Consider the following 230,686-nt stretch of genomic DNA (forward strand, 5'->3'; position numbering starts at 1 on the left):
ACTGAACATGTCTTTGGTTTCTTTTAATCTTTCACCGCGTCCATCTCTCACTGCTTTGATAAAATGCGTATGAACATTGTCTAACAGTGATTGTGCAAATTCGATTTGCGATTCATTTTGTGGAGATAAAGGATCTAAAAATACTTTATTACGACCTGCAGACATAGAGCGTTGCTCTACCCCTAGTTTTTGAGCAGCATCAACGAAACCTAAATTCATCATTACAACGCCAATCGAACCAACAATACTAGAAGCATTGGCATAAATGTGATCTGCGGATGCCGCAATAAAGTATCCACCTGAGGCACCCATATCTGTAATAACCGCATAGACTTTTGTATCAGGATATAAAGTTCTTAATCTTCTTACTTCATCGTAAATGTAAGCACTTTGAACAGGGCTGCCACCAGGTGAATTAATACGCAATATAATCCCACGTACTTTATCTGATTCAAAAGCTTGTCTAAGACCTGTTGCCACTTCATCTGCCATGATGCCACTGCGATCACCAACCACACCATCTAAATCAAGCAATGCCACATGCTCTTTCAATATAGGCTTGGGCTTCGTATTTTTAAATGCCATACCCGCCATGAAAACAATCAAACAGAGAACAAGAATTCTAAAAAAAATGCGCCAGCGCCGCTGGCTCGCTTGCTCCTTCACCTGAGCTAAAAGCGCCTTTTCAATAACAGAGCGCTCCCAAGAAGCCCCTTGCTGTGTCTCTTCTATCATATCCATTTCCTTAATCTTTACTAAAATATTCTAAAAAATCACTAAAATCTTTAGGAAGAGGCGCTGAAACAACGATCGGCTCTTCATTCAAAGGAATAATGAGTTTATGCGCATGCAAATATAATCGACCAAAACCTTGTTTTTTCCAGTCTTGGTTCGTTGCTTTGTGTCCATATTTACTATCGCCGATAATGGGGCTACCCATAAAGGCTGTATGTACTCTAATTTGATGCGTTCTACCTGTCACAGGCTGCGCTTCCACAAAGGTCGCTTGTTCAAAACTTTTCAGAACAGAAATATGAGTTGTCGCAGGATCACCATTTGCCTCTACTCTCATAAATCGTTCTTTAAAGACACCGACTTGCTGCCGTGACAGAGGCGCATTCACTGTTTTGCCACCTTGCCATTTTCCTTGCACAATTGCGTAATAATATTTTTTAATTTGATTATTTTTGAGGAGTGTATGCAATCGCACTAAACTCTGCCTGCGTTTAGCAAGCATAATACAGCCCGAAGTATCTTTATCAAGTCTATGAACTAACTCTAAACCAGGCCACTGTGGCCAAGCATCTTTAAGTACTTCAATCAAGCCATAAGAGACAGAGCTTCCCCCATGAACGGCCAAACCATTTGGTTTGTTAACTATAATAATATCTTGATCTTCGTACAAAATATTATCATTCAGGTATTGAACTAAATTTCTGGGATAATGTGGCTTAGCCCCTATTTGTTCTGGCTGATGCAGTAATTTAGGTGGCAATCTTAATTTGTCGCCTTCAGTAAGACGGTGATGAACGGCAATTCGTTTGCTGTTAACCCGTACCTCTCCTTTTCGAATCATTTTGTATAAATGACTTTTAGGAATACTGCCGTACCGTTTGAGTAAAAAATTATCAAGCCTTTGACCTGCATCTTCATGCGTTACAGCAGGCACCTTTTGCGACATATTGACTGAATTCATAACAAATTTTGATTTTTAGCTGACATCGGAGGAGTATATCAGAAATTAACCGATATTTACTCTACCCCTTAGCCCCTCCAAGCCCCATCTTTCAAGAAAAACGCGACTTAAGCCCATTGGATACCCTTACACCTATTCGCCGATGGATAAGACGAAACGAAAAGAAAGTGGCTCACAAAAATACATTCAGAATCACTAGAGGGCAAAGACAACACCTTCGACATTGCCCTCCCAGCGGGCGAAAGTCATGTGCAAAGACTATAGTGAGGATGTGCAAAAACTGTTACCATGTGCCTGTTGTGAAAAAGGATTACGATTATAGTCAGTTTCACAACCATATTAATTTTGGAGCTTAATAATTGTTCCAGCGACCCAGGACTCCAAAACTCAAAAGTTGTCGCTCTCTAGTCCTTTCTAAGCCTGCTACTGTTTTCTATAAGAGGGAAGGCCCTGACTGGTCTACGAGTACATGCTCCTAAAATAAAGAAGCAAAACGTATGAATAATATAATTCAATTTATAACAAATAATTAAATGGTTAACTATGACTAAAAGAATGTTAATAAATGCAACCCAAGGCGAAGAGTTAAGAGTTGCATTAGTCGATGGACGAACTTTATATGATCTCGATGTAGAAAGAACTGGAAAAACCCAAACAAAAGCAAGCATATTTAAAGGACGCGTCACTAGAGTTGAACCTAGCTTAGAAGCCGCTTTTATCGATTTTGGCTCAAACAGACACGGATTTTTACCCATCAAAGAAGTTGCTCGCGAATGTTTCCACGAAAATGCCAGTTTTGAACACGGCAGACCCAACATAAAAGATGTGCTAAGACCTGGACAAGAACTCATCGTCCAAGTGGATAAAGAAGAAAGAGGCACTAAAGGTGCAGCACTCACCACTTTTATCAGCTTAGCAGGTTGTTACCTAGTATTAATGCCGAATAATCCACGCGCTGGCGGTATCTCTCGACGCATTGAAGGCGAAGAACGAGATGATCTCAAAGATGTATTAAACCAATTACCCGTTCCTGAAGGCATGGGTCTCATCGTCAGAACAGCAGGATTGGGACGCAGTATTGAAGAATTACAATGGGATTTAGATGTTCTCCTCGTCCAATGGAAAGCAATCTGTGGCTATGCAAATGCTAATCATGCACCTTTGCTGATTCACAAAGACAGTGATGTCGTTGTTCGCGCTATCCGTGACTATTTAAGACCCGATATCGGTGAAATCATTGTTGATACCGAGAAAGCATTTAAACAAGTCGAAGATCACTTAAATCTAGTACGTCCTGACTTTATCAGTCGCCTAAAACTATACCAAGAACCTACCCCACTCTTTAGCAGCTTCCAAATTGAAACACAGATTGAGTCTGCTTATAAACGAGAAATCGCTCTTGAAAACGGTGCATCGATTGTAATTGATCACACAGAAGCATTGATTGCGGTTGATATTAACTCAGCCAAAGCTACCGAAGGTAGCGATATTGAAGAAACAGCTTTACAAACTAATCTTGCAGCAGCCAGTGAAATTGCACGTCAATTAAGATTACGTGACATTGGTGGTCTCATCGTCATTGATTTTATCGATATGAACATTCCACGTCATCAACGTATGGTGGAAAACAAAATACGCGAGGAATTAAAAAGCGATCGTGCACGCATCCAGATGGGTCGTATCTCTCGATTCGGCTTGTTAGAGATGTCACGTCAACGCTTAAGACCTGCATTGGGCGAAACAACACACATCAACTGCCCTCGTTGTGAAGGCCAAGGTAACATCAGAAGCATTCACTCTATTTCAATGGCAATTATTCGCGTCATTGAAGAAGAAGTCATGAAAGAACATATTGGACAATTAAACGTTCAAGTACCTATTGAAGTGGCAAGCTACTTGCTAAATGAGAAGCGTGAATCCATTACTAAGCTTGAACAAAGCTATCAGGTGGGCATCTTAATTATTCCGAATAAGTATTTTGAAACGCCTCACTACGAACTTCAACGCTTGAAGAAAGAAGATGCAGCAAATGCACGCAAAACACCAAGCTACAAGCAAGTTACAGCAGTGCCTGCTACGCCCATTGAATCAAGCATCAAATCTTTTGAAAATAAAGTAGAGCCTGATTCACCACTTAAGCATATTACGCCACCGGCACCTTCTGCATCACGTGCACAAGATTCTGGCTTAATTAAGCGTATTTGGAAGGCTGTTTTCGGCGCTAATGCCAATAAAGCCTTAACACGCAACAGCGAAGCGCAAAACAGAGACGAGAATCAAGACAGCGATAATAACAGGCATCATCATAAAGGTTCTAAACGTCCACAACACGGTGGTAGAAAAGACAACCGTAAGCGCCATGGCCATAACCGACGTTCACAAAACAATAATCGTTCAGATGGCAATTACAGAGATAATCGAGATACGAGGGACAATCGAGACAATTCCAGAGATTACAATCGTGATCATAACCGTGATCGTAGTGGAAACTATTCGAATGCAAGATCTTATGATGAAAATCAGGGCAACCGACATCATCACCATAAGCATCACGCTGAAAGACATCATCATGATGCCCCTTCGCAGGATGATGCTCAACATTCACATACTTCTACCAAACATCAAACGGCGACACATCATTCATCTCATGAGATGAGTGGCAATGCACCACAGCATCAGCAGCGCCACCACCATCATGCTCAGGCCACTCACGCTTCACAAAGCGATCATAATAAAGAGCAAAGAGAAACCAGGGAGCCTAGAGAGCATCGGGAACCGCGAGAACACCGCGACCACAGAGAGCATCGCGAAACCAGAGGCCACAGAGAAAACAGAGATCGCGAGAAGTCTGTTTCACGTAGCGAAAATTATGAAGCGAAAGAGCAACCTAATATTCAAAGCAACGCTGCGAATGTTACACCCATTCATACAGCCGCTGCCCCAGTAACCCAGAAACCAGAGGTTGCAACAACGCCAACCGCTATGATGGCACCGCCCGCAGCAGAACCTAAGGCTGTCGTTGTCATAAAAGCACCTGAAGCGCCTGCACCACTCTCACCAGAACAAGAAAAGGCGAGAGAAGAGAAGCGTAATGCTGTATTGAATGTGACGAGTTTCTCTCAATTAAGCAATGAAGAGAAACAAAATACCTTGGTTGCACCCTTAGAGAAAGTTGAACGTTCGTTAACAGAGAACAAACAATCTTTCAAACAAGTGGTTAGCAAACGTTCTACCTACGCAGAAAAGCCGCATGATTTGCCAACGATTGCGAATCAATCACGCATAAGTGAAGCAAAGATTGAAGCTGAGGTGGAAACAAAAGCAGAAACAAAGAACGAGGGCGAAAAAGAAAACTCTTAAGCTCATTAAAAGAGCCTCTTCGTCGTAAGAGGCTCTTTTTTTCTCGCTCTATAGTCACAGCACATGAGTTTTACCCGCAAGGGGCACAATGTCGAGTAGGCGTCAAGCCTCGAGTAACCGGAATGTACATAAAAGTACATGAGGATTACGAGATGGCGAAGACAACACCCTCGAAAATTCATATGCGAAGACTATACTTGATAAGGATCATCTATATGGAAATAGAAATCATAAACAAGGAAAGAGAAATTCAAGTCATCCTCATGCATTTACAACCTGGTGACGAAATTCCCCTACACGATCATCCTGATACCCATGTTTTTCTTTATGTCGTTTCTGGTGATATTGAAATGGAATGTTTTGATAAAATTAGAACCGATAAAGGCAGCCTTTCTATTAAATCTTCTTTTATTAAAAAATTTAAAGCATCAGATTCTTATTTACTGACCCCTACCAAAAACAACCTGCATCATATAAAAGCCATAACATCCGCAAGCATTATGGATATCATGACACCTGGCTATTATGAATCTGGTAATGTGCCGAATTGGTATAAAATTATCTCTACACAAGATCTTGAAATCAAAGTTGCGCTCACAGAACAACCAGATTATATCGTAAAGGCCAAAGAAAAAGCACTCAAACGGTTTGAAAAGAAAAATTTTTTATACTGAAAAATTAATATAATATGTCATTCCAGCGAAGGGTCATAAGCGTCAACTTAAGCAATTTCTGGGGTTTGATTATAAAATATTGATGCCTATTCTTCGTTCGCAAAGCGAACAAACAAAAAGAAACAAGCAGCAACGCGTAGTCGGTGAATGGGACAGCGTCAACGGCCTCTATATCACCATCCACCACCCAGTGCCTTAAACAAGGTAACTGCAGATGTTAAACGACTCAATTTTGCTTGTGTAAAACTATCTTCTGCTGAAAGCTGGGCATTTTGTGTATCTAATAAGGTTTGGAAATTGATAGCACCTAAATCATATTTTCTTTTTGATAATTGATAAGCCTTACGTGCTTGTTGCACAGCCACTTCTAAAATATTTTCTCTATCCTGTGCTATTTTAACAGCCACAAGTGCATCTTCTACTTCTTGGAAAGCAGTTAACACCGTTTTACGATAGATTTCGATTAATTCTCGTTGCCGTGCTGTCGCTAACTCTACCCCCCCTTTTATACGTCCTCCCTGAAAAAGTGGCATGGCAAGAGAAGAAGTCAATGATAAAGTTTTTGTCACAGGTTCATGAAAACCTGCTGCTGATATATTATTGGCAAGTCCGAGTGAAATAGACGGAAAAAAAGCAGCACGTGCAACACCAATATTTGCATTTGCTGCAACAAGACTTGCTTCTGCTGCTTTTATGTCAGGGCGACGTTCTAATAACTCAGAAGGTTGTCTAGGACATATAATAGGCACGGCCAGGGTCGCTAAACTATACTCTTTTATGTTCAAAGCTTGCGGTGTTTTTCCCAACAATACTGCCAATGCATTTTGACTATTTTGAAGCTGCTCTATCAGCAAAGCACGTGCTGCTTCATTATTAGCAACCAATACAGATTGCTGAGCTAATTCTAGTTCAGACTCAGAACCCTCTCGAACGCGTGCACTGATGATACGCAGCACTTCTTTTGCATTGTTAAGATTGATATTGGCAATAGCCAAACGTTCTTGCAAATTTAGCAATAAGAAATAGCTTTGAGCAACATCACTCATTACAACTAAAGCCAGTGCATCTTCATCATACTGACTTGCATGTAAACTAGACCTGACAGCAGCAACATTTGAACGATTTGCCCCAAAGAGATCCAGTTCATAGGCAATGCTCAAACCAGCTTGTAAGTTTGTGCTGTCCATCGCACTTGCTTTTGCAGGGTGACTATGTACGCGTGATGCATCAGCAGAAGCATCTATATTTGGAAAAAGATCAGCGCGGGCAATCTTTAGATTAGCACGTGCTTGCTTCACTCTTTGAATGCCCGCAAGTACATCATGATTATGAGAAAGTGCCTCATTCATCAACTGATTTAATTCTGCAGAGTCAAATGACATCCACCAATCTCTAGCGATGTCATAGGAATTTTTGATTGCTTGATTATTCCATTCTCCAGGTACATCCATTTGGGGACGTTGATAGTTTGGTATGAATGTACAACCACATAATAAAAGAAGACTCATCAAGCATATTGACTGTTTCACAACTTACTCCGAGCTTAATGCCACAACCGGATCCAGTTGTGCTGCTGTTCGAGCAGGTAAATAACCAAATAACAAGCCTGTTGAAACAGCACAACTAAAAGCTAATAATGCGGGAAACAATGAAAATACAATATCAACCCCAAAGAGTGAAAGGATAATACCCGCCAAAAAACCAAGCAATACACCAAAAACACCGCCAATGGTACACACAACAGCTGCTTCAGTATTGAATTGAACCATAATATCTCGCATACGAGCACCCGTCGCAATGCGAATACCAATTTCTCGGGTACGCTCTGTCACACTCACTAACATAATATTCATCACACCAATACCTCCGACAAGCAGAGAAATAGCAGCAACAGCACCCAGCAAAATCGTTAATGTATTTTGTGTTGCCGTTGCCATTTCTAGAAAAGAAGCTGTATTTCGCACTGAAAAATCTTCTGTCCCATGTCGGTTTTTTAATAACTCAACAATTTCAGCTTCTGTCTTTGCAATCATGGAAGCATCTTCTACCTTTAAGGTGATGCTATTTAAGTAAGTTGATCCAAATAGGCGAACCATAGCGGTTGTATAGGGAATATAAGCTGTATCATCCTGATCGCCTCCCCAAGGCGCAGCACCTTTTGAAGACATCGTGCCAATAATCTGAAAAGGCGTATTACCAACCAACATAAACTGACCGATTGGATTATCGTTGCCTGGAAAAAATGTCTTTGCTACTGTAGCGCCTAGAACAATAACAGCAGCATAAGAGTTTACATCGTCTATTGTAAAAAAAGTGCCTTGCTGTATAGGCCAATCACGCGCAAGCGGGAATCCTGCTCCCACACCTTGTATATTACTTGCATAATCGATATTGCCAATGCGTAATGTCTTACGCCCACTGCGTTCAGGCACCACCACCACAACGTTAGAAAGTTCTTCTAATGCTTTGGCATCACTGGCTACCAATGTTGCAATATCTCCACTGCTGCGAATACCTGCCGCGCCTGGCCTAACACTTAAAATATTTGTTCCCATTGCACTGATCTGTGTCAACACTCTCTGTTTGCTGCCATTACCCACAGCAAGCATGGTAATCACAGATGCGACACCAATAACAATGCCCAGTAAGGTTAAAGAAGTACGAAAGAGATTAGAACGTAATGATCGAAATGCGGTTTTAATGGCTTCAAAACTATCTGTGCTCAAACTACTCGCTTTATGATGAACAGGATCTTTTGAGCGCACAGAAAACTGGCCATTCTGTGCATCCATACTGTCTGCAATGATCTTTCCATCCTGAATACGAATAATCCGCTTGGCATGTGCTGCCACTTGCTCATCATGCGTAATGAGAATAATTGTGCGACCCTTTTCATTCAAACTTTTTAATTGATTCATGACTTCTTTGCCACTATGGCTATCCAAAGCGCCTGTAGGCTCATCCGCTAAAATAACGGGGGGATCATTCATCAATGCGCGTGCAATCGCCACACGCTGCTGCTGTCCTCCTGACAGTTCTGCGGGTCGATGATCGTAGCGATCACTTAATCCTAAATCATCCAGTAATTGACGAGCACGTTGACTTCTTTGTACACGCTTCATACCTGCATATAAACCAGGAATTTCAACATTTTCTTCTGCACTTGCCGTTGCAAGGAGATTGTATCGCTGAAAGATAAAACCAAAAATATCTCTGCGTAATGCAGCCAAATCATCGGATTCTAATTTAGATACTTCACGTCCCATGATTTTATAGGTGCCCGTTGTTGGCTTATCAAGGCAACCTATAATATTCATTAAGGTTGATTTACCCGAGCCAGATTGCCCCATAATAGCAACAAAGTCACCGTGCCAAATGGAAATATTCGTACTATTAAGCGCTTTTACGACAATATCACCACTTTTATAATGACGGCTGATATCCTTCAGCTCAATTAAAGGGATTGTCATAAACGCGCCATGCCTGCACGACGGCCTTGAGTATTAGGTGTTGAAGAGGAGAGGCTTTCCATTAACAAGACTGTCTCTCCCTTATTTAATCCTCTTTCAACAGCAGCAGTGCTGCGATCGGATAGGCTAATGATAACTGTTCTAAGCTCAATACCTTTTTTATTTTTTACTTTAACCTGATAAGCTTGCCCTTGCTCTATATCCAATTCTGGCATTCTTTTAAATAACGCACTTGTGGGAATAATGGGTATGTTTTCTTTTTTTGCTACAATGAAAAACATTTGTGTTGTCATTCCCGTCATTAATTGGTGATCTTTATTTTCAATATCAACCAAAACATTATAGAGTACGACATCATTTACTGTTTCTGGAGAAGGTAAAATCTGACGAATAGTTCCCTGCCAACGTCGATCCATAGAGCCTAAGGTCATAAAATACATAGGCATACCTACTTTCAGCTTTGTAATATCTGCTTCAGCCACTTGTGCTTTAACCGTCATAATATCTAAGTTAGCAATTTGTACGATAACAGGTGCCGTCTGATTAGCATTAATGGTCTGACCTTCTTTGACGGACTGAGAAACAACAGTTCCATCCATGGGTGCATAGATTTTTGTATAGCTTAAATTGGCTCTATTTCCATCCAAAGTGGATTGTGCTTCCTCAATTTGGGCTTTTAATGACAACAACTGCGCATTTGCAACTTCCAATGTCGTCTCTGCATCTTCCAAAATTTCTACGCTCACTGCTTTTTCTTTAATTAAATTTTGATTACGCGTCAGTTTCTGGTTTGCTTGTTTAACGAGCGATAATTGTTCCGCTTTTTGAGCTTGCAATGTTTTCAAACGCGCTTCACTCCCTTTTACTTGCGAAGCGTATACATCAGGATCAATTTCAGCGATCAAATCTTTCTGTTTAACAACATCTCCTAACTCTACATGCAGCTTTTTTACTAAGCCTGATACTTGAGCCCCCACATCGACATACTCTTTGGGTTCTAATTTGCCTTGTGCAGTGACAATTCTTTCAATACTACCCAGCTGCACTTCTGCCATAGTATTTTCCGTTGATTGTGATTTATCTCTTTTGTAAAACTTGAGACCACCCCAAAGTATGCCTACAAGTAATAAAGCAGCCAACATCCATAATAAATATTTCCGCATCTTCGCTTTGACCTCTTCATTTGCCTCATTTATTTTACACGCGAAAAAACTTGATACGCTACGAAAGTAAAAAAGTATGATTTGTATTTGACTAGTTAAATAGCTATTGTTGCGCAACAAAATTAGGAATCAAACTAATTTTTAATTTCTTATTACATGTCATAAATTAGCATTTTTTGCAGAGGGAGTCTTTGCAGATAAATTTTATCCTCAAGTTTTAAAAATAACTCCGACGAACGACATTGATTTACTGATAACATGCATCGGTACATTCTCTATACTTTGTTACAATCCTTAGCCTTTACAAATCACGATGCAAATGCAAAACAACTAAAAATAATACTAGGGGGATTACAAAATGCTCGATGGCCTCACAAAAATGTTTAGTAACTTATATACTTCTACTTCTGATAGAGCTGACGATTCAGAGAGTGAATCAGATGAAGAAACGAATCAAGAAGACTATGACAATGTTTTTGAAAAAAATGCCTCATTAGAAAATGAAATTTTAGAATTAAAACAACAACTAAAAGCACGAACCCAACAACTTGAAGTTGCTAATCAGAATAGAGTTCAGTTACGGAAAGAAAACACTGAATTAAAAGATTCGCTTGCTGCTGTTAAAGAAGACCGAGATAGTCTAAGAAGAAATTCCCAGGACTCACAACAAGATACTGTCTTAATCTTAAAACGGCAACTTGAATCTGCCAATACAGATAGAGTGTTATTACGACAAGAAAATTCACAATTAAGAGACAATCTTTTGGCTGTTAAGGAAGATAGAGATAATCTAAGATGTCAAATAACCTCAGGTTCAGATACTGATACGCCAAGTCCTCAAGAAAGACGCTCTTCGCCCTATAGCTTTACTTATTGAGTTTTTTATATGGGCTTACTATTTTTTCGTTCACTTTTCGAACAAAGAAATAGTAAGTCCTCATTCATTATTTAAAAAAAATACCTGATGAGCACAGCGAATCATAATGCCTCTACCAATTTTGGGAGAGGATGGCTAAAAGCCAGGTGAGGGTTAAATACGTTCATCACTTACTTAATTATAAGGTTTTTTTAAGAATTGGTGTGATGAATTATGTAGGGGCGGACCACTGTGTCCGCCCTGAATTTGACGAGCCGGCACAGAGACCGGCCCCTACGAATGAATTGGGTCCTGTGTATCTTGGCGACAATTCAAGTTGAGAAGTCCATTGCGAAGCATAAAGAAACAATCACCACTAAATTTAAATCAAGCTTTCCTTGCGAATCTTTTCTAACAAAGCTTTTGCCCCTGATTCTATCAAGTCAATAACCCTAAAAAAGCCTTGCTCACCCCCATAATAAGGATCCGGCACTTCTGCTTCCTCAAGATCATCAGCATGCTCTAATAAGAGTGATATTTTATATTGCAACGCATCTGGGCATTGTGACATAAGCAAGCGATGATTATTTTTATCCATAGCGACAATATAATCAAAGTTACTAAAATCAGAAGTATTTACTTGTCTTGCAAGCAAATGCCCTAAGGCATACCCCCTTTTCAATCCTGCTGCAATCGAACGCGTATCAGGTGCTTCACCGATATGATAGGCATGCGTTCCTGCTGAATCTATCAGAATATGCTGCTGAAGCCCCGCTTTAGAAACAAATGTCGTAAATACTGCCTCAGCGGTAGGCGAGCGACAAATATTTCCCATGCAAACAAATAAAACTTTAACTTGCAATTTTTTCTACCTCTTCCAAATCCAACTTACGCGCCTCATCTTCCAACATAACAGGAATGTCTTCTTTAATAGGATAAGCTAAACGATCGGCTTTACATACCAACTCTTTCTTGTCTTTCAGATAAATAAGCGATTGTTTACACAATGGACAGGCAAGTATTTCTAATAATTTTTTATCCATCTTTTCTAATCCTTCTTTTGTATTGATTTTATTTTATTGATGAGCAGCGTGCTAAAATCGTCTGGCAAGCTCACCGTTAAAGCCAACATCCAAACATGCGCACTTGCAAACTGGGTACATTTTATAGCATCTTTCTCTGTCATAATGATTGGGTATTCATCACTAAAATTGAAATCATTTTCTGTATAGGCATAATGATCAGGGTAAACCTGCGGAATAAATTTAATCCCTAATGCCGACAATAGTTCAAAGAAGCTTGATGGATTGCCAATACCTGTAACAGCATGAACTATTTTTCCTCGAAAATACTCTAAGGATACTTGCTGGCTATGATCTTTGACGTTTACCCACTGCTGGGGCAGCAATTGCATATCAAAAGTGTGTTTAAGAATTTTTTGCTTCATACGACTTTTTTTCAAGCGACTCTGTTTCACAACAACAAAATCAACCTGATTGAATCTTTGACAAAGCTCTCTAAGTGGCCCCGCAGGTAAACAAAAACCATTACCGAATTTTCTAATGCCATCCATTAATCCAATTTCAAGATCTCGATGCATTGCATAGTGCTGCAAACCATCATCACTGATAATGATATCGACTTCAGGAAAAGATTGACATAATTTCTGAATGCACTGATTGCGGTGAACCCCTACCACAACAGGACATTGTGTTTTTTGATGAATGAGCTTTGGCTCTTCTCCCACAAAAGCAGCAACGGCTTGACTATCAACCAAAACAACCTCATTACGCGCTTTGCTGCCTGAATAGCCACGTGACACAATGCCAGGCTTAAAACCATGTTGTTTTAAAAGCTCTGCAAAAAAAATAACAAAAGGTGTTTTCCCCGTGCCTCCAACAGCTATATTACCAACGACGCAGACGGGGTATTTTGTAACGGACACTTGCTTATAGTGTTGCAAGTAAAATTTTCTGACTGTGGCAATAACCGTGTATAAAAAAGAGAAAGGTAGTAATAGCGTTAAGATAAGATAATAAGAAAATGGTTTTGATACCGGATACCAAATTTTATGTATATATCGCTCAAACCATTTTCCCATAGAATCATATCTTAACTATTAACGATTTCAGGCACAAAATCACGCTCTTGATACTGCATAACACGTAGGCTGCTATAAAGTCCCTTAGAAGCCATAAGCTCTTCATGTGTTCCTAATTCAATGATCTTACCTTTATCAATCACCATAATTCTATCTGCATTTTGAATGGTAGATAGTCGATGCGCAATAACCAAGGTTGTGCATTGACTCATCAGCTTATCAAGCGCTGATTGAATATGGCGTTCTGATTCTGTATCTAAGCTACTGGTTGCTTCATCTAAGATTAATATGGGTGCTTTCTTTAAAATAGCGCGTGCAATTGCAATTCTTTGACGTTGCCCACCTGATAAACGTATCCCATTCTCACCAATGACTGTGTCAAAGCCCTGCGATAAACGCTCAATGAAATCAAAGGCATGTGCGAGTTTAGCAGCCTCTTGTATTTCTTCCATTGTCGCGTCTGTACCATAAGCAATATTTTTAGCAATGCTGTCGTTAAATAAAGTAACTTGTTGACTCACAATAGAGATATTTCTTCTCAAATCTTTCAACGGGATATCTTTTACATCAACACCATCAATAGAGATCTGCCCTTGTGCTTCATAGAAGCGTGGCAACAAATTGACGATGGTTGATTTTCCACCACCTGAGCGCCCCACAATGGCGATGGTTTCACCTGCCTTTGCTTCAAAACTAATATTATCCAAGGTTTGCTGGTTTAGTGTTGAAGCTAAGGGGTTTTCTGGGTTTTGTGTTTTGTAACTAAAAGAAACATGCTTAAATGCAATGTTGCCAGCCATTCTGGAAGTTATAGAAGTTTTTGCTTTATCTATTTCCGTTTCTTCATCTAAGAAAGCAAAAATACTTGCTGCGCCTGCTATCCCTTTTTGAATGTTACTGTTTACTTTGGTTAATTGCTTAATCGGTTTTAAAAGCGCGATCATGGCGGTTATCATCGCCGCAAAAGCTCCTGGCGTAATGGCTGTTCGCATCGTATGCTCAGGGTTTAAAGTTGCTAAATAGACTGTAAAGGCTAAGGCAACTGCCCCAACGATTTGAATCATGGGAATGCTAATAGCAGACGTAACAATCAATTTCATTTCCTGATGACGATTGTACTGTGTTGCTTTAGCAAAGCGTGACAGTTCATACGCTTGACCGCCAAAAGCTTTAATGACTTTTTGACCTTCTATTGCTTCTTCTGCCACATGAGTTACACGCCCCATTGATTCTTGAATATAGGCAGATACAGAACGCATTCGCTTACTAACAAAATGCATAATACCAGCCATGATAGGCACGGTGATTGCAAATAGAAGCGTCAAACGCCAGCTAATTGAAACCATAACCGCGATTAACGCGATAGCCGTACAAGACTCACGCACCATTACAGTAATAGCATCACTGCATGCATCTGCCACTTGCTCAACGTTATAGGTTATTTTAGAAAGTATTTCGCCCGAGGTAATTCGATCATAATAATAGGTTGGTAATTTCAACAAATGCTGAAACATCTGCTGTCTAAAATTCATTACCACATTACGACCTACCCATCCCATAAAGTAGGTTGAGAGAAAAGTTGCTATACCACGCACGAAAAAGATCGAAATCACCATAATTGGGATCCATTGAATAAAGTTTTGATCTCTATCAACAAAACCTTTATTGAGCAATGGTTCAAATAATTTGATGAAGCCTGCATCGACAACACCATATAAAAGATTACCAAACAGTGCTAAAAAAAATGCTGCACGATAAGGCCAAACATAAGACAGTAGTCTTTTGTAAACTTTTTTCTGAGAATCAATGGGTCTGTTTTTCATAGGATTTGTATGCATTATCTTCTTTGTCTTCAAATTGTGCCAATATCCTTACCTTCGATATATTTAAATCCGCAGCCAACTCAAGTAATGAAACCAATGATTGGTGCGGCGCCTCTTTATCTCCCATGATGAAGAGTGGACTTTCTTGAGAATATTTTGCTAAAAGTTGCTCAGATAACACTTTTAGCGTTGCACGGTTATATAATGTCCCATCTAATTCATATTGGCCTTTGCTGTCTATTAGGATACGAATAACACTACTTTCTGTTGTAGATGCTTGAGTAGACGCATGGGGTAATTGAACATTTAGTTGGGTATTTTTCTTAAATGTTGTAGATACCATAAAAAAGATGAGCAGTAAAAATACAACATCAATTAATGGCGTTACATTAATATCAACATCTGAGCGAGTCTTACTTCTAAATTTCATTGTCATTATACCATATACATTAATCTAGTTTTCATAATTATCTTAGATAATGACCTTTTTTTGCCTTGGTACAATGGCTTTCAAGCCATCAATCAATAACAAACTCTCATTTTCAAGTTTGACAGATAGCTCGTCAATTTTTCTTTGGAAATGACGATGAAACATTAGGCTAGGTATAGCAATAGATAAACCAAAAGCGGTCGTTAAGAGCGCCTGTGCAATCCCTCCTGCTAGAACTTCTGTATTGGCCGTCTCGTGTAAATTAAGTGCTGTGAATATATTAATCATACCCATCACAGTACCCAACAGCCCCAAGAGTGGGGAAACAGAAGCAATGGTACCCAAAGCATTTAAATATTTCTCAAGCCGCATCACAACTTGGCGCCCCTGCTCTTCCATACGAACACGCATAATAGAGACACCATTCTCACTATATTTTAGGCCAACAGCTAAAATGATACCCAATGGGCTGTTATAGGCCAAATTAGGTAAATGCACTGTTTGATTTTTTTTTGAGAGTTCACTCAATATTGATTTTACTAAGTCAGGTGGCAATATGTTGGTCTCACGCAAAGTCCAAGCCCGTTCAACCACGATGGCAAGCGAAATAATAGAACATACAAGCAAAGGCCACATTAACCATCCACCTGATTGAAATAATACCAACACTTCTACCTCCTAAGCAGCTTTGCTTTCATCCTAATGCCAATTCCGCTTTGCAGTTTCCCGCCATTTCATAGGCGGTGTCAATTTCTGCGCTTTGCCTAAGTCAAAAATAATAGCACCTGAATCATAAGTTAATAAGTTTTCTGAACCAATTCTTTCATATCTTTGCAAAACATCCGCTTTTGGAAAACCATAATGATTGCCATAACCAACTGCAAACACCGCATACAAGGGCGAGACAGCATCTACAAAAGCAGTCGAAGAGGAGGTTAAACTACCATGATGCGGAACAATTAAGATATCACTTTTTAATTTCGCCCTTGCATGATGTACTAGCTTGCGTTCTACTTGCTGCGTAATATCACCAGGGATCAAAATAGACTGCTGATTTGCTGTTATTTTTAAGACACAAGAACGATCATTTCTCTTTTGCTCTGGCCCATAGGGATGTAATATTTCAAACAACACACCATCCCATTGCCACGATTGATCTCTTTGACATACAGAAAGCCGAGTAGAAACAGTTTCTTGAAGAAGCTCAGGCTCGCTACTCTGAATTTCTGTAATCGGAAAATCAAGCAAACTGCTTAAACCGCCTCTATGATCAAGATCATGATGACTGATGAGAATTTTATCAATATGCTGAATTTTTCTGGCATGCAAATAAGGTAAAATCACTTTGCTACCTGCATTAGCATGCCGACCATACTGTGGCCCTGTATCAAAGAGCATGACATGATTTTTAGTCTCTATGACTGTAGACAATCCTTGGCCAACATCCAAAATACTAATACGTGCTTGTTGATAGGGTATGTGCGGTTTTACGAATAAAAGTGGCATATAAAATAAAATTGCAAGCGGTTTTCCAGGCATCCCCTTAGGGCTTAATAAAAGCAAAGTTCCAATGATGCTTAAACCTATGATCCAATAAGACAACCCAGCTAAAGAAACAGCTGCAAAAGGAATATGACTTAAGAAATCTAATAAATGCCACACCACAGAAAAACAAATCACTGCAATTCTAATTAAAAATTCTCCAAGAACTTCAATTGGGTAAATAAAGATAACGCCCAATAGGCTGATAGGCACTACCACAGCGGCAACAATCGGTATAGCAAAAATATTCGCAATAGGGGAAATCAAACTTACTTGATTAAAAAAAAGAACGGTTAGAGGCAACAATCCAACAAAAGCAACCCATTGCGGTTGCCACCACTTACGCCACGATTTTTCGGGAAAGCTTTCTTTTGCCATCAATAATGCCGCAACTGCGCAAAACGACAACCAAAATCCAGCTTGCAAAACACATAAAGGATCATGCAAAACCACTAAAAGCAATGCGAATAAAAAAGCTTGCCAGCTAAAAATTTTTCTTTTCAATAAAATGCTCAGCATCGCAACGCTGATCATAATAAAAGCGCGTTGTGTTGGTAATGAGAACCCTGCTAATAATGCATATAAAAAAGAAAAACCAAGCGTCACAACCGCAGCAATACATGGCGCAGGAAATCTCAGTAAGAAACGAGGGAATACACAGGCAAGGCGTTTTATAAACATAAAACAAAATGCAGCAACCAACCCCAAATGCAATCCTGAGATAGCCAGTAGATGACTCGTCCCAGTCTTCTGAAAAACCTCTCTGCTCTTCGTATCTAAACCTGTGCGGATCCCAATGGTCAGTGCTGTAATCACCGGCAAAAATTCCTCATCTGGAAAAAGCCGATGCAAACGCCTTGCAATGGTTTGTCTGAAGGCGGTTAATGAAAAGCGCCCTTCTTTGACTGCATTTAATGACACGATCTTGCCGCGTGCTTTTAAACCTTCCAAAAACCAATATTTTTCTTCGTCTGAGGCACCCGGGTTATACAAGCCTCTTAAAGCTTTTAGTTTAACAATCGCTTCTATTTGATTGCCTGGAGATAGTTTTTCTGTGGGATGCATCCAATACAATTGAATTTTAAGATGCTTACTATGCGGTTTTTCTCCATTTATGCTAAATGGTTTGACTGTGTATCTTGCCTTATTGTCTTCTGTGATTGCTTGATCAATTATATAGCCCGAAAGCTTAATTTCTTTGTTTGTCCAAGCTGCTGGAAGCTGCCAGGCTAAACGCTGTTGGGTCTGGACATACGCCCAACTAAAGCTTAGTATAAAACTCAGGAAAAATGCGCTTAAATATTTGTTTTGATATTTATGTCGTAGGCAAGCTTGACTAAACACAAATACAATGCCACAACCTAATAGTAATAATATAAAACTACCACTGGGCACTGTCGGACAATTTGTCAATAATAGCGCACCGAGCAAAGCACCCAGTGAAAGTACAGTTAAGATCATTGGCTAAATCTTATGCCTAAAAAATTACTCAAAAAATTTATTCCGCATCATAAAATCAAAGACCATAAACATTTAAAAATGTTTGGTAGCTTATTGCACAATCCAAATCTTTGGTCATTGAATCGCTATTCTGTTTCCACTGCTTTTAGCATTGGATTATTCTGTGCCATGATCCCCATGCCTTTCCAAATGATCCCTGCAGCAGCTTGCGCTATTGTAGCGAGAGCCAACTTACCCATTTCAATTGCGCTTGTATGGCTGACCAATCCTATCACAATGCCGCCAGTATTTTACTTTGCTTTTAAAGTGGGGGCTTACGTTTTAGGAAGAGAAGCGCGTGGCTTTCAATTTGATGCATCTGTAGAATGGTTTGCGAGTGGATTGGCCTCAATTTGGCAACCTTTTCTCTTAGGTTGCTTCATCTGTGGCAGTGTCTTAGCAATTAGCTCAAATATTTTGATACGCATTCTGTGGTATTGGCATATAAAAAGAGCTTGGGCAAGGCGGCAGAGAAAGGCAGACTCTCTTTGAATGGGAATGAACGAAGTGAATAATTCTCTTCCCTTGGTTTCAAGGGAAGAGGCTCACCTTAGTGAGCAGATGGATTTTTTAAGTATCTATTTTAAAAATCCTTCTATGCACCTAAAGGCGCCTCTTTCTTTGACAACAAAGAAAGAGCATTGATTCGCTACGCTCATCTATGAGCAACGCGCATTAACGACAGTATAAAATCAAACGACAAGAAGCGCACTATTGCTCTTTTAGCTCGCCTCGATCTAGCACCAACGTCCTATCCATCTTATTTGCCAAGTTAACATCATGCGTCACAATGACAAAGCTTGTACCCACTTCTTTAGCAAGTTGCATCATCAATGCATAGACTTGATCAGCGCTCTCGTCATCCAAATTACCCGTTGGCTCATCTGCCAAAATACATTTTGGCTCAGCAACTAAGGCACGTGCAATCGCAACACGCTGGCGTTCTCCACCTGATAACATCATAGGCTTGTGTTCTTTTCTATCTAATAATCCAACTTTATTCAAATAATATAAGCTTTTTGCTTTGATATCTTTTAAGGGTTCGCCTCGGATCAATAAAGGCATGCAAACATTTTCAAAGGCGGTAAACTCAGCCAGGAGATGGTGAAACTGAAAAATAAAGCCTAATACCCGATTGCGTAAAAAACCACGCTTCTTCTCAGATAAGGTCAATAACTCCATTTCATTCAAATAAATTTTACCGCTGGATGGCTTTTCAATGCCCCCCAAAATATGAATAAAGGTTGTTTTGCCAGAGCCTGAACGCCCCACAATCGCAATACTCTCATGTGAAGAAACACTAAAGTTAATATTTCCTAAAACGGGAATAGTTCTATCACCATCTTGAAATATTTTAACTACATTTTCGCAGCGTAACACGGTGTTTTGAGACTGCACTTCTGGTTGATAATTATTATTATGCATCATGGCGTAAAGCCTCCGCAGGTTGTACTTTAGCTGCACGCCAAGCAGGATGAATGGTTGCGAGTAAGCTTAAGCCCATTGCACAGGTTGCAATTAAGATAACATCCGCACTTTGTAAATCAGACGGCAAGAAACTGATAAAATAAACTTCTTCAGATAAAAACTTAACTTTAAAAAGTCTTTCAATAAAAGACACAATATCAGTGACATTGAGTGCTAATAAGATACCTAATATCACGCCCATGAGCGTACCAATCAAACCAATAATTGCACCTTGAGAAATAAAAATTGCCATGATTTTCTTTTTCGAAGCACCAAGCACTCTAAAGACCGCAATATCACCTCGTTTATCTGTAACAACCATGACTAAAGTGGAAATGAGATTAAACACGGCAATCGCCAAGATCATGATCAGCGTAAAAAACATCATGGTCTTTTCCATTTTTACTGCACTAAAATAAGCGCTGTTGAGTACTGTCCAATCAACCACATTATAGAAATGTTGTGCTTCTTCACGTAATTCATGCGCTAATTGAGGCGCCTTGAAAGGATCAAATAATTTTAATTGTATGCCCGTAACACCATCGCCTGTTTTTAAAAGCCGAGCAGAATCTTCTAAATTGAGGAAAATGTGTGTTGTGTCGTAAATATAACCCACCTCAAAGACACCCACGACTTGGAGCCTTTTAAGACGCGGTGTCACCCCCACTAAAGAGACCGTGACTTCAGGGATGACCAGCGTAATGCTATCCCCTACGCCAACGCCCAAAGATTTTGCTAGATAGCTTCCTATGATGACACCAAACTTACCCGGTGCCAAATCATCAACATTGCCTGTGATTAAGGTAGAGCGTAAAGGAAAAACAGCATCCACTGTTGCAGGATCAATGCCTTTGACTAAAACACCATGTACCTCTCGGCCATGTGTCAGCATGCCTTGCCCTTCAACAAAAGGTCCTGCCGCTTCCACTTCTTTGCGCGTTGAAAAATGCTTCACTGCCATAGGCCAGTCTTGGATATTGCTTTGCCCTTGCGTCACCATTATGTGAGGTGTAACACTTAAAATACGTGTTCTTATTTCTTTGGTAAAACCATTCATCACAGATAAAACTGTAATGAGTACCATTACCCCTAAGGCAATGCCTACCATTGAGACAATAGATATAAAGGTGATGAAATGATCTCTTTGTCTGAGACTTGTATAGCGAGAGCCAATGTAGAGAGAAAAAGGCTTAAACATAGTTATTCAGCTAATTTTTAATGTTGTATTATGCGTTATTTTCACTATTCTGTTGTTCGCTTGCAATCAATCAATCTGGTATTATTTTTAGTCAGTAAGTTATTAAGTAAAGTTGATAGTTAAGGTGAAATTACAAACTCATACAAACACAACCTATTTACCAGCTGAATGGGCACCACAAAGTGCTGTCCTATTCTCATGGCCACACACCTATGATCATGGTAGCTACTATTGGAAACCACATGAAATTGCGCGCGTAGAAACAGCGCTTTTCGAAATGGTTAGCACTATTGCAAAGTCTCAACCCGTGATGATTAACGTTTATAATAACATAGTCTTAGAACATCTCGAGGATCTTTTAAGCAAGCATCACGTCAATCAAGACAATGTGCAAATCATTGTAAACCCTTCTAATGATATTTGGGTTCGCGATCATGGTCCTATTACTGTCTATAAAGACAAAAAAGCGGTGCTGCTAAATTTTAAGTTTAATGGCTGGGGTGAAAAATTCCCTCACGAAGATGACAATACAGTCAATAACAAGCTTCATCATTTTGACATACTTAAAACTTATACCCAAGAAGACGTCCACTTCGTCTTAGAAGGTGGCAGCATAGAAAGTGATGGTTTAGGAACACTGCTTACGACAAAGTTATGTCTTTGCAATCCAAATCGTAACAAAATCACTGATAAAGCAGTCATCTTTGAAAAACTACAAGCCACCTTGGGTATTCAACGCATACTCTGGTTGGATGATGGCTTTATTGAAGGTGATAATACAGACTCTCATGTTGATATGTTGGCAAGATTCATCAATCCACACACCATTGCTTATGCAACCTGTGATGATCCGACCCTGCCACATTATGATTCATTGCTCAAAATGGAAACACAGTTAAAGTCTTTTAGACAAATCTCTGGCGAGCCTTATCAACTTGTACCAATGCCACTGCCCAAAATTGAGAATGCATCTTATCCAGGCGTATTTATTCCAGCGACCTATTTGAACTTCTTGATTACGAATCATTGTGTATTTGTACCACAGTATAACCATGCATTAGATGAAGTCATGCTTGAGACACTCAGAGAATACTTCCCTTCTCGAAATGTATTGGGTGTAGATACGAGCACACTTATCTTGCAAAGTGGCGGGCTACACTGCTCAACTATGCAAATACCAACAGGACAACAAGACGCATGAAAGAACATAAAAACATTCCCTTAGCGGTTGTACAATCCATCGGTTTTAAAACGCGTGCAGAATCTTTTGATCATTATGCCAATGCTATTATCGAAGCTTCACGTTCTGGCGCATCTTTAGTATTACTCCCTGAGCTGCATAATCAATATTATTTTGCTCAAAAAGAATCCAGTGATTTTTTTAGCTATGCAGAAAGCATTCCTGGCACCACAACTGATTTTTACGCAAAACTTGCAAAAGAAAATAACATCGTCATCGTGACTTCTTTATTTGAAAAAAGAGCCAAAGGCTTGTATCACAACACTGCGGTTGTAATTGATAAAGATGGCTCAATAAAAGGCATGTATCGTAAAATGCATATCCCTGATGATCCAGGCTACTATGAGAAATATTATTTTACACCAGGTGATCTCGGATTTAAGCCTATTGAAACTTCGATTGGTAAGCTTGGTGTGCTGATCTGCTGGGATCAATGGTTCCCAGAAGCAGCTCGCTTAATGGCGCTCAATGGCGCAGATTGTCTGCTATACCCTACGGCCATTGGATTCAACCCTAAAGACGATACACAAACGCAACAAAAGCAGCTCAATGCGTGGCGTTTAATTCAACAAAGCCATGCTGTTGCAAATGGCTTGCCGGTTGCAAGTTGTAACCGATGCGGTTTAGAACTGATTGAAGATGCATTACCTCAAGGCATAAATTTTTGGGGAAATAGCTTCATTACTGGTACTCAAGGCGAAATACTCACAAGCGCAGCAGACAAACCAGAAATCCTGTATGCCGATTTAAAACTCGAGCAAACGGAGAAAACACGCCAAGCATGGCCTTATTTGCGTGATAGACGTGTTGATTATTATCAACCTCTCAACCAGCTTCATATCGACAACCGTCTATTGTCGCTTCAAACATCATTGGGTGAACCGTTATGATCATAATTTTAAAGCCTAATACAGATCCTCATTCTGCAGAGTATCAATTTACCCTCAATGCACTTTCAAAATTTGCAAATGTTGAAGCCAAAATTAGCATCATTCAAGGGGTACAAGAAAGTATTACTGAAATACATCTGATCGGCGACACACAGCAAATTTCAAAAGAAAGTATTGAAGCATTACCTGCTGTACACCAGGTCATTCGCATTTCCAGTGACTATAAAATACTTGGAAGGTACTCAAACAGCTCAGCGCTCTCTTTTGAATATAATGGCGTTCATTTTTCTCAAGATAGCTTCCATGTCTTTGCAGGTTTATGTGCCGTTGATAATGCGGAAAATGTGGAAAGTACTTTTAAAGTACTGTCTGAATACAAACAAGTGTGTACGCGTATGGGCGCTTATAAGCCTCGCACCAGTCCTTATGCATTTCAAGGTCTTGGTAAATCCTGTTTGCCTTATGTGTTTGAATTGGCTGGTCAATATGGGATCAAAGTGATCGCCATGGAAGTGACCCATGAACGACAAATTGAAGAAATCAATGATGTATTGGCACTGACCGGAAATCCTACGGGTGTGATGCTTCAAATTGGTACGCGTAATGCACAAAATTTTGAATTATTACGTGCAGTTGGTAGCCAACAAACATTTCCTATTCTGTTTAAACGTGGCTTTGGTATCACACTGAATGAATCTTTATTAGCAGCTGAATATCTTGCAAAAGCAGGTAATAATAAAATTATTTTTTGCCTAAGAGGTGTAAAATCTCATTTTGGCAATCCTCACCGCAATCTAGTTGATTTCTGTCAAGTGAGCCTAGTAAAACGCATTACACGTTTAGCTGTTTGTGTTGATCCTTCTCATGCCGTAGGTTTATTAAGTGAAGGAACAGATAAAATCAGTGATATTTACCATGTAAGCGCACAAGGTGTGATTGCTGGCGCAAATATGGTTTTATTGGATGTGCACCCTAATCCACCTCAAGCACGTGTAGATAGTCAGCAAGCGCTGCATATACAAAACTTAGAATGGTTCTTACAGGATATGCTACTTTGTCGCGAAACCTACGAAAAGCGCAAAAAATTAGCTGAAACTTTTCACGCATAAACTAAAAATGGTCTGCTGCTATGATAAACGCCGATAATTATTCTCTTCCTTTACCACGTCAGATGGGCGATCGCCTAAACTGGGGAAATGTTATCGGTGCAGGGCTTGCACTATCGATTGCACAAGCCTGCGAACAGCAAGAACTTCTTTTGGTCATAACCTCTTCTTCACAAAAAGCAGCAGCGCTTAAAAGAGAGTTAAAATATTTCTGCAAGCCCAATACTGTCTGTTTTCAATTTCCTGATTGGGAAATATTGCCATTTGATCATTTCTCACCGCACCAGGATATTATTTCAGATCGTTTAAAAACATTATATGAACTGCCTAATTTAAAAACAGGTATCGTCATTGTACCCATCATGACTTTATTACATAAAATTGTTCCTAAACAATTTGTCATGGCAAACAGCTTTATACTAAAAATTGGCGATCATCTTGATATGACTGCCGCCAAATCAACTTGGCTATCTGCCGGATATACCCAAGTTTCTCAAGTGATGGGACATGGAGAGTACGCTATTCGTGGCAGTATTATCGATATTTTCCCCATGGGGCAACATAGCCCCATTCGAATTGACTTGTTTGATAATGAAATAGAAAGTATCCGATTTTTTGATATTGACACGCAAAAATCAATTGAACGTATTGACTCGCTTAACTGCTTGCCCGCAAAAGAATACCCTCTACAAGAAGAGGACATTAGCCGATTTAGGCAAAATTGGCGTAAAAAATTTGATGGCGATCCTACACTGTGCCCTGTATATGAAAATATTTCTCAAGGCACAAGCATTGGTGGTATCGAATACTATCTACCACTCTTCTTTGAAGAAATACAAAGTTTGTTTGATTATTTACCCAAACATACTACTATTGTTCGCAGCCAAGATATGGATATTAACTTAGATCATTTCTTGCAAGATGTGGACAAGCGCTATGAACAATACCGACATGATATTAGACGTCCCATACTCGCGCCCAAAGATTTATTCTTACAGAAAAATGAATTATATGGTTATATAAAATCTTTTAAACAAATTGTCATCAGTGAAACAGCGCACCCACAAAGCAAAGGACAAGATATTAATTTAGATTTTGCATCTGCGCCCCACATTGCTATCTTAAACCAACATGATCCTCTAAAACCTTTGCAAAATTTTCTAGCAGAAAATAAATCGAATATTCTATTCTGTGCAGAATCTCCTGGAAGAAAAGAAAGCTTAATCAACTTGTTAAATAAAATTGATATTAACCCCAAAGTCTATGAACACTGGTCCGATTTTGCGCGCGACAAAGAAAACTTTGGTATTACCATTGCCTCACTAGACAAGAGTGTTTGCTTGCCGCTTCAAAATCTTATTCTTTTGGCAGAAGCGGATATCTATGGCCATCAGGTCATGCAAAGACGTCGTCGCAAAGAGACTTATCAAGACTTAGATATTCAAGTTCGTAACTTAGCAGAACTCCAAATGGGTCACCCCATTGTACATTTACAACATGGTGTGGGGCGCTATTTGGGTTTAATAAACCTTAGTATCGGCGCGCAACCTTCAGAATATTTAACCATCGAATATGCAGATAAAGCAAAATTATATGTGCCTGTTTCTTCACTTGAGGTTATCAGTCAATACAGTGGTACACAAATAGAAAATGCACCACTACATAGACTTGGCACAGACACTTGGGAAAAATCAAAGCAAAAAGCACAAAAGAAAATCAATGATGTTGCTGCTGAGCTTTTAGAGATCCACGCAAAACGTGCGCTCAAAAAAGGCTTAAGCTTTAATGCTCCCGATCAAGACTACCTTGCATTTGCAAATGCCTTTGGCTTTGAAACGACACCTGATCAACAAAAAGCAATTGATGAGGTATTGCAAGACATGCAATCTGATAATCCCATGGATAGATTGGTATGTGGTGATGTTGGCTTTGGGAAAACAGAAGTTGCACTCCGTGCCGCATTTTTAGCTGTAATGACGCATAAGCAAGTTGTAATACTTGTGCCTACAACTCTGCTTGCACAACAACACTATGAAACGTTTAGCGATAGATTTGCTAATTGGCCTGTTAAGATAGAAGTTCTATCACGGTTTCGATCTAAGAAAGAACAAGATCTTACGATAGAGAATCTACAATCTGGCAAGACCGATATTGTGATTGGCACTCATAAATTACTTAATCAAAGCGTACCTTTTCATAATTTAGGGCTATTGATCATTGATGAAGAACATCGCTTTGGGGTAAAGCAAAAAGAAAAAATCAAAAATTTCCGATCTGAAGTAGATATTTTAACGCTGACTGCCACTCCCATACCACGCACCTTGAATATGGCACTTTCCTCTGTGCGCGATCTTTCTATTATTGCAACACCACCTTTAAAGCGTCTCAGTGTTAAAACTTTTGTGCGTGAATATAATGATATTCTTATTCAAGAAGCCATTAATCGTGAATTAATGCGTGGCGGTCAGATCTACTATCTACATAATGATGTCAGCACAATTGAAAATACTGCGCATCATTTAAAAACGCTCTGTCCTGAAGCACGTATCATCGTTGCACATGGTCAAATGCCAGAACGTGCCCTAGAACGCGTCATGTCCGATTTTTACCATCAACGCTTTAATGTATTGGTGTGTACCACTATTATCGAAACAGGTATCGATATCCCAACGGCAAATACCATCATCATTGAACGTGCTGATAAATTTGGTTTAGCACAGTTGCATCAAATTCGAGGACGCGTCGGACGCTCACATCACCAAGCCTATGCCTATTGTTTGACAGGTGCAGAGAAATCACTCAGCAAAGATGCTAAAAAGCGCTTGGAAGCTTTAGAATCTTTAGAAGAATTAGGCTCAGGTTTTACACTTGCAACACATGATTTGGAAATACGAGGCGCAGGAGAAATATTAGGTGAAGAGCAAAGCGGTAATTTAAATGAAATTGGCTTCAACTTATACATGGAGCTTTTAGAAAAAACGGTAAAAGCATTGAAAGCAGGTAAAACACTTTCTACAGAATCCCCTTTAAATAATATAGAAATTGATTTGCAAATCAGTGCATTAATACCGGAAGACTATCTACCAGATGTACATTCACGGCTGATTCTCTATAAACGAATCAGCATGTGTGCTTCCAAAGAAGCACTTGAAGAAATTCAAGTTGAGATGATTGACCGATTTGGGTTACTACCCACTGCTACTCAACATTTATTTAAGATCACTGCCCTTAAGATTATTGCAAAAGAAATTGGCATTACAAAAATTGAAGCGGGAAAAAGCCAGGGTAAAATTGAGTTTGTTGAGAAACCCAATATTAATCCTGATACAATCATTAACCTGATTCGCACACAACCCCAACACTATAAATTGATAGGTTCCCAAGCATTTAAATTAACTTTTGACATGCAGACAGTTGAACAACGTTTTCAGGTGGTAGAAAATCTACTTACGCATTTAACCAACAATTAAAAAGTTAAATAACTTATGTTTAAAAATATACTCGCTTTAAAATCCCTTGTATTAGTACTTCTCATGCTCTCATGCTTTAAGACCTATGCGAAAGAAGAGCAATGGTATCAGGTTGAAGTGCTTGTCTTTGAAAATCTTGATAAAGCGGGATTACAAGAGTCATACCCCCTAAATCCTGGTCGCCCTAATGTCAGTGCTGCCAAAAACCTATTGGATGCATCCAAAGCCCTCTCTACAGGCGACGAAACCCAAAATTACATCCAAGTTAGCAATGATGCCCTACAGCTCAATGATGCTAAAGATAAAATCCAGAAACAAGGCAGCTTTCGTATTATCCTTCATAAAGGATGGAAACAACGAATCACTGATAAAAACTTATCTGATACGCTCCGACTTGTTGGAGGAAAAAGCTATTCTTCTAGAGGTGGCTCTGATATACAACAAGATGATGCACTTGGCGCAAATGCAGATGTGAAACAATCTGCTTATGAAGTAGATGGTACCATTAAGATAAGCAAAAGCCGCTATCTTCATGTTGATACCGATCTCATTTTAACGAAACCAATGAGAGTACTTTCAACAGCTGCCGGCGTACAAGGCTCTCTCAATGCAGGCACAAGCGCCACTTTTGCAAATGTCAGCAATAGAAACGCATGGCAACAAGATGCAAATGCAAAATTGCAAGCTTTCCGCTTAAAGCAATCTATTAAAATGAGAAGTAGTGATGTGCAATATATCGATCACCCTATGTATGGCATGCTTGTCACCATAAAGCCTGAAAAGAAAAAGTAATTTTAATCGCACACCTTACGCAGTAAAAAGATAATGCCAGTCAGTTAAGAAATGAACGAAGTGAATGATTATCTTCCCTTGGAATCAAGGGAAGAGGCTCAACTTTAGTGATCAGATGGATTTTTTTAATTTATGTTTTAAAATCCCTCGCTTTGCGCCACTGAGAAATAACTTATTAATAAAGTATTACTTCTAAAGAAAGAAGGCTTCTTATCTACTAGAACGCTTATTATGTTTCCCATTCTTCTTAAAACAGTCCGGCACGCTCTCAATGTAATTTCCTTGTACATTCAGATATTTTAATGCGGATAATCTCGAAATACTCTTAGGAAGCGTTTTTAATTCATTATTGTGTATATCTAAAATTTCTAATTGCCCCAAACGCTCTAAGGCTTTAGGTAATTGACGCAAATGATTGTGGTGCGCTTGTATTTCATGCAGATGTTCTAAATCACAGATTTCATCTGGCAGACTATCTAAATCATCATGATCAATCTTAAGTTTATGCAGATTTTTAAGCTTTCCAACCCCTCTGGGTAACACACGCATTTCATGATTGTAACTTAAATCTAATTCCTTCAAATGCGTTAAACGCTCAATACCATCTGGCAAAGTACGTAAATGATTACGCTTCAAACTCAGTATCTCTAAATTTTCTAAATAAACAATGGCATCTGGCAATTGAGTTAATAAACAGCCGCTAATATCTAATTCTCTTAAATTGATCAATAATCCAATTTTAGAAGAGACATGAATGATTTTACATTTACTTCCCTCTAAAACTAGTTTTTTTAAGATCATTAATTTGTTTAAATGTAAATTAAACAATAAGGTTGGTAGTCTGGTAAGGTATTCTAAACTTAAGTCATGCTCTTGAACTTCATTCAAATATGACATTGCAATACGACAATTTACACGCTCTAATTCTACATCTAATTTAACAATATTATCCAAATCATCTAAATCTTGCTTCACTAATTCTGCCAAAATTTTATACGATGAATTCAAGGCTAAGGCATTAGAATTAATTTTTGAGAAAATAGCTTCTTTGTATTTTTTAAAGAACTCATATTCTTTCAATAATACTTTCTTTAGCTTATGCAAATCATCATAACTGTATATTTTTTCAGACATTGGTACAACACAAAACCAATCTTAGTAATCATACTATCATATGATAAAACGAATATGGCTGATATAGGACTTTAGTCGCACATCTTCTATTCAAAAAGCAATCAAAAATAGAACATTCACAGTCTCTATTTCTAAAAAATAAGAAAAATCTATTGCTATTTTTACTATTTAATAAGTAATTATACACAGTATAAAATTTAGTAAATTTCCATAACAATGAGGTGTAGTTACCCTTAAAAAGGCTAAACAATATAAACATATTCAAGAAAAAATCAGGATCATGAAAAGACTATAGACGGATCTATCACGTAAGCAGTTAACAAAGGAGAATCAAGATGATTAAAGGAATATATGAAAATCTTGCTTTAGAAGGTGGTGGTGCAAAAGGCTATGTTTATCTTGGCATGTTTGAAGAGCTTGAACGCTTAGGCATCATTCAAGATATCGATAAAATCTCTGGCGCATCGGTTGGCGCTATCTTTGGTTTAATGGCAGCCACAGGCTGGAACGCTGCAAAAATTTCCGAAGAAGTATTAAATTTAGATATGGCTGAAAAAATAAAAGGAGGCATGCTAGAGCCTATAAAGATTCCTCACAATTTACGCAAAGGATTTGGAATTCATAAAGGCAAGGCGCTATATGAATATTATCAAGATGTCATCGAAAGAATCACAGGTGATAAAAATACCACGTTTGGAGAATGGCATACTTTCAAAGAAGCGCATCCAGAGCTCGGTTTAAAAGATCTGTATGTGCAAGCTTGCAATGTTAACACCAAACTCAACGAAACTTTTTCCTATGAATCAGAGCATGCCAATGTACCCATTGCAGATGCTGTACGAGCTTCTGGCGGCTTTCCTTTTTATTTTACAGCTTGGAAGATAAAAGGTTGTTGGTATTCGGACGGTGGGATACAAAAAAATTGCCCTTCAGATGTATTTGAAACTATAAAAGGTGAAGGCAATCCTAAAACATTGAGTCTACGCTTAGACGATCAAACTGAAATTGAATATTATAAACAGGGTATTACACCACCACCGCGGGAAATTAATAATATTTTAGATTATACGGTGGCTTTTTTTAAAGCTTTTGGAAATGTACAAAATCGAGATTTCAACGATAGCTTTTACAAGGATTATACTATATTTGGTGACACGCTCGGTTATGATACCCTAAATTTTGATCACAGCCCTAAAGACAAGCAAGCAATGATAGACTCAGGAAAATATGCTGTTGCATGTTACTTTCATCATAAACATCCTGAACTTGCTGTAGAACACTATGATGAAAAAATGTTACGCAGGTTGCAGAAAAAAGATCACACACTCTCTTTTCGTCGGTTTTTGGAAAAAGAGAAAAAACATTTCTCTGAAAAAAGAGCTGCACGTAAACAGGCTAAAAAAGAAAAAAGTAAAGCAGCGCCATCCCTTACAATATCTGAAGATAATAGTGCCAATTCAATTGAAGAAAAGGCTCTCGATCTTACAAATGCTTTTAATGAGCCTAAACCAGAACCGCTGCCCGATCTTCACGCTGATGCTTCAGATAAATCTCATCAGCATTTGCCAATGTATAGGCAATGGCGCTCAAATATCAAAAAAACAACGCCCCTCTCATTACAGAAAGAGACATTACACATTCCTCACCCCGCCAGTAGTAGTTCTTCTCATAAGCTTCATAAAGATAAAAGATTATAAGCCTAAGATGACTTGTCAGATTCTCCGTCTGAATGATCCTCACGAATGAAGGTTCGTGGGGGCTTATTCAGCGGTAACCCCTCAAAATAATCTTAAAATATAGTAGCTCAAATAACTACACATATTTAACTAGTGACATGAATGAGTTAGAATAGCTGCCTTTAATTTAGATATCCATAATAGAGCAGCACAATAATGTTGAAAAATGTCTTCAAAAAAATACTGCCTGGCTTTATATTCAAACAGCAAGACACACCATCACGTCCCGCGCCTAGTAAAGTCATTGTTAGTTCTGCACCTTTGCCTGCGGCAGTGCCTGTTCAGCAGCATGCAAACCCTCATGCAACTCAGTTTTTCAATCAAATTAAAGCACGTAGAGAAGAAGCTGTAAAATTAAATGAACCTGCTTTAATATCCGAATATATTTTAAAACAAGATTTGATTGCTATTTATGATTATGTATTAAGAAATCAAAATACTATTCTAAATACCTTGATTTCGAAGGATAACAAAACACCTCAATATCGCGGCTATCGCATTGAAAAAGAAAAATCAAAGCTTGCAAGATCAATCAGCATTCTCAAAGATCTCTCTAATCAATTTATATTAATTTTAGACATAAAAAGAAAGCTCAAGTCAGGAGAAAAATCCCTCAAAACCAAAATCTTCGTCGGTGGAAATAAAATAGGTAAAGTTGCCTGGAGAATTGATACACCCATATACGCAAAATGGATTAATCTTGTCACAAAACGCACAAAAGAAAAAAGAATCCAAAACACAGATGCCGAAGCAAAGCTGTCTCAAGAACTTGCACAAAGAAATCAATGCATTCATACCGGCTATTCTGATCTGCTTTTTAGTTACAGCTTAGAGAGCCAAATTTATCGCACTGGCGAAAAATATAAACAAGCACATTATGCCCCCTTTGTAGAAATGGATTTTAATTCTTTCTTAAAAAACAAATCAAAATCTTTAACAATGGCTGACAAATACTCTATTGCAGATCAAATATTGAAAGCTATTCAAATTATGCATCAGCAAAATATCGCACATCAAGATATCAAAGAAGCAAATATGCTTATATCTTTTAAGAATGGGCAATACCAAATTAAAATAAATGACTTTGGGCATTCTACAAATTATAGGCATGACCAAAAAGAATCTTTGGCTACCGCTTCTTATGCCTCACCAGAAATAGCTTTGGCCTATAAGAGCAAAAAAAGTGTACATCATGAGTATTTTTATGATAGAAACGACTCTTCTTTTGGCATACGCGTCGATAGAAATTTATCTAAGGGAAATGCGAGTCGATATGCAAATTCTAAATTAGCTATTAAATATAGTAAACCTGATTTGAAAAATGATATGTGGGCAATTGGCGTTGTATTTTATCGTTTATTTACTAATTCTAAGTTAATGGAGAATAATATTGCAACTCAAAAAAAGATTGAACAAAATCCTTTATTGAAAGGTTTGCTTGCACCTATTCGAGAAGATAGATTTACCATTGATCAAGCATTAAGAAGCTTAGAAACACTACGCAATGCAGAAAAAGTCGAATCATCAACACCCAGAGTAAGAATACAGAAGCGCTAGTTTTTTAAAAATTAGGTCTGAAAATTAGGACAGCCAGGTCTGAAAATTAGGACAGCCATGTATTTTTTTAGCAAAAAATTATCATTCATATCTATGAAAATAATCATATAATTCTGATATGCCAATTAATTAGGCTTTAAAGAAGATAGAATTTGATAGTTTTTTCTATTGTGAATCGAATGATTGTATAAAATGAGGAATAAACTAAGCTATGACTTGAGGATTATTGTATATTTTCTTTGCTTGAGTGATGCCTTTTAAGGCTTTCCTTCTCTCTTTGCCAAAATTAAGCAGTAAAATTTCACTGCCCACTGCATGAGCAAAGCTTTTACTTAAATTTTTGACCAATGATATCCAGTTTTGAGGCTCAAACTGTAATCGAGTCAGAATGGGTGCTAGATGCTCAGGGATAGAGCCTGCTTGTTTATCATCCCGAATCACTCTACCTGTATAATCCACAAGTTCTAAATAATCGACAAGTTTAAAATCAATCGCATGTGAATGATGTTCTGAGATGTTTGCAAAAGGCACTAAGAACTTGGGTTGGGATATGTCAGCTTTTTCGCGCTTGAGCTGTTTAATGGATTTTGGCTTATTGACCTTTAATTGTTTGGAAATATGCTGAATGCGTTCATAAATGGAAGTAAATTCTGATTCTTCTGGCGTTTCTGTAATTCCTGCTCTGACTGGATTTAAATCAACATAAACCATTGCACTCAACAATGCCCCTTCATCTAATAAAGCTTGGGATTTGAAGCGCCCTTCCCAAAATCGTCCTGCAGTATCATCCTCATCATTTACATCGCGCGCAATTTTTTCATTTAAACAACGCATAAACCAGCTGATGCTCGTCAAACGCTCTTTCCAAAGCTGAATCTTCTGTTTTAAGTGCTTATTTTCTTGAGCGTCTTTGGGGAAAATAGCTGCCCAACGACGGATGATTTCTGCTTCTGACCAATTCTCAGCCACTTTATCTTCTACATACAAAACAACATGATAATGATTACTCATGATGGCATAGGCGCAGATTTTTATAGCAAAGATATCGGCTAAATATTTTAATCGATCGACAATCCATGCTTTACGGTGAGAATAATCTTTCTGTGTTAGTTCATCAAAACCACACAAAAAGCTGCGACGCACACATCGGTTCATGACGTGATAATACGGTGTTGCATTCAAATCAATTTGTTCTGAGCGAGCTAAAGTCATAACTTAAAAAATATCCCTATTACTGAAAGGAATTCTAGCTCAAAAATTTTGAGTAAAGCAACTTAATCTGGCTGTCCTGGATTTTGTCGCTGGATTTTGTCGTCCCAAATTTTATTGGATTGCTTATATCAAATGTACAAAAGTATCTATTTCTGGCATTACTTCTGATAAAGAAGGAAGAACAGGTTGATACAATACTGCTACCTCTTCCGTCTCTCTTATAAGATCTTCTGTCGAATCTAAGACTAAAACATCGCTCAGCATTACAGGATTCTTCTCTGATGTAGAAGATGGCTGAACAGGTAAGATAGCCAAACCAAGATCGCTGGCTAAGAATATATCGCCTTGCTTGGTCTCATAGGTAGTTGTACCAAAAACAATATTACCATCCACCCTTTCAATGTGATTATCTGAATCAAGATGAATCGCTTTAATGTGGCTATCTACTAATGGCGTAATCTCTGATGCTTGGCTAATACCATCTTGATTGATATCTTGCCAAATTAAAAAATCTTTGAAATGCTCATCTGCAGCATCAAATACACCATCTTTATTGCTATCAAAAGCCAATTTTAAGCCTTCTAAATCTGTTTTTGCATCGGGATGATAAAGAGTTAAATTAATTTCTGACAAATCTGTGACTAAACCATCATGATTGGCATCATAAGCAAGTATGGCATCATTTGGACCAACCCAACCCATTTTGTAGTGCATGCCATTCTTTTCAAAGCTCACATTTGAATTTTGAGCAGATATTAATTCAATTCCGTCGCCCCCTAAATCTAAGACCACTGGTGGTAATATATCCCCCACATCAATCAATATATTTGCCGTATTGCTTGTACCACCATCACCATCTGTCACCGTAAAGCTGACTGTACGCGCGGTAACATCTGGTAACACCAACTCTGTATTTGTATAAGTGATAGCGCTGATCAATGCTGCAACATTTGCAGGTGTGGCATCAGCATTTAAATTGATCAACAACTTTGTCGCAATAGATGTAGCATCCAAAACGCCTATTTCTGTACCAGCATAAGTCACACTAAAGCCTGCAACTTCAATTTGTCCTGCTGTTGATCGAATACCCAACATATCTTCTGTGGGCACTGCATTTGCAGTAATTTCTACGTTAAGCGTACCACCATCAAAATCAGCAGAATCTACATCTAAAACCGTAGCTAAAGCACCTTGATCTAATATTTGTGGTGCACCCAGCATTTCGAGTGGGTAGTTTACGATGTCACCCTCTATATTATTCACCACAGGCGCATCGTTGACAGAAATGACTGTAATGGTCGCCGTCCCATCAACAGCACTGGCTAAGCCTAAGTCATCTTTCGCAGCATAATCAAAGCTTACATCGCCATTGAAATTCAAAGCAGGTACAAAATAAAGCTCTAATTCATTAGCAACAGCTGCATAATCTGTATTAATAGCAGCTACCGCTGTAAGCGCTACATCTGTGTACAACACACCATTTGCAGGCAAACTTTTTAGATCAAAACTTGCAATTGTGCCATCTACATCACTACCTGTCAGTGTAATAGCAATCGATGCTGCATCTTCATTGCCACTTGCTGTCACATTATCAACCACAGGCGCATCGTTGACAGAAATGACTGTAATGGTCGCTGTTCCATCAGCAGCACTGGCTAAGCCTATGTCATCTTTTGCAGCATAATCAAAAGTTACATCGCCATTGAAATTCAAAGCAGGTACAAAATAAAGCTCTAATTCATTAGCAACAGCTGCATAATCTGTATTAATAGCGGCTATCACCGTAAGCGCTACATCTGTGTATAAAATTCCATTTACATTATTCACCACAGGTGCATCGTTGACAGAAATGACTGTAATGGTCGCTGTTCCATCAGCAACACTGGCTAAGCCTAAATCGTCTTTTGCAGCATAATCAAAAGTTACATCGCCATTGAAATTCAAAGCAGGTACAAAATAAAGCTCTAATTCATTAGCAACAGCTGCATAATCTGTATTAATAGCGGCTATCGCCGTAAGCGCTGCATCTGTGTATAAAATACCATTTGCAGGTAAGTTTTTTAAATTAAAACTCGCAATTGTGCCATCCACATCGCTACCTGTCAGTGTAATAGCAATCGATGCTGCATCTTCATTGCCACTTGCCGTTACATTGTTTACAATAGGCGCATCATTGACACCATTTATTGTCACAACAACCGTTGCTGTATCACTTAGTCCTTCAGCATCTTCAATCGTATAAGTAAATGAATCTGTTGTTTGAGCACCTGCCGCTAAAGCTTCAAATTGCCCATTCGGATCATAAGTAATTTCTCCATTTGCATTATAAATGACATTTCCAATCGTGCCGGTTGTATCAATGCTAACAACGGCCATTGTATCGTCTGGTGCATTAGGATCTGTATCATTAATTAAAACCCCTGGCGCAGCAATCGTTACAGGATTGTCTTCATTCGTGCTAAACGCATCATTATTTGCGATGGGCGCCTGATTCAAAGTTACCGTGACAGTGAGATTTGCGTTTGATGTATCACCATCGGCATCTATAATTGTATAAGTAGATACATGTTGTGTTGTCAGTTCAGCATCAGGAATACTAGATGCATCTATCAGCTCAAAAGTGTAAGCACCTGTTGTTGTATTAACAGTTAATTCACCTGTGACAATCCCTGTTCCCGTATTGTAATCAGTGCGCGTCTTAATTGAGCCTGCTGCACCATCCAAGTCCCCAACACCACCATCTACAACGCCATTCACAGAAAGAATGTGAATACCATCTGCCCCTAAATCTATGCCAAAACCATCATCATCCGTTAATAAATTTCCAGTTACTGTTTCTATACCATTGACAAATAATAACGTTTCTTTGACTGTATTTAGGTTATCATTTGCCTCAGCCACATCATCGACAATTTGAACCGATATTGTTGAAGTTGCTGAATCGTAATTACTATCCACAATCGTATAATTAAAAACATCAACAAATATTTGCCCTAGTTGCGGATGGTTTACAACAATCACATCAGGGCCTGGAATATGTAGAACAGGATGATTAAGTGTGTAAATATAATCACCTGCAGCAGTCGTTGTAAGTGGGATATGCGAAGTATACAACACCATTGTATTTCCTTCTGGTGTCGTAATTTGTATGCCTGCCAATATAGCGCTTTTAACTGAACCTGCTCTTGTAAAATTTAAATCAAGTGCGTACAAACCATCTGGCCCAGCAGAAGCACCTTCGAGAAAAATATTGCCTGTTAGCGTAGCAAAAGGCTCATCTCTTAACTCAAATTCATCTTGATGAAAATTAAGTAATGGTCCTGCAAGTAATGCGATAGCTATAGGAACACCATTGTTAGGAATAATAGGCGGTATTGTGATGATGTGCTCAGATACAATAACTCTTGATTCTGTGTATATTTCCCTTTCAACAGATTCAATTTTTTTAAATTTAGAGAAATCATTTTCTGATTCACTTAAACTAAAAGAACGTTCTATAGATAAAATCTTGTCTCTATGGCCTGATTGTAAAACAGTAACCATATCTGAACCACTATTATCAACAATGATGTCAAATAATTTTTCGATGTCTAGATCAAGAAAATCTACAATAACTTCATTTTTTGAAGCTTGCTGAAAGCTTTTTAGCTTTTTTTGAAATTCTGCTGCATCCATTGAAACATATTGTAAGAATCTATCTTCAAAAGCTGAAGAAATACCTTGATGTGGTAAAACTGCTTTCTCGGCAGAAAGAAGCGCATATTTAGAGGGAGGTGCTTTTGGTATTTTAATGCTATATTCAACGTTTTTATACGTTGTTTTAATAATTTTAAAATTGCTTATTGAGTTACTTGCCTTCGCCATGCCACAAGCCATCCCTACTAAAATTTATCTCACAGAATCGTGAGATCATCCATTATTTACGATTCATACACTATAACATTTGTTTAAGTAATTGATTTGCTCATCAATAATCCTGTTACCGTAGTACGAGTGCACAATCTTTATCATTTTAATTTACAAAACTAACAACATGGTTATAAGCCCAATCTCATTGGGTTTCCCATAGTAACACAAAAAAAACCAATAAGTTTATTAACTAAAAACTGCATCTTTCTTATAGCGGAGAGGCGATTAATCCAAAGGGTTAGAGTGATCTGCCGTCTCTAATTGATGTGCCATATTTTCTATATCTGAAACCGCTAATGAAATATTTTTATACGCAATATCAGAATATTGACTTGTATTATCTATTGAGAATAGAGCTGTTAATTCAACTGAGGTTTCATAGATAGCAGAAACATTTTTAAGATCTAAAGGATTTTCCTGTGAAAGAATCTCACTCATATTAATAGGTTCCATTTTATATGCAGAACTTAGCTGTAATTGCACATCTGCTGCCAAATGCGTATTTCCATCTGTCGTTTGGTAAGAGGTGTAGCCTGTAATTAAATTACCTTCAATTACACTTGATTGATTATCTGAATTCAAATTGATATGCACAATACCACTCTCAGATAAACTTAACATTTCATTAAAATCAATAACACCATTGCCATTTGCATCTCGCCAAATAGAAAAGCTATTGAATTTTTCATCTGATACATCGAAAATACCATCTTGATTACTATCAAAGCCCAATCGAAGACCATCTAAATCGGTTTTAGCATCTGGATGATATAAGCTCAAATTAATTTCAGATATATCACTAATTTTTCCATCCTGATCGGCATCATATACCAAAATACCATCATCAGAAGATGCCCAACCAATTTTGTAATTTACGCCATTAATAAACATTGAAACAGGAGAATTTTCAAAAGAAAGCAATTCAACGCCATCACCATCTAAATCCAAAATAATGGGAGGCACAAAGGCTTGATATTCATAAGAGCCAATATCTTGAATACCAACAACTGCACCACCGCGCTGATCAGCTGTTGCATCATTCAATGCACCTGCGTTAATAGCAAGACTGCCTGCTAATAAAGCGTGTGTATAGGTATCGCCACCATTATCTTGTAAAGCACCTAGCTTCGCATCAATAACTGAATTACTAACGCCCGTAATATCCGTCGCTTGCGGTGTAAAATTAGCACCACTTCTATTGCCAATTAAATTATATCCATCTGAAACATAATTGCCTGATATATCTTTATTACCGACATTCTGAGCAACAATTGTACTATACAAAGAAGTTGTTCCATCACTCTGAATACCACCGCTATTATTGTAACTAATATTTGTTGAATTATTTGTAATCGTACTATTATCTATATCTGTTGTTACCGTTGTATAAATGCCACCACCACTTAAGGTAACTGCAGAATTCCCAGAAATAGTACTATTGTCTATACCAAGATGCCCACCATTAATCGCATAAATACCACCACCATATTGGTGAGCAGTATTGCCTGATATAGTGCTTGTTTCAATTGTTGTTACTGTATTGCTCACATATATTCCGCCACCGCTACCAGAGTTTGTTTTATTACCGGAAACAGTAGTATCTTCTATCGATAAGTTACCGCCCACATTATAAATTGCACCACCATTTTGTGATGCAGTATTACCAGATAAAACGCTATCATCTAGCACAATAGTTGCATTATTAGAACCAATGGCGCCACCATTTAAAGCAGTATTACCTGAAAAATCTATATTTGAGCCATCTAAGGTGCCACCATTTAAATTAATGCCACCACCACTACTGCCTGCAACATTCCCAGAAATCACGCTATTATCTATGCTAACAGCGGTATTTTTTGCGTTAACGCCACCACCATATGAGCCGCCACCTGATGCTTTATTATTTGAAATAGTCGTATCTTCTATAATAAGCGTACCACCATTTATATGAATACCAGCGCCTGATGCACCACTATTTGTAACTGTGTTGCCTGTAATAATAGAATTTTCTACGGAAACATTACCACCTTGTGAGTTAATACCCGCACCATCTCCTGGCGCTGAATTATTAGAAATATTACTATTTTCTATGGAGATATTAGTATTAACTTCAGCATAAACAGCACCACCACCACTATAGCCACCCGTATTGTTATGGATGTTAACATTTGAAAAAATGAGCTCACTATTTGAATGTAAATAAATAGCCCCCCCTGCACTCACAGCGCTTTGTAAGGAGCTTCCCCCCGTAATACTCAAGTCTTGCAACTCTAAAGTTGCTGAATTGTGCACATCAAATACTCGGTCAATTCCACCACCATTGATGGTAGTATTTTGTGCGCCGATAATCGTGAGATTTTGCAAAATATCCAAATCTCCAGTATGTGCATTATTTTCTGCAGTATAACTGCCATAAAGATTGCCAATCGTTAACAAATAATTACCATTTGCTAATTGGATCACATCATCAATACCATCATTAAACAAATCAAAATTATTGGCTAAAATAACGGCCTCACGCAAAGACAATCCATCCCCTAATGCTGCTTGTGCATAAGCCTCTTCGTAGGTTTTGCCATTAAAATCGTAACCAGATAAATTATTTTCATCAGTAAATATATTTGGTGCAAGCCCAGATGGCGTATCATCTACAGCTATAACGGTGATCGTTGCTGTTTCATCAACCAAGCTTTCCATACCTAAATTATCTTTAGCGCCATAGTCAAAGCTTACATCACCATTAAAATCTGCATCTGGTACAAAATATAAAGTGAGACTGTTGGCTGTAGCTGTATAATCAGCACCTATTACAACCGCTGTTGTTAAACTGGAATCTGTATATAAAGTACCATTGCTGGGTAAACTTGATACATTGAAGCTGGCAATTGTGCCATCCACATCACTGCCGGTTAAGATCACTGGGATTGAATCGGCATCTTCATCGCCACTTGCAGAAACGTCATTTACAACCGGTGCATCATTAACAGAAATTACAGTGATGGTCGCTGTTTCATCAACCAAGCTTTCTAAACCTAAATCATCTTTAGCGCCATACTCAAAACTTACATCACCATTAAAGTCTGCGTCTGGTACAAAATATAAACTTAAGGCATTACCCACAGCGATATAATCATCTCCAACTACAACCGCTGTTGTTAAACTGGAGTCTGTATATAAAGTACCATTGCTGGGTAAGCTTGATACATTGAAGCTGGCAATTGTGCCATCCACATCACTGCCGGTTAAGATCACTGGGATTGAGTCAGCATCTTCATTACCACTTGCAGAAACATCATTTACGACGGGCGCATCGTTAACAGAAATCACAGTGATGGTCGCTGTTTCATCAACCAAGCTTTCCAAACCTAAATTATCTTTAGCACCATAGTCAAAACTTACATCACCATTAAAGTCTGCATCTGGTACAAAATATAAGCTTAAAGCATTGCTCGCAGCTGTATAATCAACACCTATTACAACCGCTGTTGTTAAGGCTGCATCAGCATATAAAGTACCATTGCTGGGTAAGCTTGATACATTGAAGCTGGCAATTGTACCATCCACATCACTGCCTGTTAAGATCACTGGGATTGAGTCGGCATCTTCATCACCACTTGCAGAAACATCATTTACGACGGGCGCATCGTTAACAGAAATCACAGTGATGGTTGCGGTTTCATCAACCAAGCTTTCCAAGCCTAAATCATCTTTAGCGCCATACTCAAAACTTACATCACCATTAAAATCTGGTGCTGGCACAAAATATAAAGTGAGACTATTGGCTGTAGCTATATAATCAGCACCTATTACAACCGCTATTGTTAAGGCTGCATCGGCATATAAAGTACCATTGCTGGGTAAGCTTGATACATTAAAGCTGGCAATTGTGCCATCAACGTCACTGCCTGTTAAGATCACTGTGATTGAGTCGGCATCTTCATTACCACTTGCAGAAACATCATTCACAACGGGTGCATCATTAACAGAAATTACAGTGATGGTCGCTGTTTCATCAACCAAGCTTTCCAAACCTAAATCATCTTTAGCGCCATACTCAAAACTCACATCACCATTGAAGTTTGCATCTGGTACAAAATATAAACTTAGAGCATTCGCGGTAGCAATATAATCAACACCTGCAACCACTGCTGTACTCAAACTGGAATCTGTATATAAAATACCATTGCTGGGCAAACTAGATACGTTAAAGCTGGCAATTGTGCCATCAACATCACTGCCACTTAAGACAATCTCAATTGAAGCAGCATCTTCATTACCACTTGCAGAGACATCATTCACCACAGGCGCATCATTTGTACCATTGATCGTAATATCAATTGTGCCACTGGCATTGTCAACGGCATCACCATAACTCACTGCAAAGCTCTCAACTAAAGTCTCGCCATCGCCCAAGCCCTGCACCGCGGCATGATTATTATTTAAAGTATATTCCCAAGTACCATCGCCGAATAAGACCAAGCTACCATAGAGTCCTGCAACGGTAACACTGACACTATTGCCTCTGATGCTACCATCCGCATTATCTTGGATCGTTTGTATGGTGCTATTACCATCTGCACTTGTGACAGACAATGTATTGACGTCTGTGACATCAACATCTGCAAAGCTGATCGCACCCGTAGCTGTTAAAACTGCATCTTCCGTCACTGCACCAACAGCGCCGGTTAAGGTGGGTAAATCATTTGTACCATTGATGGTAACAATGATAGAGCCTGCTGCACTACCAACCGCATCAGCATAATTCACTGCAAAGTTTTCTGTTAAAGACCCACCACTGCCTAAGCCCTGCACCGCTGCATGTGCATTATTTAAAGTATATTCCCAAGTGCCATCGCCGAATAACACCAAACTACCATAGAGTCCTGCAACAGTAACACTGACACTATTGCCTCTGATGCTACCATCCGCATTATCTTCGATGGTTTGTATGGTGCTATTACCATCTGCACTTGTGACAGACAATGTATTGACATCTGTTGTGTCAATGTCTGCAAAATTAATTGCGCCTGCCACTGCTAATACTGCGTCTTCTGTGACAGCACCACTATCGCCTGTTAGCGTTGGTAAATCATTCACTCCCTTAATAGTCACTGTGACTGTAGCGGTATCTTCTAACCCTTCAGCATCACGAACAGTATAAGTAAAAGTATCTGTTGCCTCTTCACCTTCAGCTAAATATTCGAATTTATTATTTGGATCATAATTTATTTTACCATTAGTATCAAAACTTACATTGCCAATAGTATCTGTTGTATTAAGATTGGTGATTTGAATTGTATCGCTTGGACTGTCTGGATCAATGTCGTTTGATAGTACATCAACAATAATAGGACTATCTTCATTGATGCTAATTGCATCATCAACAGCATCTGGTCTTTGATTTAAATCAATCGATATTTCTAGTGTTTTGGTTGAGGTGTCACCATCATTGTCCATGATTGTATAGGTAGAAACATGCTTGGTTATAAGCTGACTATCAGGAACAGATTTTGCATCAACCAAAGAAAATGTATAAGCACCTGTTGCTAAAGTAACTGTTAATTCGCCTCTTACAATACCGTTACCTGTATCATAATCTGTTTGAGTGGTTATGGAGCCATTCACCAAACCATCTAGATCACCAACCCCACCATCTTCAACTCCGTTTATTAGTACAATTTTCCCGCCATCTGCCCCAAATGAATCTACCCCAAAACCATCATTATCTGTTAATAAATTGCCAGATACGGCTTCTACGCCATTCACAAATAAACTTGTTTCATTGACAGCATTAGTATTATCTGTCGCTGTTGGCTCATCATCTACTACTTGTGCAGAAAGAAAGGCTGTAGCGCTGTCGCCATTCCCATCTACAATTGTATAGATAAATTTATCGATGTAAATTTGACCCAAAGAGGTATTTATATAGACAAGATCGCCATTAAAATCCTGCCCAATATCTGTTGTATCATTAGGTAAATGTAAAATAGGATTATTTAAAGTATAAACGTAATCACCCACATTAATTCCCAGCGATGGAATAGCGGATGTATACAAAATCATTGTATTCCCTTCCGGGGTTGTAATTTCAATACCGCCTAATATAAAGCTTTTTAAAGAACCTGGCCTTGTAGAGCTTAAATCCAAGCTTCCCAATCCATCTGGGCCAGCACTTGCGCCTTCTGCAAAAATATTACCTGTAAGCGTCACAGAGGACTGTGTTCTTAAAGCCGATTCAAATTGATGGAAACCAATAGAAGGCCCTGCCAGTAGGTTGGGGGCTGAGGGTAAACCATTCCCTGGCAAAATTGGAGGTAGCGATACTTCTTGGATTACAGTGGGTGGCTGAAAGTGTGTAAATAAGTCTCTCTCAACAGAATCAATCCCTCTAAATTTATTAATAACATCATCACGATTAAAAGCCGTATCTCTGCTAATAGATTCAACGCCTCCCTCACGTTGTGCTTGAACAATAGACAAAGGATCTGTGCCCCCATCTTCTAACACAACGTTTAGCAATTCCTCTAAATTCATATCTAAGAAACCCTGCTCACCACCTGCTGCAGGTGCTTGCGTAAAAGCAGTTAATATCTCAAATGCATCATCATCCATTTCAACATATTCAAGAAATGCATCATGAAAAGGTGTAAAAATTCCCTCAAAAGGCAAAATGGCACTTTCAGAAGATAACAATACATCTTCAACAAGAACTTTATCGATTAAAGGAGTATTAGCATCTAATTTAACGGCTAATTCAGAGTCTTTTTTTACTTTTGGCTCTACAACTTCTGACGATTTTTTTTCTGTCATACAACGCCCAAATTCTATATGTGTAAGTACATTAACTATTATTGATTACAGCTTTATCTTCTAAAATTTAGTTGAACATAAAGAAAATAATAACTGTACCTAGGTACTACAACCCCTATAAATTTGAAATTTTTAAAGAACTATATTTCAAATTTATAGATGTAAAAACAATTTTTAAAGCGTGTATCTCATCGTTTTATATATAGTATATCTTCGTACACCTCGCATAAACAATTTTTTCTTTAGCCCAAGGGATTTTGCTGATCAGGGCTTTCTAACTGATGCGCAATATATTCAGATTCAGTCATTGCTGTTGCTGTATTGCCCAAATCTGCTGGCGCATCTGTGACATCACCTGCATCTGCATCTGCGTGATTGATTGTAAGATTATCCTCACTACTAGACTCATTACTTTCTGAAGCAGTATCAGGCACAGCACTCAAATCCAGCTGATTTGCTTCTATAAAAATTTCATTCATTTCAATCGTATCAACAGAGGGGCTTATCTGCAATTTGACATCTGCTGCTAAATAAGTATTTCCATCCGCTGTCTCATAGCTTGTATATCCCGTTATTAGGTTTCCTTCGATAATAGCGGATTGATTATTTGATTGAAGTGTTAAACTCACAATTCCATAATCTGTAAGACTGAGCATTTCCTCTGGATCAACAATTGCATTACCATTTCTATCTTGCCAAATATTAAATAGGTGATAATCATTGTCTTGGGCATCAAGAATACCATCTTGATTACTATCGAATGCGCTTAGACCTTCCAAATCAGTTTGAGCACCTGGAACATAGCTTGTGAATGCTATTTCATTTATATCTGTGACTTGACCATCTTGCTGATGATCGTACACCAAAAGACCATCTTCTGAACCAACCCATGCTATTCTCTCTTTGGTACCATCATTATTAACGTCAAATTCAGCATATGAGTTTGACAAACCGATTAGTTCAATTTCATTGTTGTGATTTAAATCAAAGACAACAGGCGCTATGCTGTCTGCGTTAATCACAATCGTAACTGTTGCTGGATCACTCAAGGCACCATGATCATCTTGTATTTGATATGTGAAGCTGTCCGTTGTTGTTTGATCGGGTGGAAGCATATCGAATGCACCATTTGGATCATATAAATAAGTACCATCCGCATTAACCATCAGTAAGGCACCTGAATCAAGCTCTATCTCAACGCTAACATTTGAGGCCAAGCCATTCACGGCAGCAACAGAGAGAATAGCATTATCATCGACATCAGTATCATTTAACAATAAATCGCCAGTAAGCGTATTAGTAATTGGATTATAATCATCTCTATATTCCCAATTTAAAACATAAACATTTTCATAAGCGCCAGCAGCGCCTGATGAAAAACCAATATAAGCTTGCTCTTGACCTAAAATAGAAAGCAAATCTAAATCAGTCGATAATATTGGATCTTCAGGACGTGTCCCATTTTCACTAATGCGCACTTCTAAGGTTGTACCATTATAATCAATCCATACATCCCAAATATTTCCATTATCAAAATTGGGGCTTATATTTATATACGGCGTACTTGTGGTATGAGTGACTATTCCATCTGTAAAAATAGCAAGATAATTTGAGCTTGGATCGTTTTGTTCAGGATTATTCCATGTATCAAACGCAACGCCAACGCTATCTGAAATTCCCTGATATCCTATACCACCACCATCGCCCCCTAAGCTTGAACTAACAGATTGTACAACAAAAACAAGCCCATCTGCCCCTGTCTGAGGATTATATGCATTTGTAATGCCTCCTGGGTTTGTCATTCTGAATTGAAAATAAGTACTAAAATCACTAGCATTTACTGTCGCCAAACTAAAAACACTGCCTGCTTGATATGGCGGTGAAGTTTGTATACTTTGAATCAAACGAAGCACTGTACCATCTACTGTATTTTCTGTTGTGGCAGTTCCATTCATATCTAACATAGATATATCTGAAAAATCATCAAGCCTAAATACTTGATCAGGCGTGACGCCAAGCGTACCGATATCATCGTCTGCAACAGGCGCATCGTTTACAGGAGTTACATTGATAGTGATTGTGTTTGGTGTTGGATCTAGATCAACACCACCATTGGCATCTCCACCATCATCTCGCACTTGGAAGGTGAAATTAGCATAACCTGTGCCATTGGCGTTTGCAGCAGGCGTGAATCTCAAAAGACCTGCATTAATATCGTCAACAGTCACAGAACTACCTACTGTCACAACAACGCCATTATTTGTTAAAGTGCCTGCCGTTGGTAAAGTGGTTATCCTCACTGCGAGTAAACTATTGGCAGGACTATCATTTACATCACTAAAACCAAAATCTGCTACCGTAAAAGTGTATTGAGTATCTTCATTGGTAACAACAGTGGCATCAGCACCCGCTGGCGCATCGTTAACTGAAGTTACATTGATGGTTATTGTATTTGGACTTTGATCTAAATCAACGCCACCATTTGCATCTCCACCATTGTCTTGCACTTGGAAGGTGAAATTGGCATAGCCTGTACCATTTGCATTTTCATCAGGTGTGAATCTTAAAAGACCTGCATTTATGTCAGCAACTGTAATGAGGCTTCCTACAGTAACCGCAATACTATTGTTGGTTAAAGTACCTGCTGTGGGCAAAGAGGAAATTCTCACCGCTGCTAAAGCATTTGCAGGGCTATCATCTACATCGCCAAATCCAAAATCTGCTACCGTAAAAGTGTATTGGGTATCTTCATTGGTAACAACAGTGGCATCAGTACCTGATGGCGCATCGTTTACTGAAGTTACATTGATGGTTATTGTATTTGGACTTTGATCTAAATCAACGCCACTATTATCAGTACCTCCATCGTCTTGCACTTGGAAGGTGAAATTGGCATAGCCTGTACCATTTGTATTTTCATCAGGTGTGAATCTTAAAAGACCTGCATTTATGTCAGCAACTGTAATGAGGCTTCCTACAGTAACCGCAATACTATTGTTGGTTAAAGTACCTGCTGTGGGCAAAGAGGAAATTCTCACCGCTGCTAAAGTATTTGTAGGACTATCATTTGCATCACTAAATCCAAAATCTGCTACCGTAAAAGTGTATTGAGTATCTTCATTAGTAACAACAGTGGCATCAGCACCTGATGGCGCATCGTTTACTGAAGCAATATTGATAGTAACCGTTTCATTTATGCTTGAATCACCCGTATTATCTGTGGCTGCATATTCGAAATTGACAGTGCCATTAAAATTAGCATTTGGCACAAAGTATAAAGTTAATTGATTTGATATGGCTGGATAATTTGTGTCTGCTATAACTGGTATATTTAAATCAGCATCCTCATATAAAGTACCATTGAGAGGTAAAATAGATATATTAAAGCTTGAAATACTACCATCGATATCACTATCACTGCCTGTTAAAATGACAGGAATTGATGGTGCATCTTCATTACCATTAACCGTTATATCATCAACAACTGGGATCTGATTTAAATCAATATCTATTGTAAGATTTTTAGTAGAAGTATCACCATCACCATCAATGATCGTGTAACTTGAAACATGTTGTGTTATCAATTCAGTATCAGGAATCTCAGACGCATCTATCAATTCAAATTCATAATCGCCTGTAAGTACATTTACAGTTAATCTTCCTGTAACATTACCATTACCTGTATCAAATGTTGTTTCTGTTGATATTGATCCTGATGCAGCATCAAGATCGCCACTACTACCATCTTCAACACCGTTAATAGACAATATTCTTCCGCCATCAGCACCAAATGAGTCTACACCATCTCCATCATCATCTGTCAAGAGATTGCCGGAAGTAATAGCACCACCATCAAGTAAAAGAGATTCATTAACAAAATTGGTGTTATCAGTGGCTATTGGCGCATCATCTACAAAACTAAAGGCACTACCTATATTAATGCTGGCGCTATTGATATCTCCATCTCCATCTTCAGCAGTTGCTGTGAGCACAATTGCATCATCTAACAAGCCCACCACATCGTTGGGATCAGAGACATTTGGATGTTCAACAGCACGGCTTTGACTAAAGATAATTTCTCCGGTATTCGCATTTACAGAGATTCTAAAGGCTTCATTTGTTTCTGTTTGACCAACAATGTCATTACCAATTTTTACTAACTCTATGGCTTCTTGACTGATCGTATCTACTAAACCACTGGCTGCATTACCCACACTAAGCACATAAGTGATGGCATCTGCATCCGCAATATCATCATTATCATCGCTGTCCTTGGAACCATCATTACCAAAAATGGTTGTAAATAAACTCGCAAAAGAAGCGGTGTCTGAACCAAAAATACTTTCATCTACAACCAAGGTTGGTACTGCCACTGCATTGCGCTCTATGCTGGGGCCATCATCTCTAAACTGGAAGGATAAACCAATTTCAGCCACCGCACTCGCTGTATCTCCATCGCCATCTTCTATCGTTGCTGTTAAAGTCACTAAGTTCGCTGCGCTTAAGATTGAGGGCTCAGAGGACTCATCTGGATCATTTGGATTATCATGCACCACTGCGCGAAGTTGATCTAAGCTCACTACCCCCGTATCTGCATCAACAGTGATTCTAAAAACTTCTACATGACTTGTCGCCGTACGACCTACTACTGCCGAACCATCCATTACCAGTTCAACGGCTTCATTACTTAAAGTATCTGTTAAGCCGCTTAAAGCCTCATGAGCACTTATACCTAAGGCAAAGCGGATTGCATCTGCATCTTCTGCATTGTCATTATTACTATCTTTGAAGCCATCTGTCCCAAAAGCACTATTAAACAAGATTGCAAAAGAGGCACTCGCATCAACCGCATAATTACTTTCATCGACTATCAGAGTGGGTACTGCCACTGCATTACGGCTGATGCTTGGACCATCGTCTCTAAATTGGAAGGATAAACCGATTTCAGCCACCGCACTCGCTCTGTCTCCATCGCCGTCTTCTATGGTCGCTGTTAAAGTCACTAAGTTTGCTGCACTTAAGACTGAAGGCGCAGAAGACTCATCTGGATCATTTGGATTATCATGTACCACTGAGCGAAGCTGATCTAAGCTCACTACACCCGTATTTGAATCAACGCTGATTCTAAAAACTTCTATGTGACCTGTCGCCGTACGACCTACGACTGACAAGCCATCCATCACCAACTCAACCGCTTCATTGCTTAAAGTATCTGTTAAACCACTTAAAGCCTCAGGAGCACTTATGCCTAAAGCAAAGCGGATCGCATCTAAGTCTTCTGTATTATTGTTATCACTGTCTTTGAAGCCATCCGCACCAAAAACGCCATCAAACAAGACCGCAAAAGAGGTACTGGCATTTACCCCAAAATCACTTTCATCTACAACCAGGGTGGGTACTGCCACTGCATTACGGCTGATGCTTGGACCATCGTCTCTAAATTGGAAGGATAAACCGATTTCAGCCACCGCACTCGCTCTGTCTCCATCGCCGTCTTCTATCGTTGCCGTCAATGTTACTAAGTTCGCGGCACTTAAGATGGATGTATCATCTGGATCGCTTGTATTAGCATGCACCACTGAACGACTTTGATTTAAAATCACTAAGCCTGTGTTGGCATCAACACTGATCCTAAAAACTTCTATATGACCTGTCGCTGTACGACCTACGACTGACAAGCCATCCATCACCAACTCAACCGCTTCATTGCTTAAGGTATCTGTTAAACCACTTAAAGCCTCAGGAGCACTTATGCCTAAAGCAAAGCGGATTGCATCTGCATCTTCTGCATTATCATTATTGCTATCTTTAAAACCATCTGCACCAAAGGCACTGTCAAACAATGTTGCAAAAGAAGCACTGGCATCAATCGCAAAATCACTTTCATCCACAACCAGGGTGGGTACTGCCACTGCATTACGGCTGATGCTTGGACCATCGTCTCTAAATTGGAAGGATAAACCGATTTCAGCCACCGCACTCGCTCTGTCTCCATCGCCGTCTTCTATGGTCGCTGTTAAAGTCACTAAGTTTGCTGCACTTAAGACTGAAGGCGCAGAAGACTCATCTGGATCATTTGGATTATCATGTACCACTGAGCGAAGCTGATCTAAGCTCACTACACCCGTATTTGAATCAACGCTGATTCTAAAAACTTCTATATGACCTGTCGCCGTACGACCTACGACTGACAAGCCATCCATCACCAACTCAACCGCTTCATTGCTTAAAGTATCTGTTAAACCACTTAAAGCCTCAGGAGCACTTATGCCTAAAGCAAAGCGGATCGCATCTAAGTCTTCTGTATTATTGTTATCACTGTCTTTGAAGCCATCCGCACCAAAAACGCCATCAAACAAGACCGCAAAAGAGGTACTGGCATTTACCCCAAAATCACTTTCATCTACAACCAGGGTGGGTACTGCCACTGCATTACGGCTGATGCTTGGACCATCGTCTCTAAATTGGAAGGATAAACCGATTTCAGCCACCGCACTCGCTCTGTCTCCATCGCCGTCTTCTATGGTCGCTGTTAAAGTCACTAAGTTTGCTGCACTTAAGACTGAAGGCGCAGAAGACTCATCTGGATCATTTGGATTATCATGTACCACTGAGCGAAGCTGATCTAAGCTCACTACACCCGTATTTGAATCAACGCTGATTCTAAAAACTTCTATATGACCTGTCGCCGTACGACCTACGACTGACAAGCCATCCATCACCAACTCAACCGCTTCATTGCTTAAGGTATCTGTTAAACCACTTAAAGCCTCGGGTGCACTTATGCCTAAGGCAAAGCGGATTGCATCTGCATCTTCTGCATTATCATTATTGCTATCTTTAAAACCATCTGCACCAAAGGCACTGTCAAACAATGTTGCAAAAGAAGCACTGGCATCAATCGCAAAATCACTTTCATCCACAACCAGGGTGGGTACTGCCACTGCATTACGGCTGATGCTTGGACCATCGTCTCTAAATTGGAAGGATAAACCGATTTCAGCCACCGCACTCGCTCTGTCTCCATCGCCGTCTTCTATCGTTGCCGTCAATGTTACTAAGTTCGCGGCACTTAAGATGGATGTATCATCTGGATCGCTTGTATTAGCATGCACCACTGAACGACTTTGATTTAAAATCACTAAGCCTGTGTTGGCATCAACACTGATCCTAAAAACTTCTATATGACCTGTCGCTGTACGACCTACGACTGACAAGCCATCCATCACCAACTCAACCGCTTCATTGCTTAAAGTATCTGTTAAACCACTTAAAGCCTCAGGAGCACTTATGCCTAAAGCAAAGCGGATTGCATCTGCATCTTCTGCATTATCATTATTGCTATCTTTAAAACCATCTGCACCAAAGGCACTGTCAAACAATGTTGCAAAAGAAGCACTGGCATCAATCGCAAAATCACTTTCATCCACAACCAGGGTGGGTACTGCCACTGCATTACGGCTGATGCTTGGACCATCGTCTCTAAATTGGAAGGATAAACCGATTTCAGCCACCGCACTCGCTCTGTCTCCATCGCCGTCTTCTATGGTCGCTGTTAAAGTCACTAAGTTTGCTGCACTTAAGACTGAAGGCGCAGAAGACTCATCTGGATCATTTGGATTATCATGTACCACTGAGCGAAGCTGATCTAAGCTCACTACACCCGTATTTGAATCAACGCTGATTCTAAAAACTTCTATATGACCTGTCGCCGTACGACCTACGACTGACAAGCCATCCATCACCAACTCAACCGCTTCATTGCTTAAAGTATCTGTTAAACCACTTAAAGCCTCAGGAGCACTTATGCCTAAGGCAAAGCGGATTGCATCTGCATCTTCTGCATTATCATTATTGCTATCTTTAAAACCATCTGCACCAAAGGCACTGTCAAACAATGTTGCAAAAGAAGTGCTGGCATTTACCCCAAAATCACTCTCATCTACCACTAAGGTCGGCACTGCGACTACATTACGTGTAATGCTGGGGCCATCATCTCTAAATTGGAAGGACAGGCCTATCTCAGCCACTGCGCTCGCTGTGTCTCCATCGCCATCTTCTATCATTGCCGTCAAAGTCACTAAGTTTGCTGCACTTAAGACGGATGTATCATCTGGATTGCTTGTATTATCATGCACCACGGCACGGCTTTGGTCTAATGTCACTAAGCCGCTGTCTGCGTCAACGCTGATTCTAAATACTTCTTCATTACCAACAGCTGTCCGGCCTACTACAGCACCACTTTCTAAGAACAACAGTACATCCTCTGCACTTAAGGTATCATTTAAACCACTATCTACAGCTGAACCACTGATTCCTAAAGCAAAATGAATTGCATCTAAGTCTTCTATGTTATTGTTATCACTATCTTTGAAGCCATCTGCTCCAAAGGCACTATTAAACAAGCTTGCAAAAGAAGCGCTGGCATTTACCCCAAAATCACTTTCATCGACTATCAGAGTGGGTACTGCCACTGCATTGCGGTTGATGTTTGGACCATCGTCTCTAAATTGGAAGGATAAACCGATTTCAGCCACTGCACTCGCTGTGTCTCCATCGCCATCTTCTATCGTTGCTGTTAAAGTCACTAAGTTCGCTGCGCTTAAGACGGATGTATCATCTGGATTACTTGCATTAGCATGCACCACTGCTCGGCTTTGGTCTAATGTCACTAAGCCACTGTCTGCGTCAACGCTGATTCTAAAGACTTCTTCATTACCAACAGCTGTTCTACCTACAACAACACCGCTTTCTAAATATAACAATACATCTTCTGCACTTAATGTATCCGTTAATCCACTACTCACACCTGAACCACTGATTCCTAAGGCAAAGCGGATTGCATCTGCATCTTCTGCATTGTCATTATTACTATCTTTGAAGCCATCTGTCCCAAAAGCACTATTAAACAAGATTGCAAAAGAGGCACTCGCATCAACCGCATAATTACTTTCATCGACTATCAGAGTGGGTACTGCCACTGCATTGCGGTTGATATTTGGACCATCGTCTCTAAACTGGAAGGACAGGCCTATCTCAGCCACCGCACTTGCTGTGTCTCCATCGCCATCTTCTATCGTTGCTGTTAAAGTCACTAAGTTTGCTGCGCTTAAGATTGAGGGTTCAGAAGACTCATCTGGATCGTTTGGATTATCATGTACCACTGCGCGAAGCTGATCTAAGCTCACTACACCCGTATTTGCATCAACACTGATTCTAAAAACTTCCTCATTACCAACAGCGGTTCTACCTACAACAACACCGCTTTCTAAATATAACAGTACATCTTCTGCACTTAAGGTATCATTTAAACCGCTGTCTACACCTGAACTGCTTATACCTAAGGCAAAGCGGATCGCATCTAAGTCTTCTACATTATTGTTATCACTATCTTTGAAACCATCAGCGCCAAAAACACTATCAAACAAGCCCGCAAAAGAAGTGCTGGCATTTACCCCAAAATCACTCTCATCTACCACTAAGGTCGGCACTGCGACTACATTACGTGTAATGCTGGGGCCATCATCTCTAAATTGGAAGGACAGGCCTATCTCAGCCACTGCACTCGCTGTGTCTCCATCGCCATCTTCTATCGTTGCTGTTAAAGTCACTAAGTTCGCTGCGCTTAAGATTGAGGGTTCAGAAGACTCATCTGGATCGTTTGGATTATCATGCGCCACTGCTCGGCTTTGGTCTAATGTCACTAAGCCACTGTCTGCGTCAACGCTGATTCTAAAGACTTCTTCATTACCAACAGCTGTCCGGCCTACTACAACACCACTTTCTAAGTACAACAGCACATCTTCTGTACTTAAGGTATCCGTTAATCCACTACTCACACCTGAACCACTGATTCCTAAAGCAAAACGGATTGCATCTAAGTCTTCTGCATTGTCATCATTGCTATCTTTGAAGCCATCAGCGCCAAAGGCACTGTCAAACAAGCTTGCAAAAGAAGCGCTGGCATTTACCCCAAAATCACTTTCATCGACTATCAGAGTGGGTACTGCCACTGCATTGCGGTTGATATTTGGACCATCGTCTCTAAATTGGAAAGATAAACCGATTTCAGCCACTGCACTCGCTGTGTCTCCATCGCCATCTTCTATCGTTGCTGTTAAAGTCACTAAGTTCGCTGCGCTTAAGATTGAGGGTTCAGAAGACTCATCTGGATCGTTTGGATTATCATGCGCCACTGCTCGGCTTTGGTCTAATGTCACTAAGCCACTGTCTGCGTCAACGCTGATTCTAAAGACTTCTTCATTACCAACAGCGGTTCTACCTACAACAACACCGCTTTCTAAATATAACAATACATCTTCTGCACTTAATGTATCCGTTAATCCACTACTCACACCTGAACTACTGATTCCTAATGCAAAGCGGATTGCATCTAAGTCCTCTGCATTATTGTTATCACTATCTTTAAAACTATCTGCCCCAAAGGCACTGTCAAACAAGCTTGCAAAAGAAGTGCTGGCATTTACCCCAAAATCACTTTCATCGACTATCAGAGTGGGTACTGCCACTGCATTGCGGTTGATATTTGGACCATCGTCTCTAAATTGGAAAGATAAACCGATTTCAGCCACTGCACTCGCTGTGTCTCCATCGCCATCTTCTATCGTTGCTGTTAAAGTCACTAAGTTTGCTGCGCTTAAGATTGAGGGTTCAGAAGACTCATCTGGATCGTTTGGATTATCATGTACCACTGCGCGAAGCTGATCTAAGCTCACTACACCCGTATTTGCATCAACACTGATTCTAAAAACTTCCTCATTACCAACAGCGGTTCTACCTACAACAACACCGCTTTCTAAATATAACAGTACATCTTCTGCACTTAATGTATCCGTTAATCCACTACTCACACCTGAACTACTGATTCCTAATGCAAAGCGGATTGCATCTAAGTCCTCTGCATTATTGTTATCACTATCTTTAAAACTATCTGCCCCAAAGGCACTGTCAAACAAGCTTGCAAAAGAAGTGCTGGCATTTACCCCAAAATCACTTTCATCTACTACCAAGGTTGGTACTGCAACTAAATTACGTGTAATGCTTGGGCCATCGTCTCTAAATTGGAAAGATAAACCGATTTCAGCCACTGCACTCGCTGTGTCTCCATCGCCATCTTCTATCGTTGCTGTTAAAGTCACTAAGTTCGCTGCGCTTAAGACGGATGTATCATCTGGATTACTTGCATTAGCATGCACCACTGCTCGGCTTTGGTCTAATGTCACTAAGCCACTGTCTGCGTCAACGCTGATTCTAAAGACTTCTTCATTACCAACAGCTGTCCGGCCTACTACAACACCACTTTCTAAGTACAACAGCACATCTTCTGCACTTAATGTATCCGTTAATCCACTACTCACACCTGAACCACTGATTCCTAAGGCAAAGCGGATTGCATCTAAGTCCTCTGCATTATTGTTATCACTATCTTTAAAACTATCTGCCTCAAAGGCACTGTCAAACAACCCTGCAAAAGAAGCGCTGGCATTTACCCCAAAATCACTTTCATCGACTATCAGAGTGGGTACTGCCACTGCATTGCGGTTGATGTTTGGACCATCGTCTCTAAATTGGAAGGATAAACCGATTTCAGCCACCGCACTCGCTGTGTCTCCATCGCCATCTTCTATCGTTGCCGTCAAAGTCACTAAGTTTGCTGCGCTTAAGATTGAGGGTTCAGAAGACTCATCTGGATCGTTTGGATTATCATGCGCCACTGATCGGCTTTGGTCTAATGTCACTAAGCCACTGTCTGCGTCAACGCTGATTCTAAATACTTCTTCATTACCAACAGCTGTCCGGCCTACTACCACACCACTTTCTAAGAACAACAGTACATCCTCTGCACTTAAGGTATCATTTAAACCACTATCTACAGCTGAACCACTGATTCCTAAAGCAAAATGAATTGCATCTAAGTCTTCCATATTATTGTTATCACTATCTTTGAAGCCATCTGCTCCAAAGGCACTATTAAACAAGCTTGCAAAAGAAGCACTGGCATCAACGGCAAAATTACTCTCATCTACCACTAAGGTAGGCACAGCCACCGCATTGCGCTCTATGCTGGGACCATCATCTCTAAATATAAATGACGTACCAATATCTGCTGTTTGACTGGCAACATCTCCATCCCCATCTGTAATGGTTGCTGTTAATTTAACAAGATCAGCAGCGGAAAGCGTCGTAGATTCGTCATGATTATCCGTATCTGAGTGCACAATTGATCTACTTTGATTGAGTGTGATCGCACCAGTATTTGCATCCACAGAAATACGAAACACTTCTATATGAGACGTTGCCGTGCGACCAACCACCTCTGAACCATCCATGATCAATTCAATGGCTTGGTTACTTAAAGTATCAACTAAACCACTATCTACTTCAGAAGCACTGATACTCAAGGTATAAAGCAAAGAGGCTAAACCATCTGCACCAGGATTAAGTGTAAAAAGACCAGCAAAGCTAGTTGTATCATCGACAGCAAATATTGTTTCATCAACGGTGAGAGATGCACTTGCACCAGAAAGTGTAACAACCGGCTCATCATCTATAATTTCAACGGTCAACATAGCCGTGTAAACATCTTCATCTGCATCTGTAAATTCATAAGTAAAAACTTGCAAACCACTATTATCGTCTATGTCTGTTTGATCTGATGGCGTAGAATCACTATCGTTATCAATAGAGCTTAATAAGGTATAGGTATAATTCCCCGTTGCTCGATCAACGACTAACTCACCAATGGATGTCGTTACCGTAATGGTCGTCGTGGTGATAACCGTAGTTCCACCTGGAATTGTAATATTAGAAACTGAGCCGCCATCTGCACCAAAGGTATTATTAACACCATCAATTAAAGAGCCACTTACTGTTGCTGGAGATGAAGGTAAATTCGAACCATCTGGAAAAATATTTGCCTCATCTATTGCAGGCGCTGATTGATCGGTTGCCGTAGGTTCATCATCTACTACTTGTGCAGAAAGAAAGGCTGTAGCGCTATCGCCATTACCATCTACAATTGTATAGGTAAATTTATCGATGTAAACTTGACCCAAAGAAGTATTGATATAAACAAGGTTGTTATTAAAATCCTGACCAATATCTGTTGTATCATTGGGTAAATGCAAAATAGGATTAGTTAAGGTATAGACATAATCACCTATTTCAATGCCTAATAATGGATCAGCGGATGTATATAAAACAATCGTATTCCCTTCTGGCGTTGTGATTTCAATACTATCTGATACAATATTTTTTGAAGAGCCTGGCCTTGTAAAGTTTAAATCCAAGCCTCCTAATCCATCTGGGCCAGCACTTGCGCCTTCTGCAAAAATATTACCCGTCAGTGTCACAGAAGACTGTGTTCTTAAAGCTGATTCAAATTGATGGAAACCAATAGAAGGCCCAGCCAATAAATTGGGCGCTGAAGGCAAACCATTTTCAGGTAAAATAGGCGGTAGCGTTATTTCTTGTATTGTGGTGGGTGGACTAAAAGCGGTAAACAAATCTCTTTCTACAGATTCTATTCGCTTAAATTTGTTTAAACCATCTTCTATATCCCTATCTAAGCCTCTGCCAACAGAATCTACCCCACCTTCATTATGCGTTTGTGCAACAGACACAACATCAGAACCACCATCCTCTAATACCACATCTAATAGCTCTTCAAGCGCTAAATTTAAGAATTCACTACTATCTCCTGCGTCGGGTGGGAATGCCGCAAGCATTTCTTCGAAATCTTCTTCTTCCATCTTCACAAATTCAAGAAATGCCTCCTGAAAAGGCATAAAGATATCTTCAAAAGGAAGAACAGCTTTCTCAGCGTGTAGAAAAATATCATCCAAATGGATATTATTGAGTAAATTAGCACTAATATCTAATTTCTCTGGCAATACACCATCCTGATTTACTTTTATTGAAGAAGTAGAAGCCTCAGTCGATTTATGTGATTTATTTTTTGCCATACAGCGCCTAATTAGATAGATGTAAATACAACTAAATAGCTATCCCTGCTGTACTCAAAGGTTATTTAATAAAACTAATAGAATTTTAAAAAAATCATAACTGTACCAAGGTACTATATGTTTTAAGCTATATGATATTTGAATGTTATTTTATTGATTAGTTTCAAATTTCTGAAAACTATTGTAACGGCGAATTGCCTCAAATTAAATCTAACCCTATGAACGCAAAGTAGGTTTCGTTGCCTCATATTAAAAGTAACCATGGAACGGGAGGTTACACATATGGGGTATCAAGAAAAAAAGAGCTATCTTCAAGCGATTTTGTTGCGATACGTGAATGATGATAGGTCAAAAAAGAGTGCAATACTCAATGAGTTTTGTGCTGTATGTGGATACAATAGAAAATATGCGATTCAGCTACTAAAGAAGAAACCAGTTAAGGAAAAAAAGAGAGCGGGACCAAAACCAGTTTATGATAAACCCGCCCTCTTAGAGCCATTAAAGCAGATTTGGTTTACCGCCGACCAACCCTGTGGCAAAAGGCTAAAACCCATCATTAAACTCTGGCTGCCAAGCTATGAGTCAACCTATGGCTCTCTAGCACCTGAAATAAGGCACCGGCTATTATCAATTAGTCCTGCTACTATCGATCGCTTACTAAAGCCTATACGAGCGACAAACAAACTTAAAGGACGCTGTACGACCAAACCTGGCTCATTATTAAAATCTCATATACAAATACAATTTAGTCATTGGGATATAACACGGCCAGGTTATGTGGAAGCAGACACTGTTGCGCACTGTGGCGATAGTGTTGCTGGTCGTTTTGCTTGGAGTCTAACCGTTACAGACATTTTTACAGGTTGGACAGAAAATCGAGCCATGTGGAATAAAGAAGGTGGCTCTGTTTATGAACGTATCAGTGATATAGAAAAGGTTTTACCCTTTGAGGTTTTAGGGTTTGATTGTGATAACGGCGGTGAGTTTATTAATCATGCATTACATGATTATTTTACTAAAAGAGAAAAGCCTGTTCAGTTTACACGTTCACGCCCCTATAAAAAGAATGATAATGCTCATGTAGAACAGAAAAATTGGACGCATGTGCGAAACCTATTTGGGTATGACAGGCTAGACAAAAAGAAAACGGTTGTTTTGATGAATGATTTATACCGAAACGAATGGAGCCTGCTTCAAAATCACTTCATGCCATCGATGAAGCTAAAAAGCAAAGAGCGTATTGGCGCTAAATACAAGAAGCAATATGAACCTGCAAAAACGCCTTATGAGCGGGTATTAGAGTCAGATTCTGTTGCAGATACCACAAAAGAAAAACTACAGGCTATTCATGCAGCCCTTAATCCGTTTACACTTAAGAAAATAATAGAAACAAAATTGGTTGAAATATTTAAGCACATAAAAGTTAGTTCAAATGTGAGGCAACGACTCTAAGGAGAAGAAAGATGAATATTGCATATTTATTCAGCAATGGCCTCGAGCTTACTGTTTGTTTTTTATCTACTTTTAACAAAATAAAAGTCTTTGAATTAAATGTTCTCGGTTACCTTAGTTATGAGGCAACGAACGATCTCTTGGGTTAGGTTTTGCTATGAGGCAATACGGCGGCAAAGGAAAATGTCCGGTTTTGAGCAAAATTAAAATGTCCTGTAATAATAATCACTTAAAGCAAGGAAGCTTAAAAAGTGATAATGCAGGAGGTGTATATGAACACTGCGAACATTTTGGCTTTGCAATTTAACTTTGCAATGACAAGATTTCTGAATACTACGGATAAGATTCTAATATGTATAATTCACCCCCACCTACTGATGCTGTAAAAACAGACATATCTATGGTTTCTAATAAGGGGGAATTCGGCGTGTTCAAAATAGAGCTTGAAGATACGCCCAGTTTTTCTAAATGTGTATCCACATCAACATGCTCAGAATGACCAAGATCAGGAAGAATTTCGTTTAGTTCTAAGCGACGCATGTCACTCAAAAAATCATTGTTTAAAGTTCTAGAACCCGTTTCTTCTGGAGCAATGGGATTAAAAGCCCCCCCTGCTTGACTAAAGAAAAAGAAATGTTGAATAGTAGCTTCTGTTTCATAAGCGCCAATATCTTTAGTTTCTGCAACAGCAATACCACGTTGATCAAAAGAAGAATCACTTACATCTCCCGCATTGATTGCAGGACTTGAAGGTAACAATGCATGCGTTAATGTCAGACCGCCATTGTCTGTTAAAACATCTAACAAAGGATCAATAACACCTTGATGCCCCGTCGCAGAAATGCCACCCAAAGAACCAAATTGATCGCCTATATTGGCTTGTATCACAGTCCCATCTGTATTACCGATCAAATTATAGCCAAGAGACTCAAAACCAATACCAGACATATCAAGATCGTTTGAATTTCCTGCGATAATTGACATTGAAATACTAGTCAGTTTTGATGGATCACTTTGATTGGAATAAATACCACTTCCAAATAGTAGGCTCGTATTATCTGTAATAGTTGAGTGTGATATATCTACAGATTCACCATATAAATTTGCTAAGCCACCACCAGATAAAGTTGCAGTATTGCCAGAAATTGTGCTTGTATCAATGGATATTTCTCCATACATATTAAGAACACCACCGCCCATATAACTCGCTTGATTATGATAGAGGGTGCTGCCATTAATATGCACAATACCAAATTGATTACCAAGGCCACCTGCATAGCCAGTGCTTACATTATTTCTTAATTCGCTGTTGAGGAGAGTAATTGTAGCATTTTCGCCAAAATTAAAAATTCCGCCACCATTTAAGGTAGCATGATTGTCGTCTAATATTGAATGGTTGATTGTAATACTACCGTTATCATTGTAAATTGCACCGCCCATTTTTGCTTGATTTTGAAGCAACAAAACATTATCAAGCGTTAATGTTCCTTGATTGAAAATCGCTCCGCCTGAAAATTGCCCGACTTCTCCACCCACTAAAGTAATATTTTTCAAAGTCAAACTTGCATTTGGCATAACTTGAAAAAGTCTATCAATTTGGTTTGCATTAATAATTGTATTTTCTCTACTCTGACCAATAATGACTATCTGGCTGTGTATATCTAAATCGCCTTTTAATGCTAATTCTTCACTTTGCCCAACAATAGATAAATTATATTCTCCATCACACAAATGAATTTGCGTCACCCCACTCACCTGATTAGCTGCAATGATAGCCTCACGCAGTGAAATAAGACCATCCATAGCATCAATAATATCTGCTGTTGTTGTCACGTCTCCATGACAAGTATCTGGATCTTCAGGTATTTTAGGATTTTCTGTATTTTTGGGATTCTCTAATTCACTATCTGATACTGTTTTATTGCTTAGGCTTGAAAACAATAAGTCTTGATAATCATCAGGTATATATTCTTGACCTTTATTAAAAACAGAAAGATCGCGGGCTACTGATTCAACAACCCCATATTTAGAGGCATGCGTATTAATAACAATTTGTATAAAATCTGATAATACGGGCTGTGAGGATGCATTTTCTGCGCCACCTGCCGCTGGACTGGGTAATACATTAATATCGGCTATTGATTGTATATCTTCTGATGAGCTATTAGACACAGGTGCTTTAATCGACTCAGGCTCTGTTACAGGCGCTGCATTATTGTCTTTGGCATCTTGGGTTGAAGTCAAAGGAATATTAAATAGCTCTTCAAATTCAAGCTCTAAAAATGGGTTGCTATCTAATTTTTTCATCTTTCCTGTCATCCCGCCCGCAATTAGTTATTTTCCAAAATAACTAATTGGTTATTTTATAGGCTATACAAGACTACATTTACTGATGAGTATAGGTCAGAGTCATCGCAAATTCTTTGAAGCACTCAAAATCGTCACCTAAATTTTTAGATCCTTGTAAGCTATATCTCACAAAACAGGCTTATTGATATAAATTCAAAGCTTTCGACTATATCTTCGACATCCCTATGCTTATAATAAATAATGAAGTCGTGAGTATAAAGGGACTAAGGTGCTCGACAAAGTTCAGATGATATTGCTATCGCTTATGCTGCTGTCTTGTACGGCTGCGCAGGCAACTGCCTCAGAAAAGGATGCAAAGCATCACAGTGCTGCTATGCAAAATACTGCGATCCCTCCCCTAGAAGCACCAACGGATCTCTCACAACCCAAAGTTGCCCTCGGTAAAGCATTATTTAACGATGCACGATTCTCTAGTAACCTCTCTCATTCTTGTGCAACGTGTCATAATGTAACAATGGGAGGAACAGATCGACAAGCTACTTTTGTTGGCGCGAATCACCGAGAAGGAACTTTAAACACGCCAACTGTATTTAATGTAAGCTATAATTTCAGACAATTTTGGGATGGCCGAGCCAAAAATTTGCGCGATGTTATTAATGATCATATTTTGGATAAGCATATCCTAAACAATCAATGGGATACGCTACTAAAAGAATTGAATGAAAACCCAAAATACCATGAATCATTTAAGCTCTTGTACCCTGATGGCGTTAATAAAATAAATGTACAAGATGCGCTAGAATCTTACCTACAATCTCTTGTAACCATTAATGCACCTTTTGACCGTTATTTAAAAGGTGACACAAAAGCAATCAGCGAAGATGCAATAAAAGGATATGAGTTGTTCAATAACCTTGGATGTATCTCTTGTCATCAAGGACCCAATATTGGTGGGAATTTATACCAAAAAATGGGTATTTATAAGGATTACTTTAATTCTAAACAAAAAATAGTAGAATCTGATCTGGGACGTTTTAATGTAACCAACAAAGATGAAGATACGTTGGTTTTTAAAGTGCCTTCACTTAGAAATATTGCACTTACTGCTCCCTACCTTCATGATGGGTCAGCTAAAACTCTTGAAGATGTTGTGCAAATAATGGCAGAACATCAAATTGGAAAATCTTTAAAGACCCATGAAATATCATATATTGTAAAATTCTTAGAAACACTTACAGGCGAACAGCCTGCAAGTACAGATACAGATAAGAAAAATTAGTGGAAAAATATTTTACTCGAATTTTTATTGCTATCAATGTCATCGTCATTGTAGCTATCTATTATTTGAGTGAAATTGTTCCTTTTGAATATGAAGGTTATGAAAATGATATCAATCGCTTACAAAAATATGATGCTGAATTAGATTCTGCTATTGTTAATACACGATTTGGCCTTATTAGAAATTACCAACCTATCGTAAAAGCACTCGATGGATCGTATAGCGTACTCGAAATTCTCAAACAAGAATTAAAAGAGAATCCAAATGAGAATATTGCAGAGAAGTTAAAGAGCCTAGAAGATGTCTTCAATAGAAAAGTAAATCTTACCGAAAAATATAAACAAATGAATCCAGTATTACGGAATGCCATCGCTAGCTTTTCGTCGACAATGTATTCTTATTTTGATCAAGCCTCAAATGTTGAATTTATCGAAAGCTGTTTAGAAGGCATAGAGCAAACACAATTGGTTGATAATGTAGGTGTATTATTTAGAGATATACTCATCTATACCAATGCTCAAAATGAAAATAGACGCTCTGCAATCATTAAAATGATTGAAAAAATAGAAAGCTCCCCAGAAAAAGTTCCTGAAGTTGATTTAGGTATTGTCTACGCAAAAAAAATATTAGAGTTACAACCTCAGCTCACACAGGTTGCGCAAGATTTATTTGAAATGTCTATCTTGCAATCCATTAATGAACTGAATACAGCTTACCGTTCTGCTTTCGATAATTATCAAGAAAACTCTGTTAAATACCGCGTTGTTTTATATGTTTTAGTTTTCTTACTACTGGTAATTTTAACTTGGTCATTCAGACGCTTACAATCAACTGTTAATATTTTGCACATTGAAGTCAAAAGAAAAATAAAAGCTGAAAAAGAATTAGAAGAAATTAACAGACAATTAGAACAACGTGTTGCAGATCGTACCAAAGAGTTAACCATTAAGAATAACGATCTGAACAAAGCACTTGGTGATCTCGAAGATGCTCAAGAGCAGTTGATCATGCAAGAAAAGATGGCTTCTGTTGGTATGCTCTCAACAGGTATTGCGCACGAAATTAAAAACCCACTCAACTTTGTGAATAATTTTTCAGACATCTCTGTAGAGCTTGTGAAAGAATTAGATGAAGAGCTAGAAACCGTTAAAGATAAAGTTGCAGAAGACAACCTCTCTATGATCCAAGAGATTTTGGAAGATTTGAAAACCAATTGTCAGAAAATCAAAGAGCATGGCGTAAGAGCGGACAATATTGTGAAAAATATGTTGCTGCACTCGCAAGAAGCCGGTGTTGAAAAAGAAATGGTTGATATTAAAAACCTCATGGAAGATAACATTCGCATCGCCTTAGATAAATATCTAACAGAAGATAAAAAATTCGAAGTTAATTTTCTGAAAAATTACGATCCAGATCTACAAAAAATACTTTGTGCACCACAAACACTTGCACGTGTATTTGTTTATGTATTAGATAACGCACTGTACTCTGTTCAAGATAAAAGAAAGCTAGGCACTCAACCAGATTACAAGCCTGAAATCAGCGTTAGCCTGCAACAAAAAGACAACAAGATCGTTATTAAAATACGTGACAACGGTATGGGTATTCCCAAACATCAATTAGACAAAGTTTTTGAACCCTTCTTTACCACTAAACCTACTGGACGAGGAAATACTGGTCTTGGATTATCTATCTGCTATGATACAGTAGTAAAACAACACAAGGGTGAGCTACGGGCAGCTTCAGAAGAAGGCACTTACGCTGAATTCACTATAGAACTACCAGTCAACTCACAAACAAAAAATTAGGGCAATGTTAGAATGAAAGATGTTTCCAAGCAGATGGGAAAAATAAATCGTTATTTAATTGGGATCTTACTAAGTGCAGCGTTATTTTCTTCTCCAGTGAATGCGACAGAAGAGCAAGCCTCTGGTGCTCCACAAGAAGCACGTGAATATCACCTAAAAGCCGCTTTTTTAAGATATGTAGCCAAATTTGTAGAGTGGCCTCCAGAATCACTACCTGAAGGTGCCGTCAATATCTGTGTTCTAGGTCAAGTTCCATACTATAAAGGTCTTGACTCAATTACTGGCAAAGATGCAAATGATCGCATCATACAAGTTATGAAAGTTGGCACAACTGAAGATGCAGAAAAACAGAAATGCCAGATATTATTCGTGGCTAAAACAGAAACAGATAAAATAGAAAGCATTCTAAAAATTATTCAAGATAAGCCTATTCTGAGCTTTGGAGATATGGATGAGTTTGCAGAAAAAGGCGGTGATATGAATTTTTATATCATGAATAAACGTCTTGCAATTATGATTAATCCACCCGCCGTTGAACGCTCTAAGCTAAAAATCAGCCCACGTATGTTAAAGCTTGTAACCGTTGTGCCCCCTATTGAGCAAGAAGGCGTTTATAACTAATTAGATGCAATTACTTTATCCTAAACCACCCTACTCTCTGTAAATGAACAAAGTGAATAATTCTCTTCCCTTGATGTCAAGGGAAGACGCTCACCTTAGTGAGCAGATGGATTTTTTAGAATTTATTTTAAAAATCCTTCTCTGCACCTAAAAAAGGTGCCTTTTTCTTTGGCAAGAAAGAAGATTATTCGTATTGAACGTAGGCTACGCTCTCTCATTGATTCGCATTGCTCATCGATAAGAAAAAATAGATCATAAATTATAATTTGGTATGCTTATAATAGGCAATAAAAACAACGCTATCACGAATGCTTAAACTAAAGCTTTATCTACTTCACCTAAATTTTATTCTACACATCATATTATGTCATTTTTAATATTTATGATCGCATCATCTTGCAAGAAACAGCCGCTATATCCATAGAAATTTATAGCCCTCCTGAACTTATACAAAACATTCAAATACCAATAGACAATATTTGTTTTTTGATGTTTGTGCATTACTGTGATAGGATTCGCGCGTTTAATTAATAATCAATCATTTTGAATCGGGCAAATTGCCATTGGGTCGTTCAATATTTCACCAAATATTGCCGGTAATGAGCATAATGCAGCTGCCAATATCGTAATTTCGACACCATTGGCAAACAACGTAAACATATATGCTGGCACAACAGTCATTACTGATTACCATAATTATCATAACCCTATAAACACCTTTGGTTTTAGCTATATTTTTCCCTAATAAGATCAAATAAGAAAGTACAATATGCGTGCCATTCTATTAATGACGTTTTTTTCAATTGTATTATGCACGCATGTTTTTGCAATTGAGCTATCTACAAATGAAATCAAATATACGTTTAAGCATTCTGAAAACAATGCAAATCAACTTGAAGTTAAAGTTGAATTTCTTGGTGATTCATCAGGTCAAACAACTGTTATCACGCCATGGGGAGGTTCTGTTAATCACCTACTCAATAAACACATCAAATTTGCAATAGACAATGGAGGAAAAGCCATTGAAACTAAGGCAGAATACACGACTTTTTTACATCATCCAAATGCGCGTTTTACGGCTGAATATACTCTAACCTCAAACAAAGAAAACGGCAGTGCCATGCTACCCATCATTGAAAATGAATATATAGCACTATACCCCACAACCACGATGCTTTACCCTGCTAAATGGGATTCAAGCCTCATGGATGCTACGTTTGATTTTTCTCAACTAAATGAAAAATATCATATGTTTTCCAGTTATGGTTTAGAACGTATCTTTAAAACAAATAACAGTTTTGATCAAGTAAGATTTTCACAATTTTTCGGTTCTACTAAAAAACCTGAAATTCTAAGCAAAGCCTATCATCAAAATTACATAACAACGCTTGGTGAATGGAAGCTATTCAAAAATATATCTCCTACAGAATTGCTCAAACAAATTATTATCTATCAGCGTCATGTGATGAAAGATGAAAATTTCCCATACTACGCCGCTTATATTGTTAAGCAGCCAGATGAAATTACATATAAATTCTCATCTGGCTTGCATAATAACAATACTCTTTTTTTATATATTCCTGACAGTGACAACACAGAAAAGCTTTCTCACTTAAAACATATGTTTTCGCATGAATCTTTTCACGCATGGATTGGGAATAAAATTAAAATCCCACCAAATATCTTCAAACGTTATAGATGGTTTTCAGAAGGATTTACTGATTACTTTGGTCTTAAGCTAGCCCATGACGGTGGCTTTGTCACACATGAAGAATATGCCAATATTTTAAATTATCATATCAACAATTATTATCGTTCTATTTTTCGAACTCTATCAAACCAAACATATGAAACGATCTATGATGGATTTCATGCGGGCTTTAATTTTATCCAAACACGCGGACACTTAGTTGCACTCTTATATGATATATCGCATCCAAAGAATGGATTCCATCAATTAAAACACTTTATTAAAGATCTTGCGTATCATATTGATGAACAAAAGCAAACATTCAGCGAGCCAATGTTTTGGGAATTATTTGAAAAAAATTTCGAACCCCAATTTAAGTCAATCCTTCAGAACCATATTTTTGACGGCAATGAGATCATTTTACCTAATCTCCAGGAATTCGAGCTTTATGAGACAACACATCAGATTATTGATCCCGGGTTTGATGTAATTTTATCTTTAAAATCGAACGTGATATGCAATGTTCAAGAAAACACGCCTGCCCATCAAGCAGGATTAAGAAATAATACCCCTTTCATTGACATAAGAGTCATCAATGATAAGGATAACAATGAAGCTATTGCCATTATTCTCATGCAGGATAATAAATCCAGCCTTGTTCAGTATGTGCCTAACCAAATTGAGAGAAAAATTTTGAATTATCGAGTAAGGACTTAATAGATGCAATTACTTTATCCCAAACCACCCTACTCTCTGTAAATGAACAAAGTGAATGATTCTCTTCCCTTGATGTCAAGGGAAGACGCTCACCTTAGTGAGCAGATGGATTTTTTAGAATTTATTTTAAAAATCCTTCTCTGTAACTAAAGGTACCTCTTTCTTTGACAAGAAAGAAAATTATTCGGATTGCTCATCGATAAATAATTCCCACAAATTGCTTAGCTCACAGCATTTAAGTCTGGATTAATAAATGCTGTCTTTTTCTTCGTTCGCAAAGCGAACATTTTCTCACTTTCGTAAAGGGAGACGCTCGTGCAGCGTAGCTGTACGAGCAGAGGGATTTATGCTTTGAAAAGCCGTAAAGAGCAAACATCCCAAATATTTTGCACAACATCATTTAACGAATTAAGTATTTCTATGTTGGTAAATCTAAGTACAAACAGACCTTGAGATGATAATATTGCATCTCTTTCAATATCATTTTTCTGATGCTCATACTCAAAATGTTGTGCACCATCACACTCAACAACTAAACGACATTGATGTGCATAAAAATCAACAATAAAGTTAAATAAAGGCTTTTGACGAAGGAACTGCACGCCTAAAATTTGTTTCTTACGCAATCGAGACCACAACAGCATTTCTGGCTCTGTCATATTGTTACGCAATTTCCTGGAAATATCTTTAAATGACCGATTATAATCCAATGTGATATTACGTGGCATAAATCCCCCTTGCGCACTTATCAGTGCGCATCCCCCTTCAAAAAGTGGGAATTGATTCGCATTGCTCATCGATAAGAGAAAGAAAAAACATGCTGAATTTATGATTTAAACCAACTCTCTATCAACCTCATTGTGAATGACTTCTAATACAATACGAATATTATGCAAGATATCATGATCCCAAAAATGAATGATTTTATAACCTAAAGATTTTAAATATGTTATTTTGCGCGCATGATAATCTGCACTTTCTAAAGATGACTCTGCATTTATTTCAATAACAAGTTTATGCTCTGGACTTACAAAATTGACAATGTAAGCACCAAGCACAAATTGGCGATTAAAATTTACATTGCAAAATCTTCCATCTCGGAAGTATTCCCATAAACGTTGCTCAGCAACGGATACTTTTTCTTTGAGATCTCTTGATGCTTGAATCATCCTTGCACATCCTTTTTTGATTCCTTTGTCCCTTTGATCTAACCTCACCCGCCCTGCGCGAAGCAATTGCCTTTTTCTTCGTTCGCAAAGCGAACATTTTCTCACTTTCGTAAAGGGAGACGCTCGTGCAGCGTAGCTGTACGAGCAGAGGGATTTAGATGTGCGACCTTAATTCCACAGCATAAATCCCCCTTTGCGCACTTATCAGTGCGCGTCCCCCTTCAAAAAGTGGGAGCTTGATTCGCAATGCTCATCGATAAGTATGTCACCCCTTGCAACATAAAATGTGTACATCTCGTAGACCAACAGGAGAGAGTAACTGAAAACCAGGTGAGGTTAATACAAATTAAGCCCACTTATAGTACCACTTGAAGTACGCTGTATGCGCAATATATTGCTTTTTCGCTTCAAATTCATAAGCAATCTTGAAAGCCATATTGCGATGCGTATGCATTCTAAAGCTTGGACTAATCACATAGCTGACCTGTTCAGGCTCTATGCCAAATGACAAGAAGGATGGCCCACCAGCAATAAAATTATTTAAGGTTTCTTGTTTGTCCGCTTTAAAATCATAGTTTAAGAAAAGAGCCAATTCTGGAATATAAGTAGCTTCTAAATACTCATTTTTTGATGCGACTTTAAGACCAATAGAACCCATTATTTCATTCATAGCTTCAGTACGAACAACTAAATCAAGACCACCTGCGCCTTTCTCTGAATAGTTATCAATATCTAAACGTCCAAAGCGCATAGAAGCAAGGGGTGATAAATAGTATTTACCATTAAACCATGCATATCCAATGTCGAATTTGGCAGCATAATGCAGCCCATGAAAGCTAGATTCAGCTTGTCTGGTCAAATTTCCAACCGAAATCGTGCGATGCACACTATAACGATGTCTCGCCAAACCTAACATAGAATTGACATAAATAGGACCAATCGGATCGAAATGACCATAGAAAGAAAGCTGATAGCTATCGATTTTTTGTTTATTCTCGTACAGGCCTCTTTGAGACAAGTCCGTTTTACCCATGCTTAAGGCTGCACCAATAGTTGCCCAATCTAAAATACGCCAATCACTCCCCATGGAGAACCCAACAGAATCACCACGATAACCTTCAATAGTATCTATTTTTCTTTGATCAATCATACTGGCATAAGGTTTAATCCATGTACCATAAGTATGACGCATGAGCACATTACCATCGCCATCCCCAAAGCTTACACCTTGATTGTAATCTCTGTAACGATAGCGAGGGTTGTAATAATCATCATCGTCATCTTCATTTTCATCATCACGATATTTATCTTCGCCTTCTAAAAGCGCACTCAAACCTAATAACTCTTCAAAACGAATACCAATATCATCAAAAGCACGGCGCACAGCCCAATTAGAATTGGCCGCAATACTGTTGTTATAGCTGGGCACTAAGCTTCTTAAGGCATCTTCTACTTGCTCTGCTGTAGAAAGCGTTTGTAATGCACCTAGTAACTCTGTAAGTACTGGGCTTGTTGCTGCACCACCTGAAGCAGCGGCAGCAATAGTATCTAAAGCACCGGCTACGCCATTGGTAATATCAGAGTTTGGAACGACAGTGCTGAAGGGGATGTTTGTTGAAACAATATCTAAATTCGTACCATTTAAAACAGGTGCAAATGTCACTGTTGCAGATTGTGGCTGAACCACGGTTAGCGTTCCTAAATTGTATCCTCCAGGAGCTGCCGCTGCATTGATAATATTATACGTTGAATTATTGGGTATAAATTCTCCACCCACTTGCAATTTCAACGTTGAATTAGGATCAATCTCTGCATTACCAGGTGTAGTGATATAAGGCCCTGGAAAAGTATTTTGGGCAACTATTTGCACATCCAACATTCCGTTTGGTGTTTGTTTGTAAGAGGTTGTCGTTAGCAAACCACCGGCCTGTATGCCTAAATAATCATCATTGGTGGTAGCGCCCATATTTACGCCAGAACCATTTAAAATCCCCAAAGAACCATCTGTAATGTTAAGCGTGCCTGTGCCACTAATAATGTTGCCAGCCCCTGAAGCAATCACTGTAGAGTCATTTAAAATATTGAACGAGCCAGGAGCATTAACATTGGTAATGGCTTGCGTAACGGTAAACGTCCCTGCATTTACGTTGATGGTTTGGAAATTATCAATAGTACCTGGTGTTGTAAAGCTGCTATTAATATTTAATATATTGCCGACACCTGCACCTGCTAATGTATTAAAGCTACCACCTGTTATATTAACGGTATCATTACCTGCACCACCGATAATATCACGCACCGTAGTGCCAGAAAGATGCAATGTGTCTCCTGCTGCACCCAATTGTAAATCTTGAGTAATAGTGCCGCCCGATAAATTAAGCATGTTAGGGGCAATATTGCTGGCAGTTACATCACCATCGATGGTTCCCCCCGTCATGCTGAATACATCACCACCTTTACCTGACAGTAAAACATCACCGGTAATAGCACCGCCATTTTGGTTTAATTTAATTTCTACAGCTGCTGCAGAAAAGTCAATTGCATTACCAGCACCATCGTTTTTAATAGTACCAGTGTTGGTAAAACCACCCGCAATCTTAGTATTACCTGTTGCGTCAATCGTAGCACTGCCGGGAGAATTATTTTGAATCACACCACTGTTCGTAAAATTACCACCGATATTGGTGTTATTCCAAAGAATTGCATTTTCGTCAACGGCAGCAACAGTACCAGAATTAGTCATGTTGCCGTTGATGGTGACAGCATCCATTTCAAGGGCTTTGCCTGCAGCGCCATTATTTTGTATGGTACCAGAGTTGCTAAAGGCGCCTTTGATTAACGTATTATCATCTATATATAAAGCTGAATCTGCTGAATTATTAAGTATATTTCCTGCGTTACTAAAATTTGTATCGATGGTCACACCACTTAAATTCAAAGCCTCACCATTAGCAGCTTCAATAGTCCCTCCAGCGGCATTGCTCAAAGTACCATTGATAGCAATGGAATCCATACTCAATGCGCCACCAACAGTGTTTTTGATAGTGCCAGAGTTTGTGAAATTGCCTTTAAAAGTACCATTCAAACTTGCATCAACAGTAAAATTGCCTGCAGAAGCATTTGTGATAGTCCCGCTATTGCTAAAGGCACCATCTAAAATAGTCGTAACCATTTTCACCGCGGCATTATTAGCAGCTTGAATTGTACCGCCAGTATTGTTGTTGATACTGCCCGTAATTTGACCCGCCGGTAACTCTACTGCAATACCTGTAGCACTTTTAATCGTACCACTATTCGTAATACTACCTCCTAAACCATTGTCGAGAAGAATGGCAGAGCCTGCAGCACTTTCAATGACACCTGTTGAATTATTGATGATGTTGCCACTCAAGTTCTTATCCGCACGAATGGCTTGTGCACCCAGTGTTGCAGTAATAGTGCCATTATTGATAATGCTAGTAATATTATTGTCTAAATAAATAGCTTGTGCTGCATCTCCAATGGTTTGAATTTTAGCGCTTTGATTATTTAAAATAGAGCCTGTCAATGCACCTGTGATATTAATACCTTTACCTTGGCCAGCGTTACCCGTTGCTTCAATCGTGCCAGTATTAATAATGCTACCCGTCACAGCGGCAGCACCATTGACCAAAATACCATTACCCCCCACATTTTTGATCATACCACCTGGGTTATTAGTGACAGATTCAAAATTTTTCTTTAATTCTATGGCATTATTGCCCACAGTCGTATTTTCTATGGTGCCTGCATTAATAATAGTAACGCCTTCTCCATCGACATCTATGACATCTGTGCCTGATGAGCGAAGAATACCGTCACTTAAGTTATTGATGGTGGCATCTTTACCATTGGCTGTGATTGAAATAGCATGATTATTTTGCGCGCTGATTAAACCATCGTTATTAATGGTTGCATCAGCAGCACCAACCACAACACCATTGTTAATTGAAGTAATATCTCGATTTAAACCTATATTAACCGTAGTTTTAGTCGCTGTATTGGTAATATCAATCGCATCATCGATACCACCATTGATATCAATAGCTAAAGTATTTGGCGCACCTGCATTATCAATGTTAATAGTATTGGTCTTGTGTGTAACGTTAATACCATTTGCAGCTGCTTCTTGGATACTACCACCCGCAGTAATCGTGATCGTATCATCATCTGCAGCTGAAACCACTCCTGGAGAAAGTGGTGCATTCACAATGGGTCCTGCTAACACTGCCCCCGGCACCATCAAACATCCGCTTGCCAATACTGCTTTCAACAACTTATATTTTCGTGTAATTGTGTTCATGAATTCTTAAACGTCCTTTTTCAATAATTCTTTAAGCCCACTCATAACGTAGTTTCAAACCCACATTATGTCGCGTATATGATGAACGGGCAGCAAAATCATATTGCAGATCAAAAATAAAGTTTTTAAAGCTGTGCACACTCAAACCCGCACCCGCTTCAAAAGTTGTACTAGCAGGCTCATAGCCAGTCGTTAAGAAATCAAAGCCACCACCGAGCATATTGCTGACAGCCGTTTGCTTGTCTTGAATAAAATCATGCAATACATAGCCTTGCACATAAGGAATCACAATGGCATTTTTAAAGTGATTACGATATTCCAGCAGCAAACCACCACCCACGACAAAACTATCTAAATCATGGTTGCGCACATTGAGATTCAAACCAATGGCATCATTTTCTTGATAAGATTCAATATCCCAGTGCGTATAATTGGTGAAAATCTTAGGGGTGCTATATATATTCCCTTTCTTCCAAGAGTGCCCTAATTCTAAATGCGCATGGCTTTCCCAATTGTTAAAATGTGCATTGGCAATACGAGAAAAACCAACAACGCCCCCCGCAGATGGAACCAATACTTTACGATGACTGTCGTTACGGTTTTGAGCGCCGGTGAGCAATCCCATGATATAAAAAGAAGAAGGACAAGTGTAATAACCATACAAAGAAGCATTGATGCGTTTTACATCAATAGTGCTACTAGAAGGGCCTCGAGAATCAACATCTGATTGTTGGTAGCCACCCGCTAAACCAAAAACCCAGCGATCGCCAAAAACACGATCGATACCAATGATGCCACCAATCAAGGTTGCATCATAACCGTAGGCATTATCACGATTTTTCTGTCTTGCATCGCTTCCCAATACAATTGACCATAGGCCTTTGTTAGGATCTCTTTCTACGTTGGATGCTTCGGATTTTTCTTTTATAAAGCTAAAATTGTATTTAGAAGTGTCATCTTCTTTGGTTGCGGCTGTAGGTGTTGAGGCAGCATCGCTGTCTGTGTCCTCAAATGCATCATCCCAATCATCATCGCCGGCAGCAAAGCCATTTGCATACTTAATTTCTAAAACGCGTTGATTCAAATGCTTCACCATTTGGCGATTTGCAGATTCAGATGCAGATAAAATAGATAAATCGACTAAAGGACTCAAACTATGAAGTGCTTCTTGCCTTTGTTGATCAGTCGCTAAACCATCAAGTGCAATAATCAGCTGATTTAATTCGGGCGCATTTGCAGCAGCAGTTGGACGAAGTGCATCCAACATCGATTGAACATTGGAATAGGTTGCGTAGCTTTGAGGAGCAACAAACAAAACCAATGCTGCGACACACAATTTAGTCAGACGATAATCATTGCTGCTTTTATACATTTAGAATCAACTCCAGCTTAATTAAGTATATAAATCCTACCATTACGTGTAGGAGAACCCAATCATTTATTATGGGAGATCATAGGAAACTTAAGCGTTGTGCTGCCTTCTTCTGTCAACGCTGTTTCTTCTGCACACGTTGACAATGGGCGAGTACCTATCTTCTTCCTCGTTCGCAAAGCGAACATGTTCTCACTTTGTAAAGGGAGACGCTTGTTCAGCGCAGCTGTACGAGCAGAGGGATTTAGCTGTTTGGCCTTAAAACCTCAGTATCAATCCCCCTTGCGCACTTGTCAGTGCGCGTCCCCCTTCAAAAAGTGGGATTTCTTATTCGCTACGCTCATCAAGAATTCTGTTAAAAATAAATACATCATATAATCAGAAATTTAACTAAGAGACAGCAGAGACATCGTTAACAAGAGAAGGTACGAGCATCTTAAAAGCATAACTAGGATTATTTCCCAAGCAAATAACGTACAATCCTTGCTAATTGCTTAGAAAATAATTACCTTATGCAGATGCTACAAGTTAACAAATCAACTATTTTACTTTTCAGTGTGATACTTAGCAGCTTAGTGAGTGGCTGCAGCACGCTGAACCCATCTCCTATTTCTCCACAAACACATACGGTGATAGAGCAAGCAGAGCGCCAAGGCTTTGTACCCGCCTTGTACGATACCTCTTTAGTCACATATGCCGTTTGGGAAAAAAATAAGCAGAAAACAAACAGGACAGCCACAGAAACTAAGCAAAATAACCAAAATCAAAATATTCAGGACATCCATGTTTATATTGAAGGGGATGGAAATAGTTGGAAAACAAGATATCAAGTCTCTGACAATCCAACGCCTAAAAACCCTCTCAGTTTAAAATTAGCCATGCAGGATACACATAAAAATGTTATCTATCTTGCTAGGACTTGCCAGTACCATTTTGATAAAGAAAAATGTAAGTCACGTTACTGGAGCGATGCGCGCTATTCTGAAGAAGTCATACAATCAACCAATGAAATACTCAACCAAATAAAAACACGCCATCCACAAGCGCGATTTCTGTTAATAGGATTTTCAGGTGGTGGCAATATCGCTGCTTTGTTAAGCGCAAGACGAAATGATATATCAGGCTTGATTACAATAGCGGGTAACTTAGATCACGATGCCTTAAACGAATATCATCGTGTAAGCCCAATGAGAGATTCTTTAAATGCCATACACTACGCCACAGAGCTGAAAAATATACCACAAAAACATTATGCGGGCAGCAAAGACAAAATTGTTCCAGCCTGGCTTGCTGCAAAATATAAGCAAGCCCTTAACTCCCCCTGTGTCGCCATTGAAGCGATCAAAGATAATACGCATCACAAAGGATGGGAGGAACAATGGCCCCAATTCTTAAAAGAGGCACTGCCATGTCAGCAAAACAATGCTACCAAAATTTCTTAAACAAACAACGAGAACAACATTTACTGCGTGGCATTCCTGCTAATATTAAATACGATCTTGATTTTAGCAATAATGATTATTTACATTTTAGCCAACACCCAAGCATCATCCAAGCAGCGCAACAAGCATTGGCTCTGTATGGCTCAGGTAGCAAAGCTTCACGCCTCATCACACATCAACAAAGCGCAGTACTTGCATTAGAATCGCTGATCGCAAAAGATAAACACAGCGAAAAAGCGCTCGCTTTTTGTAGTGGTTTTCAAGCAAATGTTTCTGTCTTAGCGGCTGTCTTAGATAAAAAAATACTTGGCGGGGCACCACTTGTCTTTTGCGATAAACTGAATCATGCCAGTTTACATTTGGGCTGCGAATTAGCCGGTGTAAAACAAATCCGTTATAGACACTTGGATATGAATCACCTTGAATGGCAATTAAAAAAGCACGCAAGCACTTCAAATATCCGCTTTATCATCAGTGAATCTGTCTTTGGTATGGATGGAGATATCGCTGATTTATCCACATTGATTCGTTTAGCCAAAGACTATAATGCCTTACTCTATATTGATGAGGCGCATTCTACAGGTTTGTTTGGCCCCAATGGTTATGGTCATAGTACTGAATTCCCAGGTGAGATTGATATGATTATGGGAACTTTTAGCAAAGCATTAGGATGCTTTGGCGCCTATGTTGCCTGCTCACAAACCCTTTACAGCTATTTACTCAATCGTTGCCAAGGGCTTATCTATACAACACTGATGCCCCCCGTTCAATTAGCGACGATGCAAGCCGCTTGGGAGTTAGTACCCACTGCACAAAAGCAAGTACAAGCCTTATTTGAATTAGCTGATTATTTACGTGAAAATTTATCTCTTGAAGGCTTTGATATAGGAAATAGCCAAACAAATATTGTCCCCATTCGTTTGCACGATCCCAAACAAGTTTTAAATTATCAACAAAAATTAAGCGACCAAGGAATTGCGGTCGCCGCTATCCGCCCTCCTTCGGTGATGCCTTTGGAAAGTAGACTTCGAATTGCTTTATCGCTAAGACACCAGAAAAAAGACATAGATATGCTCTTCAATGCTTTAAAATCACTTCAACAACAAGGCTGAAAATTTTAAAAACTAGGCTCATATATTAATGCATATGCATCTTTAATCTTTCATACCGTGTAAACTCACTATTTTTCTCAATATTTGTAGATACAACAAATTATACCGCTCAGACTTCTGTTTATACCCTTCATCGGGTTCATTTGATTTTTTACTCAAAAAATCAATTAATCCTATTTTTCACTCTCAGACTTGACTTTACTTAGACAGCTTAGTTATGCTGAGCGGCTATTTACAGAAGACGACTGGTCATATACTTTAGAGGCAAGCATGACATTAACGCAGATCTCAAATTTCATCAAAGCACAATTAAAACAACCTGAAAACAAATATTCTCTCTTAATCGCGGCGATTTCCGCAGTAACCATTGCTACTTATACTAGTTTTACACTCTTACCTGCATTGGTAGCTGTTGCATTGAGTGGCGCATGCAGTTACTTAACAATTATAGGGGCTCGCTATATCACAGAACTTTTAACCAACATTAAAAATATATCTATTCACATCGATCAAACTGTAGAAAGTGTAAATGCACGCGTCAATGAATCAAAGCAAACCTTAGAAGAAGCCAATAAATTATTGAAAGAAGCCAGTGCTTCGGTCACAAAAGTAATCAATGAAGTCACGCCTTTGGCAGAAGAAGCAAAAAAGACAATTGCGCAGACAAACGCCATTATTCAAGATGTTAATAAAAAACATCTACCTAAAATATTGAATCAAACGGATGATTTGGTAAAAACGGTTAGCAGAGTTGCTACGAACATAGATGAAACCCATATGCCAAAACTCTTAAAACAAACGGGTACAATGGTTCAAACACTCACTGATTTGAGTAAAACTGTTAATGAAGTGCATGTCCCTAAGTTATTAAAGCAAACCGGAACAATGGTTCAAACCATTACTACACTCAGCCAGAAAATTGATGAAACGCATATGCCAAAACTCTTAAAACAAACGGGTGCAATGGTTCAAACACTCACTGATTTGAGTAAAACTGTTAATGAAGTGCATGTGCCTAGATTATTAGAACAAACCGGCATCGTGGTTAAGACCGTTGCTGACCTCAGCAAAAAAGTTGATGAAGTACATATGCCTGCGCTCTTACAACAGACAGGAACCATCGTAGAAACACTCACCAATTTAAGTAAAGACGTCAATGAAGTGCATGTGCCTAGATTATTAGAACAAACCGGCATCGTGGTTAAGACCGTTGCTGACCTCAGCAAAAAAGTTGATGAAGTACATATGCCTGCGCTCTTACAACAGACAGGAACCATCGTAGAAACACTCACCAATTTAAGTAAAGACGTCAATGAAGTGCATGTGCCTAGATTATTAGAACAAACTGGCATCTTAACAAAGGCACTAAATCAAGTAGCCACAAATATCGATCAAAAACATGTACCAGAAATAACTCAAAAAATTAATGAAATGCTTCAAAAGCTCATTCAAATTGGAGAAAATGTAAACGGCGCAACAGATACTGTTAGCACCCTTGCCATGCCAGCCACGCTTACAGCAAAAGCAGTGCGTGGCACAGGGAATGCACTTTACAGTGGTGGCGCATCCATTGTGCGTGGTATCGGTAGTATATTTGGTGGTGGTGGAGAAGAAGAATCTTCTGAGAGTGAGATCTCAGATGAAGAAGAGGATGAGGCCTTAAAAAATGCACCTGAAAGCGAAGCAGAACTATTAGCTAAGGATGGCGTGCTTATAGCAGAACATCAAAGCAATTTATTGCAAAAAACAAGCGAGCAAGAGAAAGCCCAAGACGATTGCCAAAGAGCGGAACATAAAGATGAAATATCTACCGAAGATCTTCGAGAGAAAGTGCTTGATCAATCACCCAGCCTATTTTCTCGAACCGTCGGCTGGATGTTTAATAGAAAAGATAAAACGCCTAGTGTTTCTGTCAATACACCTTCTGACGATGAAGATACAGACAAATTAGACGACTCATCGCAATTAAATGCGTCCTCACCTCGCGCTAGAAGATTATCCTTATCTTCCAGCAGTGATGATGGCTAATAACACATGTTTAGTCTTCGCATTAACAGCAGCGAACAGTCTGTTGCTGTTGATGCAAGGCTTGAACCCCTATCGCAATAGATTTTTTCACCCCTTTAAAAGAAAAAGGCTGGTTCTTTTTCAATGCAAACAATAGATTGCGTTGCAATTTTAAATCTAATCCAGTTTCTTTCTTCATCGTGAATGCCAAAGAATCATCTTTCAAAGAGACAGGTGATTGATCCGCGGGCACATTACTATTCAGCCATGCAATGGCCCATGGATGGCTCTTTCTAAAGTTTTCATCAGATTCAACACGATGTTTAAGCGCATTCCAAATTAAATTTCTATTATGATTCAAAGGCCTATATTTAACAATTAAAGCAGGCGCATCCAGATATTTTAAAAATTCTGATTCGCTCATCGGCATACCTTTCTCATAAAAAAGATTAAAGTGATACCATAAAGTATGTATTGCGCCCCTGTCGATCGCATCTTTACAGGTAAAATTATAAGCTTTGGGCTTAAGCGTGTTCAAAATATGATTTGTTAATTTATCTTTGATAAAATGAAATAATAATGCATTTCTCTCTTCATCCCCAACAAAAGTTGCATTCATTTTATTCTTATCAAAATCTTTGACAATATCAGTCGCAGCGCTTGCAAATAATTTTTCGATTATCCCATTATTACATTTATCACCAAATAATATTTTTTTCACTTTAGCTGAGAAATAAAAATCATTTCTGTCATCTTGAATACTTTGTTTGATCTGAGCTAGCAAGCCACTCAAACTACAATTCTTATCAAGATTAAGCGCAGAACCTTTACTCATCTTAAAAGTCTGCATCAAAAATTCATTATCTGCAGGCAGTGTAATAACAGCTGTCTTCAGATCTTCCTTTTGATTGAGTGCTTCTAAAGCACTTGCTCGATTACCTTCAGAATGTCTCACAAACTTGTCTATTTTTTTAGAAAGACCTGACTTCTTAGAATCTTGAGATTTTTGATCGCGCTTCATTAAATTAATATAAACATATTCAAAATCTTCATTTTCCGCCAAATCAACATTCAATATTTTCTGCGAATCTCGCCTTGCATTTGCTAGCAAATATCTTTCAAAGGCTGGGTTAACGGTGCTACTTTTTTGAGTTTGAGCACCTATTCTTAAACATTTGGCATTTTGTTGTAGTTGTGTTTCGTCAAAAGCAACATAGGGTACATTATTTCTTTTTAAAGGATGATATTTATAGCCCAACATACTACTGAAAAAAGCATTCGCTGGATTATCAGGATGCTTAACATGTGTTTTTTTATTGGGATTCGTGGTGTTTTCTGCTAATTTAGCTTTGATTTTTTCTTTATTATGCGTAGCAGTGATTCCTAATAATTGCTTAGCAATAAAATCATGTGCATGGGAATCATTTTCAAAAAATTGAATAAACAAAGCATCTAGCTCACACGTATACTCTCTGTTTTCTTTTTTTAATTCGTATTTGGCAACCTTTTCCATGGCCTCATGTAATTTCGTATACTGTTTTTCATATTTAATATTAGATTCAAAAGAGTCATTCATACTCGATATTTCAAACAATATATTTATGAGTGATTGATAGCATGGTTTATTGCTTGATATAGTAATTGGATTAGACCGCAAAAATTTCTTTATTTGCAACAAATATCTGAAAGTAACTTCTTTTCGTATATCAATCTTCATTTTATATCACCTAGTGCCTCAATTCTTTACGCATATAACGGTCGCGAATTATAACAACTGAATTTTTATTTGCCATTCAAGCATGACAAAAGAGAGCAATAACGCGATAAAACGCTACAAAGAAAAGAAAAGCGCAATTACACACAAAGCTAGCTTTCAGCTTGTCGCATGTTTATAGCCAGTAATGTCCCTGTTGCTTGGTAAATTATCTTTTGACTTGTACACTAGGTGAAATTAAATTTAGGGGTGAGAAAATGAGAGAACTTGATAAAAAAGCGGTCATTATTTATCTTAAGCTTACATTATTAGCAACCTTTGCTTTTGCAAATGTTATTCAAACCAGCATTTTTAGCATGCCATTCTCTCCTGAATATGCATCCCTTTTAATGACTTACAGCTTACCACTTGCAATTCCTTATGCAAATGTTGTAAGCCTTATTTATATGTTTATTTCCTATTTTATTCTGTCTTAAAATTATTTCATCAGCCATTCAAACTAATGCTTAAGAGTTTCTCTTAAGCATTAGTTTTATAAAAAATATTATAGCAGTCTCTAATTTAAGTACCTGCCACCATCATACTTTCTATCAACATAGAGCCTGTGAGAATATTGCCTCTTCTTTCAATATCATTACCAATTTTGACAATATTCTTAAAGACATCTTTTAAGTTTGCTGCAACCGTTACTTCATGGACAGGAAATTGAATTTCGCCATTTTCAATCCAATACCCACTTGCACCACGTGAATAATCACCCGTAACCATATTGACACCTTGCCCCATCAATTCCGTGACGAGAAAGCCAGTACCCATTTCTTTGCACAATGAAGCCAAATCTTGATCACTCGTGCTAATGTGCAAGTTATGTACGCCACCGGCATTGCCTGTATTTTTCATTTTCAGCTTTCGCGCAGAATATGCACCTAATACATAATTTTCAACGCGGCCATCTTTTAGAAAAAACTTATCTCGTGTTGCCACACCGTTGCTATCATAAGGCGCACTACCCAATGCCTCTAATAAATGTGGTTTTTCTTCCAAATTGATATGAGAAGGAAAAATCTGTTTGCCCATGCTATCTAGTAAGAAGGATGTTTTCCTAAATAAAGGGCCTCCTGAAATAGCACTTAAAAATGAGCCAATCAAAGATTGTGCCATACGAGCATCATAGATTACTGCCACTTTCCCTGTTGGTATTTTACGTGCATTCATGCGATCAACAGTACGTTTTGCTGCATTTCTACCAATCTGCGATGCCTCTTCCAAACCTTCTGCTTTTCTGGAGATTGTATAGTCATAATCACGCACCATATTGTCATTGCCCTTTGCAATCACAACACAGGATAAGCTATGGCGACTCGTAGGGTAAGAACCCATAAAACCATCTGAGTTTGCATGAATATGGTAACCTTGATTAGAACTAAAACTTGCGCCTTCGCTGTTGCTAATACGCTCATCATAAGATAAAGCAGATTGCTCACACGCCTTTGTCCGCTCTATACATTCTTCAATACTCACATCCCAAGGATGATATAATTTTAAATCTGGATAGTGCTTTGCTAAATCTTCTTTTTCTGCCAAACCAGCACAATCATCTTTTTCAGTATATTTTGCTAAGTCTATGGCTTTTTGCACAGCTGACTCGATAGATGCTTGTGAAATATCTGTCGTACTCACAGAGCCTTTTCTTTGATCAATATAAACCGTTATTCCAACGGCTTTATCACGGTTAAACTCTAAAGTTTCTACCTTCTGTTGCCTTACATTAATAGATAAACCTTGCTGAAAAAAAGCTGCAACTTCCGTTTGTTCTGCCCCCTTTTGTTTCGCAATGGCAAGCATATCAGCAACAATTTTCTGATATTTTTTCTCATCTACAAGTTCTGATAATTTGCTAGGTAATGATGCTGTCATAGTGTTTCCTGTTTTTAAATATATTGAATTACAACGAAGTAATCTATTTTAAATTATTAAGTGCACTGTAATATTAGTTTTTCATAGAATTCCCGATGAGCGCAGCGAATCAATTTTCTCACTTTTGTAAAGGGAGAAAGCGCATAGCGCAAGAGGGATTTAGCTGTTTTGACATTAATTTGTGGCATAAATCCCCCTGGTGCTACGCACCATCCCCCTTTACAAAGTGGGATCTTATTCGCTTTGCGAATCGGAGTTTCTATTAACAGTAGAACGTTATACTAAGATCGCTTTGTACCGCCAACCGTCATGTCATTTACCTTCAAGGTAGGCTGACCAACCCCAACAGGAACACTCTGCCCTTCTTTACCACAAGTCCCAATACCCGAATCTAATTTAAGATCATTTCCAACCATGGAAATACGCGACATCACTTCAGGCCCATCCCCAATCAAAGTAGCCCCTTTAACAGGTCTGGTGATTTTGCCATTTTCAATCAAATAAGCTTCATTTGCAGAGAACACAAACTTACCAGAGGTGATATCGACAGAACCACCACTAAAGCTTACGGCATACAAGCCTTTCTCTACAGAAGCAATAATTTCTTCCGGTGTATGCTTGCCAGGTAACATAAAGGTATTGGTCATACGTGGCATTGTGACATGCCCAAAAGATTCTCTTCTGCCATTGCCAGTAGGTGCTTGCTTCATCAATTTCGCATTGAGCTTATCTTGCATATAGCCTTTGAGAATGCCATTCTCAATCAAAACCGTTCTTTGCGTAGGTGTGCCTTCATCATCAATGGTCAAAGAACCACGACGATTCAGCAAAGTACCATCATCTACAATGGTACAAAGCGGAGAGGCAACAAGCTCTCCAATGCGATTACTAAAAGTAGAGCTTTCCTTGCGATTAAAATCACCTTCTAAGCCATGCCCCACAGCCTCATGCAACAATACGCCTGGCCAGCCAGGGCCTAAAACGACGGGCATTGTACCCGCTGGTGCATCGTCCGCATCCAAATTCACCAGTGCTTGGCGCAATGCTTCATCGGCATAACCAAAAGCTCTATCCTCTTCGAGAAAATATTCATAACCAGAGCGCTGCCCACCACCATAGCTACCTGTTTCACGGCGATCATTTGCCGTTACAACCACTGAAACATTTAATCGCACCAAAGGTCGAATATCGGCGGCTAAGGTGCCATCGCTAGCGACAACTAAAATGGTTTCAAAAACACCACTTAAACTCACCATGACCTGGCTAACGCGTGAATCTTTGGCTCTCACATAGCTATCTAATTTACGCAACAAAGCGACCTTTTCATCTACCGTAATAGATGAAATGGGATCGGTTGGTACGTACAACGGCGACAGCCGATCGTTTCTCTGCCAAACCTGAACACTGCTACCCTTACCTCTTTTAGCAATCATACAAGAAGCTTGTGCGGCTTGAGTTAAAGCCGGCAAAATAATATCATCTGAGTAGGCAAAACCTGTTTGATCACCACTGATGGCACGAACACCGACGCCATGATCAATGCTATGGCTTCCTTCTTTCACAATACCATCTTCTAATGAAAAAGATTCATGGTGCGCACTTTGAAAATATAAGTCAGCATATTCTACTTCTCTACCCAGCACTGTGCCTAAAACATGTTCAAGATCTGTTTCTGTTAAACCGGCAGGCTCTAATAGGCCTTTTTTTGCTTGTTGTAATGAGGTGTTCATAAATACTTATCCTAATTTAAATGCTAATAAATTTCTGCTGATGACTGAGCGCAGGAAATTTCTGACGTAACTGTCTCAGTGACTTAAGATCAAGGCTAGCAACCACCATTCCCTCACTCTGTATCAAGCCATCAATTTTCTCTCCCCAAGGATCAATGACCATAGAATGCCCGTAGGTGCCCTCACCATTTTTTCTAAGCCCAACATGATTACAAGCCAAAAAGAAACTCAAATTTTCAATTGCTCTTGCTTTAATCAAGGTTTCCCAATGTTTTTCACCTGTTCGAATGGTAAAGGCAGATGGCAAAATAAAAATATCTGTACCATGATTAACCATTGCGCGAAATAATTCAGGGAAGCGCAAATCATAGCAAATCGCTAAACCTATATGCGCAAAAGGAAGCTTCAATGTAACAATATTGTTACCAGGGACAACATAAGCAGATTCTAAATAAGTCTCTTTACCACCCTCAATTTCCACATCAAATAAATGAATTTTATCGTAACGTGCTTTAATCTCACCTTCAGGATTAAAAACAAGACAAGAAGAATAAAATCTCTCTTTGTTTTCACTTTTGATAGGCAAAGTACCCGCTACAATCCACAATTTATACTTTTGAGCCAGCTGTTTGATTTTTTGTTGGAGCGGCCCTTTTTCAAAAGTTTCTTGCAGACTTAATTTCTCTACTGGACTTAGGTGCAAAGTCAAAAACTCTTCAGGCAATACAACCAATTGTGCTTTTGCTTGCTGCGCTTTAGCCAGATAATACTCTACTCGTTCAAGTTGTTGTTCTACACTTGCAATGCTTGCAACCTGAATCAATGCGATAATGCAGTCATTCGAATGATTTTTTTGCACAGACTAACGCCTCACAGATTTATTAACATTCATTTCTTCAATTTTTGGATTTTCCCAAGTACCCATTAATCGATACTCATAACGGTTGATTTCTTGGATTTGTTTCCCAAACAATTTATCCATGACCCAAACAGCAGCACCTACTGCAGGATTTCCCGCGGCAATAGCTGCGGCAATCGGTAGGCTGCCAGTCAAATTAGGCATAACATTTAAATGCCCATTTAAATATTGATCTTTAACACTGGTTCTCAGCGTTGTCTCAATTTTAACGGAAGCCGACTCTAATAACACCCTATCAGAGTGCACAATACCTTCTAACATATGAATGCTACCTGAGAGCGAATCAAAGGTCATACCTTCTTTGGTAACATCACTAAAGTCTAAATTGAGTCGACGACGAATATTATCAATATTTAACAAACTTAAAATTCTACCAAATCCTGGATTCAGTCCTTGGATAACGCCATCTCGCAAATTAAACTTTATTTCGCCACTTAATGAGGGCAGTTTTACATCGAAAGGATATCCTTCCCAACTCAGGGCAAAATCAATATTACCTTTAGCTTTTTTCAGCGTCCCCTTCATTCCTAATGCATTCATTAGAGTGCTAATATTGTTAGTATTCATTGTGCCAGTGATATCAACTTGACTACTTCCAGACAAGTAATGCCAGTAGCCCGAAGATTGCACAACAGAATTCATTAAATTCAGGTCAAAATTTTTGATATGGTAACCATAGGTTGTCGGTTCAAGTTGCGCATGGATTGATTTGAAAATTTTAGTTTTATAATTTAAATGTTTAATTCTAATTTCAAGTGGCTTTTTAAGTAATGGATTTTTCTCTATGTCTGTAGTCTTGGTATCCACATCCTCAACCATTGTGGCAACAAAAGTCTCAGGAATAATTACTTTTTCCAAATCAACAACGATGGTGCGTGCTGAATCTTCATTTGGAACGGTTATAAAACCTGTAACCTCTTCTGATTGGATATAAAATTGAAAATTATCTAATGCTTGATCATATTGTGCTTCTATTTTTGCATCTTTTATCGGCAAACCTAATACATCCAGTGCTTGTACCGTCAGGTCGACAATAGGTGAAACAAGAGAAGATGATTTGCTTTGTTTTAATTGAGAAGCATCTATTTTATCAAATACTTTTTTTGCATCTAAATGATCAATGCTACCATTGATAAGAAATTTTTTATCTTGTCTTAATTTCGCAAGCGCTTCAGTACCGCAATACAAATGACCACCTAACCACTCTTTTTGCTCTGCTTTTTCTGTATTGTAACTTAAGGCCAGATGATAAGAGGGGGATTGAATCATATAATGATTTATTTTATCAGGCTGTAAAATACCTTGAATTTCAATCTTAAATTTATCGTCTTTCTTCTTTTCAAACGGTGCAGGTAAAGCAAGTTCTACCCCTTTTAAATCAGAATAAATAACAAAATTCCCCGATTGTTCTTCATTAAAACCATTGACATGAAAATCAGCTGAGTATTCAGTCACACCGCTGATATCTTTTCTGAAGATATCATCTGCACTGAGCACTTTGCTAACATCAACCAAACCTTTTGCATGTATGTGCGTAATTGAGTCTTCTTTTAATTCTGAATTTAAACTAAATTCTGAAGGAAGCCCCCAAAGGTCTCCTACCAAATGTTTAGCTGAAATTGTGTTTTCAGTAAAAGCTGTTTGCCCACGTAACTTTTTAACAGTAATATTCTGCTGCTGAAAACTAAGTTCTGCATCTTGCGTATCAACGGTGCCTTTTACTTTGATCCCCTCTTTCTCGGAATGAATTTTTTCTTTGCTCAGTGGTATGATCAAATCTAGATTTAAAGCCATATCTCCTTTGAGATCAAAAGCATTTAAGGTACTACCAACCTTTTCTTTTAAAGGAGAATGGTTAATGACATCAACGCCTTTGGGTAGCTGGCTTCTAGCAGATAACTGCGTGCGCAAAACAGCAGGATGCGCTGTCAAATCAGGAATGACTGCCTCTACTTTCTGAATAGGAACTTCCATTAACATGGATGTACCTGCTTGCGCATAAAATGCACGATTACGAAATACGACATCAATGCTATCACTATCAAGCTGCGGCCAATCTGGTGAGAATTTGAATCCCATATTTACAAGGTGTGCATTCACTTGAAAAATACCCTCTGCCTTGTCAAAAGGAAAATCATGTAAGGCACCGCGAAAGACAACAGCGCCTTGTTGAACAGTACCGCTCTGTAAGCTGTGCGATAACCATTCATTCAGCTCAGTATGTAAAACTTTAGTGGGTAAATAATCCTTGACTGAAGCAACAGGTAAATTTTCAAAATCCACTACCAAATCTAAAATAGATGAGGATTGATTTTTATTTTCTGCTGAATATGGTATCGCAAGTTCAAACTTAGCATTTATATCTGTCTTATCTATTGCCAAATTCAATTGCTTGCTTGACAGTATTGTTTTATTCTCTTTATTTTCAACGAACAGCAATCCATCAATGCTATCAAAAACAAGATCTTGACCAAACCATTTATTCTTTGAAAAATGCACATCTTTGCTATTGAGACTCATTCTCCCTTTATTTTCTTCGAAAGTAACTAAACCGCTTAGATGCGCAATATTTATATCGTCGAGATAACGAGCGCTGAGCTGTTCAACATCAGCATTACATTTTAGTAATTTCCAAGCATCTCGTTGAGACTGAAGCTTTAAATCTAAGTAGTTAATAATACCCGTTGTTAAATCAAAATCTGGAAAAGTATCATGATAAAAATTTTTAGCTTCTTTAATAAGCACAACTGGCAAATGACTTGCTTGAACATGCCATATTGCATCTTGTTCAGACTGCTTTTGATAATCAACAACCAACTCTACTTCTTCTAAACTTGAAATAGGCTGATCATTTAATTTTACATTTTCAACATGCAAAGCTTTGGTTGCAAGATTCCAACCGGTTGCCGTTTTTTGCCCAACGAGCGTTGCTTCTAATACTGGACTGCTTAGGATTTTTTCGTTATAAGATGCGGCAAAAGATTTAACATTTGTCTGCACATAGAGATCAGTACGCGCTGGTGTTTGAGTTATCTTTGCAATCGCATGCACATCTCCCGCAACATTAATTTTGTCTTTTAATTCAGGATTGTGGGCGGCAATAATATCATTTACGCTGTCTAAACTACCAAATGCACTTATAGTCCAATGATGCTCATTATTTTTGGCGCTTGTATAATGTCTAAAATTGAGGAAACAAGGCCTTTCAGAAATATAGGTCGCATGCCCTAAAACGGATTCTGTTTGATCAAGTGAAAGCAGAATATCCGTTTGTGTAAACACATAATTTTGCTTTGGGTGTTTGACTATCACATCGCTGTTTTGTAAACGAAAATGTTTAATCCAGCTACCCGCTTTCTTCTCATCGAAAGAAAAATCAAATTGAGGCAAATCTTTCACATGATATTTAATAAAATCATCTGTTTCTAAGCTTAACTGCGTTCCAACCAAACTGAGTTCATTGATAAATGATTTATTCTTCCAAAAAAATAATGGAAGATTAAAATAACCATGTACCTCACTTATCTCTAAATCTGCAGGTGTATTGAATGGTTTTTCTAAGCGGGATATTTGAACATTTCTCGCAGAAAAGCCAGGATATATACCATGCCATTTAAAATTAAGGGCATCAAAATGCACCGATACAGGTAACTGTTGATTGAGCCTATCCTGAATATAATATTGAGTTTTAGGATGCTGAACCCCCAAATAAACCGCACCATAAGACGCAGCAAGTATAATGACACCGCTTGCACATATTTTATAAGAGAATTTTATTATTCTTCTTGCTATTATACCCAAAGCAGATGATTTCTCGGTTAGGCGGCAAGAGAACGAAGCCCCAGGAGTGCACACTTTGTGCATAACTGGGGTGAGTGAGCGAAGCCAACAACACCGAGGATTCGTATGCTTTGGGTATATCTTCATTACATGAGCACCACATCAAATTGCTCTTGTTGATAAAGGGATTCTACTTGGAAACGAATGGATTTATTTAATATTTCTTCTAAATGCGCTAGACTGGTTGATTCTTCGTCTAATAACTTATCCACAACAGATTGAGACGCTAACACAAGATAACTTTTAGGATTATAAGCTCTTTCTGCCCTTAAAATTTCTCGAATAATTTCGTAACAAATAGTCTCTGCTGTTTTGACCGATCCTCTACTATTACACACAGGGCAAGGCTCACACAGTACATGCTCTAAGCTTTCACGTGTGCGCTTACGCGTCATTTCAACCAATCCTAAACTAGAAACTTCAGAGATGGTATATTTTGTGTGATCATTGGATAAAGCTTTTTCAAGAGCAGAAATAACTTGTTGTTTATGATCTTCTGCCTGCATATCGATGAAATCGATAATGATAATACCGCCCAAATTACGCAATCTTAATTGTCGCGCAATTGTGGTTGCCGCCTCTAAATTTGTCTTAAAAATGGTTTCTTCTAAATTCCGATGCCCAACAAACCCACCCGTATTCACATCAATGGTTGTCATTGCTTCTGTTTGATCAAAAACCAAATGCCCACCTGATTTTAGTTGGACTTTTCTTTGCAATGCTTTTTGAATTTCATCTTCGATACCATACAAATCAAATAAAGGCCGTTCTGTTTGGTAAAATTCTACTCTGTCTCTCATCGTGGGCATGAATTTTTCTATGAATTCTATTGCCTTATCAAAGGTTTCACGCTCATCAATTTTGACTTTTTCAGTTCTATGAGAACAAAAATCTCTCAGTGATCGCAAATACAAGGGGAGATCGTCATAAATAATTTGTCCACAACTGGATTGTTTAATGCCCTGCTGAATGGTTTGCCATTGTTTACTGAGATATTCCATGTTTTTTCTAATCTCTTCCTCTGCAACTCCTTCGGCAGCGGTTCTCACAATGTAACCACCTTTATGATCTGAAATAGATTCAACAATATGTCTCAACCGCTCTTTTTCTTCTAAGTCTTCAATACGCTGTGAAACACCTACTTTTGACAAGTCTGGCATGAAAACTAGAAATCGAGAAGGTAAAGCAATGCGAGTGGTTAATCGAGCACCCTTTGTTCCAAGCGGATCTTTGATCACTTGCACCGCAATTTCCTGACCATCTTTGAGTATTTCTGTAATACTTTCAGTATGTTCATGAAATTCAACTTGGCTTAAATAATCATTGGAAACATTGAGGATATCATTGAGGTGTAAAAAAGCAGCTTTTTCAAGACCAATATCGACAAAGGCTGCTTGCATACCTGGCAAAACACGTACCACTTTGCCTTTATATATGTTACCAACCAAGCCTACCCGACTAAAGCGCTCGACTAAGAGTTCTTGAAGAACACCATTTTCTACGATAGCAACTCGGGTTTCCCTATGATTGATGTTTATAAGTATTTCTTCTGACAAAGTTCCGTTGCTCATATGCTTTCAATATTTGTAAAAAATTATTTCATTATAGCATCATAGAGCGCAGGTCTATAGAAGAGAGTCTATGGGACAGCTTACTTATAGTGAGACAAGGTGCAAACTTTTTGAGTCACATAGTTTGATGCAAAAGAAAGAGCAGCAGAAAAGGCTCTGACATGAAGAATCAACAAAAAATGGCGCTTGAGATGGCTTCTATAGTCACAGCACATGAGTTTTCCGGTAGGCGTCAAGCCTCGAGCAACCGGAGTGTACATAAAGTACATGAGGATTGCGAGAGGGCGAAGACAACACCCCCGAAAGCTTATGTGCGAAGACTATATTTAAGCATTCTCAACTTGCTCTTGAGTAGCAACAGACACTTTTTTTGATTTTTGCAGAGATTTTTCTAAGATCATTGCAGCACCTCTTGCAACACAAGTAAGTGGATCTTTAGCTAGTTTAGCCGAAATACCCAATTCTTCTTTAATATACAAGTCTATGTTGCGCAGCAAAGAACCGCCACCGACTAGATCCATACCAACTTTAGAAATATCTGCCGCTAATTCAGGTGGTGTTTTTTCTAAGACAGAATGAATGCCATGTATAATAAGAGAAAGAACAGGTTCGAGTGCTTCAATAATTTCATTACTGTTCACAACAAAACTCACAGGAATGCCGTGCCCCATGTGACGGCCTCTGACGGATAACTCAGTAACTTCCTCAAGCGGAAAAGCAGTACCCATTTCAATTTTGATTTGTTCTGCGGTCGCCTCTCCCACCAAGCATTGATAATTTCTTTTGAAGTAATCAATGATGCTATAGTGAAAATGATCACTACCCACCTTAAGTGATGTACTTAAGACAATACCATTCAGCGACATTACTGTAATATCTGTTGTACTTCCCCCAATATCAATCAGCATCGAAGCGGTTGCTTCATGAATAGGAAGCCCTGCCCCCATTGCCGCAGCAATCGGCGCTTCAACCAAATAAACTTCTTTAACACGCGTCACACTTTTGATGGTGTCTTTGATTGTCCGTCTTTCTTCTGCCGATGTATCACCAGGTACACACACGACAATACGCGAACGAGGCTTTATCCAAGCTGCATTGATCATCTTCTCCAAAAAATGCTTAAGCATTTTTTCTGCCAGTGGCCAATCTACGATACGACCATTATAAAAAGGGCGAACTGTTTCCATATTTTCAGGTGTTCGTCCCAGCATTTTTTTGGCATCATCCCCCACAGCAACAATATCATATGCGCTATTGTCCTCTGTGTAGCGAATGGCCACGATGGAAGGTTCATTGAGCACAATGCCTTGCCCACAAACGTAAATCAACGTATTCGCACATCCTAAATCAATCGAAATATCATTTGCGAACCAACCACGTAATGCTTTAATCATGAACTCATCCTAAAATGGGAGGGTAGTAAAGTTCCAATACCAAAAACCATAATGCCACCACAAATAATCTAAGCCTACTATGCTTGGACATGGCTTATTTTGCGGAAACATTTGAGCATAGGTAGACACCTAAAATTCAGTCGTAAGGACTATTATAGGTGTAGTTCATGGCTTTGGCTACAACCCTAAGCTATGGTACATTAGCAACCTTACCAAAGGACTTTACAAAATAATATTGAGTATTGTTATGACTACGATTAATAAAGCCGATGTTGAAAAAATAGCGCACCTCGCCAGACTATCTGTTTCAGAAAAAGAGATTCCAGAATATGCCAGAAATCTTTCTAATATTCTTGAGTTAGCAGAGAAAATAAATAATGCAAACACAGATAATCTAACCCCTATGGCACATCCTTTAGAATCTTTAACACAACGTTTACGCCCAGATGAAGTCACTGAGAGCAATCAACGTGAAAGATTCCAAGCAATAGCCCCTTCGACGGAAGCCGGCGTTTATCTCGTGCCCAAAGTAATTGAAGATTAACCCAATATACTCACATCCCATTCGAAGTTAGATGAACAAACATTCGAAGACCTGAGAGTACAGTACCCCTTAAGGAAAAAAGCATGCACACTTTAACCTTAGCTCAGCTTGCAAAAGGCTTAAGTGAGAAAAAATTTTCTAGCCTAGAACTCACGCAACATTTGCTAAAGCGTATTCAAAAACTAGATCCTCAATACAATAGTTTTATTACCGTATGTGAAGATGCTGCTATTGCTCGTGCAAAATTAGCCGATCAACAACGCGCAGCCGGTCAAGCAAAATTATTGACTGGCTTACCAATGGCACATAAAGACATTTTCTGCACACAAGATATTAAAACATCCTGTGGCTCAAAAATGCTTGATAATTTCTTAGCGCCCTACGATGCAACCGTTGTTCAACAACTGAACACACAAGGCATGGTGATGTTGGGTAAAACCAACATGGATGAATTTGCAATGGGTTCTTCAAATGAAACCAGTTTTTATGGTCCCGTTAAGAATCCATGGGATACTACAACGGTTCCAGGTGGAAGTTCAGGTGGCTCTGCTGCTGCCGTTGCAGCTCGTTTAGTGCCTGCTGCAACTGGCACAGATACCGGTGGCTCAATACGTCAACCCGCTGCGCTGTGTGGCATTACAGGCATAAAACCTACCTATGGCCGTGTTTCTCGTTTTGGTATGATTGCCTTTGCTTCTAGCTTAGATCAAGGCGGTCCCATGACCCAAACCGCTGAAGATGCTGCAATGGTTTTAAACGCAATGGCAGGTTTTGATGAAAAAGATTCTACCTGTGTGGATCAGCCTGTGCCTGATTACACTGCAACCTTGAACGACTCTTTAAAGGGTAAAACCATTGGCCTACCCAAAGAATATTTCGAACAAGGTCTTGATAAAGCCGTTGAACAATCTGTTCAAGATGCTATCAAAGCCTACGAGAAAATGGGCGTTAAAGTAAAAGAGATTTCTTTGCCCTCTAGCCCCTTATCTGTCTCTGTTTATTACATTGTCGCTTCTGCTGAATGCTCTTCAAATTTATCGCGCTATGATGGTGTTCGTTTTGGATATCGTTGTGAAAATCCGATCAATTTAGAAGATCTCTATAAGCGTACACGTTCTGAAGGCTTCGGTAGCGAAGTGAAGCGTCGTATTATGATTGGCACTTATGCACTCTCTGCAGGTTACTATGATGCCTATTATCTAAAAGCGCAAAAAGTACGCCAATTAATTGCCAATGAATTTAAAAAAGCTTTCCAAGAAGTCGATATCATTGCAGGCCCAACAGCACCTTCTGTTGCCTTTCGAATTGGAGAAAAAGTAAATGATCCTGTCGAGATGTATTTGTCAGACATTTACACCATTGCAACCAATCTAGCAGGTTTGCCCGGCATGAGCATTCCTTGTGGCTTTGTGAAGCAAATGCCTGTTGGTCTACAATTAATTGGTAATCACTTCACTGAAGGGTTGCTATTAAATTTTGGACATCAGTATCAACAACAAACAGATTGGCACAGCCAAATCCCTGAATCTTGCACCTAAGAGGAGTCTTGCGAAATGCAATGGGAAACCGTTATTGGACTTGAAGTTCACGCTCAATTAAGCACAAAATCAAAAATTTTCTCTGGTGCATCCACACAATTTGGTCAAGCTCCTAATACTCAAGCTTGTGCCATTGATTTAGGCATGCCAGGTATATTACCTGTATTAAATAAAGAAGTTGTTAAAATGGCTGTTCGCTTTGGCTTAGCGACAGGTTGCACGATTGCACAACGTTCTGTCTTTGCTCGTAAAAATTATTTTTATCCTGATCTCCCCAAAGGCTATCAGATAAGCCAATATGAACTCCCCATCGTTCATAGCGGTTATCTTGATGTGCAAATGGAAGATGACAAAACAAAGCGCATTGGTATCACACGCGCACATTTAGAAGAAGACGCAGGAAAATCATTACATGAAGATTTTCTTAATCTTTCTGGGATCGATTTAAACCGTGCAGGAACAGCTCTGTTAGAGATCGTCTCTGAACCTGATATGCGTTCGCCTGAAGAAGCTGTCGCTTATTTAAAAACCTTGCACTCGCTTGTCCGTTATTTAAATATTTGTGATGGAAACATGCAAGAAGGCTCTTTCCGATGCGATGCAAACGTTTCTGTTCGCCCCTTGGGTGAGACAAAGCTTGGCACGCGTACAGAAATGAAAAATATCAATTCATTTCGCTTTGTAGATCAAGCCATTCGCTACGAAGTGCAACGTCAAATTCAATTATTAGAAAGTGGACAAACAGTTTCTCAGCAAACCAGACTTTACGATCCAGTTAAGCAAGAAACACGCCTGATGCGCGAAAAAGAAGAAGCCAACGATTATCGTTACTTCCCAGATCCTGATTTATTGCCTGTCGTTTTGGATGATGTTTTTATACAAACTGTACAAAAAGAAATGCCAGAACTACCAGAACAACGCTGCAAGCGATTTGAAACTGAGTTTCAATTAAGCAACTATGATGCTTCTGTACTCACCGCAAATCGAGAAGTTGCAGATTATTTTGAAAGCGTTGTGAAGCACTTAATCAAACCAGAAGCTAAATTGGCTGCAAACTGGGTCATGGGTGATCTGATGGCACTTCTCAACAAAGAGAATCTTAGCATCGCTCAAAGCCCTGTTACACATCTTGATTTAGCGCAGCTTTTAAATCGTATCATTGATAATACGATTTCAGGAAAAATTGCTAAAACAATTTTTGAAGCACTGTGGAATAAAGAAGGCACCGTTGACAATATTATTGAAAGCAAAGGCCTAAAACAGCTCACAGACAGCTCTGAAATCGAAAAGATCGTCAATGAAATCATCGCCGCTAATCCTGAACAGGTAGAGCAATACAAACAAGGCAAAGATAAAGTATTTGGCTTTTTTGTAGGGATGATTATGAAAGCGACAAAAGGCAAAGCTAATCCTCAACAAGTCAATGATTTATTGAAAGAGAAGCTGAAGTAGTTAATTGATAAATATTAAAGAGCTTTACTTTACTAGAGCTCGCAATGACGGAATAACTAATTTTTTCCGTCATTGCATAAGTTGTACCCATGCTAACGTTTAACGCCCATGCAGACGATAACGATTCTGAAGACGATCAAATCCCACGTCGACTCTTGCTCATGCATTGTAGTAGTAATGTAGGCGTTATATTAAACCCTACTAATCGAAATCCTAAATTGTCAGAATTGTATCGCTACTTTGATAATTTATGCACAAAATCAACAGACGCATCTCTTTACATTCCGAAACATATTCAAAATCATCTTCAAAGCCTTACTTGGCATATTGAACATCATATAAAAGACTATTGGTTATATACCCTGAGTCATTATATACAACAATGGATGCTAGATTCTGCTTATAATCTTAAAGCAGATATTGTAGAAGCAATTGGTGAAGAGAACTTAGCTCCCATTAGGGCAATGACCTTGAGGCTCTATAAGAATAGTTCAGTCATAGAAAATAATCTATGCCGTGCGTATTTTTCACTTCTTGCTCAATATCTTCACTGTGCTGATTTTCATGTGGAGGATCTAAAAGATTTCAGCAAAATGATAGCAGAATTAAATTTTTGCAATCATGAGATACTTGTGGCACGTAAACAAACCTTATTAGATCAATATAAACTTTGCATTAACAATCCTGAACATTTATCTTTTTGGTCACAATATAGCTATCAAGGCTTTTGGGGACAAGGTGGTGTTCCTGTTCAGAATTACTATATTCCAAATACCGTACATAAAATTATGCAAACATGCTCATCCCACACTGCTGAACCTTATGAAGATTTTATCGTACGCATCAATGCACTGCGACATCAGCCAAGTTTTTTATCATTTAAACGCCACCCTGTTACGCAGCGATTTTATGATTTACCAGACGAAGATTTGGAAACAACGACAGTAGATGAATTGGTTGAGAGAGATTCTCAACGACTTGGATAAAAAAATTAAAAGATAGAAACATCAAACCATCTATCATTTCTAGATAGATGGTTTGGAAGATCTACTAGTAAATAAACCATTATCATCGCATACAAAAGTACGATGAAGGATATCATCTTCATGAGAAGCAAGGAGAAATTTTTCACTGTTTTTAAAATAGCTTCCTTGCAATTGACAGAACTCATCTAATTTATTTTTTAATATATCCGGATACACTTCTAAAACTGCTGTCTTAAATGCGTCTACACGTTGAGCTAATCCTACGTTCTCTATTGAGCTTTTTTGATAAACCACACGCTCTTGTAATTTTTCTATATATTTATCATAAAGTTCAACTGTTAAGTCTAAATCAGTCAACTCTTTAAATTCATTACACACCACCTCAAAAAGATGAGAACTTCTAATCAGATGAGACTCAAATAAACTTAGATTGGGGATATGTCCGAATTGATGTGATGCAAGTGCATAAGTATAAGGTGCAGAACCTTTGGGCACATGTTCCATAAATATAGACCTATCAAAATCCGTCTCATAACGATTAAATATCGCCAAAACAGAACCACCGCATTTCTTTACAAATTTCTTAATATCGGCATGATTTTTTGCCATCCTATCCTGAATATCTTTAAACTGAGAAAAATTGAGCGTTGTGTTAGTTGGTTTTAGTCTCTCTCTTAATTCATGCGATTGTTCTACCATTCTAATTAATTCTAGAAATTGATTCTTTTCTTTTTCTGACAAATTTCCAGCATCGTTAAGTATAGTATTAACTTCATTGCGCAGCATATCGTGTGGAAATGCAAATACCCCCGCTTCTACTGGTCGGTACACAACTTCATCAGGCAAATCTTGCGTTAATTCAATAGCTGGAATATAACCCGTTAGATCGTATAAATCATTACCAACATTTTTTACTTCTCCTGTTGGTAATGTTACCTCATATTCACCATCTATATTTTTTTTGAAAATACAGTCTTGTATCGCATAGACCTCAAGGCTATTTAGAGTATCCTCAGGCAACTCTTTGATCCAATTATTTGCTTCATTTGCCTCAACTAATTCAGATACAGACTTGGGCGAATCAAAATTTTTATCATATAATCCGATCAAATTGACACCATTTTGCTTTAACTTTGATGCTGCCCATAAGTAAGTTAATCCTAATCCAACGCCAACAATATTTTCACCAATCTGTTCAATTGCGCCAGTTCCAAATAGGCTTGTTCCTTGTTTGAAATCCAATTTATCACCAGACGCATCTGTTAAATCATGATTTCCAGTCGTTAATTTCCCATAGACAGAAGCATTATTAATAACTAAAGTACCATCAAGAGGAATTTCTTTAAAAGAATTTCCACTCTGAATTCTTAACATTGGAGTATATTGATCGTCAACAGCTTCGCTATACTGTACTGAGCATTTTGCTTGATCAAAATGATTCCCTTGGATTATTTCGATATTTTTCGATTTACTAGCAATTAGAAATCCTTGTTCACGCAGAATTTGATCTTGCATTTGACCCATTTCACTAATTTGTAACCGATCAGAATCTGTTAACTGAGGAAACATTTTTTTGATCATCTTTCTATTTGCAGGTATTAAGCTGCCTACTTCTTGTCCCCATGGTTGATCCAAAGTTTTAGGAATTGCTGATTTCCAATTAGCATCAACATATACTATTAATTTTGTTCCATTTTCTATATAAATAGGACTATTGAAAAATCGCTCAATAGCAGCAATACATCCAGAAACACCACCAAAAAAAGCTATTCTTTTAGGTAAATTTCCTTCTGCTATCTGCACAGGAATTCCATATGGTTTAGTACGACCTTCAGAATCAACAAAGTGTACCGAATTCCTTTTAGTTTGCGACCATAATCTTTGAGGTTGATCAGTAGCACGAGGACCTAAGCGAGAAACTAAATTACGAAGCAATGAGCTGCTGTTAATAAACACCTTCATAACACATCACCTAATAAGATTGAGGATAGCGATCCATGTAGAAAAATCATAGACCACATGCTAACTGTTTTTGTATGCAACATTATTACTACAAATATATTTAGGACAGCCATAATATATCCTTGAAAAAAATATTAGAGCGTAGTAATCCTCAAGCTATAAGCTGTGAATTAGATCGTATCTGTTGTTACCCCAAAAAGCTTCGAGTGAAGGTATGACTGGATATATGTATAATTAAGACAGATGGAATATTGAATTAAGCGGCGTGTGTACTTGAATATAATTTCTTTGCTTGAGTAATGCCTTTTAAAGCTTTCCTTCTCTCTTTGCCAAAATTAAGTAGTAAAATTTCGCTGCCTACTGCATGAGAGAAGCTTTTACTTAAATTTTTGACTAAAGATACCCAGTTTTGAGGTTCAAAGTGCAACCTGGTCAAGATAGGAGCAAGATGCTCAGGAATAGAACCTGCTTCTTTATCATCGCGAATCATTCGCCCTGTGTAATCAACAAGTTCTAAATAATCGACAAGTTTAAAATCAATGGCATGTGAATGATTCGTTGAAATGTTTGCAAAAGGCACTAAGAACTTGGGTTGTGCAAGATTGTTATATACCTCTGCTTTTTCGCGCTTAAGCTGTTTAATGGATTTTGGCTTATTGATTTTTAATTGCTTAGAAATATGCTGGATACGCTCATAGATGGAAGTAAACTCTGATTCTTCAGGCGTTTCTGTAATCCCAGCTCTAACAGGATTTAAATCAACATAAACCATCGCACTTAAAAGTGCCCCTTCATCCAATAAGGCTTGAGATTTAAAGCGTCCTTCCCAAAATCGTCCTGCGGTATCATCTTCCTCGTTTACATCGCGTGCTATTCGTTCATTTAAGCAGCGCATAAACCAGCTAATACTCGTTAAGCGCTCTTTCCAAAGTTGAATTTTCTGTTTTAGATGCTTATTTTCTTCGGCATCTTTAGGAAAGATAGATGCCCAACGACGGATGATTTCTGCTTCTGACCAATTCTCAGCTACTTTATCTTCGACATATAAAACCACATGATAATGATTGCTCATAATGGCATAGGCACAGATTTTGATGGCAAAGATATCTGTTAGATATTTTAATCGATTGACAATCCACGCTTTACGGTGAGAATAATCTTTCTGGGTTAGCTCATCAAAACCACACAAAAAGCTGCGACGCACACATCGGTTCATGACGTGATAATACGGCGTTGCATTCAAATCAATTTGTTCTGAGCGAGCTAAAGTCATAACTTAAAAAATATCCCTATTACTGAAAGGAATTCTAGCGCAAAAATTTTGGGTGAAGCAACTTAATCTGGCTGTCCTGAATTCTAATAGCAGTACCAATATAAGCGATTAGTCTGTAAACAATTATTATAAGTACTCGGATGCCGCGCATAGGGACTATTATGATAATAATAAGGCGATATTAATGGATAAGATGAATAACTATATCGATTGATTGTATAATATGGGCCATAGGTTGTTTGCCGTATATAGTCTTGCTGATGCCCATAAGTCATGTATTCCATAGAAGGCTCAGCACAACCCCAGCAAAAAATAATTACTGATATTAAAAACACTTTAAAAATATTAGTCACCATAAAACTACCTTATGGGCTTCATTTAAATTATTACCCATGTATGATGACTATATCGTCTTTTGAAGAAAATATATGACTATAATAATGATATGCAGGATTTCATTAAAATAATAAACATGGAGTTTGATTATGGTTCAGCGCTCAGAACATGAGCAAAAAGCAAGAGTAGATCTGGCAGATTGCTATCACATTGTCGACCAATTTGGATGGACTGACTTAATCTATACGCATATTTCTTCGCGCATTCAACATGAAGAAGGCACGCTGCTGATCAATCCTTATAATTGGCTGTTTGAGCAGATTACGCCTGACAATTTAGTGAAAATTGATTATGATGGAAATGTCAAAGAAGCAGAACCTTTCGCATTTTTAAATAAAACAGGCTATGTCATTCATAGTGCTATTCATAGAGCACGACCTGAAGTCACTTGCGTCATGCACATGCATACAGTGGCAGGCATGGCGCTTTCTACGCTTGAATGTGGACTACTCCCTATCACTCAACATGCATGTCGATTTTACAATAGAATCGGCTACCACGATTTTAATGGTTTACTCTGTGATGTGAAAGATCAAGACAGGCTGGTCAAAGACTTAGCACATCATAAAGCCATGATCTTAAGAAACCATGGCTTAATTACAGTTGGACGAACCATTGGTGAAGCTTTTGGATTAATGCACTTTCTAGAAAGAGCCGCACAGGCACAACTTCAAGCCATGGCAACAGGTGCAAAACTCATTGTTCCACCACCTGAAATATGTGAAAAAACTGCCAGGCAACATGGTGATGACTATAGGGTAAACGGTGCACTTGAGTGGCATGCCTTAGTTAAGCGCCTCAGAGATGCTAAGAAATAGCCATCACCGTTTTTTTATATAAGCACTTCCTCAAGCTGAACACTAACCATGCCGATACCCTCTGTGAATAATTAATTTTATGCAGAGGGCATTTTCTCATGAGTCCTGAGAATGATTTACACTACGATGCAACAACAAGCCAAGTATATAAAATTTGGATAGTAAATATATTACTCAGCATCTGTACCTTGGGTCTTTATCGATTTTGGGGTAAAACAAGATTACGCCGCTACATGACAGCAGGCTTTATGCTCGATGGCGATCGATTCGAATACACAGGTGATGGCAAAGAACTATTTTGGGGATTTGTTAAAGCCACTTCTTTATTGCTGATTATTTCCCTTCCATTTTTCTGGGCGACAATGGAAGTTTCAAAAATGTCGCAAGAATTAGAACAAGGAATAGAGAATGAGTTCAAATCCAACACAGATCATAAACCACTCAGCACACCCTCAACCATAAGAGCAAAAAAAATATTAAGCTCTTTTACTACAGATACACAATCACATCCCACTACCAATAAAAGCAAACCCTCACAATCTATCAACAACACACCTGCTCAAGAAGAGATGAACGTGCTGCAGATTACAGCTATTCTTATCTATATCATTTATATCTTTTTCTTTATCACCTTTTTGCCGTTTGTCGCTGTATTTCAGGCTATCAAATATCGTGCATCCAGATTGCGTTATAGAGGTATTCGAGGGCATTTGATTGGGTCTAGTCTAAAATATGGCATCATAGGCTGCTGTCATACCTTACTGGTTATAGCAACGCTCGGATTATGGAAGCCCTTTGCCGATCTCAGACTACATCAATACAAAACAACGCATCTTTATTTTGGCAATCAGATTGCTACTTTCAAGCCACATTATTTCAAATTATTCTTTTATTATTTTGCCTTTTATATATGCTTTGTTGTCGGTATTTTATGTTTCCTTATACCTGAAGCAGTTGCATATCTTTCTCCTGACAATGTTCCAAGCGCTATTATGATATTTCCAATTATAGGCTTTATATTATTACCCATTGGTTTTTTCGGTCTATTTTTTGGATACCGTGCAGCACGTAACAGAATAAAATATAATTATCTTTCATTTGGAGATATAGGATTTGATTGCAGCATTACTGGTTGGCGATTGTTTAAACTGATGCTAGGAAATGGTGTAATCATTCTTTTCACACTTGGACTTGGATATCCATGGGCTATGCAACGCAGACAACGGTTTTTGGCAAAAAATATTAAAATAATAGGTGACTTAAAAAATTCAAGCATTCTACAAGCGCAAGGTGAAAAAGACAATTCTGGTGAAGGACTTTCTTCGTTTTTTGATATTCGTATAAGCTTATTATAATGAGTACGACACCGATTAAAGCACGATTTTTTGATGGCCAATCCATTAAGCCACAAGAAGCTAATATTAGTTTAAAAGCCGATATAATCCAGATCAGCCTGGAAGATAAAATCTATACATGGCCTTGCAAAGAGTTATTAATTATAGAACGACCTCACGAAGGCAAGGCAAGTGTCATTGGCTGTAAAAACATGATGGGTGCACGTATCATCATTGAAGATGATGCTTTTTATCGCACCTTAGAGCCTCTTGTGCCTGAAAGTAATATCAAACTCTCACATGTGCATCATCCATGGCGAAAAATAAGTATACTGCTCGTTGTTTTGGCAGCAATATTTGCTTTCGTTTTATTTGGCATCCCTTATTTTGCACCAAGCATTGCACGAATCATCCCGCATAAATGGGACAATGCTTTAGGCGCATTTTTTATTGCTGAAACACTCAAAGGTAGTAATTATTGCACACAAGAAGAAGGGAGTCAGGCCTTACAAAAAATTATCCATCGACTGACAGAACATCAATCCTTAGAACAAGCCTTTAATATAAAGGTTGTTGATATTCACGATATTAATGCCTTTGCGGCACCAGGATATCATATTATTATCTTAAAAGGATTGATTGATACCGCTAACACGCCTGAAGAGGTTGCGGGTGTGCTAGCGCATGAGATGTCACACAGCATTCAACATCATCCTACCGCGGGACTTATTTCCCAACTTGGTATTAAAATTATTGTTGCCTCTGCATTTAGCAGCTTCCCTGATTTAGGGTTATCGCTTGTCAATTTTAGCTATTCTCGACAGAAAGAATATGAGGCAGATGAAATAGGGGTTCGGATTTTGAATGAGGCGAACCTTGATGCAAGTGGCTTAGCAAAATTTTTCAATACCATTATACAACATGCCGGTGATTCAGATGAATTCAGTGTGTACTTATCAACGCACCCTTCGAGCAAAGATAGAATTGCCAGAGTAAAAGCGCTGAACAAAATTAAAAATGCTGAACCACTTTTAACTAAAAAAGAATGGCAAGATTTAAGGAATATTTGCAAAAAGAAAGAGAAGATTGAGTAGTGGCCGTTACTTGAATGCTACAGCACAATTGAATGAAACTAAACCGATAAGCGCAGCGAATCAATTTTCTTTCTTTGTTGTCAAAGAAAGAGGCACCTTTAGGTGCACAGAAGGATTTGGAAAATAATCTTTTAAAAAATCCATCTACTCGCTAAAGCGAGCGTCTTCCCTTGATACCAAGGGAAGAAAATCATTCACTTTGCTCATTGTTTTGAGATGGCACAGGCAACAACGCCCACGCCGCAAATACGAAGAGTGTAACTCACAGCAATTGTGGCATGGGCTAGGCGCCAAGCCTCGAACAACCGGAGTGTACACATAGTACATGAGGATTGTGAGATGGCGCAGGCAACAACGCCCACGCCACAAGTGCGAAGAGTTTAGTGATTGCAGCCTGGGCCGTGTACATGTCCATGATCGTGGTCATGGTCGTGATCATGGTCATGATCATGATGACCACCAAATTCATGGCTCAACCATTTCTCATATTTTTTGAAAAAACGCTCTTTTTTCAATTTAGACAAATTGTCAGCTAATAATTTATTGTTCAAAATATCAATCAAATGATAAAACTGATGAGCCAGTTCATTTTCAACATCTATTTCATGAGAAGCACCGGCTTCGTCTTGATATTTAACAGTGATGGATTGTGGTCTTGGCACAGAAATTTTAACCCCAGGGAATGATAAACATTCCATATCCACAATATCCATCTCACTTGCTTTTATAATCTCAGGATTGACCAAAAGCTTTGTACCTTGATTGTCTGCAAGTGTGACAACCATAAATCGCTTATTAATACCGACCTGGGGCGCAGCTAAGCCTTTGCCGGATACTATTTTTAAGATTTCTTTAATTTCATCATGGGTTTGTTGTAAGTTTTCACCAAATTCAGAAACAAGCTCATTTTTTCTCTTGAAAACAGGATCAGAATATAGATAAATTTTTAAATTGGTCTCAATGGCAGTCTCTGTCATGGTAAAAACCTCTGATATATTTAGATAATTAACTAACACAAGATGTAATAGGTGATGATAGCGATTTTTGAGGAGCTTGAACAGAGTCTGTAAATTAATTTAAAAAAAATAACCTAAAAATCGACTGTTATGGCTGTATACCCTGCTTTAGGAGAAAAATTGAATAACCTCTTCTTTGCGATTCATCGTATCTTTATAGCCTATGTTGATCAGCTCATGACAGAACTCAGCCTCAAACATTAAATAACTCATCAAATCAGATGATTGGCGATTAGAACCAAAACCTCCAAGCAGATAACGCAATAATCTCGGCAAAGAACGTACTTTTTCCATGGCAATTTGCCCCAAATCTGCCGAAGGTCTCAAATAGAGATATTCAATGTTCCTAAAAGGAATCTTTTGCTTCTCTTGATCAGATAAATTACTAATGTTTTTATTAATATAGTCCAATCTTTCCATGTCAATTTCAATGTTATCTATAAAAATGGAATTAAAGACGGTGCTTAAGATTTTTCCAAAAGAAACGCCATCTTGCAAAGATTCTTTCTTAGATTTTTGCAAATGCTCTTGCTTAGAGCCTACAATTAATATTTTATTTGCGCCCGTTGCAATGGTTGCCCTTAGAGGATAACTATTTCTCAAAGCACCATCACCATAAGGTATGTTTTCTAATTTTACAGGTGGAAAAAATAAAGGAATGGCAGTAGATGCCATAATATGATCACTGGTAATGAGTGATTTTTGTGTGCTGTAACGAAACTTATTACGAGATTTAATTTCTTTTTGTGTATTAAAAAATGAAGTTGTTTCTGATGTTTCATAATTAAGGGCAGTCACAATCAAAGTTTCTAATAAGCCTTTCTCAATATTCTCGTTCACTGCATTAAAATTAATATTACTCTCTATGAGGTAGCGCAATGGATGTGTATTGAGTAGATAATGCCCTTCTTGCGGCGTATTACGCATTATAATTTCTACGGAAGTGCGGCATACGGACGAAATAAGTGAATACCCCCCAACTTCAAATACTTGTCCACAATTAATCTGAGACCACACTTGCAGTAATTTTTTAACGCCCAATTGGAAATCGGAATAGGATGCAATAAATGCAGCATTAATAGAGCCAGAGCTGACGCCACTTAAAACTTCAACAGGTATTTCGTGCGTAGCCGTTATTTCAGCAATTGCTTTTATGACACCTGCTTGATAGGCTCCTCTGGCACCACCGCCTGTAAAAAATACAGCTCTTTTAGAAGACATACCAACTATTCACTATGATGATTCATATATCTATCATATTAACAAATAATTTACCTTTTAGCAGAATCAGTGTACATCTCTACGTCTATCTAATTACCAGGCAATAACTATATTTTTATACAGAATTAAAAGCTGAACTTCTTCTTTACTGACATGTCCTACTCACAGGTTATGTATTTAAGGATACCGTGTATGTCAGACAAAACAGAAAAATCTTTTCAAGCCCTCATGCAAGCACAACAAGAGTATGCTGTTAAAGAAAAAACTGAGTCGCCAGCAGAACTCATCAAATTAATGACAAATATAATAGCATTAGCGCAAAAATACGCCCAATTGCGCAAAGAAGCAGTTGAAAAAGCAAAAAAAGAATATGATAAATACAATACAAAACTAAAAAAGATAGAAGATGATTTAAGCGGCTATTTTGACATTGAAGAAGAAGCCACGTCGGAAGAAAAGGCTGCACTGAAAAAAGCACAAGAAAAATTTGAAGTTAAAAAACAAGCCTATTTCAATCAACACTGGCTGTATGAAGGAAATAAATCTCCCGAACACAAAACAACAGGTGCACTGGAGATCCTCGAAAAAGCAAATCGTGATTTGGCAAATTTAAAAGTAAAAGCCAAACCAGCTAAAGAAAGAGCAGAAGAACAACGTGAGCTAGAAAGATTGGGCGCCGAAAAACAAAAAGCTATTGAAATAGAAATGCTAAAAAGAAGAGTTCAGCTGACTGAAAATAAAAAAGAAAAAAAAGAGCTAAAAGCGCAACTGAAAACTTTGGAGAGCAAAGAGCAATACAAAAAAGACCCTGTCAAAAAATTAGATATGAGTAAATTCAAAGGTGGTGCTGTTGAAAAATTATATGCTGCTAGAAGACCAGCAATGCCAGCAACTCAACATTCACCAGTAGAAGAATCTTCTCCTTTCGTACCTCCTAAAAGAGACAGTCATATAGAAAGTCACACATCTGAAACCCTTTCTTCTACCATTCCTCTAAAATCACCCCCACCTCCACCTCCACCTCCACCTCCACGGAATCCTAAGCCTTTGCGAACAGAACAATCTGCGCCTTCTACCGCGCCTAAAAAATCGCCACCACCACCTCCTCCTCGCAACCCTAAGCCTTTGCAAACAGAGCAATCTGCACCTTCTACCGCACCGAGGAAAGCGCCACCACCTCCGCCACCTCGTAATAAGCCATCTGAAAAAATGAAAAAATCCGGAAATCCGGTGCCCGCTATTGCTCGCCATAGACTTCCTATCACAAAGAGAAAACCAGGAGATCCACCGCCTATGGCGTCTCGTAGCAGACCCATGCCCCAAAAACCATCTGTAGTACCAACTAATGTCGCACCTACACTTCTTCCTAGAGATCATGGTGCCTCTACAGCTCAAGCATACAAAAAAATGGTTATAGATAATTTTCTAAAATCTCATCACTATCTTAAAGGCACCTCTCTTGAAAAAAGAATTCTTTCAGAAAATCCCAAAGTAAAGCTTTCTACAAAGGAAATGCAGTATATCAATTTCGTTCAAACAACCCTCGATCTGCTCTATGCAGACACTAAAAAAACCTCTGATGAAAAAGGTGAAATCATGGGGGGATTGATTATGAATATAGAACAACAACTTAAATCAAACAAACACTCTCCCTTGAAAAAAATAGTTGAAAATTGGAGCCGTACATTCTCAGCAACAGATTATACGGGGATGAGCAACCAAGCTTCTTTATTAGCTTTTATGGGCGCTGCTGGCTTATCTGTCTTAGACCAAGAAACTTTTAAGTTATTTGCTGAGCAATCACGCTCTGTCATACCAACTAATAAAGCCCCTGCCTATCTATTGACTCAACTCCGAAGTGTAGAGCAAGCGCCTATCCCAGATAAAATGAAAGCTCAAGCTGACAGCATCATAAGATTCAATGAGAGCCTGTGGCCTTATCTTGAACCTCAAAGCCCTGCATCTACCTTACAAACGACCATTCAAAAACGTTATCAACAAAAAGGTGGTACGCACAATAAAAAAGGTTCTATCAGAGAAGGACAAATTAACTTATTACAATCTTACCTTGAAGCAGCCTATACAGATAATAATTACTCTGCTGCTGAAAAAGGACTATTACTAAGCGGTATTTTAGAAAATTTTCACATGCAACTCAAAGGAGATGGACGCGGTTCAAAACTACTTAAAATACTGGGTGAATTAGAAAAAATCGTGCCAGAAGATGCTAAGCATCATTCAAAACAACAGATAGCACTTCTGACCGAAGCATTTATAAAAGAACACAAAATTGGCGCTACAAATCCACTAGCGAAAAAAGCCTTTGATGAAGCCTGTGAAAGCATCAAACAACCGCAAAAGAGACCACGCGCCAAATAATTATGCGTAAAGAAAACTGTAAGCCTCCATTTGTATATGGAAGCTTACAGTTATAGTCTTCACATTCAAGCTTTATTACTTTGTTGGCTGACAAGCTTGTTCGTTAAGATTTTATGACAAAAAACAAGTACGAGAAGGTCATCACTGTTTTTTTTTGTTTAGAAAAATATAGTACTATAGTCACTTTCTCCCACCTTGATAAAAATTATGAAAGATCTCTTTTTAGGTGCAAGTTATGTGCTTCTAGGGTTGCGATATCTTTTTCACAAAAAAATCAGAAAATTTGTCTTCATCCCCCTTCTCATCAATATGGCTGTCTTTGCGCTCTGCTTCTACTGGGGCTATGATATATTGTCAGCTAAATTACAATCCTATCAAGCAAGCGATCTACCAGCTTGGTTGTCTTGGATGAGTGGCATTTTTGATTGGCTGATCGCCGCTATCAAATGGTTGGTTACACTGCTTTGGTTTATCTTGTTTTTGTTTTTATTTTCATTTGGGGGGTCTATTGCTGCCAATTTTTTTGCCTCTCCTTTTACAGGCTTACTCTGTGAAAGCATGGATGAACAAATTAATCATTTTACAGCTGAACCACGACCTATCTTCAAGCTTATCACCCTAGCCTTGAGCAGAGAGATATCCAAGTGGATTTACTACCTCCCCCGATTAATCGGGGTTGGTATAGTATGTTTGGTATTATATTTTATTCCCGTTGTGAATATACTAGCGACAATATTTTTATATTTATTTGGTGCATGGATGCTCGCTTTTCAGTACCTTGATTATCCTGCGGACAACCGACACCATGACATCAATGTACTCAAAAAAATATTAAAACAAAAAAAGATGATGACTTATGGCTTTGGCTTAGCCATTTTCACACTTACCTTAGTACCTATGTTGAATTTTATTATACTGCCACTTGCAACACTATCTGCCACAAAGCTGTGGGCAGATCATTATGAAAGTTTGAATATAGCTTCTAATAAGGAAGCAAATAAATAAACATAAAATGGAACGAGCAAAATGAGTTATCAGAATATTTTAGTCTCAGTCGATCTCGGCCCACAAAGCCTATACATTGGCCTTCGCGCCTTTGAATTGGCAACATTTTTTAATGCCAAGCTTACTTGCTTACATACAATCGAACCTCCGCTCTCTTATACTTTAGATTTTAATAAGAGGGACAAAATGATTGAAAAAAATAGACAGTTAGCACACAAAAGCCTCAGTGCTTTGATTGAGCAGCTATCAAAACATCAGGCTAAAAGTGAGCCTTTATGCAAAATGATGATCAGTATCGGTACACCGCAAAGCCAAATCCTAGAAACTGCTCAACAAGAAAATTGTGATTTAATTATACTTGGCAGCCATGGTATCGGTGGCTATACACATCTCTTGGGATCAACCGCGCACCATATTCTATCGCACGCACATTGCGACACATTAATTGTACAGGTAAGCCAATTAGAAAAATTTATTAAAGAGCAACCCAGCCAGCATTATTTATGGGAAAATCAACCTATTGAAATTCCTCAAACAGAAAGAAATCGGTTTGAAAACCCAATCCGAAGCGGTTCAAAATTAGGTTGGGGAGAAGATATCCGCAGAGGGCCCAGATTGGTCAACCGCCCAAGCTCCTCTCCGTATAAAGGCGGACACAGAGATACGGAAAATCAAGATAATTCAAAAATAGATAACAACGATAAAGAGAAAGATAATGAATAAAGGAACCTCATTTATCACATTGGCAACACTATTATTCATGTCCTTAGATTCTGTTGCCTTTGCTGATGCATCCATAGATCCCCATGTCTCTACAAATCCTATAGAATCAACAGATGCAGCAATACCTATGCTTCAAAACAGTGCAGATATTGAATGCCAACCTGACGAAAAATACACAGCCTTTATAAAAAGCTCAGATGAGCTGATAGAAATTGACAGCGCACTTAAAATGCTCTTAGATATGAAACCAGGTTCTTACTGCACCTGGGTCAAACAAGCAAATCAAAATTTCATAGATGAAAAGCTTCAAGAGATTAATCAATTTGAGTTTGATAGAAAGTGTGCTGCTTCAAAACAATTAATTAATCATTATATAAAAGCAATTAACACACATCTTAAAGAGGAATGCGCCGATCACTCCTGTGAAAATGCTTTTGAAAAACTTGTCAAAATTCCCTTCTTATTTGAAATGGATGGTAGTTTCTCCTATAAAGAGCCTGTTTCAAACTATCGCGTAGAAACACTTTCTTCTAAAATGAATATTAGTACACATCGTTTTAGCCGAAAGATATTGGATGGCGCCTGTGGTGAAGCAGAAATCTCTTTCTTATTTTCCGGTAATTATCCAATCGATCAGCGCTCTAGACTCAATGAAGTCATAGACGCAAATCTAGACTCCATGTTCAAGCAAATGAAATATGAAGAAATAACCCCTACAGAAGTTTTTGATAATCTATTTAACGATAGCTACTACACCTATATATACGACGAAAAACTGGAATGGGTCACATCGCGCTACTTGTCTTATAGTCAAAATTACTATTCTTATACAGGTGGAGCACATGGTTCTTCTACCGTACAATATCAGAATATTGATTTATCAAGCTTCAAAATAATTAGCTTAGAAGATCTCTTCAAGTCCAACAAAAATACAGAAATACTCAACCTTTTTAAAGATGCTTTTTTTAGAGCAAACAAACTAGACGATAGTAAATCTTATGATGAGCTGGGCTTTTGGTTTAATCCCAGCAATGTTCCTAAAGAATACAAAGAATGGTCTTTGCCAGATGGTTTTTATCTACCCGCAAATTTCTTATTGAACTCAAGAGGCATCACTTTTATATATCAACAATATGAAATAGCGCCCTATGCAGCAGGTATGCCAAAGATTGAAATCACATGGGATAAAATAAAACCATTTTTAGAAGATGATTTTTTGATTTCATAATTTGTCATGCTAGCGAAGGGTGACTCAAGGGCAGACATACTTATCGATGAGCATAGCGAATCAAGATCCCACTTTTTGAAGGGGGATGCGCACTGATAAGTGCGCAAGGGGGATTTATGCTGTGGATTTAAGGTCAAACAGCTAAATCCCTCTGCTCGGCGCAGCTACGCTGCACGAGCGTCTCCCTTTACAAAGTGAGAAAATGTTCGCTTTGCGAACAGAATTTCTGATGAGCGAAAGCGAATCAAATGCCTCTACCAATTTTGGGAGAGGATGGCTGAAAGCCAGGTGAGGGTTAAATATGAAGAATGTGTCACCTAGTTACTGTAACTTACACCCCATCCGTCGTGGACTCATCCTGTTGTGACATGCTTTGAAGTGCCTGGTGAATACCTGCATGCAAAGAAAGTAACCGCTCAAATTTAATATCAAAGTCATCACCAGCAGAAATAATACCTTCTTGATCTATTTCTCTAATTTTAGCAAGAGGTCTCCATTTATTGTCTGTAATTTCTCCTAATTTCACAGATAATGCCTCAAGCGATTCACCTGATTGGAGTCCTTTAAAAATCAAACGAAATTCTTTTTCTAAATCTAAAATAAGTACATCAATCTCTTTCTGATCATTTTTACAAATAAGCCTCTTGCTCGCAATTTCTTGCTTATTATTTTCTTCTATGGCCTTCATACACTCGTTCAAATGACTATAAATAGCCGATATTTTTACAGAAAAATCGTCATAGGAAATAACATCTTCAACTTTATCATCCGTAAATTCAATTGGAATATCTTTATCCAGCGTCAGCGCAACCATTTCTTTGGTAATTTTTTTGGTTTTTAACCACACTTCCATTGCTTGTTTTTTATAATCAATGGGTGCTTTTGGTGCAACAGGCACAACACCAGCCGCAGGAGCTGTGGGCTTTTTTGTGAAATCAGTAATTGTTTTAGTCGCCATGCTTTTAATATCTTTAAACATGCCTTTCAATTTTTCTTGATGCTCAACAAAAGGAAATGCTTTCTTCTTTGTTGTGGATGCTTCATCAAGCAATGCACTATCCTCAGTGACTTCAGTTTCTAATTCAGGTTTGGATTCTGGTTCTGGGGATGCCACTTGCACTACGCTTTGTATTTTTTCAACAAGCTCTGGGTATTTTTCATTAAAATTCTTTTGAAATTCTGTATCGCCCTTTATTTTTAAGTTGTGTGCAATGATCTTTTGTAGATTAAGGTTCACCATTAATTGTGTTTCAACGGGTAACACACCAAATACATAATCTTGAAATCCCAAATCGCAAAGCACCAAAACAGCCACGTCTTGATTCATTTTATTGTCATTTTGATTTTGTGCAATCTTGTAGCACAAATGTAGATGGTTATGAAGAAATTTTGATTCAAATAAGGCATTGCTAGCAATAAGTTGATGAATGAAATCTAAGAAAGATATTGTTTCTTTATCTTCTGTTGACAATGAAGTATATTTTAGTATTTTATCCTGAAAATTAGAAATGATTGCATTTATTGAATCATTTTCAGAAAATTTATCTTTAATATTTTTTACAAAATATTTATAAATACTGGATACATTATGTGGATTTTTTAAAAAATCATCGGGTAGACTCTTCAATGGACTCATCAGCGGATCTTTACTAATCAGCATCAATGCTTTCATCACCGCAAGCGGCTCTCCCGCTTCACGGAATATACCAGTCGTTTTTAAAAAATTCTCATTCTCATTTGCATATTGAAGTACTTGATCAAGCACAGTATTTAATTTCTCAGACGCTGTTGCATTTATCATTGTAACAATATTTTCGCGCTGAGCAGCTGGTTGATCCATGTTTTCACCTTATGAATAACTATCTTTACTTTTTTAAGGCCGAGGACTTTTCTTAGCTTGTTGTTCTTTTATTTTTCTTTCTTCAAGCCTATACTTGAACAAGTTTACAGCATCAGAGAAATCAGTATTTGAATCCGTGCTCACCTTAAGACCCACAAGCTTATTGAGATTGTGACTTAAAATTCTATCACTCAAGGTTTTTAAAGAGCTGTATCTTTCTTCGACATCCTCTATTTGACCTTTAATATTGATCTGCTCTTCTATATATTCAATGATACGCTGATTGATTCTCTCTACATTGGCATCTGATATGGTGTGTGAATCCACAATATGGTTCAACAACTCCATGAATTCCACCACTTCAGGCCAATATTTTGGATATTTTTGATCAAGCTGATCGTCGCGCGTCTCAACCTCAGGTTCTGTTTTTTGCCCTCTGAATACTGAAATAATTTTATCTAAAAAGGATAATTTTTGTTGTACTTCATCTGAATGCTTCTTGTGTGACATAACAATACCTCATCACTTATTATAATTTTATTTTAGCATTATCAAGAAATCTGACATACTGAATAAATACACCTATAGTAAATGATAGAAACACGAGGTTGGTAATAGGTCAGGGAAGAGTATTGAGGGATCTTAAAAATTACGTGGAAATAACCCACAATACGAGCAGGCTAGAAACCCATTGTGAAAGAGAAGTTGTAAGAGGACTCGTACCAACAAATATATACACGATGATTCTCCCTGCGTGCTCCCATCGAATTAAGAATTTGTCGTTGCGAGCAAAAGACGCAGGAAGAAGGTGAAATAAGGGATAAACTATCACGTCTTTTGCGTGGCAACCTATCTTCAAGTCTTTCTTACCACGCTCTTCTTAAAGATTTCAGGATAGATTGCTTTGCTTTAGCCGTGATATTTTTGTGTTTTTTCAATCAATGACAGACGGCTTCCGCTCGCAATGACGAATCTTTATTCGTGGGAATTATCCTCTACAATTGAAATTATCCAAATAGGCTGGCATACAAGTTTTAAAAAACTACTCAACAGAGACTAAAAGCCCATTTCCACTTAACTGATAACTTTGCACAAAGTCTTGAAATTCTGCACCTACTTCATGATGTTTTAAACCATAAGCAAGTGTTGCTTGCAAATAGCCTAATTTACTACCACAGTCATAACGCTTACCTTCAAATTCAGTTGCAAAAATAGATTGTTGTTTTAACAACAAAGACAAGGCATCTGTTAATTGCAATTCTCCCCCTTTTCCAGACGGACAATTTTCTAATACCTTGAATATTTCTGGAGTCAAAATATAACGCCCAACAACCCCTAATAATGAAGGTGCATCCTGTGGTTTAGGTTTTTCAACAATGGCTTCTATTGCTGCAGAATGTTGCCACACACCTTTGGGCTTAATAATCCCATATTTTTCAGTATCTACCGCATGGATCTTTTGCACCGCTAAAACAGAAGCTCGTTCTTGTTGAAACAAAGGAATCATTTGTTTTAAACAAGATTCGTGAGATGCATCAATTAAATCATCAGCCAGTAATACTGCAAAAGGTTGATCACCAATCACATTTTTAGCACACAATACAGCATGCCCCAGACCTAAGGCTTTAGATTGGCGCACATAAGTACATTGTACCCCTTCTGGTACAATTTCCTTCACGATATTGAGTAACTCTGTTTTTCCTTGCAAAGTAAGCACATGCTCTAATTCAAAATTGCTATCAAAGTGATCTTCTATGGCGCGTTTACTACTGCTGGTTACAAAGACTAAGTCTGTAATACCTGCCTCAATCGCTTCTTCTACAGCGTATTGAATCAAAGGTTTATCAACAATGGGCAACATCTCTTTTGGGTTTGCTTTAGTTGCAGGTAAAAATCGAGTACCAAGACCTGCAACAGGAAAGACTGCTTTTTTGACTGTCAAAAATTCATTTTTCATTATCTTGCCTCTCTTTAGACCACCTCAGCATTGATCTGCGATATTTTGGTTTTATCTGCAATCGACAATTCTGGCACAATCGCTTGCAATGCTTGCAAAATATCCTGCTCTTGGCATTGCGCACATGCTTGCTGCAATCTGAAAATAATAGACTCAAAATGCTTGCTATTTATTTGTCTTGCATTTGCCTTCAAAATCTTAGCATGCGTGGTATTGATCAATTCTTCTCTACGATGAAACAATTCTTCATACAATTTTTCACCTGGTCTTAGGCCTGTGTATACAATCTTCAAGTCATCGCCTAATTTTCCAGATAAACGAATCATTTGTTCGGCCATAAAACGAATCTTAATTGGTTCACCCATATCCAATACAAACAGCTCGCCACCTTTTCCTAAGCTTAAAGCCTGTAAAATAAGCTGGCTTGCCTCTTGAGTTGTCATAAAATAACGCGTTACTTCTGGGTGTGTAACCGTTAAAGCCTTCCCTTGCTCAAGCTGCTTCTTGAAAGTTTCTACAACAGAGCCACGCGAACCTAATACATTACCAAAGCGCACTGTAATAAATTGCGTTTTTTGCTTTTCATTGAAGTACTGACACACCATTTCAGCAGCACGCTTGCTTGCCCCCATAATATTTGTGGGATTAACAGCTTTATCAGTTGATACTAAAACAAATTTCTCAACACCGCTCATTACAGCAATTTCAGCAAATCCATAGGTACCCAAAATATTGTTACGCACTGCCTGACGTGCTTGATACTCCAACATAGGCACATGCTTATAAGCTGCCGCATGGAATACAACCTGCGGTTTATGCAGTTGCACCATGTTCCAAACAGCAGGTGTATCGCATAAGTCTAATAAATGAAAAGCGAGTTGAACATCTGTGTATTTTTCAAATTCTTGTTGTAATAAAAATAAATGATATTCACTGTTATCAAAGATAACCAGTTTCTTTGGTTTGCAATGAATGATTTGTCTACACAGTTCTGAGCCAATCGAGCCACCACCCCCACTGACCAAAACAATTTGATTAGAGATAGCTTGCTTAATTTTATTCCAATCCAAGGTTACAGGATCGCGACCAAGCAAGTCATCGATGGAAATATTTCTCAAACTTTTCACTGTGACAAAGCCTGACACCAGATCGTTCATACTAGGTAATGTTCTAACTGGTTTTCGTGTGGCTTCGCAAATATTTACAATGCGACGCATTTCTTTACTGTTGGCCGAAGGTAAGGCAATCATAATGGCATCAATGGCATATTGCCGTACCATACGTGGAATATCGTTGGTACTCCCCACAACTCTCAAACCATGAATTTCTCTGCCAACTTTGCTGGGACGATCGTCTACAAATATAATCGGCAAATAGCCTTCTGTGCCATTACGTTTTAAATCTCTTACAAGACTGTCGCCAGCACGACCTGCACCAACCACTAAAACTCGTTTTTGTTCAGAAGAAACTAAAGCATGCTTATCTTTAAGCCAACGATAGATAAAACGAGACCCACCTAAAATCAATAACAACAACATGCCATATAAAGGTAATACGGATCTTGGAAGATGCTGTAGTCGCATCACTAAAAAGACAGCAAGCAAGGTTGCCATAATACCAACCAAGATAGCTTTGATGATTCGTGAAAGATCAGGAATCGATGCGAAGCGCCATACGCCTCTGTATAAACCAAACCACCAAAAGGCAGCTGCCTGAAAAACAACAACCCAAGGCAACATGATAAGTGCATCAATAAAAATATCACTTGGTATGGATGCTAAATTAAATCGTAACCAATAAGCACCAAACCAAGCGATTGGAATACTAATAATATCGTGTAAAAACACCGCCCAGCGACTGCGAACCTGGCTCCACCATGAGGGCATACTCACTCCATTCTTTTTATTATTTTTGGGTATTATAACCCATCAAATAAAGTTAATAGAGTAGCAATAGAATTTTAGTTGGATTGATGGATATTTTGAGATTTGTATTCATGAGATCTAACCTCACCCGCCCTACGGGCACCCTCTCCTTGTAAACGAATACAAAATCCCTCTTTGTAAAGAGGGAAGACACGTAGTGTCAGGGAGATTTAGCTGCACAATCTAGATTCGAGAGCTAAATCCCCCTAGCGTTTCACGCTTTCCCCCTTTACTAAAGTGGGAAAAATCATTCGCTACGCTCATTTGTCAAAACTGAGAAGATGAGATTTAAGTCTCAACCTGCGATCTATCGGTATGCCAAGTCCTATACATTGGTTTCGCAATTTCTACCAATATATAGACACAAGTCAACAAGATAACAGCAAAACCTAGGGCAACATATACTAACTCAGGTGTACGATAAGCCCACAAGGCTAAACCTGATAGAACGATATTAATTGGAATCGTTGCAAACAATAATTGTTGATGTGTCCAACCCGCTTGCACAATACGCTGATAGGCATGCTTACGATGCGGGGCATACCATTTTTCTTTTGCAATCATCCGACGAATTAAAGTAACAGTGGCATCAAACCAAAACATTGATAATAAGATAACCCAAATAAGAATAGGTATTTGAAATAACTTATAACTTAAGAGTGCAAATGTAACGATGAGCATTCCCAAGAAACCACTGCCTGAATCACCCATAAAGAGTTTAGCAACTGGCCAATTCCATGTTAAAAAGCCAGATAAGATTGCGACAATCCCCCATGCAAAGGTTGCAAGCTCATAGGCTTTTGCTTGATACAGTATATAACCACCCACTGTTAAGCAAAAAATAGCTTCGAGTGTTGCAATGCCATCTGTACCATCCATAAAATTGAATAAGTTAATAGTCCAAACGATCATGAAAGTGAGTAGAAAAAAGTTAATAGGCAGCGGCAAATTAATCCACTCTTGTAATAAAGTGCCCCCTTCTTTAATAAGCAATAAGAATGCGCCTGCGCACAAAAAATGCACAACGAATCTCAATGAAGAGGATAAACCACGTCTATCATCTATATATCCAAGAATGCTAATGAGAAAAGCTGGCACAAAATAGAGTGCTTGCGCCACAGTGAGCAATTTATAGTAATACAAGGCTCCCAAGAGCATTGCCGTAGCAAAAGAAAAAACGATACCGCCCCCCCTTGCCGTTGGCACGCTGTGCGAAGAGCGATCATTGGGGGTATCAATAATACCTTTATCAATCGCATACCATCGATACATTCCAACCATTGCCCAGCTTATGCCGAACAAAAACAGAATATAATCATACCAGCTCATTGTTTATTTCCTCGATAATGTGGCGCAATACTTGATTAGGATTTGACGACTCTAAAATGGCACGTCCCATCACCAAATAATCACTACCTGCATTGACTGCCTCTACAGGTGTCAAGACTCTGATCTGATCATGACGGTTCTGGTCTTTTAATCGAATCCCAGGTGTCACACATAAAAACGCTTTGCCAAAGGCTGCTTTAATTTGTGAGGCCTCTTGTGCTGAACAAACCACACCATCTAAGCCTGCTCCATAGCAATTGCCAGCAAGCCTTAAAACATTCTCATTAAGTGTACCGCTTAGACCAATTTCTTTGAGATCTTCTTCACTATGACTAGTCAACAAAGTCACACCAATGAGTAAAGGTCTACGATTTGTTTTCTGATGATAGCTATCAATTGCTTCTCGTGCTGCTTTCATCATTTTTATGCCACCTAATGCATGAACATTCATCATCCATACACCTAGTTGCGCAGCATCACGACAGCTACTGGCAACTTGAAAAGGAATATCATGAAATTTAAGATCTAAAAATACTTCAAAGCCCAATGCTTGTGCTTGATTAACCCATTCAGGCCCTAAAGAAGTGAATAAACTCTTACCCACCTTAAGACGACATAATGTTGGGTTTAGCTGGGAAACAATTTGTTGTACTTCCTGTTTTGTCTCTACATCTAAGGCGACAATAATTTTGGGTTCTGAATTTATCATAAAAATACCTTACAACTTTGGAACAATTCTACATCAATAAAAGTCATTACAATCAATTAATTAAGACCTATACACTTAAAAGCCAGATAAGAGGTGTCTGGAGAGATAAGCATTTTAAACATTTAACCCTCACCAGGCTTTCAGCCAGCCTCTCCCAAAATTGGTAGAGGCTTTAGATTCGCTTCGCTCATCTGAATGGATTGTTGGAGAACGCAGGCAACAATGTATAACAGTCGAATACGAAGACTATTCATGAGATAAAGGCTTGACCGATGCCCAATTACGGCAGCTTGGGCATTGCCACAACAACGTTTTTCCAGAAAAACCACAGTGCTTGCACTGATAAACTGGCTTTTTATCTAATAATTTTTCTACATATTCTTGTAACATCACCCATTCTGACTTTAGCTCATTTTTAAGCTCAAGCAGATGATACTCAATCAGTGTTTTTAAACCTCGAACAGAAGGAAATTTTTGCAGATATTTAGTTAAAAATTGAGCGGCAATTGCTTTACCCTTACTTTCTTTAATATTTTTGGCATTTGCCAAAACAATACTAATAGAGGGTGATTGCTGTAATAAATATTCTAAATACAGTCCTAATTTTTTATCTTGATTTAGGAGCTGATAACACTCAATGATCTCTGTCAATACTTCTGGTAAGTAATCTCTGTCTTGAAACTCGATACGTTTGAAGGCTTTGATAGCATGCTTATATTCGCCTAATTTTTTCTCATATTTACCCTGTAGATATGATGCACGCACACAAGTACCATCACTGCTTAAACTTTGCTTTAGATGCTTAAAGCTCATTCTCACTTTACCCGCATCCCACATTATTTGTGCCAATTCACAATAGTAATGTGCAATTTGTCTTCCCATCCATTGATTAGAAATACTTTGTAAGCGGACGGCAACTTCTATGGCTTTAGACCAATCTTTTTCTCTTTCGTAGATATCAATCAAATGGCGTAAGCTAATATCTAAATTATTGTCTACATTTTTCACTATTTCGAGCAACAAAGTTTCTGCTCTATCTAATACACCTGCACGCATATAGTCTTGTGCAAGCTCTAACAAGGCTTGGCTTTTTTGTTTTGCCGTTAAATTAGGTTTGGCAATTAAATTTTGATGAATGCGAATGGCTCTATCAACCTCACCGCGCCGTCTAAAGAAATTACCGAGTGCTAAGGTCGTCTCTACGGTATCAGGTGAGGCATCTAACATTTTTATAAAAGCATCAACTGCTTTGTCAGGCTGTTCATTTAATAGAAAATTTAACCCTGCATAATAATCAGAGCTTAAGCTATTCGATTGCCCCTGGTTCTGTTGATGAACCGTTTTTTTACCCAGATACCAACCAGATAAAGCAGCAATCGGTAATAACAAACAAAGTAGTTCTATCATGCGTTATTAAGGCGCTTCTAAATGATTTATGTGATCTTCTGTTTTCTTCAATTTACTGGCCAACCATTTATTTTTAGCTGTAAGGCTAATTATTTTAGTTCCCAAAATAAGTATGCTCAATATTATCCCGACAGCAAAAGAAATAAGAATAATAACGGATAAAGGTAAATCTTGTTTACCAAGCAAATAATTAATATTAACCGTTGTAGCGTTCAGTGCTGAAAACGCAACACCAAAGATAATAATGATAAGAGTAAAAATCCAACCGAGTAATCTCACCGCACACTCCTTTTTGCTGCTCTTCATATTTAAATTTTAGATGTTAGCATCTGGCGATGACTAAGATTCTCATTATTCCACAAGCAAAAAAAAAGCGCAGTCATATTACTATGGAATGCGCTTTTTCTTATTTTAAACAGAAAATATACAGAGATTATTGGTTATCTTTATCTTGCATATGTTCTTTGAGCAAGTCACCTAAAGTTGTAGCTCCTGTTTCTTGCATTCCAGAAGATTTAGATGAGCTTCTAACTTTTTCAGGGACATCTGGCATATCTTTGGCTTTGATAGAAAGTAAGATATTTCTATTTTTACGATCAACGCCAATAAATTTAGCTTCAACACTATCACCTTCTTTTAATAAAGTGCGTGCATCATCTACTTTATCTTTTGATATTTCAGAGGCTCTTAAATAACCTTCAACGCTATCAGCCAACACAATGGTTGCACCTTTTGCATCTACTTCTTTTACAACACCGGTTACGATACTACCTTTAGCATTTTCACCTAAGTAGTTATTGTATGGATCTGCTTGAAGCTGTTTAACACCTAAAGAAATTCTTTCTCTTTCAGGATCTACAGCCAATACCATTGCTTCGAGTTCATCACCTTTCTTGTATTCTCTTACCGCTTCTTCACCGGCAACATTCCAAGAAATATCAGATAAGTGAACCAAACCATCAATACCGCCTTCCAATCCAATGAAGATACCAAAATCGGTGATAGATTTAATTTTACCGCTGATTTTATCGCCTTTATTGAACTTGGTTGCAAATGCTTCCCATGGGGAGTCTTTGCATTGCTTCAAGCCAAGAGATATACGGCGTCTTTCTTCATCAATTTCCAAAACCATAACTTCAACTTCATCGCCCACAGAAACAACTTTGCTTGGATGAATGTTACGGTTTGTCCAATCCATTTCAGATACGTGAACTAAACCTTCGATACCTTCTTCCAACTCAACGAAGCAACCATAATCAGCAATGTTGGTAACACGACCAAAAATCTTGGTTTCTTCTGGGTAACGACGCGCAACACCGACCCATGGATCTTCGCCTAATTGTTTCAAGCCTAATGATACACGCATTTTATCTTTGTCAAAGCGCAATACTTTAACTTGAATTTCTTGAGCAACAGTTAATACTTCACTTGGATGCTTAACACGTTTCCATGCAATATCAGTAATATGTAATAAACCGTCTATACCACCTAAATCAATAAAGGCACCGTAATCAGTCAAGTTTTTAACCACGCCGGTAATAACTTGGCCTTCTTGTAGATCAGATAATAGAGCTTCTCTTTCTGCTGTGTTTTCTGATTCAACAACCAATCGACGAGAAACAACAACGTTGTTACGTTTTTGATCTAATTTGATTACTTTGAATTCTAATTCTTTACCTTCTAAAGAACCCATATCACGAATAGGTCTTACATCCACTAAAGAACCTGGTAAGAATGCACGAATAGAGTTGATGTCTACTGTGAAACCACCTTTCACTTTACCGTATATAACGCCTTTGATCACATTACCATCTTCGTAAGCTTTTGCTAATTCTTTCCAAGCTTCATAGCGTTTTGCTTTAGAGCGAGATAATCTGGTTTCGCCCCAGCCATCTTCAACAGCTTCTAAAGCAACAGGGACAACATCCCCAATTTTAATATCAACTTCGCCTTCATTATTTAGGAATTCTTCAATGCGGATGTAACCTTCTGATTTTAATTGTGTATCAATGGTTACATAACCTGCTTCCCTGTTAATATCGATAACAGTACCTTCAAATATTTCGCCTGGCTCCATATTGAGTTTGCCAAAGCTTTCTTCAAATAATTGAGCAAAAGTACCTGCTTCATGTATGGAATGTGTGTCGTTCATAATAGTTAAGTTCCCTTGCAGTGAGGGCAGTAGGCTCACGCCTTGTTCATTGCAAGTTTTGTGTTAAGTTAATCCACCATGCTTATTTTAATCTTGGTTGACAAAATAAGCATGCCTAGTGCGCTGGTTCTACCCAGCAACTGGTGCACATAAACCGCGTTTTTCAGCCTCTGCTAAAACACGTTCAAATACATCAATAATTGGCAAATGACTCGTATCAATAATGATGGCATCATTTGCTGGTTTTAAGGGAGCAATCGAGCGAGATTTATCTCTAATATCTCGTTGATTTATCTCAGCCAAAAGACCCTCAAGACTAACATCTATACCCTGTTCTTTCAACTGCATTTGCCTTCTTTTTGCTCTAATTTCAGGTGTTGCTTCCAAATATATTTTTAAGGGTGCTGTCGGAAAAATAACGGTGCCCATATCACGACCATCTGCAATTAAACCAGGTAATTGTAAAAAAGCACGTTGACGAACTAGTAATGCTTCCCTCACAGCAGGAATGGCTGCGATAATCGATGCAGACATACCACATTCTTCTGTGCGCAATGCTTGGGTAATATTTTGCCCTTCTAACATGATTCGACTGGGATTTTCTTCGAAAACGACATCTAAATGCTGTGCCAACACAGCCAATGCCGAATGATTGTCAGCAGAAACCGAATGGTTCTTAGCTGCTAATGCCAGCACTCTGTATAAAGCGCCACTATCTAAAAAATGCCATCCTAAATGTGTTGCAAGCTGGCGACTTAAGGTTCCTTTACCAACGCCCCCAGGGCCATCAATGGTAATGACAGGTATTTCATAATTCTTCAAAGGCTTTCTCCTCTATCTGCAACCCCAATGTGTTTGCTATCTTTCTAAATTGTGGGAATGATGTTTTGATAGGATCACAGTTGTTAATCACTATCGGCGCTGAAGCAAATAAGCTGGCCATGGTTAATGCCATTGCGACTCGATGATCTCCAAAACTCTCTAGCTCTCCTCCCAAAATGGTAGAGCCTTGAATCATTAGCCCATCGGCAAAGATCTCTAAGACAACACCTAATTTTTTCAATCCCTCACTCATTGCTGCAATACGATCACTTTCTTTGACTCTTAGCTCATGCAATCCTTTAAAGACAGTTGTACCTTTTGCACAACTCGCAGCAACAAACAAAATAGGAAATTCATCAATGGCATCAACAACCCATTCTTGAGGAACCTCTATTCCAATCAATTGTGTGCCTTTGACCTCAATATCTGCAGTAGGCTCTGGGGTATTTTTCACATTTTTAATTTCAATCTTTGCCCCCATCTTTCTTAAGATATGCACAACCCCCATACGTGTTGGATTAATGCCAACATTTTTCAGCAAAATATGAGAGCCTATATGCATCGCAGCACCAACTAAGAAAAATGCTGCCGAAGAAATATCATTGGGAATATCAACATGACAGGCGGTTAGTTCAGTACTTGTCAGTTTCACTGTCCTATCAGTTGTTTCAATGTGTGCACCAAATTGCGCCAACATTCTTTCACTGTGATCACGAGATTTCTTTGTCTCAATAATCGTGGTGCTTCCATTAGCGTATAAACCAGCCAATAACAAACAAGATTTAATCTGAGCAGAGGGTACAGGTAATGCATACTCAATACCTGTTAAATGCCTTACAGGCGAAATCACAAGCGGTGGAAATATTTCTTCACTATTATTAGGTTGTTGACCTGAAATCTGTGCCCCCATCTGCCTCAAGGGATTAACAACCCGTCTCATTGGGCGTTGGTTAAGCGATGCATCACCCTGCAGTGTAGTAGAGAAATTCTGCCCAGCTAGTAAACCACAGACTAAACGAATACCAGTACCAGCATTACCAAAATCTAAGGGCTGACTGGGTGCACACAAACCATGCAAACCCACTCCCTCAATCCTCAGCTGGTCTTCGTGTTGTTCAATTTGTACACCCAGTGCTCGACAAACACTCACCGTATGCAGGCAATCTTCTGAGGAGAGAAAATTTGAAATAGTCGTAACACCTTGACTGATCGCGCCTAAGATTACAGCACGATGCGATATAGACTTATCTCCTGCGACAACAACTTCACCCTGGAGTGAACCACCCGGTAATACAATAAACTTCACAACAACAGTCCTGCCTATTTAATTATTCTCTCTTTCATATGCACGCATAAATGCAATCAAAGCATCTACGCCTTCTTCCGGCATTGCATTATAAATACTTGCACGTGCGCCACCCACAACTCGATGCCCTTGCAAAGCAAGCAAGCCTTGCTGTTCGGCACGTTTTAGAAAATCAACTTCCATTTCAGTTGTTCTTAAGCTAAAAGGCACATTCATTCTTGAACGCGCTTCAACATCAACGGGTGTGGTATACAAACTGCTTTCATCAATACATTGATACAATTTACTGCTAATACGCTTTGCCTTTGCTTCAAAATATGGGACGCCACCTAATTGCTCAGCCCATTCTAAGATAAGATTCAGCACATAAATGGGAAAGACAGGACTGGTGTTGTACAAAGACTGCGTTTGAGCCATGGTTTGGTAACTCATCACCGCAGGCGTTACAGGATTTGCTTGCTCAAGTAATGATTTTCTAAGAATAACAACCGTCACACCCGCAATACCAAGATTTTTCTGTGCACTTGCATATACTAAAGCAAACTTATTCCATTCTATTGGCTTGCTCAAAATACTAGAGGTCATATCAGCGATTAATAATTGTTTGGTATTCGGTGTTTCTCTAAATTCAATACCATGAATGGTTTCGTTATCTGTATAATGCACATATTTGGAATCAGGATGAATATCGGCTTGCGAAAATTTAGGAATACTTTTGTATGCAACTGTTTTGCCATCTGCTGCAACATGTACATTAATGTATTTTGAAGCTTCTTTACGCGCCTCTTCTGACCAATGCCCTGTCAAAAGATAATCAACAACGCTGCTTTGATAAAAAAGATTCAAAGCCACAGCAGCAAATTGCGCACGCGCACCGCCATGCATAAATAATATGCAAAAATCATCAGGAATATTTAATAATTTTTTTAATTTATGTTCAGCATTCTGCATCAAATCCATGAATTTTAATGAGCGATGGCTGATTTCCATAACGGAAACACCTTGATGCCAATCTGGAATGTCTGCCTTAATTTTGGCAATGACTTCAGCTGGTAAGCAGGCTGGGCCTGAACTAAAGTTATAAACAAAGTGATTGTGTATCACGCACACACTCCTAATTACATTACATCCTTCCGCAATGCCAACATCTTCCCCTCTCTCAATTGGCTAGGAATTGAGTACTGTCTCATCACCTGCATTAAATGATTTGTGTTGTCATGCCAGCGAAGGCTGGCATCCAGTACATATCAAGAATCAATTTTTAATTAAACTACTAAAAGAAAACCCAGAAAAAGTCTTGAATATTTAATCCAAGATAAATTCTGGATGCCAGCCTTCGCTGGCATGACACAACATATTCTACTGTTCAAAGAAAATGTGTGCATCTCGTAGTGTCAACAGGAGAGGGAAAGTGCCACATCATCACTTATTCTTCCACGTCTTCTGGATCTGAAGCTAAATCTTCTCGACCTTGAGTGTCTTCTTCTTGTGAAGATTCACTATCATTAGACACATCTAGCACTTCAGATACATCTTGTTCTTCACTTAGCTCATCATCCAGTAACTCTGGAACACCTGCAATTTCTTCGACGCGTTCTAAGCCTATGAGCTTTTCACCTTCGCCTAAATTAATTAAGGTAACACCTTGCGTGTTTCGACCCACCAAAGAAATCTCATCCGTGCGTAATCGAACTAGAATACCGCCATCTGAAATCAACATGGCTTCATCTTTATCTCGAATACCTCTTGCGCCCACAACCTGACCATTTCTTTCTGTGGTTTGGATAGAGATCACACCTTGACCGCCTCTACCTTTCACAGGGAATTCTTCAACCAAGGTACGCTTACCAAAACCATTTTCAGTGGCAATCAAGAGGCTTTGATATTCGCCCAATACAATCATGGATACCACACGTTGCGCTTCTTGTAATCGAATACCACGAACACCTTTGGCTAAACGTCCCATCGCGCGTACTGTATCTTCATGGAAACGTACCGCTTTTCCTGCATTTGTGAATAACATCACATCACGCGCACCATCGGTGAGTTCTGCACCAACCAATGAATCTTCTTCCTCTAAATCAACTGCAATAATGCCTGAAGCTCTAGGGCGCGAGAAATCAAGTAAATCTACTTTCTTCACTGTTCCCATACGAGTTGCCATAAAGACATAGGAACCTTCTGCAAATTCTTTGATAGGTAGAATAGCGCTGATTTTTTCATCTGTGGTTAATGGTAAGAAGTTAACAATCGGCTTACCTTTAGATTGACGATTACCCAGCGGTAAGTCATAAACTTTTAACCAATATACTTTACCTTTATCAGAGAAGCATAAAATCGTATCGTGCGTATTCGCAATCAAGAGCTTTTCAATGAAGTCTTCATCCCGAACCGTTGCCGCTGCTTTTCCTCTGCCCCCTCTACGTTGAGCAACATAACTATCTAATGGCTGAGTTTTCACATAACCAAAATGCGATAGTGTAACAACGCGCGTTTCTTCAGGGATCAAATCCTCACGAGAGAGATCTGTCTTAGATTGCAATATGACAGAACGACGCTCATCTTGAAAATCTTTTTGCGCTTCTTGTAATTCTGTTCTAACAACTTCTAACAGTCTCTTTGGATTCACCAATATCTCAACCAATTTCTTGATTTCTTCAATAATTTCTTCATATTCTTTGAAGATTTTATCTTGTTCAAGCCCTGTTAGACGGTGCAATCTTAAATCTAAAATAGCCTGCGCTTGTTGCATAGATAAGCGATAACCATGCTCAACCATGCCATAGTCATCTGGCAGTAATTCAGGTCTAGATAAATGGGTGTCGCCTGAACGCTTTAGCAATTCAGTCACCATGCCAGGTGCCCACACTTTATCAAGTAGTTTATCTTTAGCTATTTGGGGCGATTGAGATTCTTTAATGAGCTGGATCACTTCATCTAAATTTGCTAAAGCAACACTCAAACCTTCTAATAAATGCGCTCTTTCTCGCGCTTTTTTCAAATCAAAGGCAGTACGTCGATTGACGACAACTTTACGATGTTTGATAAATTCTTCTAGAATTTGCTTGAGGTTTAGCGTTCTGGGTTGACCATTGACCAAGGCCACCATATTGACGCCAAATACGGTTTCTAATTGTGTATGAGAAAATAAATTGTTGAGAATAACATCAGCGTTTTCACCGCGCTTTAATTCCACAACAATCCGCATACCGTCTTTATCAGATTCGTCTCTTAATCCAGAAATACCCTCAAGTTTCTTCTCTTTTACCAATTCAGCAATTTTCTCAATGAGTCTCGCTTTGTTAACTTGGTAAGGGATTTCATTAACGATAATGGATTGACGCTGATTTTTATCATCAATCTCAATTTCTGTTTTAGCGCGAATAAAGACACGGCCACGCCCAGTACGGTAGGCATCAATAATACCGCCACATCCATTAATGATGGCACCCGTAGGAAAATCAGGGCCAGGAATATATTTAATTAACTCATCAATCGTAATTTCCGGGTTGTCTATTAATGCAAAACAACCATCAATAATCTCTTTGAGATTATGCGGTGGGATATTCGTTGCCATACCAACAGCAATACCAGAAGCACCGTTCACAAGTAGATTGGGCACTTTGGTTGGTAAAACGTCAGGTGCAAACTCAGTTTCATCGTAGTTAGGAGAAAAATTGACGGTTTCTTTTTCTAAATCTGCCAATAAAGCATGTGCAAATTTTGACATACGCACTTCGGTATATCGCATTGCAGCGGCCGAATCACCATCGACCGAACCGAAGTTACCTTGTCCATCAACAAGCAGATAGCGCATCGAAAAAGGTTGCGCCATACGAACAATCGTATCGTATACAGCAGAATCGCCATGCGGATGGTACTTACCAATAACGTCACCCACTACACGAGCAGATTTTTTATAGGCTTTGTTCCAATCGTTACCAAGCTCTGACATGGCAAATAATACGCGACGATGCACTGGCTTTAAGCCATCACGTACATCAGGTAATGCGCGTCCAACAATTACGCTCATTGCGTAATCTAAGTAAGACTGCTTTAATTCGTCTTCAATATTGACTGAATGTATTTCTTTGGCGAGCTCTGTCACTAACCAGCTCCTTTGTTTGATATCAAACTATAATAGTGGTTTTTTAGTAAATACCTGAAACCGCACATTTTAGCATATGGTAGAATTAAACTCACTGAAACAGTGGATATTATGTAACTTTAAGAAATTTATGATGCAAATAACTGAATTAAATCAAAATATAGATCCTGCGGAGATTCATCACTTTAGACAACTAGGCAAACATTGGTGGGACAAAGAAGGCCCGATGAAAATGTTGCATGCCGTAAATCCCATACGAACTGCTTTCATACTCGATTGCACCGAACTGACAAACAAAGCTGTACTTGATATTGGTTGTGGGGCTGGCATTTTAAGTGAAGCGCTTGCCTTTCATCAAGCTAAGGTACTTGGCATAGATATGGCACAAGAAGCCATCGAAGCAGCGCAAGCCCACGCAAAAACCCGCAGCGAACCCTGGTTGAATACTTCCTTGCGCTATCAACTGAGTAGTGCAGAAGATCTCGCTACCTCCCAACCAAACAGCTTTGATATTATTACCTGCATGGAATGTTTAGAACATGTACCCGATCCACTATCGATTATCAAAGCCTGTAGGACATTATTAAGACCCAATGGTTATTTATTGTTATCTACATTGAATCGCACCCCCAAATCTTATCTTCAGGCAATTATAGGCGCAGAATATATTTTAAAAATGATTCCCAAAGGCACACATCATTATGAAAAATTTATTCGCCCGCATGAAATGCACGAATGGGCACGTTCACAAGGCTTTATGCTCAAAAAATTAGCAGGGATACAATACCATCCCATTACAAAGAACTTTAGTTTATCGCAAGATGTGTCTGTGAATTACTTAGCTTGTTATCAGTTAACGGATAAATAGAGAGAAAATGATGGGACTTAAAGATAAATTCAGTGCCTTTTTGTTTGATCTAGATGGCACCTTACTAGATACTGCACCTGAATTTGCCTATTGCATGAATAAGTTGCTCAAAAAATACCAATTGCCTAGCGTGACTGAATCGCTGTTTAGAAATACAATTTCTCACGGTGCCAATGGTATGGTACGCCATGCTTTTGGTTTTGATGAAACACATCCTGATCTTGCTGCTCGTACAGCAGAATTTCTCAATCTCTATACACAGACACTCGGTCAATATACACGTCTCTTTCCTGGTATTGAAATATTACTCAAATATTTCCAGGAAAAAAAAATACACTGGGGTATCGTTACCAATAAAACCATGGTTTACACCAAGCCATTGGTAGCACAATTTCCACTGTTGCAATCTGCAGGCTGTATTGTTGCAGGGGACACCCTTCCAACACGCAAACCTGATTCAGCGCCTGTTTTATATGGGCTACAACAAATAAAAGCTTCCCCCCATACAACCTTGTTCATTGGAGATGCCGAAACTGACGTTTTGGCAGGGAAAGCAGCAGGTCTAAAATGCGTTGTGGTTGAGTATGGTTACATCCACCCAGAAGACAATGCTCATCATTGGAATGCGGACTATTACATCAACCATGCTGAGCAATTAATCCATTATTGTGCGCAGCATCAACCCTAAAGAAATCAGCATTTGCTTACAAGCCTGACAGATAAAATTTTATATCTAGATAGCTTATCTGATAAAATATTTTCACACTTAGCTGACAAATGTACTTGTTCTTTTAGGACAATCGACAGGGTGCTTCTCAAGTATTTAAGCTATTTGCGCTGTGGTGTAATGGAATGCCCCAAATACAAAAAAAAAGAAGAGCATCACAATGACTCAATCCAACAATAAAAATCCTTTTGATAAATCCCAAGCTGAGAACTCAAATAATCAACAGGCTCATCAGGCAAACAATGATGCACCGATCAATAGTACATCTATCAATGTCTTGAACCTGCGATGGCAAGAAATTAGAAAGTGGGAACTCAATCGACTCCGTGCTCAAGAACTCAATCATCACCTTGCTTTTATGCGTCAATCGATCAAACAATCTGTGAAGATCAAGAACGTTTTAAAAGCAAGAAATGATCCCACCTATTAGTAGAAACTGCCTTAGGAGTAGTTATGCAAGTACTAACGACCTTTGAAACTTCTATGATCTCTGCGGGCACACGTGTGGTAGATACAGATTCTTCCTATCTTGAAACACTAAGCTATCTTAAAACACGATGTACGATCGGTGCACTTGCGGGTGCACTGATCGGCGTGAATGTTAGCTCTGCCTCTTTGATTACCTATGCCTTTGCAGGGTTCTCTGCTGGCCTAGCAACAGGAATGTTTGAAACCTGGCTTTGGTTAGACTAGCGCAACTATTTCTGGTAGCATCAACATCCATATTACAGTGGATAAAAACATGCTATGAAACCAATCAATTTACCGCTTTATACATTAGAAAAAAATGCTCTAAAAGATAAAACTATTCTGATTACTGGTGCAAGCCGTGGTTTAGGTCGTGAAATAGCACTCAAAGCTGCAGAATATGGTGCAACCACTATTTTGCTCGGATCTTCGCTCAAAAAACTAGAATCCGTTTACGATGTAATTACTGAAAATGGCTGGCCAGAACCCGCTTTGCAACCTATGAATTTTTTAGGCGTGGGTCCTAAAGAATTAGAGGCGCTCGCCAATAGCATTGAATCCATGTTTGGTAAACTAGACGGCCTTATTCACAACGCTGCTTCTGTAGGACAAGTATGTCCGCTTGAAGTGCTTCCTGCACAGAAATGGCTACAAGCCATACATGTCAATTTAAATATTCCTTTTATGTTAACACATGCATTATTACCCTTACTGCATAAAAGCACACAAAGCACCATCGTTTTCACGGCTGATAACGATGCATCCCAACCACAAGCTTATTGGGGCGCTTATCACACCAGTAAAATGGGACTCAAAACACTGGCTGAAACTTTTATGCAAGAATTAGAAAACACCAACATCAAAGTGAATACGGTTTACCCTCCTCATCTTCGTACAGCACTCCGCGTAAATCACTTTCCTGGCATTAATCCTGCGGAATTTACTGCGCCTGATGTCATCGCAACTGATTATGTATACTTGTTACAATCTTCGCATCATGGGCAGCATTTTGCACTGCCAGAGCAGAGCACAACAGGGGCAATGGCTTAAATTTTAGCCATCCCCCTTCTTTTCCTCTCTCATGCACCTCTCCCCTAATATTCATCAACTATAATAAGTGTAATGGCTAAAGTTTGAGAGAAAGACTGTATGTCGTTCCATCTCAGCTTTGGTTTCCTGCCTTTGAGAAAAGGGAAAGATATAGCTAAAGGGACTTATTATGCAAAATGCGCTTAACCAAAGTATTATTTCGCTGGATGCAAATAGCTTCAAAGATCCAAAATCACACCCGTTACAGTTAAGCTTCATTTTACAATCAACCCTGAATCTCTATGAATTGATGAAACGATTTCATCAAGAATTAAAAAACTTGGTCAATTATCAAAGCTTTAATTACCATCATGCAGAATCAAAAAATAAATTCGAAGTTGGTAAGTTACAATATTATCAAGCACGCTATCAATTAAAAATAGAAAATACATCCTTGGGTGAAATCGTATTAAGCAAAAACATCGCTTTTACACAAGAAGAAATTCACACACTTGAAAATATTTTAGTTTTTTTACTGATGCCTCTAAGGAACGCGCTTGCTTATGAACATGCGATAAGATTAAGCATGATCGATCCTTTAACACATTTATGTAATCGACAAGCTTTTGATATGACTTTGCAGCGCGAGATTGAATTTGCTAAACGACATCAAAATAATCTTTCATTGCTTATTGTTGATATAGATTTCTTCAAACAAATAAATGACACCTATGGACATCAAGCAGGTGATTTGGTTTTAGTAGAGTTTGCCGAAAGACTCAGACAAATACATAGACAATCCGATATGATTTTTCGCTATGGCGGAGAAGAATTTACACTGATTCTTGCACATACTGAACACAAAGGTGCTGTGCAGGTCGCAGAAAGAATTTGCCAAAAGACAGCAGAAATACCCTTTATCATCAAACAACGCAATGTCACCATCACCGTAAGCATTGGCGTAAGCACCCATCAAGGCGCAGAAAGCAACCAAAAACTTTTTTCTCGGGCGGATATTGCTTTGTATACAGCAAAAGCAGCTGGTAGAAATCAAGTCAAATGTTCAAATTAATTCACTTTCAGTGATTGACGTCTATTCTCTAGCTTAATTTGTGGCTCCTCACCACTGTCTTTTAATTGCATATACTCATTATATCGACTTACAACTTCCTGTCTGGCTTCTTTACTTAAGTTATCTTTTTGCAAAACAGGCTCTAAACCAGCTTGCTTTGCGTAATAATAAATAAAGCTCGCAATATCCACATTCTCCCCAGCAAGTACAGTGACTTCTTTGGGTAGGCTAGGATCTTTTTTTACAGCATCTGCATAGGCTGCAATTTGCTCAATCAAAATATCCCTTGCTGAGGATTCATTTAAAAGCGCCTCTGGCTCCATCAATAATGTAGCAAATCCATCGTTGGCATCTTGCTTCATCATTAACTTTGAAGGACTATTTTCAAAAGTGAATTCTATTCCATCTGGGATAGCTTGAGAACTTGTTACTTTATTTTTCCGTGCACCAAGAGAAACCGCTGAAATCATTTCCGCTTTTTCAAGTATTCTAATCTTAACACCTGCACCCACAACCTCTGCGTGAGCAGCATTGTGAACCACAGCAATTGGTTGAGCTTCTTCTTTTTTGCCTCTTTGCCTTTGTCTCATTTGAGACATCAAATTAAAACGCCCTCTCTCACGCAATTCTTCTTTGCTTGGCGCTGCAACTTGTGCTTGTGCCTCAATATTAGCTTCAGCAATATCTATTTTACGTTCTGTTTCCCTGGGAAGGGCAACTGCAAATCTAAATTGTTGAATTTCTGCTTGATTCGGTAATGGCATATTTACAAGTGATTGAATAACACGTTGATAATCAGCAATTAAATCAAGATAGTGCCACTCTGCCTCTTGTACTTTACCCCATGTCTCCTCATTTTGATTCGCTCTGTCTTTCAGCTTTGTAAATGCACTATTGAGATCATTGTTAGCCACAATCACGTCAAACACAAACTGTGGAGGGAGTGTTGCTTTGCGTTCTCGTAATTCAATATATTGATTCTGTAATTGCCTAACAGTGTTTAACCTCTTTATAACCTCATCTACTTCTGCTTTACATCCCAATTGCCCTGTCATTTTCCAATGACGTGCAAATTCTTCTGGTACAAATTTATTTATGCTAGCAAAGGCATCTAAACGCTCTAACATACGACTTGGCAGAACAATATTTTCCATACGCTTGGTAACTTCATTTCGCACATCAGACTCAATTAATTTTCCATCTTTATCTTGCAAATGTTGCACCATACCATGCTCTGTATATGGAAATAGATCCTGCAAAGGTGATTCATGCGGTTGAGCCAAATCACGTCTTACATATACTTCATGAATGGCAACATAATCCAAAAGAAATTGCATATCCTGCAAGGCTTGTATTTTATCTATAGTAAATTCTTTAATATCAGGAAATATTTGTTCCATTTTCTGTAGCTCAAAAATAATTTTTTTGCATTCATTATTAAGAGTGCTTGCGTCAGAAGGATTTTCAAAAACTTTCATCTTCTGAATTAAATCTGGAATATCTTTATCAATGACTACAAATAGTCTTTCCATTGGATTTATTTTTTTGCTATCGTCCACCAAACGATCCCGAATAATTTTTTTATTTCTATCTTCAAAGCCCCGTTTCCAAAATGAATCATCATGCCTTAATATTTCTGATTTTGCCTCTTCAAAAGCATGAGCTCTCATAGATTCTCTAAACTCAGCTTTCACTTTTTCTTTTTGTTCAATATCTAAGACAGGGTATTCGTTTAATCCAAAAGAGCGAACATCTTTTACTCTCAGCACATCAACTTGTTGTGTTTGTCTTTCTTTTCCAACCTCTACATTTTTTTTCAAAACATGACCATTATTATCTTTTACTGTTTCAAATAGCTGGCTGATGGGATCTCCTTGTACCAAATTGCTTCGCATCATCTCACCATATATCCAAATTTTTTGGTTTTTTCCTGTATATTTTGAGGTAGCAATGAATTCACTTGGGCTTTTAAATTCCTCTAAAAGATTGACAATACCATTTCGCTCACTCTCCATTTCATAGCGCCTAAGTCTCAGCCCACCCTCAGCATCTTGATTTTGCGTTAATTGTGCGACATTCTCTTCCCACTTTTGCATCCACTGTTCTGTAGGGGACGCTTCTAGTAATATTTGCGCTTCTTTTGCAGCATCTTCATCAGGCATTCCATTTTCCAACATCATGAGAACAAATTCATCTGTTTGCATTGTACTTAAACCAAGCTGTTCTTGAAGACGTCTATTTTCCTCAATAATGGCAGATGATGCTAAATCTGAATCAACAGGATAAGACTGAAAGCTTTCTATCATCTCTGACAGGCTTAATTGAATATTGTATTTATCTTTGATTACTTGCAAAGACTTTAGTAAGGGGTGTTCTCCCAACTGATTAGCATAAGCTGCCTCTTTATCAGCCAGTGCCGATTTTTCTTCCTCTAATGCTCTTCTCACCCTTAATAAATCTACTTTCTGCTGTTGAAGATGGACAGACTCAATGCCCAAATCATATAATCCTGCGCGTAGCACTTTTTCTTGCCCAAGGAGATAAACACACAACTTTGATAAGGCATTTTGTCTACCTTCATCCAGTGCCTTGGTTCTCAAATCTAAGAGTGCTTTTCCACGGTCACTATTTGCACCCACAATTTTGATTTGATTGCTTAGATATGAGTACATTTTTAAAATAATATCTTCATCCAAACCATACACTTTGCGTAAATTTTTGAGCTTTACATAATCCATTTGATAATCTCGCTCAATACTCAATCTTTTTGATTTTGTCGAAAAATAATTAAAAATCTCACTCCCTACGGGTCCACCAGCAGCAGCACCTGCTACAGCACCTAACACAAGCCCTGTAGCCCCACCTATTGCAGTACCAATCACAGGTACAACAGAACCCAATAATGCCAAAGCACCACCCGTAGCAGCAGCACCAGCAAGTGAACCAACGAGTGTGCCGACTATTCGCCCTATCGCGGTCTTTCTTCGGGTCGAAGCAAAAATATTTCTAGACGCATCAACAACTTCATCAATAGATAACTTAAACTGCGTATACGCTTCCAAGCCTATCGAAGCAACTCGACCCACAATGGGAATCTTTGAGATCCAGCTTGGCATGGTTCCAAGAGCTGCATTCACTATCTTTCTGCGCACACTTTCTCCTGGCAGCTCACCATCATTCCATAACTGCCACTGGTTATTGTGCTGTTGATATTCTTGCGTTTGATGTATTTTTCTTTCTAATTCATTACATTCTTGCCATAAGATATTATATTCTTCTCTTATTGTTCCTTCCGGTAACTCATTCAATACTAAATTTTTATCAAATAAATTTATGGATTTATTACGTAGATATTTTTCTGTAAGCAGCTTTATTTGGTTTTGTTTATCTGCCAAAGTATTTTGAAAAAGAAGAATAGACTGAGGACTAAAGAAATCTAAAGGTTGATCTAAATAATGTCTGCCTCGTGCTCCCAAACGTGCTCTATTCTCTGTTTGACCTGTTCTCTGACTGCGTCGCCAAGCTTTAGCTTCAATTTTCTCGCTAACGCTTTCTCTTGGCCTTGTGAATCTCTCTTGCTGGGCATCAATAGCTTCTAATCTAGCCTCCTCGAGCGCAGCATCTTCCTCTGTTTGCACAAAAGCTTTACGTCCTAAACGATCACTGTCACTTTCCTCAGCTTTACTTCTAAATACACCACCTAACCAGTTAGCAACTACAGACAGAAGAGATTGACCTGTTTCCGCAGTTGCGTGCTCCTCAACAACCTTAGATCCTTTTTCTTTTGCTGAACCCCAAAATGACGGCATAATACTGTCTCTCTCAAATTAAATATGCTCAATAGACAGAAACAAAAATATTTAAGTTCAATTTAGCAGCAAATGGTGTAATAGCACGAAAAAATACAGGACAGCCACATTAAGTTGCTTTACCCAAAATCTTTGCGCTAGAATTCCTTTCAGTAATAGGGATATTTTTTAAGTTATGACTTTAGCTCGCTCAGAACAAATTGATTTGAATGCAACGCCGTATTATCACGTCATGAATCGATGTGTGCGCCGTAGTTTTTTGTGTGGTTTCGATGAATTAACACAGAAAGATTATTCTCATCGTAAAGCATGGATTGTCGATCGATTAAAATATTTAGCCGATATCTTTGCCATCAAAATTTGTGCTTATGCCATCATGAGCAATCATTATCATGTGGTTTTATATGTAGAAGATAAAGTAGCTGAGAATTGGTCAGAAGCAGAAATCATCCGTCGTTGGGCTTCTATTTTCCCCAAAGACGCCGAAGAAAATAAGCACCTAAAACAGAAAATTCAACTTTGGAAAGAGCGACTCACCAGCATCAGTTGGTTTATGCGTTGTTTAAATGAAAAAATTGCGCGCGATGTAAATGAAGAGGATGATACTGCAGGACGATTTTGGGAAGGACGCTTTAAATCTCAAGCGCTATTAGATGAAGGGGCACTTTTAAGTGCAATGGTTTATGTTGATTTAAATCCAGTCAGAGCTGGGATTACAGAAACGCCTGAAGAATCAGAATTTACCTCCATTTATGAACGCATTCAGCATATTTCTAAGCAATTAAAAATCAATAAACCAAAATCCATTAAACAGCTTAAGCGCGAAAAAGCAGATGCATACCCACAACAGATGATTCTTCGGTTAGGCGGCAAGCGTTCGAGCAATAGGAGTGTATACAAAATACATGACTATTGTGAGATACGCGAAGCCAACAACACCGAAGATTCATCTGTGAAGGGTATATATAATAGCCTCACCCAACCCAAGTTCTTAGTGCCTTTTTCAAACGTCTCAGAACATCATTCACATGCCATTGATTTTAAACTTATCGATTATTTAGAGCTTGTGGACTATACAGGCAGAGTGATTCGGGATGATAAAGAAGCAGGTTCTATTCCAGAACATCTAGCACCCATTTTAACGCGATTACAATTCGAACCCATGAATTGGATATCATTAGTCAAAAATTTAAGTAAAAGCTTTGCTCATGCAGTGGGGAGTGAAATCTTGCTGCTCAATTTTGGCAAAGAGAGAAGCAAAGGCTTAAAAGGTATTACCCAAGCAAAGAAACTATATTCAAGTACACACATTGCTTAATTCAATATCCCATACTTAATCATTTCATAGATTATTCATAGCCTACAGCATCAATGATACTACGTTAATGTTGCTATTTGATTATTACATTCTTATTTTTTTGTTTCTGGTATAAAGATTTTAATTATGGCTGTCCTGATTTTCTTTATTCAATTCACGTATCACGTACCGACCAATCCTTCTATCTGTGTTTGGCTCAAATATTGATATTGCCCCTGACGCAAACTTCTTGGCAAAGAAATATTACCATATTGAACACGCATCAAACGTGATACTTGACAATCTTGGCTTTCAAACAGCCTACGAATTTCTCTATACTTACCTTGCCTTAAAGTTACAATAAACCACTGATTGGCAACCTCTGTAATCAATGATTTGAGGGGTTGAATACTGTCAAACTTCAAAAAATCACCATCAAGCATGATGCCTGTAAGAAATTGATTGAGTATGGCTTGATTCAATTTACCATGCACTCTCACATGATATTTTCGTTCAACCTCATACTTGGGATGCATCAAACGATTAGCTAAAGTGCCGTTATTTGTAAACAACAACAAACCACTGGTATTCACATCTAATCGCCCCACACTGATCCAACGACCATTTACCTCTGGTAAGCGCTCAAATACCGTAGGTAATTCACTTTGTGCTCGAGTACAAATCTCTCCCACTTGTTTGTGATAAGCAATCACAACAGGTGTTTCATCTCTCTCTTTTAATGCAGCAACTTTTTTGCCATCTACTAATATTTTATCTTTGGATGATACGCGTTGCCCAATAACACAGAGCTTGCCATTTACCAAAACGCGCTTTTCTAAAATCCATTTCTCAATTTGTCTACGTGATCCTAAACCACATTGTGCCAAATAAGCATGTATTTTAGGATCTTGAATTTTAGTTGTGTTCTTCATCAGGTGCTACTTCTTCGTTCATGTCATCAATTAAGGATGTCTGAGATGGCAGAAGATCAGAAACATTATTATCCTCTTCTAACAACTCTGTGGTTTCGGTCCATATTTCATCATTTTGCTTTTGTATTTCTTTTTTAGAGAGTTCCGTATCTCGTAATTCATCTACTAAAGCATCTAAGCTGTCTTGTTCAAATTCTACAGCACTCACAGATTCTTCAGCATGTGCTTCGGTTGGCTCTGCTGTATCCATTGCCAATAAATCAGAAAATTCATCAAGATTCTCTAGCCTATCAATATCTGATAAAGCTGCGGATTCTTGATTTTGCACTATATTTTCTTGCTCAAGCATTTCTAGCGCTGCAACTTCAGGATCCGTAGATTCTTCTGGATCATCGATAAGCTGCGCACTGGCCATTAACTGTGAAATTTCTTCTAAACTTTGTGGCTGTGATTCTGTTTTAACAGGTTCCTGCGGTATCATCGATTTAATTTCTGATAAGGGTGGTAACTCATCTAATTTTTTTAGACCCATATCATCTAAAAATGTTTTTGTCGTTGCATAGAGAGCAGGTTTGCCAGGCACATCTTTATGCCCCACAACTCTTATCCATTCATGATCGAGCAACGTCTTCACCATTTGCGTACTCACAACGACACCTCGAATAGATTCAATCTCTGCTCGGGTAATGGGTTGACGATAAGCAACTAGAGCTAAAGTTTCTAAAAGCGCTCTTGATAGTCGACTTGGTTTTTCTGCTAATGTTTTAACAATGGTGGGCGCACAAGAAAGTGCTACTTGAAAACGCCACCCGGAAGCTACTTCAACCAAATGAATACCTCTATGCTCATAATGTGTTTTGAGTGTATCTATCACTGCGCGCACATCACCAATCGTCGCATTAGTATCATCGAGTGATTTCATAATTTTATCAACAGTCAAAGGCACAGCAGAGGAGAAAATGAGTGCCTCAACTTGATTAATCAAGCTATCATTTGAGTGACTAGAGTGCGTTGTATTCTCAAAAAATTCCTCTTCCGATTGCTCAATGATGCCGACAGGAATCTTAGCTTCCATTTCCGCGTCTATCTGCATCTCTTCAAATTCTTCAGAAGAAAGCGGTATCTCTAAGACAGTGTCCTCATCTAATGTCTCATCCAATACCTCAGCATGCACTCGTTCTGAAACTGAGGCTGGCTCTTTTTTCTTCCGCTTGGATTTAAGCTGTAAATTTAATTTTTCACTAATGTTTTCTGATTCTATACTATCTGTCGTATCAACCACATCGACTTCAACAGCCTTTGCCTTGCGTTTAGCAGAATGCTTTTCTTTATCATTGGCTAACAATGGGCTTTTGGCTTTTGATTTTGCTTTTGATCTAGCATTTGACTTAGCAGTTACTTGCACTGCCTCCTCATGCTCTACTGTAGACTGAGGTTTGGTTTTTTTCTCTTTACTCATTCGCAATCACCTTTAGGTGTATAGTGCCAAATTCTGTGGTTTGAATAATTTCAATGAGAAATAACTTAGATAATTCTAATATTGCTAAAAAGCTCACAACAATACCTAAACGCCCTTCCGCAATATCAAAGCATTCAACAAAACTCATTGACTCTACTTGGCCCAATTTCTCTAAAATTAAACTCATTTTTTCACGAACAGATAATACTTCCTTGGCAACAGAATAATTAGAAGTCATATCCGAGCGTTGTAAAATATCTATGAAAACACCAACCAATGACTGAATATCAAATAAGGGCTTAGGTGCTGGTGTATCAACTTCAGGTGGTGCCACATTAACCGTAAAGATTTCTCGGTTCAAACGTGGTAATTGTTCAAGATCTTCAGCTGCTTTTTTAAATCTTTCATATTCTTGTAATTGGCGTATTAACTTAGCACGTGGATCCTCTTCTTCTTGCTCACTTTCCTCAGGCGCACGTGGTAACAGCATTCTTGATTTTATTTCTGCTAAAGTAGCAGCCATCACTAAATATTCAGCCGCTAATTCTAAGCGCATTTCTTCCATCAAATGGATATAGTCCATGTATTGTCGCGTAATTTCAGCGATTGGAATGTTCAGAATATCCAGGTTATGTTTGCGGATAAGGTATAATAATAAATCCAAAGGTCCTTCAAATGCCTCCAGAATAACCTCTAATGCATCTGGAGGAATATAAAGATCGTGTGGCAATTCTAAAAAAGACTTGTCTTGAAACCTTGCGATACGCTTATTTTCTTCAGCTATCGTCTCTAAAGTTTCTGCAGGAAGAGATGCTTCTCCAGACACGGGCGCTTCTAGCACAATGGTGTCTTCATGTGCCTCTTCATTTGTCCCTTCTATCATATCCTGATTTATTGTTTCATCGGTCACGATGTGGTAACCCCATCACGTCTCTTACTTCTTCAAGCGTTTCCTTCGCAACCGCTCTAGCAGATTCACAACCTTCTCGAACAATTTCTTTAATCAGCTTAGGATTATCAATATATTGTTGAGCACGCTCTAAGATGGGCTTTTGCTCTTCTATGACAACATCGGAAACTGCCTTTTTACACTCTAAGCAGCCAATGCCTGCGGTTGTACACCCCTCTTGAACCCACGCTTGTGTTTCTTGGTTTGAATAAACTTTATGAAATGACCAAACAGGGCATTTTTCAGGTGTTCCTGGATCACTGCGACGTATTCGCGCAGGATCCGTTGGCATCGTCTTAATTTTCTTAGTGATACTTTCTGCGTCTTCTCTAATGGCAATGGTATTTCCATAAGATTTTGACATCTTTTGTCCATCTAATCCTGGAAATTTCGAGTTTTGCGTCAATAATGCTTCTGGCTCAGGTAAAATGATTCTCCCTGATCCCTCTAGGTAACCATACAATCTTTCCTGATCACCTAAACTTAAGTTATTTTGTGCCATCACAAGCGCACGCCCACGATCTAATGCATTTTCATTGCCAGATTCTTGGTATTGTTTTTTAGCCTCATTATAAAGATCAGCATTCTTAGCACCCATTTTTTGAATCGCTGCTAAGATTTTTTCTTTATATCCAGGCTCTTTACCATAAATAAAATTAAATCTTCGTGCGACTTCTCTCGTCAGTTCTAAATGAGAAATCTGATCTTCGCCAACCGGCACATAGCCCGCTTTATAGGCCAGAATATCTGCACTTTGTAATAAGGGATAACCTAAGAAACCATAGGTTGCTAAATCTCTTTCTTTTAATTTTTCTTGTTGATCTTTATATGTGGGAACGCGTTCTAACCAACCTAAAGGTGTGATCATCGATAATAATAAATGTAATTCTGCATGTTCAGGAATGCGTGACTGAATAAATAAACTACAAGAACCTGGATTTAATCCGCAAGCAAGCCAATCAATTAACATTTCCCAAACGTGGTTTTCTATATTTTCAGGTTCATCATAATGTGTTGTCAGTGCATGCCAATCAGCAACAAAAAAATAACATTCATATTCATGCTGAAGCTTAATCCAATTTTTCAGTACACCATGATAATGCCCCAAGTGCAACGCACCTGTCGAGCGCATTCCAGAAACAACACGTCGAAATACTTTTACATCTGATGAAGGATTACTCTCCACTTCACACCCTTATGTTTATTATAAATTTTAAAATTCGCCTTTGCCTTGTCTAATGAGTATGGGTTCGGATTCAGTATAATCCACCACTGTAGTTGGAATCTCATCTCCAATACCTGCATCTAAAATTAAATCAATTTTTCCATAACAACCCTTAATCGCATCATAAGGATTACACATAGGTGCCTCATCACCTGCCAACCAAAGTGTAGCGCTTAAGATAGGCTCACCCAAGGCTTTTACGAGTTGCAGCGCTATTTGGTTTTCAGGAATACGAATTCCCACTACCTTTCTCTTTATGCCCTGCGCCAACTTAGGAACCATTTTGGTAGCTACCAAAATAATAGTGAAAGGGCCTGGCGTGCATCGTTTCATGAAGCTAAAAGCTTCATTATGAATCACCGAGTACTCAGCGGCCTGTGATATAGTATGACACACTAATGTTAAAGGATGTTTTTCGGATATTCCTCTTAGTTTGCGTATCTGCTCTAATGCACTTTTGCTCGATAAAGCACAGCCGAAGGCATATGTAGAGTCAGTTGGGTAAATTATTAGCTTCCCAGCTTTTAATACCTCAACAGCCTGTGTAATTAATCGAGGCTGCGGGTTTTCTGAATGCATGGTAAAATATTGTGTCATATAGTACTCAAACTTTTATAATGGTTCAATCGAATAACCCATCGATACACAAAGCCTTTGAGTTTTAGGATTTAAACAGAGTTTTTTTAAATATTTTCTTAAATTCGATCTTGTTCCCCTCTATTGCTGGGGGAAATGTTGTGGCTACAAGCAAACTAGTTATTCAATTAACAATCTCAGGGACAAAGAAATTTTACAATAGCATCATGAGGATACCATGAAATTATTTTTTGACATGCTGCCGATTCTTTTATTTTTTATTGCTTATAAAACATATGACATATACGTGGCAACGGTAACGGCTATTGTCTGTGTTGTTGCACAGATCCTCTTTTTCTTCGTACAGGGTAAAAAGCCCGAAACGATGCATTGGGTGACATTGGTGTTTATTGTGGTTCTAGGTGGCGCCACACTCTACCTTCAGAATGAAGTATTCATAAAATGGAAACCAACCGCTGTATACTGGATTTTAGGATTACTCTTCTTTTTTAGCCGGTATATTGGCCAAAAAACTCTGGTTGAGCGCATGCTCGATAAAAATATCAGTTTACCTAAGCCTGTTTGGCACAAATTAAACCTAAGCTGGTATACTTTCTTTTTTATCATGGGCGCTTTAAACATCGTCGTACTTTATAACTTTGATACCAACACTTGGGTTAACTTTAAGTTATTTGGTACGCTTGGGTTAACCCTCGTTTTTGTTATTATACAGGGCGTTATTTTAGCGCGCTTTATGCCTAACAAACAGGAAAATGGATCGCATTAAGCTTGATTTAATTATTTTCGGGCCGGCACAACGGCCGGCCCCTATATCAGATTATCGGATATAAAATTGGAATAAATATGAATACTGAAACACTGACACGCGTACAAATCATAGAACAGAAAATCAAACAGGCACTCAATCCACAATCCATTGAAATTATTGATGATAGCTCACAGCACATTGGTCATGCAGGCGCAGAACGTGGCGCAGGTCATTACACAGTGATTGTTATTGCTACTCAATTTGAAGCACTCTCAAAAGTCAAAAGGCACCAGCTGGTTTATGCGACAATACAAGATATGATCCCTAATGAGATACACGCCATCCAAATCAAAGCACTTGCACCGAGTGAAGTTTAAGCACCCGCAGCAGGATTTTTCCCAGGTTTAAATTTTGATGTAGATGTATTTTCCATTCCCTCGAGCTTTGTTCTCAATTCCGAAAGCGGGTTCTCTTTTCTAAGCACCCGCCCAGCGCCTACATCAAAGGCAACCATGCGAATTGCCGTAGGCTCAACTTTACCTGCTTTTTCTAAGGCGCTTATCTTTTGTATAATATCTATACACGCCTGTCTAGCAACTCTGAGTGGCACATCAGCTTGACAAAAATTCGGCAATCTACCAGACTCCAACTCTTTTAAAGCTTGTTGGAATTGCTCTGCACATCTTTGATACACAGTTTGCACCGGCTCTAATACGACAGAAAGTGTTGGATCTTGCTCTGACTGTTCTTTTTTCATTTGATTATTAGAAAGCATAAGCGGCTTATATGATAAAGAATGCGTATGTTGCAGTGGTGCAGCTCGAATAACCCCAGGCTCCCAAGCTGGTTTCTGTATAGATTCGACAGGTATAGATGAGAGAGAGATTGCAGATTCTTGCTGAGCAATCACAGGCATCTTAATCGAACTTATCATCTTCTCTTTTTCTTGTAAACGAATCACTTGATTAATCTTGTTATTTATCATTTTTGCGAGTTTTGGCTCATTACTTAAAGCATTACGGGTTAGAACCAAAAAATAATTGAGTTTTGATAGGTCTGTTTTGCTATCCTCATTGTTTTTGATAACAGTCATCAATTGTATTATGTTAGGATTTTTAGTTTGGCTTTCAATCGTTGATAATACTGTAAACACATCATCTATCGCTCTTGCTTTAACTGTCTCAATATTTTTACTTGTCGCATTCGCAATCAATCGCTCTAAAATCTTATCCGTTTGGATAAAAAAGCGCCCAGAAAGATCTGTTTTCTTTTCTGTAGTAGCCACTGATTTTCTAGCATCTACCACAAGTGTTAAAAGCTCATTAAAATTTTTAGCTTTTTCAATGGCGTCATACAATTTAGATGCTTCCGTTCTTTTTACACGAGAGATAAAATGCATTTTTTTATAATCACTAACATCTGCCAGAATATCTGGTTTAACTCTTTCGAAAAGTGTAATGTCTCTGGTATTAAGATAAGTACTAAATACTTTTCCTAGATACAATCCTTGCTGCTCTCTTGCTAACATGTCTCTGTCGTGTTCTATTAATTTTTCTGGTGATCTCTTACTCAGCATTGCTCTTTCATTTATATCCGCTAGAAATTGAACCATCTTGTTCTCTTCAGAGAAACTTTTTAACTCTGGGAAACCTGACATCCAAACAGATATTGATTTTACATCTCTCTCCAAAGCTCTCACTTCTAATAATGATTGAAATCCTTCCACTTTATTTGGACTTGATAATATGCTTTGGGTAGACTCATGAAGAAATTTAAATTTAGCTGCGGGTTGTAATAGGTTCCAGTCTCTTGGAAAGCGAATTTCAATATTTTTATTATGTTTCACAATAGCTTGTAACTTATCTAAGCAAAGATCCAACTCTTTATCGTGAGCAAACTTCAGAACATCTAAACTCGGTGTCGTACTCGTATCACAAACGACTTTATGAATATTCACTTCTCTGGGTAATGCTTTATGACTATCTGGAAGTGTTAATTTCATTTCCTTATTACGTGAAGCAATAATTTCTTTTATCATTTCAGCCATTTCATCTGAACTGATTTTTAATTTAAATACTTCCACACCATCTTTTAGAGCAATTGCCTGATAAGGTTGTATCATCTTATCCCATTTAGAAAGTGCATTCTTTGATAGTAAATCCAATGAATGCTCTAAATCAGGCTTATCTTGTTCGCTGAGAATTTTTTTCCATTCTAAATCTAGATCATTCAAAAATACTTCCCATTGCTTCAATATAGATTTTCTAATATCTGCAGATGAACGCATATCAAATTGTTCAAGATCACGATCCTTTTCATCTTTTCCTAATTCTTGCTGATAGGCAAAATCTTGCTCTTCATTGTAACTTGGAACCCTATCTAACAATTGAATTACTTTCGCAAAAAAGTCATTACGCATATCACCATATCCTTCTGACAATAAGCGTCTTTCTTTCGCACTTAGATTTTTTACAGATCGAATTTCTTCAATACCGCTATCAACATCTTGAATCGTTTTATTTCTCTGACCAACCAGCTCAAAATCACGTGCTAGCGCTTCTTTACTTACAATGGTCATTGATTCACCAAACCATCCTTGACGTCCAGAACGACCAACGATCTGTCTAGAGGTTCTATCACTGTCTACATAGGTTTGCATTACAAATAAGCCGTCTGGATGTTTTATCCAGCTTTCATCTTCTCCATCCTTTCTCTTTCCTTTTTTAAGTTTTTCTGGCTTAAAGTCAGTACCTCGTCCCATCATCGGAGTTGAGATCGTTATAGTACCTTGCTTTCCTGCCAAGTCTCTAATTTTAGATTCATCGCCCAGCGCTGAGATATTGCTACCTGATGCAGTATAATCAATTTTTTTCTTATCTACACCATTGAATAATTGTAAAGTAAGTGGATAATGCTTTTGTTGCTTTGATAATTCTGCCTCAATATATTCAGCAAGTGCTTTGGAAGTAGGTGCATCTTTGCAAATGATTAAAATAGGCATTTTTTCATTGGCACGAATTTTCTTTAGAATTTCAGCAAAGATCTTTTCTTGATGTGCTGCATCAGTATCAACCATGATGGGTTTTCGATCAATTCTTCTTTGCCCTTGATGTGCAGGAATTGAAGTAAGAGCAAAACCAAATTTTTGTCTATGCTCTTTAATCTCATCAGAAGATCCAATTGTGCCAGTCATACCATATATATGCCCACCCTTTTGATTATAGTAATCTATAAAGTTCTTACTGGTTGTACTCGCAACTGCTTGTTTTTCAGGGTCAATATTACATTTTGGTTTTTTGACATCCTTGATATCTGGGTCAGAAGCATTGATTCGTGCATGAATCATCTGTTGCACACCATTACTCCATTGTGCATCGGGGCTGACTCGATCGTTCACAATGAGTCTAGCAACAGATATCTTTTTTCCATATTCTTCTTCTTCCGTTAACGTCCACCTCTTATCTCTTTGTTTATATAGTTCTCTTGCAGCAACAGATGAATCTATCCAAATGTCAAGCTGCTTATCTGTTATCTGATTTGGATCTTTCGCTAAATTTTTCTGTGGCCCTGTTGCATGCTCAATCAAATAGGCTCTTAGATTATTAATGTCATCTTTAATGGATGCTTGTGGATCATTAAAATTGGATGTTTCAATAAATTGGTTCACAAGCTCATAAACCCAACCATAGGGATTAAAGCTAGGATCGCCCACATCATCTAAGCTAACAGCATACCGATATTGAGTGGTGTCATCTAATAAAGTGTAATCAGCTTCATCTAATACGAGTGATGCTTTCTCTGGCTCTTTTCCAGCTTCAATTTGCATTTTTGCACGAAACAGTGCTAGTTGAGCTACATCAGAATAGTTGATACCAGAAAGATTATAATCTTCTAATGGTGAACTACTATCAATAACACCGACCTTAACACCAATATAATCATAAAATTTCTTATTTTCATCTAAACTCTCTTTTGCTAACTGCAAATTAGAGGTGCACACGTCAACTGCTTGCCCATCCAATTCTAACATGCAAGCATATAGCGCTGACATCAATGATTTTCCCTGCCCCGTCTGAATTTCAGATATGTTGTTACTACCTTTATTAATAGCATTTAAGACAGATAAGACTTGTGTTGAATAAGGAACTCTACCCGTCGTTCTATACATACTCTCTCTTAAAAGAGCTAAGTAAATTAATTGCGATTCTGTTTTTTCTTTATCAGAGGCTTGTGGGTTTCTAAATCTATCTTTATGTTGTTGCAACAAGCTTAAAAGCTCTTGCCTTGACATATCCTTAATAATTTTATTAGGTGAATCTGGATTTGAAAGATCTGTTTTAATTGTATGCGTATGCCCTATGGCATTGATAAAATAAAATTGCTCTTGAAGTTTTTTACGTTGCTCGTACATAATTCGATCGTTTTTAGAAAGATCTACCATACCTTCTAAAACACGATGCACTTCTAAATCATTAAATTGCTCACCTAACAGTTTATCTCGCTTCTCAGATATTTCTTTCATACGAGAGCTAATCAAATCATCGATGCTCTTACCATCTTTAATGGTTTCTAAAATAATAATACTTGAAGGAAAACCAAGATCTTCATCAAACTTCGACAATTGATGTAAAAAGGAGGCATCTTGATCTTTTAAAAACGCTAAAAGCTGAGTGACATCGTTTTCATTATTATCTTCAGGCTGTAAACGACTTAATATCGTCACAAGACTTGAAACAGTATCATTTTTATGTTCACCTGAAATATCATTTAATATAGGCAATGCAGTCAACAAAACAGAAGGTGAGGCAGTTAATTGTTTTGAAAAAATATTTTTCAGTTGTTCTGCATTCGATTGGCTTCCTAATATTTCTAACACACTGTGGATAGAAGAAATCAATCTCTTGTCTCTTACTAAATCAAATCTCTCAAAATGTTTATCATTTAAAATTTTATCCAGACAATCAACTAATCCAGTTCGTACATTTGGACTTTCGCTAAGGATTTTATTAAATTTATCTATTTCATTTTTATGTGCTTTCTGACCAATCAGATTTAAAATTAAATTTACAGCTTTACTGGTCTGAAAAAAAGCAAGATCTGTATTTCTTAATAGATCATTTAACTTTTGCTCTACAACATCATCCCAACCTTGAATCAGCCCTTGCTTAACAGAATTATTATTCGCTATAGATTCTAATATTTCATGTGGAAACTCTTTTCGATGCGCCCTGCTCAACTTATCAATGATTGCTGTTAAATGAGTGATGGGTATCTCAGATATTCCATGACCGGACTTTAAAGTATCAACAATTTTCGTATAGTCAGCGGGTGACTTAGATTTTACTCTCGCCAAAACATCTACCAAGGCATTGATATTCTTAGTTCTGCTCTCAATACCTTGCAGTGTCGCTAACAGCTCCTCAACATTTGATGATTTTTCAACATCTTTAGTGTATAGCTGATTTTCAAAAACTGAAGAAAGCGCTTTGATTGTTTGATCTGACTCTCCAATTGTGACAAGTTTTGATTTAGCATATTCGTTCACCGCAGCATAGTGCTCAGTGACAATTGCATTTTTAAATTTACCCAATACAGCTGATAAAAATGGAATTCTATCAGCAACAGATTTTATTTTATTAAGTAACACAACAGGATCATCAAAATCACTATCCTCTAATGTCATTCCTAACCCTTCTAAAGCTTCTTTTATTTCAGCTTTATTTTCCGAAATCATTTTCTTTGCAGCATCAGGATCGAAAGCAGGAATATTTGTATTGCTAAAATGACAGCCTTCAAACCCTGTACTTTTAGTAATAGCCTTAAAAATATCTGAGTAACTTGTGAGTGTTTTGTCTTCTAAAATCGCTATCACGACTGCATGATATTGAGATACATTAGGCAAGGCAGTCGTTTTAGCATGATTAGGATCAATACCCGTCAATATATCCATCATTATTTGGATTTTTTTCATGTCTTCAGGGTTTTGTGCTTTAGTTTCAATGCTAGAGATGAGCTTATTTAAATTTTCCTCATTAAAAGTATCCTTACTCATTGCAGCAAATAACTTAAAGACACTGTCTTTAAGTACTTTATTTTCATCTTTATTCAACACTTCAGACTGTGAAATAGCTTCTATCACTTCTACAAGATTTTTAGCAGATAATGGTTCACTCACTGTATTATTAAATTTCTCAGAACCCCTATATTTTGTATCAATTATTTTAAAAAAGCTCTCCGAAATAAGCTTAATATTAGCAGGATTTTTATTCCATTCATGTTTTGGACCTAATTCAGCATGAAATTGAATTAAGGCAGGTAACTGATAACCGACCGGGATTGCAATTTGAGTATTTTCCGGAGAACAATACGATAATAATGCTGATTCAATTTTTTTGAGTTCTTTAAGATCTAGTGCCTCAATTTTCTCAAATGCCTTAAATATTTGATCAACCATCTCTGGTTTGATCGTACCCATTGCGTTCTTATGTGTGGTTGCAAGCGCAATCAATCCCAGTGCAACTTTTGGAATTGAATCTGGTTTCCCTATCTCCCATGAATCTAGACCTAAAACAACAGCCTCTTTGGCACCAAGAGAAGAGGTGTACTGTTGACTGAAAAAATCTAACTTTTCTATTAGGTCGACATATTTTTGGTAACTATCCAGATATATTTGCTGACCTAACAATCTGAAATAATGAACTTTATAATCATCAAGTTTTGCAGAAGCATTGTTTATTTTAGAAAAATCTTCAAGTTTGACTTCATATAAATTTCTATTTTTATCATCATCCGATATTATTAAATCTAATCGTTCTACATCCAATACCATTTCTTTGCTAACAAAATAATAGCCTCCCTCTCGGCTTGCATGATATGCATCATAATTACCTAACTTCAATCCATTTAAATGGTAAAATTGTTCTTGAGGGTCCAGTGCATTACTGACAATATCAATTACTCTAGATAAGGCCACTTTCATATTTTTAACATCATCAAGTGGGCAAGGAGATTCCATTTTTATATTTGGATCAATGGCTTTTAATTTCTCTTTAAATTCTAAAAATGCATCTAATTGATCTAGAAAATGAATATCATTATTATAAGAAAATTCCTGATCATTTAAAGATATCCACCAAGCATACTCACCTGCCGAAAAATCTTTTAATTTGTCTATGCCTTCTAAACCTGCGTTTTCAATTAGATTAATTGATTCTTTTGGATTTGCTGCAATAAAATTTTTAATAAAACTAGCAGTTGCATCATCACCTAACTTTAACCTCATGTCATCGAGTTTATCTAAGAGAATTTTAACACCTTGGGCACCTTCAACATATACAATATTACTTAAGCTAATCAGAGCACCTTCTTCTTTGAATAAAGAAAGTAAGTACTTATAATCAGCTTCAATTTTTATACCTAAATCCAAATTTTCATTTTTAATCAACTTTAAGATAAGACTTAATTTTTCTTCTTCTGTTCCTTTTTGGAATATTTTCTTATCACCTAGGCCTACTAATCCTTTAAAATCCTCAGACGTTAAAGGATTATCGACCCAAGCAGAGTATTGATTTTCATCGCCACTCCAAGATGGTTTACCACTAGAAAGAAGTGGTAAAATTTTAGTATGCATGTCACTTTGTTTATCAGGATTAGCGGATAATAATTTTGCAACAGCAGAATCATAATCCAGCAAATAATTTTTTTCATTATCCTTATCTTGTTTTAAAATAAATCCAGGAGGCAAATCATTAAGATTGAGGCCTTGAACAAATAATTGTGGATAAGTTACGATTAAATCAGCTATAGACTTGGAAATGCCAGATATAATAGGAGGAAAACCTTCTTCTCCTGATATTGATCTCATCCCTTTAATATAACCACCATCTCCAACAATATTTGACCACACCCTACTGATTTGACTGTAAGCTTTGTTAGAAGCATATGCGTTTCTAGTGTATTTTGGATTTTGCTCATATAATTCGCTAAATTTTTTAAAATCAAGAAAACCTTTTGAATCAACAACAGGTATATTTCCACCTTTACCTTTTCTTTTCATCAAATCTTCAAGCATTTGATCTCTTTGTGCTTGCATTTGAACTTGCTGCTGTTCTTGTTGTTGCTGCTGCTGTTGCTGTTGCATTTGAATTTCAACGCCAATGTTTTCTAAGGCACTAGCAGCATTTCGTTTACATGCCCTAATATTTTCTTTTTTCAATTCTTTCTGAAGTTGCTCTTTCTCAATGTTTGGTTGTCTATCCTGATCAAAATGACCTCTTCGAAGTTGTTGGTTTTTGGTTCGAATATTCTTTTGAATTTGGTTCTCTAATTGTAAAAAGATTATATTATCTTCATCCCTTAAGCTTCTCATTGTTCCGAAATTTAGCTGTGTGGTTATTTTACCTTCTTTTGCAGCTTCAAGCAGTTTTACTAAAAGAGGGTGAATACTATCTTCAAATTCTTTCTGTTCTCTCCCCACATAACCTATCCCAATCATTTTTACATTATGACGTGCAGCTTGCGAAAAAAAACTTACTATCTCATCATGAAATTTTTTTAAACCCGCTGTGGATGTATCAAATGAAGTTGCTTGGATTGAAATCTCTGAGAAAGGTAAGTATGCATTTGGTCTGCTGGCATATTCATTGAACATTACGGCTTGAGCCAACATATCATAGGGTGCATCAGAATTAAGCCCTGGAGAAAATCGGTTATAAGGAAAGCCCATCATTTCCAATTGAGCTTTATTGTCAGAAAAATACTCAAAAAGATGCTTGTGCCAAGTAGTCCCTAATTCTGTAGCAGCAGTAACAAAATCATTATTACGATAATTTTTTATAATATCATAACGACCACTTGCATTATAATCTTTAAAATGCACATCCATTAATGACTTCCAAGGTTCATCCATACCTTCTCTTTCTATATCATAATATGCTATTAATTTATTTCTATTTTGAATATCGATTATTGATTTTGCCTGAGGCTCAAATAAGTTTCCAATGAGTATAATATTAGTTAGATATGTATTTTTATCGATTGTATTTAGAATATCTTGTAATTGTGCGTCTGTAAGGTCGGATGGAAATTTTATCGCTATTTTTTCAGTTTTTAACTCCTGGAGAGATTTTAATTTTTGCAACAAATCGTCTCTAGATAGGCTGCTTAAATCTATCTCTTCTATATCAGCCACATCTACTTCTTTAAGTGGATACAAACGTTTCTGAGGTTCTGAAATTACTGCATCGCCTTGAAGCGCATCATTCAATTCGGACTCTTCTAAAGGATTTTCTACTGATGAAACAATGGCAAGGGTCTCAGCAACATCTCCTAAATCTTGATCGCCTTCAGGAATTTTAAAATCAGCAAATGATGCAGCTATTGAAAAAGCTCCTTCTACGCTTGTAAGAAAATTATGTTCTTCCCCCCATAAAATAACGCCATCTTTATTTTTTTTAGGTTGCTTATCTAAAAGTTGAAAAAAGTTCTCCCCAACATTAATCATTTTTTTGCATAATTCATCTGCTTTATTTTTATCAATTTTACTTAAATAATCAGAAATCAAACCAATTCGAAAAGGCATGGCGTCATCTGCACCAATCTCCATTGTTTCTTTAGGTTCTTTCCCTTGTTTTACACGCAGCCTATTAATATGTGATTTTAATAAATTTTCTTGGATATAGAGCTGAAATACTCTATTTTCTTTGGCAAATCTTATTAAATCATCTGGGGCATTCTCATCGATAGATTCTAAAAGCGTAAATAAAGGTTGTGCTGGATGAGACATGTTTTTCAATCTCTTTTTATTTCTGGATATGCAGAAATGACTTTTTTAGAAGATAAAAAGTTCAAATATTACAAAGCGCTTGTAGCGACCGAATTGCCTCAAATTAAATCTAACTCTATGAACGCAAAGTAGGCTTCGTTGCCTCATATTAAAAGTAACCAGGGAACAGGAGGTTACACATATGGGGTATCAAGAAAAAAAGAGCTATCTTCAAGCGATTTTGTTGCGATACGTGAATGCTGATAGGTCAAAAAAGAGTGCAATACTCAATGAGTTTTGTGCTGTATGTGGATACAATAGAAAATATGCGATTCAGCTACTAAAGAAGAAACCAGTTAAGGAAAAAAAGAGAGTGGGATTAAAACCAGTGTATGATAAACCCGCCCTCTTAGAGCCATTAAAGCAGATTTGGTTTACCGCCGACCAACCCTGTGGCAAAAGGCTAAAACCCATCATTAAACTCTGGCTGCCAAGCTATGAGTCAACCTATGGCTCTCTAGCACCTGAAATAAGGCACCGGCTATTATCAATTAGCCCTGCTACTATCGATCGCTTACTAAAGCCTATACGAGCGACAAACAAACTTAAAGGACGCTGTGCAACCAAACCTGGCATCTCATATACAAATACAATTTAGTCATTGGGATATAACACGGCCAGGTTATGTGGAAGCAGACACTGTTGCGCACTGTGGCGATAGTGTTGCTGGTCGTTTTGCTTGGAGTCTAACCGTTACAGATATTTTTACAGGTTGGACAGAAAATCGAGCCATGTGGAATAAAGAAGGTGGCCTTGTTTATGAACGTATCAGTGATATAGAAAAGGTTTTACCCTTTGAGGTTTTAGGGTTTGATTGTGATAACGGCGGTGAGTTTATTAATCATGCATTACATGATTATTTTACTAAAAGAGAAAAGCCTGTTCAGTTTACACGTTCACGCCCCTATAAAAAGAATGATAATGCTCATGTAGAACAGAAAAATTGGACGCATGTGCGAAACCTATTTGGGTATGACAGGCTAGACAAAAAGAAAACGGTTGTTTTGATGAATGATTTATACCGAAACGAATGGAGCCTGCTTCAAAATCACTTCATGCCATCGATGAAGCTAAAAAGCAAAGAGCGTATTGGCGCTAAATACAAGAAACAATATGAACCTGCAAAAACGCCTTATGAGCGGGTATTAGAGTCAGATTCTGTTGCAGATACCACAAAAGAAAAACTACAGGCTATTCATGCAACCCTTAATCCGTTTACACTTAAGAAAATAATAGAAACAAAATTGGTTGAAATATTTAAGCACATAAAAGTTAGTTCAAATGTGAGGCAACGACTCTAAGGAGAAGAAAGATGAATATTGCATATCTATTCAGCAACGGCCTCGAGCTTACTGTTTGTTTTTTATCTGCTTTTAACAAAATAAAAGTCTTTGAATTAAATGTTCTCGGTTACTTTAGTTATGAGGCAACGAACGACCCCTTGGGTTAGGTTTTGCTATGAGGCAATACGCGACAAAAGGGAATATCCCGCTCACAGAAAAATATAAAAATCCATTAATAACAAATACTTAAATATAAAGAAGGTAGAAAATGTGATAATACAAAGATGCATAGGTGTACAGTAGATATTCTAAGATTCAATGAGGATGAAAAATGAAGTCAATTACCCATCAAGCAGAAACATTTCATCCCTCAGTCTAATGGTAGACTCGAGATTTAAGCAATTTATCTCGCAAGCCAAAAATACGGCATCTAATGGAAACTTAAGCACCAGAAGCAGGGTCTCTTCCACCAGGCCTAAATTTTGATGTAGATGTATTTTCCATTCCCTCAAGCGTTCTTCTCAATTTCGAAAGCGGGTTCTCTTTTCTAAGCACTCGCCCAGCACCTACATCAAAGGCAACCATGCGAATCGCCGTAGGCTCAACTTTACCTGCTTTTTCTAAGATGCTCATCTTTTGTATAATGTCTATACACGCCTGTCTAGCAACTCTGAGTGACACATCAGCTTGACAAAAACTCGGCAATCTACCAGACTCCAACTCTTTTAAAGCTTGTTGGAATTGCTCAATACAGAACTGTGAAGCAACAACTGCTGATGAAGGCGCAAGCTCAACTTTTAACTCAGCATTTACCACAACCGCTTTCTTTTGTTTATGCCCTTTATGCTCACTTGCGATAGGTGTTATGGCTTTACGCATTAAAAGAGAAGCCTGAGAATTTGAATGCGAGGGTTGTACAGATTTCCACTCACTTTTGAGTGACTCAGGGGACAAAACTGTTGATTCTACAGAGTCGCCCGCAAATCTCACGCCTTTCTTTTGCTGCATTTCTTGGATAACAACAGGCTCAGACTTTTCTAGGGGAACAACCAATTTTTCATCGCTATGATTTATTGCTTGCTCTAAAGTCGTTGGCAACACTTCTTTTTTGCCTCTTAATCCATTCCATAATCGCTTTACGCCATTATTCAATGTTTTTGTAGCATATCTAACACCATAGTTCATTATGGCAAAGATAGAAATATTGTGCTCAGGCTTCGAAGCACGTGCTGTATGCCCTTCATAATTTTTAAGTTTTGGATTGGCACCTTGCCTTAATAAAGTGACAACATCTGCAGAATCTCCTTGTTGAAAGCGTTTATGTAAGAGTGTATTACCTGTTTTTTCACCTTGATGATTAATATTTAATCCTTCATTAAGCCATTTTTTTAAAAATTTCTCATCTCTCAAATCTAAATAAGGACTATCTATTGGTATTTCATCGCATACCACATTGGCAAATCGTTTATCTTTTAGATCAACACATTGCAATGCAAAGGCTATTGCGGCAGGATTAGATGCTGGATTTTTGAATAAATTTCCAAACACCGTATCACCCGAAACATTAGGATTAAGCAAAGTATCTGCTATATTGCTTCTTAAGTCCGGCTCTCGCATCAGCGCCAATTGTAAAAAAGACAAATAATTATCAGGATTTTTCTTGTTTAGAATTTCTGCTAAGAGCGTGGTTTCTCTACGCTCACTCAAAATAATGAAGGGTTCGGTAAAAGAACCAATACTATATCCTTCAAATTGTGGTTTTTTTAAATCAATGCCTTTTTCTTTTAATTCATCAAATAATTTTTTAGGCATGATATCATGCTTAAAATTCCCTGTTGCTACTTCTGCCAAGAGGTCAAGAGGACTTTTAGCATCTCTATTTTCAAGATCTAAACTTACACCCTCTTTCAAACTTCGTTCAATCACTTGTAATACGGGATTAAGCTGCTCTTTTGTTAAAGGTATTGCAAGTATTTGCATTGCATAATGTAAGAGTGTATTACCAGTTGTATCTGCTTGTTTATAAATACTATCATCTTCATTTTGATAAGATAACCGCTTTTTAAGATCATGTTCTTTATCTAAATCTCTCTGAGTTTCTCGTATTATAGTATTAAACTGTACGACCACATCCAATTTATTATGATAAAGTTTAGCAAAATGCTCAAAGGTTTTAGGATCTCTTAACACTTCAATAGCATTATTCTGTATTACATAACTAAGTGCAGAAGATAAATTAAAACACCATGCATATTGTTCTTGTAATCTATCTTGCATGTCTCCATTGGGCAATGCACGTATGCTCTCTAAAAAAGAGTCACTAATCACCATTAATTTATCAAGTATCACTTGTATTGCTGCTGAATCAATATTTTCTTCTAATACAATACCTGTAGAGAAGGCTATAAGTACAGGAAGCTGCTCATCGAGTCCTGTTATAGCATCTCCCAAGACAAGCCGCTTAGCATTTAAGAGATCTTGTTCTGCTCTTTGGAAAAAATCCACGACAGCCAAATTGTTTGAAGGATCAACCGCCAAAATACGCTTAAAAAAATTTTCCTTTGATGCATTGGTTTGTGCGTCATGAATTGTTATAAATGCTTCTTCCAAGTCTTTATTGTCTGATTTCTTAAATCCATAACTTTCCGCTGCCTCAAAAGCCGCCTCCAAACCTGTAAGAAAGCCTTGTTCTTCTCCCCATCGTATGACACCATCCTTTTTGCTTTGAGGCGCTTTTGCCAAAGCATTATCCAATTTCTCTGAAATTTCTAAAATTTTTTGACAATAGGCTCGAGCTTGCTCAATAGGTAGCACGCTTAAATAATCCAGTATTAATGCAATACGAAAGGGTACAGCGTCGTCTGCTCCAATCTCTAATACCTCTTTTGGCTCTTTCCCTTCTTTAATACGCAATCGATTCATGTGCGCATGCAACAATCCATCTTGTATTTGTAGCTGAAATTTCTGATTTTCTTTTGCAAAATAAGTCAGATGATCCTCGTTATCCGGATCAATGGACTCTAACAGAACAAATAATGGATGTGCTGGATGGAAAGGCATATATTTTTCTCTCCTAAGATCCTAAACAAAGACCCCATCAGATGAGAAAAAGTTCAAAAATGCAAATAAAACATCAGGGTAATTACACTATTTTTTGAAAAAAGTTTAAGCGAAAAATCACAAAACTCAAAAACAATCAGGCAAAGCATTATAGATCGCAAGTGCGATTACCCTGTGACAAATCAAAACATTACATTATCAACCGACTTTTATTAGAAGCGCTATTCATATTATCATTATTACCTGTCATAGGAAAACATGGCTGAAGTTTGCGCCAGCTAAGTATTTTTGTAAATTCCTCATTAACTAACCCTGTCTTATCTACATCTTGTAACTCAGCATTGAACCAATGCAACACTTCTCCACACTCATATCCACTCTCAATCATATCAGGTAATTTTTTGACAATCACATCGAGAATTACTCTACGTTTTGCAGGATCTAAAAAGCAAATTATTTTTCCAAAGCTACCACATTGTTTAATAAAATCTGGGATTCTATCTTTAATATTTTCACAAAGTAGTTCGCTTTGAGCAACATTCAGCCATCTGAGCACCTCAAAAAAATCCTCACCATCATGGATAAGATTTGTAAACTCAGGCATCATTTTCTTGCAAATACGTTCACGCAAATCTTTATCGAGCATCCAAGCCACATTGCCAAATCCTTTACCATTAGCTATAGTTCCATAAAGCATAGGTTCTAATGCTTCAAAAATTGCAGCGCGTTGCATAGGATTTAACCAACTGATAAATTTTCTTAAGTCTTCTACATTTTTAATTATTTCTGGAAAATCATCTTTCATCTCATTAAAAATAGCTTTGCATTGCTCAGGCGTTAACCAAGCAAGCACCTGCCCATATTTATCAGCATTGTTTATGATTTCTAAAATTTTATCTTTAAATATTCCACAAATGAGCTGACAATGAATAGGTCTAAGCACCGACAGCATATCTCTTAAAGTCTTGGGGCTGGTTATTGCTTTAGAAAATATAGCGCTAAAAGAAGCATTGTCTTGCAAGAAAACCTCACTATCAAGAGGAATCATATGCAACAAAGCACCAAAATGCTTAGCCTCTTTAATGATTGATGGATATTTTTGTTCAATAACCTCAGACAAAAAGCAATGTATCTCTGGCGTTATATTTTTATTATTTATGATGCCTAATATATGATAAAGATCTTGAGTTTCTTTTATAAAATCAGGTACTTTTTCTTTTAACAAAACGAATAATTCTGCAAGATGTTCTTTTGAGAATTTATTAAATACATAATTGAGCTCCGAAGCATTATTGATAAGCTCTGGGATTTTTTCTCTATGCTCTTTGTAAAAGTCATCTATCCCATAAGGCTCAAGCAACTCAGCCACATCCATAAAATCATAAATCGTTTTGGTGATTGCATGTATTTCATTTTTAAAAAAAGAATATATTTTTTTCCATTCTGCACAATCAATGCAGCTCTTCCTCAACAGAATAGAAAGCTCACTACCAGATTTTATACAAGCAGAAAAATTTTGACGTAATAATTCATTATGTTCAATTTTATTATTATGTTGCAATATAAGAGTTAAATGGAGCAGCTGTTCTTCGGTCTTGATAAAACCAGGTATTTTATCCATAAAAATATCAAAGAACAATTCATCCAATTCATCAGAGGTCAAGTTCCACAAATCTATAAAGACATCATAATCTTCAACTAAATCATGAATTTTTTCTTTAAAATCCAACAAAAAATCCCTAAAGACATCAATATTTTTTTCATCATTAAAAAGAGAAAACATATCAACAAGATCACATCCACAAACAATCATATCGTGCAATTTAGGTTTGAATAGATGATACATTTGAGCAAGATCTGTAGCATTTAAGGCTTTAGATATCTCTAGAAACTCCTCAAATGAACCTACAATAGTAGGTAAATTATCTTTGATAGCATAAAAAATAGCAGTTATCTGATCTGCGGTTAAATTACAAAATAAGTCATGATAATCATTTTCATGATTTATCATAATTTGTGGAAATTTTAGCTGTAGGTTCTCACACAATATAGCGCATTTTTCTGGGATTAATTGTTGTATAAATTCCAAATCCTGAATTTTATTAAAATGATTGAGGGCAAAAACAAGAAAATCAGGCAGCTTTGTTTTAAGATCATCCACCTCTAACATGTTAAATACCCAATAAAAATCTTGAGGTGTATTGATTAAAGATGTGATTTTTTCTTTAAAGAGATCAATCAGCTCTGCCCGATGCTCATTTGGTGTTTTACAATATACATTGCTGAGCTTCTCAGCACTTGTAACAAGCATTAGAAGTTTTTCTTTATGTGCATTAAAAAATTCTGTACGTTGATGAGGTTCAAGACACTCAATAATATTTGAAAAAACATATTCCGAAGTGATAAGAATAGATATTTTGTCTTTAAAAAAATCATATACCTCTGTAGCTATTTTAGAACTCTTGCGCTGTAATCCTGTTGCAAGTGCATAACCTGACATGAATATAGAAAATTTATTTTGTAAGCATTGATTCAACTCTGCTCTATACTTAAGTGGTAGTATGGAAAATATATCTAACAAATCTTCATCGCTCTCAATAAAGTCAGATATCTGTTTTATATAAATTTCTAAAAGATCCGCTTTTAATTCATCGGATATGCAATTATATAAAGAAAGAAATGAACCACAGTCCTGAAGCAAGTCTGGAAGCATCCACTTAAAATTCATATAAAATTCTCGAGATAATTCAGGCGATTCTATACCATTGATTATATCGCAAACATTATATATGTCGTGAATCATTTCTTTGAATTTAGGCTTAACTATTCTATATAATTCAGAATTATCATTAATATTCAATACAGTACCCAATTGTAAAAACACCTGAGTCCAATCTACGATTTCAGTTAAATTTTCTTTCAAAGAGGAGAAAATGGCATCTATTTTTGCTTGACTCAAGTCAGAAAAAAAAACCTCATAGTCATCTTCATCTTGCAAAATTTGTGAAAATTTTGGTTTTAATGCAGCACAAAGTACAGCACACTTTTCTGGAGGCAATTCACATACGATGTTCTTTAGATCTTCACAATTTTTAATTAAAGGAATCATAATATTGATTAAAATATCAAATATTTTATCTAAATCTGCCCCCTTAATGTTTTTCAATAAATTTATAACTGTGTTGATATTTGCACTTTCTACTTTTAAAGCAATAAATAGTTTTGTACATTTTTCAAAATCTAAAACACTAACTATTTTTTTTATCTGTTCTATATTATGCACTAGTGAAAGTTTATGCTTGAGAAGAACCTCAAAAATTTTATCTAGATGAGCACCTTTTAGCACCGTCAAAAGAATCATAATCGTATCGAAATTTATTCCAAGTATAATAAAAATTTTTGCACATTTTTCAGAGTCTAAATTCTTAGTTATAGTCACTATATCCTGTATACAACGAATCTGTGAAATACCATTTTTTAAAAAAGCATCAAAAACAATTTCTAAACGTTCTCCTTCAAGCAACATGAAAATCTGTGAAAATGTTTGAAGATTAACAATGGCATATAACCATTTATCAATAACAGACATTAATACACGTAAATGCTCAAGTGGAAGCTCCATAAAATACAAGGGAAGTCCATACCGTCGCGAAAGAAGAAATGCCAGAGCGCTTCGAATATTAAAATTTTCAGATATTTCCTTAATCTCCTCAGGCGCCAAACTCATAAAGTTATCAAAATCATCCTGTGTCTTTAGAATTGGTGTAATTTCTAGAGCTTGAAGCAGTCTTAAATTTATGTATAGCGTGTCAGATCCAGTTAACCTGTCTGCATTAATATTTTCTATCAAGATATTTTTACAATTTTCGTAATGATTCTTTACTATTGAAAGATGCTCTCTCATCTTTTCACCATTCATTTCTAATCGAGCAAGAACATCTTCATTATTTCTTATAGCCATTGTTAGAGCAGTTTGACGAGTTGAGACACAAGTTTCTAAATTTTCAGTTGCATTAGCATTAATGCTCGCATTTGATGACAAATTTAATAGCAAATCAATTTCAGTTTTAATTTCTAAGGGAATCATCTGCTTAGTGCTTTCACTCAAACTTTCATAATAAGCATTAAATCGAATAATGGCACTATAAACTTGATTGCCAGCATTTGTTTCACTACCATTAACCGCTGCGCTATTCATCCTAAGGTTTCTGACAAGCTCATTTAAATATCCTAATAATCCTTTATTATTTAACAATAATTCATAATCAGACGCTGCATTAAATAATGCTAAAGTATCTTCAGAGTATGCAAATAAACGTCGTAACTCTGATTCATTTATAAAGTCATCTCCCTCTGTATTTTCAATAGCATAATCAAAATAATAATTATTTAAACGTGTGCTATTCATTGGTACATTTAATTCTGCTAAGAGCCGCAATGGAATAAGATAATTACCAGAATCTTTTAATATATGGCTTTTTAGTACCGCTTTTAAATTGAGGCTATCTAAAGATGGATAGTTTTGATGAAGGTTTTCCAAACTAATTCCAGGCATCAAAATAGTGATAGCTGCTTTATTTAATTGCTGCCCTACTACTTCTGCAATATCACATAGCAATAAGGTGATCGCATCTTCTGGACAAGCGGTATAGCTTAACAACGTATTCTTCACCATACGCCAATTGTCATTTAAGAATTTTTCTAATACCTCAGTAGGATTTGCTTGCAGCAACGCATTTTCTAAAATAGAAATAAGTTGTTTTTTATATTTCCATATCAGATTATCTTTGAAGGCAAAAGGAGGCTGTTGTGTATGATTTTGTTTTAGAAATCGAATTTTTTCTTTTATTGCTTGATAAAGAGCTACATCAACAAAATCATTCATGTCTACGATTCTCTTATTTTCATTGGTATACGTCATTATTACCTCTTAGAGATTCATCTTAGAAAATCAAATTTTATTTAAAAAATCTATTTCTATAGATCTCATAATAATGCTTGATTTCAACATTCTACATTCTACATTTAACCCATGCGGTTATTTAGATGATTAGATAAGGAGATGGATACTACCTCAATAATTTTAAAATGTCAAAAAAACATACATTTTCAATAAAAACAACAATTGTTCTATATTTTAAAACAATCTGTTCGAAATTTTTTCAATATCTAAAAGCATCAGAACTAATTACTTTCTGTTAAGAATATTTTCCATCACTTCAGTCCTTGACGCTTTCAGCAATAATATATTAAAGCTATCCTATGCACACATTTTATTTTTTAAAGATAAATTGGTTATTAAGTACTGTGTTATCACTTACATTAAGTGATTTATGTTGTCATGCCAGCGAAGGCTGGCATCTAGCACATATCAAGAATCAATTCTTCCATGCTTTATTAAACTGCTAAAAGAAAACATAGAACAAGTCTTGAATACTTAATCCAAGATAAATTCTGGATGCCAGCCTTCGCTGGCATGACACAATATATTCTACTGTTTAAAGAAAATGTGTGCATAGGGTAGGATCAGAGGTGCTCTAGATCACGGGTGCAATTGCTCTGTACATATGCTGCTTTTCTTAAATAAGCGTACACCAACCTTTGCTTGGGGAGATTTCTAAACTGCTAAATTCTTCTTGTAACTTATCTATATCTTTAGGCATAGATTCGCCTTGAACAGAAAGGCCAGCACTTGGCGTTGTTATCTCACATCTTTGCGTCTGTTCAAGTGTATAATTAAATTGTGGCAAATAATGCCAACGACTGTTCAAAGCATCATCAACCTCTGATGGGCACAGTGTTGGCACAAAGATCGGTATATTTTCAAATTCAGAAATTGATATAGGATAATTGAGATTATGCATATGCTCTAACAATATTGCATCAAAATGCTTTGATGTATATTCTGGAAAATTCATCATAAAAAATCGAACGGTACCATAAATGCCTGATTGGATGAGTTTATCTTTTCTTTCTGCAGATAAATCGAAATCTAAATTATCTACATCTAAAGTATCACAATAAATCAGCCTATCTTTATAAGCACTTTTGGAGAGATTTCTGAGCTGGACGTTATACATGGCAACGGCATGGGAATACAGGAGCTGTGAAAGGCTTTTGACTTCTATCTCATTTGGCATGTCACCGTGGATAATGTATTTTAATCTATCCAAACTATCAAGCCAAACTGCCAACATCAATGGATTAGGCTCACCTTGGATATGTTCAAATAATAGGATAGGACAGTCACTTTGCAATCCACCATCCGAATAGAGTTTGCCTTTAATTTCTTTAGGTGTAAAAAAACCTGTATAAGCCATGGAAGCACTCAAAGCCAGTGCAATGGGCACATCTTTATGAGGTGAAGTATGAGAAAATTCTTCATTGAAACCAGATTGAATATTACAAGCTTCTATATACAAATGCTTCATTTTTTGTACTGAGGCTTCATGATCAAGCGCCACCTTTTTTTCATGCCAATCTAAAAAAGTAGCATGCTCATCACCTGTAACTTCTTTTATTATTTTTTGAAACCATTTTGTTAATCCATCTCCTGAATGCAGCCCCATACTTTGATGTAAACGTAAAGGTGCCATGAATGCCCATTCTTGATAAATGAGTTGCTGAAAATCAAGCGAGTTTAATTCTGTCATAATACGCTCAACAGGCCAATCTGTTGCAATTAATAAAGCAGCAATAGCGCCTGCTGAACTACCAGCTACCATGTCAATTTCATCTAACAACGCTAATTGCTTTAAAGCAATGGCAACGCCTAAATGAATAAAGCCCCTGGAGCCACCGCCTTTAAGTGCTAAAAATCGAAATAGAGGTATTTTTTCAGGTATTGTGGAAGGTCCTTTTTGCACTGCAACGAATCCTTGTTGCCTTGAGTGCTTTCAGCATAAAGCAAAATAGAAATATAATAAATACAGAATTTTTTAATTTTATAGTGTATCTTTATTGTGCACAGAATTCTCAGATACATTTTGAAGCGCTGTATTCTGCCAACAAATCACTTGATTACGACCATTTTCTTTTGCATAGTATAATGCTTTGTCTGCATAATCGATGAGCGTTTCTAATTTTTTTATCTGACTTGTAAGCTCGCTGATGCCAATGCTGCATGTTATTTTATGTCCTTTTAACAAGGAAGCCTCACCAAAAACATGCGATTCTATTTTTTTTCGAATGGTTTCTGCCATACGAAACCCCTCTTGAACAGGTACTTTCATAATGATACAAAACTCTTCACCACCATAGCGACAAACACTGTCTTGAGTCTTTATATTTTCCTCTAATATACCTGCGATTGTTTTAATGGCTTCATCACCGGCCGGATGCCCATAATTGTCATTAATTTTTTTAAAATGATCGATATCAAACATCATACAAGACAAAGAGAGATCTTTTCCAGTATTATGCACATCTTCAATAAGTGCCGTATAAATTTTATAAAAGGCACGCCTATTTAAGCAATTTGTCAAAGGATCTTTATCTGCGATCTCTTTAAGCTCTTTATTTTTCTGTTTTAGCTTTTTCTTTGTTTCATTAAGCATTTTCACAGTAAGAAACAATTCCTTATTTTTATTTTCTTTCTCAGTAATGTCATCAATGGTAATAAGCAGACCATTGACATTGTCATTATTATCTACAATATGTGAGCAGTTAATACTAAATATTTTGGCTTCCTTCAAATGAGTCATCACATTCATAACTTTTCCAATCACAGTCGTTTTATCACGCTCCGCATGTTCCCAAGGTGCTATGATAATCTCATTACTTTTATATTGCCAAGGCAGTTTATTAATATGTTTTCCGATAACCTCTTTTTTCTCAACACCAATCATTTTAGTAAAACTAAGATTAACCAAAAGAATATTTTGATCTGTATCTAAGACAATGATACCTTCAGCCAAGGTGTCAAATGCACGCCCTACCCGCTCTGGTATAACAGAAGATGGATCCAAATTTTTCACAATGCTTTTTAATAAAATTGAAAAAAATATCAGCGAACTAAAGAAAATAAAGATTGGTAAAACAAGCTTATTATTGTCCATAAAACTTGAGAGAATACTAGAATTCTCTAGTGCATATACAAAATGTATATATCCCCAAGTCTCATTATTTTTAAAGAGTGGGACGCGATAATAACCACTACTATTTTTTAACGCACTGATTTTTTTTGTATCAATATTTCCGTATTTATCAATAATCTTTCCATTATGTTCAATAGCGATGGCCTGTAAATCTTTATTTAAATGAGCGATAGATTTGATCAATGCGACGGCAACAGTTTTATTGGTATTTGTCAATGAAGCGCTGAGCTGCACAGCTAAAGATTCACTGTTTTTTGCCCAAACCATTTCTCTGATTTGCTGGTGATCGACCGTTAAACCCAATTCATCTGCCACAAAATAAACAGTCATTGCAATCAATGCCAGACAAATACTGATTTTTACAGCAGGTGATAAAAACAAGGTATCATCCCCAAGAAAGTCATGTGCTGTGACTATATATCGTCAGCACTAATAAAAATATAAAGAAAATAATTTGATCTTAAGCTTTAGCTTACTTCAACGATAACAATATAGAAGCTGTCTCAAAAATAGTAATTTTTTGTTCAGCCAAGGCGCAGATTCTTTGAGTAGCACAGTTTACATAGATGTAAATGAGCAGCGTAAAAGGAGCTACAATAAAGGATCAACGAAAAATGGCATTTTTGAGACAGCTTCTAGTCATAACAGATGAATCTTAGAGTAACTTTATTGAATGATTTAATAAAAGACAGGCAAGCATCTGTAAATCAATACAATAACAGAGAGAGTAATCTCAATCTGCTTGTCATGTTTAAAGTGTTATTAGCGTGCTTAGAGAACAGTAAATTTGCAAAATCTGCAAGTGCACTGCTTTCTAACCTTGCTTTTTATCTCAATTGTGAGCGTGTAAGCTTAGGTTTATATCAGAAAAATACCGTTGATTTATTTGCTCTTTCTAATGTTTCCGTTTTTGACAAACACTCTGAGCTCAATCAAACCATAGCAAATGCAATGGAAGAAGCGATTGAACAACAATCTGTCATTGAATACCCTGAAACCGAAAACTTACCATTTTCCATCACTTTATTTCATCAAAAACTCAGTAATATCACGCACGCAAGTTCAATTTTTACTATTCCACTGGTATTTGAAGAAAAAATCATAGGTGCTTTGTGCTTTGAAAAAAGGGCGGGTCAATTTTTCTCTAGAAGAGAAAAAGATTTATGCAAAGGAATTGCCATATTTATTGGGCCTATAATCGAACATAAAAGGCGAGAAAGTTGTAGCCTTCTCCAAAAAATAGTTGAGCATACCTATAGCTATTTTAAATTTGGCAATAATCTTAGTATAAAATGTGCTGCTGGTTTAGCCACCATGCTAATCATACTTTTAAGTTTTATAAAGGGAGATTATTCCGTATCGGCAGAATCTACGATCGAAGGTAAAATTGAGCGTTCTATCGTCGCGCCCTTTGATGGATATTTGGAGTCAAGCTTTGTTGTACCTGGAGATCTCGTTAAAGCGGGAACCATATTGGGAAAGCTTAGCGATGAGGATTTTAGATTAGAGCATTTATCCTTACAAAATATGGTAAAAAAAGCCAAAACAGAGTATCGGCAAGCACTTGGCAAACACCAACGAAATAAAACCAGAGTCATAAAAGCACAGATTGTTCAAGCACGCGCAAAAGAACATTTACTACAAAGAAAACTTGACAAACTTTCTCTTATATCTCCTTTCGATGGGATAGTGATTGAAGGTGATCTAAGAAACGCCATTGGCTCACCTGTAGAAAAAGGTAAAATATTATATAAACTGAGTCCTGTGAATGAATACCGAATTATATTAAACATCAATGAAGAATATATTAATGATATTTCTAGTGGATTAAATGGAAAATTACGTCTCAATGGAGCACCAAATAAAAATTATCAAATCGAAATTGTAAAGATAACCCCCGTCTCATTTGCCAAAGATAAATTAAGTTATTTTAGAGTTGAAGCCATCTTTAAAGAGAAATATGAATCTATCTTACCTGGCATGACAGGTCAAACCAAAATAGAAGTCGGCAAAAAAAATATAATTTGGATTTGGACACGACAATTTAGTTTATGGCTCAAATCTAAACTTTGGATGTACTTACCATGATATATTTACCATAGAGTTTAATATGAATGATCTCATATTCAGTCCATTATGGTACAAAGTATCAGACTTAAAATTAAGACTGAAAGAAGATATTTCTATCCAAAAACAATCCTCTATGGGAAACATTGCCTATCTTCTACATGATAAAATCTCAAACAAACACTTTCGTTTTCAAGGTAATGCCTATTATTTTATAGGTTTGCTCAATGGAACAAGAAGCGTAGATCACATATGGAAACATCTCAATGAAAAATTAGAAGATGATGCCCCTACTCAGATTGAGATTGTTCAATTGATCATTCAACTTGCCTCTAATGATTTGATCAAAATAGACGGGCTTTGCCGTTTTCTTGAGTCCTATCGTCAAGGTCAAGAGCATCAACAAAAAAATCTGATCAATAAATTAATGAATCCATTATCAATTAAGCTGCATATTGCTAACCCAGATAATTTTCTCAATAAGACATACCCTTATGTAAAATGGATTTTCACACCTTTGAGTGGACTATTTTGTATTTTAATCATTCTTCTTGGTTTATCACAGATATTAGTGCATTTTTCAAATCTCTATCGAGACATACATACGGAAATTATAAACTTACAAAATCTCAGTATTTTAATACCTTGTTATTGTATAATAAAATTGCTCCATGAGTTAGGGCATGCTTATGCGGTAAAACGATGGGGTGGCATCATTCAAGATATGGGTGTTGTGCTCATGGCCCTGATCCCTTTTGCATATGTGAATGCTTCTGCGGCAACGCTATTTAAAGAAAAATACAAAAGAATCATAGTGAGTGCAGCTGGCATTATTGTTGAGCTTTTCCTAGCATCTATTTCAATTTTGATATGGGTAAATATCAGCGATGGATTTATAAAATTAATTTGTTTAAATATTATTAGTATTGGATTAGTCTCTACGTTTTTCTTTAATGGTAACCCACTGCTTAAATACGATGGTTATTATATACTAGCGGATCTGCTCAATATATCTAACTTAAGTTCTAAGTCAAAGCAGTATTTAATGCAGAAAATTGAAACAATTGTATATGGCAAATCAAAAATAAGCCTCAATATTTGCACAGCGTACGAAAAAACATGTCTTATATTATATGGCATCCTCTCTTCTATATACCGAATATTTATTTTTTATTCTATTTTAGTCTTTATCATAAATAAATATTTTTTCTGGGGTGTGATTATAGCCATATGGACTTTATGCACACAAATATTTTCTCCGATTGCCCGATACGCATATGCCTTATACTTTTCTAATGAATTAGAAGATTGTAGAAATCGTATTTTCATGTTCTGGTTTGGATTTTTATTAGCACTGTATATTATCGCATTCCATGTCAAAATACCTTGCTTCACCTATGCCGAAGGCATTGTATGGATTCGTGATAGCGCAATTATTAGAGCACAAGAAGAAGGTTTCGTTTCTAAGATATTAAAACACCCATTAGCATTAGTGAACAAAAATGACGCCATTATTCAGCTTGATAATTTCCTATTGAGTGCTGAAAAGAACAATCTGATCGGAAAGCGTGAAGAAATAAAAGCAATGCTCATAAAAAACGTTCACAGCAATTACACGAAATCAGAAAATCTTAAAAATCAATATCATCAGATCACCGTAGCGCTTGATAAAGTAAAAAAAGACATGAATCAATTATCTATTTCAAGCCAGGAATCTGGTCGATTAATTTTAATGAATCAGCAAGATCTGATCGGAAAATACATCAAAAAAGGTGACATTATTGGTTATATACAAGATAACCAGTTTCCCACCATTCAAGTTGCCATTCCACAATCTGATTTTGATATTATCAATGATTCAATTAACGCCGTTAAAATTAAATTCAACAAATATTCCCAAAATGAATTTTCTGCACAGATAATTAATCCAAGAATAAATATTACAAACACCTTACCAAGTGCTTCTCTTGGGAATGAAGGTGGTGGAACCATCAAGACCAATGCAGATAAATCAGGCATAAAAACGGAAGAAAATATTTTCGTGGTCGAATTATCCTTTCCGACACTCGAACAACATTCCTTACTGGGAAAAAGAGTATATGTAAAGCTCTATCACAATGATAAAACTTTAGCACATCAACTATTGATTAAAATCAAAAAATTATTTTTTAGAGAAATAAATGCCTAAAACACTATCAAAACCAATATTATTTTATGGAGACTATCCTCAAAAATCTATTGACCATCAAAATTCTATGGATGACACTATATATCAATGGTTTGAAAACGTAAAAAATAAATTTGAATTAAATAACAATCATATTAATAAATATGCTGAAGCAGTAATCTCGAATGAAAGTGATTACGCATCCCTATCAGAAGCACAACTTTCTGACAAAATTATGGAGTTGAGAAACAGGCTTTACAATGCAAAACTTCAGCATAATCTTATAATCCACAGCTTTGCCATTATTCGAGAATGCGCTTTTAGAACCCTAGGCATTAGACATCATCATGAACAAATTATGGGTGGTTTTGTTTTACTTCAAGGTATGTTAGCAGAAATGCAAACAGGTGAAGGAAAAACATTGACAGCAACTCTTGCGGCAATCACTGCGGCACTTCAAGGAATCCCTGTACACGTGGTTTCTGCAAATCAGTATTTAGCAAAACGCGATGCTGATACAATGAAAATTTTATATCATCGTCTAGGATTACAGGTTTCTTATATACAGGACTGCATGTCAACAGAAGAGAAAAAAACTGCTTTTCAAGCCAATATTACTTATTGCACAAGTAGCCAACTTGCTTTTTGTTATCTGCATGATTATATTGCCAGAGATCATTTTTCACAAACAGAAAACCAAACGCAATTCAGGAATTTTATTTCTCTTGAGAAATCAAGTGACACCATATTACGTGGCTTATGTTTTGCCATCGTTGATGAAGCAGATACCGTTCTAATTGATGAGGCAAAAACACCACTTATTTTAGCCAAAGAGTCTAAAAATATAAGCCAAATTAAAACCTATAAACAAGCACTATCCATAGCAGAATTACTCACACGAGACCTAGATTTTTTAATTCAAAAAAATGATGAATTTATACTTACAACAGAAGGCAAAAGAAAAATTACTTTTGCTTGTCAAAAATTAAAAGGCATTTGGTCAGGAAAAAGAAACCAAGAATTTTTTGTAAAGCTTGCCCTCACTTCAAAATATTTGTTTATTCGCGATAGAGATTATATTGTAAGTGACAACAAAATAACCATTCTTAATAAGAATACTGGAAGACTTTTGCCCAATAGTACATGGGAGCATGGCATTCATCAAATGATAGAGTTGAGAGAGAATTGCGCCATCAGTAATTTCACCGAAACTATTGCGCGTATTACCTATCAAAGTTTTTTCAATAGATATCTGCATTTAAGTGGAATGTCTGGCACTCTGAAAGACATCTCTACAGAATTGCAAGAAGTTTACAAACTATTTACCGTTGTTATCCCTACCCATAAACCTTGCCTACGCCACGCAGACAAGAGCATGCTCTTTAAAAACCTCAATGAAAAATATAGTTTCTTAATGCAACGTATTATATTCGAGCATAATAATGGACGCCCAATACTCATTGGAACACACTCCATTTCAGAATCTGAATTCATATCATCGCTGCTCATGCAGCAAAACATAAAACATGTGCTTTTAAATGCAAAGCAAGATTCAGCAGAAGCATTCATTATTCAAAATGCTGGACAACCTTCAAGTATTACAATTGCGACAAATATGGCTGGTCGTGGTACAGACATAAAGCTAGGCTTTGGTGTTAATGAAAAAGGTGGACTGTTTGTCATTTCAGCTGAAATGAATCCCTCAAGACGAATAGATAGACAGCTATTTGGGCGCACAGCTCGCCAAGGAGAAGCTGGCGCCTCTCAATGCATCTACTCGCTTGAAGATACCGTTTTTAAAAACTATTACGCAAAGTTTATTCTTAAGCTGCTCAGCCTGTGCTTCCCAACAAAAAAAATTTTGCCTCATTGGCTTGCACAATTATTAATATACATCCCTCAATGGCATTCAGAATATAAAAATAAAAAACTACGTCTTAGATTAATGAGAACTGAAAAATCTCTCAGCAAACATCTCTCTTTCACAGGGAATATTGAATAACAATAACTGCTAGAAGCTGTCTCAAAAATAGTAATTTTTTGTTCAGCTAAGGCGAAACTCTTTGAGCAGCGCAAAAGGAGCCACAACAAAGGATCAACGAAAAATGGCATTTTTGAGACAGCTTCTAATTGTATATATATACATCTATGAATATCTCAAAAAACACCGATAGATCCTATATAGCGATATAACGAAGCTCAAGATCCGTATGAATCACATAAGTTTATGTATGCTGTTTATATCAATAGCATCAAGCCAATATGCTTTTGCAGAACAAACTGAGATGCAACTCTTTGATTGCTTATTAATACCAGAGCAAGAAGTGATTGTATCCTCAACTGAATCTGGGGTTATTGAAAATATAAATATCAAGAAAGGCGATATTGTTAAAAAAGGTGATGTATTAATTACCTTAGAATCAAATGTAGAGAAAATATTAGTGGAATTAGCCGATTTAAAAAGAAATACAAATTTTGAAATTGATGCCTCTAAAAAAAATGCTGACTTAGCAAAAAGCAAATTAAAACGAATGGTTTCATTACAACAAGAAAATATAACCTCAGAAAAAGAAAAAGAAGACGCTATCAGTGAATTAAATATTGCGGAATTAAATTATGAACAAGCGCTCCAAAATAAGCGGCTTGCTGAAACTGATTACAAGAGAGCTGTGGCAATACTCAATAAGAAATCAATTAAATCTGAAATTGATGGCATTGTCACTGACATATATTTACATATTGGTGAGATCCCAAAAGATAATAAAATATTAAAAATTGTTAAGATTGATCCCATGCATATTGAAGTTATCATGCCAAGTTATTATTTTGGAAAAATCAATCTCGATATGATGGCAAATATTATTACAGAAAATAAACCCAACGATAAAAATAGAGCAACTGTCATAAATGTAGACAAAGTGATCGATGCAGAAAGCGGTACTTTTGTTGTCACATTATCAATGCCAAATGATGATTTAAGTATACCTAGTGGTCAAAAGTGTGAAGTTATTTTCGATAATCTTCCACAAAAAGGCGTTCAGGAATTAGGTAATGAATAATTTTCTTCTTTTTACGTCAAAAAAATGATTTTTTTAGAGGACAGATGGATTTTTTAGAGTTTTTATTTTGAAAATTTTGGAAAAATAGTATGCGTATATCCAAAAATGAAAAAAAATCCTTAAACACAACACTTGCATTTGAGCAATTAGAAGACAGAATTTTATTTTCCGCAGATACCAATGCGCTCATACCACATCTAGATATGGGATCTAATCCTTCTCATCAGTCAGAACCAGCTACGATTGAAATAATAACAGAAACAACGTCCACTCAAGAAACCTCATCTACCAATCATGAAATTGCTTTTGTGGATAAACGCATTGAAAATTATGACGCGCTTGTCAATGACATATTAAGCTCAAAAAATGAGAATACGAATTTACAAATTGTTCTCTTAGATAAAGACATGGATGGATTAGAAAAAATATCTGAAATCTTGAACAATACAAAAGATGTTAATACCATACATATATTTTCTCATAGCACGGATGGTGTTTTAAAACTAGGCGCAAAAGCATTAACCTATGACAATATTGATGCACATGCAGACACATTGATATCATGGCAAAACGCATTAACCCCAGATGCAGACATTTTATTATATGGCTGTGATTTGGCGCAAACGGACATTGGACAGAAATTTATTGAAAAAATTAGCCAGCTCACAGGCAGTGATGTGGCAGCAAGCTTAGATACCTCAGGCTCTACACAATTAGGTGCTAACTGGGATCTTGAATATACAACTGGGGCGATTGAAAGCGATACGCTCATCAAAGCAAATTCAAATATCAGCTGGAGCGGCATACTAAACACTGCACCGACTGCATCTAATAATACAATACAAACGCAAATAGGTGCCACCTATACTTTCACAGCTGCTGATTTTAATTTTCAAGATCTAGATGGTGATAGTTTCAGTCAAATTCAAATTCTCACATTACCTTTGATTGGTGGTTTATTTTTGTCTGGCAATTCAATTTTACTCTTAGACACCATATCTATTGCAGATATCAACAACGGTAATTTTACTTTTAATCCATTACTTGGAATTCTTGGCACAAGCTTCACATTTAGAGTACACGATGGAACAGTCTATTCTGATGCATCTTATACAATGACACTGAACCTCGCACTTACTAATACGCCTCCAACGGCTGCAAATAACACCGTAACCTTTGATGAAGATAGCAGCTATACAATTTCAGTTGCTGATTTTCAATATAGCGATGCTGAAAACAATAGTTTAAATCAAATACGAATCACTACCTTGCCAGTCAATGGCTCACTAACACTTTCCGGTGTTGCTGTTACTTTAAATCAAACTATTCAGGTAGCTGATATTGCTGCAGGCAATTTAAGATTCACACCTGCTGCCAATGCAAATGGAATTGGATATGCTAGCCTTGGCTTTGCTGTGCGGGACGGAATTGGTTTTTCGGTCTCTAGTTATACTTTGACCTTCAATATTACACCAACAAACGATCTGCCAACAACAGCAAACCAAACCGTCAGCACCAATGAGGATACTGCTTATAGCTTTACCACAGCAGACTTTAATTTTAGTGATATCGATGGCGATAGTTTAAGCCAAATACGCATTAATTCATTACCTGCAAATGGTAGTTTAACACTCTCTGGTGTGGCTGTGGCTTTAAATCAAATCATCAGTGCTGCTGATATTACAGCGGGTAATCTACAATTTACACCCGCTGCCAATGACAATGGTGTGGGCTATGCAAGTTTTAATTTTAGTGTGCATGATGGTACAGGTTTTTCTCTGACAGGTGCTGCCATGACAATAGACGTAGCACCTGCCAATGATCTACCCACAACCTCAAACCAAACCGTCAGCACCAATGAAGATACTGCTTATAGCTTTACCACAGCAGATTTTAATTTTAATGATATTGATGGCGATGCTTTAAGCCAAATACGCATTAATTCATTACCTGCAAATGGTAGTTTAACACTCTCTGGCATAGCAGTGGCTTTGAATCAAATTATCAGTGCTGCTGATATTACAGCGGGTAATCTACAATTTACACCCGCTGCCAATGACAATGGTGTGGGCTATGCAAGTTTTAACTTTAGTGTGCATGATGGTACAGGTTTTTCCCTGGCGGGTGCTACCATGACAATAGACGTAGCACCTGCCAATGATCTACCCACAACCTCAAACCAAACCGTCAGCACCAATGAAGATACTGCTTATAGCTTTACCACAGCAGATTTTAATTTTAATGATATTGATGGCGATGCTTTAAGCCAAATACGCATTAATTCATTACCTGCAAATGGTAGTTTAACACTCTCTGGCATAGCAGTGGCTTTGAATCAAATTATCAGCGCTGCTGATATTACAGCCGGTAATCTACAATTCACACCTGTTGCCAATGACAATGGTGTGGGCTATGCAAGTTTTAACTTTAGTGTGCATGATGGTACAGGTTTTTCCATAGCGGGTGCTACCATGACAATAGACGTAGTACCTGCTAATCATCTACCCACAACGGCAAATCAAACCATTAGTACCAATGAGGATACAGCTTATAGCTTTACAATTGCTGATTTTAATTTTAATGACATTGATGGCGATGCTTTAAGCCAAATACGCATTAATTCATTACCTGCAAATGGTAGTTTAACACTCTCTGGCATAGCAGTGGCTTTGAATCAAATTATCAGCGCTGCTGATATTACAGCCGGTAATCTACAATTCACACCTGCTGCCAATGACAATGGTGTAGGCTATGCAAGTTTTAACTTTAGTGTGCATGATGGCACAGACTTTTCTCTGTCAAGTGCTACCATGACAATAGATGTTGCACCTGTCAATGATCTACCCACAACCGCAAATCAAACTGTCAACACCAATGAAGGTACTGCTTATAGCTTTACTACAGCTGACTTTAATTTTAACGATATCGATGGGGATAGTTTAAGCCAAATACGCATTAACTCATTACCTGCGAATGGCAGTTTAACACTCTCTGGTGTGGCTGTGGCCTTGAATCAACTCATCAGTGCTGCTGATATTACAGCCGGTAATCTACAATTCACGCCTGCCATCAATGCCAACGGTGTGGGTTATGCAAGCTTTAATTTTAGTGTGCATGATGGCACAGGTTTTTCTCTAGCAGATGCTACCATAACCATTGATGTAACAAAACTCAATAATTTACCAAATCCTAATAATCCAGTCATTACCAATCCTTCACCTGAAACCACGACACCAGAAGAAAAAACAAAAGATAATGATACTACTAATAATAAACCTACAATAAAAAACCCTGTATCATATAACCCACAAATCTACAAAAATCAAAATCATACACTTAATATTTCTGACACATATACAGTTAATGCTTTAAAAATATCTTCGTTCAATTTCAATTATGAAAATGAGTTTGATTTTAATCATGAAAACAACTCTCATTCAACAAGAACTCAAAGCTATACTAACTATCAGGATTTAAAAATCAAAAATCAATTTTCAAATAATGTTTTTTTATCAGCTTTGGAAAAGCTTGAAATCTCATATAATGCTTATTTTACACAGCTACACAATCATGAAATGATGCTTTCTACTTTAAAAGATACACTGACTGTTACAGGACTTACCATTGGTTTAATAGCCTCACCTTGGATATTAAATGCCAGCACCCTCATTGCCTCGCTATGTGCAAGTGCAACCATTTGGTCATCTGTGGATCCATTACCTATTGTGGCAAAGAAGAAACGGGCATCTACCGCTAAAAGTTCAGAACCTGATACTATCGATGCCTTATTTGATAAAAAATAAATAACCACAGCTATTCTATCTAGTGGATACCGCACACATTATTTTATAGTACATACTGTAAATTACAACCACATCAATCTCAATAAATTGATATTTATATATTTTTTATCGCAATAAATTTAAACTTCTACTCTAATACCATTGCCCAATATTCCATAGAAATGTCTTTGATATTTAATATCATAATATCTTTTTAAATCATTCTATTGTTTCAAGTGGGGTAGCAAAATGCGTTATATAAATAAACAGACAGAACAAAATGATAGTTCCATAGAATCAAAATCATTATTTGATAAGATAAAAGAAAAAATACAGCTTATATCTAACTATATTGATAATACTCATCAAGACACCCCAATTTCACATACACCTAGCAGTGAAACAAACAGTATTTTGAAATTAGATATCGCTACGCAAGTCGATACAAAAATCGTTACGGATGCACATCCCTCTATAGACAAGATCGTTGCTGATATAGCAGTGAGTGCAGATATATTAAACAATAGTCCATCTGAATGCGCAGATGAGACAAACCACTCTCCTTCTGGAATTCTTGCACTAGATATAGGAGCATCTGTTGGAACAGAAGCTGTTGCTGAACTCTTAAATACTGCAAATACTGTTATGACCAATATAGAAGTGAATGCAGATATACTCACCAACAGCACCTCCGAAGCATGCTACCCCGACAGTGAAGATTATCCAAACAACAATCCTACAACAACAAACAGCTTAGTAGATCTCGATGTGGTTGCTAATGTGGGTACAGGACTTGTGACAGATATTCTTCATGCTGTCGATAATATTGCTGCCAATGTTGAAATTAACGCTGATATACTCAACAACAGCACTTCTGAAACATGCTACCCTGACAGTGAGGATTATCCAAACAACAATCCTGCAACAAACAGCTTAGTAGATCTCGATGTGGTTGCCAATGTAGGCACCGGACTTGTAACAGGCATTCTTCACGCAGTCGATAATATTGCTGCCAATGTTGAAATTAACGCTGATATACTCAACAACAGCACTTCTGAAACATGCTACCCTGACAGTGAGGATTATCCAAACAACAATCCTGCAACAAACAGCTTAGTAGATCTCGATGTGGTTGCCAATGTAGGCACCGGACTTGTAACAGGCATTCTTCACGCAGTCGATAATATTGCTGCTAATGTAGAAATTAACGCTGATATACTCAACAACAGCACTTCTGAAACATGCTACCCTGACAGTGAGGATTATCCAAACAACAATCCTGCAACAAACAGCTTAGTAGATCTCGATGTGGTTGCTAATGTGGGCACGGGGCTTGTGACAGATATCCTTCATGCTGTCGATAACATTGCTGCCAATGTTGAAATTAACGCTGATATACTCAACAACAGCACTTCTGAAACATGCTACCCTGACAGTGAAGATTATCCAAACAACAATCCTGCAACAAACAGCTTAGTAGATCTCGATGTGGTTGCTAATGTGGGCACGGGGCTTGTGACAGATATCCTTCATGCTGTCGATAACATTGCTGCCAATGTTGAAATTAAGGCAGATATACTCAACAACAGCACTTCTGAAACATGCTACCCTGACAGTGAAGATTATCCAAACAACAATCCTGCAACAAACAGCTTAGTAGATCTCGATGTGGTTGCTAATGTGGGCACGGGGCTTGTGACAGATATCCTTCATGCTGTCGATGACATTGCTGCCAATGTTGAAATTAAGGCAGATATACTCAACAACAGCACTTCTGAAGCATGCTACCCTGACAGTGAAGATTATCCAAACAACAATCCTGCAACAAACAGCTTAGTAGATCTCGATGTAGCTGCCAATGTAGGTACAGGGATTGTGACAGGCATTCTTAATGCAGTCGATGACATTGCTGCCAATGTTGAAATTAACGCTGATATACTCACCAACAGCACCTCCGAAGCATGCTACCCTGACAGTGAAGATTATCCAAACAACAATCCTGCAACAAACAGCTTAGTAGATCTCGATGTAGCTGCCAATGTGGGTACAGGGATTGTGACAGGCATTCTTAATGCAGTCGATGACATTGCTGCCAATGTTGAAATTAACGCTGATATACTCACCAACAGCACTTCTGAAGCATGCTACCCCGACAGTGAAGATTATCCAAACAACAATCCTACAACAATAAACAGCTTAGTAGATCTCGATGTGGTTGCTAATGTGGGTACAGGACTTGTGACAGGCATTCTTCATGCTGTCGATAATATTGCTGCTAATGTAGAAATTAACGCTGATATACTCAACAACAGCACTTCTGAAACATGCTACCCTGACAGTGAAGACTATCCAAACAACAATCCCACAACGACAAACAGCTTAGTAGATTTAGATGTGGCTGCCAATCTCGGCACGGGGCTTGTGACAAATATTCTTCATGCTGTCGATAATATTGCTGCTAATATAGAAGTTAATGCTGCTATATTAGCTGATACCTACTCCGACTCTTGCGATTCTGAAGATGACAGCAATCCATATTCAATAGGCAATTTATTAGGATTAAGTGTTGTATCTGATATAAGCACAAATGTTTTGACAGATGTGCTTCATTCAGTAGATGATATTGCTGCCAATGTTGAAATTAACGCTGATATACTCAACAACAGCACTACTGAAGCATGCTACCCTGACAGTGAGGATTATCCAAACAACAATCCTGCAACAAACAGCTTAGTAGATCTCGATGTGGTTGCCAATGTGGGCACCGGACTTGTAACAGGCATTCTTCACGCAGTCGATAATATTGCTGCTAATGTAGAAATTAACGCTGATATACTCAACAACAGCACTTCTGAAACATGCTACCCTGACGACAGTGAAGACTATCCAAACAACAATCCCACAACGACAAACAACCTATTAGATTTAGATGTGGTTGCTAATGTGGGTACAGGACTTGTGACAGGTATTCTTCATGCTGTCGACAATATTGCCGCCAATGTAGAAGTGAATGCAAACATACTCACAAACAATAATACTGAAATATGTGACTCTGACAGCGAAGATTATCCAAATAACAATCCCACAACGACAAACAGCTTAGTAGATCTCGATGTGGTTGCTAATGTGGGCACGGGGCTTGTGACAGATATTCTTCATGCTGTCGACAATATTGCCGCCAATGTAGAAGTGAATGCAAACATACTCACAAACAATAATACTGAAATATGTGACTCTGACAGCGAAGATTATCCAAATAACAATCCCACAACGACAAACAGCTTAGTAGATCTCGATGTGGTTGCTAATGTGGGCACGGGGCTTGTGACAGATATTCTTCATGCTGTCGACAATATTGCCGCCAATGTAGAAGTGAATGCAAACATACTCACAAACAATAATACTGAAATATGTGACTCTGACAGCGAAGATTATCCAAATAACAATCCCACAACGACAAACAGCTTAGTAGATCTCGATGTGGTTGCTAATGTGGGCACGGGGCTTGTGACAGATATTCTTCATGCTGTCGACAATATTGCTGCCAATGTTGAAATTAATGCTGACATACTCACCAACAGCACTTCTGAAGCATGCTATCCTGACAGTGAAGATTATCCAAACAACAATCCTGCAACAAACAGCTTAGTAGATCTCGATGTAGCTGCCAATGTGGGCACCGGACTTGTGACAGGTATTCTTCATGCTGTCGATAATATTGCTGCCAACGTTGAAATTAATGCTGACATACTCACCAACAGCACTTCTGAAACATGCTACCCTGACAGCGAAGATTATCCAAATAACAATCCCACAACGACAAACAGCTTAGTAGATTTAGATGTGGCTGCCAACGTGGGCACAGGGATTGTGACAGGCATTCTTAATGCAGTCGATGACATTGCTGCCAATGTTGAAATTAATGCTGACATACTCACCAACAGCACTTCTGAAGCATGCTATCCTGACAGTGAAGATTATCCAAATAACAATCCCACAACGACAAACAGCTTAGTAGATTTAGATGTGGCTGCCAATCTCGGCACGGGGATTGTGACAAATATTCTTCATGCTGTCGATAATATTGCTGCTAATATAGAAGTTAATGCTGCTATATTAGCTGATACCTACTCTGACGCTTGCGATTCTGAAGATGACAGCAATCCATATTCAATAGGCAATTTATTAGGATTAAGTGTTGTATCTGATATAAGCACAAATGTTTTGACAGATGTGCTTCATTCAGTAGATGATATTGCTGCCAATGTTGAAATTAATGCTGACATACTCACCAACAGCACTTCTGAAACATGCTACCCTGACAGTGAAGATTATCCAAATAACAATCCCACAACGACAAACAGCTTAGTAGATTTAGATGTGGTCGCGAATGTAGGCACAGGTCTTGTGACAGGTATTCTGCACGCTGTTGATAATATTGCTGCCAATGTTGAAATTAAGGCAGATATACTCACCAACAGCACTTCTGAAGAATGCTACCCTGACAGTGAAGATTATCCAAACAACAATCCTGCAACAAACAGCTTAGTAGATCTAGATGTAGCTGCTAATGTGGGTACAGGGATTGTGACAGGCATTCTTAATGCAGTAGATGACATTGCTGCCAATGTTGAAATTAATGCTGACATACTCACCAACAGCACTTCTGAAGCATGCTATCCTGACAGTGAAGATTATCCAAATAACAATCCCACAACGACAAACAGCTTAGTAGATTTAGATGTAGCTGCCAACGTGGGCACAGGACTTGTGACAGGTATTCTTCATGCTGTTGATAATATTGCTGCCAATGTTGAAATTAACGCTGATATACTCACCAACAGCACTTCTGAAACATGCTACCCTGACAGTGAAGATTATCCAAACAACAATCCTGCAACAAACAGCTTAGTAGATCTAGATGTAGCTGCCAACGTGGGCACAGGACTTGTGACAGGTATTCTGCACGCTGTTGATAATATTGCTGCCAATGTTGAAATTAAGGCAGATATACTCACCAACAGCACTTCTGAAGAATGCTACCCTGACAGTGAAGATTATCCAAACAACAATCCTGCAACAAACAGCTTAGTAGATCTAGATGTAGCTGCTAATGTGGGTACAGGGATTGTGACAGGCATTCTTAATGCAGTAGATGACATTGCTGCCAATGTTGAAATTAATGCTGACATACTCACCAACAGCACTTCTGAAGCATGCTATCCTGACAGTGAAGATTATCCAAATAACAATCCCACAACGACAAACAGCTTAGTAGATTTAGATGTAGCTGCCAACGTGGGCACAGGACTTGTGACAGGTATTCTTCATGCTGTTGATAATATTGCTGCCAATGTTGAAATTAATGCTGACATACTCACCAACAGCACTTCTGAAGCATGCTATCCTGACAGTGAAGATTATCCAAATAACAATCCCACAACGACAAACAGCTTAGTAGATTTAGATGTGGCTGCCAATCTCGGCACGGGGATTGTGACAAATATTCTTCATGCTGTCGATAATATTGCTGCTAATATAGAAGTTAATGCTGCTATATTAGCTGATACCTACTCTGACGCTTGCGATTCTGAAGATGACAGCAATCCATATTCAATAGGCAATTTATTAGGATTAAGTGTTGTATCTGATATAAGCACAAATGTTTTGACAGATGTGCTTCATTCAGTAGATGATATTGCTGCCAATGTTGAAATTAATGCTGACATACTCACCAACAGCACTTCTGAAACATGCTACCCTGACAGCGAAGATTATCCAAATAACAATCCCACAACGACAAACAGCTTAGTAGATCTAGATGTAGCTGCTAATGTGGGTACAGGGATTGTGACAGGCATTCTTAATGCAGTAGATGACATTGCTGCCAATGTTGAAATTAAGGCAGATATACTCACCAACAGCACTTCTGAAGCATGCTATCCTGACAGTGAAGATTATCCAAATAACAATCCCACAACGACAAACAGCTTAGTAGATTTAGATGTAGCTGCCAACGTGGGCACAGGACTTGTGACAGGTATTCTTCATGCTGTTGATAATATTGCTGCCAACGTAGAAGTGAATGCAAACATACTCAGCAGTAATGCGTCTGAAGAAAACTCTTCTGAATGCAATGAAATAGGTAATACTGGCTCACTGATAAACTTATTAGGTGGATTTGGTGATGATATTATGACAACAGCAAATAAAAATCTTGAAACTATCTTAAAAAATGGAACACAGGATATTGCTGATTTCATCAAAGATGTTAGCGAGGTCACAATACCAGAAAGCATTTCAGTAAGTGATCTAGGCATCGATACCAGTGTTACGGCTACTTTAGACAATACGGACTCTAACCATGGCATAGGTGTTGGTGTTGCAGCCATAGCAGTTACAACGGCTGTTAGCTTGCTTGAAGATACCACTGAATCTGTTCATACTGCGACAAGTGCAGCAACTGGATTCACAGCGCCTTTGTTTGAGAGTGTTGGTTTAACACAAGCACATGATGCCATAACGGAAACTGTAAATAGCCTTCACAGCGGACTAGATTTTCTTTTTGGCAGATAGCAGATATGCAATTGTCTAAGAAGTACTCCCTTCTCAAAAATAAGAGAAGGGAGTTTTTTTATGGCAACAAAACTATTTCTGCATAGCAGCTTGAATGCCTGTACCAATATCAGCAGGAGAACGAACCGTTCTAACACCGGCTTTCTCTAAAGCAGCAAATTTCTCATCAGCAGTACCTTTACCACCCGCGATAATTGCACCTGCATGCCCCATACGTTTACCTTTAGGTGCAGTAACACCGGCAATGTAAGAAACGATTGGTTTAGTAACATTGTGCTTAATAAATTCTGCCGCTTCTTCTTCCGCAGAACCACCAATTTCACCAACCATTACAATCGCATGCGTATTAGGATCTTGCTCGAATAAAGCTAAGGCATCGATAAAGCTAGTACCAGGTAGTGGATCACCACCAATACCAATACACGTACTTTGTCCTAAACCTAAAGCTGTGGTTTGCTTCACTGCTTCATAAGTTAAAGTACCTGAACGTGACACGATACCAATGTTTCCTGGTTTGTGAATATGGCCAGGCATAATACCGATTTTACATTCACCTGGTGTAATAATACCAGGACAGTTAGGGCCAATTAAACGAGAAGCAGAACCTTTAAGATAATGGGTCACTTCTAACATATCCATTACAGGAATACCTTCTGTAATACATACAATCAGCTCTACACCGCTGTCTGCTGCTTCAATAATTGAATCTTTGCAATAAGCCGCAGGAACGTAGATAACGCTTGCTGTTGCGCCTGTTGCTTCAACCGCTTCACGCACGGTATTAAATACAGGTAAATCTAAATGCTTTTGGCCGCCTTTGCCTGGGGTAACACCACCAACCATCTTGGTACCATAAGCAATTGCTTGTTCAGAATGCAAAGTTCCCTGACGTCCAGTGAAACCTTGGCAAATGACTTTGGTATCTTTATTAACTAATACACTCATGTTTATGCCCCCACAGCTTGTACGACTTTTTGGGCCGCTTCAGTTAAACCATTGGCAGAAATAATATTCAAACCACTCTTATTTAATAAGGCTGATGCCTCTTCTGCACGGTTACCTTCTAGACGTACAACAACAGGTACTTTAATACCAACTTCTTGTATAGCGCCAATAATACCTTCGGCAATCAAGTCACAACGCACGATACCACCAAAGATGTTTACCAAAACACCTTTAACATTTGCATCTGATAAAATAATTTTAAAGGCTTCACAAACACGTTCTTTAGTTGCAGTACCACCTACATCCAAGAAGTTTGCAGGTTCTCCGCCATGCAATTTAATTAAGTCCATCGTTGCCATAGCAAGACCAGCACCATTTACCATACAACCGATGTTGCCTTCTAGTGCAATATAGCTCAGCTCCCATTCTTTGGCGCGTTTTTCTCTTTCATCTTCTTGCGTTGGATCACGCATATCAGTAATTTGAGGCTGGCGATAGAGTGCATTGTCATCAACATTAATTTTACCATCTAGGCAAATAAGATTACCCTCTTTGGTAATCACTAATGGGTTAATTTCTAGCAAACTCAGATCTTTTTCAGCAAACATTTTACCAACACCAATGGCAATTTTGCTGAATTGTTTAATTTGCTCAAGATTTAAACCTAATGCAAATCCTAATTCACGACATTGATAAGGCATGACACCTAATAAAGGATCCACTTGAATTTTTAAGATTTTTTCAGGTGTATCATGTGCTACTTTCTCAATATCCATACCACCTTCTGTAGAAGCCATCAGGATGACGGACTTGCTAGCTCTATCAAGCACAGCACTTAAATAAAGCTCTTTATCGATATTGGTTACTTCTTCAACCAGAACTTCATTGATGGGTTGTCCATTACTATCCGTCTGATAGGTTACAAGACGTTGATGCAACATACCACGCGCTGCTTCTTCTAAAGCATCACGTGTTTCAACGATCTTAACGCCACCCGCTTTACCACGACCACCTGCATGCACTTGTGCTTTTACTACTAATTTAGGTGTGTTTAGTGAACTCATTGCCATTACAGCATCTTCTACAGAATGCGCAACGACATTATTAGGGACAGGCAAACCATACTCTTTAAAAATACGCTTTGCTTGGTATTCATGTAAATTCATTTCTATTAACCTTAATTTTTAAATGTCTAAGAGTAAGCGCGCTGGATCTTCAATTAAATCCTTAATTGTCACTAAGAAGCGAACAGACTCAGCACCATCAATCATTCGATGATCATAAGAGAGCGCTACATACATCATGGGTCTAATGACAATTTCACCCTTCTCAACCACTGGGCGTTCTTCTATTTTATGCATCCCTAAAATACCTGTTTGAGGTGGATTTAAAATAGGTGTTGATAGGAGTGATCCAAACACACCACCATTAGAAATGGTAAAGGTGCCGCCTGTCATCTCTTCAATAGAGAGCGTTCCCTCTTTTGCTTTCATGCCAAGCGCAGATATCGATTTTTCAATTCCTGCTAAGCTCAATTTATCAGCATCTCTGAGAACAGGTACTACTAATCCACGTGGAGAAGATACCGCAACCCCTATATCAAAGTAGCCGTGATATATCATATCTGTGCCATCAAGAGAGGCATTCACAACAGGGAAACGTTTTAAAGCTTCAATCACCGCTTTGGTGAAGAAAGACATAAAACCTAATTTAACACCATGTTGCTTTTCAAATTGATCTTTATAACGATTCCGTAAATCCATCACTGGCTTCATGTTGATTTCATTAAAGGTCGTTAAAATAGCAGCATTGTGTTGAGCACTTAAAAGACGCTCTGCAATACGTGTTCTCAAACGTGTCATAGGCACACGTTTTTCAGGTCTATCACCTGTCAATGTAATTGGAGCAGCGGGTTGTTTTGCAACTTGTGGTGCAGCTTGTGCAGATTTTACATCTTGCGTTGTTACACGACCGCCTTTACCAGAACCTTGTACAGTCTCAGGCGCAATATCATGTTCAGCCATCATTCTTCTGGCAGCAGGGCCAGCTGTTTTTTCAGCATTATCCATTTTGCTTGCAGCAGGCGCTGCTGCTGGCTGAGCTTGAGCCTCTACAGATGCATGATTTGCGTTTGCACCTTGCGCACCAGGCGTCACAATACCAATTACTTCTTCGGCTAAAACCGTTTCGCCGGTACTTTTAATGATTTTTTCAAGAATCCCTGCTTGAGGTGCAACCACTTCCAATACTACTTTATCGGTTTCAATGTCTACCAAATTATCATCCTGAGCAACCACATCACCGGGCTTTTTATACCACGTAGCAATAGTCGCATCTTGAACAGATTCTGGTAAAACGGGGACTTTAATTTCAATAGTCATAGTTTTCCCTTGTCGTTTAGAGGTTTAATGCATCATTTACTAAAATACTTTGCTGCTCATTATGCGCTGCTATATAACCCGCCGCTGTTGCAGCTGACGCTTTGCGTCCAGCATACTGCAATGATTGGTTTTTATTTAAGCATGCAATAATGTGATGCTGAGAAGGATACCAAGCACCTTGGTTCTTAGGTTCTTCTTGGCACCAAATTACTTTATGCGCATTAGGATATTTTGCCATTGCTTCTTTTAACTCAGGCTCAGGGAATGGATACAGCTGCTCAATACGCATAATTGCTATATCTTTTCTTTGTTGCTGAGTTCTTGCCGCAACAAGATCATAATAAACCTTACCACTGCATAAAATAATCTTAGTCACATCTGCGGGTTTAAGATCTTCAACTTCAGGGATAATTAATTGGAACTCCCCGTTGATAAAGTCATTTAACTCCGAACCAGCTGCTTTATGTCTTAACAAACTCTTAGGTGTCATCACCACTAATGGAATGCGGAGATTTCTAATCATTTGTCTGCGAATCATATGAAATACTTGCGCTGCATTTGTGGGCACACACACTTGAATATTATGTTCAGCACACAATTGCAAATATCTTTCTAGGCGCGCAGAAGAATGCTCTGGACCTTGACCTTCATAACCATGTGGCAAGAAAAGAACCAATCCACACAAACGCCCCCATTTTTGTTCACCAGAGCTGATGAATTGGTCAATCACTACTTGAGCACCATTTGCAAAATCACCAAACTGTGCTTCCCAGATCACCAATGTTGTAGGATCGGCTGTGGTATAACCATATTCAAAAGCCATCACCGCTTCTTCAGATAGAATGGAATCAATGACTGTAAAAGGCGTATCACCATTTGCAACTTTCTTAAGTGGTGTATGAGAATGACCATCTTTCTGATCATGCAAAACAGCGTGACGATGGAAGAAAGTACCACGACCACTGTCTTGACCAGAAATGCGAACCGCGGTTTTTTCATCTAACAATGCGGCATAGGCTAAGGTTTCAGCAAATCCCCAATCTACAGGTATTTCTCCTGCTGCCATTTTAGCTCTGTCTTCATAAGTTTTGCCAACTCTTGAATGTATAGAGAAATTCTCTGGCAATGTTAAAAGCATTTTTGAAAGCTCGACAATTTTCTCTTTAGAAATGCCTGTCTTTACTGCTTGACGCCAATCGTCACTAAAATACGGTGTCCAATCAATTGCGTTTGGCAGTTTATGCCCTTTCACTATTTTCTTAGCAACGGTTTGACCTTCATCTAACATTTTACGATTGAGGGCGACCAGCTCATTGGCTTTTTCTGCTGATAATACACTGAGCTTTACCAACTGTTTCGCATATACGTCACGTGTGGTTGGATGTTTCTTAATTTTACGATACATCACAGGTTGTGTTGCAGAAGGATCATCGGCTTCATTATGCCCATGGCGACGATAGCTTACCAAATCGATAATCACGTCTTTGTTAAATTTCATACGATAATCAATCGCTAATTGTGCAACCAACACAACAGCTTCAGGATCATCACCATTAACATGGAAAATAGGTGCTAAAACTGCTTTGCCCACATCTGTGCAGTACAAAGTGGAGCGCATATCTTGAGGATTAGATGTGGTAAAACCAACTTGATTGTTAATCACAATATGGACAGTACCACCTACACCATAGCCTCTGGTTAGAGACATGTTCAAGGTTTCCATTACAACACCTTGACCTGAAAATGCAGAATCCCCATGAATAGCAATAGGCACTACTTTATTTAAATCTATGTCTTTGGATCGAGCCTGACGCGCACGCACAGAGCCAATCACAACAGGTGTCACAATTTCTAAATGTGAAGGATTAAAGGCAAGCGCCAAATGTACATTACCGCCATCCGTAGATACATCTGATGAAAAACCTTGATGGTATTTTACATCCCCTGATTCATAAGCAAGTACGGCTTTTCCTTCAAATTCATCAAATAAATCGCTCGGATTTTTACCTAAAATATTAATTAAAACATTGAGACGTCCTCGGTGCGCCATACCAACGACCATTTCACGAACGCCCTGTGCGCCACCGCGTTGAATTAGTTCATCCATTAAAGGAATTAACGATTCTGAGCCTTCTAGGGAGAAACGTTTTGCACCTGGGTATTTTTTACCAAGGTATTGTTCTAAACCTTCAGCAGAGGTAATACGCTCTAAGATATGTTCTTTCTTTTCAGCAGAGAATTTTGGATTTGTTCTTGTGCTTTCAATGCGTTCTTGAATCCATTTTCTTTCTTCAGGAGATTGAATATGCATATACTCTGTTCCCACTGAACCGCAGTAGGTGTCGTTTAATGCACGATACAATTCCCCTAAAGTCATGTGTCTTGGGCCAACAAAGGTCTCAACATCAAAGACAGTACCCATGTCTTCTACGGTCAAACCATGATCTTCAAGAGATAATTCTGTTGAGCATTCTTTGGGTATTTCACGCATGCTGAGCGGATCAATCTGTGCGTGCAAATGGCCTTGTAAACGATATGCATTTATTAATCGCAATACTTGCATTTGTTTACGCTCATGTTCTAAAGAGACGCTATGATGCGCTTGAGGTTGTTGTGAGTGGTTTCCACCTCGAAGTTCTGGCGGTAGCTTAGCTAAAGCAACAAAATGCTCTCTAATATCAGCATGTGAAATATCTTTAGCATTTTGTCCATTCACAGATGGCAACGATGCAAAATATTTTTGCCACTCTGAAGGGACTGAATTGGGATCTTGAAGATAAAGTTCATAGAGATATTCAAGATAGTGTGCGTTCCCTCCAGCTAATGGTGAGGTTTCCCACAAAGCATTCATGGTTTCTTGCATAGATCACCTTGGTCTGTAACCGTTTATATTTAACTAACTAATTACGTGAGTCTCCCTACTTCTCTTAAATAGATAACTTATTTTTTGGCCGTGAATATCCTTTTGCGTTGATGCAAATTATACACTAATTAAAAAATAATTTATTGTAAAAATAGGGCTGTGTTTTTAGTGTAACGCTGACTTAGCTTTTAATCCCCTCTCTACAAAGGCGAGAAAGGGGAAAATATTTGGCTAAGAGATAGAGCCCTCCCCTCAAAAAGAAGGGGATCGAGCGTCTATCTCAAGTATCATCCTTCAAAATCTGAGTACGAATCTCGGCGATCGCTTGCGTTGGATTAAGACCTTTAGGGCAAACATCTACGCAATTCATGATTCCTCGGCATCGGAAGACACTGTATGCATCATTAAGCTGATCTAAACGCTCGTGCGTTTGATCATCACGACTGTCTAAAATAAAGCGTGAAGCCTGTAATAAAGCAGCAGGTCCCATAAATTTATCTGGGTTCCACCAATAAGATGGGCAACTACTTGAACAGCAACCACACAAGATACACTCATAAAGCCCATCAAGCTTCGCTCTGTCTTCAGGAGACTGTAAACGTTCTTTAGGTGGCGGTGGTTGTTTATTCTTTAAAAATGGCTGTGCTTTTCCGTATTGAGTATAAAATTGTGTCATATCCACAATTAAATCACGAATAACAGGAAAACCTGGAAAGGGTCGAATCACAATAGGGCCAGACAAAGAACGAATGGGGGTAATGCAGGCCAATCTGTTTTTACCATTTATGTTCATCCCATCGGATCCACAAACCCCTTCTCCACAAGAGCGCCTAAAAGAAAGTGATTCATCTTGCTGTGCCTTAATTGCAAGTAATGCATCTAACACCATCACCATACCAGTTTGTTCAATATCTAACTCATAATGCTGCATGGTTGGCTTGTTATCTTTTTCAGGATCAAATCTAAATATAGAAAAACGCATAGCAATACCTTTTAGTAAACTCGTTCTTTGGGTTCAAATGCTTCAACCAAGTTAGGCTTATTATTTACGGGGCGATATTTGATGGAATCATTCGCAAAATACAGCGTATGCTTCAACCAGTTTTTATCGTCACGTTTAGGGAAATCCTCTCGAGAATGCGCACCACGGCTCTCTTCGCGTGCATGAGCAGAAATAGCTGTTGCAATCGCAACGGCCATAAGATTATCCAACTCTAGTGCTTCAATACGCGCTGTATTAAATACACTGCTTTTATCTTCTAACACCGCTTTGCTTAATCGCTCTCTCAAGGCTTTTAATTTCTCAATACCTTCTTGCATAACCAGTTTTGTTCGAAACACGCTGAAGTCATTTTGCATAACACGTTTCATTTCAATGCGAATATCTGCAATCCGTTCGCCTTTGGTAGAACCATCCCATCTTCTTAGGCGAGACAAAGCTTGATCAATATCGTCCGTAGAAACAAGGGTATCATCCATCCCTTGATTCAAACTATCATTGATATGAATACCAGCAGCTCTACCAAATACCACTAAATCTAACAAAGAATTACCACCTAATCGATTTGCACCATGCACAGACACACAAGCACATTCTCCCACAGCATATAAACCTGGAACGATGCTGTCTTTACCCTCTCCCTGACAATCCAATACTTGTGCATGCACATTTGTAGGAATACCACCCATCATATAATGGCAGGTTGGAACAACAGGAATAGGATCTTTAATGGGATCGGCATTTGCAAAGGTAATGGCCAATTCACGAATACCTGGCAAGCGTGACTTAATAATTTCTTCGCCTAAATGATCCAGCTTCAAGAGCACGTGATCACCTTCTTTACCACAACCACGGCCTTCTCTGATTTCCAGTGCCATGGAGCGAGCAACCACATCGCGCGATGCCAAATCTTTTGCATTTGGTGCATAACGTTCCATGAATCGCTCACCATTTTTATTGATCAAATAGCCACCTTCACCTCGGCATCCTTCAGTGACCAATACACCGGCACCAGCAATACCTGTCGGATGAAACTGCCACATTTCCATGTCTTGTACAGCAAAGCCTGCACGTAACACCATTCCGATGCCATCACCCGTATTGATGAGTGCATTGGTGGTTGAATGAAATATTTGACCTGAGCCACCCGTTGCTAAAATGACAGCTTTACTGGCCAAAAATAAAACTTCGCCACTTTCAATATCTAAAACAACAACACCAACCACAGCACCTTTTTGATTTTTGACTAAATCAAGTGCATACCATTCACTAAAGGTTGTCACTTCATGTTCAAGATTTTTTTGATAAAGCGTATGCAATAAAGCATGACCTGTTCTATCGGCGGCAGCCGCAGTACGTGTTGCTTGCTCGCCGCCAAAATTTTTGGATTGTCCGCCAAAGGGGCGCTGATAAATTTTACCATCCTCAAATCGAGAAAAAGGCAAGCCCATATGTTCAAGCTCATAAATAACTTCTGGCCCAACGCGACACATATACTCAATACAGTCTTGATCGCCTAAGTAGTCTGATCCTTTAACCGTATCAAACATATGCCAATGCCAATTATCTGGATGTTTATTGCCTAAAGCGACGGTAATACCGCCTTGTGCAGAAACCGTGTGCGATCGTGTTGGAAACACTTTTGACACTAATGCTACCTTGCGTCCTTTAGAAGCAAGTTCAAGGGAGGCGCGCATACCCGCACCACCAGCGCCAACAATGATGGCATCAAATGTACGTGTCGGAGGAGTTGCCATTGATAATCCTTTTAAAATTTCTTATTTTTTAATTCTTGTATAAACGATTACTTCTGTTTTTAGATTTTTGCCTATCATAAAGCACAAAGAGCAAGCCAAAAACTCACTCTTACAAAATCTTAGAAATAATAGAGAATCTGGAAGCCCCAAAAGAAGTAAGCAAATAACGCTACGATGATTATTGTTTGTAAAAAATATCGTACCGCTGTTTGATGGACATAATCTGTTAACACGGTCCACAAACCAATCCAAGCATGTAAGCTCAAACTGACCAAAGCCAACAAAGTTGCTATTTTCATGGCAGGGTGCATAAAAAAGGCGTACCAACTTGCAAAAGTAATTTCTCTATGAGATAGCAGAAACCACAAGCAAGCAACCGTATACAAGCTTAGTATCACTGCGCTGAATCGTTGAATCAGCCAATCTCTCATACCTGTTCCACCAAAACTCATGACACGCTCCCTATACACCAAGCAGCGAGGCCGGCTATAACAAATGTAGCAATCAATACCATCACAGCGCCTACACGACCTGATTTTAACGAATCACCGATATGGCAATCCATCAGCATGTGTCGCAATCCTGCGATAAAATGAAACGCAAATGCTGCAATAAAGCCCCACAGAATGACTTTCACCCAAGCGGCCTGAAACCAAAGCCGCATATCTAAAAAAGCAGCTTCTGACTTGAGTGACTCACCAAGTCCACACAGTAACAAAGGGATAAATAAAAATACCACGATACCACTGATCCGATGACCAATAGATACAAGTGCAGTCAGCGGCAATCTTATAGTGAGAGGGTTGATGTTTTTGGGTCGTTTGTCTTTCACCGTTCACTAAACCTTTTTAGTTGACTAATAAAATATTTTAGAATGCTGAACATTATAATCCGATTGCAGATTTGTTAACAGTTACTAAGTTATGCTTTCTATTATAGTTTGAAAGCATGCTTTTTGAATAAATATTTCTCCTCTACCAATTTTGGGTGTCCTGCAAGGGCGTCCTTCCTGCAAGGGCGTCCTGCAAGGGCGAGAGCTTAGAATTCATACACCCTGCTCTGATATAACCCTCACCTGGCTTTCAGCCAGCCTCTCCCAATATTGGGAGAGGCTCATGATTCGCTTCGCTCATCAAGAAAAGCCAACAATGCTTAACAGCAAAATACGAAGAGTGTATTTTGTGCGATACCGCGTTTATACTTGAAGCTATCATTCTGAACATAGAAAGGAACCGTAATGGGAGATGTTGCAAAACTAACTTTACCAAATCAAAATCAAGCGATTGATTTACCATTACTGTCAGGCACCTTAGGACCTCAAGTTGTTGATGTGGGTGCATTGGCCAAACATGGATATTTCACTTTTGATCCTGGTTTTAGATCCACTGCCGCTTGTGAATCTAAAATTACCTACATTGATGGCGATAAAGGTATTTTGCTGTACCGTGGTTATCCTATCGAAGAGCTTGCTGAAAAATCTAATTATTTAGAAGTTTGCTATTTACTACTCTATGGTGAATTACCTACTCAAGAACGCAAAGATTATTTTTGCAATAAAATTAAAATTCATACCATGGTGCATGAGCAATTAAGCCACTTTTTTAATGGCTTTAGACGCGATGCACACCCCATGGCTGTAATGTGTGGCGTGGTCGGTGCCCTATCTGCTTTCTATCATGATTCTCTTGATATTTTGAATGAAAAACATAGAGAAATTGCGGCACTCAGATTAATTGCAAAAATGCCGACTTTGGCAGCAATGTGCTACAAATATTCTATTGGACATCCCTTTGTGTATCCTCAAAATAAGATGGGATTTTCTGAAAACTTTTTAAATATGATGTTTTCCGTTCCTTGCGATGATACACAGCCTAGCCCTACTTTAAGCAAAGCAATGGATAAGATTTTTATTCTCCATGCTGATCATGAACAAAATGCTTCTACTTCCACCGTCCGATTAGCAGGCTCATCTGGTGCAAACCCTTTTGCATGTATCGCAGCCGGTATTGCAGCCCTCTGGGGACCAGCTCATGGTGGTGCTAATGAAGCAGTTTTAGCGATGTTAGAAGAAATTGAAACCCCTAAAAATATTCCTAAATATTTAGCGCGTGCCAAAGATAAAAGCGATCCTTTCAGATTGATGGGTTTTGGGCATCGTGTATATAAGAACTTTGATCCACGTGCCACAGTTTTAAGACAAAGCTGTCATGAAGTACTCAACGAACTTGGCATTCATAACGATCCTTTATTTGAAATTGCTCTAACACTCGAACAAATTGCACTGAAAGATGATTATTTTGTCGAAAAGAAACTATATCCCAACGTAGATTTTTACTCCGGTATTATTTTACGAGCCATGGGGATCCCAACCAATATGTTTACTGTTATTTTTGCATTATCACGTACTGTCGGCTGGATTGCGCATTGGAATGAAATGATTGGCGAGCCTAATCAAAGCATCAATAGACCCAGACAACTCTATACGGGAGAAAAAGATAGAAAATATACCCCCATTGAACAACGAAAATAGCCCAAACGCATAAAAAAGAAGGACTGTACTATAAATAGTCCTTCTTTTTTAAAATACTTCTTCCCTTATAACAGAACGCTACTATAAGATTGTGCAACCTCTTACAGCACTTCTTTTCGCTAATTGTGCTTCCAACTGAAGAATCTTTACCTTATAGTCCTCTACTTCTTCACATTTAGCTTGTAATTGTGCTTGTAATACCGTTGTTCGCTCTTCAACAGCCTGCTCAACCATTTTTTGTATTCGACTAGCCATACGCGCTTCCATTTCTTGCATTTTCTTTTCAAGCGTTTCATTAGAAGGCACTGTTTCATGCAATCTGAGTGTTTGATCTTTAAGCTGCTCTTCTTGGCGCTGCAATACAAGTGTTAATTCAGAAATCTTCCCTTGTAAAACTTGCGCTTCTTGTGTCTTTGCTTCAAGCTTTTGCTTAAGTTTAACTTTGCTGCGCAATGTTTTTATTGCAAAAAGACAAGTATTTTTCCCTCCTCCTAGATTATTTAATAAAGGCTCGTCATTTAACGCTTGTGTAGGTAAACCAGAACTAGGTGAGTCAAGACCATAAACTAAATTAAATGCAATATTTTTACGCAATTCATTGCTCTCTTGCATTTCCAATGCATAACCTAATCCTTCAAGTAATGTTTTTTTGTGCTCTTTTGGATCTTTAATTTGACGAGCTATACTTGAAACATTTTGCATCCCATAAATAGTTGAATGAGATAATCTATAATAAATTTCATCGCGATAAGGATTTTCTGCAGGTACTCTTGAAGCAATATTTTTCAGTCGATCGCCTAATCCTATTTCCTCATAAAAAACGGCAAGAAAATAGTAAGCATTTTCATGATTCTCTTTTTGTGCATTATCGGCAAACATTTCCAGCTGTTCAAGCTGTTCTTTAAATTGTGTCTCAAATAACTTCACTCTATTTTGTTCAGCATCTCCTTGCAAATCCATCTCATTCCATAAAACACCTATTTGTGCCAAACTGGTTAGGAAATCAATTTTACTGAGCAGTGGCGACAATGATGAATTTTGTAGAATATGCCTAATTGAAACATTTTTCTGCGTTTCGGTATCTGCTTTAGCATTAAAATCTAAGATTTCAATAGGAAAGTTATCTATCAACGTATTCAATACCTCTGGGTAACCTTCAAGTGCAGCCTCAACAATGTGCCATAATACAGTTTTTCCTTTTTCAGTTGCTGTATCCTCTTCTTTGATATTAAATTCTAATTTATCAGATGAAACACCCAGTAAAACCGTCAACAACGGAAATGGATGCACTTTAGCTAATGCAGCAATATCCCAAAGTGGTGTCTTCCCTTTATGCCATTTACCTTCTCTTTTGGCATTAAAATCTAAATTCTTCAACGGAATATCTTTTAGAATTTGCTCTAACAATAGCAATCCATTTTCTTGTTTCTCTAAAGCTGCTCTAGTAATACATGCAAATGCTGTTTCGCCATTTTGAAAATCCTCTTCTGCTTCTATTTTTGCATTAAAGTCTAATTGAGTGGGTATCTCTTGGATCAATGTTTGTAACAATGAAGGATGCTTTTTTACTACTGCATCTATTATAAAAAATAAAGGTGTTTTCCCTTTGTGGCAGCTATTACCTTGTATTTTTGCATTAAAATCCAAAGTATGATGCAAACCATTCTGAATGATTGATAAGATAAAATCAGGTTTTTGGTAAGCCAATTCAGCTATAAAATGCAGGATTGTTCTCCCTTTATAAAAGCCTTCACTTGCACCAGCATTTAAATCTAAGGTCGTAATAGATGAGTGATCAATTGCTGCTTTAATGAATTGAGGATTTTTCCACATTAATTGACCCAATAGCCACAAGGGTGTTTTTCCAGCATCTGTTCCTTTTTCACACTTTACATTTAAATCTTGACTTGCTATAACTTGAGAGGACAACATTAACTCAAACAAAGCAAGATGCTCTTGTTCAAATAAATCAACGCGGTTCATTTCTTCTGCAAACAACCAGAGTGCGTTCTTCCCTTGGTTAATACCACTTTCTGCTTTATCTCTAAAATTCAATAATGAAGGTACTTGCTCCAATAATTGTCTCAAAATAGAGTAATGATCCTTGCAACTTGCTATTGTAATAATTTGTAGAATGCTTGAGCCACTGTAATAGCCTTCCTGAATGACAACATTGAAGTCTAAAGCTATTAGCTCTGCTTCATTCATCAATGCTTCTAATTTCTTGATGATTTCAGTGCAATACCTATCATTATACTCAAAAAGCATAGCCGTCAAATCATACAACTTTTGCTGATAGGACAATGCTGGTTGATTTATTTCAATCCTTTGTTTTTTGCTGCGTGGTTGAATTTCAAGTTGAGTAAGTGATGGTCCACGTTTCATGGAAAGACCTCTATAATAGCCTGATGAATTCAGGCATTATAGTAGTTAGATAACAGGAGAGAACAAAAAAACGACGAGTAGTAATAATTTCCAAACCAATGGCTTAATAGTAGGCCAAACCACATAAAGAGCATTTGTGAGGCAGCTTCTATTATTTTGGTATTTTCTTAGTGATTACCACCGCACTCTCTTCAGGCACACTTGCACTCGGAGCTATGCTTTCTGTTTTATCTGATTTATATTTATCATAACCATATGTTTGCATTTTTTTACTAGGTACTTGCTCGACCATAAAATATTGATGATATTTTTCTTGCTTTTCCAAATCTAATTTGGATTTAATGATATCTTCTAAGTAAAATTTTTCACCCAAATGATTACTAATAAATATATCCCTTAAAGAAAGAAATATATCAGGACGCTCATTCATCAACTTAATATAATTATCAATTGCAGATTCAATCGACCAAAGGCGATTACTAAAATACGCCTCTCGCATTGCATCTATTAATTTATGCTTAAGTAGAATTTCTGATAATTGATAGTATAAATCTGGCTTAATACTGTTATTATAGCATGCCTCTATTATCTCAAGCATTCCTGTATAGTTCCAACCTCTTGTACTCGTTAGATCACTTGTAATCAATTTATATTTTTCACTATCTGTTTCAATACTGTTTATGGTTTTCCAGATAAAATCATGGTGCAATTCAGCCATAGGACTCCCAAGCAAGCTCAAAAACACTTCTGGTGACTTTCTAATAGCCGCAATAAAGCTATTTTCAGGGAATTCTGACCTAAGAAATGCAATCGGATTGACTTTTCTATGTATATCGCCCTCAATGCTTGTCTCAATCTTCAATGCTGTAATCCAAATGGGTATACATTCTTTCTCTGTCAATGTGGGCTTAAGTAAATTAAAAATAGTCATAAATTTATCATAATATAAGTCTGGTTCTTTTATTGCATAATGAAAGAGTTCTTCAAATGCGCTAGAACTATTAACTGAAAATATTTTTTTGATATAACTTTCGTCAAAATGGGACAGTAAATAATTAAATTTCTCATTATCTTTAAGAAGATAGTCAAAATTATAAACCTCCGTCTCATAACCATCTTCTATGACAGATACCGCATTTGCACCTAATTCAGGCACAGCAGAACTCAAAACTCCAACAGAAATCCCTTTAAAAAACATGTCTATATAACTCATATCTTTTGAAAAAATTCCTGTTAAATTTGGTAACTTTTTGATCAAAGTTATCCTATCTTCTAAAGAAATAATCGATAAAATATTAGAGATCTCTTCATTTGAGGCATATTTACACATGTCTGCTGTAAATTCAGGATTTTCAAAATATTTTCCAAGCGTCTTTTCAAACTGTGCCTTTGCTTTTGTATTGTTTAAAAAAGCCGGGTTATTATATAATTTTATGATTGAGCCATAATCATGCTTAATGTAAACTTCATTTATATAAGCTTGAATCATAAGTTTCAACATAGAATCATCTATTAGCCTTACGTAATTTTTAAACTGCGTATCACTGCCATGCTCCAAAATCAACCTAAAATAATAGGGAGTAATAAATTTTTCATCTTCAGGTGTTTTCAAATATTCATTTTCGTTTATACTTGTGCAAAATCTGTCAAATGCTTTCAGAGAAGCAACATTCGATGCATTTAGCAATGGGTATTCTTTACGCCATGCAATCATTCCAACCTTCTCGTGAGATGAAAGGACGCGCAACAGTGCCTCATGCAAACTGCCCATTTTCTTATGGAGCAATTTCATTTTACTCTTCTCAACAATCCGATAGGGCAAAATATTTTTTTCAAAATACCTCATTTTTTCATCAAAGTTCTCCATTAACCAACTTCCGCTGAGATCTTCTTCTTGTAAATAACCAAGATCGCCATTATAAAATCTTAATTGCTGTAAAATGCGTTTGTAATTTGGATGTAGCTTCGCACTATCCGGTGCTAAGCCCATAAACTGTGTTTCATGTGTGTTCATTACCCATATATAATTAGGTTCTTCTATGTTTGATTTTTGCAATAATGCATCAATGTCTTTGGCTTCATCATGTGTGATGATCATTGCTTTAATACCTTCAGGCGTTTGAATCATTAAAACAGCATGAATTTGCTTTTGATATTCTGGAATAATACGATCTACGTCATCATGATGATGACTACGATAAAAGTTATAACTACGCGCAATATTTTCATCAAATCCTGAAGTAGCTAAATATTGCTTTTCTTCACGATCATACTTATTTGGATTCATTACCATTTCAGGCATTGGGATAGCGATACGTGCTTTTCTATTAGCATGAGCACTGTGATCATAATAAGGCGTGTCAAAGAGAGTCTCTGATGAGTAGGCAATAAGCTGATCTATAGTCATCGATCCAAGCCAACCTAATGGATTTGCTGCATCAGCATATCCCAGTTTAAATCCTGAACTTGTTTCTTGTTCTTGCTGTTGACGTTGATCTTTGTGCGCTTGGGATTGTTGCTGAGACTCTTGTTTAGATTCTGCTGTTTGATTAAGTTCACCTGCTTGCATACTGTGCATTTTTCTTTTCTCACAATTGCGCATTTCAGTTAGAATCAAATTTTCTAATGCCATATCCATCTTTAACTTATCAGCACCTGGCAATTGAATGCCCGCTTCATCAAGTAAACAAAGCCATTTTTCAAAAAAAGCTTTGGCGCTTTGTTGAAGTATCTCTTTGGTATCTGTCTCAATTTCAATCATACCATAAGATTCAATCATTTTTTCTGAAATAGATTGGATAAAAAATGGCTCAAATATCTTGTGTAATCTTTGTTTTTCTTTAGCATCAGCGCTATTTATTTGTAAAATTCTATTTTTAAGATCAAAGGCAAGCATATTTTCTATTTTTTGTAATGCTCCAGTAAATTGATCGCTCAATAAGCGATTGATTTCATTCGTTTCACAGTTTTGAATGATTGCATTAATATCGAGCGTTATACCTGCATCTACGCCAATTGCATGCTTCGTTTCAGGTGTTATCACAATATCAACTGTCTGCGCACCCGCGAAACCTCTCATCCGCATGACACCTTGGCACAAATCCTTTTTCAAAGTCTCTTTATCAACCGTAACAATTGCCTTTGCTCTAGGATCTTGCTTAACATCTGTACCGATTGCATGACGTTGATCATAATAAGTAAAATACTCATTGGGTGTACAATTTAATAATTTTTCTATTTCTGATTGTGACTTCCCCGTTAAACAAATTGCTTTTGTATCTGTCCCAACAACAGGCAAGGCAAAGATTTCATCAAGACCTGAGGTAGCATCTTTATCAAAAAATAAAACATATTTGATATTTGTGTCATATTGCTTATTATATTCTTGCATAAATTGAGCAATTTGATGTGCTGCCTCTCTGTTTTTAACGCCTCTAAACGTAGCGCCCACATCGATGATAGCTCTCACACACTCAGGCGCATCTGTTTTTCCTAAAACACCCCGTAAATATTGATTAACAGACTCATAAGGAACATCATAAACTTGAGTATTTTTCGATCTTAAACGCGCAACAGTTAGACCATCTGTGCCTAAACTTAAGGGCTGATTAAATTTTAAATTCTGATAGAATGTGCGCCAATTCCAAGGCGTACCCGTAATCCCTTGCACAGTGCGATAAAGACAAGCATGATTAACAGGGTTATGTGTTAACACTTTGTTTTCTATTTGCATCTTGGGTAGGATTTCTTCTTGTAATACATAAAACAAGAATGCTCTATTCAGTCTAAGATTGTTGAAAGTTTCTTCTAAGGCACTCAGCTCATCAAGATGAATATCGCTTAATTTCAAACTCAAGCCAGATTTTTTAATAACGTCATGGATTGCTTTGCCAGTTTCTGTATTATCAATCGATCTTAAAGCAGGATTTTCCAATAATTCAGTCTGTGCATCCTCTAGCCATGTAGCAAATAAATTGATAAGTAGTTCATCTGAACAACCATAGGTAAGTACACTCTGTATGGTTAAATTAATTGTTTTTAGATGATTTGTATCTTTAGAACTCTCTTTGGGATCAGTATTACCACCATAGGGTATACTGATACATTTTTCTACTACACTCTTCTTTGGATTGAAAGAAGGGCCATAATTTTCATATAATTTTAAGCACAAAGTGTGCGGCAGCAAGTGATTCAACTCGCCTTTTAATAGATTGAAATAAAATCTAAATTCAGTTGAACACTCATTTAAATACGGTGGAAGTGATTGGCTATCATTCAACAGATATTTAACAATTTGATCACGCTCAAAATCACCCATTTCGCTTGGAATATATGAGTAAATTGGACTTTTCTCGTTAAAAATCATACTATAGGCTAATCTATGAATACTCTCATTTAAGGTTTCATTTGTTAAGGATTCTGTATTCAACAATTCATCAAGCAACATTGGAGCTAAGGTATTAATAAACTCATACAATTGGACAATAAAAGATATATGATGCGAAGGAACCGCCTCTTTGTCTCCAACGGTATAATTAATTTGTTTTCGGTTATCTAAGCCTGAATCTACTTCATCGATGAGTACATCACCTCGATTTGTTCTGAATCGAATGATTCGATCTAACCATTTTATTTGTCTTTCCCATTCTTTTTCATCTTGAGTAGGCCCTTGGTTTAATAATTCATGATATTTTAATTCCAAAGATGCCATACTCTCACGCGTAGTAACAACATAGCCACGATTTACACTTGTATATTTAAGCTGTTTAAACATTCTCTTCAGGCTGACAGCATCACTCGGGCTTTGTCTATCAAAATGCATACCATAAGCATGCTGTCCAAACAATCGCAAAGAGATTTGATTTAAGTCAGCAAAATTTGTTTTATACAAGGCTTCAGGCACTTCAATGATCGATAAATTTTCACCTGTTGCTCTTTTGAGCGCCAAGATTGGAAGCAAGACTTTAGACTTACCGCCTCCCATAATAAGCTGTATAATTTTATTATCATATGCTCGCGTATCTGGAGAAATTTCTAATAATGCAGAAATATTTTCTTTTTGATTGGAACGAATTAAGATATTCTGATCGTGCTGAAATATTGTAAGAGCAGGGCTTTTTTCTGGCGCAATCAAATTCTGCTCAGTTAATAATTGCCCAAGATTTGCAATCGCTTGTTTAGCTTCAAAATCAGCGCTTTCACCAATATCATCTTTTATTAAAGGATCATTCAATGCTTTACAGATTCTTTGGAATTGCTGTTTTTGAATCGCAAGCGCATAATACTTAGCAATCTTAGCATGTAATGCTATCGACTCTTCTTGCTTTAAAGCAGTAAGCTGCATTGTTTCTTCTAAATTAGAATTTAAATATAAACGTTGTATATCAGCAAAAGACAAATAATTCCTCTTTTTACCTAATAATTCAAGATGTATTATGGTTTGCGAGCCATCTATCTCCTCAGTGATAAGATTTTTATTTGCAGCTGTATATAAATCGTCCAATGCTTTAGTACAGTCCGTTTCTAAGGTGTCAACAGCAAGCCTTAATTTTTCTAGAATACCAGATCGCACCTCACTATTTCCTAAAGATGCCAATGCAATGGCATTTTTATTCATTTCCACAGTAGCGCTTAATTGGCCTGCTTCGCTGTCAATACTTGATTGTGCTCTAAAACGCTCTTCAAAATTCTCAACATCTTCATTTTTTAAGAACTCAGACTTCAAATTAGCTAATTGCAGTTCTAAGCTTTTATTCTCAGATTCAATTGTTTCATATAGATGAGCCACTTCAGGTATGGACTCTGATAGCATCGCTCTCAGATCATACATTCCAGTTGTATCATAAATAATTGGAATATCATACAAAACAGAATTTTGATGGTTCTGCTCTGCTAGCATTTTCGTATTGAGTGTTTGACCTTGTTTATCTAATACAAACACTTCTGAAGACTCGTTCTTTATATAGTCAATAGAATCAATTTTGTCGGAGATAGATAAGAGCATTCCATTTAATGATTCCAACCACTCTTCATAGCTATTCAATTCGTTAGACTTTTTATATACTCTTTTTTGATCTTCAATTGATTTTATTTTATCGATATTCTTTAAAACGAGGAACACATAACTCGAAAATAGAAATGCATTGCTTATTTCTGTATTTGAACTGATTTGTGCATGTGCTTTAATAGATTGTTCACAAAAAGAACGAAGCAAATCAAGATCAGCCTCAGTGATATCATTATTATAGATGCCATCTATAATCCGAGGTAAATTGTCTATGAGTCTTTTTTCGTTGATTGGAAATCTTAACAATAAGCTTATAGGCTCAGCATACTGATTTAAAGTGAGGTTCTTTAGGTTGACATTCATGGCACTGGGAAAACGTCCATAGTTCCAAGCTTTGGGCACTTGAATTTTCATGACGGCTGTTTTCACAGTCGACACATTGCCAGATATGGTTTTATCTTGTAGTAATTTTTGCCTTATATTGTCTATCTGCTGATTAAGCATCTCAGGAATCGTACTATATTCAGACGCTTTTTTCTCTAAGCTATCCAATTCTTGTTGTAATAACTGAAGCTCTAACTTTCGATGAGAGACCCCCAAGGCGCCAGATAATAAGTCTTTATTTTTTGAATAGATACTGCGTAATAAAAATGTTTTGTCATGTTTGCTTAGTTGAAAATCACTTGGGACATTTCTTTCTGCATGAAGATATTTGTAATATAATGCATAAATATTTTGCTCTATATTTTCATAAAAATTTTTACATCTATGTCTTAACTCGACAGAATATTCATCTCTATTCTGCTGTTGATCAAGCGCCTTAAATTCAGGATTGTCATTTTTAAGACGTGCAACAAAGCTCAATGCCTTTAATTTGACAGACAAAACCTCCGGTGTTTCTATTTCTGCTTTAATTGTAGAGGCTTTAAAAGCAGCTGGCGCAGAAAAAATCATCCACTGTATATAATCTATTTCCTCTTGCGCACCTGATAAGTCAGAAAAATGCTTTTCACAGTAATCTAGCATTTCTAATGATTTTTTGGCATCATTCATACAAAGATACACATAGGACAAATATAATCCTTGCGCCATTGTACTTGGTAATAGCCTATCATTATCGATAATGTATTCCATATACTTGCACATGCCATCATAATTGGAAGACTTCGCCCTGCATGCTGGGTCAAGCATATAATCAAAATCTTTACCGGATGAATAGAAATCTTGTCTTAAATAATCATGTATATCAGGTACTAAATTGTAATATTCAGTTCTCTCATTTTTTAAATCATCTTCCTTGACATCCAGATCTTTTACATCAAGCCTATCATAAAACGCTTCTACTCTTTTCGTAACGAGTGCTTGCTCTTCAGATGGCATTGAAAAATCATTGGGTGCATCTATTTTTTTATTGAATTTTGTATCAAATTGCCGTGAAGGATCAGCTAAAACGCTTAGATTTGGTTTATCTGCTTTACTTACTATGCCTTTATGTTCAAACTGTCGTGAAGGATCATCTAAAACAACTATCTTTGATTTGTCTGGTCTATCTGCTTTACGCGCTGTATTTTTTTGTTCAAATTGCCGAGAGGGATCCGCTAAAATACTTCCACGTCGGCTTGGATCAATTAAAGCAGGAAAATCATTATGTTCAAAACTTAAAATTTCTCTAGGCGATGAAATAGGATATTTTAGATCTGCCTCTACCACAAAAGGCTGAACAGAAAACAAAACTTTTTTCGTACTCTGATTTGAGAAAACAAGCCCTGTTTTCAAACCAGGTATTACTGCTTGCATACCATTTAAGTCGAGCTGATACTCTGTATCTTGCAAATATATTTTCCAGTCTGGCTGAGATGATTCATCGTTATTTATATTTACAACACTTAATGTCAGTTGATATCTTGATAATTCTATTTGATATCCTTTGTTTCCTTCCAAACAAATTACGAAATCTGGATCCTCAAAATGTGATACTAAACGATATAAAGAAGAATTCTTGTCTAAGACAGTGTATCCCGTATCAAGCATCTCCTCGTTTAATTTAATCATTTTTTTATTTTTAGGCTGATAACAATAGTCTGGACGCTTGTCTACTGCTTTGCTAATTAACACGGTAGATGCATCATGCCCTTCTATTTGTACATCTTCAACTGAGGCCCATGCAATATAATGATTTTGCTGCAAAATTGTATGTATACCGTTTATTTTTTCTAGATCCATACATTGATACCAGCGAAGCTCAGAACCTAATACATCATATTGCCTATAAATTATAGGCTCACCATCTTTTGATATATTTATTTTGTAATGCACATTTTCAAAATCAAATTCAAAATAATCATTTTGCGTGTTTGATAAAGCAGTAGGATTAAAATCTTTAAACAATTTAATATAATGAGGGTCATATAAGATTCGATCTGGCAATTTAGCATGATTCAGACCAGGCTTAGATATTTTCCCACTTTCCAAATCAATACACACGACTTCTTTTTTACTTGTTTCATTTTCATAAAGAACAATATATGGTAATTTAATCTCCCAAATCGCATTTTCTGGCTTTACTTTTTCATTATAAAAAGGAGACCGTTGTTTTAAAACATGTGAGAATATTTTTGAAATATATTGATTAAAATGGCTTGGATCGTGCTCCATCATTTCATTCAGTTCTAATTGAATCCCTCTTGAGATCTGATTAAAAATATCTTTTTCAATTAAGTTTTCTGATGATTGCACTGTATGATATTCTGCTGCATTCAGAAACGCATTAATTGTTTCTTTGAGTAATTTTTCTTTCTCTTTACCAAAAATGGCTTCTTTAAGCTGAGAAGAAAGAATGGTCATTTTCTGATAATACAAAGAAGCTTTGATTTGTATATCAGGAATATCTTTGGCAATTTGTTTATCAATGTATTTTAAAAAACCATCAATACGATTGTTAATTTTATTAAGTTCTATTGTTATTTGTGGATCTTCAATACCCTCTTTAGCATAACTTTCTCTTTTTTCCGTATAATACTGTTTTAAATAAAGTCCTAATTTAACCTGTAATTTATGTAAAGTTACAGCACATAAATCAGGCATGTTATTTTTCGTAAAAGAATGAATGCTTTGGTTTAAAAAGTCATCCAACTTTTCAATGACATCAGTTCTATTATCTATTGCCTTTATTAAGGTGCTTGGCTGAAAGCAATATTTCTCAACCAACAATAAAATATCTGGCTCATTTAAATATTTTAGATTATGTCCAAAAAAATCAATCACAGACAACAAAGGCTGCACACTTTTTGTTATATGCAATAATTCTCTCATCAATTTTATATCTTGAGAATGAGTGCTTCTAAAATAATCACTCATCTGGATTTTATTTGAATCAAGCCCTGTATTTTGAATAACTTTTTCTAAGATACTCTCTGATGAATATCTTATTGTTTTAGGTGCATGAATAGCATTTTTAGACGCTTTTGCTAAAGGGCCAGAAATAGTATACCCTCGCTGTTCAATGTCAATCAGGGTTTGTGTTGTCTGTCTATTACGAGAAGAATCACTATTAGCGCCCATTGATTGCCATGCTGTTGCAATTTGGAGTTCTATTTTGTTTTGCAAATGGAAACAATCTTCTACAGCATAAAATTTTTGCAGAATCTGTTCTTTTTCTGGTGCACTATTTATTTTATGAAAATCACAATAATCTTCTAAAAATATTTTTTTACCGCCTTCTGTACAGCCAAAATACTTTTGCATCATAAATAATGCACGTGCATCATGCTCACCACTATCATATACTTTTTGAGATTCAGTTATTTTGTTTTTATTACAAAATTCATTGTAATATTCAGACAAGCCTTCAAATAAATCCTGCTGCTTTATAAGTGTTTCATACATTTTTTTTGTTTTGCTTTCTGCCAAATTATAAATACCTCTTTCTGATTTTTCTTGCCTCTTTGAGAAAAAATCAAATAAGTCTATTAAGCTCTTATCGCAGATATAATCTTCAGATGAGAACTCCATTTTTTCTGAAATATTCTTTATATTCTGATAAAAGCAAGATTGCACAAGATCAAGCATCAAAGCAGAACTAGGTTCTAAGGCTGATTGTTCAACTGTTTCAATATTTGCAAACATAGCGATGAAACTAAGCTGTGCCATATAAAATTGTGGTGTCAATCTACTTTTGTAAGTTGATTGATAAGCCTCTACATAAACCTGATTCAACTCAGCGATAATATCGAATAATTCTTTTTTGTCTTGCCACTTATCTGCCCTATTATATTGTTGAATACTTAGCTGAAGATCTGTGGTTGCATGTTTCAAAAAATCTTCAATACTTAGCTGTGTGGATACACTGTCTTTTGTTGCAAGCAGCTTTATTTTATCTCTAAACTCTTTCAATTCTAATAAAAAATCTGTTTTCTGAGCATCAAACTGGATTTTTTCCGATATGGAAGAAGCAACATATGCCCTATTTTCATGATCGATTTGTTTAATCGGATCTAAAAGGGGTACTTCTATTGTAATATTTTTGTTGTCATTATTTACAAATGAATCAATATCAACTGTACTATTACGGCTTGCAACAGAAGCATCTATTTGTCTTTGCACATCTTTTTGGAGTCCTTTTAAATACATCATCTCAGATGCTTGTTTGGCTGCATCAAAATAATCTTGTTTTAATAAACTTCTTGACATATTTGCAATAGCGAGCAAAATTTGATTTACCACGCCCGCGTCATTCATTCTATTATCTTTTCTGATTTTCTTTAGATATTCGTCTAAAGCGTGCTTTTTAAAAGCATAAATAAAATGCTTGTATTCTTTTTTATCAGGGATCATATTTTTCAATATGACATGTAAAACTTTCTCCGTGCATGTACCAGAACGCTGCCCCATAATGAGATTTTCTGCTGTGGTATATTGAAATGGATCTTGCAGCTCACCATTTAAATACGCTATTTGAGAGAAAATACTATTATATAAATACTCTGCGGTAATCTCTTTTTTAGATTTGAAATTCAAATTAGGCTTTATCAATTCTCCAATAAACCAAGCAAGCCTTTCTTCATCGACATCCGATTGATTGATTTTATATACTTTGATAGGACAATAACGTACTTTATCTTCCTGAGAAATACTATTATGAAAATTTAAACCTGCACCAGAGTTATGAATAATGAATAGCAAATTGCCATCGTCATCCCATTTAAATTCATATACCATTGCATGACCACCATCGCTGTTACTCCAACCGCCGGCAATCATTAAGCCATTTTTTTCACTAGACTCATTTACAAGAGCATTGATATCTGCAACAAGCTTGTGTGTATGCTCAATAAAAAAAGGATCTTGATTCATCTCAGCATCCGTCAATGATTTTACAAACATACTAAGAATTCTCAGTTTTATTGTATTTTCTTTTAGGTATTCAAGCTTGGAAATAAATGGCTCTATTCTATTCAGCAGCTGCTGATATTGCATATCATTTTCTTCAGCTTTTAACTGATTAATGTATTCTAATAGATATGAAATTGTATTTCTGAAATCATCACCTTCGAGTGTCCTACTACCAACGAGGTATGCATCATTTTGAATATGTGCAAACAATTTATCTGTTATTGCTTTGCCCATCATAAATATGCCTTCTATGGAAAATATCAGGAAGTATATGGCTAGATTAATATTATGTATGTTTGGTTCAATTCTTGTAACAGAAAACAGGGGAATTGCACCAAATAGGACCACCAAATAGGACAGCCATAATTAAAAATCTTTATAATAGCCTAAAAACAAGAATGCAATAATCCAACAACAGTAATAATTTCTACTCTCGTTGATAATATTAGATATATATACTCATAACAGTCGATTTTTACCCACAAGGGGCACAATGTAGGTGAGGCGGCAAAGGAACGAATCCCCGGGAGTGCACAAATGGTGCATGACTGGGGTGAGAGAGTGCAGCCAACAAAACCTAAAATTCGAATGTGAAGAGTATAATGATTAACAGGATGGGATATTGAATTAAGCGACGTGAGTACTTGAATATAATTTCTTTGCTTGAGTGATGCCTTTTAAAGCTTTCTTTTTCTCTTTGCCAAAATTCAACAGTAAGATTTCACTTCCCACAGCATGAGAAAAGCTTTTACTTAAATTTTTGACTAAGGATATCCAGTTTTGAGGTTCAAACTGTAGTCTGCTTAAGATGGGTGCTAGATGTTCTGGAATAGAACCTGCTTCTTTATCTTCTCGAATCACTCTGCCTGTATAGTCCACAAGCTCTAAATAATCGATAAGTTTAAAATCAATGCCATGTGAATGATTTTTTGAGATGTTTGCAAAAGGCACTAAGAACTTGGGTTGTGAAAAATTATTGCATATCTCTGCTTTTTCGCGCTTGAGCTGTTTAATGAATTTTGGCTTATTGACCTTTAATTGCTTAGAAATATGCTGAATGCGTTCATAAATGGAAGTAAATTCTGATTCTTCAGGCGTTTCTGTAATCCCAGCTCTGACTGGATTTAAATCAACATAAACCATTGCACTTAAAAGTGCACCTTCATCCAATAAAGCTTGAGATTTAAAGCGTCCTTCCCAAAATCTTCCTGCAGTATCATCTTCTTCGTTTACATCGCGCGCAATTTTTTCATTTAAACAACGCATAAACCAGCTAATGCTGGTGAGTCGCTCTTTCCAAAGCTGAATTTTTTGCTTTAAATGCTTATTTTCTTCGGCATCTTTGGGGAAAATAGCTGCCCAACGACGAATGATTTCTGCTTCTGACCAATTCTCGACCACTTTATCTTCGACATATAAAACAACATGATAATGATTGCTCATGATGGCATAAGCACAGATTTTGATAGCAAAGATATCTGTTAGATATTTTAATCGATCGACAATCCATGCTTTACGATGCGAATAATCTTTCTGTGTTAGTTTATCAAAACCACACAAAAAGCTGCGGCGAACACATCGGTTCATGACGTGATAATACGGTGTTGCATTTAAATCAATTTGTTCTGAGCGAGCTAAAGTCATAACTTAAAAAATATCCCTATTACTGAAAGGAATTCTAGCTCAAAAATTTTGGGTAAAGCAACTTAATGTGGCTGTCCTGGATTCTCTTAAAGATACCTAGATTTTATTTTTTCTTTTACTGCTTCACGCTCAGTGATAGGATCAATCTTTACAAAAACATCCATCACACCATTGCCAGAATAGGCATTTATTTTAATGCCACCTGCTACATCCATTTTGAAGCGTAAAGTACCCGGCGTAAATTTATGCCGACAAGATTCAGAAATGCCCAATACAACTTTGGTCACTCCTGAAATAGATTCAAGCCAGCGTATACTGTGTTTTAGATGTTTGTCTAAGCTTTTGTGTCTGCCTTGCATTCTTAACCTTGCATCTTGCGTGATCAAGAAATTATACAACTTTCATCACATTAAAAATAACTATTTCGCACAACCTTCTCCGAATTATCTACTTCTTGAGCTTGAGAGGAAGGCGCTATAAGATTCTCTGAGGCAGTATTCTCTGAAATAGCGCATTGTCTATCAAATTGATTGGTGATTGCACGTATACCTGCCAGTTCTACAAATTCACCTGCATTTTGCGTCATCGATGCAAGCATTTCATCATTTTGAGTCTTAAATCCCATTTTCTGTAAGTAGTTAGAAAGCATTGTCAAGCCCGTACGCTCACCATGCACAGAGCCAAATAAAGTGATATTAACAAGCCGCTCCCCAATCTTGCACTCTGCAAGACAAGAAAAAGGCGTTTTGACCTTAATGCTAAACTTATCCAACATTGCTAAATGCGTTAAGCCAACCAGCCCAACCACGTGCGTAACATCAGGATGCTCATCTAGATAGCGCTTCAAATCGATAGCAGAAAGTCTATTAGAGCTATCAAGCATCCATTTTAATATTAACTCATTTTCTTCTTTGTATTTTTCTACAGGCTTTGCATACTTACAATAAACAGTCTTTATCATATCCTGTTTTTGCTTTGCAATTTCTTGATTATTACTTTGACTCAAACGAGCTAACCACGCAGGCAAGACAGTTTCACCTTTATTTGCTAAAAATTGCTGATAGGCAGGCAATACAAATAACTGTAGCGTCAGTTTGTCTATCGGTGTGCTTGAACGAAAAAAATCTAGCACTACATGCACAACCCTTTCATGCTGTGTTGCTGGAAATTTTGTGAGGGCATGAAAGATATGGAGGAGATCAAAGCTAACAATAGGATCAAAATAATCCCAACCGTTTGCTTTAGCTATCTCATGCATATGATAAATTTCAGGATTAGGGCCAGACAATGCCTGTGTAAAATCTCCGTTCTGATAGAGCTGCACCCCTTTAACACCTTCAATCAATAATGCATATTTCATCTTCTTCACCCAATCTAAAAAAATACAAATAAAAAGGCGAATTCTATTTGATTTTACTAACTAAATCAAGCATATGGCGCTTTGTTAACCCAACAATCTATCTTGCTATTTCTACCGTTCATCCACATTGCCTTGATGCTCATCAGCCTGATTGTTAAGGTCTCAGCTTCTTAGATTGAATTTAAATAAAAATATAATGCTACGGAGATAATCATGCTTAGATTCAGCCAGCCTGCTCATCAGTCCAGATCAACGACTGTTATAGAACGTCATCATCTTCCTACAGGCACAGTGACTCAGGTGCACAGCAATCAACCTACAGCAATGCCTATGCCCACTGTTGTCGTAACAGCACCTGTGCTGCCACCTCTCCCTGTATTTGTTGCGCCAACACCTGTATTAGTAACACCCGTAGTATTGGCAACGGCACCTGTTGCTCATCATAGCAGAACCGTCATTGCTTCTGGCAACACAGTGCATGTGGCGCACCGCCCTACTCAGCATACGGCGCATAGACACCGCGCGCACAGTTCAACTCTCTTGCATAGTGGGCCAACCTTCACCCCATTACAAGGCATTCACAAAGCTAGACATCATAAACCCAAGGCTGCGACAATTGTTGTGTCTACGATGCAGACGCCTAATCATCCAACACGACATGTACAAGCAACGGTTAAAAGAAAAATTCATAAATAACTGATTATAGATTAACTGATGGTTACGCATTTATTTAGAAACAATTTAAATGAATGCGTAACATCAATTTTTAGAAAAGAATTAGAAATAGCTTGTATCTAAAAAATATTTACTCCTCATAGAATCAGAAGCCGCATCTTCTACAACACTTTTTTTAGAGGCATCACTATCATTCTGCCCCATGTATTTCTTTCTAATCAAGCGCTGTATTCTAAGAATTGCGGATAAATATTCATCTGAACGCTGCTTCGCACGCACTTCGCCTTTAGGTGTCCACGATTCATCACTTAAGGGTGCACCTTGATATTCAACATCTTGCCCTTTTATGAAATCAGATAAACGATTTTCTTTTAAGCTTGCTCTTCTGATACAATTTGCGAAATGTTCAAGCGCTTCTGTAGAATCAGTGGTGATAGCGCTAAAGAGATCAAAATCTCTCAATTCCGCATCAAAAAACGCAGTTGATATAAATGGCCCTGAAAGATGCGTTACGCTTGCTTTGTAAAGCATACTCCTAATGCGTTCAAGGCGATTGTTCGCTATTTGCTCATCAGAAATATCTATTGTTCTATACGGATTTTTTAATTGAAATTCTTTTCTAAGACAAGCCCCTAGATATGCACACATTTGCTCATGAGATAAAAAACTCAGATCAACAGAGGGTTGTTCATTTTGGAAAAAATTTGGATAAACCGCCATACAAAGATCTTTGATACTTAACTCTTTGATAAATTGCCTTAAATCAAAGACACCGCTCTCGGAACCATTGTTCACATTAGAAATATACCACTTAACAAGTGCATTTAATTCTGGATCCAATGCAACTGCAGTATGCAACCCTCTGATTACAGGCGCTAATAATGCGGCCGCAGGTTTTGCGTATCGTTGTATTATTTCTAATTGTGCTGCACGTATACTAGCGATGGCTTCAGGTGCTAATTTTTTTGTCAATGGATTTTGTGCAAAGCTCAAAAACTCATTATTAAAAGACATCTTTTGTATGTTTTTCCCATCCAACTCTATAACACAGGGAAAAACGACGGGGGATTGCAGCGCTATGAACTGTGCTAAAGTATTAAAACAAAGCTCAACATCCAGATCAGAATAAATACCACATTTTTCTATTAAACCAGGTAGCAATCGCACACAATCAGAAGCTGCAGCAAGATTCCCCCCCTCTCCGCTCAATGCTTTTTCAATTTCAACCTGTGCGATTTGATAAAGAATTTTATCATAATCATGCTCTAAAAGTGCAGGTATGTCTTGGTCAAAGTCAATCGGCGTTATTGATATAGGTTGCAAAAATTCTTTCAATTCTACACATGTCTGTTCCGATAAGATTTTACTACTATAAACAAAGTAAATCTCAGCATTAGGGTTTTCTACACGAAAACGAATAAGGCGCATTTTATTTTCCACAGATAAGAACTCTCTAGGATCAGCGCTAAACCAAATTTTATAATGCCTATCCGTCTGTAATAACCAGTCAGATTTTGATTCAGATTTGCTTGTATCTGATAAAGTTGTTCCTAACACTATATACTACCTTAGTATTTGACATACACATAAAATAACCGATGATTATACTAAAGATAAGGCTCAACTCAGAAACAATTCAGTCCAATTATTGACAAACGGTATGCGTAATAAGATAGGTTGTAAACCTCATATAAAAAATATATGCCTCTAGCATTCATGGGGCATTTTGTATCATAATCAGCTATTCATGAATAAAAAATGTGATGGCTGCGATGATTTTTGAAACAATAAAAAATATATTAAAATGGACTTATGAATTTTCAAAGCATCAATTTACTCAATTGATTTATGCTGTATCTCAATTCTTATTCCGAACACAAACTCACAACGCAACTGAACGTCCAGCTCATTTGGCGCGCCACAACGACAAACACAAACCTCAGTCTGAGGCTGAAGCGACAACTCAACTTCTTGGTGATCTAGCTACCACACAACATCGAAGATTAAGCTTTTTAGAGGAAATTCAAGAAAAAAAAGAAAATTTGTCTCCTACACCACAACCCACTGCGGCTGAAGTAGAAGCTAAACAAAAAAAATATCTTAAAGACAGGATACATATTCAGGCAAAAAGCTGTAGGTATGGATAATGAAAAAAATATCTATAGGCGATCCAGTACCTAATTTCACTTTCAACTGCACAGATCCCAATTTGCATTCATTTGCAGATCTTCTAGGCAGCAATATTGTTTTGTATTTTTACCCTAAGGACAATACACCCGGCTGTACGTTGGAAGGCAGAGACTTCAAAATATTGCACCCATCGTTTCTAGAATGTAATACGCGTGTTTTGGGGGTTTCAAGAGACAATTTACTTTGTCACGAAAAATTTAGTACAAAACTAGGACTACCCTTTGCACTCATTACAGATCCGGATGAAAAATTGTGTCAATATTTTAATGTTGTGATTGAAAACAATATTATTTTACGCTTTCTGATGGGGATAGAGCGAACAACCTTTTTTATTGATGATCAAGGTATTATTCGTCATATATGGAAAAAAATACGCGCCAAAGGACATGCACAACAAGTATTGGATACAGTAAAAAAAATACTGCAAAAATAAAATAACATGCTTCTCTTTTATGCCACACACATAAAAAAGAAGCATTGCTCATTTTAGGCTGTTGGTATTGGATTGCGCTCAGTAAAATCTAACTGATGCCAATAAGGATAGGTGCGTGCACGCGTGCTGACCGCATCTAACTTAGCCATTTGTGCTTGTGTCAATGACCAACCAATTGCATCTAAATTTTGCAAAAGCTGCGCCTCATCTCGTGCACCAATAATGATATTGGTTACCGTGGGTCTATGTAACAACCAATTTAATGCAATTTGCGAAACTGTTTTCCCTGTTTCTTCTGCAATTTCATCAATCACATCTATCACTTGATACAAATATTCCTGTGGCACTTCAGGCCCTCCTACAGAGCCACCTGCCTGTATGCGCCCCTTCGCCATGGGTTGATTGCGACGAATTTTACCCGTAAGTCTTCCCCATCCTAAAGGACTCCATATCATTAGACCAACGTCTTGATCCAGACCTAAGGGCATAAGCTCCCATTCATACTCTCGCCCTATTAATGAATAATAACCTTGGTATACAGCATAGCGTGCAAGACCATATTTTTCTGAAACAGCAAGCGATTTCATCAAATGCCAACCAGAAAAATTTGAGCAACCGATGTAACGGATCTTGCCACTTTGCACAAGGTGATCCAAAGCACTTAAGACTTCCTCAACGGGCGTTAAAGCATCAAAACCATGCATAAAATATACATCAATATGATCAACACCCAGCCGTTTTAAACTGGCTTCACAAGCTTGAATCAGATGATAACGTGATGAGCCAACCGCATTGGGATCTTCGCTCATTTTAAAGGTTGCTTTACTAGAAATAAGTACTTTTTCACGACGCCCTTTAATGGCTTGTCCAAGGATTTCTTCAGAAGCACCAGCAGAATATACATCTGCTGTATCAAAAAAATTAACACCTCGTTCTAAACATATATCTACCAGGCGTGTTGCTTCTTTAACATTTGTATCACCCCAGTTTTTAAAGAATTCATTGCTACCCCCAAAAGTTGCAGTCCCAAAGCTAAAAACGGGTACTTTAAGCCCAGAATGACCAAATCGTCTATATTCCATTATTTTTTCCCTTATTATAGTATGATTACACTTATAGTAATACTATCTAAAAAATCCTATCAACCATTCATGGTAATTAAGTAATAATGCTTTGAAACACAATCGGTTCTGTGTATAATGCGCGGCTTTTATCGAGAAACATATGCATTATTCTTTAAAGTTAACGCCTGAAATACTAAAGCAGATAAATATTCTAATTGCTGAAAGCGCTCGATTCATTGAGCATGAGAAAATGATATCCAAATTATTAGATCCAACCTATCATGCTGACGAATATAATAAATCGCAATCTAATCTACATCACTATATCGATTTTTATAATTTTTTAACAGATTTAAAAGAAGATCCAAAGCTAAGCGCTGAGCAGTATATACAAGCATCTTATTTCTGTACCCATTGTAATAGTAATTTTAGAGCTGTGCTTGATGCCTTTAACATTGACGATCTTAAGACAACTCCGAATAAAATGAATTTTTCAATTTCTACTGTGCCTTTTAAGCAAAAATCTAGCCAAACTGCTAATCTAGGGCTTAAGCATGATCCCAAAAAATCTATTCACTACTTGGCAATGTATAATTCAGCCAAAGCCCGTGGCCTCATCAATCCAGAACAAGCGGATGTTGAAACAGTAACCTCATCAATTAATAAAAACTTAAAAATACGTTAAGTTTTTATTAAGTAATTGCTCAAATTAATCGAGACACCTATCCTCTCAAATCGCTGTGGGTGTCTTGATAGTTTTCACAGCTTTGAGCATATACGCCACAAAATTATCTAGATAACTAATAACATCATTGGCTACTAAATACTTATTGATATAATCTATAAGCATTTAGTTTACCACTGAAAGAAAAGGTTTATTTTTGAGACAGCTTCTAATCTACTTAATTAACAATCAGATAATTATTACCTATGAATAAAGCACCTGTTCTTTTTTTAGGCCATGGAAGCCCAATGAACACAATAGAGAAGAATCGTTACACAGAGGCATGGCAAAAGCTTGGCGCTTCTCTTACGCCACCCCGTGCATTACTTGTTATCTCTGCACATTGGTTTATTGACAGAACAGCAGTCACAGCAATGGCACGACCACGCGTCATTCATGATTTCTATGGTTTTCCTGAAGAATTATTTGCTTTTGATTATCCTGCGCCTGGATTACCTGAGCTAGCAGAAGAAGTCTCTGAAATTGTCAAGCCACAATCCATTGAACTCGATCAAGGAGAATGGGGACTGGATCATGGCACCTGGAGTGTGCTTGCACACCTTTATCCTCAAGCCAACATCCCTGTTGTACAACTTTCAATTAATGCACAAAAACCGCTCGATTATCATTTAAAACTGGCAGCCCTGCTAGCGCCTTTGCGTGAGCGTGGTGTAATCATTCTCTCTAGTGGCAATGTAGTACACAATCTGTCTAATATTAACTGGAAAATGCATGATAAAGGCACTGACTGGGCACATCGCTTTGATGATGCCGTGGCCACATACATGACGCATCAGCCCTCTGAAATATTGCGTGTAACAGAGCATCCTGATTTTAAAATTGCAGTACCAACACCCGATCATTTTATTCCCCTCCTTTACACTGCGGGTCTTGCTGCTGCTGAAAACGTGCCAGCACTCCCATTACTACGTGGCTGCACACTGGGAACCTTATCTATGACTTGTTATGGAATAGGTTTAGACAAAACACTTCTTACTAAAGACAAAGATGAGGAAGTATAAAGTGCTTTCACCCGCTTTTTGCTGTTAATGATGATCTCAGATAAGTTTAATCTGTAAATTAAAATCTAATACGAACATACGCACAAAGATTTTCAATTGAAGTCTTATAGCATTCGTAGGACTCTAAATTTATAAGCCGCCTGTGCGGCGGTGAAGGACTTGTTAAATTATTCGATAATTATGAAAATTTTCTAAGCCGCCTGTGCGGCGGTGAACGATTTGGGTCATAGTCGAGCATAATAGAATTATTTCTAAGCCGCCTGTGCGGCGGTGAACAGTATTCTACTATGTCTCGTCGTAGCGCTATTTTTCTAAGCCGCCTGTGCGGCGGTGAACATTTATCTGGCTCACACTATGTGATGCGTGGTTTTCTAAGCCGCCTGTGCGGCGGTGAACGTGAGTTTGCTAGTCTAACTAAGTTTTTAGGATTTCTAAGCCGCCTGTGCGGCGGTGAACGTGAGTTTGCTAGCCTAACTAAGTTTTTAGGATTTCTAAGCCGCCTGTGCGGCGGTGAACACAAAGTAGCCTTTAAATTAAAAGAGTCACCATTTCTAAGCCGCCTGTGCGGCGGTGAACATATTTACCCTCATGGTTTTTTCTATGTTGATTTTCTAAGCCGCCTGTGCGGCGGTGAACTAGAGATTGGCTATCTCTATTTGTCGTTTAAATTTCTAAGCCGCCTGTGCGGCGGTGAACGATGTATAAGGCGCAATTGTCAAATCCACGGTTTTCTAAGCCGCCTGTGCGGCGGTGAACGAGCAGACCATGGGCTGAGTGTGGCCAGGACATTTCTAAGCCGCCTGTGCGGCGGTGAACTTGGCTCTTTGTTACACAACTTATTTTTTATCTTTCTAAGCCGCCTGTGCGGCGGTGAACAATATTCTACTATGTCCCGTCGCTCGGCTATTTTTCTAAGCCGCCTGTGCGGCGGTGAACCCAACGCAAAAGACAGAAGCGTATGGGGCAATTTTCTAAGCCGCCTGTGCGGCGGTGAACACGCCCATTTCCATCGCGATCAAAACGTCTTGTTTCTAAGCCGCCTGTGCGGCGGTGAACGGGTTGCGAATCAAATGTGATGACAAAATACTTTTCTAAGCCGCCTGTGCGGCGGTGAACTTAACAATATTGTTGCTAAGTTTGTTAAGACTTTTCTAAGCCGCCTGTGCGGCGGTGAACAAGATAATATAAAACGCCAATCGTTAATCCTGTTTCTAAGCCGCCTGTGCGGCGGTGAACTTTTGACCGCCCCGAATCTTGGGAAATTTTCGTTTCTAAGCCGCCTGTGCGGCGGTGAACCATACCCGTTGAATGTAGCTACGTCACCGTCATTTCTAAGCCGCCTGTGCGGCGGTGAACACAAAGCAAAAATAGTCGGCGGTAATTTTGATTTTCTAAGCCGCCTGTGCGGCGGTGAACATCATCGATTGCGCGTTGATATTGCTGCCCAATTTCTAAGCCGCCTGTGCGGCGGTGAACATATTTATCCTCATGGCTTTTTCTGTGTTGATTTTCTAAGCCGCCTGTGCGGCGGTGAACATGAGCAGTTTTTTAATGATATTTATCCTCACTTTCTAAGCCGCCTGTGCGGCGGTGAACAGATCGATTGCTCACCAAGATGCGAAAGCGCATTTCTAAGCCGCCTGTGCGGCGGTGAACCAGTCTATACTTAATAAAGAGATTTATTATCATTTCTAAGCCGCCTGTGCGGCGGTGAACTAACCCAATCCCCAAATTTCATTCAATTTGGATTTCTAAGCCGCCTGTGCGGCGGTGAACGTGCGCCTGAAAAGTATGATATTGAAGCAATCTTTCTAAGCCGCCTGTGCGGCGGTGAACTTAACCTGATTTTCAAGATAGTTTTCGTCGTATTTCTAAGCCGCCTGTGCGGCGGTGAACTGATTCTTTTGACGCACTATTTCATTGACCAATTTCTAAGCCGCCTGTGCGGCGGTGAACAAGCTAATCTACAAGAAACACAATTACCGCACTTTCTAAGCCGCCTGTGCGGCGGTGAACTGTTTCTTGTCGCCTCGGCTTTTCTCGTGTCTTTTCTAAGCCGCCTGTGCGGCGGTGAACGCTTTGAGATTTATGATGCTCCTCGTTCTATGTTTCTAAGCCGCCTGTGCGGCGGTGAACAGGGCATGCTTTGGTATGATGAGTCTCCGAGCTTTCTAAGCCGCCTGTGCGGCGGTGAACTAGAGCATGATTATCAAACGCTTTATGTTGATTTTCTAAGCCGCCTGTGCGGCGGTGAACCAAAACGTGAGTTTGTTATCTCACGTCCAACATTTCTAAGCCGCCTGTGCGGCGGTGAACCCGGCTTTGCAGAATAATTGCTACGTCAATGTTTTCTAAGCCGCCTGTGCGGCGGTGAACTCCAACCATGGCCAAGATTGGCATCACCATATTTTCTAAGCCGCCTGTGCGGCGGTGAACAGTCAGCTGCCACCGGAAGAAAATCTGAATGTTTTCTAAGCCGCCTGTGCGGCGGTGAACTCTTAATTATCAGCAAGGTTTAGATCGTATGTTTTCTAAGCCGCCTGTGCGGCGGTGAACCTGAGACCAAACAATAACCTTAGAACCTTTAGTTTCTAAGCCGCCTGTGCGGCGGTGAACCATGTCATCACCCTGTAAACAATCCTTTGTTTTTTCTAAGCCGCCTGTGCGGCGGTGAACGCTTGCAGCGTCGAACGAGAACATAATCAGCATTTCTAAGCCGCCTGTGCGGCGGTGAACACGAACTTTCAACACGAGCAGCAGAACCACCATTTCTAAGCCGCCTGTGCGGCGGTGAACAATAAAATTATAAACAAAAAGTATGAGGCAACAAAGGGTTACATAAATAAAACATATTTACCGAATAAATTTTATTCATTTGTAAACCATTGTAAATTATATAAATTTTTAAAGAGCTAAATTTTTGGTTAAAATATTGCTACAGCACTACCCTCCTGCTCAAACGACAACAATAATAAACACCTACTTCTCAAACTCTTTATGATACCCAAGTAAAAACTGCTACAGCATTGCAACCTCAATCAAACCAAGGCACTGTCGCTGTTTTGGAAAGACCATAACAATCAAATTTCCCTGAAGCAGGTTTTTCAAGGAGAGAGCACTCTATGAACAGCAAAAACTGGCATGATACACCTTGCTCTACCCGTTTTTTACTATTCTGACTCTCAACCTTAATAAAGGGTAATTCAGATTTTGTAGATCTCCCCTCTTTTATCAAATAGGCTAGAACTTCAGCATAAGGTTTATTTAAATGCTCAGCTCTTCGTTTAGCCTTATTTTCAATAGACTTAACAGATTTACGCTTAAATTGAGCATACTGCTTAATATCATCAGGCACATTTTTGATTGGCTCAATCTGACAATAATCGCGCAAACGTTTTAACCATTCCTGAATATTCAACTTTACAAGCACCTCTTCAGTGTCGGCTAACAAACGCAATTTTCTGCCTAGAGGAAAGTTCTTATCCTTGTACTCAACAACAGAAAGCGCTATAGCTGATTCATTCTCACCTACTTTATTGTCAACTAAGGCAATGTGTACTTGTTGGAATATCTTTTGCCAGAGAAAACCAAGGCTAACATCCTCATTTGGTAATAATGTTATATCGATATAATATTTCATACCGCTCTCCCCTAGCTCTCACCCTCACCAAACACACCACCACGAATAACCATTGCAACCACAAAATGCTTGTCTTCGTTCGATACACTTCCATCATTAAGCCATTTGAGTAAAAGTGTTTTAAAGTCATTTTTACTAGAGCGATAGGCGATGCCACGTTGCGTTACTGAGCCATATGCTTCTATTGCTATAGGCGCTTTAGCATCAGGGTACCAGTCATCAATAGTTCTCAGGGCATTACCAATTTTTTCACAATGCATGGCCGCTTTGCCATTTAAATGAAATAAATGACGGCTCTTTTCACCTTTGGGGGAATTCAAAACCATTTCTTGTGAAGGCCACACTCGTTGCCCATCTCCGAGTTTCACATATGCATTAATAGTCAATAATGTATTTTCATTCCCGACAAGCCCAGCTTTAATTAACTGCGCAACTGCATTAACCGAATCATGATCCATTGTGGTATCTGTTAACGAAAAATCATAAGCATTAAATTCCAATGGTGAACTTAAACTTGAATGCGAAACGAATACTTTAATCTCTTGTGCCCCCACACGATTGCGCCATAAAAAACGTCCATTAGCAATATTATAAGCATAACGTTTAGCGAGCTCTTCAAGGTTTGAATTTGTATAGTTAGATATCTTTTCCGAATAGCTTTTTTCAAACTCAATCTTGTTACAAACAGATGGTCGTTCTAATCCACTCACTATACGCAAACTGAAGCTTACTTTTAATGTATCATTATCATGTGCTAACGCTGCGTCATCGCCCCAGGCAAGATTTGCTTCAGCAATTTGCTTTTGCAGCTCTTCTTCGTCATCCAAGATTTCTTGTTTAAAATTGCTTTTCACTGCGCGATTGCGGCGTTCAAAAAGCTCAATTGCCTGCCATTGAGAACTATCAGTGATTTTATCCCAATTTCCTGAATACATTAGTGCATCAGAAGGCTCTAGCTTACGATCAAAAGCTAATACAGTTGGTAACGTTAGATTAGACATAGTCTTTCCTTAAAATAAGTTAAGTGCTTCATTAAAATTGATTGTTTGATTTTGTTCTGTTTTTAAAATTTGCGGATTAACGATTTCGTTAACTGTTGTACTACGGTTTTGTTTACATAAATACCATTGTTCATCATGCTCATAACGCCAAATAATTTCATCAACATTATTCAAGCTATGCATGCCTTTCCATTCACCAATGGAGTGTATAGCTTCTACAAAACAAGATGGCGTTACTTCGTCGCGGGTATTTAATACTACGCCGGCCTCATAAAGCTCACTAATGGCCTTATATCCTGTCATTAGCGGCACTAAATAACCAGGGTTTGGCTTGGCAACATACTCCCAATTTGCTGGTGTATTTTCATCAGGTTCACTCTGATCCTTGCTAAGCTGAGGAATGGCTTTATATCTTAAAGCTGCGAAGTCTAACCATGCATCTAGCAACTGAGGTTCATCTAAAATATTTTTATCTGCTTTATGACGTGCCAACAATGCTTGATAATGTGCTTGTAAGTAATCACTACGATCTAGTAAAACAAAGCCAGGCATAGTTAATTTTTTAATTTTTCTCAACATAGTAATATGTTGTTCTTTGGTACTAGCTGACAACAATTTAACTTGTTTGATATTTAAAATAGTGCCCCCAGCCAAACGCATCCGGTAACACATTGATAAAATCCTTTCCTGTAATTCATCAATCTGTTGTGTTGTTAGCGAAAGAGCTTTGCTTAACTCAATCACTAAACTAATAGTTAGGTTCATTTTTCCTTCTTCAATAATTGGTGGTGATGCGCTTTTATGCTTTGCTAGTACTGGAGGATTTTTACTTTGCAAAAACTCAAAATTTTCGTGTTTTTTAGGTTGGTACACCTTATTTTTGAAGGTATGTGATACTACCGCGCATCCTGTTAATTCACCTTCATATTCCCCATCATAATGGCTTGAGAATTTTCTATTCAATGCATGAGTAAATCCTAAGAAGTGCGTTATCGCGGGAAAGCCCCAAGTAAATCCAGCAATAGAATTCGCATTCTGTATATCAATGTGACTTAATACTAAATACTGGCTCATAACGAGATCTCCTGCGTTGCAACTATTTCTCGTAGTTCAAGTAAAAAACAATCAGACCAAAGAGTAGCTTGAATTGCTGTTAGCTTGAGATTATCCTTTCGTGACAATTGCTGATTTAGCCAACGCCCATAGCTTTGGCTGAGTATTTTTTGCCATTCGTTGTTTATTTTAAGCGCCTGTGCGGCCTCGTCCTTTCGCCAAGGCTCAAAGACCAGTTGTTGTTCTTGTGGTAATTTGCTATTTATAGTCCAACCTTCATTTCCCTCATTAGCATTAATAGTTTCCAAATAATTAAAAAATTGGTTACTGATAGCTTGCAACTTATGCATTACAGCTGCATTACGTTTAGGCTCACTTACACTGAGAGATTTATTTTTTAATAAAAGTAAATATTTTCTTAATTCGTTAATCTCATCTCTCAACTCAAATGCCAATGTTTTATCAAATAAAGACGTTTTACTAACATAGGATGATATACGTGACTTCCATTGTGGTGGAAAAGCAGGAAGTAAAGCAATTTTTCCTCCACGTTTACCATTTAGTGATGACGCATTGGAATGATTTGACGCAGTTACTTTCAAATTAGCTTTATTAAGGTAAGTACGAGTTACGATGGCTGAATATTTTTTATTTTTCTTCTGTGTACGCGCACTTTCCTGAGCTTCATCCCAATATCTTCTATACTCTAAATACAATGCATGTACTAGAGATGATGAGGTAAGTGGCAACAATAAATGATACTGACGATCTTCTGTTGGAAAATAGATTTGTTTTGAAAGAAAGTAGCTTTGTTTTTGTGTACTGTCGTAAGATTGTTTTAATTGATTACACCATTCATCAATAACAGCATCATCTTCCGTTATTTTTTTAAATAATGTTTTCCCATCTCTTTTTAAACAATCTAGCACACTGATGCCATTTACAGTTAGCTTCAAAATATCAGCAATGGGTAAAGATGCTGCATTTGAAGAGGCTGTATCAATTTCCATATTACTGAGTCGGTTTGTGCTTAGATAACGATCATTTTTTTCAACTGTAGTATCAAGAATACTTGAACCCTTGCTGCTAGAGTGGGTTAATTTCCCAACATGGGTAGCAAAGCTAATATCAATGGCTTTATTAGTCCATTGATTTAACCAAGCTACCGTTTCATATTCCTTAGAATTGACAATAACAAACTCTTGATACTCTTTTTTTAATTCGAGTAACTGTTGGTCAACAACATCATCACCCACTAAAGTAATCAAACTTTTATATTTACTTTTCTGAAAATCTAATGAAGACTGATCCTTAGATTTTTTAGATTTTTCAATATCTTTGATCGCATCTTGCTCTTGGCTAATTTTTTTTACAATAACCAGCATACGCTCAATTATCGCTCCATTAGTAACCATGCTTTGTTTGTTTTTTTTTGGTTTAGCCTTTAAAAATTCTTCTTCTTTATTATCGCGACGCATATTCACATACGCAATAATTTCATCAGCTAATCCTTGCAATATTTCTTGATTGCTCATTTGTATTCATCCTTCTTTAAAACCTTATATACACCTAGCATTGGATGATATTGCCATTGCTCAGCAGAATTTTCATCAAGTCTTCTCAGTGATAAATGAGTGAATTTTTTCATTACTCTATCTTCATTATTATCAGACAGTACTTTAACAAGGTGTGAAAATTCATCTTTTAAGATAAATTCTCCCCAAACTCTGTTGCCTAAACCTATAACTAACTGTTCAGGCTGCATAGCAATGTCTGTCGTGTTTTCAAATTGAGGAGAAGAGGTTTTAGGCACTTTCTTTTGCCAAATAACTTTACCTGTACGAGTAAATTTCAGATTAAAATCATCATCGACACAAGATTGCCTAAAGGGTTGTAACCGCTGTAATTCACCACACCAGGTTGCCTCATTGTTCCACCATTGTGAGGCATGATTAAGCTCGTTGACACTACCAACTAAACGCAAAGTTTGTGCAAAGTGCTCCAGCTCATTAAATGATTTAAAGCGCGGAGTCTTTTCTTCAGTTAACGAGCATGAAGTCGGTGTTTGAATTCTAGCTATTGCATTAATTTCATCAAATTCATTAACATTTACCAATTCTTCTAAATCTCTGCTGGCATAGCTTAACCTGTCCGATTCAAAACCAGGTTTTTCAAAACAAGGTGATTTACCTTTTAGCCCTTTAAAATTTTTAGATAAAATATGTATATTCTCATATTGCGAAACCTGCTGGCGATGACGCTGAATCCGGCCTGCCAATTGAATGATTGAGCGCATAGAGCTTGGCTCAACAACGGCCCAATCATAATCATGATCTCGCCCCACTTCAGCAACAGCTGTTGCCAGAACTACAAAAACATGATTTTTCTCAGGGTATTTTTCTACGATATCTTTAACTCCACTTTTTTCTAACCAATCTTTTTCGTCGTGCCTTAACAAAGCACCATCCAATTGCTTTTCTATCTTTGAACGATGCAATAACGGAAACTGACTGTGATACACACAATAATGGATTACAGTATCTTCAGGTGCATCTTGCGCTAACAAATATTTTGATACCTGCACTAAAGGATCTATGTTTGCCATACGCACTAGGCCTATCGTTACTTTCTTTTCAGCCACTATCAGAGCATGTTGTTGATGAAGTATCTCTATAGACTGCCTGATAATCATTGCCATCCACTTAGCTGGAGTATGATCTAAATTAGGTGCTATTGAAATAAGCTTTGCTTTCCGAAGCGGATTTGTCTTATTTTTTAAGTTTATAATTCGCTTGTTTACAAAGCCATTATGCATGTCTTTAAATGAAGCTGCGTCTGCAATTAATTCTGATTGTGGTCGCTTAAATTCATCAAACCATGCACAACATATTTGTGCTGTTTGACCATGCTCGCCATTAACTTGCGTATAGTGCTTTCTACCAGTCTGATAAGCTAAAAATAGAGTACTAGCTAAAGATGGAGAAATAGTAGCAGTTGACAACAATACTCTGCTGCCGAGCATACCCGCCCAATTAACCAATCGGCATAACGCCGGTAAATCTTCCAAACCAAAATCATCTGGCTCGTCAAGCACTAAATCAGATGTTAGCAATCGTAACATGGGTGCAATTTGGCGACCACCACGAATCCCTTCACTGGCAGGCATTAGATAATCAATAGTACTCACTAAAACAGGTGCTTGCACAAGCTTTAATATTTTAGGATCATGTTTGAGCCATTTAGCACAAATACCATTATAATCAGGCAACCCTTCTATCAAAGTTATTTCATCTTTTAATAAAGATTCTGCCGATTCACTGCCCATTTTTTGTTGCTCTGTGTCTTCTGGAAATTGTGATTGCTGATGAAGATCTTTAACTGCTTGAGAGCCAATTAATACAGAAAGCTCATCATGCTCGAGATTTAAATCCCTCTTTAATGCATCTCCTGTTTGCAATGTTAAAGTTCTGAGCCCCAATGCAACACTAAAACGGCATGTTTCCTCATCGGATAATCCATACATAATACGAGCATTGGCTCTAGTTTTTCCTTTGCCAGTTGATGCCATGCAAACACCGAAAAAACCATATTTTTTAGTGTCATCCTTAATTGCTAGTGCTAAGTCGTAAGCCTTATCTTGCCAGCCAAAATTTTCCTGATAAGCACGAGGAACTTTAGTAATAAATGATCGATTGTATTTTAATGGCGGTAATTCGCTCCTTAATTTAGGTAATGCCATTGCAATATCACACGCATTAATACCAACGACTATATTATGCTCATCAAGTTTTTGTTTTTTATATTTGTTTCCATATTCATCTTTATCTGTATTGGCATAAGCATGATAATTTCTATCTTGCCATTCTGGAGATGTTTCTTTTTTTGATGAATAGTAATGATCAGATAACATTAAAGACAAACGTGCTATATGAGCAGTAAAATGCTGATTGAACCAATCCTGCTCGAACATTCGATCGCAGCGCAATATTTTTTTAGCGACAATACTTGCTTGCGTTTGCCAATGAGCACTTTTCAAAGGTGTTCCGTATGGAAAAGACCAGTTTTTCTTAATGACACTTTCTTGCCAATCATCATTTAAGCACTGTGGCGAGTTCCAGCAAGCTTCAAAATTATCACTTATCCATTTTTCCATACTCTCAAATGTTGGTGGGTTATCTTTATTTTTTGGATATTGTGGCAATTTATGGTGGGAAACAATCAACCAAGCCACCAGCTTTGCAACCGGAGGTAATGTTTCAAAAGGCTTTTCTGGATTTGTATCAATTCCATCTCTTAATAATGCAAGCTTGGCCATCATTTTATCTTCAGCAGAATTATCTACATTGGCAAGCTCTTCTAGCCAACCTTTATCATCTCTTCCGTTAACAAATGCTTGAAAAATACGAAGCGAAACCCACTCATGGCGATACGGCTCAAAAAATATACCCGAAAACCCAGGATCTAGCTTTCCTTGAAACAATACTGTGGCCTTACCAATGTCATGGAACAAACCAGCCAAATACGATAAAAGTGATATGATTATTGTATTAAAGGAAAAATGTTCCTCAATATTTAAGGATTTAGAAGTAATGTTCACAGGCACCACACCTTGCTCATTAAACTTTAATTTATTCCCAACAACCCATAAAAATTCTGTTCTTGAGCGGCTTCTGATCCAGTGACATGAAACAGAGGTGCTTTTACTGGCTGTTTGCTTAAGCATCTTTTTAACGGTTTTTAAACCTTCTTCTGTAATAACCGTTTGCCACGTATTATCACCAATCCGATCAGCAAAAGCGTCTAATACGCGACGTGTCTTTTTAAGTGCATTTTTTTCACATTGTGAGATAAAAGTCACCATCATGATGATGTTTGCTCTTCTTTTTCCGGATCATTCTTCAAAGCAAGTGCTTTTACTTGATCAAACATAAAATCTAATGCTTTGTGATCAGTAAATGCTTGCAAACATTGCTGACGAAATTCTTGATCAGTTGCATTTTCTTTTGCGCAAATAAAAGCGAGTGGGAGAACAAGCGCATCTTTGATTAAATCTGCAACATCAAAAACAAGTGCACCACGACGTGTTTTACCATGCATGACAGCAAAACCATGTGGAATACCTAATACCCAGAGCGTGGTGGCAGCCAAACCATATGCAAGATAATTCCCATGGTTCAAAAACCCATTCGCCTTGTCTGTTGATTCACGCTCTCTTTTAAAATCTGAAATATTATTATTTTGTGCTGCTATTTTATAAAGTTGCTTTGTTAATTGTGCCTCTAGCAAAAGTAAATCACTTGGTTTTCTAGTAGAATCTATTTTTTCGTAATGAGAAGAAAGCGTGTTATCAATGACAGGATTAGCTACATCAAAGCCTGATAAAACCAAGTCTCTGTCTTTTTTCCATACTTTGCGCAAAAATTCAATTCGTGCCCGCTGCAAAATTTTAGCTGCCTCTAATCGTTCAGCATCATTAAACCAAAAACCCAGCCAACCTT

General features: G+C 37.8%; 137 protein-coding genes and 1 CRISPR repeat array (2 of these 138 running past the window's edge). Of the genes, 56 read left to right on the plus strand and 81 right to left on the minus strand.

Features of this window, described 5'->3' with window-relative positions:
• Positions 1-735: the 5' portion of a S49 family peptidase gene (locus CC99x_RS08655; RefSeq protein ID WP_077065355.1), read on the minus strand. Its footprint begins 216 nt before the window's first position; the window shows 735 of its 951 coding nt (coding positions 1-735); its start codon is at positions 733-735; the stop codon falls past the left edge of the window.
• A gap of 10 nt (positions 736-745) precedes the next feature.
• Positions 746-1,696 (minus strand): RluA family pseudouridine synthase, encoded by a 951-nt coding sequence (locus CC99x_RS08660; RefSeq protein ID WP_077065356.1) that lies wholly within the window; start codon positions 1,694-1,696, stop codon positions 746-748.
• 543 nt (positions 1,697-2,239) lie between these two features.
• On the opposite strand from CC99x_RS08660, the gene CC99x_RS08665 reads away from it, so the two are divergent.
• Both CC99x_RS08665 and CC99x_RS08670 read left to right on the plus strand, forming a co-directional pair.
• On the plus strand, positions 2,240-5,056 hold the full coding sequence (locus CC99x_RS08665; protein ID WP_057624011.1) for an Rne/Rng family ribonuclease: 2,817 nt from the start codon (positions 2,240-2,242) through the stop codon (positions 5,054-5,056).
• Between the two features lie 215 nt (positions 5,057-5,271).
• On the plus strand, positions 5,272-5,730 hold the full coding sequence (locus CC99x_RS08670) for a cupin domain-containing protein (protein ID WP_057624012.1): 459 nt from the start codon (positions 5,272-5,274) through the stop codon (positions 5,728-5,730).
• 173 nt (positions 5,731-5,903) lie between these two features.
• Here the strand turns inward: CC99x_RS08670 and CC99x_RS08675 are convergent, their stop codons facing one another.
• From CC99x_RS08675 to CC99x_RS08685, 3 genes are read right to left on the minus strand one after another with little or no spacing between them, the layout of a single operon-like run.
• Positions 5,904-7,259 (minus strand): efflux transporter outer membrane subunit, encoded by a 1,356-nt coding sequence (locus tag CC99x_RS08675; protein ID WP_141651878.1) that lies wholly within the window; start codon positions 7,257-7,259, stop codon positions 5,904-5,906.
• A gap of 3 nt (positions 7,260-7,262) precedes the next feature.
• Positions 7,263-9,200, minus strand: coding sequence for a MacB family efflux pump subunit (locus CC99x_RS08680; protein ID WP_057624014.1), 1,938 nt, complete (start codon positions 9,198-9,200; stop codon positions 7,263-7,265).
• Entirely contained in the window at positions 9,197-10,363 is a 1,167-nt protein-coding gene (locus CC99x_RS08685) for an efflux RND transporter periplasmic adaptor subunit (RefSeq protein ID WP_077065358.1), read from the minus strand. Before CC99x_RS08685 ends, CC99x_RS08680 begins: the two co-directional genes overlap by 4 nt.
• Before the next feature lie 358 nt (positions 10,364-10,721).
• Here CC99x_RS08685 and CC99x_RS08690 point away from each other — a divergent pair, with 358 nt between their 5' ends.
• Entirely contained in the window at positions 10,722-11,240 is a 519-nt protein-coding gene (locus CC99x_RS08690; protein WP_057624016.1) for a hypothetical protein, read from the plus strand.
• Between the two features lie 361 nt (positions 11,241-11,601).
• Here the strand turns inward: CC99x_RS08690 and CC99x_RS08695 are convergent, their stop codons facing one another.
• From CC99x_RS08695 to CC99x_RS08725, 7 genes are read right to left on the minus strand one after another with little or no spacing between them, the layout of a single operon-like run.
• Positions 11,602-12,081 carry a low molecular weight protein-tyrosine-phosphatase gene (locus CC99x_RS08695; RefSeq protein ID WP_102134509.1) on the minus strand — a complete coding sequence of 160 codons (480 nt, stop codon included), beginning with the start codon at positions 12,079-12,081 and terminating at the stop codon, positions 11,602-11,604.
• Positions 12,071-12,262: a Trm112 family protein gene (locus tag CC99x_RS08700; protein WP_057624018.1), complete on the minus strand. Its 192-nt coding sequence runs from the start codon at positions 12,260-12,262 to the stop codon at positions 12,071-12,073. The genes CC99x_RS08695 and CC99x_RS08700 overlap by 11 nt, the downstream gene beginning before the upstream one ends.
• A gap of 5 nt (positions 12,263-12,267) precedes the next feature.
• Entirely contained in the window at positions 12,268-13,320 is a 1,053-nt protein-coding gene (gene lpxK, locus CC99x_RS08705) for a tetraacyldisaccharide 4'-kinase (protein WP_057624019.1), read from the minus strand.
• 11 nt (positions 13,321-13,331) lie between these two features.
• Positions 13,332-15,158 carry a lipid A export permease/ATP-binding protein MsbA gene (msbA, locus tag CC99x_RS08710; RefSeq protein ID WP_077065359.1) on the minus strand — a complete coding sequence of 609 codons (1,827 nt, stop codon included), beginning with the start codon at positions 15,156-15,158 and terminating at the stop codon, positions 13,332-13,334.
• Positions 15,124-15,573 carry an ExbD/TolR family protein gene (locus CC99x_RS08715; protein WP_057624020.1) on the minus strand — a complete coding sequence of 150 codons (450 nt, stop codon included), beginning with the start codon at positions 15,571-15,573 and terminating at the stop codon, positions 15,124-15,126. Before CC99x_RS08715 ends, msbA begins: the two co-directional genes overlap by 35 nt.
• Positions 15,574-15,615: 42 nt before the next feature.
• On the minus strand, positions 15,616-16,242 hold the full coding sequence (locus CC99x_RS08720) for a MotA/TolQ/ExbB proton channel family protein (RefSeq protein WP_200953420.1): 627 nt from the start codon (positions 16,240-16,242) through the stop codon (positions 15,616-15,618).
• A gap of 30 nt (positions 16,243-16,272) precedes the next feature.
• The gene (locus CC99x_RS08725) at positions 16,273-18,576 is read right to left on the minus strand and encodes a DNA internalization-related competence protein ComEC/Rec2 (protein ID WP_057624021.1); all 2,304 of its coding nucleotides are present in this window, start codon (positions 18,574-18,576) and stop codon (positions 16,273-16,275) included.
• 12 nt (positions 18,577-18,588) lie between these two features.
• On the opposite strand from CC99x_RS08725, the gene CC99x_RS08730 reads away from it, so the two are divergent.
• Complete coding sequence (locus CC99x_RS08730) at positions 18,589-19,107, plus strand: DUF2062 domain-containing protein (protein ID WP_057624022.1); 519 nt, start codon at positions 18,589-18,591, stop codon at positions 19,105-19,107.
• 219 nt (positions 19,108-19,326) lie between these two features.
• On the opposite strand, the gene CC99x_RS08735 is transcribed toward CC99x_RS08730, so the two are convergent.
• Positions 19,327-20,043 carry an ABC transporter ATP-binding protein gene (locus tag CC99x_RS08735; RefSeq protein WP_235528066.1) on the minus strand — a complete coding sequence of 239 codons (717 nt, stop codon included), beginning with the start codon at positions 20,041-20,043 and terminating at the stop codon, positions 19,327-19,329.
• Positions 20,033-21,280 carry a lipoprotein-releasing ABC transporter permease subunit gene (locus CC99x_RS08740; protein ID WP_057624023.1) on the minus strand — a complete coding sequence of 416 codons (1,248 nt, stop codon included), beginning with the start codon at positions 21,278-21,280 and terminating at the stop codon, positions 20,033-20,035. The genes CC99x_RS08735 and CC99x_RS08740 overlap by 11 nt, the downstream gene beginning before the upstream one ends.
• 124 nt (positions 21,281-21,404) lie before the next feature.
• Between CC99x_RS08740 and CC99x_RS08745 the strand changes: the two genes are divergently transcribed.
• From CC99x_RS08745 to CC99x_RS08765, 5 genes are read left to right on the plus strand one after another with little or no spacing between them, the layout of a single operon-like run.
• Complete coding sequence (locus tag CC99x_RS08745) at positions 21,405-22,481, plus strand: agmatine deiminase family protein (protein ID WP_057624024.1); 1,077 nt, start codon at positions 21,405-21,407, stop codon at positions 22,479-22,481.
• Complete coding sequence (locus tag CC99x_RS08750) at positions 22,478-23,410, plus strand: carbon-nitrogen hydrolase (protein WP_057624025.1); 933 nt, start codon at positions 22,478-22,480, stop codon at positions 23,408-23,410. The genes CC99x_RS08745 and CC99x_RS08750 overlap by 4 nt, the downstream gene beginning before the upstream one ends.
• A complete protein-coding gene (locus CC99x_RS08755; protein ID WP_057624026.1) occupies positions 23,407-24,519 on the plus strand; it encodes a 3-deoxy-7-phosphoheptulonate synthase in 1,113 nt (370 codons plus the stop codon). Before CC99x_RS08750 ends, CC99x_RS08755 begins: the two co-directional genes overlap by 4 nt.
• Before the next feature lie 20 nt (positions 24,520-24,539).
• A complete protein-coding gene (gene mfd / locus CC99x_RS08760; RefSeq protein ID WP_057624027.1) occupies positions 24,540-27,986 on the plus strand; it encodes a transcription-repair coupling factor in 3,447 nt (1,148 codons plus the stop codon).
• Between the two features lie 15 nt (positions 27,987-28,001).
• Positions 28,002-28,778, plus strand: a complete 777-nt coding sequence (locus tag CC99x_RS08765; RefSeq protein WP_057624028.1) for a CsiV family protein — start codon at positions 28,002-28,004, stop codon at positions 28,776-28,778.
• Between the two features lie 210 nt (positions 28,779-28,988).
• Here CC99x_RS08765 and CC99x_RS08770 read toward each other — a convergent pair whose 3' ends face one another.
• Positions 28,989-29,912: a leucine-rich repeat domain-containing protein gene (locus CC99x_RS08770; protein ID WP_057624029.1), complete on the minus strand. Its 924-nt coding sequence runs from the start codon at positions 29,910-29,912 to the stop codon at positions 28,989-28,991.
• A 335-nt stretch (positions 29,913-30,247) separates the two neighbouring features.
• On the opposite strand from CC99x_RS08770, the gene CC99x_RS08775 reads away from it, so the two are divergent.
• The gene (locus CC99x_RS08775) at positions 30,248-31,609 is read left to right on the plus strand and encodes a patatin-like phospholipase family protein (RefSeq protein ID WP_057624030.1); all 1,362 of its coding nucleotides are present in this window, start codon (positions 30,248-30,250) and stop codon (positions 31,607-31,609) included.
• A gap of 195 nt (positions 31,610-31,804) precedes the next feature.
• Positions 31,805-33,205, plus strand: coding sequence for a protein kinase domain-containing protein (locus CC99x_RS08780; RefSeq protein WP_057624031.1), 1,401 nt, complete (start codon positions 31,805-31,807; stop codon positions 33,203-33,205).
• Between the two features lie 204 nt (positions 33,206-33,409).
• Here the strand turns inward: CC99x_RS08780 and CC99x_RS08785 are convergent, their stop codons facing one another.
• From CC99x_RS08785 to CC99x_RS08800, 4 genes are all read right to left on the minus strand, one after another.
• Positions 33,410-34,417 (minus strand): hypothetical protein, encoded by a 1,008-nt coding sequence (locus CC99x_RS08785; RefSeq protein ID WP_057624032.1) that lies wholly within the window; start codon positions 34,415-34,417, stop codon positions 33,410-33,412.
• Positions 34,418-34,540: 123 nt separating this feature from the next.
• Positions 34,541-38,281 carry a cadherin-like domain-containing protein gene (locus CC99x_RS08790; RefSeq protein ID WP_057624033.1) on the minus strand — a complete coding sequence of 1,247 codons (3,741 nt, stop codon included), beginning with the start codon at positions 38,279-38,281 and terminating at the stop codon, positions 34,541-34,543.
• Positions 38,282-38,551: 270 nt separating this feature from the next.
• Positions 38,552-45,136 carry a cadherin-like domain-containing protein gene (locus CC99x_RS08795; protein WP_057624034.1) on the minus strand — a complete coding sequence of 2,195 codons (6,585 nt, stop codon included), beginning with the start codon at positions 45,134-45,136 and terminating at the stop codon, positions 38,552-38,554.
• Positions 45,137-45,378: 242 nt separating this feature from the next.
• Positions 45,379-59,121, minus strand: a complete 13,743-nt coding sequence (locus CC99x_RS08800; protein ID WP_259596659.1) for a DUF5801 repeats-in-toxin domain-containing protein — start codon at positions 59,119-59,121, stop codon at positions 45,379-45,381.
• A gap of 282 nt (positions 59,122-59,403) precedes the next feature.
• On the opposite strand from CC99x_RS08800, the gene CC99x_RS08805 reads away from it, so the two are divergent.
• Both CC99x_RS08805 and CC99x_RS08810 read left to right on the plus strand, forming a co-directional pair.
• Positions 59,404-60,573, plus strand: coding sequence for an integrase catalytic domain-containing protein (locus CC99x_RS08805; RefSeq protein ID WP_259596660.1), 1,170 nt, complete (start codon positions 59,404-59,406; stop codon positions 60,571-60,573).
• An 11-nt stretch (positions 60,574-60,584) separates the two neighbouring features.
• Positions 60,585-60,722, plus strand: a complete 138-nt coding sequence (locus CC99x_RS08810) for a hypothetical protein (protein ID WP_259596661.1) — start codon at positions 60,585-60,587, stop codon at positions 60,720-60,722.
• A 184-nt stretch (positions 60,723-60,906) separates the two neighbouring features.
• On the opposite strand, the gene CC99x_RS08815 is transcribed toward CC99x_RS08810, so the two are convergent.
• Positions 60,907-62,880: a CSLREA domain-containing protein gene (locus CC99x_RS08815; protein WP_057625118.1), complete on the minus strand. Its 1,974-nt coding sequence runs from the start codon at positions 62,878-62,880 to the stop codon at positions 60,907-60,909.
• Positions 62,881-63,151: 271 nt separating this feature from the next.
• Between CC99x_RS08815 and CC99x_RS08820 the strand changes: the two genes are divergently transcribed.
• From CC99x_RS08820 to CC99x_RS08830, 3 genes are read left to right on the plus strand one after another with little or no spacing between them, the layout of a single operon-like run.
• Positions 63,152-64,162, plus strand: a complete 1,011-nt coding sequence (locus CC99x_RS08820) for a cytochrome-c peroxidase (RefSeq protein ID WP_141651922.1) — start codon at positions 63,152-63,154, stop codon at positions 64,160-64,162.
• Positions 64,162-65,970, plus strand: coding sequence for a DAHL domain-containing protein (locus tag CC99x_RS08825; protein WP_057625116.1), 1,809 nt, complete (start codon positions 64,162-64,164; stop codon positions 65,968-65,970). Before CC99x_RS08820 ends, CC99x_RS08825 begins: the two co-directional genes overlap by 1 nt.
• Positions 65,971-65,982: 12 nt before the next feature.
• Positions 65,983-66,591, plus strand: a complete 609-nt coding sequence (locus CC99x_RS08830; protein WP_057625115.1) for a YfiR family protein — start codon at positions 65,983-65,985, stop codon at positions 66,589-66,591.
• A gap of 534 nt (positions 66,592-67,125) precedes the next feature.
• Here CC99x_RS08830 and CC99x_RS08835 read toward each other — a convergent pair.
• On the minus strand, positions 67,126-67,272 hold the full coding sequence (locus tag CC99x_RS08835; protein WP_158003227.1) for a hypothetical protein: 147 nt from the start codon (positions 67,270-67,272) through the stop codon (positions 67,126-67,128).
• Between the two features lie 88 nt (positions 67,273-67,360).
• On the opposite strand from CC99x_RS08835, the gene CC99x_RS08840 reads away from it, so the two are divergent.
• Complete coding sequence (locus tag CC99x_RS08840) at positions 67,361-68,998, plus strand: M61 family metallopeptidase (protein WP_057625114.1); 1,638 nt, start codon at positions 67,361-67,363, stop codon at positions 68,996-68,998.
• A gap of 344 nt (positions 68,999-69,342) precedes the next feature.
• Here the strand turns inward: CC99x_RS08840 and CC99x_RS08845 are convergent, their stop codons facing one another.
• The 4 genes from CC99x_RS08845 to CC99x_RS08860 all read right to left on the minus strand — a co-directional run bounded on the left by CC99x_RS08845 (position 69,343) and on the right by CC99x_RS08860 (position 75,860).
• Complete coding sequence (locus CC99x_RS08845; protein ID WP_057625122.1) at positions 69,343-69,726, minus strand: endonuclease domain-containing protein; 384 nt, start codon at positions 69,724-69,726, stop codon at positions 69,343-69,345.
• A 105-nt stretch (positions 69,727-69,831) separates the two neighbouring features.
• Complete coding sequence (locus CC99x_RS08850; protein WP_057625113.1) at positions 69,832-70,167, minus strand: endonuclease domain-containing protein; 336 nt, start codon at positions 70,165-70,167, stop codon at positions 69,832-69,834.
• 346 nt (positions 70,168-70,513) lie between these two features.
• Positions 70,514-74,488 (minus strand): autotransporter domain-containing protein, encoded by a 3,975-nt coding sequence (locus tag CC99x_RS08855; protein WP_057625112.1) that lies wholly within the window; start codon positions 74,486-74,488, stop codon positions 70,514-70,516.
• Positions 74,489-74,519: 31 nt separating this feature from the next.
• Positions 74,520-75,860, minus strand: coding sequence for an autotransporter outer membrane beta-barrel domain-containing protein (locus CC99x_RS08860; RefSeq protein ID WP_057625111.1), 1,341 nt, complete (start codon positions 75,858-75,860; stop codon positions 74,520-74,522).
• A gap of 575 nt (positions 75,861-76,435) precedes the next feature.
• Between CC99x_RS08860 and CC99x_RS08865 the strand changes: the two genes are divergently transcribed.
• The 3 genes from CC99x_RS08865 to CC99x_RS08875 all read left to right on the plus strand — a co-directional run bounded on the left by CC99x_RS08865 (position 76,436) and on the right by CC99x_RS08875 (position 80,442).
• Positions 76,436-77,302, plus strand: a complete 867-nt coding sequence (locus tag CC99x_RS08865) for an alpha/beta fold hydrolase (RefSeq protein ID WP_057625110.1) — start codon at positions 76,436-76,438, stop codon at positions 77,300-77,302.
• Entirely contained in the window at positions 77,269-78,414 is a 1,146-nt protein-coding gene (locus CC99x_RS08870) for an aminotransferase class I/II-fold pyridoxal phosphate-dependent enzyme (RefSeq protein ID WP_057625109.1), read from the plus strand. Before CC99x_RS08865 ends, CC99x_RS08870 begins: the two co-directional genes overlap by 34 nt.
• A 270-nt stretch (positions 78,415-78,684) precedes the next feature.
• Positions 78,685-80,442, plus strand: coding sequence for a DUF948 domain-containing protein (locus CC99x_RS08875; protein ID WP_259596663.1), 1,758 nt, complete (start codon positions 78,685-78,687; stop codon positions 80,440-80,442).
• 22 nt (positions 80,443-80,464) lie between these two features.
• Here the strand turns inward: CC99x_RS08875 and CC99x_RS08880 are convergent, their stop codons facing one another.
• Positions 80,465-82,138: a hypothetical protein gene (locus CC99x_RS08880; RefSeq protein WP_057625107.1), complete on the minus strand. Its 1,674-nt coding sequence runs from the start codon at positions 82,136-82,138 to the stop codon at positions 80,465-80,467.
• A 254-nt stretch (positions 82,139-82,392) separates the two neighbouring features.
• Here CC99x_RS08880 and CC99x_RS08885 point away from each other — a divergent pair, with 254 nt between their 5' ends.
• Complete coding sequence (locus CC99x_RS08885; protein WP_057625106.1) at positions 82,393-82,611, plus strand: hypothetical protein; 219 nt, start codon at positions 82,393-82,395, stop codon at positions 82,609-82,611.
• 85 nt (positions 82,612-82,696) lie between these two features.
• On the opposite strand, the gene pmbA is transcribed toward CC99x_RS08885, so the two are convergent.
• The 6 genes from pmbA to CC99x_RS08915 all read right to left on the minus strand — a co-directional run bounded on the left by pmbA (position 82,697) and on the right by CC99x_RS08915 (position 93,506).
• Entirely contained in the window at positions 82,697-84,052 is a 1,356-nt protein-coding gene (pmbA, locus tag CC99x_RS08890) for a metalloprotease PmbA (protein WP_057625105.1), read from the minus strand.
• Between the two features lie 281 nt (positions 84,053-84,333).
• On the minus strand, positions 84,334-85,782 hold the full coding sequence (gene tldD, locus CC99x_RS08895) for a metalloprotease TldD (protein ID WP_057625104.1): 1,449 nt from the start codon (positions 85,780-85,782) through the stop codon (positions 84,334-84,336).
• Between the two features lie 16 nt (positions 85,783-85,798).
• Positions 85,799-86,641 carry a nitrilase-related carbon-nitrogen hydrolase gene (locus tag CC99x_RS08900; RefSeq protein WP_057625103.1) on the minus strand — a complete coding sequence of 281 codons (843 nt, stop codon included), beginning with the start codon at positions 86,639-86,641 and terminating at the stop codon, positions 85,799-85,801.
• Between the two features lie 3 nt (positions 86,642-86,644).
• Positions 86,645-90,502, minus strand: a complete 3,858-nt coding sequence (locus tag CC99x_RS08905; protein WP_158003226.1) for a YhdP family protein — start codon at positions 90,500-90,502, stop codon at positions 86,645-86,647.
• A gap of 125 nt (positions 90,503-90,627) precedes the next feature.
• The gene (rng, locus tag CC99x_RS08910; protein ID WP_057625101.1) at positions 90,628-92,097 is read right to left on the minus strand and encodes a ribonuclease G; all 1,470 of its coding nucleotides are present in this window, start codon (positions 92,095-92,097) and stop codon (positions 90,628-90,630) included.
• A 341-nt stretch (positions 92,098-92,438) separates the two neighbouring features.
• Positions 92,439-93,506 carry a rod shape-determining protein gene (locus tag CC99x_RS08915; protein ID WP_057625100.1) on the minus strand — a complete coding sequence of 356 codons (1,068 nt, stop codon included), beginning with the start codon at positions 93,504-93,506 and terminating at the stop codon, positions 92,439-92,441.
• 247 nt (positions 93,507-93,753) lie between these two features.
• Here CC99x_RS08915 and gatC point away from each other — a divergent pair, with 247 nt between their 5' ends.
• From gatC to CC99x_RS08935, 4 genes are all read left to right on the plus strand, one after another.
• Entirely contained in the window at positions 93,754-94,050 is a 297-nt protein-coding gene (gene gatC, locus CC99x_RS08920; protein ID WP_057625099.1) for an Asp-tRNA(Asn)/Glu-tRNA(Gln) amidotransferase subunit GatC, read from the plus strand.
• An 83-nt stretch (positions 94,051-94,133) separates the two neighbouring features.
• Positions 94,134-95,588, plus strand: coding sequence for an Asp-tRNA(Asn)/Glu-tRNA(Gln) amidotransferase subunit GatA (gene gatA, locus CC99x_RS08925; protein WP_057625098.1), 1,455 nt, complete (start codon positions 94,134-94,136; stop codon positions 95,586-95,588).
• Between the two features lie 15 nt (positions 95,589-95,603).
• Entirely contained in the window at positions 95,604-97,040 is a 1,437-nt protein-coding gene (gatB, locus tag CC99x_RS08930) for an Asp-tRNA(Asn)/Glu-tRNA(Gln) amidotransferase subunit GatB (protein ID WP_057625097.1), read from the plus strand.
• 89 nt (positions 97,041-97,129) lie between these two features.
• Complete coding sequence (locus CC99x_RS08935) at positions 97,130-98,026, plus strand: hypothetical protein (RefSeq protein WP_057625096.1); 897 nt, start codon at positions 97,130-97,132, stop codon at positions 98,024-98,026.
• A gap of 39 nt (positions 98,027-98,065) precedes the next feature.
• Here CC99x_RS08935 and CC99x_RS08940 read toward each other — a convergent pair whose 3' ends face one another.
• Positions 98,066-99,988 carry a hypothetical protein gene (locus CC99x_RS08940; protein ID WP_057625095.1) on the minus strand — a complete coding sequence of 641 codons (1,923 nt, stop codon included), beginning with the start codon at positions 99,986-99,988 and terminating at the stop codon, positions 98,066-98,068.
• Positions 99,989-100,244: 256 nt separating this feature from the next.
• Positions 100,245-101,261, minus strand: coding sequence for a hypothetical protein (locus tag CC99x_RS08945; protein WP_057625094.1), 1,017 nt, complete (start codon positions 101,259-101,261; stop codon positions 100,245-100,247).
• Positions 101,262-101,746: 485 nt separating this feature from the next.
• Here CC99x_RS08945 and CC99x_RS08950 point away from each other — a divergent pair, with 485 nt between their 5' ends.
• From CC99x_RS08950 to CC99x_RS08960, 3 genes are all read left to right on the plus strand, one after another.
• On the plus strand, positions 101,747-102,475 hold the full coding sequence (locus CC99x_RS08950; RefSeq protein WP_057625093.1) for a class II aldolase/adducin family protein: 729 nt from the start codon (positions 101,747-101,749) through the stop codon (positions 102,473-102,475).
• Between the two features lie 98 nt (positions 102,476-102,573).
• Positions 102,574-103,830: a YjgN family protein gene (locus CC99x_RS08955; protein WP_057625092.1), complete on the plus strand. Its 1,257-nt coding sequence runs from the start codon at positions 102,574-102,576 to the stop codon at positions 103,828-103,830.
• Positions 103,830-104,903, plus strand: coding sequence for a M48 family metallopeptidase (locus CC99x_RS08960; RefSeq protein ID WP_057625091.1), 1,074 nt, complete (start codon positions 103,830-103,832; stop codon positions 104,901-104,903). Before CC99x_RS08955 ends, CC99x_RS08960 begins: the two co-directional genes overlap by 1 nt.
• A 380-nt stretch (positions 104,904-105,283) precedes the next feature.
• Here the strand turns inward: CC99x_RS08960 and def are convergent, their stop codons facing one another.
• Entirely contained in the window at positions 105,284-105,880 is a 597-nt protein-coding gene (gene def, locus CC99x_RS08965; RefSeq protein ID WP_057625090.1) for a peptide deformylase, read from the minus strand.
• Positions 105,881-106,027: 147 nt separating this feature from the next.
• A complete protein-coding gene (locus tag CC99x_RS08970) occupies positions 106,028-107,140 on the minus strand; it encodes a patatin-like phospholipase family protein (RefSeq protein ID WP_057625089.1) in 1,113 nt (370 codons plus the stop codon).
• A 192-nt stretch (positions 107,141-107,332) separates the two neighbouring features.
• Between CC99x_RS08970 and CC99x_RS08975 the strand changes: the two genes are divergently transcribed.
• The 4 genes from CC99x_RS08975 (at position 107,333) to CC99x_RS08990 (ending at position 112,475) form a co-directional block, all read left to right on the plus strand.
• Complete coding sequence (locus CC99x_RS08975; RefSeq protein ID WP_057625088.1) at positions 107,333-109,519, plus strand: hypothetical protein; 2,187 nt, start codon at positions 107,333-107,335, stop codon at positions 109,517-109,519.
• A 207-nt stretch (positions 109,520-109,726) separates the two neighbouring features.
• A complete protein-coding gene (gene cysZ / locus CC99x_RS08980; protein WP_057625087.1) occupies positions 109,727-110,524 on the plus strand; it encodes a sulfate transporter CysZ in 798 nt (265 codons plus the stop codon).
• A gap of 21 nt (positions 110,525-110,545) precedes the next feature.
• Positions 110,546-111,247 (plus strand): universal stress protein, encoded by a 702-nt coding sequence (locus CC99x_RS08985; protein ID WP_057625086.1) that lies wholly within the window; start codon positions 110,546-110,548, stop codon positions 111,245-111,247.
• Positions 111,240-112,475, plus strand: coding sequence for a PdaC/RsiV family protein (locus CC99x_RS08990; RefSeq protein ID WP_057625085.1), 1,236 nt, complete (start codon positions 111,240-111,242; stop codon positions 112,473-112,475). Before CC99x_RS08985 ends, CC99x_RS08990 begins: the two co-directional genes overlap by 8 nt.
• 331 nt (positions 112,476-112,806) lie before the next feature.
• Here the strand turns inward: CC99x_RS08990 and CC99x_RS08995 are convergent, their stop codons facing one another.
• The 13 genes from CC99x_RS08995 to gyrA form a co-directional block, all read right to left on the minus strand.
• On the minus strand, positions 112,807-114,315 hold the full coding sequence (locus tag CC99x_RS08995; RefSeq protein WP_057625084.1) for a Rho GTPase-activating protein: 1,509 nt from the start codon (positions 114,313-114,315) through the stop codon (positions 112,807-112,809).
• Positions 114,316-114,348: 33 nt separating this feature from the next.
• A complete protein-coding gene (locus CC99x_RS09000; protein WP_057625083.1) occupies positions 114,349-114,825 on the minus strand; it encodes a hypothetical protein in 477 nt (158 codons plus the stop codon).
• 532 nt (positions 114,826-115,357) lie between these two features.
• Positions 115,358-116,272, minus strand: coding sequence for a UTP--glucose-1-phosphate uridylyltransferase GalU (gene galU, locus CC99x_RS09005; RefSeq protein ID WP_057625082.1), 915 nt, complete (start codon positions 116,270-116,272; stop codon positions 115,358-115,360).
• A gap of 14 nt (positions 116,273-116,286) precedes the next feature.
• A complete protein-coding gene (locus tag CC99x_RS09010; protein ID WP_057625081.1) occupies positions 116,287-118,158 on the minus strand; it encodes a polysaccharide biosynthesis protein in 1,872 nt (623 codons plus the stop codon).
• 327 nt (positions 118,159-118,485) lie between these two features.
• On the minus strand, positions 118,486-119,526 hold the full coding sequence (locus CC99x_RS09015; protein ID WP_057625080.1) for an MraY family glycosyltransferase: 1,041 nt from the start codon (positions 119,524-119,526) through the stop codon (positions 118,486-118,488).
• Positions 119,513-120,235 (minus strand): orotidine-5'-phosphate decarboxylase, encoded by a 723-nt coding sequence (pyrF, locus tag CC99x_RS09020; protein ID WP_057625079.1) that lies wholly within the window; start codon positions 120,233-120,235, stop codon positions 119,513-119,515. The genes CC99x_RS09015 and pyrF overlap by 14 nt, the downstream gene beginning before the upstream one ends.
• A 246-nt stretch (positions 120,236-120,481) precedes the next feature.
• Positions 120,482-121,642, minus strand: a complete 1,161-nt coding sequence (lapB, locus tag CC99x_RS09025) for a lipopolysaccharide assembly protein LapB (protein ID WP_057625078.1) — start codon at positions 121,640-121,642, stop codon at positions 120,482-120,484.
• A 6-nt stretch (positions 121,643-121,648) separates the two neighbouring features.
• Complete coding sequence (locus tag CC99x_RS09030; protein ID WP_057625077.1) at positions 121,649-121,921, minus strand: lipopolysaccharide assembly protein LapA domain-containing protein; 273 nt, start codon at positions 121,919-121,921, stop codon at positions 121,649-121,651.
• Between the two features lie 154 nt (positions 121,922-122,075).
• Positions 122,076-123,794 (minus strand): 30S ribosomal protein S1, encoded by a 1,719-nt coding sequence (gene rpsA / locus CC99x_RS09035; RefSeq protein ID WP_057625076.1) that lies wholly within the window; start codon positions 123,792-123,794, stop codon positions 122,076-122,078.
• Positions 123,795-123,923: 129 nt separating this feature from the next.
• A complete protein-coding gene (gene cmk / locus CC99x_RS09040; protein ID WP_057625075.1) occupies positions 123,924-124,616 on the minus strand; it encodes a (d)CMP kinase in 693 nt (230 codons plus the stop codon).
• Positions 124,603-125,922: a 3-phosphoshikimate 1-carboxyvinyltransferase gene (aroA, locus tag CC99x_RS09045; RefSeq protein WP_057625074.1), complete on the minus strand. Its 1,320-nt coding sequence runs from the start codon at positions 125,920-125,922 to the stop codon at positions 124,603-124,605. The genes cmk and aroA overlap by 14 nt, the downstream gene beginning before the upstream one ends.
• A gap of 18 nt (positions 125,923-125,940) precedes the next feature.
• On the minus strand, positions 125,941-127,026 hold the full coding sequence (serC, locus tag CC99x_RS09050) for a 3-phosphoserine/phosphohydroxythreonine transaminase (protein WP_057625073.1): 1,086 nt from the start codon (positions 127,024-127,026) through the stop codon (positions 125,941-125,943).
• A 322-nt stretch (positions 127,027-127,348) separates the two neighbouring features.
• Complete coding sequence (gene gyrA / locus CC99x_RS09055; protein WP_259596670.1) at positions 127,349-130,030, minus strand: DNA gyrase subunit A; 2,682 nt, start codon at positions 130,028-130,030, stop codon at positions 127,349-127,351.
• A gap of 130 nt (positions 130,031-130,160) precedes the next feature.
• Here gyrA and ubiG point away from each other — a divergent pair, with 130 nt between their 5' ends.
• The 6 genes from ubiG (at position 130,161) to CC99x_RS09085 (ending at position 134,194) form a co-directional block, all read left to right on the plus strand.
• Positions 130,161-130,898, plus strand: coding sequence for a bifunctional 2-polyprenyl-6-hydroxyphenol methylase/3-demethylubiquinol 3-O-methyltransferase UbiG (ubiG, locus tag CC99x_RS09060; protein WP_057625071.1), 738 nt, complete (start codon positions 130,161-130,163; stop codon positions 130,896-130,898).
• 7 nt (positions 130,899-130,905) lie between these two features.
• A complete protein-coding gene (locus CC99x_RS09065) occupies positions 130,906-131,586 on the plus strand; it encodes an HAD family hydrolase (protein ID WP_057625070.1) in 681 nt (226 codons plus the stop codon).
• A gap of 199 nt (positions 131,587-131,785) precedes the next feature.
• Positions 131,786-132,055 (plus strand): hypothetical protein, encoded by a 270-nt coding sequence (locus CC99x_RS09070; protein ID WP_057625069.1) that lies wholly within the window; start codon positions 131,786-131,788, stop codon positions 132,053-132,055.
• A 23-nt stretch (positions 132,056-132,078) separates the two neighbouring features.
• Entirely contained in the window at positions 132,079-132,318 is a 240-nt protein-coding gene (locus CC99x_RS09075; RefSeq protein WP_057625068.1) for a hypothetical protein, read from the plus strand.
• 54 nt (positions 132,319-132,372) lie between these two features.
• Entirely contained in the window at positions 132,373-133,143 is a 771-nt protein-coding gene (locus tag CC99x_RS09080) for an SDR family NAD(P)-dependent oxidoreductase (RefSeq protein WP_057625067.1), read from the plus strand.
• 169 nt (positions 133,144-133,312) lie between these two features.
• A complete protein-coding gene (locus CC99x_RS09085; protein WP_057625066.1) occupies positions 133,313-134,194 on the plus strand; it encodes a GGDEF domain-containing protein in 882 nt (293 codons plus the stop codon).
• On the opposite strand, the gene CC99x_RS09090 is transcribed toward CC99x_RS09085, so the two are convergent.
• Complete coding sequence (locus tag CC99x_RS09090; protein ID WP_057625065.1) at positions 134,191-138,003, minus strand: hypothetical protein; 3,813 nt, start codon at positions 138,001-138,003, stop codon at positions 134,191-134,193. The two genes, CC99x_RS09085 and CC99x_RS09090, sit on opposite strands and share 4 nt — an antisense overlap.
• Positions 138,004-138,178: 175 nt before the next feature.
• Between CC99x_RS09090 and CC99x_RS09095 the strand changes: the two genes are divergently transcribed.
• Positions 138,179-139,321 carry a hypothetical protein gene (locus CC99x_RS09095; RefSeq protein WP_057625064.1) on the plus strand — a complete coding sequence of 381 codons (1,143 nt, stop codon included), beginning with the start codon at positions 138,179-138,181 and terminating at the stop codon, positions 139,319-139,321.
• Between the two features lie 161 nt (positions 139,322-139,482).
• Here the strand turns inward: CC99x_RS09095 and CC99x_RS09100 are convergent, their stop codons facing one another.
• From CC99x_RS09100 to CC99x_RS09120, 5 genes are read right to left on the minus strand one after another with little or no spacing between them, the layout of a single operon-like run.
• Entirely contained in the window at positions 139,483-140,232 is a 750-nt protein-coding gene (locus tag CC99x_RS09100; protein ID WP_057625063.1) for a pseudouridine synthase, read from the minus strand.
• Positions 140,216-141,691 (minus strand): SMC-Scp complex subunit ScpB, encoded by a 1,476-nt coding sequence (gene scpB / locus CC99x_RS09105; RefSeq protein WP_077065461.1) that lies wholly within the window; start codon positions 141,689-141,691, stop codon positions 140,216-140,218. The genes CC99x_RS09100 and scpB overlap by 17 nt, the downstream gene beginning before the upstream one ends.
• Complete coding sequence (locus CC99x_RS09110) at positions 141,684-142,601, minus strand: segregation/condensation protein A (RefSeq protein ID WP_235528088.1); 918 nt, start codon at positions 142,599-142,601, stop codon at positions 141,684-141,686. The genes scpB and CC99x_RS09110 overlap by 8 nt, the downstream gene beginning before the upstream one ends.
• Positions 142,591-143,826, minus strand: coding sequence for a tryptophan--tRNA ligase (locus CC99x_RS09115; RefSeq protein WP_077065460.1), 1,236 nt, complete (start codon positions 143,824-143,826; stop codon positions 142,591-142,593). The genes CC99x_RS09110 and CC99x_RS09115 overlap by 11 nt, the downstream gene beginning before the upstream one ends.
• Before the next feature lie 27 nt (positions 143,827-143,853).
• Positions 143,854-144,462 (minus strand): L-threonylcarbamoyladenylate synthase, encoded by a 609-nt coding sequence (locus tag CC99x_RS09120; RefSeq protein ID WP_057625062.1) that lies wholly within the window; start codon positions 144,460-144,462, stop codon positions 143,854-143,856.
• A gap of 217 nt (positions 144,463-144,679) precedes the next feature.
• Here CC99x_RS09120 and CC99x_RS09125 point away from each other — a divergent pair, with 217 nt between their 5' ends.
• Positions 144,680-145,228, plus strand: a complete 549-nt coding sequence (locus CC99x_RS09125; protein WP_057625061.1) for a septation protein A — start codon at positions 144,680-144,682, stop codon at positions 145,226-145,228.
• Between the two features lie 77 nt (positions 145,229-145,305).
• Positions 145,306-145,587: a BolA family protein gene (locus CC99x_RS09130; RefSeq protein ID WP_057625060.1), complete on the plus strand. Its 282-nt coding sequence runs from the start codon at positions 145,306-145,308 to the stop codon at positions 145,585-145,587.
• On the opposite strand, the gene CC99x_RS09135 is transcribed toward CC99x_RS09130, so the two are convergent.
• Positions 145,584-154,994, minus strand: a complete 9,411-nt coding sequence (locus tag CC99x_RS09135) for a preprotein translocase subunit SecA (protein WP_057625059.1) — start codon at positions 154,992-154,994, stop codon at positions 145,584-145,586. The genes CC99x_RS09130 and CC99x_RS09135 overlap by 4 nt on opposite strands.
• A 181-nt stretch (positions 154,995-155,175) precedes the next feature.
• Between CC99x_RS09135 and CC99x_RS09140 the strand changes: the two genes are divergently transcribed.
• Genes CC99x_RS09140 through CC99x_RS09150 form a run of 3 tightly spaced genes read left to right on the plus strand, consistent with a single transcriptional unit; the run spans position 155,176 to position 156,483 of the window.
• On the plus strand, positions 155,176-155,631 hold the full coding sequence (locus CC99x_RS09140; protein WP_259596671.1) for a hypothetical protein: 456 nt from the start codon (positions 155,176-155,178) through the stop codon (positions 155,629-155,631).
• The gene (locus CC99x_RS09145) at positions 155,591-156,334 is read left to right on the plus strand and encodes a transposase family protein (RefSeq protein WP_259596588.1); all 744 of its coding nucleotides are present in this window, start codon (positions 155,591-155,593) and stop codon (positions 156,332-156,334) included. Before CC99x_RS09140 ends, CC99x_RS09145 begins: the two co-directional genes overlap by 41 nt.
• An 11-nt stretch (positions 156,335-156,345) precedes the next feature.
• Positions 156,346-156,483 carry a hypothetical protein gene (locus tag CC99x_RS09150; protein WP_259596574.1) on the plus strand — a complete coding sequence of 46 codons (138 nt, stop codon included), beginning with the start codon at positions 156,346-156,348 and terminating at the stop codon, positions 156,481-156,483.
• Between the two features lie 274 nt (positions 156,484-156,757).
• On the opposite strand, the gene CC99x_RS09155 is transcribed toward CC99x_RS09150, so the two are convergent.
• The 4 genes from CC99x_RS09155 to CC99x_RS09170 form a co-directional block, all read right to left on the minus strand.
• The gene (locus tag CC99x_RS09155; RefSeq protein ID WP_057625566.1) at positions 156,758-159,376 is read right to left on the minus strand and encodes an ankyrin repeat domain-containing protein; all 2,619 of its coding nucleotides are present in this window, start codon (positions 159,374-159,376) and stop codon (positions 156,758-156,760) included.
• A gap of 190 nt (positions 159,377-159,566) precedes the next feature.
• Positions 159,567-164,297 carry a hypothetical protein gene (locus CC99x_RS09160; protein WP_057625565.1) on the minus strand — a complete coding sequence of 1,577 codons (4,731 nt, stop codon included), beginning with the start codon at positions 164,295-164,297 and terminating at the stop codon, positions 159,567-159,569.
• A gap of 658 nt (positions 164,298-164,955) precedes the next feature.
• Positions 164,956-166,242, minus strand: a complete 1,287-nt coding sequence (locus CC99x_RS09165) for a patatin-like phospholipase family protein (protein ID WP_057625564.1) — start codon at positions 166,240-166,242, stop codon at positions 164,956-164,958.
• 78 nt (positions 166,243-166,320) lie between these two features.
• Positions 166,321-167,853 carry a sensor domain-containing diguanylate cyclase gene (locus CC99x_RS09170; protein WP_057625563.1) on the minus strand — a complete coding sequence of 511 codons (1,533 nt, stop codon included), beginning with the start codon at positions 167,851-167,853 and terminating at the stop codon, positions 166,321-166,323.
• 288 nt (positions 167,854-168,141) lie between these two features.
• Between CC99x_RS09170 and CC99x_RS09175 the strand changes: the two genes are divergently transcribed.
• The 6 genes from CC99x_RS09175 to CC99x_RS09200 all read left to right on the plus strand — a co-directional run bounded on the left by CC99x_RS09175 (position 168,142) and on the right by CC99x_RS09200 (position 185,123).
• Positions 168,142-169,560 (plus strand): HlyD family efflux transporter periplasmic adaptor subunit, encoded by a 1,419-nt coding sequence (locus CC99x_RS09175; protein ID WP_158003241.1) that lies wholly within the window; start codon positions 168,142-168,144, stop codon positions 169,558-169,560.
• Positions 169,561-169,582: 22 nt separating this feature from the next.
• Positions 169,583-171,727 carry a site-2 protease family protein gene (locus CC99x_RS09180; protein WP_057625561.1) on the plus strand — a complete coding sequence of 715 codons (2,145 nt, stop codon included), beginning with the start codon at positions 169,583-169,585 and terminating at the stop codon, positions 171,725-171,727.
• Positions 171,720-173,708: a preprotein translocase subunit SecA gene (locus CC99x_RS09185; RefSeq protein ID WP_057625560.1), complete on the plus strand. Its 1,989-nt coding sequence runs from the start codon at positions 171,720-171,722 to the stop codon at positions 173,706-173,708. Before CC99x_RS09180 ends, CC99x_RS09185 begins: the two co-directional genes overlap by 8 nt.
• Positions 173,709-173,991: 283 nt before the next feature.
• Positions 173,992-174,765, plus strand: coding sequence for an efflux RND transporter periplasmic adaptor subunit (locus CC99x_RS09190; RefSeq protein WP_158003240.1), 774 nt, complete (start codon positions 173,992-173,994; stop codon positions 174,763-174,765).
• Positions 174,766-174,854: 89 nt separating this feature from the next.
• Entirely contained in the window at positions 174,855-178,568 is a 3,714-nt protein-coding gene (locus CC99x_RS09195; protein WP_057625558.1) for a DUF4347 domain-containing protein, read from the plus strand.
• Positions 178,569-178,796: 228 nt separating this feature from the next.
• Entirely contained in the window at positions 178,797-185,123 is a 6,327-nt protein-coding gene (locus CC99x_RS09200; RefSeq protein WP_259596674.1) for a hypothetical protein, read from the plus strand.
• 72 nt (positions 185,124-185,195) lie between these two features.
• On the opposite strand, the gene sucD is transcribed toward CC99x_RS09200, so the two are convergent.
• From sucD to sdhC, 8 genes are all read right to left on the minus strand, one after another.
• Complete coding sequence (gene sucD / locus CC99x_RS09205; RefSeq protein ID WP_057625055.1) at positions 185,196-186,068, minus strand: succinate--CoA ligase subunit alpha; 873 nt, start codon at positions 186,066-186,068, stop codon at positions 185,196-185,198.
• 2 nt (positions 186,069-186,070) lie between these two features.
• The gene (sucC, locus tag CC99x_RS09210) at positions 186,071-187,234 is read right to left on the minus strand and encodes an ADP-forming succinate--CoA ligase subunit beta (RefSeq protein ID WP_057625054.1); all 1,164 of its coding nucleotides are present in this window, start codon (positions 187,232-187,234) and stop codon (positions 186,071-186,073) included.
• An 18-nt stretch (positions 187,235-187,252) separates the two neighbouring features.
• Complete coding sequence (gene odhB / locus CC99x_RS09215) at positions 187,253-188,449, minus strand: 2-oxoglutarate dehydrogenase complex dihydrolipoyllysine-residue succinyltransferase (protein ID WP_057625053.1); 1,197 nt, start codon at positions 188,447-188,449, stop codon at positions 187,253-187,255.
• Positions 188,450-188,465: 16 nt separating this feature from the next.
• Entirely contained in the window at positions 188,466-191,312 is a 2,847-nt protein-coding gene (locus CC99x_RS09220; protein ID WP_057625052.1) for a 2-oxoglutarate dehydrogenase E1 component, read from the minus strand.
• Positions 191,313-191,592: 280 nt separating this feature from the next.
• Positions 191,593-192,294, minus strand: a complete 702-nt coding sequence (locus CC99x_RS09225; RefSeq protein ID WP_057625051.1) for a succinate dehydrogenase iron-sulfur subunit — start codon at positions 192,292-192,294, stop codon at positions 191,593-191,595.
• Between the two features lie 11 nt (positions 192,295-192,305).
• On the minus strand, positions 192,306-194,069 hold the full coding sequence (sdhA, locus tag CC99x_RS09230; RefSeq protein ID WP_057625050.1) for a succinate dehydrogenase flavoprotein subunit: 1,764 nt from the start codon (positions 194,067-194,069) through the stop codon (positions 192,306-192,308).
• Positions 194,070-194,188: 119 nt separating this feature from the next.
• On the minus strand, positions 194,189-194,521 hold the full coding sequence (sdhD, locus tag CC99x_RS09235) for a succinate dehydrogenase, hydrophobic membrane anchor protein (protein ID WP_057625049.1): 333 nt from the start codon (positions 194,519-194,521) through the stop codon (positions 194,189-194,191).
• Positions 194,518-194,901 (minus strand): succinate dehydrogenase, cytochrome b556 subunit, encoded by a 384-nt coding sequence (sdhC, locus tag CC99x_RS09240; protein WP_057625048.1) that lies wholly within the window; start codon positions 194,899-194,901, stop codon positions 194,518-194,520. The genes sdhD and sdhC overlap by 4 nt, the downstream gene beginning before the upstream one ends.
• A 405-nt stretch (positions 194,902-195,306) precedes the next feature.
• Here sdhC and gltA point away from each other — a divergent pair, with 405 nt between their 5' ends.
• Positions 195,307-196,599 (plus strand): citrate synthase, encoded by a 1,293-nt coding sequence (gene gltA / locus CC99x_RS09245; RefSeq protein WP_057625047.1) that lies wholly within the window; start codon positions 195,307-195,309, stop codon positions 196,597-196,599.
• An 81-nt stretch (positions 196,600-196,680) separates the two neighbouring features.
• Here gltA and CC99x_RS09250 read toward each other — a convergent pair whose 3' ends face one another.
• The 5 genes from CC99x_RS09250 to CC99x_RS09270 form a co-directional block, all read right to left on the minus strand.
• The gene (locus tag CC99x_RS09250) at positions 196,681-198,984 is read right to left on the minus strand and encodes a hypothetical protein (RefSeq protein ID WP_057625046.1); all 2,304 of its coding nucleotides are present in this window, start codon (positions 198,982-198,984) and stop codon (positions 196,681-196,683) included.
• Between the two features lie 151 nt (positions 198,985-199,135).
• Positions 199,136-210,619, minus strand: a complete 11,484-nt coding sequence (locus tag CC99x_RS09255; RefSeq protein ID WP_057625045.1) for a DUF3638 domain-containing protein — start codon at positions 210,617-210,619, stop codon at positions 199,136-199,138.
• A gap of 390 nt (positions 210,620-211,009) precedes the next feature.
• The gene (locus CC99x_RS09260; RefSeq protein ID WP_057625044.1) at positions 211,010-212,026 is read right to left on the minus strand and encodes a hypothetical protein; all 1,017 of its coding nucleotides are present in this window, start codon (positions 212,024-212,026) and stop codon (positions 211,010-211,012) included.
• Between the two features lie 86 nt (positions 212,027-212,112).
• Positions 212,113-212,385: a hypothetical protein gene (locus CC99x_RS09265; RefSeq protein WP_057625043.1), complete on the minus strand. Its 273-nt coding sequence runs from the start codon at positions 212,383-212,385 to the stop codon at positions 212,113-212,115.
• A gap of 50 nt (positions 212,386-212,435) precedes the next feature.
• A complete protein-coding gene (locus CC99x_RS09270) occupies positions 212,436-213,386 on the minus strand; it encodes a hypothetical protein (RefSeq protein WP_057625042.1) in 951 nt (316 codons plus the stop codon).
• A gap of 213 nt (positions 213,387-213,599) precedes the next feature.
• On the opposite strand from CC99x_RS09270, the gene CC99x_RS09275 reads away from it, so the two are divergent.
• Complete coding sequence (locus tag CC99x_RS09275) at positions 213,600-214,082, plus strand: hypothetical protein (RefSeq protein ID WP_057625041.1); 483 nt, start codon at positions 213,600-213,602, stop codon at positions 214,080-214,082.
• 81 nt (positions 214,083-214,163) lie between these two features.
• Here CC99x_RS09275 and CC99x_RS09280 read toward each other — a convergent pair whose 3' ends face one another.
• Positions 214,164-215,618: a glycosyltransferase family 88 protein gene (locus tag CC99x_RS09280; RefSeq protein WP_057625040.1), complete on the minus strand. Its 1,455-nt coding sequence runs from the start codon at positions 215,616-215,618 to the stop codon at positions 214,164-214,166.
• A 215-nt stretch (positions 215,619-215,833) separates the two neighbouring features.
• Here CC99x_RS09280 and CC99x_RS09285 point away from each other — a divergent pair, with 215 nt between their 5' ends.
• Together CC99x_RS09285 and CC99x_RS09290 are read left to right on the plus strand one after the other, a co-directional pair.
• A complete protein-coding gene (locus tag CC99x_RS09285) occupies positions 215,834-216,208 on the plus strand; it encodes a hypothetical protein (RefSeq protein WP_141651921.1) in 375 nt (124 codons plus the stop codon).
• Positions 216,208-216,684, plus strand: coding sequence for a peroxiredoxin (locus tag CC99x_RS09290; RefSeq protein WP_057625038.1), 477 nt, complete (start codon positions 216,208-216,210; stop codon positions 216,682-216,684). Before CC99x_RS09285 ends, CC99x_RS09290 begins: the two co-directional genes overlap by 1 nt.
• A gap of 53 nt (positions 216,685-216,737) precedes the next feature.
• Here the strand turns inward: CC99x_RS09290 and CC99x_RS09295 are convergent, their stop codons facing one another.
• Entirely contained in the window at positions 216,738-217,766 is a 1,029-nt protein-coding gene (locus CC99x_RS09295; protein WP_057625037.1) for an aldo/keto reductase, read from the minus strand.
• Between the two features lie 142 nt (positions 217,767-217,908).
• On the opposite strand from CC99x_RS09295, the gene CC99x_RS09300 reads away from it, so the two are divergent.
• Together CC99x_RS09300 and ygiD are read left to right on the plus strand one after the other, a co-directional pair.
• Entirely contained in the window at positions 217,909-218,433 is a 525-nt protein-coding gene (locus CC99x_RS09300; protein WP_057625036.1) for a hypothetical protein, read from the plus strand.
• 245 nt (positions 218,434-218,678) lie between these two features.
• Positions 218,679-219,494, plus strand: coding sequence for a 4,5-DOPA-extradiol-dioxygenase (gene ygiD / locus CC99x_RS09305; RefSeq protein WP_057625035.1), 816 nt, complete (start codon positions 218,679-218,681; stop codon positions 219,492-219,494).
• 128 nt (positions 219,495-219,622) lie between these two features.
• Positions 219,623-222,290: direct repeats of the CRISPR family, unit length 28 nt; unit sequence TTTCTAAGCCGCCTGTGCGGCGGTGAAC.
• A 238-nt stretch (positions 222,291-222,528) separates the two neighbouring features.
• Here ygiD and cas6f read toward each other — a convergent pair.
• The 6 genes in view from cas6f to cas1f are tightly spaced (at most 11 nt apart) and all read right to left on the minus strand, a layout consistent with a single transcriptional unit that may run on beyond the window.
• Positions 222,529-223,134, minus strand: coding sequence for a type I-F CRISPR-associated endoribonuclease Cas6/Csy4 (gene cas6f / locus CC99x_RS09310; protein ID WP_057625034.1), 606 nt, complete (start codon positions 223,132-223,134; stop codon positions 222,529-222,531).
• An 11-nt stretch (positions 223,135-223,145) separates the two neighbouring features.
• Entirely contained in the window at positions 223,146-224,135 is a 990-nt protein-coding gene (csy3, locus tag CC99x_RS09315) for a type I-F CRISPR-associated protein Csy3 (protein ID WP_057625033.1), read from the minus strand.
• Positions 224,136-224,144: 9 nt separating this feature from the next.
• Positions 224,145-225,209, minus strand: coding sequence for a type I-F CRISPR-associated protein Csy2 (csy2, locus tag CC99x_RS09320; RefSeq protein ID WP_057625032.1), 1,065 nt, complete (start codon positions 225,207-225,209; stop codon positions 224,145-224,147).
• Entirely contained in the window at positions 225,206-226,723 is a 1,518-nt protein-coding gene (csy1, locus tag CC99x_RS09325) for a type I-F CRISPR-associated protein Csy1 (RefSeq protein WP_057625031.1), read from the minus strand. The genes csy2 and csy1 overlap by 4 nt, the downstream gene beginning before the upstream one ends.
• Positions 226,720-230,052 carry a type I-F CRISPR-associated helicase Cas3f gene (gene cas3f / locus CC99x_RS09330; protein ID WP_057625029.1) on the minus strand — a complete coding sequence of 1,111 codons (3,333 nt, stop codon included), beginning with the start codon at positions 230,050-230,052 and terminating at the stop codon, positions 226,720-226,722. The genes csy1 and cas3f overlap by 4 nt, the downstream gene beginning before the upstream one ends.
• Positions 230,049-230,686, minus strand: the 3' portion of a protein-coding gene (gene cas1f, locus CC99x_RS09335) for a type I-F CRISPR-associated endonuclease Cas1f (RefSeq protein WP_057625028.1). 337 nt of this gene lie beyond the right edge of the window; the window shows 638 of its 975 coding nt (coding positions 338-975); its start codon lies beyond the right edge, outside the window — the gene reads right to left on this strand; it ends in the stop codon at positions 230,049-230,051. Before cas1f ends, cas3f begins: the two co-directional genes overlap by 4 nt.

Origin of the sequence: Candidatus Berkiella cookevillensis (assembly GCF_001431315.2) — a bacterium.
In the GTDB taxonomy this organism is placed as follows: domain Bacteria; phylum Pseudomonadota; class Gammaproteobacteria; order Berkiellales; family Berkiellaceae; genus Berkiella_A; species Berkiella_A cookevillensis.

Excerpts from the sequence above, each read along its gene's own strand:
- CC99x_RS08690 (WP_057624016.1), top strand. The coding sequence starts at position 10,722 with ATGCTCGATGGCCTCACAAAAATGTTTAGTAACTTATATACTTCTACT.
- CC99x_RS08840 (WP_057625114.1), top strand. The coding sequence starts at position 67,361 with ATGCGTGCCATTCTATTAATGACGTTTTTTTCAATTGTATTATGCACG.
- odhB (WP_057625053.1), bottom strand. The coding sequence starts at position 188,449 with ATGACTATTGAAATTAAAGTCCCCGTTTTACCAGAATCTGTTCAAGAT.
- CC99x_RS08805 (WP_259596660.1), top strand. The coding sequence starts at position 59,404 with ATGGGGTATCAAGAAAAAAAGAGCTATCTTCAAGCGATTTTGTTGCGA.
- CC99x_RS08995 (WP_057625084.1), bottom strand. The coding sequence starts at position 114,315 with ATGGATCAACCAGCTGCTCAGCGCGAAAATATTGTTACAATGATAAAT.
- CC99x_RS08845 (WP_057625122.1), bottom strand. The coding sequence starts at position 69,726 with ATGCCACGTAATATCACATTGGATTATAATCGGTCATTTAAAGATATT.
- cas3f (WP_057625029.1), bottom strand. The coding sequence starts at position 230,052 with ATGATGGTGACTTTTATCTCACAATGTGAAAAAAATGCACTTAAAAAG.
- lapB (WP_057625078.1), bottom strand. The coding sequence starts at position 121,642 with ATGATAGAACTACTTTGTTTGTTATTACCGATTGCTGCTTTATCTGGT.
- CC99x_RS08685 (WP_077065358.1), bottom strand. The coding sequence starts at position 10,363 with ATGCGGAAATATTTATTATGGATGTTGGCTGCTTTATTACTTGTAGGC.
- CC99x_RS08990 (WP_057625085.1), top strand. The coding sequence starts at position 111,240 with ATGAATAAAGGAACCTCATTTATCACATTGGCAACACTATTATTCATG.
- CC99x_RS09075 (WP_057625068.1), top strand. The coding sequence starts at position 132,079 with ATGCAAGTACTAACGACCTTTGAAACTTCTATGATCTCTGCGGGCACA.
- CC99x_RS08665 (WP_057624011.1), top strand. The coding sequence starts at position 2,240 with ATGACTAAAAGAATGTTAATAAATGCAACCCAAGGCGAAGAGTTAAGA.
- ubiG (WP_057625071.1), top strand. The coding sequence starts at position 130,161 with ATGATGCAAATAACTGAATTAAATCAAAATATAGATCCTGCGGAGATT.
- CC99x_RS09125 (WP_057625061.1), top strand. The coding sequence starts at position 144,680 with ATGAAATTATTTTTTGACATGCTGCCGATTCTTTTATTTTTTATTGCT.
- scpB (WP_077065461.1), bottom strand. The coding sequence starts at position 141,691 with ATGAGTAAAGAGAAAAAAACCAAACCTCAGTCTACAGTAGAGCATGAG.
- CC99x_RS09160 (WP_057625565.1), bottom strand. The coding sequence starts at position 164,297 with ATGACGTATACCAATGAAAATAAGAGAATCGTAGACATGAATGATTTT.
- CC99x_RS09090 (WP_057625065.1), bottom strand. The coding sequence starts at position 138,003 with ATGCCGTCATTTTGGGGTTCAGCAAAAGAAAAAGGATCTAAGGTTGTT.
- CC99x_RS08955 (WP_057625092.1), top strand. The coding sequence starts at position 102,574 with ATGAGTCCTGAGAATGATTTACACTACGATGCAACAACAAGCCAAGTA.
- CC99x_RS09065 (WP_057625070.1), top strand. The coding sequence starts at position 130,906 with ATGATGGGACTTAAAGATAAATTCAGTGCCTTTTTGTTTGATCTAGAT.
- CC99x_RS09270 (WP_057625042.1), bottom strand. The coding sequence starts at position 213,386 with ATGAAATATGCATTATTGATTGAAGGTGTTAAAGGGGTGCAGCTCTAT.
- csy2 (WP_057625032.1), bottom strand. The coding sequence starts at position 225,209 with ATGAGCCAGTATTTAGTATTAAGTCACATTGATATACAGAATGCGAAT.
- gatB (WP_057625097.1), top strand. The coding sequence starts at position 95,604 with ATGCAATGGGAAACCGTTATTGGACTTGAAGTTCACGCTCAATTAAGC.
- msbA (WP_077065359.1), bottom strand. The coding sequence starts at position 15,158 with ATGCATACAAATCCTATGAAAAACAGACCCATTGATTCTCAGAAAAAA.
- CC99x_RS08755 (WP_057624026.1), top strand. The coding sequence starts at position 23,407 with ATGATCATAATTTTAAAGCCTAATACAGATCCTCATTCTGCAGAGTAT.
- rpsA (WP_057625076.1), bottom strand. The coding sequence starts at position 123,794 with ATGAACGACACACATTCCATACATGAAGCAGGTACTTTTGCTCAATTA.
- galU (WP_057625082.1), bottom strand. The coding sequence starts at position 116,272 with ATGAAAAATGAATTTTTGACAGTCAAAAAAGCAGTCTTTCCTGTTGCA.
- CC99x_RS08780 (WP_057624031.1), top strand. The coding sequence starts at position 31,805 with ATGTTGAAAAATGTCTTCAAAAAAATACTGCCTGGCTTTATATTCAAA.
- CC99x_RS08670 (WP_057624012.1), top strand. The coding sequence starts at position 5,272 with ATGGAAATAGAAATCATAAACAAGGAAAGAGAAATTCAAGTCATCCTC.
- CC99x_RS09000 (WP_057625083.1), bottom strand. The coding sequence starts at position 114,825 with ATGTCACACAAGAAGCATTCAGATGAAGTACAACAAAAATTATCCTTT.
- CC99x_RS09015 (WP_057625080.1), bottom strand. The coding sequence starts at position 119,526 with ATGAGCTGGTATGATTATATTCTGTTTTTGTTCGGCATAAGCTGGGCA.
- CC99x_RS09095 (WP_057625064.1), top strand. The coding sequence starts at position 138,179 with ATGACTTTAGCTCGCTCAGAACAAATTGATTTGAATGCAACGCCGTAT.
- CC99x_RS08835 (WP_158003227.1), bottom strand. The coding sequence starts at position 67,272 with ATGACTGTTGTGCCAGCATATATGTTTACGTTGTTTGCCAATGGTGTC.
- CC99x_RS09295 (WP_057625037.1), bottom strand. The coding sequence starts at position 217,766 with ATGGAATATAGACGATTTGGTCATTCTGGGCTTAAAGTACCCGTTTTT.
- CC99x_RS08970 (WP_057625089.1), bottom strand. The coding sequence starts at position 107,140 with ATGTCTTCTAAAAGAGCTGTATTTTTTACAGGCGGTGGTGCCAGAGGA.
- CC99x_RS09255 (WP_057625045.1), bottom strand. The coding sequence starts at position 210,619 with ATGATGGGCAAAGCAATAACAGATAAATTGTTTGCACATATTCAAAAT.
- CC99x_RS09085 (WP_057625066.1), top strand. The coding sequence starts at position 133,313 with ATGCAAAATGCGCTTAACCAAAGTATTATTTCGCTGGATGCAAATAGC.
- cysZ (WP_057625087.1), top strand. The coding sequence starts at position 109,727 with ATGAAAGATCTCTTTTTAGGTGCAAGTTATGTGCTTCTAGGGTTGCGA.
- CC99x_RS09185 (WP_057625560.1), top strand. The coding sequence starts at position 171,720 with ATGCCTAAAACACTATCAAAACCAATATTATTTTATGGAGACTATCCT.
- CC99x_RS08700 (WP_057624018.1), bottom strand. The coding sequence starts at position 12,262 with ATGGATAAAAAATTATTAGAAATACTTGCCTGTCCATTGTGTAAACAA.
- CC99x_RS09080 (WP_057625067.1), top strand. The coding sequence starts at position 132,373 with ATGAAACCAATCAATTTACCGCTTTATACATTAGAAAAAAATGCTCTA.
- CC99x_RS08810 (WP_259596661.1), top strand. The coding sequence starts at position 60,585 with ATGAATATTGCATATTTATTCAGCAATGGCCTCGAGCTTACTGTTTGT.
- CC99x_RS08940 (WP_057625095.1), bottom strand. The coding sequence starts at position 99,988 with ATGAAGGTGTTTATTAACAGCAGCTCATTGCTTCGTAATTTAGTTTCT.
- CC99x_RS09195 (WP_057625558.1), top strand. The coding sequence starts at position 174,855 with ATGCGTATATCCAAAAATGAAAAAAAATCCTTAAACACAACACTTGCA.
- CC99x_RS08860 (WP_057625111.1), bottom strand. The coding sequence starts at position 75,860 with ATGTATAAAAGCAGCAATGATTATCGTCTGACTAAATTGTGTGTCGCA.
- CC99x_RS08885 (WP_057625106.1), top strand. The coding sequence starts at position 82,393 with ATGAGAGAACTTGATAAAAAAGCGGTCATTATTTATCTTAAGCTTACA.
- CC99x_RS08765 (WP_057624028.1), top strand. The coding sequence starts at position 28,002 with ATGTTTAAAAATATACTCGCTTTAAAATCCCTTGTATTAGTACTTCTC.
- CC99x_RS09010 (WP_057625081.1), bottom strand. The coding sequence starts at position 118,158 with ATGCCCTCATGGTGGAGCCAGGTTCGCAGTCGCTGGGCGGTGTTTTTA.
- CC99x_RS08735 (WP_235528066.1), bottom strand. The coding sequence starts at position 20,043 with ATGATGCATAATAATAATTATCAACCAGAAGTGCAGTCTCAAAACACC.
- CC99x_RS09155 (WP_057625566.1), bottom strand. The coding sequence starts at position 159,376 with ATGCCTTTCCATCCAGCACATCCATTATTTGTTCTGTTAGAGTCCATT.
- cas6f (WP_057625034.1), bottom strand. The coding sequence starts at position 223,134 with ATGAAATATTATATCGATATAACATTATTACCAAATGAGGATGTTAGC.
- ygiD (WP_057625035.1), top strand. The coding sequence starts at position 218,679 with ATGAATAAAGCACCTGTTCTTTTTTTAGGCCATGGAAGCCCAATGAAC.
- mfd (WP_057624027.1), top strand. The coding sequence starts at position 24,540 with ATGATAAACGCCGATAATTATTCTCTTCCTTTACCACGTCAGATGGGC.
- CC99x_RS08855 (WP_057625112.1), bottom strand. The coding sequence starts at position 74,488 with ATGAACACAATTACACGAAAATATAAGTTGTTGAAAGCAGTATTGGCA.
- CC99x_RS09265 (WP_057625043.1), bottom strand. The coding sequence starts at position 212,385 with ATGCAAGGCAGACACAAAAGCTTAGACAAACATCTAAAACACAGTATA.
- CC99x_RS08830 (WP_057625115.1), top strand. The coding sequence starts at position 65,983 with ATGAAAGATGTTTCCAAGCAGATGGGAAAAATAAATCGTTATTTAATT.
- CC99x_RS09120 (WP_057625062.1), bottom strand. The coding sequence starts at position 144,462 with ATGACACAATATTTTACCATGCATTCAGAAAACCCGCAGCCTCGATTA.
- CC99x_RS09070 (WP_057625069.1), top strand. The coding sequence starts at position 131,786 with ATGACTCAATCCAACAATAAAAATCCTTTTGATAAATCCCAAGCTGAG.
- CC99x_RS09250 (WP_057625046.1), bottom strand. The coding sequence starts at position 198,984 with ATGAAACGTGGACCATCACTTACTCAACTTGAAATTCAACCACGCAGC.
- CC99x_RS08800 (WP_259596659.1), bottom strand. The coding sequence starts at position 59,121 with ATGGCAAAAAATAAATCACATAAATCGACTGAGGCTTCTACTTCTTCA.
- CC99x_RS09150 (WP_259596574.1), top strand. The coding sequence starts at position 156,346 with ATGAATATTGCATATCTATTCAGCAACGGCCTCGAGCTTACTGTTTGT.
- CC99x_RS09290 (WP_057625038.1), top strand. The coding sequence starts at position 216,208 with ATGAAAAAAATATCTATAGGCGATCCAGTACCTAATTTCACTTTCAAC.
- CC99x_RS08790 (WP_057624033.1), bottom strand. The coding sequence starts at position 38,281 with ATGGCGAAGGCAAGTAACTCAATAAGCAATTTTAAAATTATTAAAACA.
- CC99x_RS08680 (WP_057624014.1), bottom strand. The coding sequence starts at position 9,200 with ATGACAATCCCTTTAATTGAGCTGAAGGATATCAGCCGTCATTATAAA.
- csy1 (WP_057625031.1), bottom strand. The coding sequence starts at position 226,723 with ATGAGCAATCAAGAAATATTGCAAGGATTAGCTGATGAAATTATTGCG.
- pmbA (WP_057625105.1), bottom strand. The coding sequence starts at position 84,052 with ATGACAGCATCATTACCTAGCAAATTATCAGAACTTGTAGATGAGAAA.
- CC99x_RS08945 (WP_057625094.1), bottom strand. The coding sequence starts at position 101,261 with ATGACTTTAGCTCGCTCAGAACAAATTGATTTGAATGCAACGCCGTAT.
- CC99x_RS08950 (WP_057625093.1), top strand. The coding sequence starts at position 101,747 with ATGGTTCAGCGCTCAGAACATGAGCAAAAAGCAAGAGTAGATCTGGCA.
- CC99x_RS08725 (WP_057624021.1), bottom strand. The coding sequence starts at position 18,576 with ATGATCTTAACTGTACTTTCACTGGGTGCTTTGCTCGGTGCGCTATTA.
- CC99x_RS09130 (WP_057625060.1), top strand. The coding sequence starts at position 145,306 with ATGAATACTGAAACACTGACACGCGTACAAATCATAGAACAGAAAATC.
- CC99x_RS08730 (WP_057624022.1), top strand. The coding sequence starts at position 18,589 with ATGCCTAAAAAATTACTCAAAAAATTTATTCCGCATCATAAAATCAAA.
- CC99x_RS08795 (WP_057624034.1), bottom strand. The coding sequence starts at position 45,136 with ATGACAGAAAAAAAATCGTCAGAAGTTGTAGAGCCAAAAGTAAAAAAA.
- gatC (WP_057625099.1), top strand. The coding sequence starts at position 93,754 with ATGACTACGATTAATAAAGCCGATGTTGAAAAAATAGCGCACCTCGCC.
- CC99x_RS08775 (WP_057624030.1), top strand. The coding sequence starts at position 30,248 with ATGATTAAAGGAATATATGAAAATCTTGCTTTAGAAGGTGGTGGTGCA.
- CC99x_RS08880 (WP_057625107.1), bottom strand. The coding sequence starts at position 82,138 with ATGAAGATTGATATACGAAAAGAAGTTACTTTCAGATATTTGTTGCAA.
- csy3 (WP_057625033.1), bottom strand. The coding sequence starts at position 224,135 with ATGTCTAATCTAACGTTACCAACTGTATTAGCTTTTGATCGTAAGCTA.
- CC99x_RS09200 (WP_259596674.1), top strand. The coding sequence starts at position 178,797 with ATGCGTTATATAAATAAACAGACAGAACAAAATGATAGTTCCATAGAA.
- sucD (WP_057625055.1), bottom strand. The coding sequence starts at position 186,068 with ATGAGTGTATTAGTTAATAAAGATACCAAAGTCATTTGCCAAGGTTTC.
- CC99x_RS09180 (WP_057625561.1), top strand. The coding sequence starts at position 169,583 with ATGAATGATCTCATATTCAGTCCATTATGGTACAAAGTATCAGACTTA.
- CC99x_RS08975 (WP_057625088.1), top strand. The coding sequence starts at position 107,333 with ATGTCAGACAAAACAGAAAAATCTTTTCAAGCCCTCATGCAAGCACAA.
- CC99x_RS08660 (WP_077065356.1), bottom strand. The coding sequence starts at position 1,696 with ATGAATTCAGTCAATATGTCGCAAAAGGTGCCTGCTGTAACGCATGAA.
- CC99x_RS08785 (WP_057624032.1), bottom strand. The coding sequence starts at position 34,417 with ATGACTTTAGCTCGCTCAGAACAAATTGATTTGAATGCAACACCGTAT.
- lpxK (WP_057624019.1), bottom strand. The coding sequence starts at position 13,320 with ATGGGAAAATGGTTTGAGCGATATATACATAAAATTTGGTATCCGGTA.
- CC99x_RS08960 (WP_057625091.1), top strand. The coding sequence starts at position 103,830 with ATGAGTACGACACCGATTAAAGCACGATTTTTTGATGGCCAATCCATT.
- CC99x_RS08770 (WP_057624029.1), bottom strand. The coding sequence starts at position 29,912 with ATGTCTGAAAAAATATACAGTTATGATGATTTGCATAAGCTAAAGAAA.
- pyrF (WP_057625079.1), bottom strand. The coding sequence starts at position 120,235 with ATGATAAATTCAGAACCCAAAATTATTGTCGCCTTAGATGTAGAGACA.
- CC99x_RS09135 (WP_057625059.1), bottom strand. The coding sequence starts at position 154,994 with ATGTCTCATCCAGCACAACCTTTATTTACGCTTTTAGAATCTATCGAT.
- CC99x_RS09140 (WP_259596671.1), top strand. The coding sequence starts at position 155,176 with ATGGGGTATCAAGAAAAAAAGAGCTATCTTCAAGCGATTTTGTTGCGA.
- sdhD (WP_057625049.1), bottom strand. The coding sequence starts at position 194,521 with ATGAGTTTTGGTGGAACAGGTATGAGAGATTGGCTGATTCAACGATTC.
- CC99x_RS08715 (WP_057624020.1), bottom strand. The coding sequence starts at position 15,573 with ATGAAATTTAGAAGTAAGACTCGCTCAGATGTTGATATTAATGTAACG.
- CC99x_RS08875 (WP_259596663.1), top strand. The coding sequence starts at position 78,685 with ATGACATTAACGCAGATCTCAAATTTCATCAAAGCACAATTAAAACAA.
- CC99x_RS08815 (WP_057625118.1), bottom strand. The coding sequence starts at position 62,880 with ATGAAAAAATTAGATAGCAACCCATTTTTAGAGCTTGAATTTGAAGAG.
- CC99x_RS08850 (WP_057625113.1), bottom strand. The coding sequence starts at position 70,167 with ATGATTCAAGCATCAAGAGATCTCAAAGAAAAAGTATCCGTTGCTGAG.
- CC99x_RS08870 (WP_057625109.1), top strand. The coding sequence starts at position 77,269 with ATGTCAGCAAAACAATGCTACCAAAATTTCTTAAACAAACAACGAGAA.
- sucC (WP_057625054.1), bottom strand. The coding sequence starts at position 187,234 with ATGAATTTACATGAATACCAAGCAAAGCGTATTTTTAAAGAGTATGGT.
- def (WP_057625090.1), bottom strand. The coding sequence starts at position 105,880 with ATGACAGAGACTGCCATTGAGACCAATTTAAAAATTTATCTATATTCT.
- CC99x_RS08935 (WP_057625096.1), top strand. The coding sequence starts at position 97,130 with ATGCTAACGTTTAACGCCCATGCAGACGATAACGATTCTGAAGACGAT.
- CC99x_RS08915 (WP_057625100.1), bottom strand. The coding sequence starts at position 93,506 with ATGATTAAAGCATTACGTGGTTGGTTCGCAAATGATATTTCGATTGAT.
- CC99x_RS08985 (WP_057625086.1), top strand. The coding sequence starts at position 110,546 with ATGAGTTATCAGAATATTTTAGTCTCAGTCGATCTCGGCCCACAAAGC.
- CC99x_RS09260 (WP_057625044.1), bottom strand. The coding sequence starts at position 212,026 with ATGACTTTAGCTCGCTCAGAACAAATTGATTTAAATGCAACACCGTAT.
- CC99x_RS09285 (WP_141651921.1), top strand. The coding sequence starts at position 215,834 with ATGATTTTTGAAACAATAAAAAATATATTAAAATGGACTTATGAATTT.
- CC99x_RS09100 (WP_057625063.1), bottom strand. The coding sequence starts at position 140,232 with ATGAAGAACACAACTAAAATTCAAGATCCTAAAATACATGCTTATTTG.
- gatA (WP_057625098.1), top strand. The coding sequence starts at position 94,134 with ATGCACACTTTAACCTTAGCTCAGCTTGCAAAAGGCTTAAGTGAGAAA.
- sdhA (WP_057625050.1), bottom strand. The coding sequence starts at position 194,069 with ATGGCAACTCCTCCGACACGTACATTTGATGCCATCATTGTTGGCGCT.
- CC99x_RS09300 (WP_057625036.1), top strand. The coding sequence starts at position 217,909 with ATGCATTATTCTTTAAAGTTAACGCCTGAAATACTAAAGCAGATAAAT.
- CC99x_RS08740 (WP_057624023.1), bottom strand. The coding sequence starts at position 21,280 with ATGTTTAAGCCTTTTTCTCTCTACATTGGCTCTCGCTATACAAGTCTC.
- CC99x_RS08750 (WP_057624025.1), top strand. The coding sequence starts at position 22,478 with ATGAAAGAACATAAAAACATTCCCTTAGCGGTTGTACAATCCATCGGT.
- CC99x_RS09275 (WP_057625041.1), top strand. The coding sequence starts at position 213,600 with ATGCTTAGATTCAGCCAGCCTGCTCATCAGTCCAGATCAACGACTGTT.
- CC99x_RS09190 (WP_158003240.1), top strand. The coding sequence starts at position 173,992 with ATGCAACTCTTTGATTGCTTATTAATACCAGAGCAAGAAGTGATTGTA.
- tldD (WP_057625104.1), bottom strand. The coding sequence starts at position 85,782 with ATGAACACCTCATTACAACAAGCAAAAAAAGGCCTATTAGAGCCTGCC.
- CC99x_RS09225 (WP_057625051.1), bottom strand. The coding sequence starts at position 192,294 with ATGCGTTTTTCTATATTTAGATTTGATCCTGAAAAAGATAACAAGCCA.
- gltA (WP_057625047.1), top strand. The coding sequence starts at position 195,307 with ATGGGAGATGTTGCAAAACTAACTTTACCAAATCAAAATCAAGCGATT.
- CC99x_RS09220 (WP_057625052.1), bottom strand. The coding sequence starts at position 191,312 with ATGCAAGAAACCATGAATGCTTTGTGGGAAACCTCACCATTAGCTGGA.